The sequence below is a fragment of the Burkholderia sp. HI2500 genome, from assembly GCF_002223055.1.
Classification (GTDB): Bacteria; Pseudomonadota; Gammaproteobacteria; order Burkholderiales; family Burkholderiaceae; genus Burkholderia.
In genome coordinates this window covers 226,254-448,197 of the sequence record NZ_NKFL01000005.1, presented here as the reverse complement: position 1 = coordinate 448,197, position 221,944 = coordinate 226,254, and the positions used below count along the sequence as shown (strand labels likewise).

Sequence of the window (221,944 nt, the reverse complement as noted above, 5' to 3'; positions counted from 1 at the left end):
CAGCGCCTGCCGGAACGGGGAATTCCGGCATGTGCCGAGCCGCGACGGAGCGGCGGTGCGCGTCGGGCGTTAGCGCCCGGCGCGAACCCGGCGATTCCGGCCGCGCATCGATTACCTCGCGGATTGCATGGATTCCGGCTGAAGGCCCGGCGATTCGCGTCAACCATTGTCAAATCGCCGCCGCTCGCCGGGCCGCGCGTGCACAATGCGCGAAAGCGCTCGCGTGCCGACCCGTGTGAGGCGAGGGCAGCGCGAACACAGGCAACACCCCGGTCACCCGGGAAGTCCGCCACGCAGGATCGCGGCCGAGCATCGATCGGCCGTGCGGCCGTAACGGGGCGCCGGTCCGATGGCTGCGGCGCAGTGTGATGCATGCGATGCGGCCGGGCGACGTGTTCCGGTGCGCGGCGCGTGTGTCCGGAACAGTGCTGAAGAACGATATTCGACCATGGCTATTCGCTCGACCTACCTGATCCTGCCCGCCGTCGCGATGCTGTTTTCCGGCTGCGCGATGCTGTCGTCGTCGCAGGAAAGCAAGCTGACCTGTCACATTCCACGCGCCGTCTATCCGGATACCGCGAAGCCGCTCACGCGCCCGGCGACCGTGCTCGTGCGCGCGCTGATGACGACGTCCGGCGAAGCGCAGAACGTCACCGTGACGACGAGCAGCCGCAATGCGGCGGCTGATCGTGCGGCCGTCGACGCGATGACGCACGCGACCTGCGTGCAGACGGGCGCGACCGCGAACCCGTTCCTGCTGACCCAACCGTTCGTGTTCGAGCCGCAGCGCGGCCAGTGAGGCGTGGGCGGTGCGGCCCGCTTAGAGGTCCCCGCCGCCTCGTTGTGCATGACCGCCGACAGTCGATGCGCGCGGCCGTGACGGCACGCGCGTCCGACGTTCAGTGCTGCGGCATCAGGTTCGCGCCGCGGCAAGCCGGCTCGGCCGCGGTACTCAGCCCGAGCAGCGTGAACCCGTTGCGCTCCTGGCGAATCTGCGCGTAGTGTCGCGCGACCGTTTCCCCGGTGGTGCCCGTCAGATCGAGTTCGACCTGAAAGCGATCCTTGCTGTCCGAGCAGCCGCGCACCGGGCCATACGCGAACCCCCTGCCGGCCACCTTGCTGGCCTTGTCGAACGCCTGCCGGCCTTTCAGCGCGGCCGCTGCTGCGGCGGGTTCGCTCCATTCGCGCGCCAGCGCATCATCCGCCTTCAGCCATTCGTCGACGAAATCGCGGCCGTTGAGCGCGACGGGCTGTACGCGCTGCACGGTGTCGCCGTCGACGCGGTAGCGGAAGATGCCCGGCCGCGTCATCACGTCGCTGTCCATCGAGCCGACCGTCGCGCGCACCTCGAAGCCGTCGGGGCGCACCTTGAACCGGATCGGGTTGTCGTCGAGCGCGTAGCTGTTCTCGGAATGACCGCAAACATCATCAGCAGTTGAGGATGTAGCCGTCCGCGATAGTCCATGCTGTGGTCAGGAGCTTGACCGCATCTGCCTCAGGAACGACTTGGGGTTCTCCGTGGCGTGGGGCCTGCGCTGCATTTTCCAGTAGCCTCGTCGCTGATTCATCACACCCGGCAATCTCGCGCAGTGTCTTCCACTGAGTTGTCTTGTCCTTCGGGTCCAGTGATCGAGTAGCGACGCAATGGTGGCGAAGCGATTCGATGGCTCGATAGCAGTGGAAAGCAACATCGTCCGGTTCCTTCATCGCGGTGATAAGGTCGCGTAAGCACCGATGAAGGAAGACTCCCGGTTCGCCTCGCAGCTTAGGACGCATGGCTGCAATTCGGGCATGCAGATCGACTCCCCGATGCAGTTCGCCGATGCAAGGAACGTCGATGCCGAAAACGACATCGAGACCGACTTCCGGGCAGATGGCCCGCCGTATTTCCACATCATAGGTGTGGCCGAGAAGGAAGCCCACAATGTCCATTTCCAGCTGGACCATGTACCTGACTGCGTTGCGCAGGTCCAAGGCATTCCACTCGACTTCCGTCTCGACCCATACAGCCACCTGATTCATGAGAATCCGAACGTCAGCTTTCGCATTCACCCCGGATACAACGTGCTTGAACTTAGGGGAGATGTGGTGATCGGGTATCTGCGCTCGTTCGGGATGGACCACGCCGTCGAGGAAATATCTGTAGGTCATTTCGGTGTCGTCAGGCGATCAACCCCGCTCGTCCGCTGGCAACGGACATTCAACCTCGATCAACCGCTTCCTCGCGACCGCAAGCTGTTCTTCCGTGAACAGATCGCGCCACGGTTTCTGAAGGACAAGATATTCGACGCTTAGACGGAGGTTTTCCCGTCCACGGAGAAAGAGTTCAGTGAACCCTTCCGATGGCTTGTTTGTTGCCAGCAGTCGGTTCGCAGTCTCCTTGCCACCGTGTTCGTTCACCATCCGCAAGAAGTATGTTGCGTGGTATGGCGGCTTCAACCGTCGGGCGGCGTCATAAATGCCGCGCATCGCTTGGTCGAATTGTTCGATGGTCTTGTCGGTCATGTTTTAACTAGTCGCCGTGATAATCATGGAGCCTGCATCGTGGTCCGCCGCGCCGAATTTGAGACCCTGGGGCGCTAACATTCCGCCAGTTGGTTTTTGCAGTCGGACGGACTGCAAGGGCTTATCGGTTCAGGCGGACGAAGATAGCTTATACGCTAAACGTATGATCGCAATCGAGGCATTTGTAGTTGTCGAGCACATGCGAGTCCACCATCTCGCCAGCTTTTGAGCCTACAACTGCGCCGGTGGCGGCACCACCCAATGCGCCCAAAATACCACCGGCGATGCCGCCAAGCAGGGTTCCGACGACAGGAACTAGCGAACCGATTGCTGCACCCGCGGCCGCGCCTTCGCCTGCACCGAGCCAGCCTCCCACTGCCCCTGCGCCCGCCCCAACCGCAGTGCCTGCTTTTTTCCCGTAATTTCGCTTGTCCACCTGCGGGCTGTTGCATTTCGGGCAAGTGATAGCCATTTTGAGACCCTCCGTGCTTGTTCGTTACGACATGGTTAGAAAGGGGGCGCCTGCGATAGGGGGGCGTCCGCATAACTCAGTGTAGTTATCGACCGCTTAGGGCCTTTCTTTATGGATTGCCGGTAACCAATCTCACGTCTCGTGATGGCCCAGACAGGAGTGTGCTGACCACCTACGAGCAATGTGAATCGGGTGTGCCTCAGGTGAACCGGGGCGAGACTTTTCTCTAAACGGTTCACACCGAGCCCATAAAAAAACTGATTCAGTGCGAACCATGCTGCTCAGGTCACCGAAGAAGGCCAATGATTGTTCGTGCACACTCATAGACCGCTGGAAGTAGCTACCTATTCGATGATGCCCTCCCGCTCTGTGCCGTCGATTGGCTGATTAGCAGTGACTTTCCCGAAATAAAGATACACACCAGTTAGCAGGCTAACTTTTCCGCCGAATATCGTTCCATACAAAATCTGAACGCCAAGACTGGACGCGGTCGACTGGAATGTGTAGTTATTGGTCAAGCCGTGGCCTTGAATGTATTGCTGCGTCATATCATCGGGCGCGTTTGGGGTTGTGCCTGCACCAATGAACTCGTAATCGGCTGGCACTCCATTTCTAGAATATCTGATCAACTCTGAAACAGGGGCCACTGGAATTTTTGTTGTATCTTTGCTTCCAATGCTAAGACTTTTTAGCATGGCTGATGGGACGGCTCGGCTGGGGCTAAAATTTATTTGATGAGATTGATTTTCCCCTGGATTAACCGGAGCCAAAAATCGAATCTTCACCCTCTGTGCCGGCAGTGTGCTGGTATTGGAAAGGCTGAGTGTTAAATAGTCTTCGCTATCCGATGCCCATTTCTCAATTTTAGCGGAGGCTAAGTCCAATTTGGTTGGATTTGAGGCTTCGATATATATCTCTATTTTTGCGAGTGCATCTGCCGCATCCTTTGCGACAGAGAATTTCGGGCAGTACTGCGCAGGGAATGATTTTGGTGTAGCCGAATTAACTACAATATTGCAGTCGCCGGTGACGATTTGCGCATTCCCTGCACCTTCAGCGCTAGTGGACAACGAGGGGCATGAAGAGAGTGCGGCAACTAGAGCGATGAGCGAAATTTTCACTTTCACTTCTGTTTCCCCGCTTGGTTGGTAACATTATTGTTCGAGCCATTCACCACCTGGACATTATTGGACAAAAGGCCTCCCGTATTAATGCCGGTGACAACAGGAGCCGACGATCCCGAAGCGGGTGCAATCGGGGCCGCATTTAGTTGTACATTCCCTACGGATGAAGATGCGCCTTGCGCAACACTGTTGCCATTGCCATTGCCATTGCCATTGCCATTGCCATTGCTTGATTGTGCTCGCGCGTTCTCAACCGAGCCTCGATTCTGGCCTAAGACTGTACCGGCAGATACAAGGAGAACACCAAGGGAGATGAGGAAAAAGCACACAACCGCCAGTTGGATGATTTTTTTATCCGATTTCTTGGTTTTCAGCACGGCGAAGACGACGCCAGACGCGACTGAAACCACGAAAGCAGCGCAGACAATAGGATTATTAAGATATGGAGCCCAAGCTCCGGATTCAATTGCCACTCAACCACCTCCTAGTCGTCCATTGATCGCGAGCGCATTTATTGCACCCACATGGATAACGGCATGAATTCATCAGATCTTTACATTGGCATGACCCTAGCCCACAAAACTGTCCCATTTGAAAGTGGAAAATTCCGGCATGGCGTTGTCATCGAGACCAGGAGGTCATGCCGTGAAGAAGAGCAAGTTCACCGAGGAACAGATCACATACGCATTGAAGCAGGCCGAGCTGGGCACGCCTGTCGCGGAGGTGTGCTGCAAGATGGGGATCAGCGACGCGACGTTCTACAATTGGCGGACGAAATATGGCGGGCTGTCGCGCTCGGAACTGCGCCGGCTGAAGCAACTTGAGGAAGAGAACGCCAAGCTCAAGCGGCTCGTGGCCGATCTGTCGCTGGACAAGGCCATGCTGCAGGACGTGCTGTCAAAAAAGCTCTGAAGCCTTCTCGGCGCCGTGAGCTTTTCACGGACTTGATGCAGCGTTTCGGCGCAAGCCAGCGGCAGACCTGCGCGTTATTGCAGCTGTTCCGCACGGTCTACCGCTACGAGTCGGTCGCGCGGGATCAAAGCGCACTGGAAATGCGCATCAAGTAGATCACGGAAGTGCGAGTGCATTACGGTGCGCATCGGCGGAATTCGCCCGCCAGTGCACCGATCGGGCCGGTTCGGCCCGCCCCGAAGAGCCGGAATTTTCCAACTAAGACTGGGACGGAAATTGGGCCAGCCTCAGAATTGAAGCCATTCCAGTTTCTTGTGAGACCGGAGTGGGACAAGATCGATTTTTCGTATGCTAGCAGTCAGATTCGAGGCGATTTCGTCAAACGAAGGTGATACCGGGGTGGCCGGTATGGAATCGAAGAAAGGATTTACGAAACGGAGTCTTATTCCTCCGCCTTCCAGTCCCCCGACTTCCCGCCGCGTTTCTCGCGCACGCTCACGTCGGTGATCACCATCCCGCGATCGACGGCCTTGCACATGTCGTAGACGGTCAGCAGCCCGACCTGCACGGCGGTCAGCGCTTCCATCTCGACGCCGGTGCGCCCGAACGTCTCGACCTGCACGACGCAGTGGACGCCGGGCAACGCGTCGTCGAGTTCGAACTCGACGGCCACGCGCGTCAGCGCGAGCGGATGGCACAGCGGGATCAGGTCGGCCGTGCGCTTGGCGCCCTGGATGGCCGCGATGCGCGCGACGCCGAGCACATCGCCTTTCTTGGCCTTGCCGTCGCGGATCAGCGCGAACGTGGCCGGCAGCATCCGGATCGTGCCGCGCGCGATCGCGATGCGTTGGGTTTCCTGCTTGCCGCCGACGTCGACCATGTGCGCATGGCCGGCGGCGTCGAAATGGGTGAGTCCTGACATGTCTTCCTCTAGTGGAACGGCGTGCGCGAGCACGTCCCGCGATCGCGCATCGCGATTGGCCGGGGCATCGAATCCCGTCTCTGCGCCCCGATCCGATCCAACGGTTCAACGGGCGCCTATCATAGCAGTGGCATACGCGGCGCCGGGGACGCAGATGGCGTCCATGTCGAACGGGACAGTCACGCTGCCGCCGGTACAATGGCCCGAATATTCAGACCAAACGCCGCGATGCGCGCCCGGCGCGCGGGACGGCGTCGTTTTCATCCTGCCATGCGTGTCAAACAGTTGCTTGCCGTGTCGCTGTCGGTGGCGCTCGCATTGCCTCCGAGCGGCCGTGCGCAGAGCGCGTCCGCGCCGCCGCTCGAATCGGCGGCCGGCGGCGCGCGGTCGATTTCCACCGTGCCGTCCGGCATCGCGGCCGGCGTGTTCGGCACGTACGGCGGCGCGGAGAGCCGGTTTTCGGACGCAGGCGGCGCGTCGGCACCGGCCGCGAGCCTGCGCGCGCCGCTTCGCTCGCTGGAGCTGCCCGACCTGGGCGACGGCTCCGGCGGTTCGCTGACGCCGCAGGCCGAGCGCCGGCTCGGCGAGCGCGTGATGCGCGAAGTGCGGCGCGATCCCGACTATCTCGACGACTGGCTCGTGCGCGACTACCTGAACGCGATGGCGGCGCGGCTCGCGGCCGCGGCGGCCGCGCGCTTCATCGGCGGCTACACGCCGGACTTCGACCTGTTCCCGGTGCGCGATCCGCAGATCAACGCATTCTCGATGCCGGGCGGCTTCATCGGGATCAACAGCGGCCTCGTCGTCACGACACAGACGGAGTCGGAACTCGCATCGGTGGTCGGCCACGAGATGGGGCACGTGCTGCAGCGGCACATCGCGCGGATGATCGGCGCGAATGAGAAGACCGGCTACACGGCGCTCGCGACGATGCTGCTCGGTGTGCTGGCCGGCGTGCTCGCGAGAAGCGGCGACCTCGGTAGTGCGATCGCGATGGGCGGGCAGGCGTATGCGGTGGACAACCAGCTGCGCTTCTCGCGTTCGGCCGAGCGCGAGGCCGATCGCGTCGGCTTTCAGCTGCTCGCGGGCGCGGGCTATGACCCATACGGGATGCCGGGCTTCTTCGAGCGGCTCGACCGCGCGTCGATGGGCGATGCGGGCGTGCCGGCCTACGCGCGTACGCACCCGCTGACCGGCGAGCGGATCGCCGACATGGAGGATCGCGCGCGCCGCGCGCCGTACCGGCAGCCGCGCCAGTCGCCCGAATACGGGTTCGTGCGCGCGCGGCTGCGCGTCCTGCAGAACCGCGCGCCGACCGACATCGCGGCCGAGGCGCGGCGAATGCAGTTCGAGATCGACGATCGCACCGCGCCGAACGTCGCGGCGAACTGGTACGGCATCGCACTCGCGGATGCGCTGCTCGGCGAGTACGACGCGGCCGGCAAGGCGCTCGCGTCGGCACGCAGTGCGTTCGACGCCCGCGAGCGGCGTGAGGACGATCCGGCGACGGGCTCGCCGAGCCTCGACGTCCTGGCCGCCGACATCGCGCGCCGCGCGGGGCGGGCCGACGACGCGGTGCGGCTCGCGGCGCTCGCGCAGCGGCGCTGGCCGGCGTCGCACGCGGCGATCGTCGCGCATCTTCAGGCGCTGATCGCGGCGCGCCGTTTCGCGGAAGCGCAGGCGCAGGCACGCGCGCAGGCGAAGGCCGACCCCGAGCAGCCGGACTGGTGGGACTATCTCGCGAAGGCGAGCGACGGCAAGGGTGACCTGCTGGCGCGGCGCCGCGCGCTCGCGGAGAAGCTCGCGCTCGACGGCGCGTGGCCGTCGGCGATTCGCCAGCTGAAGGAAGCGCGCGACGCGAAGGACGTGTCGTTCTACGAGCAGTCGATGATCGGCGCGCGGCTGCTGGAATTCGAGGCGCGCTACAAGGAAGAGCGCGAAGACGAGAAGAATGGCCGCGGGTAGCGGCCGATACTCGGGAAGCGCGGGCGCGGCCGCTGCGGGTCAGTTGCCGCTGTCAGCCGTATTGCGGGCCTGTTGCGCCGGGCTGGCGACGTAGCCGAACCGCGCGGGCACGTCCGCACCGACGATGCTGCCGAGCGGCAGCGTGCGGCCGTCGCGCCAGCGCAGCACGGGCGGCGCGGCATCGAAATCCGCATGATCGGCGAACAGCCCGAGGTCGTGATCGTGCAGCGCCGCGATGCGCGGCGGCGTGCCGGCCGCGCGAAACAGCACGCCGCCCGCGTCGTCGAGCCAGGCTTCGTCCGGTTCGAACGGCGCGCCGGTCTGGTCGGTGAGCGTGAGCTGCCCGTCGCGCTCGGCGAGCCGGACGATCCACGGTGTATAGGCGAGCTCGACGTACACGCGCTGCGGCCCGTTCTGGAAGAACCACTGGCCCTGCGCATCGCATTCGTAGTTGCGGCCGATGAACGCGTTCAGCGCCGCATGCCGGATCGGCGAGCCGAGTTCGCCGGCCGCCTGCGCCGCGTCGTCGCGCAGCCGCCATTCGCCGCGCCGGTCGAGCAGCAGCCAGCCGGTACAGTGCGGCACGTTCGGCCACTTGGCGAGGGCCTGCGTGACGATGTCATCCATGGTCGACGAATTTGGAGCAATAGCCGAACACCCGCGCCGACAGCCAGTCGAGGCGGCCGGGGAACGGCCCGGTCATGAATCCCGCGTGCCCGCCGGCCGCAGGCTGGTCGAGCTCGACGGCCGGCGATACGTCGGCCGGGCCCGGTAGCGCCGATTCAGGCAGGAACGGGTCGTTGCGGGCGTTGAGGATCAGCGTCGGCACATCGATCGCGGGCAGCAGCGGCCGTGTCGTCGCCTTCGTCCAGTAGTCGTCGGCGTTCGCGAAACCGTGCAGCGGCGCGGTCACGACTTCGTCGAAGTCGCGCATCGTCACGGCCTGCAGCATGGCGTCGCGGTCGAACAGCCCCGGGTACTGGTCGAGCTTCGCGAGTGCCTTGCGCTTGAGCGTCTTCAGGAAGCTGCGCGTGTAGACCATCGCAAAGCCTTGCGACAGCGCGCGCCCGCCGGCGTGCACGTCGATCGGCGTCGAGATCGCGGCGGCCGCCCGCAGGATCGACGTGTCGCTGCGATGCTCGCCGAGCCAGCGCAGCAGCACGTTGCCGCCGAGCGACACACCGGCCGCGACGAGCGGCCCGCGATGCTGCGCGGCGAGCCGGCGCAGGATCCAGTCGACCTCGGCGCTGTCGGCGAGATGGTAGAAGCGCGGCTGGCGGTTGATCTCGCCGCTGCAACTGCGGAAGTGCGGCACGACGGCGTGCCAGCCCTTCGCGCGCGCGGCGGCCATCATCGCGAGCGCGTAGTGCGAGCCGGAGCTGCCTTCGAGGCCGTGGAACAGCACGAACAGCGGCGCATCGGGCGCCGGCGCCGCGCTGTCGAGATGCGCGACCCAGTCGAGATCGATGAAGTCGTGATCGGGGGTTTCCCATCGCTCTCGTCGGTAGGCGACGACGGGACGCCGCGCGAACAGCGCGGGCACGATGGTTTGCGCATGGCTGTTGGGCAGCCAGCGTGGTGCGCGATAGCGCAGTATGTCGTCGTCGGGGGCCGGGGCCCCGGTCAGCGGCGAGGTGGGCGGAGAAGCCGTACTCATGATCGCCCCGCGTATGCGTTGCTTCGTCTTTTCGTCAGTGCAGCGGACCCTGCCCATGACGGATCTTCGCGGCGAATTGTCCGGCCGCTTGTTCGGGAATCGGGCTCGCGTGAATGTGCGCGATGCGCCATTCGCCACGTTCGTGAATCATCACGTACGTCGCGAAAACCATGTCGGGTTCGGCCGTCAGGTCGGCCTGCTGATGCGCTTCGGCGATCGTATAGACGACCGTGCCGAGGCTGTCGTACACGCGGATGTCGAGCGGCTCGATCGTCACGGGGCGCGTGGCGAGCCGGTTGGCGAGCCCGCTGCGGATCTGGTCGAGGCCGTGCAGATGCTCGCCGTCCGCCCATACGCAGCTGGCGAAATCCTCGTCGATCCACAGTCCCAGCAGCGCGTCGAGATTGGCATCGGCGACGGCCTGGTAGTAGGCGTTCAGCGTATCGGCGGCGGCTTCGAAGAGGCGGGCAAAACGTGGCATCGGGGTTATCTCTCGCGCGCGTCGCGCGCCGTATTCAGCACGGCGGCCCGGATGGAGCCGCCGTACACCGGTGAATCGGATTGCCCGGCGCGCCGTGCGACGCTGCCGGCCAGGGTCAGCGCTGCCCGACGAGCATGCCGCGCAAATCGCCGAATACCTGCTCGGGACCGAGTTCGCGCAGGCACTTCAGGTGGCCGAGCGGGCACTCGCGTTCGAAGCAGGGACTGCATTCGAGATGAAGCCATTGTACCTTCGCCAGGTCCGACAGCGGAGGGGTGTGGCGCGGATCGGTCGATCCGTACAGCGCGACGAGCGGCCGGCGTAGCGCGGCGGCAACGTGCATCAGCCCCGAATCGTTGGTGACCACCGCGTTCGCGCGCGCGATCAGCGCGCACGCCTCCGACAGCGACGTCTGCCCGCACAGGTTGCGCACGTTCGGCGCGTGGTCGGCGATCGCCTGCGCGGCCGCGGCGTCCTTCTGCGAGCCGAGCGCGACGATCTGCGTGTACGGGAACGACTGGTGGACGATGGTGGCGAGCGACGCGAAGTGCTCGGGCGGCCAGCGCTTGGCCGGGCCGTATTCCGCGCCCGGGCAGAACACGACGAGCGGCTTGCGCGTATCGAGATTGAAACGTGCGGACACGCGCGCCGTCTCGTTGAGATCGGCGTCGAGGCGCGGCGCGGGCAGTGTCTTCATCGACTCGGGCAGCTTCGCGCCCGGCGCGTATGCAAGCGCCGCGTAGTGGGCCGTCATCGGCGGCCGCTCGCCCGATTTGTCCGGGTTCGCGTGCCGCACGTTCAGCAGCCCGTAGCGGTGCTCGCCCGTGTAGCCGACCCGCAGCGGGATGTTCGCGAGCCACGGGATCACCGCGGATTTCAGCGAGTTCGGCAGCACGTACGCCGCGTCGTAGCCGACGTCGCGCAGGTCGCTCGCGAGCTGCCAGCGGCGCAGCAGTTGCAGCTTGCCGTGCGCGAGATCGGTCGCGTAGACATCGTGGATCTCGGGCATCCGCTCGAGCACGGGCGCGACCCACGAGGGCGCGACGGCATCGATCGCGATGCGGGGATGGTTTTTCTTCAGCAGCGCAAAAAGCGGCTGCGCCATCAATGCGTCACCGATCCAGTTCGGTGCGATAACCAGCGCTCGACGCATCAGGTCGACTTCCGATGTCGTAATGAAGCACGGCGCTCAGGCGCCGCGTTCGGGTTGCCAGAATGGAGAACGGCGGCGCGCCGGCAATCCGGCTGCGCCGCCTGGGCGATCGGCGGGCCTGCATCAGCCTGCAGGCCCGGCCGCCGGGGCTCAGTGGCCCTTGACGACCTCGCCGTCACGCAGCTTGTAGCGCGTGCCGCAGTACGGGCAGCGTGCCTCGCCGTGCGAGACGTCGATGAAGACGCGCGGGTGGGCGCTCCAGCGCGCCATGGCCGGGTTCGGGCAGTACGCGGGAAGATCCTTGGCCGTCAGCTCGACCAGCGGCATTTCCTTGATTTCACTCATGAGACTTTCTCTTATCACTCTTTTGTGGGGCGGTCGGTGGCGCGGCGCGCTCAGACCTTCGTCAGCCAGTTCGCGTACTTCGCGTTCTTGCCCGACACGATATCGAAAAACGCCGACTGGAGCTTTTCCGTGACGGGGCCGCGCGCGCCGCTGCCGATCGTGCGGTTGTCGAGCTCGCGGATCGGCGTGACTTCAGCGGCCGTGCCGGTGAAGAACGCCTCGTCGGCCGTGTAGACCTCGTCGCGCGTGATGCGCTTCTCGATCACCTCGATGCCGGCGTCCTTCGCGAGCGTGATCACGGTATCGCGCGTGATGCCGTCGAGGCACGACGACAGGTCGGGCGTGTACAGCTTGCCGTTGTTCACCAGGAAGAAGTTCTCGCCGGAGCCTTCCGACACGTAGCCGTCGACGTCGAGCAGCAGCGCTTCGTCGTAGCCGTCGGCGGTGGCTTCCTGGTTCGCGAGGATCGAATTCACGTACCAGCCCGACGCCTTCGCGCGCACCATCGACACGTTCACGTGGTGGCGCGTGAACGACGACGTCTTCACGCGGATGCCCTTCGCGAGGCCTTCCTCGCCGAGGTACGCGCCCCACGGCCATGCGGCGATCGCGACGTGGATCGTGTTGCCCTTCGCGGCCACGCCGAGCTTTTCCGAACCGACCCAGATGATCGGGCGCAGGTAGCACGACTCGAGCTGGTTCTCGCGCACGACTGCGAGCTGCGCGGCTTCGAGCGTTTCCCGGTCGAACGGCACGTCCATCTGGAAGATCTTCGCCGAATTCAGCAGACGTTTCGTGTGCTCGTACAGGCGGAAGATCGCGGTGCTGCCGTCGGCCGACTTGTACGCGCGCACGCCCTCGAAGACGCCCATGCCGTAGTGCAGCGTGTGGGTCAGGACGTGGATCTTGGCGTCGCGCCAGTCGATCAGCTTGCCGTCCATCCAGATCTTGCCGTCGCGGTCGGCCATTGACATAGATTTCTCCTGGGATGCGGTTGTATGCAGCGTTGAGCCGGAAAGACGCATATTTTAGCGTCATTTGAAGGCGATCCGGTCGGTCGGCGCGGGGCCGGCGCTATAATCGCCCGGTACCGATTCCAATAACGAAGGGTCGACCCGGCAGGAGGCGCCGGCGCCCCGACGAACCGCCCGCTGCGGCCCGCTTCCCATGCTCGCTCGATTGTCCGCCACCGACCGCTTCGCGCTGATCCAGGGCGCGCGCGACTATTCCCCGACGCTGATGGCGATTTTCTCGTGGGGGCTCGTCACCGGCATCGCGATGAGCAAGTCGGTCATGACCCTCTGGCAGGCGAGCGCGATGTCGCTGCTGGTCTACGCGGGCTCGTCGCAGCTCGCGGTGCTGCCGCTCCTCGCGGCGAAGCTGCCGATCTGGACCATCCTGCTCACGGCTGCGATGGTCAACACGCGCTTCGTGATCTTCAGCGCCGGGCTTGCTCCCCATTTTTCCTACCTGCCGCTTTGGCGGCGCCTCGCGATCGGCTATTTCAACGGCGACGTGATCTACCTGCTGTTCCAGAAACAGGGCTTTGCGTACGGCCACGTGCCCGGCAAGGAAGCGTATTTCTGGGGGATGGCGCTCGCGAGCTGGCTGTCGTGGCAGGTGTCGTCGCTCGCCGGCATCCTGCTCGCGAGCTTCTTTCCCGCGAGCTGGGGGCTGGAACTGGCCGGCACGCTCGCGCTGATCCCCATCATGGTGTCGGCGGTCGCGAACCGCTCGACGCTCGCGGCCGTCGCGGTCGCCGGTGTCGTGTCGCTCGTCGCGTTCGACCTGCCGTACCGGCTCGCGCTGCCGCTCGCGGTGCTCGCCGCGCTCGCGGCCGGCTGCACGGCCGATTTCTTCGTCGAGCGGGCCGACTGGCGGCGCATTCGCACCGAAACCGTGCACGAAAAGGAAATCGATTGACGTCCTCCGCCGCCTAAAGGGGGCGGATTCCCACAGCTGGCGATGCACGTCCGCATCGGAGAATGTTCAAAGCAGCGTTGGTATCTCGATCATGCACGACACCACAGCCATCGCAGGCCCACTCTCTTACTCGCAGTTCCGCGATACCTTTCGGCCGCGTCGTGCTGTCTTTCGACCCGCACGCCGAACAGGACTGGGTGGAACCGCTTTCGTCGATTTCCTCGAACGTGGCCCCGTGCGCGATCGCCTTGTAACGGAGCTTGTTTCGGAAGGACGACCAGGATGCGTCGTAGACGCTCTTCGCCATCCGGGTTGTGGCGAGTTTCGCGGGCGACACGCTGCCGACCACGATGTAATCGAAGCGCCGCACCAAATCGAGCGCCAACTTGTGCTGGAAATCAGCACGCGCATTCGCCACCTTGGCGTGCAATTTCGCGATATGTCGCTTGTGCTTTCGCGCTCGCTGGGCCTTTGCCAGCTTATCGGCCGCTCGCTGGCCGAACCGGTCGTTCGGCAGCTTCTCGCCCGTCGAAAGTGTGGCGAAGTCTTTCAGGCCGAGATCGATGCCGACGCCGGAACGGATCGGGCGGGCCTGAACATCTGGCATCTCGATCACGATGTTCAAGAACCAATTGCCGCGCGCATCCTGCGCAAAGTTGGTTCCGTCCTTGATCTTGCCTTCGGGAAGCGCCCGGCTGTTGAACACGCGAAAGGTGCTGCCGGCAAAGCGAAATGCGTCGCCTTCGCGCTTCAGGTCACGCCCCTTCGACGGCACCCAGCCAAGAGATTTCTTGCCGCGATAGCGCAAGTAAGGCCGACGGCGCTGATTGCGCGACTTCGCGTATTGCTCGCACGTTGCGTTGACCGTGCCGGAGTGGATGCCGAGTATCTTGCTGCAGCCCGTCGTCAGTACGTTCAGATCGAAACCCGTCGGCCACCTCTTGTTCCACTTCAGGGCATGTTTCTGCGTGTCGTTGCAGAAGTTCCAGACATAGTTCACCGCACGGCTCTGCTTGTTGAGCAGTCCGTTGAGCGACTTCACCCGGTAGCGATAGACAAGAATCATGCCGGTGATCCTAGTCGATGGAAGAAGCTGCCTGTCAAGGGTATGTCTTTCTTGCCCGCCATCGATGGCAACATTTCAAGGAGTAGTTGATGAGCGCGACGGAAATCTGGATCGTCATCATCGGGATGACGATCGTCACGGCCGTGACGCGCGCGTTGTTCCTGATCGGCGGCGAACGCACCGTGCTGCCCGAGCGCGCGCAGCGCGCGATGCGCTACGCGCCGGCGGCGGCACTGGTCGCCGTCGTGCTGCCCGACGTGCTCGAAACGCCGGCCGGGTTGTCGTTCGCGTTGTCCAACCATCCGTTCTACGCGGCGCTCGCCGGCCTCGGCTGGTTTTTGTGGCGGCGCAGCATGCTCGGCACGATCGTCGTCGGGATGCTCGTATTCACCGTGCTGCGCCTGATCTTCTGATGGGCCGCCGTTCCGGCCCGCCGGGCGCCGGACGCTCGCGCGGGTGCATTGCTGCGTTGCGGCAATGGGTCCGTTCCCGCGCGCGATCCCAAATAGGCGGAATTCGCCGCCCGCGGGTCAGTCTGCCGGGTGGATCGGCTAGAATGCCCGTTCGAGATTTTTTACCCGTGCGCGTCATGCGAACCGCCAGCCACGGCCGCATCCGGCGCCCTTTCGCGGCAGCCCGCGCACGTCCAGCGTGAACCCCCTTTCCCCATCCACTACTTCAATTTGTTCAACATGAGCCAAGTCAAGCGTCTTACCGACCTGATCGCCGCCGGCCAGCTCGCCGGCAAGCGGGTATTCATCCGTGCCGACCTGAACGTCCCGCAGGACGACCAGGGCAACATCACCGAAGACACGCGCGTGCGCGCGTCCGTGCCGGCCATCCAGGCCGCGCTCGACGCCGGCGCGGCCGTGATGGTCACGTCGCACCTCGGCCGCCCGACCGAGGGCGAATTCAAGCCGGAAGATTCGCTCGCGCCGGTCGCGAAGCGCCTCGCCGAGCTGCTCGGCCGTGACGTGCCGCTCGTGTCGAACTGGGTCGAGAACGGCGTGAACGTCGCGCCGGGCCAGGTCGTGCTGCTCGAGAACTGCCGCGTGAACAAGGGCGAGAAGAAGAATTCTGACGAGCTCGCGCAGAAGATGGCGAAGCTCTGCGACGTGTACGTGAACGACGCGTTCGGCACCGCGCACCGCGCGGAAGCGACCACCCACGGGATCGCGAAGTACGCGCCGGTCGCGTGCGCGGGCCCGCTGCTGGCCGCCGAACTCGACGCGCTCGGCAAGGCGCTGGGCAACCCGGCCCGCCCGCTGGTGGCGATCGTCGCCGGCTCGAAGGTGTCGACCAAGCTCACGATCCTGAAGTCGCTGGCCGGCAAGGTCGACCAGCTGATCGTCGGCGGCGGCATCGCGAACACGTTCATGCTCGCGGCCGGCCTGTCGATCGGCAAGTCGCTCGCGGAAGCCGACCTCGTCAACGAGGCGAAGGCGATCATCGACGAAGCGCGCGAGCGCGGCGCGTCGGTGCCGATCCCGACCGACGTCGTGACGGCCAAGGAATTCTCGCCGACGGCCGCGGCCACGGTGAAGCAGGTCGCCGACATCGAAGCGGACGACATGATCCTCGACATCGGCCCGGATACCGCCAAGGCGCTCGCGAGCCAGCTCGAGAAGGCCGGCACGATCGTGTGGAACGGCCCGGTCGGCGTGTTCGAGTTCGACCAGTTCGGCAACGGCACCAAGACGCTCGCGGAAGCGATCGCCAAATCGTCCGCGTTCTCGATCGCGGGCGGCGGCGACACGCTCGCGGCCATCGCGAAGTACGGCATCCATGACCAGGTCAGCTACATCTCGACGGGCGGCGGCGCCTTCCTCGAGTTCCTCGAGGGGAAGAAGCTGCCGGCGGTGGAAGTGCTGGAAACGCGGGCGGCCTGAGCGTGGCGGCGCGCGCAGGGGTGACGAAGGCCGCGCGCTCCGCGAAAGCGGAGCAGCCGGCCGGCGCGGGCAAGCGCAAACGCGCGCCCGCGCGGGCGAACACCGCCCCGCGCGCACCGGCGGCCGCCGGCGACGCGGCCGAGCAGCACCACGAGATTCAGAACAAAGCGATGCCGGGCGCAAGCACCGGCACGCCCCCCGGAGCGGCGGCCGCTGGGCCTGCCGCTTCCGGCTCTCGCAGCGTTTCACCCAGCGCATCCACCTTGATCCAGATGAGGAGTTTCATGCAGCGCGCCACCAAGATAGTCGCCACGATCGGCCCGGCCTCCAGTTCGCCGGAGATTCTGCTGCAGATGATGCAGGCGGGCCTCGACGTCGTGCGGCTCAATTTTTCGCACGGCACGGCCGACGATCACCGCCAGCGCGCCGAGATGGTGCGCGAGGCCGCCCGCAAGGTCGGCCGCGAGATCGCGATCATGGCCGACCTCCAGGGCCCGAAGATCCGCGTCGGCAAGTTCGAGAACGGCAAGACGACGCTCGAGCCGGGCCAGGCCTTCATCCTCGACGCGGGCTGCGAGCTGGGCAACGACGAGCGCGTCGGGCTCGACTACAAGGAGCTGCCGCGTGACCTGCGCACGGGCGACCTGCTGCTGCTGAACGACGGCCTGATCGTGCTGACCGTCGAGCGCGTGCTCGGCGACGAGATCCACACGATCGTCAAGGTGGGCGGCGAGCTGTCGAACAACAAGGGCATCAACCGCCAGGGTGGCGGGCTGTCGGCGCCCGCGCTGACCGCGAAGGACATGGAAGACATCCGCACCGCGATGTCGCTCGGCGCGGACCTGGTGGCGGTGTCGTTCCCGAAGAACGCGACCGACATGGAAATGGCGCGCCAGCTCGCGAACATCGCGGGCGCGCCGTACGGCATCAAGCCGAAGATGATCGCGAAGATCGAGCGCGCGGAAGCGATTCCGGCGCTGCAAAGCATTCTCGACGCGTCCGACGGCATCATGGTCGCGCGCGGCGACCTCGCGGTGGAAGTGGGCAACGCGGCCGTGCCGGCGCTGCAGAAGCGCATGATCCGGATGGCGCGCGAGTCGAACAAGCTCGTGATCACCGCGACGCAGATGATGGAATCGATGATCCACGCGCCGGTGCCGACCCGCGCGGAAGTGTCGGACGTCGCGAACGCGGTGCTCGACGGCACCGACGCGGTGATGCTGTCCGCCGAGACGGCCGCCGGCAAGTATCCGGTCGTCACGATCGAGACGATGGCGGCCGTGTGCGTCGAGGCGGAAAAGTCGGAAGAAGTCGAGCTGGACAAGGATTTCCTCGACCGCACGTTCACGCGGATCGACCAGTCGATCGCGATGGGCGCGCTGTTCACCGCGTACCACCTGGGGGCGAAGGCGATCATCGCGCTGACCGAATCGGGCGCGACCGCGCTGTGGATGTCGCGTCACTACACGCACGTGCCGATCTTCGCGCTGACGCCGCGCGTCGGCAGCGAGCGCACGATGGCGCTGTACCGCAACGTGACGCCGCTGCACGTCGACTTCAACAGCGACCGCGACTCGGCGCTGCAGGCGGCGCTCGAGATCGTCGTCAAGCAGGGCTACGTGCAGCACGGCGACATGGTCGTGCTGACCGTCGGCGAGCCGATGGGGCAGGCGGGCGGCACCAACACGCTGAAGATCGTGCGGGTTGGCGAGCACTATTGAGCGCCCGCTGAATCTCGGGTCGGCCTGCAGGCCGGCCGCCCGGATCGGCTGAAAAATCGATCCGGCACCGTTTTTCGCGCGAAAGCCGCGTGGGGTCGAAGCCCCGCGCGGCTTTTTTTCTCATTTTTGCCCGCATTGTGCCGTGCGAACGTAACAAATTGCGAGTCGGCGCCACCGGGCGGTCGGAATCGGAGGCGCTTCGCGATAAAATGCGGCTATTCGACGCTCAGCCGCGCCGCGCCACCCCGGGTTCGACCGGGAGCGAGCGCCGCGCCGGCGTCAGGGCGCACCGGTTTTCATTCCATGGAGTTCCACAATGCCTCTCGTATCAATGCGTCAATTGCTGGACCACGCGGCAGAGCACGGTTACGGCCTGCCGGCCTTCAACGTGAACAACCTGGAACAGGTCCAGGCGATCATGGCGGCGGCGGACCAGGTCGGCGCGCCCGTGATCATGCAGGCATCGGCCGGCGCGCGTAAGTACGCGGGCGAGCCGTTCCTGCGCCACCTGATCGAAGCAGCGGTCGAGTCGTACCCGCACATCCCGGTCGTGATGCACCAGGATCACGGCCAGTCGCCGGCAGTCTGCATGGCCGCGATCCGCAGCGGCTTCACCAGCGTGATGATGGACGGTTCGCTGGAAGCCGACGGCAAGACGGTCGCATCGTACGAGTACAACGTCGACGTGTCGCGCAAGGTCGTCGAGATGGCGCACTCGATCGGCGTGACGGTCGAAGCCGAACTCGGCGTGCTCGGCTCGCTCGAGACGATGAAGGGCGACAAGGAAGACGGCCACGGCGCGGAAGGCACGATGACCCGCGAGCAGCTGCTGACCGATCCGGAGCAGGCCGCCGACTTCGTGAAGCTCACGCAGTGCGATGCGCTCGCAATCGCGATCGGCACGTCGCACGGCGCGTACAAGTTCTCGAAGAAGCCGACGGGCGACATCCTGTCGATCCAGCGCATCAAGGAAATCCACGCGCGCATCCCGAACACCCACCTGGTGATGCACGGTTCGTCGTCGGTGCCGCAGGAACTGCTGGCCGAGATCCGCGAATTCGGCGGCGACATGAAGGAAACCTACGGCGTGCCGGTCGAGGAAATCCAGGAAGGCATCAAGCACGGCGTGCGCAAGATCAACATCGACACCGACCTGCGTCTGGCGATCACCGGTGCGATCCGCCGCTACCTGTTCGAGAACCCGGGCAAGTTCGATCCGCGCGACTACCTGAAGCCCGCGCGCGAAGCGGCGAAGCAGGTCTGCGTCGATCGCTACCTCGCGTTCGGCTGCGAAGGCCAGGCCGGCAAGATCAAGCCGGTGGCGCTCGACAAGATCGCCGAGCAGTACAAGTCCGGCGCGCTCGCACAGGTCGTGCGCTGAGACTGTAGTACGATTGCCGCGCCCGATGTGGGCAACGGCAAGGCTGTCCGGCCGGATCTGATCCGGCCCCGCAGCCGCTCCGTCCGGCCGAACGAGGGCCGGCCGGCAACCGCCCGGGCGCCGTCGCCCGGCCGGTTCGCCGACGTATTGCAAGACCGCCGTTCCCGCCTGCCGCGGGGAACGGCGTTTCCCTTTTTGTTTGGCTCCTTATCTGCGAAAAGACGATGTCTACCCTCTACGAATCCACGCTCCGCTCGCTGCCGCTCCTCGGCCGCGGCAAGGTCCGCGATAACTACGCGGTCGGCAACGACAAGCTCCTGATCGTCACGACCGATCGCCTGTCGGCATTCGACGTGGTGATGGGCGAGCCGATTCCGAACAAGGGCCGCGTGCTGAACCAGATGGCGAACTTCTGGTTCGACAAGCTCGCGCACATCGTGCCGAACCACCTGACGGGCGACGCGCCGGAAACGGTTGTCGCCGCCGACGAGGTCGAGCAGGTGAAGGGCCGCGGCGTGGTCGTCAAGCGCCTCGAGCCGATCATGATCGAAGCGGTCGTGCGTGGCTACCTGGCCGGCAGCGGCTGGAAGGAATACCAGGCGTCGGGCGCCGTGTGCGGCGTGCAGCTGCCGGAAGGCCTGCAGAACGCGCAGAAGCTGCCCGAGCCGATCTTCACGCCGGCCGCGAAGGCCGAGATGGGCGAGCACGACGAGAACATCACGTTCGAGGAAACCGAGCGCCGCATCGGCACCGAGCTGGCCGCGACGATCCGCGACATCTCGATCAAGCTGTACAAGGAAGCGGCCGACTACGCGGCCACGCGCGGCATCATCATCGCCGACACGAAGTTCGAATTCGGCCTCGACAACCACGGCCAGCTGTACCTGATGGACGAAGTGCTGACCGCCGATTCGTCGCGCTTCTGGCCGGCCGACCAGTACGAAGTCGGCACGAACCCGCCGTCGTTCGACAAGCAGTTCGTGCGCGACTGGCTCGAGGCGCAGCCGTGGGGCAAGACGGCGCCGGCGCCGGCACTGCCGGCCGACGTCGTCGAGAAGACGGCCGCGAAGTACCAGGAAGCGCTCGAGCGCATCACGGGCCAGTCGCTGGCCTGATCGGGGAACGGAACACATGAGCGAAGTTCAGACTGCCCACACGCACAGCGCGCCGCTCGTCGGCGTGCTGATGGGTTCGAGTTCCGACTGGGACGTGATGAAGCATGCGGTCGCCATCCTGCAGGAATTCGGCGTGCCGTACGAAGCGAAGGTCGTGTCCGCGCACCGGATGCCCGACGAGATGTTCGACTATGCGGAGAAGGCGCGCGAGCGCGGGCTGCGCGCGATCATCGCGGGCGCCGGCGGCGCCGCGCACCTGCCCGGCATGCTGGCCGCGAAGACCACGGTGCCGGTGCTCGGCGTGCCGGTCGCGAGCAAGTACCTGAAGGGTGTCGATTCGCTGCACTCGATCGTGCAGATGCCGAAGGGCGTGCCCGTCGCGACGTTCGCGATCGGCGAGGCCGGCGCTGCAAATGCCGCGCTGTTCGCGGTGTCGATCCTGTCCGGCAATTCGGTCGACTATGCGAACCGCCTCGCCGCGTTCCGCGTGCGCCAGAACGAAGCCGCGCACGCGATGGTGCTGCCGCCGCTGGAATGACGGCGCACCGGCGGCCGCCCGGCCATTCGAGCGGCTGCCTGACCTCCCCACTTGCGGCGGGCAGCGCCCGCCGCGACCGACCACTGACATGACCGCAACTCCTGATTCCGTTTCCCCGATCCTGCCCGGCGCGTGGCTTGGCATGGTCGGCGGTGGCCAGCTCGGCCGCATGTTCTGCTTTGCCGCCCAGTCGATGGGCTATCGCGTCGCCGTGCTCGATCCCGATCCGACGAGCCCCGCCGGCGCGGTCGCCGACCGCCACCTGCGCGCGGCCTACGACGACGAAGCCGCGCTCGCCGAACTGGCCGACCTGTGCGACGCGGTATCGACGGAGTTCGAGAACGTGCCGGCTGCAAGCCTCGATTTCCTCGCGCGCACGACGTTCGTTGCACCGGCCGGCCGCTGTGTCGCGGTCGCGCAGGACCGGATCGCGGAGAAGCGCTTCATCGAAGCGTCGGGCGTGCCCGTCGCGCCGCACGTCGTGATCGAATCGTCGGCGGCGCTCGCCGCGCTCGACGATGCCGCGCTCGACGCGGTGCTGCCGGGCATCCTGAAGACGGCGCGCCTTGGGTACGACGGCAAGGGCCAGGTGCGCGTGAGCACCGCGCAGGAAGTGCGCGACGCGCATGCGGCGCTGAACGGCGTGCCGTGCGTGCTCGAAAAGCGCCTGCCGCTGAAATACGAAGTGTCGGCGCTGATCGCGCGCGGCGCGGACGGCCGCTCGGCCGCGTTCCCGCTCGCGCAGAATGCGCACCACAACGGCATCCTCGCGCTGACGGTCGTGCCCGCGCCGGCCGCCGATGCCGCGCGTGTCGAAGCGGCGCAGCAGGCCGCCGTGCGGATCGCCGATACGCTCGGCTACGTCGGCGTGCTGTGCGTCGAATTCTTCGTGCTGGAAGACGGTTCGTTCGTCGCGAACGAGATGGCGCCGCGCCCGCACAATTCCGGCCACTACACGGTCGATGCGTGCGCAACGAGCCAGTTCGAGCAGCAGGTGCGTGCCATGACGCGCATGCCGCTCGGCAACCCGCGCCAGCATTCGCCGGCCGCGATGCTGAACATCCTCGGCGACGTGTGGTTCCCGAACGGTGCGGCGGCCGATGCCGTCACGCCGCCGTGGGACACGGTCGCGGCGATGCCGACCGCGCACCTGCACCTGTACGGCAAGGAAGACGCGCGCGTCGGCCGCAAGATGGGCCACGTGAACTTCACGGCCGAAACGCGCGACGAAGCCGTTGCCGCGGCCACCGCGTGCGCGCAGCTGCTGCGCGTGCCGCTCGACTGAGACGCCAGCCGATGTCCATCGATCTCCCGAACGCCGTGACGGCTGCTCAGATCGACGCGGCCGCCGCGTTGCTCGACGCGGGCCAGCTCGTCGCGTTTCCGACCGAAACCGTCTACGGGCTCGGCGGCGATGCGGCGAATCCCGAGGCCGTCGCGCGCATCTACGCGGCGAAGGGGCGGCCCGCGAATCATCCGGTGATCGTGCACCTGCCGCCGGGCGGCGATCCCGGCTACTGGGCCGACGATCTGCCGGCCGACGCGCAGGCGTTGATCGATGCGTTCTGGCCGGGCCCGCTGACGCTGATCCTGAAGCGCCACGCGCGCATCCCGGACGCCGTGAGCGGCGGCCAGGATTCGGTCGGGCTGCGCTGCCCGTCGCATCCGGTCGCACAGGCGCTGCTGGCCGCGTTCAGCGCGCGGCGCGGCGGGCATGGCGGCGTGGCTGCGCCGTCCGCGAACCGGTTCGGCCATGTGAGCCCGACCACCGCGCAGCACGTACGCGACGAATTCGGCGACACCGTGCACGTGCTCGACGGCGGCGCATCGGAAGTCGGTATCGAATCCACGATTCTGGACCTGTCGCGCGGCTTCCCGGCGCTGCTGCGCCCGGGCCACGTGACGCCGCAGCAGATCGCCGCCGTGCTCGGCCGCGCACCGCAACTGCCGGACGGCAGCGACGCGACCGCGCCGCGCGCGTCGGGCACGCTGAAGGCGCACTACGCGCCGCGCACGCCGCTCGCGCTGCTGCCGTTCGACGCGCTCGAGCCGCTGCTCGCGGCCGCGCAGACCGACGGCGAGCGTGTCGCGCTCGTCGCACGCGCATCGCGCGCGGGACGCTGGGCGCAGGCTGACGGCGTGCATTTCGTCGCGGCGCCGGAAGATCCGCAGGCGTATGCGCGCGACCTGTACGGGATGCTGCGTGCGCTCGACCGCGCGCAGGTGGCGCGGATTCTCGTCGAGAAGCTGCCCGAGACCGTCGAATGGATCGCGGTCAACGATCGTCTCGGCCGCGCGGCCGCCGCGTTCGAGGCGCGCGACTGATACCCGTCGCGGTTCACGAATGAAAAAACGCCCGACCGGCGCGAACCGGTCGGGCGTTTTCGTTTGGGCGCGTGGCCGGCGGCTTACTTGCCGACGCCCGAGGCCGCGATCTTCGACTGCGCGAACTGCGCGAACAGCGCATGCAGGCGCGTCGTCGGGTGGACCGTGTCGGCGAACATGTAGGTTTGGTCCGCGTTCGCGACCGTGTAGGTCTGCGGCGAGCAGAACAGCGACGAGCCGAATGCGGTTGCGTTCGCGACGCCGTACTGCGTGGCGGCCTGGACCATCGCCTTCAGGTTACAGGCGGTGTCGGTGTTCGACACGGCGAAGCCGTTCGCCTTGTAGTTCGCGAGGATGCCGTCCTGCCACGTGAACGTGTCGAGCAGCACGTACTTGGTCGTGTCGACCTTGAGTGCCTGCAGCGTCGCGGCGAGCGTGCCGTTGAACAGCATCGACAGTTGCGTGAGGGTCGTCTGCGAGCCGCCCTGGAGCGCGAGCGGCGTGCCGCCGATATCCGGCACGTTCGACACGAACACGTGCGTCGCGCCGGCGGCGACGATCTGCTGCACGATGCCCGCGAGCTGTTGCGCGGCGGCGCCGATGTTCTGCTGCAGCTGCGTCGGCGTGATCGCGCCGGCCTGCAGCGCCGCGACCTGGTAGAAGATGTCGTTCGCGCCGCCGTTCAGCAGCACGATCTGGCCGGCGTTGAAGCTGCCGTGCTGCGACACGTATTGCTTGACCTGGTCGGCGATCGGCGTCGTGGTCGCTTGTGCGTAATCGGAATTCGGCACGCTGGCGTCCGCGTGGCCGATGCCCGGCTGCTGCGTCACGCGCGAGCCGCCCTGTGCGTAGCCGAGGCCGCCGGTGGCCTGCAGCGGAATGCCGAAACCGCCCTGGTTCGCGGGCTGCAGCGTGTCGCCGTAGTACTGCGCGACGTTCTGCGTCCACACCTGGCCCGGGTTGGTCGTGAAGCGGCCGCCGCCGAAGCCGAGCTTGATCTGCGAGTAGGTGCCCGCGTCGGACAGGCTGTCGCCGAACGACACGACCTGCATTTTCACGCCCGACGGCGGCGTGTTCGATGCGCTGTTGTTGTTGTCGTCACCGCCGCCGCCGCACGCGGCGAGCAGCGCGAGCGCGGCGCCGGCGATCGCGAGCTGCGCGGTGCGCAGCATGCGCTGACGGGTGCGGGCGGGTGCGTGTTGTTGTGTCTGCATCGTTCGATCTCCTCGTAGATATGGCCTGATGTGTTTCTCATCTGCCGCGTGCCAGCTCGGTTCCGGGCTGCGCGGCGGCCGTTGGCTGAAACGGTTTATTGGTCTCGCGCGGCCGCAAGCGGCATGGTGCGCGGATCGGGGTTCGCGGCCTCGGCAATCTGCGCATGATAAGCGCTCGCCCATTCGGGCGGGCCGAAAATCGCGCGCAGCTTGTTGCGCCAGCCGCCGACGCGCAACGCGTCGCCGGCCATCGACACCCACTCGTGGAACGTCGCGACGAGCGGGTTGTTCGAGCCTAGCCGCTCGACGATCCCGTACTGCGGCGGATCGTCGGGCGTTTCCTCGACATAGCTGCCGAACAGGCGATCCCAGATCACCAGGACGCCTGCGTAATTGCGGTCGATGTAGCGCGGGTTGCGCGCATGGTGCGCGCGGTGGATCGACGGCGTGTTCAGCACGTATTCGAGCCAGCCGAGCTTGCCGATCGCCTGCGTATGCACGAAGAACTGGAACGCGAGGTTGATCAGCACGATGCCGACGACCTGTTGCGGCGGAAAACCGGCGAATGCGAGCGGCAGCCAGAACACCCACATTCCCGCGACCGGGTACATCAGGCTCTGGCGGAACGCGGTCGAGAAATTCATCCGCTCGGACGAGTGGTGCACGACGTGCGCGGCCCACAGCCAGCGCACGCGATGGCTCGTGCGATGAAAGACGTAGTAGAGGAAATCCTGCGCGACGAACAGCACCGCGAACGACAGCCAGCCGTCATGCCACGTGAACAGGCGATAGTGCTCGTAGCAGTACGCATAGACGGGGATCACGAACAGCCACGCGATCTTGTCGGTGCCCTGGTGCATCAGCGCGAGCGCCGCGTTGCACAGCGTGTCGCGCCACGCATAGACAGCGTCGTGCGCACGGGTGCGGGCGAGGTGCCAGGCCTCCCACGCGATGCAGAGCAGGAAGACGGGCGCCAGCGCGAGCAGAAGCAATTCGACGTCGAATCGCATGGGCGTGTCTCCTTCTTTCCCCTGCAAGCCTTGAGGCCGGGCGTGTGGCCCGTTGTAGATATCGGTCAGGCCAACAGCCTACGCAATCGCCAGGCGCTAGGCGAGGGGGCAGCGTAGAGGGTTCCCTCTGAGGACAGGGTTTGTACGGAAGCCGCGCGGCACGGGGGCGGGCGGTATGGCCCTGTTTTGCGGGCGTGGGTGGCGCGCGATATGTCGTGCGCGGGTGGCGGCCGGTGTTTCAAACCGGAGAGGGCGGGATTGGGTGTGCGCAGGCGCCGGCAGGCGGCCCCGGCGGCGCGTCAGGGCGACCCGCTGCGCGGTGCCGCCCCGATGCCGAGGCGGGCCGACGCGCGCCGGCAGCAGGCTATGGGCGCGCCGTATGTCGCGGCGCGCGGCAACGTCAGTGCGCGCCGGCGTAGATCCACTCGAGCAGCGAGTCGTGCGCGGCGCGCGCGGCTTCCGCGTGATCGTTGTTGATGAAGCTCACGACGATGTAGCTCTGGCCGTCCGCACCGGCGACGTAGCCGGCGATCGCGCGCACGTCGCGCAGCGTGCCGGTCTTGATGTGCGCGTTGCCGAGCACGCCGGCGTTGGTGAGGCGGTTCTTCATCGTGCCGTCGATGCCGGCGATCGGCAGCGAATCGACGAACGCCTGCGCGACCGGGCTCGCGTTCGCGGCCTGCAGCAGCGCGGCGAGCGACAGCGCGCTCACATGTTCTTCGCGCGACAGGCCCGAGCCGTTCTCGAGCACGAGGTCGGGCATTGCGATGCCGTTCTTCTGCAGGAACGCCTGGATCACGCGGCTCGACTGCTCGGGCGTCGCGGGCGGCTTGCCGCTGACCGCGCCGATCGTCAGGAACAGGTTGCGCGCCATCACGTTGTTGCTGAACTTGTTGATGTCGTAGACGATGCTGCCGAGCACCGGGCTGTGATGCACGGCGAGGGGCCGCGCGGCGCTCGGCACCTTGCCCTCGCTCACGGGCCCGGCGATCGTGCCGCCGTCCTGCTGCCACAGCGCGAGGAAGCCGCGCGCGAAGAACGTCGTGTGATCGAGGATCGCGAGGTTGGTCGTGTGCGCACCGCAGCGCAGCGGGTAGTCGCCCGCGAACGAGGCGGTCATGATCCCGCCGCCGGCCGTCAGCGTCGGGCGCGCGGCCGCGGCGGCCGCGCTGCACGAGCCTGAGCCTTCGACCAGCTGGTTGTCGATCGACAGGTCCGCGAGCGGCGGCAGCACGTCGACGGCCACCTTGCCGTCGTCGCCCGGCGTGACCGTGAACGACACGGCCTTGAATGCGTACAGCAGTGGATCGGGGCCGACGTTGTACGGCGCGCTCGCATCGTCGTCGAACGAAGGGAGGTCGCGCGTCGAGGTCGCGAAGTAGCTCTTGTCGAGCACGAGGCCGCCGGCCACGCGCTTGACGCCGGCCTTGCGGAGCTTGTCGACGAGATCGATCAGCTCTTCGGGCACGAGCTTCGGATCGCCGGTGCCCTTGATGTACAGGTTGCCCTGCAGCGTGCCGTCCGGGTCGATCGTGCCGTCCGTGTAGGCGGTCGTGCGCCAGCGGTAGTCGGGACCGAGGATCGACAGCCCCGAGAAGGTCGTCACGAGCTTCATCGTCGAGGCGGGCATCATCGGCCGGCTCGCATTCCACGCGATCAGCGGCTCCGGATCGCCGACGCGCTCGACGACGACGCTCATCGCCGACGCCGGCACCTTCGCGCGCTGCAGCGCGACGAGCACGGACGCCGGCAGGCCGGCCGCGCGCGCGGCCGGCGACACGACGGTCGTCTTGCGTGCTTCCTTGTGGGATTTCTTGCGGGCCTGCGCGGGCGGCGCGAAGGCGAGGGCCGTGCAGGTGGCGACGATGGCGGCCGCCTTCAGGCAGACGCGGGCGCGGGGGGCGAACCGGGTGGAAAGATCGGAAATCGGCATGAGCGAATACGGGGGAAGCACGACGTTCGGGCAGGGCGCGCGCGGCGCCAAAGCGCACATTGTAGAGACAAGTCCGGACAGCCCCCTTGCAATCCGCCTTTCTGTTGCATTGCACGGTGCCGCGCGCCCGGTTCGCGGCGCTACAATGGTCGGCGTGTTTGACTCGCCCCATGGATGCCTGTCCCGATGCGGATTCTGCTTGTCGAAGATGATCGAATGATTGCCGAAGGCGTGCGCAAGGCGCTGCGCTCGGACGGCTTTGCGGTCGACTGGGTGCAGGACGGCGACGCCGCGCTGACGGCGCTCGGCGGCGAGACGTACGACCTGCTGCTGCTTGATCTCGGCCTGCCGAAGCGCGACGGCATCGACGTGCTGCGCACGCTGCGCGCACGCGGGCTGGCGCTGCCGGTGCTGATCGTCACCGCGCGCGATGCGGTGGCCGATCGCGTGAAGGGGCTCGACGCGGGCGCCGACGACTACCTCGTCAAGCCGTTCGACCTCGATGAGCTGGGCGCGCGGATGCGCGCGCTGATCCGCCGCCAGGCCGGGCGCAGCGAATCGCTGATCCGCCACGGCGCGCTGACGCTCGATCCCGCTTCGCACCAGGTGACGCTCGACGGCGCGCCCGTCGCGCTGTCCGCGCGCGAGTTCGCGCTGCTCGAGGCGCTGCTCGCGCGGCCGGGCGCGGTGCTGTCGAAGAGCCAGCTCGAGGAGAAGATGTACGGCTGGGGCGAGGAGATCGGCAGCAACACGGTCGAGGTCTACATCCACGCGCTGCGCAAGAAGCTCGGCTCGGACCTGATCCGCAACGTGCGCGGGCTCGGCTACATGGTCGTCAAGGAAAGCTGACGCGTGAGGTCGATTCGTCATCAATTGCTGATCTGGCTGCTCGCGATCGTCGTCGCGGGCGTGGGCCTCGCGGGCTGGCTCATCTACCGGCAGGCGCTCGCCGAAGCGAACGAACTGTTCGACTACCAGTTGCAGGAAATCGCCGCGGCGTTGCCGTCCGAGCCGTTCTCGCAGGTGTTCGGTTCGCGCACCAACGGCGACGAAGGCATCGTGATCCAGATCTGGAACCGCAACGGCGTGCTGATGTACTTCTCGCATCCGCGTGCGCCGATCGCGCCGCGCGCGGAGCTCGGCTTCTCGACCGAACGCACCGATCGCGGCGAATGGCGCGTGTACGGCGCGATCGTCGGCGACAACGTCGTGCAGCTCGCGCAGCCGCTGTCGGTGCGCAACCGGCTCGCGGCGAACGTCGCGCTGCGCACGCTGTGGCCGCTGATCGTGCTGTTGCCGTTCCTCGGCGCGGCCGTGTGGGTGATCGTCGGACGCGGGCTCGCGCCGCTCGGCCGCGTGACGCGCGCGGTCGAGGCGCGCCGGCCGGAAGCGCTCGACGCGCTGCCCGATGGGCGCCTGCCGCTCGAGGTGCAGCCGCTCGTCCGCGCGCTGAACGGCCTGCTCGCGCGGCTGGCGGCCGCGCTTGACACGCAGAAGGCCTTCGTGGCCGATGCCGCGCACGAACTGCGTACACCGCTCGCGGCTGTGCAGATCCAGGCGCAGCTCGTCGCCCGTGCGAAGGACGACGCGTCACGCCGCGAGGCGATCGCCGATCTCCAGGATGGCGTGTCGCGTGCGACGCGCCTCACCGAGCAACTGCTTGCGCTCGCCCGCGCCGAACCGGATGGCGCGACGATGCGCGAGCCGGTCGACCTGCAGGCGCTGCTCGCCGAATGCGTGGCCGCGCTTGCGCCGCTCGCGCAACGGCACGACATCGATCTGGGCTTCGAGGAGACGCGCGCGGCGAGCGTGGTCGCGGACGTCGGCGCGCTGCGCGTGATGTTCGGCAACCTGCTCGACAACGCGGTGAAGTACACGCCGGACGGCGGCCGCATCGACGTGTCGCTGACCCGCGACGCGGCCGGCCGCGCGTGCGTGCAGATCGGCGACAGCGGGCCCGGCATTCCGGCCGACGAGCGCGAACGCGTGTTCGACCGCTTCTACCGCGACAGCTCCGCGCGGGCGCGCACCGACGTGTCGGGCAGCGGGCTCGGGCTCGCGATCGTCAAGCGCGTGGCCGCGCAGCAGGGCGCGACGGTGTCGCTCGGCGACGCGGCCGCGGGCGGCCTGCTCGTCAGCGTCGTGTTCCGCGATGCCGAGATGCCGGCCGAGGCGCCGCAGCCGTCCGAATCCGTGTGAAGCACGCCCCGCGCGGGCGCCGGCAGCCGCTTAAGCCCCGCTTAAGGCTGATTAAGCCTCCTTTAAGTCAGGGTCGTTACGCTGCGTCCTAACAAAGAGGAGGTCCTACGATGAACACCCGATTCCTTGCGCGCGGCGCCGTCGCGGTCGCCGTGGCGGCCGCCCTGTCCGCCGGCTATGTCGCCGGCACCCGCCGCGCCGATCCGCAGATCATCACGCCCGCGCAGGCCGCCGCATTGATGCCGGCCGAAGCGGCCGCGAAGACCGGCATCCCCGATTTCTCCGGGCTCGTCGAGACCTACGGCCCGGCGGTCGTGAACATCAGCGCGAAGCACGTCGTGAAGCAGGTGTCGCGGCGCGTGCCGCAGCCGCAGCTGCCGATCGATCCGAGCGACCCGTTCTACCAGTTCTTCAAGCACTTCTATGGCCAGGTGCCGGGCATGGGCGGCGACGCGCAGCCGGACGACCAGCCGAGCGCGAGCCTTGGTTCCGGGTTCGTCATCAGCTCCGACGGGTACATCCTCACCAATGCGCACGTGATCGACGGCGCGAACGTCGTCACGGTCAAGCTGACCGACAAGCGCGAATACAAGGCGAAGGTCGTCGGCTCCGACAAGCAGTCCGACGTCGCGGTGCTGAAGATCGACGCGAGCGGCCTGCCGACCGTGAAGATCGGCGACCCGGCGCAGAGCAAGGTCGGCCAGTGGGTCGTCGCGATCGGTTCGCCGTACGGCTTCGACAACACGGTCACGTCGGGCATCATCAGCGCGAAGTCGCGCGCGCTGCCGGACGAGAATTACACGCCGTTCATCCAGACCGACGTGCCGGTGAACCCCGGCAACTCGGGCGGCCCGCTGTTCAACCTGCAGGGCGAGGTGATCGGCATCAACTCGATGATCTACTCGCAGACGGGCGGCTTCCAGGGCCTGTCGTTCGCGATCCCGATCAACGAGGCGATCAAGGTGAAGGACGAGCTCGTGAAGACGGGCCACGTGAGCCGCGGCCGCCTCGGCGTTGCCGTGCAGGGGCTGAACCAGACGCTCGCGAGCTCGTTCGGACTGCAGAAGCCGGACGGCGCGCTCGTCAGCTCGGTCGATGCCAACGGCCCGGCCGCGAAGGCCGGCCTGCAGCCGGGTGACGTGATCCTGGCGGTCAACGGCTCGCCGGTCGCCGATTCGACGTCGCTGCCCGCGCAGATCGCGAACCTGAAGCCGGGTTCGAAGGCCGACCTGCAGATCTGGCGCGACAAGTCGAAGAAGTCGATCAGCGTGACGCTCGGTGCGATGGCCGACGCGAAGCTCGCGTCGAACGACGGCGGGCCGGTCGAGCAGGGGCGCCTGGGCGTCGCGGTGCGTCCGCTGTCGCCGCAGGAGCGCAGTGCCGCCAACCTGTCGCATGGCCTGATCGTGCAGCAGGCCGGCGGGCCGGCCGCCAACGCGGGCATCCAGCCCGGCGACGTGATCCTCGCGGTCAATGGCCGCCCGGTCACGAGCCCCGAGCAGTTGCGCGACGCGGTCAAGGGGGCGGGCAACAGTCTTGCTCTGCTGATCCAGCGCGATAATGCACAGATCTTCGTGCCGGTCGACCTGAGCTGACCGGCCACGGCCGATGGCCGGCCAGGCCGGCCGCGGCGGGCGCCGCCGCCGTACTGAAGGTGTGACGCGGCGCCCTGTATGTGTTCCGACCCCAAGGAGAGAGCCATGCAATATCTACGCAACGTGTCCCGATTTGCCGTCGCCGCGGCGCTGGCCGCCGGCCTCGCAGCCGGAGCGACCGGCGCGTACGCGCAGTCGGACGGCTTGCCCGCCGCGCGCCAGCAGGGCGACGTCACCTTCGTGTCCGGCGGCGTCGGGCTGGACGAATCGACGGCGTTCCAGCGCAGCGAGCCGAGTTGGCCGCTGGCGCTGCGGTTCACCGGCAAGGGCGGTGAGTTCCTGGCCGACGTCCATGTGCGGATCGTCGACGGCAAGGGTACCGAAGTGCTGAAGACCGACGCGCGCGGGCCGTACATGCTCGTGAAGGTGCCGCCGGGCCGCTATACGGTGCAGGCTTCGTACCAGGGCAACGAGGAATCCCGCGCCGTCACGGTCGGCGCGAAGGGCGGCGCGAAAGCCGCCTTCCAGTGGAGCGCGCAGTAGCCCGCCGCGCGCGGCCCCGCCCGGGGTTGCGCATTCGGCTGCGGTTTCGCCCATAATGAAAGCCACGGCACCCGTGCCGTGGCTTTTTCGTTTCCTGAGTCCGGCCTGGCCGGGCCGCCCCAAGGAGAAACGATGTCCGACGCAGCCGACCCTCGTCTCGAAATCGTGCCGAACCGCCATCGCGTGCGCGTGATCCATCGCGGCATCACGTACGCCGATTCGCACGGCGCGCTGACCGTGCGCGAAGCGGGCCTGCCGGACACCCACTACCTGCCGCGCCGCGACGTCAACATGCGCCGGCTCGTGAAGTCGGGCGTCACGTCGGCCTGTCCGTTCAGGGGCGAGGCCGTGCACTTCGACTTGCAGACCGAAGACGGCGTGATCGAGAACGCCGCATGGAGTTATGAGGAACCGAAGGCGGCTGCGCTGGCGCTCGCGCACTACGTTGCCTTCGACGCTGCACGGATCGACAGTCTCGTCGAGACGTCCTGATGCGGCGCGTGTTCATCGGGGAGGCGTCATGGAACTGAACGACACGTTACGCATACCGCTCGCCCCGCCCGTCGTGCGGGAGGCATTCGAGGATCTCGCGTTGCTGCGCGCGAGCTTCGACCATTGCGAATCCTTCGTGAAGCTTGCGCACGGCGAGTTTGCGCTGACGATCACGGTGCCGCTCGGCCCGCTGCGCGCCCGCTACGACGTGCGTGCGCATGCGGCCGCCGAGCAGGGCGACGCGGAAGGGCAGCCGCGCCGCGTGCTCAACTTCAAGGCGCGGGCCGACGGGCTCGGCGCGCTGCGCGGCCAGGTCGAGCTCGTGCTGATGCCGGATGACGACGCGAACGCCACGCGCATCGAGTACGTCGTCTGGGCGACGGCGAGCGGCCCGCTCACCGAGCTGCCGGGGCGGCAGATCGAAAATACGCTGCGCGAATGGACCGACGATTTCTTCCGTGAATTTTGCGCGGTCGTGCAGGCGAAGCACGGTCTCGCGCCGAACCGCGCGCGCTCGGCCGCGCCACGGCGCCAGCACGTGTTCCTGCGGCCGGCGTCGCTGGTGGCCGCGACGAAACGTGCGCTGCCGCCGCACCTCGGCGGTGCGCTGACCGGGCGTGCCGCCGGCGCGCTCCCGCATCGCGGCGCCGGCACGGTGCCCGTGTGGGCGTGGGCCGCGATGATCGTCTTCGTCGCGCTGCTGCTTTACGCGGCGCGCTGGATCAACGGCGGCTGAGCGGCCGGCCGGCTCCGCTGCGAGGCTGCTCGCCGCGCGCGTTACCGCACGACATCGGCGCCGCGAAATTCCCTTCGATATGCCGACGGCGACGTGCCGAGCGCGCCCGCGAAATGCTGGCGCAGTGACACGCTCGACCCGTAGCCGGCCGCCTGCGCGATCGCATCGATCGATTGCCCGGTGGTTTCCAGCAGATGCTGCGCGCGCGCGAGCCGCTCGGCCTGCAGCCACGCAGTGACGGTCGTGCCGGTCGCCTGGCGGAAGTGGCGCGTGAACGTGCGCCGGCTCATCAGCACGCGTTCGGCGAGCGAATCGACGCTGTGTGCGGCGTCGAGGTGGGCGCGCACCCAGTCGAGCAGGCCCGCGAGCCGCGCATCGCGCGGGTGCGCGGCCACCGGCTGCGGCACGTATTGCGCCTGCCCGCCCTGCCGGTGCGGCGGGATTACGAGGCGGCGCGCGATCTGGTTCGCGGCGTGCGAGCCGAAGCGCAGCCGGACGACGTGCAGGCAGCAGTCGAGCCCGGCGGCCGTGCCGGCCGACGTCATCAGGTTGCCGTCTTCCACGTACAGCACGTCCGGATCGAGCTTCACGCGCGGAAAGCGTCGTGCGAAGTCGTCGGCCCACGCCCAGTGCGTGGTGGCCGGGCGGCCGTCGAGCAGGCCGGCCGCGGCGAGCACGTAGGCGCCGAGGCACAGCCCGACGAGTTGCGTGCCACGCGCGGCGGCCGCGCGGACGGCGTCGAGCAGCACGTCGGGCGGCGCTTCGTCCGGGTCACGCCAGGCCGGCACGATGACGATGTCCGCATCGTCGAGCCCGTCGAGCCCGTACGGCGCGGTGATCGTGAAGCCGCCCGTCGTCGACAGCGGGCCACGTTCGGCCGAGCAGACGCGGAACTCGAACGTGGGCGAGGCGGCCGCGTCGCGCTCCTTGCCGAACACGACCGACGGCACCGACAGATGGAACGGGCTGATGCCGTCATACGCGATCACGGCAACGACGGTCGGAGCAGGCTGGGCGGTCCGGGTGGACGAGGCGGCGGCGGTCATGGCGGGCTCCGGAATGGCGATGGCCCGATTTTATCGAAGAATGGCTATCGGGCCACTGTCCCCGTGAACGATGCGCGCCGACAATGCATCGCATCGCGCCGCTGGCCGTCCCGTTCCGGGGCGGGGCCGCGCCCCCGGACCAGGAGCCCGTCATGTCGAACGCCGTCCCGCATTCCGCTTCCCAAGCCGTTTCCCGTCCGGCTGCCCGTCGCGCACTGATCGTGATCGACGTCCAGAACGAATACGTGACGGGCAACCTGCCGATCGAATATCCACCGCTCGACGTGTCGCTCGCGAACATCGGCCGCGCGATCGACGCCGCGCACGCGGCCGGCGTGCCGGTGATTGTCGTCCAGCACGTCGCACCGGCCGGCGCGCCGATCTTCGCGCCCGGCTCCGACGGCGTCGCGCTGCACGCGGTCGTTGCCGGCCGGCCGTATGCGCACCTGATCGAGAAGAAGCAGGCAAGCTCGTTCGCCGGAACCGACCTCGCCGCGTGGCTCGACGCGCACGGGATCGACACGCTCGCGGTGGCCGGCTACATGACGCACAACTGCAATGCGTCGACGGTCTATCACGCGGCGCACGCGGGGCTGAATGTCGAGTACCTCAATGACGCGACGGGCGCACTGCCTTACGAGAACGAAGCGGGGGCGGCGAGCGCCGAGGAGATTCACCGCGCTTATACGGTGGTGTTCCAGTCGAATTTCGCGGCCGTGATGTCGACCGACGCGTGGATCGCGGGACTGGCCGGTGCGCCGATGCCGAAGCGCGATTCGGTCGCCGCGTCGAACCGGCGGGCCCGCGCGCAGCGCGCGAACATGAAGGCGGCCTGAAACAGCAGGGACAGGGGGAGGGCGCGGGCAGCGCGTTGGCGCGGCCCGGTGCGCCGCCCGATGAAACAGACAACGCCGCAAGCGAGCGCTCGTCGCGCGGTCAGTCGCCGTCCTTCAGCATCGCCGGGCTGAAGCGCAGCATGTCAAAACAGCCGTCGACGAGCTTTTCCGCATGCTGCTCGGCGTCGATCTCGTCGGGCAGCATCAGCATGTCGCGCACGAAACCGCTGACGAGCGTGTGCAGCATCAGCGTCGCGCGCCACGTATCGAGCCGCTCGGGCAGCAGCTTGAGCCGCACGGCCCCCGCGAGATCGGCATCGATCGCGTGCAGCGCCTCGCTCATGCCCGCACGGTTGCGCTGGAGCAGCGGCTCCAGATCCGCGACGTACTCGCACTTCATGAACAGGATGCTGAACACGCGGCGCAACTGCGCGTCGCGCTGCACGCCGAGCAGGCACCAGATCAGGATCTGCCGGATCTTCTCGAGCGGATTGCCGCCCGGCGCGTCGAGCGGCATCCGCTTCAGCTCGTCGATCGGCAGAAACACGCGGTCGAACATCGCGTCGAACAGTTCGCTCTTGTTCGCGAAATGCCAGTAGATCGCGCCGCGCGTCACGCCGGCATGCTGGGCGATGTCAGCGAGCGACGTGTGCGACACGCCCTTCTCGAAGAACACGTGTTCGGCGGCGTCGAGAATGCGGTTACGCGTCTCGAGCGCCTCCTCCTTGGTACGTCTGACCATGTGCAGGCCTGATTGGAATGATCGTAGGTGAATTTAGGGTCTGCAACCCTCGGCGCAGTCATATAGACTGGCTATGCTTGCGATTGGTAACAATCCGTAAGACTGGACGGCAGGCGGGGCACAAACGGGCTTTTTACATACATTCATGAATGTATATACAATACCACCCTACGATCGAATGACCCAAGTGGCAATCAGTTAATATCCCACTCTGCTGATTCCCGCCAAAGTTCCAGTCCGCAGTGCGGGGCAACCTGTCGGCACGGAGGTTTCGTGCCGCTTGCTGTATCTAGCAGTCCAGTATTTCAGGTGTTCGATCTGCGCCGTGAGGCGCATCCGTGTCGCGCTCCCTCCGGTCGGGTGCGGCACTTATTCCATTGGTTATACACAGAGGTCGCTCCATGCGCGTCGAACGGGTTCCATACCGCTTAATCACTGTCGCGACGGCCGCCGTTTTCCTGGCCGCGTGCGGGAAAAAAGAATCGGCACCGCCGCCGCAAACGCCGGAAGTCGGCGTCGTCACCGTCCAACCGCAAGCCGTACCGGTCTTCAGCGAACTGCCGGGCCGCACCAGCGCATTCCTCGTCGCGCAGGTCCGCGCGCGGGTCGACGGCATCGTGCTGCGTCGTGAATTCACCGAAGGCACCGACGTCAAGGCCGGCCAGCGTCTGTACAAGATCGACCCGGCGCCGTACGTCGCCGCACTGAACAGCGCGAAGGCAACGCTCGCGAAGGCGCAGGCGAACCTCGTCACGCAGAACGCCCTGGTCGCGCGCTACAAGGTGCTGGTGGCCGCGAACGCGGTCAGCAAGCAGGACTACGACAACGCGGTGGCCACGCAGGGCCAGGCCGCGGCGGACGTCGCGGCCGGCAAGGCGGCGGTCGATACCGCGCAGATCAACCTCGGCTACACCGACGTCGTGTCGCCGATCACCGGCCGCGTCGGCATCTCGCAAGTGACGCCGGGCGCGTACGTGCAGGCGAGCCAGGCGACGCTGATGTCGACGGTGCAGCAGCTCGATCCGGTGTACGTCGACCTCACGCAGTCGAGCCTCGAAGGCCTGAAGCTGCGCCAGGACGTGCAGAGCGGCCGCCTGAAGACGAGCGGCCCGGGCGCCGCGAAGGTGTCGCTGATCCTGGAAGACGGCAAGACCTACTCGGAAGCCGGCAAGCTGCAGTTCTCGGACGTGACGGTCGACCAGGCCACCGGTTCGGTGACGATCCGCGCGGTGTTCCCGAACCCGGGCCGCGTGCTGCTGCCGGGCATGTTCGTGCGCGCACGGATCGAGGAAGGCGTGAACGAGAACGCGTTCCTGGTGCCGCAGATTGGCGTCACGCATGACCAGAAGGGCCAGGCGATCGCGATGGTGGTGAACGCCAGCAACAAGGTCGAGCCGCGTCCGCTGAAGACCACCGGCATGCAGGGCGCGAACTGGATCGTCGAAGGCGGTCTGCAGGCGGGCGACCACGTGATCGTGCAGGGCGGCGAGAAGGTGCGCCCGGGTGCGACCGTGAAGTCGGTACCGGCACAGCTCGCACCGGCGGCCGCAGCCGCATCGGGCGCCGCCGCCACCGCCGCGCCGGCTGCCGCCGGTTCCGGCGCCGCTGCCGCTTCCGGTGCTGCCGCATCGGGCGCCGCGCCGGCGAGTGCTGCCGCTGCTTCGAGCGCGCAATAACAGGGAGCCTGTTTCATGGCAAAGTTTTTTATCGATCGCCCGATCTTCGCGTGGGTGATCGCCATCATCCTGATGCTGGCCGGGGTTGCGGCGATCTTCACGCTGCCGATCTCGCAGTATCCGACGATCGCGCCGCCATCGATCCAGATCACCGCGAACTACCCGGGCGCTTCCGCGAAGACGGTGGAAGACACGGTGACGCAGGTGATCGAGCAGCAGATGAGCGGTCTCGACAACTTCCTGTACATGTCGTCGACCAGTGACGACTCGGGCAACGCGACGATCACGCTGACCTTCGCGCCGGGTACCAACGCCGACATCGCACAGGTTCAGGTGCAGAACAAGCTGTCGCTCGCGACGCCGATTCTGCCGCAGGTCGTGCAGCAGCTCGGCCTCTCGGTGACGAAGTCGAGCAGCAGCTTCCTGCTGGTGCTCGCCTTCAACTCCGAAGACGGCAGCATGAACAAGTACGACCTCGCGAACTTCGTGGCGTCGCACGTGAAGGACCCGATCAGCCGGTTGAACGGCGTCGGTACCGTCACGCTGTTCGGCTCGCAGTACGCGATGCGGGTCTGGCTCGATGCGACCCGCCTGACGAACTACGGCCTCACGCCGGTCGACGTGTCGACCGCGATCTCCGCACAGAACGTGCAGATCGCCGGCGGCCAGATCGGCGGCACGCCGTCCACGCCGGGCACGATGCTGCAGGCGACGATCACCGAGTCGACGCTGCTGCAGACGCCCGAGCAGTTCGGCAACATCCTGCTGAAGGTCAACCAGGACGGCTCGCAGGTTCGCCTGAAGGATGTCGCGAAGCTCGAGCTCGGCGGTGAAAACTACAACTTCGACACGAAGTACAACGGTCAGCCGACCGCGGCACTCGGTATCCAGCTCGCGACCAACGCGAACGCGCTGGCGACCGCGAAGGCCGTGCGCGCGAAGATCGACGAACTGGCGCCGTTCTTCCCGCACGGCCTCGTCGTGAAGTACCCGTACGACACGACGCCGTTCGTGAAGCTGTCGATCGAGGAAGTGGTCAAGACGCTGCTCGAAGGTATCGTGCTGGTGTTCCTCGTGATGTATCTGTTCCTGCAGAACCTGCGGGCGACGATCATCCCGACGATCGCGGTGCCGGTCGTGCTGCTCGGCACGTTCGCGATCATGTCGATGGTGGGCTTCTCGATCAACACGCTGTCGATGTTCGGCCTCGTGCTCGCGATCGGCCTGCTGGTGGACGATGCGATCGTGGTGGTGGAGAACGTCGAGCGGGTGATGGCGGAAGAGGGCCTGTCACCGAAGGAGGCGACCCGCAAGGCGATGGGCCAGATCACCGGCGCACTCGTCGGCGTGGCGCTCGTGCTGTCGGCGGTGTTCGTGCCGGTGGCGTTCTCGGGCGGCTCGGTCGGCGCGATCTATCGTCAGTTCTCGCTGACGATCGTGTCGGCGATGGTGCTGTCGGTGCTCGTCGCGTTGATTCTGACGCCGGCCCTGTGCGCGACGATCCTCAAGCCGATCCCGCAAGGGCATCACGAAGAGAAGAAGGGCTTCTTCGGTTGGTTCAACCGCACGTTCAACAACAGCCGCGACAAGTACCACGTCGGCGTGCACCACGTGATCAAGCGCTCGGGCCGCTGGCTCATCATCTACCTGGTCGTGATCGTCGCGGTCGGCCTGCTGTTCGTGCGCCTGCCGAAGTCGTTCCTGCCGGATGAAGACCAGGGCCTGATGTTCGTGATCGTGCAGACGCCGTCGGGCTCGACGCAGGAAACGACCGCGAAGACGCTCGCGAACATTTCCGACTACCTGCTGAAGGACGAGAAGGAAATCGTCGAATCGGCGTTCACGGTCAACGGCTTCAGCTTCGCCGGCCGCGGCCAGAACTCCGGTCTCGTGTTCGTTCGCCTGAAGGACTACGCGCAGCGTCAGCATGCGAACCAGAAGGTGCAGGCGCTGATCGGCCGGATGTTCGGGCGCTACGCGGGCTACAAGGACGCGATCGTGATCCCGTTCAACCCGCCGTCGATTCCCGAGCTCGGCACCGCTGCCGGCTTCGACTTCGAGCTGACGGACAACGCCGGTCTCGGCCACGATGCGCTGATGGCCGCGCGTAACCAGCTGCTCGGGATGGCCTCGAAGGATCCGACGCTGCAAGGTGTGCGTCCGAACGGCCTGAACGATACGCCGCAGTACAAGGTCGACATCGATCGCGAGAAGGCGAACGCGCTCGGCGTGACGGCGGATGCGATCGACCAGACATTCTCGATCGCGTGGGCGTCGAAGTACGTGAACAACTTCCTCGATACCGACGGCCGGATCAAGAAGGTCTACGTGCAGGCAGACGCACCGTTCCGGATGACGCCGGAAGACCTGAACATCTGGTACGTGCGCAACGGGTCGGGCGGGATGGTGCCGTTCAGTTCGTTCGCGACCGGTCACTGGACATACGGTTCGCCGAAGCTCGAGCGCTACAACGGTGTGTCGGCGATGGAAATCCAGGGTCAGGCCGCACCGGGCAAGTCGACGGGTCAGGCGATGGCCGCGATGGAACAGATCGCGAAGAAGCTGCCGGTCGGTATCGGCTACTCGTGGACGGGCCTGTCGTTCCAGGAAATCCAGTCCGGTTCGCAGGCGCCGATCCTGTATGCGATCTCGATCCTCGTCGTGTTCCTGTGTCTGGCGGCGCTGTATGAAAGCTGGTCGATCCCGTTCTCGGTGATCATGGTGGTGCCGCTCGGCGTGATCGGCGCACTGCTCGCGGCAACGATGCGCGGCCTCGAGAACGACGTGTTCTTCCAGGTCGGCCTGCTGACGACCGTGGGCTTGTCCGCGAAGAACGCGATTCTGATCGTGGAGTTCGCGCGCGAACTGCAGATGACGGAGAAGATGGGGCCGATCGAGGCCGCGCTGGAAGCGGCGCGCCTGCGGCTGCGTCCGATCCTGATGACGTCGCTCGCGTTCATTCTCGGCGTGATGCCGCTCGCGATCAGCAACGGCGCGGGCTCGGCGAGCCAGCACGCAATCGGTACGGGCGTGATCGGCGGGATGATCACGGCGACGTTCCTCGCGATCTTCATGATCCCGATGTTCTTCGTGAAGATCCGCGCGATCTTCAGCGGCGAGAAGGAAGACGTCGACGAGGCGCTGCGCCTGGCTCAGGAGCACTCGCACCACGAAGAGAAGCCGGGCAACGGCGACGAAGGCAACAAGGGACAGTGATGATGCAAAAACACGCTTTGACTGCAATCGCGGTCGCGCTCTTTGCCACGGGCTGCACGATGGCGCCGCATTACAAGCGGCCCGATGCACCCGTCGCGCAGGCGTACCCGGCTGGCGGCGTCTACGCGACGCAGCCGGGTGCGGCCGGCGCGCGCAGCGCGAACGGGCAAGCTGCGACCGCCATCGGCTGGCGCGAGTTCTTCGTCGATCCGCGCCTGCAGCGGCTGATCGAGATCGCGCTGAAGAACAACCGCGACCTGCGCGTGTCGGTGCTGAACATCGAGGCGGCGCGCGCGCAGTACCAGATCACGCGCGCGGGGCTGTTCCCGACGCTCGACGGCACGGGCACCGGCAATATCCAGCGCGTGCCGCAGGGTCTTTCGCAGACCGGTGCGCCGTACATCTCGCGCGCCTACAACGTCGGCCTGTCGGCGTCGTGGGAGCTCGACCTGTTCGGCCGCGTGCAGAGCCTGAAGGATCAGGCGCTCGCGCAGTACCTGTCGACCGCGTATGCGCGGCAGGCGTCGGAGATCTCGCTGGTGTCGCAGGTGGCCGATCAATACCTGACGCTGCTGTCGACCGACGATCTGCTGAAGGTCACGGAGGATACGCTGAAGACGGCGCAGGCGTCGTACGACCTGACGAAGCTGCAGTTCGACAACGGCACGGGCTCCGAGCTCGAGCTGCGTCAGGCGCAGACGGTGGTCGAGACGGCGCTGGCGAACCAGCAGGCGCAGGCGCGTGCACGTGCACAGGCGTTGAACGCACTGGTGCTGCTGGTCGGCGAGCCGCTGCCGGACGATCTGCCGGCGGGCATGCCGCTCGACGCGCAGAACCTGCTGACGGACGTGCCGGCAGGCCTGCCGTCGGATCTGCTGACGCGTCGCCCCGACGTGATGCAGGCCGAGCAGGCGCTGCTGGCCGCGAACGCGAACATCGGCGCGGCGCGCGCGGCGTTCTTCCCGAAGATCTCGCTGACGGGCGCATTCGGCACGGGCAGCCCGACGCTGGGCGGCCTGTTCAAGGCCGGCACGGCGGCGTGGTCGTTCGCGCCGAGCATCGCGCTGCCGATCTTCGAGGGCGGCGCGAACATCGCGAACCTCGATCTTGCGCACGTGCAGAAGCGCATCGAGATCGCGAACTACGAGAAGGCGATCCAGTCGGCGTTCCGCGACGTGGCGGACGGGTTGGCCGCACGCGGCACGTACGACCAGCAGATCGCGGCGCTGGAGCGCAACGAGCACGCGCAGCAGCGTCGCTTCGACCTGTCGGACCTGCGCTACAAGAACGGCGTGGACAGCTATCTGTCGGTGCTGACCGCGCAGACGGACCTGTATTCCGCGCAGCAGTCGCTGATCAGCGCACGTCTGGCACGCTGGACGAACCTGGTCAACCTGTACCGCGCACTCGGCGGCGGCTGGATCCAGCATGCCGGCGAAGCGCCGCGCGCGCCGGATGCACCGGTCGACTACGACAAGGCGGCCGCTCCGGCGCCTGCGTCGGCAACGGCGACGAACGGGTAAGTGCAGTTATCCTGCCTGCGTGCGGTCGCTTCGCGCGCAGGCAGGACGTTGTTAGTCCTGTCGTAAGCTGGCCGTTACGAACGATGCGAAGCGTAACGAAGGAAACGTAAGGCTAGTCCATGATTGTTGGTCCTTAAGTGCGCGGTAACCACGCGTGGGAATGCTGCGGCGATCCACGCGGGACACGCGTGTACATCTGCAGTGGGCGCGAAATCCAGGGGCCTGGCGCCGTCGAGCACGACGCGTACGGACTAACCGTGCAGATTCTCGTTTCGCCCAATCGATGATCATCCCTCTCCGGTGGTCTGTAGCCCGGCCGCCAAATCCCCGCTCATTTCGCCCAATTCAGGCTCATTTGCTGTTGGACGGTCTTTATAACGATTAGTTATACGAAATTCGAACTCGTCTGATTGGTTCTTCTTTCTCGTCCGTGCAAATTTTGCTTGAAGCGTTTCTCACCCATTGTCGAGAAAGGAAATCCGGATGAAGAGCGAGCAGACTGCACCGACCCATCTTTTTGCCACCATCGGCGCGCTCACTGAGCGCGGTGGGCGGGTAACCGAGGCCACGAGCGGCCTCACAGTCGCCGGGCTTGTCGTTGCCCGTGTTGGCGATGTCGTCACTTACGAGGATGGCAGCGAGGCCGTCATTGTGGATGGTGCAGGCGAATATGCGATTTGCAGCGACAAGCCGTTTGCGCTGGTGGGTAGCAGGTTGAGCAACGGCGATCGTATCGTCGAAACGCTTCAGCGGTTGTCGGGAATTCACGTACCGGCTGGCGAAACGGCCGGAGGGTTGTTTAACGAGGATTATGCGCCGCCGCCTGCACTGCCGCGATACAGGTTGGCTGTACGAGGAGCCACGACCGCGCGAGGCGGTGCGTTGCGCGAAGCTACCGGCACGTGGGACACCGGTGTTGGGCTTGGCAAGGCTGGCGTCGTGGGTAATCAAATTCACTACGCAGACGGTTCGACCGCGCGAATCATAAGCGGTCTTGGGCTGGTGGATAACGGAGACTTCCAGCCGCTGGCTTTCGTCGGTAGCGAACTAGATAACGGCGACGTCATTACCGATAGCCCTGAGCGTAATGGTCTGGTATCTGCTAACGCCTTCACAGTGGTGAAACGTTCAACCGTTGTGCATCGAGGCGAGACCTCATGATTCGTTATTTCCTTGCCAAAGGGGATCAGGGCGGCAGCGCCACGATTACGGAAGGATTGGAGGACGTAACCTGTTCCAATCCGCCGCCGCGCGTGCATATCGCAACGCTGTACATGAAGACGTACTGCACGGCATGCAAGCAGGAAGGGTTTGTCGCCCCGGAGGGCCCACGCTGGCCGGGCACAGGGCCAAACGGCAAGCCGTGGGCGTTGAGTGGTGATATCAACGTCTGCGATTGCAAGCCGCCACCTGTTTTCTATGCCGAGCGCGGCATGAAGATGACATTTACCGCAGACGAGGTGGCGCGGTTGACGGGGAAGCATGGCTTAGGCGTCGCCCCTGTAAGAAGAGGCATGGCAGTCCACGATCAGCAGTTCGTTATTCGCAACAAGAAATCCAGGAAACCTGTTGTGGGCGCGCGGTATTGGATCACAAATTGCCGTGGCGACGTGCTGGCTTCAGGGATTACCGATGCGCAGGGGCATACCGTGCGAGTGATCACGCCGGAGGCTGAATCGGTAAAGCTCGAGGTCATCGGAGAAATAGAATGAGTGACGGTGATCGTGTGGCGATTGCAGAGGCGATGACGGACACGAAAGAAGGTTCGTTAATCGAAGCATTGATATCGAATGGGCCACCCATCTGCCCAAACATGACTGATGCGGAATTTCGCCGTATGGTCCTAACGTTACGCGATAGAGCCGTACAAATGATTGATGTACGGCTCGTAGACTTGCGCAAGTGGGGGGCGCTCGAACGTCAACGCGTCGCAACGTGGTTTGGCTCAAGCGATGAAACGATTCGGCAACGTCTGACAGTCGGCCTCGCACGAGTAAGTCGGGTGATGCGCGATCTCAAGCCTGGAAACTTTGTTCGTCAATCAGAGGAGCTTGATCGATATCTTGGTTGTACGCCGAACAACAAGGACCCTGATGGTGCCGTCGCTCATGTTTGCGCCCCTGACACCGCTACACATACTATTTGTATCCACGAAAAATTTTGTGGGATGCGCCCCATATCCAGTGCGAAGGACTCGATGCTATCGACTCTGATTCATGAGTGCACTCACTTCTCCGACACTTTTGGCGCTCAGGATCATCAATATTTCATGCGCAAGTGCTTGGTCTTGGCTCGGACGCGCCCCGATCTCGCAATCAACAATGCGGATAGCATTGCCGGGTATATTATCTATGAGGATTAGAGGCAGTGTGGCAGCGCGATCCTGGTTGAATCTGATTGGGTCCAACGGAAAATTGATATGGTAAAAGGACCTGCATGTATCGCACTCGCATTTTTCTCGGCAGGGACATTCGCCTGCTCCCCAGTCCATACACTTGATGTTTCGTTTGAAAGAGATTCTGCCAAGGTGTCCAGCGATGAGATCACAAGGCTGGCCAATTGGGCGATAGACCTTCAACTCAAATATCCCAATCTCGATCGTACGTCTGTCGGTGGCCTTGCCGAAGCTGACGAAAGACAGCCGCACGTGCTGGCTCAACAACGCGCGGAAAGTATCAAGGGGCTTCTAGTCACATTGGGGCTTGGTCGAGCACCTATCGACGTCGATGCCAGGCTTTATAAGTCGCATCATTTGAGCGGTGTGCCGGATAATGGCCGACGAGTAGAAATCGACTTCCTTCCCGGTTGCCCGCATGAATGTCCTTGCCAAGTGAAATGAGGCCTTGGCCGCGAGCCGCCGCGCAGTGCTGCACATTTTGATGGTGTGAAGCAGCCCCTTGCACACCATGCAGTAAGCGCCGGCCGTCACAAGCCGGCGCGTGCTTGGTGTGTCCGTCACAGCACTTCGCACGATCGCTCCGTGCGTCCCCGCCTTTCGCCGCACCCGCAAAGCAAAACGCCACGGCATGCCGTGGCGTTTTTCGTTACCGCTTACCGCTTCTCCGCGCCGTCGTCCGGCGCGACGCGATCAGTGGTGCACGTCGGCGGGACGCCCATCGAAGTCATGTCCGGCGCGACGGATGTCGCAGCGTGCGTCCTTCTCGCCTTTCACGCCGTTGAACACGATGTTCAGGATCACGGCCGTCGCCGATGCCAGCAAAATGCCGCTGTGCAGGATCGGCGCGAGCGCGGGCGGCAGCTTCGAGAAGAAGTGCGGGGACACGACCGGCACGAGGCCCATGCCGACGCTCACGGCGACGATGAACAGGTTGTGCGTGTTGTTCACGAAGTCGACCTTCGACAGCACCTTGATGCCGTTCGCCGCCACCATCCCGAACATCACGATGCCCGCACCGCCGAGCACGAACGGCGGCACCGATGCGACGACCTGCGCCATCTTCGGGAACAGGCCGAGCAGCACGAGGATCACGCCGCCGGTGGCGCACACGAAACGGCTCTTCACGCCCGTCACGCCGATCAGGCCGACGTTCTGCGAGAACGACGTATGCGGGAACGAGTTGAAGATGCCGCCGATCAGCGTGCCGAGGCCGTCGACGCGCAGGCCGCGCACGAGGCGCTCCTGGTTGACCGGGCGATCGACCATGTCGCCGACCGCGAGGAACATGCCGGTCGATTCGATGAACGTGACGAACATCACCGTGACCATCGTCACGATCGACAGCGGGTCGAAGTGCGGCAGGCCGAAGTGGAACGGCATCACGAAGCCGACCCAAGGTGCGTGCGCGACGCCGTCGGTATTCACGCGGCCGATCGCGAAGGCGATCGCGAAGCCGGCGACGATGCCGAGCAGCACCGAGATGTTCGCGACGAAGCCGCGGCCGTACTTGTTGATCAGCAGGATCAGCGTAAGCACGAGCAGCGACAGGCCGAGATAGACGGGGCTGCCGTATTCGGGGTTGCCGACGCCGCCGGCTGCCCAGTTGATGCCCACTTCCATCAGCGACAGCCCGATCACTGCGATCACGGTGCCGACGACGACGGGCGGGAAGAACCGCAACAGCTTGCCGATCATCGGCGCGAGCACGATGCCGATGATGCCGGCCGCGATGGTCGAGCCGAAGATGTCGAGGATGCCGAGGCCGGGGTTGGTGCCGATCGCGATCATCGGGCCGACTGCCGCGAACGTGCAGCCCATGATGACGGGCAGGCGGATCCCGAAGATCCACAGGCCGAGCGTCTGGATCAGCGTCGCGATGCCGCACGAAAACAGATCGGCGCTGATCAGGAACGCGATCTGGTCTTTCGGCAGCTTGAGCGCGGCGCCGACGATAAGCGGCACGGCGACAGCGCCGGCGTACATGACGAGGACGTGCTGCAGGCCAAGCGTTACCAGCTTGCCGGTCGGCAGCACCTCATCGCACGGATGGACCGTGTTCGATTGCATCTGTCTCACTCCATGATCTTGTTTTCGGGGTGATACGAAGTTATGCGGAATGAATCAACGCAACAAGAGCGCTGGGTACTATTCCGTTCTTTGCTGGTTCGATATGCCATTTCGGCATGGAACAGGGTGTCGATCATCGGGAAACGGCCGCAGGAGTGAGGTTCCCCGGTTTTATAGCCCTTCAAAATAGCGCCGGCCCCCGTGTCAAATATAGGCCGCCTTATGGTGTGTATCGGGTGGGCGGCATAGTGGCAAAAAGTGCCTGGGAAAAATCGTGCCGGGTTAACCCGCGAACGGCCGCTTTTGCCTGCAAGGTGCAGCCGGGTGGAACCCGGCCGGCGACCGCGTGTTCGGCCCGCCGCGGTAGCGGCAAAAAACGGGGCGCGCATCACGATCCCGTTATCATCGACATCCGTTCATTCGAATTCGCCCTCACGTCATGCGCCTGCTCGGAATCGACCTCGGCACCGGCTCCGTCAAACTCGTCACGCTCGATGCCGACGGCGTCGAGCGGGCAGTCGCGAGCGAACCTTATGCGCTGTCGTCGCCGCAGCCCGGCTGGGCGGAGATCGTGCCCGATACGTGGTGGCAGGCGCTCGTGCGCGCGGCCGCGCGGCTGCCGGCCGACGAGCGTGCGCAGGTGGCGGCGATCGGGTTCTCGGGGCAGATGCACGGTGTCGTGCTGATCGACGCGGCCGGGCAGCCGGTGCGTCCCGCGCTGCTGTGGCCCGACACGCGCGCGGTGCGCGAAGCGGACGTGGCCGATTGGCCGGCCGCCGGCTTGCCCTTCGCCCCGAACCCCGTCGCGCCGGGCATGGCCGGCCCGCTGTTGCGCTGGCTGGCCACGCATGAACCCGAAGCGCTGCGCGCCGCGCGCTGGGCCGTGCAGCCGAAGGACTGGCTGCGCATTGCGCTGGGCGGCGACGTCGCGGCCGATCCGAGCGACGCGTGCGCGACCGCGCTCGCGACACCCGACGGTGCATGGGATCTCGCGTTGATCGACGCGCTCGGCCTGCCGGCCGACCGGTTCGCACCGGTTCTTCCGTCGAGCGCGCGCTGCGGCACGCTTGGCGCGCAGGCGGCCGCAGCGCTTGGCCTGCCGGCCGGCGTGCCGCTGGCGGCGGGCGCGGCCGACACCGCATGCGCGGCGCTCGGCAGCGGGCTGGCCGCCGCCGGCGACGCGCTGCTGACGACCGGCAGCGGCGGCCAGATCGTCGTGCTCGCGGATGCGCTACCGCCCGCACGACGCGGGCTGCATCGCTATCGCGCGGCGGCCGGCGGCGGCTATTACACGATGGCCGCGATGCAGAACGTCGGGCTCGCGCTCGAAGCCGTGCGCGGCTGGCTCGGCTACGCGCAGTGGGCCGATGCGTATGACGACGCGTTCGCCCACGCGGCGTCGGAACGCCTGTGCTTCCTGCCGTACCTGACGGGCGAGCGTTCGCCGTGGATGAACCCCGATGCGCGCGGCGGCTGGCTCGGCCTCGGGCTCGGCGACACGCGCGGCGCGATGATGCGCGCCGCGTTCGAAGGCGTCGCGTTCGCGTTGCGCGCCGGGCTCGATGCGATCCGCGATGCCGAGCGCGGCGATCCGGTCGCGATGCTGCGTCTCGCGGGCGGCGGCTCGGTCGATCCGCGCTGGCGCCAGTTGCTGGCCGATGCGCTCGGCGCGTCGCTCCACGCGATCGACTGCCCGAACGCCGCGACGCGCGGCGCCGCGCTGCTCGCGGGCGTCGCGATCGGGCACTGGCGGGAAGACGCGCTGCACGCGCTGGCGCCGGCCGCGTCGCCGGTTGCCGCGCCGCGCGACGATCGCGCGCTGGCCGCGCGCCACGCACGCTTCGTCGATCTGTATGCGCGAACGGATGCATGGTTCACGACGGGCGATTAAACTCGAACACTTGTTCTTTTGCGCCAGCGATGACGCATCGTGGCAAGCCGGCGACCGTTTCCCGCACGCGATGCGCGGCCGGACCGGCCATCATGGCGAGCACGAGATTCTTTCGCCGTGCCGTGCGCGATGCCGCGCGGCACGGCTTCGACCGCTTTGCCTGGAACCCGGTGCGAAGCATGGAACCGGCGTCGGTGCTCGCGCACCCGCGCCGGCCGACATGAGCGCTGACGCGCCGACCCGGGCCGACCTCACACACAGACAGGAGTCACACGATGAAGACGAAAGCAGCGATTGCATGGAAGGCGGGCGCGCCGCTGACGATCGAGGAAGTCGATCTGGAAGGGCCGCGCGCCGGCGAAGTGCTGATCGAGGTGAAGGCGACGGGCATCTGTCACACCGACTACTACACGCTGTCGGGCGCCGATCCGGAAGGGATCTTCCCGGCGATCCTCGGCCATGAAGGCGCGGGCGTCGTGGTCGACGTCGGCCCCGGCGTCGGCACCCTGCGCAAGGGCGACCACGTGATTCCGCTCTACACGCCGGAATGCCGCGAGTGCAAGTTCTGCCTGTCGCGCAAGACCAACCTGTGCCAGAAGATTCGCGCGACGCAGGGCAAGGGCCTGATGCCCGACGCGACGTCGCGCTTCTCGCTCGACGGCAAGCCGCTGTTCCACTACATGGGCACGTCCACGTTCTCGAACTACATCGTCGTGCCGGAGATCGCGGTGGCGAAGGTGCGCGAGGACGCGCCGTTCGACAAGATCTGCTACATCGGCTGCGGCGTGACGACGGGCGTCGGCGCGGTCGTGTACTCGGCGAAGGTCGAGGCGGGCGCGAACGTCGTCGTGTTCGGCCTCGGCGGCATCGGCCTGAACGTGATCCAGGGCGCGAAGATGGTCGGCGCGGACAAGATCATCGGCGTCGACATCAACCCGAAGCGCGTCGAGCTCGCGAAGAAGTTCGGGATGACGCACTTCATCAACCCGAACGAAGTCGAGAACGTGGTCGACCACATCGTGCAGCTGACCGACGGCGGCGCCGACTACTCGTTCGAATGCGTGGGCAACGTGAAGCTGATGCGCCAGGCGCTCGAATGCACGCACAAGGGCTGGGGCCAGTCGTTCATCATCGGCGTGGCGGCAGCCGGCGAGGAAATCAGCACGCGCCCGTTCCAGCTCGTGACGGGCCGCGAGTGGAAGGGTTCGGCGTTCGGCGGCGCGCGCGGCCGCACCGACGTGCCGAAGATCGTCGACTGGTACATGGAAGGCAAGATCAACATCGACGACCTGATCACGCACACGCTGCCGCTCGAGCGGATCAACGAAGGCTTCGACCTGATGAAGGCCGGCGAGTCGATCCGCTCGGTCGTGCTGTACTGACCGGGAGCGCACCGCGATGCTCGAACTCGTTTCCTCGCATGCGTGCCACGGCGGCGAGCAGCGTTTCTACCGTCACGATTCGGCGGCCATCGGCCTGCCGATGAAGTTCTCGGTGTACCTGCCGCCGCAGGCCGCGCACGGCCGCGTGCCGGCGCTGTTCTATCTCGCGGGGCTCACGTGCACCGACGAGACGTTCGCGATCAAGGCCGGCGCGCAGCAATACGCGGCGCAGCACGGCCTCGCGCTCGTGATGCCCGACACGAGCCCGCGCGGCGCGGGCGTGCCGGGCGAGACCGATGCGTGGGACTTCGGCGTCGGCGCGGGTTTCTACGTCGATGCGACCGAGGCGCCGTGGTCCGCGCATTACCGGATGGAGTCGTACGTGACGGGCGAGCTGCGCGAGCTCGTCGCGGCCGAGCTGCCGATCGACGGCGCGCGGTTGGGGATCTTCGGCCACTCGATGGGCGGGCACGGTGCGCTGACGCTCGCGTTGCGCCATCCGGGCCTGTACCGGTCGGTGTCGGCGTTCGCGCCGATCGCCGCGCCGACGCGCTGCCCGTGGGGCGAGAAGGCGTTCTCGGGTTATCTGGGCGCCGATCGGGAAGCATGGAAGGCACACGACGCGAGCGAACTCGTCGCGCGTGCCGACGCGCCGAAGTTCGCGGACGGCATCCTCATCGATCAGGGTCTTGCCGATCAGTTCCTCGCGAACCAGCTGAACCCCGACGTGTTCGAAGCCGCGTGCGCGAAGGCCGGCCAGCCGCTGACGCTGCGCCGCCATCCGGGCTACGACCACGGGTACTACTTCATCTCGACGTTCATCGCCGATCACATTGCGCATCACGCGCGCGTGCTCGTACGATGAGCGGGAAGGGAAGCAGCTAACGCTTACGTCGGCACACGGCGCGCGGCACGATCGCGGGCGCATGAAAAAACGCCGGCGCTGCCCTCGGGCACGCCGGCGTTTTCTATTTCCTTCGGGCGGCAATCCGCCTGGCGGTGCTCAGTGGCGCCGCAACAGGCTCGCGCCGTACACGAGCGCCGACAGCGCGGTGATCCAGAAGCTCGTCGGCCAGTCGGTGTGATACGCGAGCACGATGCCGAGCCACGCTTCGAACAACGCGAACAGCGCGGCGAGCAGCACGCCGGTCGATAGCCGCGTCGTCACGTTCTGCGCGGCGGCAGCCGGCCCGACCAGCAGCGTGAACACCAGCAGCACGCCGACGATCTGCGTCGCCGCGGCCACCGCGAGCGCGCACACCGCGAGGAACAGCATCGACACCGTGCGCAGCGACACGCCCTTGGCTTCGGCCAGTTCGGGCTGCAACGACGCGAACAGCAGCGGCCGTGCGATCAGCGCGAGCGCGAGCAGGCTCACCGCGCCGATGCCGGCGAGCACCGCGAGCGTGTCGTGGCTCACCGCGAGCACGTTGCCGAACAGCAGTGCGGTGACCTGCGTCGCGAACGACGTGTAGAAATGCAGGAACAGCAGGCCGAAGCCGAGCGCGCCGGACAGGATCACGCCGATCGCGACGTCGCGGCCCGCGAGCTTCTCGCCGAGCGCGCCCATCCCGATGCCGGCCGCGAGCGTGAAGCCGACCATCCCCCAGATCGGCGAGATGCCGAGCAGCACCGCGCCCGTCGCGCCGGTGAAGCCGACGTGCGACAGTGCATGGCCGGCGAAGGTCTGCCCGCGCAGCACCAGGAAGTAGCCAACGATGCCCGCGAGCACCGCGACGATCCCCGACGCCGCGAAGGCGTTGATCATGAAGTCGTATTCAAACATCGTGCGAATGCCCGGGATGAGCGTGTCCGTGGTGGTGATGGCCGTGGCCGCCGCCACCGCCGTGCGAGTGACCGTCGTCGTCCTCGTGTTCGTGGTCGTGCTTCTCGATTTCGACGTCGCCCGACATCACGAAGATCTTGCCGTTCACGCGCATCACGTCGATCGGCGAACCGTAGAGCCGTGACAGCACCGGCTTCGTGATCACCTCGTCGACGGTGCCGAGCGCGGCCACGCCGTTGCCGAGATACAGCACGCGGTCGAGCGCGTTCAGCAGCGGATTCAGTTCGTGCGCGGAGAACAGCACGGTGATGCCGAGCTCGCGCTGCACGTTGCGCACGAGCTCGACGACGCCGCGCTGGTGGTTCGGGTCGAGGCTGATCAGCGGCTCGTCGAGCAGCAGCAGCTTCGGGTTGCCGAGCAGGCACTGCGCGAGCAGCAGGCGCTGCCGCTCGCCGCCGGACAGTTCCGACAACGGCCGGCGCGCGAGCGTCGGGCCGCCGACGAGGTCGAGCACGCGGTCGACGTCGCGGCGCGTCGCCGCGTTCGTGTGCGGCAGCCCCCAGCGGTGGCCGTCGGCGGCCATCGCGACGAAGTCGTAGCCGCGCATCCGGCGGTTCGCGAGGCCGCTTCGGATCTGCGGCATGTAGCCAATCGACGCGTTGCCGCGCACGACCGGCACACCGCCGACGGACAGCGTGCCGGCCGACACGGGCACGAGGCCGAGCACCGCGCGCATCAGCGTCGTCTTGCCCGCGCCGTTCGGCCCGAGCACGCCGACGAATTCGCCGGGTTCGATCGAGAAGCTGACGTCGCGCAGGATCGTGCGCCCGCCCAGTTCGAGCGTGACGCGATCGACGGCGAGTGCGTGAGGAGTGACGGTCATGTCGTTACGGAGTGTTTATTTCTTGCCGGCGGCCAGCGCGGCCGCGAGCGCGTCGAGCTGGCCGGCCATCCATTGCTGGAAGGTCTTGCCGGCCGGCTGCGTCTCGGTGACGCTGACGGTCGGTACGCCGCCGTCGCGCGCGATCTTCAGCATGCGCTTGGTCATCGGTTCTTCGGCCTGGCTGTTGTAGATCAGCACGCGCACCTGCTTCTTGCGCAGGTCGTTCTCGAATGCGGCGACGTCCTGGGCGCTGGCTTCGGTGTCGTTCATCGTCGCGAGCTGGAAGCGCTGGTTGCGCATGTCGAGGCCGATCGCGTCGGACATGTAGCCGAACACGGGCTCGGTGGCCGTCACCGGCACGCCCTTGTACTGCGCGCGCAGCGCGGCGACCTTGTCGTCGACGGGCTTGAGCGACGCGACGAACTTCTGCAGGTTCGCATCGTATTCGGCCTTGTTCGCCGGGTCGGCGCGGCCGAGCTCGGCCGCGATCGCGCGCGCGGCGGCCGGCATCGTCGCCGGGTCGTACCACAGGTGCGGGTTGTCGCCGGCCTTCTTGCCGACCAGATCGGCGACGACGATCGTCGCGCGCTTGGCCTGCTTCGACGCGCCGAGCAGCTTGCTCATCCACGGATCGTAGTTGGCGCCGTTGTAGATCACGACCTGCGCGTGCTGGAGCGCCCGGGCGGTCTTCGGGCTCGCTTCGAACAGGTGCGGATCCTGGTCCGGATTGCTGAGGATGCTCGTCACCGCGACATGGCTGCCGCCGATCTGCGACGCGACGTCGCCGTAGAAATTCTCGGCAGCCACGACGTTGACGGTCGCGGCCTGCGCCAACGCGGGCGCCGCGAGCGACAGGGCGGCAACGGTGGCGGCGAGCCAGCGGACAGGCGACAGGGCGCGCCGCGGCGCGCGCTTCAGGGCAATGGACATGGAACTCCTCGTTGGAAGGGGCGGCGCGGGCGCCGCGCGAAACGCGTCAGCGTTGCACGGGCTTGTGCTTGCAGTGCCCGCACAGGCCGCTCAGCTCGACGACCTGGTGGTGGACTTCGAAACCGTGCGCGGGCTCGCTCGCGGACAACTGCTTCGCGAGGTCGCCGCCGGGAATCTCGACGGTGTCGCCGCACGAGTCGCAGATCAGGAACTGGCCTTCGTGCGGCACGCCGATCTCGCAGCACGCGAAGAACGCGTTCTTCGATTCGATCCGGTGGATGAAGCCGTGCTCGACGAGGAAATCCAGGGCGCGGTAGACGGTCGTGGGCGGCACGCGGCCGCGCTGCGGCTCGAGCTCGGCGAGCAGGTCGTACGCGCCGATCGGGCGCTGCGCGGCCAGCACGCGTTCGTAGACCTGGCGGCGCAGCGGCGTCCACGCGAGCCCGTGCTCGGCGGCGAATGCGTCGGCCCGGGACAGCCGGGCGTCAATGGACGATGAGGTAGCCATGGCGTGAAGCAGGGCGATGAAACAAAGTATGGCGATGATATAACGTATCGCCGCGCCGTGCAGCGCGAAATCCCGTTTCCGTCCTCGCTCCGTCCCCTTCATCGCCGCTACGACCGCGCCGCACCGTGTGCGCTACGCCTTGCCGGGTGTGCGCGGCGGGCCGCCACGCTGCGCCGTTGTGCCGCAGCGCGTCATAGAAAGCCGTCACGTCGCCTTGACAGCGCGAATCGCGTGTCCGATCATTCGATCACTAACAGAGCAATTGATCGGTTGGCGAGCGTTCGCTCACCTCGCGGCCGTCGACAAGCAGAACGAACCGGAGACAGCCAGTGAGACTGGAAGACAAGGTCGCAATCCTGACGGGCGCCGCAAGCGGCATCGGCGAGGCGGTCGCGCAACGCTATCTGGACGAGGGCGCACGCTGCGTGCTCGTCGACCTGAAGCCGGCAGGCGGCTCGCTCGCGCGGCTCATCGAGGCGAACCCCGGCCGCGCGGTGGCCGTCACCGCGGACGTCACGCGCCGCGACGACATCGAGCGGATCGTCACCACGGCGGTCGAGCGCTTCGGCGGCGTCGACATCCTGTTCAACAACGCGGCGCTGTTCGACATGCGGCCGATCCTCGACGAATCGTGGGACGTGTTCGACCGGCTGTTCTCGGTCAACGTGAAAGGGCTGTTCTTCCTGATGCAGGCCGTCGCGCAGCGGATGGTCGAGCAGGGCCGTGGCGGCAAGATCGTCAACATGTCGTCGCAGGCCGGGCGTCGTGGCGAGGCGCTCGTTTCGCACTACTGCGCGACCAAGGCCGCGGTGATCAGCTACACGCAGTCGGCCGCGCTCGCGCTCGCGCCGCACCGGATCAACGTGAACGGCATCGCGCCGGGTGTCGTCGACACGCCGATGTGGGAGCAGGTCGATGCGCTGTTCGCGCGCTACGAGAACCGGCCGCTCGGCGAGAAGAAGCGGCTGGTGGGCGAAGCCGTGCCGCTCGGCCGCATGGGCGTGCCGGGCGACCTGACGGGTGCCGCGCTGTTCCTCGCGTCGTCCGACGCTGATTACATCACCGCCCAGACGCTGAACGTCGACGGCGGCAACTGGATGAGCTGATATGGCGCCGCTCGCACGCGCCACCCGCCGGCCGGCCCGAGACGAGGCCGTTGTCGTGCACGTCGCGGCCGCCGTCGAACGAGGAGGGCTCGCCTGATGGCCGAGATCGTCGTGGCAGGCGAACTGCTCGCCGAATTCGTCGCCGCCGAGCGCGGCCAGGGTTTCGATACGCCGGGCCTGTTCGAGGGGCCGTTCCCGAGCGGTGCGCCGGCGATCTTCGCCGACCAGGCCGCGCGGCTTGGCGCACGTGTTGCGTATGCGGGCTGCGTCGGTCGCGACGCATTCGGCGACGCGATCGTCGCGCGGCTCGAACGCGATGGTGTCGACGTCGCGCGCATCCGTCGCGTCGCACGCCCGACCGGCACCGCGTTCGTCGCGTATCGCGACGACGGCTCGCGCAGCTTCGTGTTCACGCTGTCCACCAGTGCGGCCGCGTGTGTCGACGATTCCGATGTCGATACCGCGATGTTCGACGGCTGCCGCTATTTCCATGTGATGGGCTCGTCGCTGACGAGCGAATCGGCGATCGCGGCCGTGCAGCGCGGCGTGATCGAGGCCGCGCGCGCCGGCGCCAAGGTGTCGTTCGATCCGAACGTGCGGCCCGAAATGCTGAGTTTTCGCCCGATGCGCGCGGCGCTCGACGCGATGCTCGCCGCGTGCCACCTGTTCCTGCCGAGCGAAGCCGACCTGCCGTTCTTCTGCGGGCCGCAGCCGGCCGAGCGGGCGATCGCGGGCCTGCTCGCGACGCATCCGCTGCTCGAGCGGGTCGTGCTGAAACGCGGTGCGCAAGGCAGCGTCGCATTCGATCGAGCGAACCGTGCGGAAGCGCCGGCGTTCCAGGTCGACGAAGTCGATCCGACCGGCGCCGGCGACTGCTTCGGCGGCACGCTGGTCGCGAGCCTCGTCGCCGGCGTGCCGATCGAGGTCGCGCTGCGCCGCGCGAACGCGGCCGGGGCGATCGCGGTCACGCGGCGCGGCCCGATGGAGGGCAACAGCAGCGCGGCCGAAATCGACCGTTTCCTGACCGAACGAGGTATCGCATGTCCGGCCTGACGACCTTCGCCGAACGTTCGCGCACCGCGCACGCGGACGCCGTGCTGCGGATGATCTTCGACGCAAACCGCGCTAACGCGCAGCGCGGCATCTATTCGATCTGCAGCGCGCACCGGCTCGTGCTGGAGGCCGCGTGCGAAGCGGCGCGCGCGGACGGCTCGCCGTTGCTGATCGAGGCGACCTGCAACCAGGTGAACCATCTCGGCGGCTATACGGGCATGACGCCTGCCGATTTCCGCCGCGACGTGGACGCGATCGCGCAGCGCTGCGGGCTGCCGCCGTCGGCGCTCGTGCTCGGCGGCGACCATCTCGGCCCGAACCCGTGGCGGCATCGCCGCGCGGCCGATGCGATGCGCGAAGCGAGTGCGATGGTCGCCGCATACGTCGAAGCCGGCTTCGAAAAGATCCACCTCGATGCGAGCATGGCGTGCGCGGACGATCCGGCGCGGCTCGACGATCGCACGATCGCCGCGCGCGCGGCCGAGCTGTGCCGCGCGGCGGAAGACGCGGCAGCGCGCGCCGGCCTCGCGCCCGTCTACGTGATCGGCACCGAGGTGCCGACGCCGGGCGGCGAAGTCAGCGGCCACGGCGACGACGGCGAAGCAGCGATCGCGCAGATCGCCGTCACGCGCAGCGACAGCATCGCGGCGACGCTCGATGCGCACCGCCACGCGTTCGCGGCGGCCGGGCTCGACGATGCGTGGACGCGTGTCGTCGCGATCGTCGCGCAGCCGGGGGTCGACTTCGACGATCGCCACGTGCTCGACTACGACAGCGCCAAGGCCGCGTCGCTCGGCGCGAGTATCCTGCAGACACCGGGCCTCGTGTTCGAAGCGCATTCGACCGACTACCAGACCGAGGGTGCGCTCGCCGCGCTCGTGCGCGACCACTTCGCGGTGCTGAAGGTCGGCCCCGCGCTGACGTTCGCGCTGCGCGAGGCGCTGTTCGCGCTGACCTTCATCGAGGATGCATTGATCGACGACGTCGCGCAGCGCTCGCGGTTGCGCGACGTCGTCGACGCCGCGATGCGCGCGCAGCCCGAGCACTGGGCACCGTATTACCGCGGCGACGAGACCGAGCAGCGGCTCGCGCGCCAGTTCAGCTACAGCGACCGGATCCGCTACTACTGGCTGCAGCCGTCCGTCGCGGCCGCGGTCGAGCAACTGTTCGACAACCTCGCGCGGCAGCCGGTGCCGGAAACGCTCGTCGCGCAGTGGTTGCCGGACGTGTACGCGGCCTGCCGCGCGGGCGGCCTCGCGAAAGCGCCGCGCGCGTGGGTGCGGCACCGGATACGCGACGTGATCGCGCACTATGCGCGCGCGTGCGGAATGCAGCGGCCGACGTGATGGGCCGCGAAGGAAACGCAGTACCGACGACACTTCGAACAAACACAGGAGACATGCCATGCAACGAAAGATGCTCGACGCCGCCGCACGCTGCTTCGCCGGAGCCGCGCTCGCGACGGCGGCCTGCGCCGCGTCCGCCGGCACGCTGACGATCGCGACGCTGAACAATCCCGACATGATCGAGCTGAAGAAGCTGTCGCCGGCCTTCGAGAAGGCGAACCCGGACATCAAGCTGAACTGGGTGATCCTCGAGGAGAACGTGCTGCGCCAGCGCGCGACGACCGATATCACGACCGGCAGCGGCCAGTTCGACGTGATGGCGATCGGCACCTACGAGACGCCGCAGTGGGGCAAGCGCGGCTGGCTCGCGCCGATGACGGGCCTGCCTGCCGACTACGACCTGAACGACATCGTGAAGACCGCGCGCGACAGCCTGTCGTACAACGGCCAGCTGTACGCGCTGCCGTTCTATGTCGAAAGCTCGATGACGTTCTACCGCAAGGACCTGTTCGCGGCGAAGGGGCTGAAGATGCCCGACCAGCCGACCTACGACCAGATCGCGGAATTCGCGGACAAGCTCACCGACAAGGCGAAGGGCACCTACGGGATCTGCCTGCGCGGCAAGGCCGGGTGGGGCGAGAACATGGCGTACGTGTCGACGGTCGTGAACACGTTCGGCGGGCGCTGGTTCGACGAGAACTGGAATGCGCAACTCACTTCGCCCGAGTGGAAGAAGGCGATCAATTTCTACGTGAACCTGCTGAAGAAGAACGGCCCGCCGGGAGCGAGCTCGAACGGCTTCAACGAGAACCTGACCCTCACTGCGTCGGGCAAGTGCGCGATGTGGATCGACGCGACGGTCGCGGCCGGGATGCTCTATAACAAACAGCAGTCGCAGGTGGCCGACAGGATCGGCTTCGCGGCCGCGCCGGTCGCCGCCACGCCGAAGGGGTCGCACTGGCTGTGGGCGTGGGCGCTGGCCGTGCCGAAGACGTCGAAGCAGCAGGACGCCGCACGCAAGTTCATCGCGTGGGCGACGTCGAAGCAGTACATCGAGATGGTCGGCAAGGACGAGGGCTGGGCGTCGGTGCCGCCGGGCACGCGCACGTCGACGTATCAGCGCCCCGAGTACAAGGCTGCCGCGCCGTTCTCGGACTTCGTGCTGAAGGCGATCGAGACCGCCGACCCGAACGATCCGTCGCTGAAGAAGGTGCCGTACACGGGCGTGCAGTACGTCGGGATTCCTGAATTCCAGTCGTTCGGCACGGTGGTCGGCCAGTCGATCGCGGGTGCAGTCGCCGGCCAGATGTCGGTCGACCAGGCGCTTGCCGCCGGGCAGGCCGCCGCCGACCGCGCGGTGCGGCAGGCCGGCTACAAGAAGTAACGCGGCCCGCACCGTGCGCGGTGGCGCACGGTGCGTGTCGTCGAGCTGACAGGCGGGCAGGCCTTCGCGCCCGCGCATCAACCGGAGGGACTCCGATCATGCGTCACCTGCGTCTTCCCCTGAGCCACGCTCACGCGCCGTCGGTCGGCGACGCGTCGTCACCGCCCGGCGCGCCGCGCCGCGCGCGCGGCGGCGCGAGCTGGCTCGTCTCGCCGTCCGTCGCGGTGCTGCTGCTGTGGATGTCGATTCCGCTCGCGATGACGATCTGGTATTCGTTCTCGCGCTACAACCTGCTGAACCCGGACGTGAAGGGCTTCGCCGGGTTCGACAACTACCGCTTCCTCGCGACCGATCCGTCGTTCCTGCCCGCGATCTGGCACACGCTCGTGCTGATCGGCGCGGTGCTCGCGATCACGGTGATCGGCGGCGTGCTGATGGCCGTGCTGTTCGACCGCAAGTTCTACGGGCAGGGCGTCGCACGCCTGCTCGCGATCGCGCCGTTCTTCGTGATGCCGACGGTGTCCGCGCTGATCTGGAAGAACATGATCCTGCACCCCGTGTACGGGCTCGTCGCGAACGCGATGCGCGCGCTCGGGATGACGCCGGTCGACTGGTTCGCCGATTACCCGCTCACCGCGGTGATCGTCATCGTCGCGTGGCAGTGGCTGCCGTTCGCGTTCCTGATCCTGTTCACCGCGATCCAGTCGCTGGACCAGGAGCAGAAGGAAGCCGCGCGCATCGACGGCGCGGGCCCGATCGCGATGTTCTTCTACATCACGCTGCCGCACCTGAAGCGTGCGATCGCCGTGGTCGTGATGATGGAGACGATCTTCCTGCTGTCGATCTTCGCGGAGATCTACACGACGACCGGCGGCGGCCCCGGCAACGCGACGACCAACCTGTCCTACCTGATCTACGCGCTCGGCCTGCAGCAGTTCGACGTCGGCCTCGCGTCCGCGGGCGGCATCATCGCCGTGGTGGTCGCGAACGTCGTGTCGTTCTTCCTCGTGCGGATGCTCGCGCGCAACCTGAAGGGAGAGTACGACAAATGAGCGACCTGACCTTCGAGGGCCGGCGCGTGCCGGCCGTGTTCGACCTCGTGCGGCGCGCGCTGCCCGGCACGCTCGCGTGGCTGATCGCGCTGCTGCTGTTCTTCCCGATCTTCTGGATGGCGATCACCGCGTTCAAGACCGAGCAGCAGGCGTATGCGTCGACGCTGTTCTTCATCCCGACGCTCGACAGCTTCCGCGAGGTGTTCGCGCGCAGCAACTACTTCGCGTTCGCGTGGAATTCGGTGCTGATCTCGGCGGGCGTCACGGTGATCTCGCTGCTGTTCGCGGTGCCGGCCGCGTATGCGATGGCGTTCTTCCCGAACCACCGCACGCAGAAGGTGCTGCTGTGGATGCTGTCGACCAAGATGATGCCGTCGGTCGGCGTGCTGGTGCCGATCTACCTGCTGTGGAAGAACGCGGGGCTGCTCGATACCGTGTCGGGCCTCGTGATCGTCTACACGCTGATCAACCTGCCGATCGCGGTGTGGATGACCTTCACGTACTTCAACGAGATCCCGAAGGACATCCTCGAAGCCGGGCGGATCGACGGCGCGTCGACGTGGCAGGAGATCGTGTACCTGCTGATGCCGATGGCGCTGCCGGGGCTCGCGTCCACCGCGCTGCTGCTCGTGATCCTGTCGTGGAACGAGGCGTTCTGGAGCATCAACCTGTCGAGCTCGAATGCGGCGCCGCTGACCGTGTTCATCGCGTCGTACTCGAGCCCCGAGGGGCTGTTCTGGGCGAAGCTGTCCGCGGCGTCGCTGCTCGCGGTCGCGCCGATCCTGATCGTCGGCTGGCTGTCGCAGAAGCAGCTCGTGCGCGGGCTCACGTTCGGAGCCGTCAAATGACCGCGACGAACGTCCTGATCTGCGATTGCGACGGCGTGCTGATCGACAGCGAGGCGGTGGCGGCCGACGTGCTCGTGCGCGAACTCGATGCCCGCTGGCCGGGCGCGGATGCGCGGCCGGCCGTGATGCCGCTGCTCGGGCTGCGCATCGAGCGCGTGCTGGCCGGCGCATGCGACGCGCTCGGCCGCACGCTGTCGAACGACGACGTCGTCGAGATCCGCGCCGCGGTCGAGGCGGCGGCCGTCAACGCGCCGATGGTCGACGGCATCGATGCGGCGCTGGCCGCGATCGAACTGACGACGGCCTGTGCGAGCAACAGCTACCGCGCGTACGTCGAGGCGGCGCTGACCCGCACGGGCCTCGCGCGCTTCTTCGGCGACCGGCTGTTCTGCGCGGACGCCGTCGCGCGGCCGAAGCCGGCGCCCGACGTGTATCTCGCGGCGGCGCGCACGCTTGGCGTCGCGCCGGCCCGGTGCCTCGTGGTCGAGGACAGCGTGACCGGCATCACCGCGGCCGCCGCGGCCGGCATGACCGTGCTCGGCTTCGTCGGCGGCGGGCATGCGTCGGCCGCGCAGATCGACGCGTTGCGCGGGATCGGCGCGCGTCACGTATTCGACGACATGCACGAGCTGCCCGGGTACGTCGCGCGCTGGCAGGCGACCGGTGCGGTGCTGCCGAACTAGCCACCACGAATGATTGCGCGCCGCGTTCGACGCGGCGCATCACGAACGAACGGAGACAGATCATGGCAAGCGTGCTCCTGCGCAACATCGCGAAGCGCTACGACGACACCGAAGTGCTGCGCAACGTGAACCTCGACATCGCCGACGGCGAATTCGTCGTGTTCGTCGGCCCGAGCGGCTGCGGCAAATCCACGCTGATGCGGATGATCGCCGGCCTCGAGGATATTTCGAGCGGCGACCTGCTGATCGACGGCGCGAAGGTCAACGACGTGCCGAGCGCGAAGCGCGGCATCGCGATGGTGTTCCAGTCGTATGCGCTGTACCCGCACATGACGCTGTACGACAACATGGCGTTCGGCCTGAAGCTCGCGGGCGCGAAGAAGCCGGAGATCGACCAGGCGGTGAAGCAGGCCGCGAAGATCCTGCACATCGACCATCTGCTCGACCGCAAGCCGAAGCAGCTGTCGGGCGGCCAGCGGCAGCGCGTCGCGATCGGCCGCGCGATCACGCGCAAGCCGAAGGTGTTCCTGTTCGACGAGCCGCTGTCGAACCTCGACGCGGCGCTGCGCGTGAAGATGCGGCTGGAGTTCGCGCGGCTGCACGACGAGCTGAAGACGACGATGATCTACGTGACGCACGACCAGGTCGAGGCGATGACGCTCGCCGACAAGATCGTCGTGCTGTCGGGCGGCGCGGTGCAGCAGGTCGGCACACCGAACGAGCTGTACCACGCGCCGGCGAACCAGTTCGTCGCGGGCTTCATCGGCTCGCCGAAGATGAATTTCCTGAAGGGCACCGTCGAAGCGGTCGACGCGGGCGGCGTGCTCGTGCGTTTCGACAGCGGCGAGACGCAGCGCGTCGCGGTCGAAGCAGCGGGCTTGCAGCGCGGCGCCGCGGTGACGGTCGGCGTGCGGCCCGAGCACCTGCTGGTCGATGCGGCGGCGGCGGCGGGCGTCGCCGCGCGGACGATGGCCGTCGAGTCGCTCGGTGACGCCGCGTATCTGTATGCGGAGTCAGCTGTCGCGCCGGACGGGCTGATCGCGCGGATTCCGCCGCTCGACACGTACCGCACCGGCGACGCGCTGCGCGTGCATGCGCAGGCCGAGCACTGCCATCTGTTCGACGAAAACGGGCAGGCGTTCCGGCGGCTGAGCGTGCACGCGAAGGCGGCGTGACGCGCCGGCACGTGCGCCTGCGGTGCTCAGAGGCGCAGGTGCTCGGCCACGTAGTCGACGAACGCGCGCAGCTTCGGCGTCGGATGGCGGCCTGACGGCCACAGTACGTAGAACGGCGTGCGGCTCTCGACGTGTTCGTCGAGCACCGGGCGCAGCGTGCCGTCGGCCAGCGCGTCGTGTACGAAAAACTCGGGCAGGCAGGCGATGCCGAGCCCGCGCAGCGCGAAGCACAGCCGTGTTTCCGCGTTGTTGCTGACCATCGATACCGGCACCTCCGGCGGCGTGCCGGCGCGCGGCGCGCGCAACGGCCAGGTCTCGAGCCGGCCGCTGCTGGGGAAGCGGTAGTGCAGGCAGCGGTGCCGCACGAGATCGGCCGGCGTGCGCGGCGTGCCATGCCGCTCGAGATAGCCGGGCGACGCGACGAGGTGCTGGCGGAAATGGCCGAGCAGCCGCGACGACAGCCGCGAATCCGACGGCTGGCCGGTGCGCAGCACCGCGTCGAACCCTTCGTCGATCACGTCGACGAGCCGGTCGCTGAAATCGATGTCGAGCTCGATCTCCGGATACGCGGCCATGAAATCGGCGAGCATCGGCAGCAGTAGCGTGCCGATCGTCGGCAGGCTTACGCGTATCCGCCCGCGCGGCGCTTCGGCGCTGTGCGTCAGTTCCTGCTCGGCCGCATCGATCTCCGCGATCACGCGCCGGCACCGTTCGAGAAAGCGCGCGCCTTCGGCCGTCAGCGTGATGCTGCGCGTGCTGCGGTGAAACAGCCGCACGTTCAGGCGTGCTTCCAGGCGCGCGATGCGCTTGCCGATCGCCGACGCCGACAGCCCGAGCGCGCGGCCGGCCGCGACGAAGCTGCGCGTTTCCGCGACCTGAACGAATACGACGAAACCGCCCAGATTTTCCATGCAGGTTCCCGATTGCGGACATCGATGTCCGGAGTGTCCGGAACTCTACCCCGGTTTTTCTTCACGCGTCGGCTCCCTACGATGGGCGTTCCTTCATCGTTCGAGGTCACGCCATGTCATCCCTGCCTGTCACCACCCACCGCGGAGAACCGGACGCCGCGCTGCGCGCGCGGCTCGACGCCGTGCTCGATCGCGCGCTGGCCGACGCGCGCGTGGTCGGCGCGGTCGTGCTGGTCGCCCGCGACGGCGAATTGCGTTATGCACGCGCGGCCGGGCTGGCCGATCGGGAAGCCGGCACGCCGATGCGCGAGGACACGGTGTTCCGGCTCGCGTCGGTGTCGAAGCCGATCGTGACGGCCGCCGCGATGCGGCTGGTTGCGGCAGGCCGCATCGGGCTCGACGAGCCGGTCGCGCGCTGGTTGCCGGCGTTCACGCCGACGCTCGCACGCGGCACGCCGGTGAACATCACGTTGCGGCATCTGCTGTCGCATACGGCCGGCCTCGGCTATCGCTTCCTCGAAGCGGACGGCGACGGCCCGTATGCGCGTGCAGGCGTATCCGACGGGATGGATCGCGCGAGCCTGTCGCTCGCCGAGAACGTGCGGCGCATCGCCGGCGTGCCGCTGCAGTTCGCACCCGGCACGTCGTGGGGCTACTCGCTCGCGACCGACGTGGCGGGGGCGCTGATCGAAGCGGTCGACGGCCGCCCGCTCGCGCAGGCGGTGGCCGCGCTCGTCACGACGCCGCTCGGGATGACCGATACCGGATTCGTCGCGCCCGACGCCGCGCACGTCGCGACGCCTTACGTGAGCACGCCGGGCGCGCCGCGCCGGATGGCCGACGACGATCTCGTGCCGGTGTTCGACGGCACGGTCGGCATCCGCTTCGAGCCGGCGCGCGCGTTCGATGCCGCCGCGTGGCCGTCGGGCGGCGCGGGCATGGTCGGCACCGCGCACGATTGCCTGACGCTGCTCGATACGCTGCGCACGGGCCTCGACGGCTGGCTCGCACCGCGCTGGATCGACGAGATGGCGCGGGTGCAGCCGGGCGCGCACGACTTGCCGGATGCGCCGGGATTCGGTTTCGGGCTCGGCTTTTCGGTGCTGCGCGATCCGGCGGCCGCGCAGTCGCCGGAGTCGGTCGGCACCTGGCGCTGGGGCGGCGCGTACGGGCATGCGTGGTTCGTCGACCGTGCGGCCGGGCTGACGGTCGTCGCGCTGACCAATACGTTGTACGAAGGGATGTACGGGCGCATCGTCACCGACGTGCGCGATGCGGTGTATGGCGTCGACGACCGGAGCGTGGCATGAGCGAATGCGTATCCGCTTCCCCGTCCGCTTCCGCGTCCTCCGCCGGCCGGGCTGCCGATTCCGCAGCCGGCTCGTCTGCACCGGGCCGCGCGCGCCTGCCCGTCGCGAACCTGCTCGCGCTTGCCACCGCCGGCTTCATCACGGTGCTCACCGAAGCCCTGCCCGCCGGCCTGCTGCCGCTGATGAGCGTCGACCTGCACGTGACCGAGGCGCTGATCGGCCAACTGGTGACCGTCTATGCGCTCGGCTCGATCGTCGCGGCGATTCCGCTCGTCGCCGCGACACGTGCGATGCGCCGGCGCGGCCTGCTGCTCGCGGCGCTCGCCGGGTTCGTCGTGTCGAATGCGGTGACGGCCGCGTCGCCGTACTACGCGCTCACGCTGGCCGCGCGCTTCGTCGCCGGGATGTCGGCCGGGCTGCTGTGGGCGCTGCTGGCGGGCTACGCGAGCCGGCTGGTCGAGCCGTCGCTGCGCGGCCGGGCGATCGCGGTCGCGATGCTCGGCATACCGGCAGCAATGTCGATCGGCATTCCGGCCGGCACCGCGCTCGGCGCGATGTTCGGCTGGCGTGTCGCGTTCGCCTGGATCACGGTCGCGGCGCTGGCGCTGATCGGCTGGATTCGCCTACGCGTGCCCGACTATCCGGGGCAGCAGGCCGGCGCGCGCGAGCCGGTGCTCGGCGTGATGACGCTGCCCGGCGTGCGGCCGGTGCTGACCGTGATGTTCGCGTACGTGCTGGCGCACAACATGCTGTACACGTACGTCGCGCCGTTTCTCGCCGGCGTGCGGATGGGCGCGCAGGTCGATGCGGTGCTGCTGGTGTTCGGTCTCGCGTCGCTGGTCGGCATCGCGCTGACGGGCGCGTGGATCGGCGCCGCGCAGCGACGCCTGACGCTTGCCAGCATCGCGCTGTTCGCGGTCGCGGCGGCGATGCTCGGTGCCGGTTCCGGGATGGCGATCGTCTATGCGGGCGTCGCGTTGTGGGGGCTCGCGTTCGGCGGTGCGCCGACGCTGTTCCAGACCGCCGCCGCGAATGCGGCGGGGGAGGCGGCCGACGTCGCGCAGTCGATGCTCGTGACGGTGTGGAACCTCGCGATCGCGGGCGGCGGCATCGCGGGCGGGATGCTGCTCGGTGCAACGGGCGCCGGCGCGATTCCGTGGGTGCTCGTCGCGCTCTTGGCGGCTGCGTGGGTCGGCGCGTGGCGTGCGCGCCGGCATGCGTTTCCGGCGCCGCACGCGGCTTGAGCGCTCGACAGCCGCGCGCGGTGGGCCGTGCGCGGCTTCGGCGTCAGGCCGCTTTCGCGGCGAGCGCGGCGCGCGCGCACGCTTCGTCGGTGACGAGCCCCGACAGCCAGCCGCCGCGCAGCGCGGCAATCACCGCGTCGTGTTTCTTCGGGCCGCCGGCGAACGCGATCGTCGGCAGCTTCGGCGGCGTCGCGAGCGCGACGCTCGTCACGCGTGCGCTCGTCGACACGGCGATCTGCGTGCCCTGCGCGTCGATCGGCACGCCGAGCAGCTCGGCCACCGCGCCGAGCGCGGTCATCTCGTCGCGCTCCTGTTCGGTGATGAAGCCATCTTCATAGAGCGGGCAGTGCGGGCCGATGTTGCCGATCCCGACGAATGCGACATCGGCCTTGCCCGACAGCGCCTCGACGATCCGGTACAGCCGGTGATTGCACCACTGCGCGCGCTCGGCGTCGCTGTCGGCGAACAGCGGCGCGGGCAGCAGGAAGTGCTTGCTGCCGGTTTTCTCGGAGATGTACTGCGCGACGTCGTAGCGGTTCGACGAGCCGTCGGCCGCGATCGCGCCGACCATCGACACGAGCCGGTGCTGCGGGCGGTCGATCTGCGCGATCTGCGCGACCGCGGCCTTCAGCGTCCGGCCGCTGCTGACCGCGATCACCATCGGACGCGTTTCGTTCAGGTAGCGTTCCATCACCTGCGCGCCGGCGACCGCGAGCTTGCGGTCGATCGCGTCGGGCGCATCGGCATCGACGGGCACGACTTCGCACATCGCGAGGCCGTAGCGCTTCGACAGCTGCGCGCCGAGATCGAGGCAGTCGGCGAGCTGGTGGTCGACGCGCACGCGGATCAGGTTCTTCTCGACCGCAAACGCGACGAGACGCTGCGCGACCGGGCGCGACACCTGCAGCTTTTCCGCGATTTCGTTCTGCGTGTCGCCCGCGACGTAGTAGAGCCACGCGGCACGCGTGGCGAGATCGAGTTTTTCTGAGGACTTGGACACGATAGCGATTCGGTTCGGATCGGGGGGCCGCCCCGCGGGCCGGTCGGTGGGCCGCATGGCGGCATCCACTGTACCGCATGTCGCGCACGCGGCCGATGGCCGCCACGCGTGACGTGCGGCGCTTATGCAAGCCGTGCGCGCGACGGTTCGTACAGCGGCTGCACGTGACGGTACAGCGCGCGGAACGCATCGAGGCGTTCGCGCAGCAGCGCATGGCGGGCTGCATCGGGCGCGTATTCGGCGCGCACCGGCGGCTTGGTCAGCACCGCATGCGGATCGGCGCCGACGGCCAGCCAGCCGAGCCGTGCCGCGCCGAGCGCCGCGCCGGTTTCGCCGCCGCCGTGCTGGCGCGTGCGCACGTTCAGCGCATCGGCGATCAACTGCGCCCAGAACGCGCTGCGCGCGCCGCCGCCGATCAGCGACAGCTGGTCGGTTTCGACGCCGGCCGCGTGCAGCGCGTCGAGACCGTCGGCGAGGCCGAGCGTCACGCCTTCGAGCACCGCGTAGCCGAGATGCGCGCGTTCGGTCGCATGTGTCATCCCAAAGAACACGCCTTGCGCGTACGGGTCGTTGTGCGGCGTGCGCTCGCCGGACAGGTAAGGCAGGAACAGCGGGGCCGTCGCGAGCGCGTCGGCGTCGAGCGTTTCGATTTCCGCGAGCAGCGCGGGCTCGTCGGTGCCGGTCAGCTTGCAGACCCAGCGCAGGCAGCTCGCGGCCGACAGCACGACGCTCATCAATTGCCAGCGATCGGGAATCGCATGGCAGAACGCATGCACGGCCGACGCGGGGTTCGGCATGAAGCGATCACCGACCACGCTCAGCACGCCGGACGTGCCGAGCGACACGAAGCCGTCGCCTGCATGGATCGCGCCGATGCCGAGCGCGCTCGTCGCGTTGTCGCCGCCGCCGCCGGCCACCACGACGGCCTCCGACAGCCCGAGTTCGCGTGCGATGTCCGCGCGCAGCGTGCCGGATGGCGCGTTGCCTTCGACGATGCGCGGCATCTGCTCACGCGTCATCCCGCACGCGGCGAGCAGCGCATCGGACCAGTCGCGGCGCGCGACGTCGAGCCACAGCGTGCCGGCGGCGTCCGACGGATCGGACACCTTCGCGCCGGTCAGCCGGAACCTCAGGTAGTCCTTCGGCATCAGCACGCAGGCGGTTGCCGCGAACACGTCGGGTTCGTGCTTCGCGACCCACAGCAGTTTCGGCGCGGTGAAGCCCGGCATCGCGAGGTTGCCTGCCAGTGCGTGGAGATCGGGCGCGCGTTCGGTGAGCAGCGCGCATTCGTCGGCGCTGCGCATGTCGTTCCACAGGATCGCGGGGCGCAGCACGCGATCGTCGCGGCCGAGCAGCACGGCGCCGTGCATCTGGCCCGACAGGCCGATGCCGCGCACGGCCGCGAACGCGTCGCGGTGCCGTTCGCGCAACGCCGCGAGCGCGGCGAGCGTGCCTTGCCACCAGTCGTCCGGATGCTGTTCGGCCCAGCGCGGATGCGGCCGCGACACGGTGAACGGCGAGCCGGCGGTGCCGACGACCGTGCCGTCCGGGGCGAGCAGCAGCACCTTCACTTCCGAGGTGCCGAGGTCGATGCCGAGATACATGAGCGATCCGTTCCGTCAGTGGGGAGTCGCTACTTTAGCCGCGCGGCCGCGCCCGTGCCAAGGCAGGTTCGCCCGGATGCACGTCAGCGTGCCGCGAGCCATGTGTCGACACGCGAGAGTCCGCCGCGCAAGGCCTCGAACAGTGCGGCGTTGCCGGCGAGCGAGCCCCACAGCTGCCGGTTCGCGCACAGCGCGACGACCGGGTCGTCGGCCTGGACGATCGCGCGCGCGGCGCTTTCGTCCATCACGCCGTCCTGGTACGCGTACGGCAGCGCGCCGCGCGCCCAGCGCTCGAGAAAGCGCAGGAACAGCGCGGGCAGCACGGCGGTGGCGACCGGCGCCGCGCCGCGTGCGAACGATTCGACGAGCGTCGGCGCGATGAAGCCGGGAATCTTCGAGAAGCCGTCGGCCGCGACGCGCTGGTTCGTGTCGAGCACGTACGGGTTGCCGAAGCGTTCGAGCACGACGTCGCGGTAGCGCGCGAGATCGAGCGGGCTCGGCGTGAGGCAGGGGATCACGTCCTGCGTCACGTAGTCGTGCGCGAAGCGGCGGATCGCCGCGTCATGCGTGCCTTCGTGGATATACGTATGGCCCGCGAGCGTGCCGGCCCACGCGATGCAGCTGTGCGTCGCGTTGAGGATGCGGATCTTCGCTTCCTCGTACGGGTGCACGTCGTCGACGAGTTCGGCGCCGGCCACTTCCCACTTCGGCCGGCCGGCCGCGAAGCGGTCCTCGATCACCCACTGGATGAACGATTCGCCCATCACCGGGCATGCGTCGTCGAAGCCGGTGGCCGCCAGCACACGCTCGCGCACGTCGGCGGTCGGGCGCGGCGTGATGCGGTCGACCATCGCGCTCGGTGTCGCGACGTTCGTATCGAACCAGGCGAGCAGGTCGGCCTGGCCGCGCCGCTCGAGGAATTCGCGCATCCCCGCGCGAAAGCGCGCGCCGTTGTTGCGCAGGTTGTCGCAGCTCTGCAGCGTGAGCGGGCCCGCGCCGCGCTTCACGCGTTCGGCGAGCAGCGCCGCGAGCGCGCCGTACAGCGTCGTGCGCGCGCCCTGCAGGTCGGCCGCGAGATCGGCGTTCGCGAGGTCGAGCCGGTTGTGTTCGTCGAGGTAGTAGCCGCCTTCGGTCACGGTAAACGACACGATCCGGCAGGCCGGGTCGGCGCCGGCGTCGATCAGCGCGGCGAGGTCGATCGACCACGGCAGCACGCGCGTGATCGCGCGGATCGTCTCGTACGCGCGCTCGCCTTGCGGCGTGACGGTTTCGAGCGTGTAGGCGCCGTGCTGCGCGGCGAGTGCGTCCATCGTCGCGTGCATGTCGTCGCGGATGTTGCCGACGGTCAGCGACCAGCGCTCCTCGGCCGGGACGGCCGCGTTCACGCGATGCAGATACCACGCCTGGTGCGCGCGGTGAAACGAGCCCGCGCCGATGTGCAGCAGCACGGGCGTGCGGGCGGAGGGCGATGCGCTCATCCGGTGTCTCCTTTTCGTGCCTGACAGTCCTGCCGAATACGATCATTTGCTCTTTGTGTGAGCGAATGATCGTATTCGGGCGAGCGAAAGTCAAGGCGGGGAAACGGCATTTCGATGGTGCGCTGCGGCGGCGTGCGGGCAGCAGGGTGGGGAGGCCGCGAACGGGCGGCCGGTGCGGAAAGCGCTGTCAGCGTCCTTCGCGCGTCAACGCGACGAGTTCCTCGAGCAGCTTGCCCGCTGGCCCCGGCAGGATGCCGTGGCGGCGCCGGAACGCGGTGAGCGTGCGCACCGCGACGACCTCGCGCACCGGCAGCGTGTCGATCGTGCCGGCGCGCTGCTCGGCGCCGTACATCGGCTCGGCCATCCAGCTCAGGAAGCCGGCATGCGCGACGAGGCTCTTCAATGTAGTAACCGAGCGCGTCTCGACCGCGATGTCGGGCAGCGCCAGCCCGTGCGCGTCGAAGGTCGCGCGCATGTGGTCGAACGGCGCGGTGCCGCGCGGCGGAATCGCCCAGCGCGCGTGCAGCGTGTCGGCGAGCGTCGGCGCGCGGCCGAGCGCGCGCAGCGGATGGTGCTGCGCCGCAACGATGTGGCTGCGATCCTCCCAGCGACACTCGGGAATCGCGACGATCTCGTCGGTATCGGGCCCGTGCGCGGACAGCGCGAGATCGATCTCGTGCTTGTTCAGCCCTTCCGCGAGCCGGTCCCACACGCCTTCGATGATCTCGACGCGCAGGTTCGGCCAGCGGTCGAGCACGCGGCCGACCGCGACCGGCAGCACGAGGCTCGCGATGCTGCCCACCGTGCCGACCTTGATCGTGCCCTTCGCAAACCCGCGCATCGCATCGAGCTCCTCGCGTGCGTGCTCGGCCTCGTGCTGCAGCAGCGTCGCATGCGGCAGCAGCGCGTCGCCGAACGCGGTGAGCTGCACACCCTTCGAGTGGCGCTCGAACAAGGGCGCGCCGACCTGGTCCTCGAGTCGCTTCAGGATCCGGCTCAGCGCCGGCTGCGTCACGTGCAGCGCGTCGGCCGCGCGGCCGAGGCTGCCGCACGCGACGATCGTCGTGAAGGCGCGCAATTGTCGGAGATCGAAAGTCATGTCGGAACGGTATGGCTTATCGCAAAAAATACAGTATCCGAGAATGGCTCGCGCTTCGATACTGTGGAAACCGCCAAGCCATCGAGGAGACGCCCGAGCATGTCCGGCCATACGCCCCCTTCCGCCGCACCGATCACCGTTCGCGATGCGGTGATCGACCTGTTTCGCCAGTTCGGCATCGACCGCGTGTTCGGCAACCCCGGCTCGACCGAGCTGCCGATGTTCCGCGACTTCCCGGACGATTTCCGCTACGTGCTCGGCTTGCATGAAGCTGTCGTGGTCGGGATGGCCGACGGCCACGCGCAGGCGACCGGCAATGCGGCGGTCGTCAACCTGCATTCGGCGGCGGGTGTGGGCAACGCGATGGGCAATCTCTTCACCGCCTTCAAGAACCGCACGCCGCTGATCGTCACCGCGGGCCAGCAGGCGCGCGCGATCCTGCCGTTCGACCCGTTCCTCGGCGCGACGCAGGCCGCCGAGCTGCCGAAGCCGTACGTGAAATGGAGCATCGAGCCCGCGCGTGCGCAGGACGTGCCGGCCGCGATCGCGCGTGCGTACCGCATCGCGATGCAGGAACCGCGCGGCCCCGTGTTCGTGTCGATCCCGGTCGACGACTGGGATCAGCCGGCCGAGCTGCTGCCGCGCCGCGACGTCAGCCATGTCGTGCGGCCCGATCCGGACGCGCTCGCGCGGCTCGGCGATGCGCTCGACGCCGCGCGGCGTCCCGCGTTCGTGGTCGGGGCAGCCGTCGATCGCGCCGGTGCGTGGGACGACGTCGTGCGGCTCGCCGAGCGGCACCGTGCGCGTGTGTACGTCGCGCCGATGTCGGGGCGCTGCAGTTTCCCCGAGGACCATCCGCTGTTCGCCGGCTTCCTGCCCGCGATCCGCGAGAAGATCGTCGCGCGGCTCGACGGGCACGATCTCGTGTTCGCGTTCGGCGCGCCCGCGTTCACCTATCACATCGAGGGCTTCGGCCCGCACGTGCCGCCGGGCGCGACGCTCGTGCAGCTCGTCGACGATCCGGGCCTCGCCGCGTGGACGCCGTCGGGCGATGCGGTCGTCGGCAACCTGCGGCTCGCCGCGCGCGACCTGCTCGCGCGCCCGGCGCCGCCCGAGCGGCCGATGCCCGCGCCGCGGCCGCCGCGTGCGCGCGTCGAACCGCCGGCCGCCGGCGAGCGCATGTCGGTCGCGTTCGCGCTGCAGACGCTCGCCGACGTGCGCGCCGCACACGACATCGTCGTCGAGGAAGCACCGAGCGCGCGGCCCGTGATGCAGGAACACCTGCCGTTCACGCACAGCGGCACGTTCTACACGATGGACAGCGGCGGGCTCGGCTACGGGATGCCGGCCGCCGTCGGCGTCGCGCTCGCGCAGCCGGGCCGGCGCGTGATCGGGCTGATCGGCGACGGGTCGAGCCTGTATTCGATCCAGGCGTTGTGGAGCGCCGCGCAGCTGAAGCTGCCGATCACGTTCGTGATCCTGAACAACCGGCGCTACGCGGCGCTGCAGGATTTCGCGCCGGTGTTCGGCTTCGGCCCGGACGATCCCGTGCAGGGCACCGATCTGCCGAACCTGGATTTCGTCGCGCTCGCGCAAGGGATGGGCTGCCGGGGCGTACGCGTGTCCGATGCCACGCGCCTGCGTGACACGATGACCGACGCGCTGCGTGTGGCGGCGCCGGTCGTCGTCGAAGTCGAGATTGTCTGAATGACGTGATGCGCAGTGCGCGTCCTGCCGGAGATTCCATGCAAACCGTATCGATGCTGATCGGCGGCGAACGCCGTCACTCATCCAGCGGCGCGACCTTCGCGCGCCGCAACCCGCTTGATGGCGAAGTCGCGTCCGAAGCACCCGCGTGTACCGTCGACGATGCGCGCGCGGCGGCCGACGCGGCCGCCCGCGCGTTTCCCGGCTGGGCCGCGCTCGGTCCCGGCGCCCGCCGCGCGCTGCTGCTGAAGGCGGCCACCGCGCTCGAAGCGAAGCACGAGCAGTTCGTCGCCGCGATGGCGGCGGAGACGGGCGCGTCCGCGCTGTGGGCCGGCTTCAACGTGCAGCTTGCCGCAAGCGGGCTCGTCGAGGCCGCGTCGCTGACCACGCAGATCAGTGGCGAGCTGATTCCGTCCGACGTGCCCGGGTCGCTCGCGATGGGCGTGCGGCAGCCGGCCGGCGTCGTGCTCGGCATCGCGCCGTGGAATGCGCCGGTGATCCTCGCGACGCGCGCGCTCGCGCTGCCGCTCGCGTGCGGCAACACCGTCGTGCTGAAGGGCTCGGAGCTGTGCCCCGTCACGCACGGGCTGATCGTCGAGGCGCTGCAGGAGGCCGGGCTGCCGCCGGGCGTCGTCAATTTCGTGACGAACGCGCCCGAGGATGCGGGCACGATCGTCGATGCATTGATCGCGCATCCGGCCGTGCGCCGCGTGAATTTCACGGGCTCGACGCGCGTCGGCCGGATCGTCGCCGAAGCCTGTGCGCGCCACCTGAAGCCGTCGGTGCTGGAGCTCGGCGGCAAGGCGCCGTTCGTCGTGCTCGACGATGCCGATCTCGATGCGGCGGTCGCGGCGGCCGCGTTCGGCGCGTTCGCGAATTCCGGGCAGATCTGCATGTCGACCGAACGCATCGTCGTCGACGCGTCGATTGCCGATGCGTTCGTCGCGAAGCTTGCCGACAAGGCCGCGTCGCTGCCGCTCGGCGATCCGCGCCAGGGGCCCGTCGTGCTCGGTTCGCTGATCGACATGAAGGCCGTCGAGCGCTGCAACGCGCTGATCGACGATGCGCTCGCGCACGGCGCGACGCTCGTGTGCGGCGGCAAGGCCGACAGCACGCTGTTCCCGGCCACGCTGCTCGACCATGTGACGCCGGCGATGCGCATCTATGCGGAGGAGTCGTTCGGGCCGGTGAAAGGCATCGTGCGCGTCGATGGCGAGGACGCCGCGATCCGCTGCGCGAACGACAACGCGTTCGGGCTGTCGTCGGCCGTGTTCAGCCGCGATGTCGCGCGTGCGATGCGCGTCGCGGCCCGCATCGAATCGGGCATCTGCCACGTGAACGGTCCGACCGTGCACGACGAGGCGCAGATGCCGTTCGGCGGCGTGAAGGACAGCGGCTTCGGCCACTTCGGCGGCAAGGCCGGCATCGCGGCGTTCACGGACCTGCGCTGGATCACGGTGCAGACCGCACCGCGCCACTATCCGTTCTGACGAGGCCGACGACGATGAGGATTGCGATTCTGGGCGCCGGCGCGATGGGCTCGCTGTTCGGCGGGCGGCTGGCCGAAAGCGGCGAGGCCGTCACGCTGATCGACGTGAACGATGCGCATCTCGATGCGATTCGCCGCGACGGGTTGCGCATCGATGACGATCGTGGTGAGCGGTGTATCCGGACGTTGCAGGCCGTGCGGCCGGAAGCGGCGAATGCGGCTGCGGCCGCGTCGCCCGATGCATCATTCGACCTGCTGATCGTTTTCACGAAGTCGCTGCATACGCGTGCCGCACTCGACGGCGTGCGCGCGCTGCTCGAGCGGGACACGCACGTGCTGACGCTGCAGAACGGGCTCGGCAATGTCGAGACGCTGAATGCGTTCGTGCCGCTCGAACGCATCCTGGTCGGCGTGACGACGTGGCCGGCCGACGCGGCGGGGCCGGCGCGCGTGCGCTCGCACGGCGCGGGCGCGATCCGCATGATGACGGCCGACGGCGCGGCACGCCCGTTCGCGGCGACGGTGGCCGATACGCTGTCGCGCGCGGGGCTCGCGTGCACGCTTGACGCCGACGAGTGGGCCGCGATCTGGGAGAAGGTCGCGTTCAACGCGGCGCTCAACACGCTGTGCGCGGCGACGGGCTGCACGGTCGACCAGCTCGGCAACCATCACGACGGGCCGCGGCTTGCGCTCGCGATTGCAGCCGAGGTGGCCGCCGTCGCCCGCGCGAAGGGCATCGCGGTCGACGGCGAACGCATCGCGCACAACGTCGAGCATGCGATCCGCGCGCATCGCGGCCATCGTCCGTCGATGCTGCAGGACGTGCTCGCGGGCCGCCGCACGGAAATCGACGCGATCAGCGGCAAGGTCGTCGCGGCCGCGCGCGAAGCGGGCGTCGCGGTGCCGCATGCGGAGACGCTGCTCGCGCTGGTCCGGCTGATCGACGCGCGGGTGAACTGAGCATCAGGCGGGCGGCGCGGCTTGCGCCGCACGACGAGACGAGCGCGTCGCGCGCAGGCGACGGCGCCGGATCGGGACAGGTTGGACGAGACACCGGAGGCGGCGCCGATGCGTCGACGCCGGCCGCCTGCGCAGCACGAGATCCGGGCACGCGCCACCGCGCCAGCCCGGGCAACCGGAGACGCCATGAACGCCATCGAATGCCGTTGTCTTGCCGCGCGCTGCTTGCGCATGTTGCCGCCTGAGCGCGGCGCACGGGAGGTCGCATGAGCACGCGCGACGGATTGTTGCCTGCGTCCGTCGACATCGGCGCGACGCTCGACGACGGGCCGTTCACGACGATGCAGCGCTGCGTGGTGCTGCTCGCCGCGCTCGCGATCGTGCTCGACGGCTTCGACGGCCAGCTGATCGGCTTCGCGATTCCGGTGTTGATCCGCGAATGGGGCATCACGCGCGGCGCGTTCGCGCCGGCGGTGGCGGCCGGGCTGATCGGGATGGGCATCGGCAGTGCGTGCGCGGGGATCGTCGCCGATCGCTTCGGCCGCCGTCAGGCCGTGATCGGCAGCGTGTTCCTGTTCGGCATCGCGACCTGCGCGATCGGCTTCGCACCGGACGTCACGGCGATCGCGGTGCTGCGCTTCGTCGCAGGCCTCGGGATCGGCGGCGCGTTGCCGACGGCCACGACGATGACGGCCGAATACACGCCCGCGCGGCGTCGCACGATGATGGTGACCGCGACGATCGTCTGCGTGCCGCTCGGCGGGATGCTGGCCGGCCTGTTCGCGCACGAGGTGCTGCCGCGCTACGGCTGGCGCGGGCTGTTCTTCGCGGGCGGCGCGTTGCCGCTCGTGCTCGGCTTCGTGCTCGTGCGTGCGTTGCCCGAATCGCCGCGCTATCTCGCGCGGCGCCCCGCGCGCTGGCCGGAACTCGGCGCGCTGCTCGCGCGGATGGAGCGGCCCGTCGTGCCGGGCACCGCCTTCACCGACCTGAGGGACGCCCGCGCGGCGGGCGGCCGCGGCGGCTTCGGCGCGCTGTTCGCGAGCGGCCAGGCGCGCGACACGATCGCGCTGTGGTGTGCGTTCTTCATGTGCCTGCTTGCCGTGTATGCGGCGTTCAGCTGGCTGCCGACGATGCTGGCGGCGAGCGGGCTGAGCGTGTCGGTGGCGGGGACGGGGCTCACCGCGTACAACCTCGGCGGCGTGATCGGCGCGCTGTTGTGCGCGTGGACGATCGCGCATGCCGGGTCGCGCTGGCCGCTCGTGCTGTGCAGTGTCGGCGGCGCGGCGAGCGCGGTGTGGCTGATGGGTGTCGATGCGAGCCGCCACACGGGCTGGCTGATCGTCGGGCTCGGCCTCCACGGGTTGTTCGTCAACGCGGTGCAGTCGACGATGTATGCGCTCTGCGCGTACATCTACCCGACGGCCGTGCGCGCGACGGGCACCGCGAGCGCGCTCGCGTTCGGCCGGCTCGGCGCGATCCTCAGCGCGTTCGCGGGCGCGGTCGTGATCACCACGGGCGGTGCCACGGCCTATCTGACGATGCTGGCGATTGCGATGGGGGTGGTCTGCGTCGCGCTGCTCGTCGTGCGACGGCACATTCCGCGGCTGTCGCGTGCGGCCGTGCAGCCGCGCGAAGGGGAGGAGCTGGCCCGCACGTCGTCGTGACGGCGGGCGGGCCGGGGGCGCGTCGCGCGTTAGCGTTACAGCGTGGTGCGCACGTGCCAGAGCTCGGGGAACAGCACGACGTCGAGCATCTTGCGCAGGTACGGCGCGCCGCTGGTGCCGCCGGTGCCCTGCTTGAAGCCGATGATGCGCTCGACGGTCGTCACGTGACGGAAGCGCCACTGGCGGAACGCATCCTCGAGATCGACGAGTTCCTCGGCCATCTCGTAAAGCTCCCAGTGCTGCTGCGGATGACGGTACACCTCGAGCCACGCGGCTTCGACCGTCTCGTCGTGCCGGGTCGGCTGCGTCCAGTCGCGTTCGAGCCGCTCGGCCGCGATCGGGAAGCCCCGCCGCGCGAGCAGGCGCACGACTTCGTCGTAGAACGACGGCGCTTCGAGCGTCGCACGCACCTGTTCGAGGATGTCGGGCCGGTGCGCATGCGGCTGCAGCATCTGCACGTTCTTGTTGCCGAGCAGGAATTCGAGTTGCCGGTACTGGTACGACTGGAAACCCGACGACTGCCCGAGATACGGCCGCATCGCCGAATACTCGGACGGCGTCATCGTCGACAGCACGTTCCAGGCCTGCACGAGTTGCTCGAGAATCCGCGACACGCGGGCGAGCATCTTGAACGCCGGCGGCAGCGCGTCGGTGCGCACCGCGTCGAGGGCGCCGCGCAGCTCGAACAGCGCGAGCTTCATCCACAGCTCGCTCGTCTGATGCTGGATGATGAACAGCATCTCGTTGTGATCGGGCGACAGCGGATGCTGCGCGTCGAGGATCGAATTCAGCGACAGGTAGTCGCCGTAACTCATCGACTTCGAGAAATCGAGCTGCGCGTTGTGCCAGCCGGCATCGCCGGGCACGTGCGACGCTTCGTGCGCGGCCGGGGCTGCTTGGGCCGAATGCGCGGCGCGTGCGCCCGAGAACGGGCAGCCCGCCGGCGCGTCGTCGCCGGGTGGCTGCATATGACCAGAATTCACGACTTTCTCCAGATTTGAATGACGGGGCGCGGCGCGCGGCTCGCGCGCGCCGGGCATGGCCGATCAGGTCACCGCGCCGCGTTCGGCGAACTCGGGCGCCTTCCACGCGTCGGTGGCGAGGATGTCGCGCAGCGTCTCGACGGCATCCCACACGTCGGCGAAGCGCGTATAGAGCGGCGTGAAGCCGAAGCGCAGCACGTACGGCTCGCGATAGTCGCCGATCACGCCGCGCGCGATCAGCGCCTGCATCACCTCGTAGCCGTGCGGATGCTCGAAGCTCGCCTGCGAGCCGCGCTGGTGATGCGCGCGCGGCGTGACGAGTTTCAGCGACAGGCCCGCGCAACGCGCTTCGACGAGCGCGATGAACGCATCGGTCAGCGCGAGCGACTTGCGGCGGATCGCGTGCATGTCGGTCTGCAGGAACACGTCGAGCCCGCATTCGACCATCGACATCGACACGATCGGCTGCGTGCCGCACAGGAAGCGCGCGATGCCCGGATCGGGCGCGAAGCCCGGCTGCATCGCGAACGGTGCGCGGTGGCCCCACCAGCCGGACAGCGGCTGCGAGAAGTGCGCGTGATGGCGCTGCGGCACCCATACGAAGGCGGGCGAACCGGGGCCGCCGTTCAGGTACTTGTACGTGCAGCCGACCGCGCCGTCCGCGCGCGCGCCGTTCAGGTCGACCGGCACCGCGCCGGCCGAGTGCGCGAGATCCCACAGCATCAGGCCACCCGCGTCGTGCACGAGCTGCGTGACGGCCGGCATGTCGTGCATGTAGCCGGTGCGGTAGTTCACGTGCGTGATCATCGCGACGGCCGTGTCCGCGCCGAGCGCGCCGGGCAGGTCGGCCGGGTCGTCGATCAGGCGCAGTTCGTAGTCGCCGCCGAGCTGCTCGATCAGCCCCTGCGCGATATACAGGTCGGTCGGGAAGTTCGAGCGCTCCGACACGATCACTCGGCGCTCCGGCGCGCGCTCGGCCTGGTGGCGCACCATCGCCGACAGCAGCTTGAACAGGTTGATCGAGATCGTGTCGGTCACGACCGTCTCGTCGGGCGCGCCGCCGATCAGCGTCGCGAGCTTGTCGCCGAGACGGCGCGGCAGCGCGAACCAGCCGGCCGTGTTCCAGCTGCGGATCAGGCCTTCGCCCCATTCGGCGCCGATCACCTGCTGCGCACGGGCGGCCGATGCGCGCGGCTGTGCGCCGAGCGAGTTGCCGTCGAGGTAGATCACGCCGTCGGGCAGGGAGAACTGGTCGCGCAGCGGGGCGAGCGGATCGTCGCGGTCGAGCGCGAGCGCATCTTCACGGGTCTTGATCATGATGTGGGGGTCGTCAGTCGGGGTAATCAGGAAGCACGCGCGGGCAGCGCGCGCAGCACCGCGCGCACGGGGCTCGCGTCGAGCGTCGCGAACTTCAGCGGCAGTGCGATCAGTTCATAGTCACCGGGCGGCACGTCGTCGAGCACGATGCCTTCCAGGATCGCCATCCGGTGCGCGCGCACGCGGTGATGCGCATCCATCGTCTTCGATTCCTGCGGGTCGAGCGACGGCGTGTCGATGCCGATCAGCTTCACACCATGCGCGGCGAGCAGGTCGACGGTCTCGGGCGCGACCGCGCAGAAGTGGCTGTCCCACTCATCGACGCTGGCGCGCGCACAGGTGCGCAGCAGCACGCGCGGCGGTACGCCGTCGAGCGCGGCCGCGACATCGGCCGGCTGCACGACCGGCGATGCGCCGATGCAATGGATCACGCGGCACGGGCCGAGGTAGGTGTCGAGCGGCACGGCGCCGATCGGCGCGCCGTCGGCGTCGTAGTGCAGCGGCGCGTCGCAGTGCGCGCCCGTGTGCGGCGACAGCGTCAGGCGCGCGACGTTGACCGGCGAGCCGGCCTCCATCCGCCACACGCGTTCGACGGAAACCGGCGTATCGCCCGGCCACACGGGGGTGGCGGGGCTGACGGGCGGCGAGATGTCCCAGAGGGTGTCCATGGCATGACGATTCGGTGAGTCGATCCTTCGAATGATAGGTGGACGCTCGCAGAAAGTGCTTGCGAAATAAACATGGACAATCCGCCGGATTGGCAGATAATTCGACTCAGAGGGAAAACGGGGACCAAAAATGCACGCGATCACGCTCGATGCCACCGACTGCCGGATTCTGGCGGTACTGCAGGAAGAGGGCAGAATCAGCAATCTCGACCTGGCGGAACGGATTTCGCTTTCGCCGTCCGCCTGTCTGCGCCGCATGCGCCTGCTCGAGGAGCAGGGCGTGATCGAGCACTATCGAGCGTGCCTGAGCCGCGAGAAGCTCGGCTTCGAGCTCGAGGCGTTCGTTCAGGTGTCGATGCGCAACGAAGAGAATCAATGGCACGAGCGCTTCGCGGAAGCGCTGCGCGAATGGCCGGAGGTGGTCGGCGCGTTCGTCGTGACGGGCGAGAGCCACTACCTGCTGCGCGTGCTCGCGCACAACCTCAAGCACTATTCGGATTTCGTGCTGAACCGGCTCTACAAGGCGCCGGGCGTGATGGACATCCGTTCCAACATCGTGCTGCAGACGCTGAAGGATGAAGCCGGCGCGCCGGTCGGGCTGGCGCGCACGGGGGCGATCAAAGCGGTGTAAGGCCGTGGAAGCCGCCGCCGTGGAACACGAGCGGCGGTGCCGTGTCCGATTCCATGCGCACGCCGCAGCGCTCCACTTCGCCGACGAAGATCACGTGGTCGCCTTCATCGTAGCGGCTGCGGTTGTGGCATTCGAACCACGCGAGTGCGCCGTCGAGCACGGGCATCCCCGAGTTGCCGGCCGCATGCGCGATCCCTTCGAAGCGGTCACCCTTGTAGGTCGAGAAGCGCTTGCACAGGTCGAGCTGCGAGGCCGCGAGCACGTTCACCACGTAATGGCTGTTGCCGCGAAACACGGGCGTCGACGCCGATTTGTGCGCGAGGCTCCACAGCACGAGCGGCGGATCGAGCGAGACCGAGTTGAACGAGCTGGCGGTGATGCCGATCAGCTGGCCGGACGGCGCGCGCGTCGTGATCACCGTCACGCCTGTGGCGAACTGGCCGAGGGCTTGCCGGAAGGCGGCCGAGTCGAAATCCGGGGGATTGGCGTGGCTCATCGCGCGGCCATCCGGAACGAGACGGGCGGGCGCGGCGCGACGCGGGTGGGGCGGGCACGGCGGACGAAAGGCGACAAGGCGGTCGAGGGGGAAGGGGTGCGCATGGCCCGATTTTAGCGGAATCGGGGCCGCCGGGCCCGGCCGGACGGCGCATTGCGGGGGCAGGGTGACGTAGCGAACACTGCGGCGCGCGGCCGGATGCGCGATGGCACGCTGCCGGCACGGCCGTTCCGTCGCGTTTTTTGTGCGGGGCCGCCGCTCCGCCCGGCACCTCTGCTCGACATCGGCCGCAGGTCCCCCCGCACTATCGCGTCGCCGCCAGCCCCAGCGACAACGCGCCCGTTACGATCAGGCTCGACGCCCACACCGCGTCGAGATTGAACCAGCTTCGCGATACGAACTTCAGCCCGAGATAGCGGTACACGAGCCACGCGAGCCCGCCGCCGGCGCCGATCATCGCGATGGCATGCACGGCCGCGACGACGAGCGCCATTCCGAGATGCGCATCGACGAGCGTGGCCGCCGCGCGATGGCCGGCGTCCTGGTCGAGCCCGCACAGCCCGAGGTAGATCGGTACCAGCATCAGCCCCGCGCCATGCGCGATCGCGACCGCGAACGACCACAGGCCGAGCCGGGCAGGCGGAATCCGCGCAAGCGCCCGCGGATGCCGGCGCCGGATCAGCAGCACGGCGCCGAAGCCGATCACGAGCGCGCTCGCGCCGATCCGGATCGCCGTCTGCCACGCAAGCAGCGCGGCGAGCAGCCCGAACGGCAGCATCACCGCGAACACGGCGAGCGCATGGCCGAGCGCGAGATAGCCGAGCGCCGCGACGAGCGCGCCGCCGCGGCGCGTCATCAGCGCGTTCGACACCGCGAGCGGCCAGCCCATCGCGGGGTTGAGCCCGTGATACACCCCGCTCGCGAGCACGGCCGCCCACAGCGCGAACGGGGCGTGAAAGCCGGCGTTCAACGCTTGACCGACGGATAGCAGAACGAGTCGGTCGAGCAGTCGCCGCCTTCGAGCCGGATCTGGTGCGCGCGATAGCCGTCGGGGAACTCGACCCAGTAATCGTCGGCGAGCGTCAGCCCGCCTTCCGGCCCCACGTGCGCGAGCACCTGCGCGCCCGGCACGCCGTCCGGATAAAACTGGTCGTCCCACGTCGAATAGAGCGAGTTGGTCCAGTACACGCGCTTCCCGTCGCGGCTGATCTCGACCATCTGCGGGCCGCCCGCGAACGTGCGGCCGTTCGAGTGCGGCGCGCGGCGTGCGATGCCACCGATGCGGACCGACCCCGCGAGCACCGGGTTGTGCGGGTCCGACACGTCGTACTGGCGCATCTCGCCGGTGCCCCAGCAGGACACGTAGAGGAACCGGTCGTCGAGCGACAGGTCGATGTCGGTCACGAGCGGCGGCACCGCGCCGAATCCCTTGAGCAGCGGCGGCAGTTCGTCGGCCGCGGCCGGCTCGGCCGGGATCGTCGCGGTTTTCTTCACATGGAACTTGCCGCCTTCGCGCCACCAGGTCCAGATCGAGCCTTCGAGATTCGTCGTGTCGACCACGACGCCGACGAACCCGTATTCGCGCGCCGGGTCGTGCGCGGGCCGCACCTCGAGCGCCATCTGGTGCTGCGCGCCGAGATCGATCGTCTGCACGTTGCGACGCGCGCGCAGGTCCCAGAAATGCAGCCGGTGCCCGTATTTGTTCGCGAGCAGGTCCTCCGGCACGATTCCGTTCTCGAATTGCGGCGGCAGCGCCCATTCGCTCGACACCATGTAGTCGCGCGGCAGGTTCCACCAGAAGTCGTAATGCTTGTCCTGCGGGCCGCGATCGATCTCCCAGCGGCCGAGGACGTCGAAGGTTTCGCAATCCATGATGAAGATGCCGGGCGCGCCGTCGGTGCCGTCCTTGCCTGCGCCGCCGAGCGTGCTCACGTAGATGCCCTCGGGCCCGCAGTGCACGGTGTGCGGCCGCGAATAGCCGGTCTTCGAGAAGATCTCGTCGGGCTCGATGATCTTGTGGATGCGCGCCTGCGTCGGATGCGGCTTCGTGTCGATCACGTAGATGCGCGACGAGCGCAGGCCGGGGATGATCAGGAAGCGGCGTTCGAGGAATGCATGGCCGGTCAGCGGCGACAGCGACGACGAACACGCATTCCAGCCGAAGTGGTGAAACTCGTCGCCGGTGTTCGGCATCGTCACCGTGTGCACGATTTTTCCGTAGGTCGACGAGCCAGGCTTGACGTCGATCACGGCGAGCGCGTCGGGTCTGGAAAAATCGGGGCTCAGCAACAACGTATAGGCAAACTCCTCCGCCGGTGCCTGCATCGCAAGCTCGGGTGAAGCGTGAAACGTCGGGTCAGGCCGCATGCTCATGGTGATGCCCTCTCGATGGTGTCGGATCGGGGTCGCACGGCCGTTCGTTGCGGGCGTGCGAGTCGGGGTTGCCGCACGGCGCGCATCACGCCGGCGGGAGCGATCGGCAGGCGGACGCACGCGTCGATGAGCGTGCGACGCCGTGCATCAGATCGTGAAAGCGGAAAGAAGCGGTGTGCCGGATCGCCGCGCGCGGAGCGAGACGGATGCATGGCAAGGAGGTGATGCAATCGAAGCCGCGGCCCGCGACGCGGCGACGGCCGGACGCGTGACGCGGGCGAGGTCTGTTAAGGCATGCATAGCGAAGTTCCGGCAGATGATGTTTGCATCAGGGTCGGGCATGCATCGGGCACATTGCGCGAGCCAGCGGGTTTGCCGCCGCGCTCGCGCGTGCCTAAGTGTAGTCGAGAAAACGGGCGGCCGGTCGCGCGCGACACCCGTGCAATCTGTCAGGTTCGCGCGCGAGTGAGATACTTGCCGACGTGCCGTTGCGACCCGCACGCGGGTGGGCAGCGGCGAGACGGAACGGTGGCGCCGGCGCATGCGTGCCGGCTGCCGACATCAACGAGGGACTGATTTCATGGTGAACGAGATGCTTGAAACCGCGACATTGGGAGGCGGGTGTTTCTGGTGCACGGAGGCGGTGTTTCTCGACGTCGACGGCGTGACGGCCGTCCAGTCGGGCTATGCGGGCGGCCATACGCGCAATCCCGGCTATCGCGACATCTGCGAAGGCGATACGGGCCACGCGGAAGTCGTCAACGTGACGTTCGATCCGGCGCGCATCGGCTATCGTGAGATCCTCGAGATCTTCTTTGCAACGCACGATCCGACCCAGCTGAACCGGCAGGGCAACGACGTCGGTACGCAGTACCGTTCGGTCGTGTTCACGCATTCGGACGCGCAGCGCGACACGGCGCTCGACGTGATCCGCGAGCTGGAGCGCGAGCAGGTGTTCGGGCAGCCGATCGTCACGCAGGTCGTGCCGCTCGACGACAACTACTGGCCGGCCGAGGATTATCACCAGAACTATTACGCGCGCAACCCGGGGCAGGGCTACTGCTCGGTCGTGATCGGGCCGAAGCTCGCGAAATTCCGGAAGAAGTTCTCGCACCGTCTGAAGTCGCTGCGCGGCGCGTAAGCGTCGTGACCGCGGCCGGCGCAAGCCGGTATCTAGCCGGTATCAAGCGGGTATCAAGCCGCCTCGTTGCGCCACTGCGCGCACGCGGCGGCGATCTCGCGCGCAAGCGCGATGCACGACAGCGGCGCGGAGCCTTCCGCCTTGTTGTTGATCGTGATGATCACCGGCTGCCCGGCCAGCGCATAGCGCGCGGCCAGTTCGGCAAGCGCCGAGCGCGTGGCCGGATCCTCGTCGACGAGCTTGTCGAACGGCTCGTACTTCGCTTTCGCCTGTTCATACTTGAAGCCGCCGTGCAGGCTCCAGCGCACGATCAGCGGGCCCGGCGCGTCGCCGTCGAGCAGCGCGAGCGCGGCCGCCTGGCGCAGCGGGTCGGGCATCCGCGCGTGCAGGCCGACGCAGTAGCGCACGCCGAGCGCGGCGAGCGCGCGGATGAAGCGCGGCGTGAGCAGGCTCGCGTCGCGAATCTCGATCGCATAGCGGGTGCCGTCGGCTTCCGCCGGCAGCGGCGGCAACGCCGCAAAGAACGCGGCCAGCCGGTCGATCAGTTCGGCCGGCCGGGCAAGCAGCGTGTCGGGCAACGGCGAGAACTGGAACACGAGCACCCCGGCTTTCCGGCCGAGCCCTTCGACGCAGGGCTGCACGAATTCGCGGGTGGCGAGATCCGCGTCGAGGAAGGTCGGGTTCGGTCCCGACGGTTCGCCGCGCCGGCCGCGGATCACCGCATCGGTCACGGAAGCCGGCGCCTTCACGACGAAGCGGAAATCGTCGGGCACCTGCTGCGCATAGCGCAGGTAGTCGGCCACCGATAGCGGGCCATAGAACGACCGGTCGAGGCTCACGCTCTTCAGCAGCGGATGCGCGCCATACGCTTCGAGCCCTTCGCGCGAGAGTTTCGTCTGAGCGAAATCGCCGTCGTAGACGATGCCGTCCCAGCCGGGGAAGTACCACGACGACGTGCCGAGCCGGACGTTCGGCGGCAGGCCGGCCGCCGCATCGGCCACATCCGGTGTGATCGGCGCGGGCAGCACGCCGCGCCGGCGCCGGCCCTTCTTCGGCGGCTCGACTGGCAGGGACGGCTCGTCCCACAGCAGGCCGGAAGCGGCGGGCGGTGTTTCGTCTGAAGAACGGGGGTGGGTGCGGGTGCGCGGTGCCGGCTGCGCGTCGTCAGGCGCGCCCGGGTTCACATGTTCGTCGGCGTCGGCAGGCGGGCCATCGTTCTCGGGCGACGCGCGTGCAGCATCTGCCGGCACGCCGAACAGGTCGAATTGCCCGTCGGCGTGCGGCGCGTTCGCGTCGTCGTGCTGCTGTCGTTCCGGCGGCGCCTTGCGCCGCGTCCTGCCGTCACCCATGCATGCCCAGCGTGAAGCGCCGCCTAGCGCGGCAGCGTGTGTTCGTACATATAGCGCCGCGACCACGGCAGCGTCTTCGCGCTCTGCCCGGCCTTGCGGCACACGATCTGGAAGATCGACACGTCGTCGTGCTCGAACGCATATGCGCAGCCGGCGAGATACACGCGCCAGATGCGGAATTTTTCGTCGTCGACGAGTTGTCGCGCGGCGTCGGCCTTCGCCTCGAAGTTTTCCGTCCAGATATCGAGCGTGCGCGCATAGTGCCGGCGCAGGCTTTCGACGTCAATCGCTTCGAGCCCGCCGCGCTGCGCGGCTTCCAGCGCGAGGCTGATGTGCGGCAGCTCGCCGTCCGGGAACACGTAGCGATCGATGAACTCGCCGCCGCCGAGCGCCGTCTCGCCGCTTTCCGCGTCGGTCGACGTGATCCCGTGGTTCATCGCGATGCCGTCGTCGGCGAGCAGGTCATGGATCCGCGAGAAATAGAGCGGCAGGTTCTTGCGCCCGACGTGCTCGAACATCCCGACGCTCGTGATGCGATCGAATTGCCCGTCGATCTCGCGGTAGTCCTGCAGCCGGATCTCGATTTTGTCTTCCAGCCCGGCGGCCTTCACGCGCGCGGTCGCGAGGTCGAACTGGTTCTGCGACAGCGTGACGCCGAGGCACTGCGCGCCGAACTTCTGCGCGGCGCGCAGCACGAGCGCACCCCAGCCGCAGCCGATGTCGAGCAGCCGCTGGCCGGGCTGAAGCCGGATCTTGGTGAGGATATGGTCGATCTTCTTGATCTGCGCGGTGGCGAGATCCTCGTCGCCGTTCTCGAAGTACGCGCACGAGTACACCATGTTCTCGTCGAGCCACAGCTGGTAGAACTCGTTCGAGACGTCGTAGTGATACTGGATCGCCTTCTTGTCGGTGCTCTTCGAGTGATTGAAGTAGCGCTTCACGCGCGCCAGCTTGCTCGCGCTCGTCACCGTGCTGCGCGCGAGCGAGTAGCCGATGTTGATGATGTCCGACAGCTTGCCTTCGATGTCGATCTTGCCCTTCACGTACGCCTCGCCGAGATTGTCGAGGCTCGGTTCGAGCAGGAGCGGCAACGCCGACGCGCTGTTGACCTTCAGCGTGACCTGCGGCGCGCTGAAGGTGCCGAAATCGAGTTGATCGCCGTTCCACAGCACGAGGCGCGCCGGTATGTTCGCTTTCGCCCGTACTTCGTCCGCCCACTGTGCCAGCTTCTTTTCCCAGAACATTTGGATTCTCCGTTTGTTCGTTGAATCGAATACAGCCAAGTATCTTGACCGGCCCCGCCGCTTGCGAGGCGGGCGCCCGAATGCAACACGAGACACGACCGGCGTGCGCCGGCGCAGCGCTTACGGCGACAGGCGCGAAATCGACCAGCCCGTCGACGTGCCGGCGTCGCGCGTGTAGAGCAGGCGGTCGTGCAGCCGCGACGGGCGGCCCTGCCAGAACTCGATCGAGTCGGGCACGAGACGGTAGCCGCCCCAGTGCGGCGGGCGCGGCGGGTTGTCGCCGTAGCGTTCGCTGACGGCCTTTTCCTGCGCTTCGAGCGTCGCGCGGCTGTCGATCGCCGCACTCTGTTGCGACGCCCATGCGCCGATGCGCGAGCCGAGCGGGCGCGACGCGAAATAGCGGTCACTTTCTTCTGCGCTGGTTTTCTCGATCCGGCCTTCGATGCGCACCTGGCGCTCGAGCTCGATCCAGTAGAACAGCAGCGCGGCCTCTGGGTGCGCGGCGAGATCGCGCCCCTTGCGGCTTTCGTAATTGGTGAAGAAGACGAACCCGCGTTCGTCGACGCCCTTGATGAGCACGATGCGTGCCGACGGCCGGCCGTCGGCGCCGACGGTCGCGAGCGTCATCGTGTTCGGCTCGGGCAGCTTGGCGGCGAGCGCCTCCTTGAACCAGCGGTCGAACTGGACGAAGGGGTCGTGGGCGACGTCGGCCTCGTCGAGCGAAGCACGTGAGTAATTGATGCGGAGATCGGCGAGAGTCGTCATGTTATGCAAACGCTTCAATCTGGAACCATTGTAGCCAACGCGCAAGAAACGTGCGTGCACAGTGGCGCGTGCGAGCGGGGAGTTCAGGCAAAATAGAGGGCTGCACGACTTACGTTTTCCTTGCTGCCATGTCCGTCGCCGACGCTGCCCCGCCCAGTTCCTCTGATCTTACCCCGACCCCGGAAATCCAGCTTGACGTGGATCGCGCGCGGCGTTTCGGCGGTGTTGCGCGCCTGTACGGCGCGCCGGCCGCCGCCGCGTTCGAGCGCGCGCACGTCGCGGTGATCGGGATCGGCGGCGTCGGCTCGTGGGTGGCCGAGGCGCTCGCGCGCAACGCGGTCGGCACGCTGACGCTGATCGATCTCGACAACGTCGCCGAAAGCAATACGAACCGGCAGATCCACGCGCTCGACGGCAATTACGGCAAGCCGAAGGTCGACGCGATGGCCGAGCGGATCGCGCTGATCGATCCCGCGTGCCGCGTGAACCGGATCGAGGATTTCGTCGAGCCCGACAACTTCGACGCGCTGCTCGGCGGCGGCTTCGACTACGTGATCGATGCGATCGACAGCGTGCGCACGAAGGTCGCGCTGATCGCATGGTGCGTCGCGAAGCGCCAGCCGCTCGTCGTGGTCGGCGGCGCGGGCGGCCAGCTCGACCCGACGCGCATCCGGATCGACGATCTCGCGCTGACGATCCAGGATCCGCTGCTGTCGAAGGTGCGCGCGCAGTTGCGCAAGCAGCACGGCTTTCCGCGCGGGCCGAAGGCACGTTTCAAGGTCAGCGCCGTGTATTCGGACGAGCCGCTGATCTATCCGGAAGCGGCCGCCTGCGACCTCGAGGACGGCGCCGAGCCGTCCGCGGCCGCGCACGTCGCGGGGCTCAACTGTGCAGGGTTCGGTTCGAGCGTGTGCGTGACCGCGAGCTTCGGCTTCGCGGCCGCCGCGCATGCGCTGCGCGCGATCGCGGCGCAGGCCGCCGGCTGAGCCGCTGCGAATCGCGGTCGTCGAGGCATGGCGGCGCGTGACGCGCGCCGTCGGCCGTCATGCGGGGCGATCCCGCAGCCGGGCCGTTGCGGCCCGGCCGGTCATCCCTCCGTTCAGTTGAGCGCCATGCTCAGCCTGCGCCGCCACCCGGCGACGAGGTCCGGGCGATCGCCGGCCAGCTCGAACACCGAGATCAGCGTGCGGCGGCCGAGATCGTCGCCGTACGCGCGGTCGCGCGTGACGATTTCCAGCAACTGCTCCACCGCGCCTTCGTACGCGCGCCGCGCGATCAGGCTCTGCGCGAGGTCGAAGCGCGCGTCGAGGTCGGCCGGGTTCGCCGCGATGCGCGCTTCGAGCGCGTCGGTCGGCGGCAGGTCGGCCGTCGCGTCGAGCGCGTCGAAACGGGTCTTGATCGCCTGGTAGCGCGGATCGCCGTTCTGCACGGTCTGCGGCGACAGGCGTTCGGTCTCGGCGCGTGCGGCGTCGACCTGGTTGTTCGCGAGCAGCAGTTCGATCAGATCGAGGCGGGCGTCGTCGAAGCCCGGGTTCAGCGCGAGCGCCGCCTCGAGGTGCGTGAGCGCGTCGTCGTAGCGCGCCTCGGCCATCGCATACTGCGCGGCACGCCGTTCGGCTTCCTCGGGCGCCGGCAGCAGCCGGTCGAGGAAGGCGCGCAGCTGGCCTTCGGGCAGCACGCCGACGAACTGGTCGACCGGGCGCCCGTCGGCGAACGCGATCACGTGCGGGATGCTGCGCGTCTGGAAGTGCGCGGCGAGTTCCTGGTTCTCGTCGACGTTGACCTTCACGAGCTTCCAGCGGCCTTCATAGTCGCCTTCGAGCTTTTCCAGCAGCGGGCCGAGCGTCTTGCAGGGGCCGCACCACGGCGCCCAGAAGTCGACCAGCACGGGTGCGTCCAGCGACGCCTCGATGACGTCTTTCTCGAATGTGGCAAGCGTGGTGTCCATGTCGTTCTCTTCCGTTCGAATGTCGTCAGGATGGGGGCGGCGCGCCCCTTTTTCAACGCGGCTTCGACTCGGGCAGCGGAATCCACTCCGTCTCGCCCGGCACCTTGCCCATTTCCTGGCGCGTCCAGGCTTCTTTCGCGCGCTCGATCGCTTCGCGGCTGCTGGCGACGAAATTCCATTCGATGAAGCGCTCGCCGTCGATCTTGTCGCCGCCGAGCAGCATCGCACGCGCGCCGCTGCCGCTCGTCAGCGTGACCGCGGCGCCGGGCGCGAGCACGGCCATCTGCTCGGCCGGCACCGGCGTGCCGTCGATCGCGAGCTCGCCGTCGACCACGTAGACCGCGCGCTCCTCGTGCGACGCGTCGAGTGCGAGACGGCCGCCGGCCGCGAATTCGGCCGCGACGTACAGCGTGCGCGAGAACGTCGTGACCGGCGAGCGCAACCCGAACGCATCGCCGGCGATCACCGTCAGCGCGACGCCGTCCTCATTGCGCTTCGGCAGCGTGTCGGCCGCATGGTGCTCGAACGACGGCTCGGTCGTCTCGTGCGCGCGCGGCAGCGCGACCCAGGTCTGGATCCCGTGCACGGTGTGGCCGTGTTCGCGCTGCGCGTCGGGCGTGCGTTCGGAGTGGACGATCCCGCGGCCGGCCGTCATCCAGTTCACGTCGCCCGGCACGATCTCCTGCAGCGAGCCGAGGCTGTCGCGGTGCAGGATCGCGCCGTCGAACAGGTAGGTGACGGTGGCGAGGCCGATATGCGGGTGCGGGCGTACGTCGAGGCCCGTGCCGGGCGGCAGCGCGGCGGGCCCCATGTGATCGAAGAAGATGAACGGGCCGACGAGGCGGGCGGCGAGTGCGGGCAGCGTGCGGCGCACCTGCAGGTTGCCGATGTCGCGCACGTGCGGCTTCAGCAGGGCTTTGATCGGAGCGGTCATGGCGGATCCTGTGGGGCGGCGGGGGATGCCGGTCATTGTACTGGCCGTCCGCCGCCGATTCCATGCGCGCCGCGCGGGTATCGGGCCGGGGGCTGAAACCCGGTAGACTGACCGGCTTCCCAGAGGAAAACACCGGGCCGCGCCGGGCTTTCCGCCTCGAAGGCAGTCTTCTCGGGGCGCCCGGCGCAAAGCAACAGGGCCTGAGCGCACCGTGCACGACCATTCGACAATCGAGGAGACGCCGATGATGGCCCCGAAGGACTTGCTGCTTGCGCTGGTCGTGATCCTGGCGTGGGGCGTGAACTTCGTCGTGATCAAGGTCGGCCTGCACGGCATGCCGCCGATGCTGCTCGGCGCGCTGCGCTTCACGCTCGCGGCCGTGCCCGCGGTGTTCTTCGTGCGCCGGCCGCAGATTCCATGGCGTCTGCTGGTGCTGTACGGCGCGACGATCCAGCTCGGCCAGTTCGTGTTCCTGTTCACCGGCATGTACGTCGGCATGCCGGCCGGCCTCGCGTCGCTCGTGCTGCAGTCGCAGGCATTCTTCACGCTCGTGTTCGCGATGCTGTTCCTCGGCGAGCGGCTGCGCGTGCAGAACCTGCTCGGGCTCGCGATCGCCGCGGGCGGGCTCGTCGTGATCGCGGCGCAGGGCGGCCGCGCGATGACGCTCGCGGGCTTCCTGCTGACGATCTGCTCGGCCGCGATGTGGGCGTTCGGCAACATCGTCACGAAGAAGGTCGGCCGTGCGAACCTCGTGTCGCTCGTCGTGTGGGCCAGCCTCGTGCCGCCCGTGCCGTTCTTCCTGCTGTCGCTGTGGTTCGAAGGGCCGCAGCGGATCGCGACCGCGCTCGCCGGGCTGAACGGTGCGTCGATCTTCGCGGTCGTCTATCTCGCGTTCGTCGCGACGCTGCTCGGCTACGGGCTGTGGAGCCGCCTGCTGTCGCGCTATCCGGCCGCGCAGGTCGCGCAGTTCTCGCTGCTGGTGCCGATCGTCGGTCTCGCGTCGTCGGCGCTGCTGCTCGACGAGCATCTGACGCGCACGCAGCTGATCGGCACCGCGCTCGTGATGGGCGGGCTCGCGGTGAACGTGTTCGGCGGGAAACTGATGCGCCGCTTCGCGGCGTCGTGACGCGCCGGCACGCGCTGCGTGCCGGCGGCGGGGCGGGGTGGCCGGGTACGGGCGTCAGGCCATCCGGCTCTTCGCGAGCGGCGGATTCGCGGCGAAATAACGCTTGATGCCGCGGAAGATCGCGTCGGCCATCTGGTCGCGATAGCCGTCGTCGTTCAGCCGGCTCTCTTCTTCCGGGTTGCTGATGAAGGCCGTTTCAACGAGGATCGACGGAATGTCGGGCGCCTTCAGCACCGCGAACCCGGCCTGCTCGACCGAGCCCTTGTGCAGCTTGTTGATGCCGCCGACTTCCTTCAGCACGTAGTTGCCGTAGCGCAGCGAATCGCGGATCTGCGCGGTCGTCGACATGTCGAACAGCGCGCGGTTCACGGCCGCGTCCGCCGTCTTGATGTTGATGCCGCCGATCAGGTCGGACGAGTTCTCCTTGTTCGCCATCCAGCGCGCCGCGGCGCTCGTCGCGCCGTGGTCGGACAGCGCGAACACCGACGAGCCGCGCGCGGACGGCGTCGTGAATGCATCCGCGTGGATCGACACGAACAGGTCGGCGCCCACACGGCGCGCTTTCTGCACGCGCACGTTCAGCGGCACGAAGAAGTCGGCGTCGCGCGTCATCATCGCGCGCATGTTCGGCGCGCCGTCGATCTTCGCGCGCAGCTTCTTCGCGATGTCGAGCGCGATGTGCTTCTCGTACGTGCCGCCGCCGCCGATCGCGCCCGGATCCTCGCCGCCATGGCCCGGATCGATCGCCACCGTCAGCAGGCGAACGGTGCTGCCCTTGCCGGATTTCGGCGCGGTGAACTTGTAGGTGTCGCCATCGTCGTCGCTGTCGTCGCGGCGTGCGATGACGGGTGGCGGCTTGACGGCCGGCTTCGCGGGCGTCGAAGGCGTGGCGGGTGGCGTGTGCGGCGTGGCCGGCGTGTTCTGCGCGAAGCGCTGGAAGAACGCGTCGCTGTTGTCACCCGCGGCGGGCGGCGGGGTACCCGGGCCGGCCAGCGTGGACGGCGGCTGCATCTGCTGCGCGCGCGCGTTGTCGTTGAGCGCCTGTTCCTTGCGTTCCGTCTGCGCGATCAGGTCGGACAGCGGATCGGGCGCGACGGCCGGATACAGGTCGAACACGAGCCGGTACTTGTAGGTGCCGACCGGCGGCAGCGTGAACACCTGCGGCTTCACCGAACCTTTCAGGTCGAACACCATCCGCACGACGTGCGGCTGATACTGGCCGACGCGCACCGACTGGATCTGCGGATCGTTCGGCGCGATCTTCGACACGAGGTCGCGCAGCGCCTGGTCGAGGTCGAGGCCGGTCAGGTCAACGACGAGACGGTCGGGACCCTGCAGCAGCTGTTGGCTATTCTGCAGCGGCTGGTCGGATTCGATCGTGACGCGCGTGTAATCGCGAGCGGGCCACACACGCACGCCGAGCACCGACGACGCGCGCGCGAGCCGCGGGGCGACGAGACCGAGCACCAGCGTCGACGCGCCCGCGCACAGGATCTGGCGGCGCCGCCAGTTGTGCGTCGCGGTGGCCGCCGATTCGATCGAGCGGAACGGTTTGATCAACATCTTTCGAGACATGCCTTTCCTGAAGCGCTGTACGCCCGGACGGTGAGGGCGCGGCCGTCGCCGTCCACGTCGAGCGAGAAAACCAGATCGGGTACGCCGAGCAGCGTGCCTGCCTGTTGTGGCCATTCGACGAGGCAGATCGCGCTGGAATTGAAATATTCGCGAAAGCCTGCGTCGGACCATTCGGCCGGATCGTTGAAACGATACAGATCGAAGTGATAGACCTCGAGTTCCCCATCGTCGCGTTCGAGCGCGTACGGCTCGACGAGCGTATAGGTCGGGCTGCGCACGCGCCCCGTGTGGCCGAGGCCACGCAGGATCGCGCGGACGAGGGACGTCTTGCCCGCGCCGAGATCGCCGACCAGCTGGATCTGCAGCCCGTCGAACGCATGCGCGCGGGCAAGCTCGGTGCGCGCCGCGTCGAGCGCGTGCGCGAAGCGGGTGCCGAAGGCCTCGGTCGCCGCTTCGTCGGCGAGCGCGATCACGCGCTCCGCGAGCGGGGCGGGCAGCATGGCGTCGTGAGGCGGATGGCTGGGCGTGGCTGGCATTCTCGTAAAATAGTGCGATGAACCGATTACCGGAACTCGCCGCATCCGACAGACCTTCGACTCGTGCCGAAGGTGCGGCACCGTGCGCGCTCGACGATGCGGCGTTGACTGCGCTCGCCGCGCGCATCAGGGCGTGGGGGCGCGAATTGGGTTTCGGGGCGATCGGCATCAGCGATACCGATCTCTCGGATGCCGAAGCAGGCCTCGCCGCCTGGCTGGAAGCCGGATACCACGGCGAAATGGATTATATGGCGAAACATGGGATGAAACGCGCGCGTCCGGCCGAACTTGTGGCCGGTACGCGACGCGTGATCTCCGCCCGGCTCGCCTATCTGCCGGCCGAAACGCTCGCCGCCGACGCGGCTGAAAGCGAGCCGGGCGCGCTCGCACTGCACGACTGGCGTGCGCGCGAACGGGCGCGGCTCGACGATCCGCAGGCGGCCGTCGTGTCGATCTACGCACGCGGGCGCGACTATCACAAGGTGCTGCGCAACCGCCTGCAGACGCTCGCCGAGCGCATCGAGCAGGAGATCGGCGCGTTCGGCTACCGCGTGTTCACCGATTCGGCGCCCGTGCTCGAGGTCGAGCTCGCGCAGAAGGCCGGCGTCGGCTGGCGCGGCAAGCACACGCTGCTGCTGCAGCGCGATGCGGGCTCGCTGTTTTTCCTCGGCGAGATCTACGTCGACGTTCCGCTGCCGACCGATGCGCACACGTCCCCCGACACCGCGCCCGAGACGCCCGGCGCACACTGCGGCAGTTGCACGCGCTGCATCGATGCCTGCCCGACCGGCGCGATCGTCGAGCCGTACCGCGTCGACGCGCGCCGCTGCATCTCGTATCTGACGATCGAACTGAAAGGCAGCATCCCCGAGCCGCTGCGGCCGATGATCGGCAATCGCGTGTACGGCTGCGACGACTGCCAGCTCGTGTGCCCGTGGAACAAGTTCGCGCAGGCCGCGCCCGTCGCCGATTTCGACGTGCGGCACGGCCTCGATCGCGCGACGCTCGTCGAGCTGTTTGCATGGGACGCGGACGCGTTCGATACGCAGATGCAGGGCAGTGCGATCCGGCGCATCGGCTACGAAAGCTGGCTGCGCAATCTCGCGGTCGGGCTCGGCAATGCGCTGCGCGCGGACGCGGGCCGGCTCACGCCGCAGGCGCGCGACGCGATCGTCGCCGCGTTGCGCGCGCGGGCCGACGACCCGTCGCCGGTCGTGCGCGAGCATGTCGAATGGGCGCTGCGTGCCGCGTGAAGGCGGCGTAAAGTGTCGTCGGCGCGCGGTGGTGTCGCGCGCATCCATCGGTCAGGAGAGGGCCATGTTCAATGCAGTCATCGACGCGCCGTTCGGCAAGGTCGGCATCCGCACGGATGCCGCGGTGGTGCGCGAGATCGTCTATCTGCCCGAATCGGTGAAGTCGGTCGATCCGGATTCGCCGCTCGCACAGCGTGCGGTCAAGCAGATCGAACGTTATTTCGAGCGCGCGTCGGCGCGCTTCGACCTGCCGCTCGCCGAAGTCGGCAGCGCGTTCCAGCACCGCGTGTGGGACGTGATCAGCGATATTCCGCCCGGCACGGTGCTGACCTACGGCCAGGTCGCGAAGCGGATCGGCAGCGCGCCGCGCGCGGTGGGCCAGGCATGCGGCGCGAACTACTTCCCGCTCGTGATTCCGTGTCATCGCGTCGTCGCGGCGGGCGGACTCGGCGGCTTCGCGAACCACGACGACAACGGTTATTACCAGAAAGTGAAGCGCTGGCTGCTGGCGCACGAAGGCGTGCCGTACTGATGAGTGAATCGCTGATGTCCCCCGAAGTCGACGGCGATGCCGTCGAGGCGTCCCCCGCGCTGCTCGCGAGCCGCGCGTCGATCGACGTGTTTTGCGATGCGCTGTGGCTCGAGCACGGGCTGGCGCGCAACACGCTCGATGCGTACCGGCGCGATCTGGTGCTGTTTTCACAATGGCTGGCCGAGACGCACGACGCGTCGCTCGATTCCGCCGACGAAGCGATGGTGACGGGTTACATCGCCGCGCGCAGCGACGGCAAGGCGACGTCGTCGAACCGGCGGCTGTCCGTGTTCCGGCGCTATTACGGCTGGGCCGTGCGCGAGCATCGCGCGAGCGCCGACCCGACGCTGCGGATCACGTCCGCGAAGCAGGCGGCCCGGTTTCCGTCGACGTTGTCGGAGGCGCAGGTCGAGGCGCTGCTCGGTGCGCCCGACATCGGCACGCCGCTCGGCCTGCGCGATCGTACGATGCTCGAGCTGATGTATGCGAGCGGGCTGCGCGTGAGCGAGCTCGTGACGCTGAAGACCGTCGAGGTCGGGCTCAACGAGGGCGTCGTGCGCGTGATGGGCAAGGGCTCGAAGGAGCGGCTCGTGCCGTTCGGCGAAGTCGCGCAAGGGTGGATCGAGCGCTACCTGCGCGAGGCGCGGCCGGCGCTGCTCGGTGCGCGCGCGGCCGACGCGCTGTTCGTGACCGCGCGCGGCGACGGGATGACGCGCCAGCAGTTCTGGAACATCATCAAGCGCCACGCACAGCACGCGGACGTACGCGCGCACCTGTCGCCGCATACGCTGCGGCACGCGTTCGCGACGCACCTGCTGAACCATGGCGCCGACCTGCGCGTCGTGCAACTGCTGCTCGGCCACAGCGATATCTCGACCACGCAGATCTATACGCACGTTGCACGCGAGCGCTTGAAGACGCTGCATGCGCAACACCACCCGCGCGGTTAGCGCATCCGGTGCGGAGCAGGCAGTGTCACGCGCCGCGGCCGGTTCAAGTCAGACCAGCTCGCGCAACTTGTGCTTCAGGACCTTGCCCGTCGATGCGGCCGGCAGCGCGTCGAGTACGCGGATGTGTGCGGGGCGTTTGTAAGGCGCGAGCCGCTCCGCACACCAGGCGTGCAACGCCGCTTCGTCGGCCGTCGCGCCGGGCACTAGTTCGACGAACGCGAGCACTTCCTCGTTGCCTTCGACCGCGCGGCCGATGACGGCCGCCTGCACGACGTCCGGATGCGCGTTCAGCACCTGCTCGACTTCGACCGGATAGACGTTGAAGCCCGACCGGATGATCAGTTCCTTGCTGCGGCCCGCGATCGTTACCGCACCGTCCGCCTCCTGCCGCGCGAGATCGCCGGTGCTCAGCCAGCCGTCCGGCGACACGGCCGCGTGCGTGGCGTCCGCGTTGCGGTAGTAGCCGAGCATCACGTTCGGCCCGCGCACGCGGATCTCGCCGACTTCGCCCGGCGGCACGTCGGTGCCGTCCGGCGCGACGATCCGCATCTCCACGCCGGGAATCGGCACGCCGACCGAGCTGTCGGTGCGCGGTGCGTCGAGCGGCGTCTGCGTGATCGTCGGGCTGCTTTCGGTCATCCCGTAGCCGTTGTGCAGCGGCACGCCGTACAGGCGCTCGACGCGCGCCTTCAGGTTCGCGTCGAGCGGCGAGCCGCCCGAATACGCGAAGCGCAGGCGCGGCGCGCACCACGCATGGCCGTGCGTGTGCAGGTGTTCGAGCAGCTTCGCGTGCATCGCGGGCACGCCCTGGAAGATCGTGACGCCTTCGTCGGCGAGCGCGACGCGCACGGCTTCCGGCGAGAAGCGCGGCGCGAGCCGCAGCGTCGCGCCCGCGTACAGGCTGCCGAGGCAGACCGACGCGAGCCCGTACACGTGCGATACGGGCAGCACCGTGTAGACGACGTCGTCGGGCGACACGCGGCGCAGCGTGCTCGACGTCGCCGCGATGAACAGCAGGTTGCGATGCGACAGCATCACGCCCTTCGGCGTGCCGGTCGTGCCGGTCGTGTAGATCAGCGCCGCGCATTGCGCGGCACCGTCGGCGGCGACCGGTTCGCCCGGCGCGCTCGCGTCGACGTGGTACGACCATGCACCGACGTCGACCGGTAGCGTGCCGGCGGGTGTCGCACCGTGCCGTTCGGCATGCGTGCGCGCGTCGGGCGAGGCGTCGGTGGTGAACGCGATCAGCTTCGGCCGCGCGTGCGCGGCGATCGCGTCGAGCTCGCTGGCGGACAAGCGCGCGTTCGACACGAGCGCCCACGCGTCGAGGCGGGCGGCCGCGAACAGCAGCACGATCTGCGCGACGCAGTTTTCGGCGACGATCATCACGCGGTCGCCGCCTTGCACGCCGAGGTCGGCGAGCAGCGCGGCGGCGGCATCGACGGCCCGCGACAGGTCGCCGTACGACAGGCGGCGCGCGTCCTCGATCAGCGCCGGATGCGCGGGCGCCAGCGCGGCCCAGCGTGCGGGCACGTCGGCGATGCGGCGCGGCAGCGCGGCGAGCAGTGCGTCGACGTCGAGCGGCTCGGATGAACGGAGGGACGAGGACATGGCGTCTCCAGAAAAGGGGCGGGCGGCGGCCGACGAGGTTGGCGAACGATCGTGCCATGACGGCGCGCGCGCCACAATCGGCCATTCGGGCAATAGCGCTTCGCGATGTCCGCAATGATGATGGACGGAATCGTTGCGGCGACGCAGCAGGCCGCCCGGCGAAAAACGGGCCGCGAGTATACCGTCGGTGCGGGCGCGCGGGCGTGATCGCGCGCGCGCCGGTCGTTCACCCTTAAAATGCCGCCATGAGCAAATCCAGGCATGTGTCCGAAACCCCCGCGACCCAGTTGCTGCGCCGCCACGGCGTTGCGTTCGGCGAGCATCCGTACGACTACGTCGAGCACGGCGGCACCGGCGAATCGGCGCGCCAGCTCGGCGTCGACGAGCACAGCGTCGTGAAGACGCTCGTGATGGAAGACGAGCACGCGAAGCCGCTGATCGTGCTGATGCACGGCGACCGCACGGTGTCGACGAAGAACCTCGCGCGGCAGATCGGCGCGAAGCGCGTCGAGCCGTGCAAGCCCGAGGTCGCGAACCGCCATTCGGGCTATCTCGTCGGCGGCACGTCGCCGTTCGGCACGCGCAAGGCGATGCCCGTCTACGTCGAGGCGACCATCCTCGAGCTGCCGACGATTTACCTGAACGGCGGGCGTCGCGGCTACCTCGTCAGCCTCGCGCCGGCCGTGCTTACGTCACTGCTCGGCGCGCAGCCCGTGCAGTGCGCCAGTGTCGACTGAGGGTTTCACCTTCGTGGCAGGCGGCGCGCGTTCGGTAGAATGGGCGCCGTTTCGGCGTGCCGCGCGCAGCCGTCCCTTTACCGATACGTTGAAAGAAGAGTCCTCCGCATGCAGATCCTGCTCGCCGCCCTCGTTGCCTACCTGATCGGTTCGGTGTCATTCGCCGTCGTCGTCAGTGGCGCGATGGGCCTGGCCGACCCGCGTTCGTACGGGTCGAAGAATCCCGGCGCGACCAACGTGCTGCGCAGCGGCAACAAGAAGGCCGCGATCCTGACGCTCGTCGGCGATGCATTCAAGGGCTGGATTGCCGTCTGGCTCGCCCGGCGCTTCGGCCTGCCGGACGTCGCGGTCGCATGGGTCGCGATCGCCGTGTTCCTCGGCCACCTCTATCCGGTGTTCTTCCGCTTCCAGGGCGGCAAGGGCGTCGCGACCGCGGCCGGCGTGCTGCTCGCGGTGCACCCGGTGCTCGGGCTCGCGACCGCGCTGACCTGGCTGATCGTCGCGTTCTTCTTCCGCTATTCGTCGCTCGCGGCGCTGGTGGCGGCCGTGTTCGCGCCGGTGTTCGACGTGTTCCTGTTCGGCACGAGCCACAACCCGGTCGCATGGGCCGTGCTCGCGATGAGCGTGCTGCTCGTGTGGCGTCACCGCGGCAACATTGCGAAGCTGCTCGCGGGGCAGGAGAGCCGGATCGGCGAGAAGAAGAAGGCGGCCGCGGATGGCGGCGCGCAGGACGGCGGGAAGGCCTGAGGAAGCGCGGCGCCTGGCCGCAGCCGGGCGCGCCGCGTGTGCGGGGCCCGGCGGGGTGACGTGACGGATCGCCCGGCGATCAGTCGCGGAAGTTGTTGAAGTCGAGCGGCGTGTCGGTCACGTCCTTGCGCAGCATCGCGATCACGCTCTGCAGGTCGTCGCGCTTGGTGCCGTTCACGCGCACGGCGTCGCCCTGGATGCTCGCCTGCACCTTGATCTTGCTGTCCTTCACGAGGCGCACGATCTTCTTCGCGAGATCGCCGGTCACGCCTTTCTTCACGGTGACGATCTGCTTGACCTTGTCGCCGCCGATCTTCTCGACCTTGCCGTAGTCGAGGAAGCGCACGTCGACGTTGCGCTTGGCCAGCTTGCCGATCAGCACGTCCTTGACCTGGCCGAGCTTGAAATCGTCATCGGCGAACAGCGTCAGCTCGCGTTCCTTCTGCTCGACGCGCGCGTCGGAGCCCTTGAAGTCGAAGCGCGTCGAAATCTCCTTGTTCGACTGCTCGATGGCGTTCTTCACTTCGATCATGTTCGCTTCGGAAACGACGTCGAACGATGGCATGGCATTCCTCCCTTGAGATGCGGGCACCCGGCTCGCGCGCGGGCACTCGCTATAATTGCGGACTGTTTGCCATTTTACCGATGCCCCTCCGTTTGCCCAAGGCCGGCCATGCGCCGCCCGGGCGGACGTGACCGCGAATGCCGATGCCTTCTGACGATTCCGCCCTGTCGCTGCTTCCCGACTATCCGCTCGCCGCGCACAACACGTTCGGCATCGCCGCGACCGCGCGCTTTGCCGCGCGCATCACGCATGCGTCGCAGTTCGAGGCGCTCCATCGCGACCCGCACGTCGCGAACCTGCCGCAACTCGTGCTCGGCGGCGGCAGCAACGTCGTGTTCACGCGCGACTTCGACGGCGTCGTGCTGCTCGACGAGATCGCGGGCCGCCGCGTCGTACGCGAGGACGACGACGCGTGGTACGTCGAGGCCGGCGGCGGCGAGAACTGGCACGCATTCGTCGCGTGGACGCTCGAGCACGGGATGGCGGGCCTCGAGAACCTTGCGCTGATTCCGGGCACGGTCGGCGCCGCGCCGATCCAGAACATCGGCGCATATGGCCTCGAGATGAAGGCGTATTTCGACTCGCTGGTCGCGGTCGAGCTGGCGACGGGGCGCAGCGAGCGTTTCGACGCCGCGCGCTGCGCGTTCGGCTATCGCGACAGCTTCTTCAAGCGGGAAGGGCGCGGCCGGTTCGCGATCGTGTCGGTGACGTTCCGGTTGCCGAAGCAGTGGGCGCCGCGGCTCGGCTACGCGGACGTCACGCGCGAACTCGACGCCCGAGGCATTGCACCCGATGCGGCCACGGCGCGCGACGTGTTCGACGCGGTCGTCGCGATCCGCCGCGCGAAGCTGCCCGATCCGCTCGTCCTCGGCAACGCGGGCAGTTTCTTCAAGAATCCGGTGATCGATGCCGCGCAGTTCGATGCGCTGCGCGCCCGCGCGCCGGAAGTCGTGTCGTATCCGCAGCCGGACGGGCAGGTCAAGCTCGCGGCCGGCTGGCTGATCGACCGCTGCGGCTGGAAGGGGCGCGCGCTGGGCGCGGCGGCCGTGCACGACCGACAGGCGCTCGTGCTCGTCAATCGCGGCGGCGCGACGGGGGCCGACGTGCTCGCGCTGGCGCAGGCGATCCAGGCCGACGTGCGCGCCCGTTTCGGCGTCGAACTCGAGCCCGAACCGGTCTGCCTGTAACGCGGGTTCAGCACCGCTTTTCCCGCGCCCAAACAAAAAGCGCCGATCGTCGATCGGCGCTTTTTTCATGAGCTGGCGGGTTGCCGGCGCGTCAGTGCTTGAGGCGGCCGAGCAGCAGGAATTCCATCAGCGCCTTCTGCACGTGCAGGCGGTTTTCCGCTTCGTCCCACACGACGCTCTGCGGGCCGTCGATCACGCCGGCCGTCACTTCCTCGCCGCGGTGCGCGGGCAGGCAGTGCATGAAGAGGGCGTCCGGGTTCGCGTGCCCCATCATTTCCTCGTCGACGCACCAGTCGGCGAACGCCTGCTTGCGGGCCTCGTTCTCGGCCTCGAAGCCCATGCTCGTCCACACGTCGGTAGTGACGAGGTCGGCGCCCTTGCATGCTTCGTTCGGATCGTCGAACACCTCGTAGAACGGCGCGCTGTCGGGCGACACGAGCTTCATGTCGAGCGCGTAGCCGGGCGGCGTGGACAGGCGCAGCTTGAAGCCGAGGATCTGCGCGGCTTCGATCCACGTGTAGAGCATGTTGTTCGCATCGCCGACCCACGCGACGGTCTTGCCGGCGATCGGGCCGCGGTGCTCGTAATACGTGAAGATGTCGGCGAGCACCTGGCACGGGTGGTACTCGTTCGTCAGGCCGTTGATCACCGGCACGCGGGAATTGTCCGCGAAGCGCTTGATGACGTCCTGCTCGAACGTGCGGATCATGATGATGTCGACCATTCGCGAGATGACCTGCGCGGAATCCTCGACGGGTTCGCCGCGGCCGAGCTGCGTGTCGCGCGTGCTCATGAAGACGGCGTGGCCTCCGAGCTGGAAGATCCCGGCTTCGAACGACAGGCGCGTGCGAGTCGAGCTCTTCTCGAAGATCATCGCGAGCGTGCGGTCGTGCAGCGGGTGATAGGTCTCGTAGTTCTTGAACTTGCGCTTCAGGATACCCGTGCGTTCGAGCACGTACTCGTAGTCTTCCAGCGAGAAATCCTTGAACTGCAGGTAGTGACGAATGGTTTTGGTGGTCATGAAGCGAAATACGGCGGGTTGCACCCGGCAGCAAGGCCGGACGGCGCCGCCGTCGGGTGTGGATAACTCAAAGCAGCATAAAGGATTTTCTGTGCTTTGACGAGCCGCGGAGAGAAGCGGGGCACGATCGCCGCGCGCGGCAAGCGACGTAGGAGAAGGGGTGGCGGGACGGCGCGCGATGGCGCGCTGCGGTATAATTCAAAAGTTTTCTCCAGCCCGGCAGGCAAGCCTCTTCGCGCTCTGCCGGACACAAGCCGTGCGCTGCACAAATCCGGTGCAGTCCGCCGGTGGCGCGCACCGACGTCCCGTTTTCGGGATATCGGAATGCTTGTGCCGCCGTCCGTTTCAGCTTTGTGTTCGCGTATCCAGGCGCCGTTGCCTGGACATCGCCGGGCCGTCACTTGGGTAACCACATGGCTGAAACCCCTCCGACCGAATTCTTCATCCAGGGCATCACGAAAGACGGGAAAAAGTTTCGCCCGAGCGACTGGTCGGAACGTCTGGCCGGTGTGATGGCCTGCTTCGGGCCGGGGGCGAGCGGGCGGAACGCGCGTCTCCAGTATTCGCTCTACGTGCGTCCGACGATGCTCGGCGACCTGAAATGCGTGATCCTCGATTCCCGGCTGCGCGACGTCGAGCCGATGGCGTTCGATTTCGTGCTGAATTTCGCGAAGGACAACAACCTCGTCGTGACCGAGGCGTGCGAACTGCCGGACTACGACGCGAAGAAGTGATGCCGGCGCGGGCTAGGGCGCTTGCCGCGCCCGCCCTCGTGGCAACTGTCACCGGCCAGCAGCATGCGCTGGCGACAGGCGACAAAAAGCCCGCCTAGGCGGGCTTTTTTGCGATCGCAGGAAACAGGAACGCCCGCGTGAGCGGGCGCACCGGATTTACGCTGCTGCCTGCAGACCCTTGACGGCTGCGGCCAGGCGGCTCTTGCTGCGAGCGGCCTTGTTCTTGTGAACGATCTTCTTGTCGGCGATCGTGTCGATCGTCTTGACGGCAGACTTGAACAGCTCTGCAGCCTTTGCTTGATCGCCGGCGTCGACAGCCTTGCGAACAGCCTTGATCGCGGTACGGAATTTCGAGCGCAGCGCCGAGTTGTGCGAATTTGCCTTCGCGGCCTGGCGGGCGCGCTTGCGTGCTTGTGCGGAGTTAGCCATGACGGTTCCTTATCCTGTCCTGTTTCCAGAGCTTGGAGCCTAGACGGCCAAGCGCTGCTTTTCGATCCGTCCCCTGAGAGCGATTGCCCAGGGGCGCATAAAAAACGGTGATTTTAACCGAGGCAGGGACATGAAAACGGCAGTTGCCGTGCATGTACGAGCCTAGAAACCGGCGATTATAGCAACGAAATCAAGCGCGTGGCAAGTTCAACGTGACACCCGCCGAGGACGGCGCCGAACGCGTGCGCGCTTTTCGGCATCGGCCGCTGGCCGGGCCACGCAACGTCCGTATAATAAGCGCCCCATGAATCTATTCCGAGCCCTGCTGACGGTCAGCGGCTTCACGCTGCTGTCGCGCGTGACCGGACTGGCCCGCGAGACGCTGATCGCCCGTGCGTTCGGCGCCAGTCAATACACCGACGCGTTCTACGTCGCCTTCCGTATCCCGAACCTGCTGCGCCGCCTGTCTGCCGAAGGCGCGTTCTCGCAGGCGTTCGTGCCGATCCTCGCCGAGTTCAAGAACCAGCAGGGGCATGACGCGACGAAAGCGCTCGTCGACGCGATGTCGACCGTGCTCGCGTGGGCGCTTGCCGTGCTGTCGGTGGTCGGGATCGCCGGCGCATCGTGGGTCGTGTTCGCCGTCGCGTCCGGCCTGCACACCGACGGGCAGGCGTTCCCGCTCGCGGTCACGATGACGCAGATCATGTTCCCGTACATCGTGTTCATCTCGTTGACGACGCTCGCCTCCGGCGTGCTGAACACGTACAAGAGCTTCTCGCTGCCCGCGTTCGCGCCGGTGCTGCTCAACGTCGCGTTCATCGCCGCGGCGGTGTTCGTCGCGCCGCACCTGAAGGTGCCGGTGTTCGCGCTCGCATGGGCCGTCATCGTCGGCGGCGTGCTGCAGTTCCTCGTGCAGTTGCCGGGCCTGAAGAAGATCGACATGGTGCCGCTGATCGGCCTCAACCCGCTGCGCGCGCTGCGCCACCCGGGCGTGAAGCGCGTGCTCGCGAAGATGGTGCCCGCGACGTTCGCGGTGTCGGTCGCGCAACTGTCGCTGATCATCAACACCAACATCGCGTCGCGGCTCGGGCAGGGCGCCGTGTCGTGGATCAACTACGCCGACCGCCTGATGGAATTCCCGACGGCGCTGCTCGGCGTCGCGCTCGGCACGATCCTGCTGCCGAGCCTGTCGAAGGCGCACGTCGATGCCGATTCGCACGAGTATTCGGCGCTGCTCGACTGGGGCCTGCGCGTCACGTTCCTGCTCGCGGCGCCGAGCGCGCTCGCGCTGTTCTTCTTCGCGACACCGCTCACCGCGACCCTGTTCAACTACGGCAAGTTCGACGCGCACACCGTCACGATGGTCGCGCGCGCGCTGGCGACTTACGGGATCGGCCTCGTCGGCATCATCCTGATCAAGATCCTCGCGCCGGGCTTCTATGCGAAGCAGGACATCAAGACGCCCGTGAAGATCGCGATCGGCGTGCTGATCGTCACGCAGATCTCGAACTACGTGTTCGTGCCGCTGATCGGCCACGCGGGCCTGACGCTGAGCATCGGCGTCGGTGCGTGCCTGAACTCGCTGCTGCTGTTCATCGGGCTGCGCAAGCGCGGCATCTACCAGCCGTCGCCGGGCTGGCTGCGCTTCTTCGTGCAGCTGATCGGCGCGGCGCTCGTGCTCGCCGGCCTGATGCACTGGCTGTCGATCAGCTTCGACTGGACCGGGATGCGTACGCAGCCGCTCGATCGCATCGCGCTGATGGCCGCGTGCCTCGTGCTGTTCGCTGCACTATATTTCGGTATGTTGTGGGTGATGGGCTTCAAATACGCTTATTTCAGAAGGCGCGCCAAGTGACGACCGCAATGACCCGCGTCCTCGACTACTTCAGCACGCTCGTGGCAGACGACGACAGTCTGCCCGTCACGGAAGCGGCGCTGTCGCTGGCGCAGGACGCGTATCCCGACCTCGACCTGCAGGGCACGCTGGCCGAACTCGACATGCTGGCGGCGCGGTTGCGCCGGCGGCTCACGGACGATGCGGACCTGAAGGGCCGCGTCGCCGCGCTGAACGATTTCTTCTTCCGCGAGCTCGGCTTCGCGTGCAATCACAACGACTACTACGACCCCGATAACAGCCACCTGAACGCCGTGCTGAAGCGGCGGCGCGGGATCCCGATCTCGCTGTCGGTGCTGTACCTGGAGCTCGCCGAGCAGATCGGCGTGCCGGCGCGCGGCGTGTCGTTCCCCGGCCACTTCCTGCTGCGCGTCACGCTGCCGGACGGCGACCTGATCATCGATCCGGCCAACGGCCATTCGCTGTCCGAAGCCGAGATGGTCGAGATGCTCGAGCCGTACGTCGCGCGGGCGGCCGGCGCGGTCGACAGCGCGTTGCGCGCGCTGCTGCAGCCGGCGACGAGCCGCGAGATCATCGCGCGGATGCTGCGCAACCTGAAGACGATCTATCTTCAGACGGAACGCTGGCAGCGGCTGCTCGCGGTGCAGCAGCGGCTCGTGATCCTGCTGCCCGAGCACCTCGACGAAGTCCGCGACCGCGGGTTCGCGTATGCGCGGCTCGATTACCTGCGGCCCGCGCTCGAGGATCTCGAACTGTATCTCGGCGAGCGGCCGGACGCGGACGACGCCACCGTCGTCGAGTCGCAGGTGACCGAATTGCGGCAGCGGATGCAGCGCGACGGCGAGGACTGAGCCGCTGCCACGCTGCTGGCACCCTGAATGAAAGGACGCCCGCATCGCGGGCGTTTTTTGTGCCTATTTCGGCTGCATCCGGATCGCACCGTCGAGGCGGATCACTTCGCCGTTGAGCATCGGATTCTCGACGATCTGGCGCACCAGCAGCGCGTATTCGGCCGGTTTGCCGAGCCGCGGCGGGAACGGCACCATCGCGCCGAGCGCGTCCTGCACGTCCTGCGGCATGCCGAGCAGCATCGGCGTCTCGAACAGGCCGGGCGCGATCGTCATCACGCGGATGCCGCTGCGCGACAGGTCGCGCGCGATCGGCAGCGTCATGCCCGCGACGCCGGCTTTCGACGCCGCGTACGCGGCCTGGCCGATCTGCCCGTCGAACGCGGCGACCGACGCGGTGCTGACGATCACGCCGCGCTCGCCGTCCGCGGTCGGCGCGGTGGCCGCCATCGCGGCGGCCGCGAGCCGGATCATGTTGAACGTGCCGATGAGGTTCACGTTGATCGTCTTCGCGAACACGTCGAGCGGATGCGCGCCGTCCTTGCCGACGGTCTTCGCGGCGGGCGCGATGCCCGCGCAGTTCACGAGGCCGCGCAGCGTGCCGGCTTGCGTCGCCGCGCTGACGGCGGCCTGGGCGTCGGCTTCGCTCGACACGTCGCAGTGCACGAAGCGGCCGCCCAGTTCGGTCGCGAGCGCGGTGCCCGCCGCGTCGTTTAGGTCGGCGAGCACGACCGTGCCGCCTGCCTGCGCGAGCATCCGCGCGGTGCCGGCGCCGAGGCCCGATGCGCCGCCCGTGATCAGAAACACGTTGCCGCGAATTTCCATGACTGTCTCCGTTGTTGAGCGCCCGTGGCGCTTCAGCGCTCAGGGCGCGGCCGTCCAATGTGGTCACCGCTATCGGCGCTTCGGCGCGGGTTGCGGTTCCGCGCCAAGCGGTTGCCTGGTTCAATGCCGCGCGATGGGTTGAAATGCCGGCGCCCGGGTCACGCGAGCGCCCGCACCCGACCGATTGTACGGGGCACGCTCGCGCGACTGCGGGACCAGAACGGTCGTGCCAATTCCGGCCGGGCAAAAAAAAGCCGCCCGGAAAGGGCGGCTTGCGGGTGCGCGATGCGCTGCTTACTTCAGTGCGCCAAACGCGCGCTCGCGGATTTCCTCGACGCTGCCGAGGCCCGAGATCTTGCGGTACTGCGGTGCCTTCAGGCCGTTTTCCTCGCCGCGCTGCGCCCAGTCGCCGTAGTACGTGATCAGCGGCTTGGTCTGCGCTTCGTACACTTCGAGACGCTTCTTGACGGTTTCTTCCTTGTCGTCGTCACGCTGGATCAGCGGCTCGCCCGTCACGTCGTCATGGCCTTCCACCTTCGGCGGGTTGAACTTGACGTGGTACGTGCGGCCCGATGCCGGGTGCGTGCGGCGGCCGCTCATGCGCTCGATGATTTCCGAGAACGGCACGTCGATCTCGAGCACGTAGTCGATCGCGACGCCGGCTTCCTTCATCGCGTCAGCCTGCGCGATCGTGCGCGGGAAACCGTCGAACAGATAGCCGTTCGCGCAGTCGGATTCCTTCAGGCGCTCCTTGACGAGGCCGATGATCAGCGCGTCCGGCACGAGCTTGCCCGCGTCCATGTAGCCCTTCGCCTCGACGCCGAGCGGCGTGCCGGCCTTCACGGCCGCGCGCAGCATGTCGCCCGTCGAGATTTGCGGGATGCCGAATTTTTCCTTGATGAAGTTTGCCTGGGTGCCCTTTCCCGCGCCGGGCGCGCCCAACAGGATCAAACGCATGGTGATATCTCCAGTATGTAGATTCGTGTGGCGAGACGAAAAAAGCGCCGGCGACGGTGTGCGCGGGGCTTGCCTGGCGCGTGGCGGACCGGTCTGATGCGGCGCGTCGGGTTGGGCGACGCGCGGCTGCCGGCAGGGCCGCGGGCGGGGTCAAGCGAGGACGCGCTGGTCGCGGACGGCTCGCACAATCGCCTGATTATGCCACGGGTTATTTTGATGACGGCTGAAAAAGGGCCTGCACGCGTGCGAGATCGGCCGGTGTGTCGATGCCGGCTTCCGGTGCGGACGCGGTGATCAGCACTGCGATGCGCTCGCCGTGCCAGAGCGCGCGCAGCTGCTCGAGCTGCTCGGCCTGTTCGATCGGCGCCTGCGCGAGCGTCGGATAGGTGCGCAGGAAACGCGCGCGATACGCATAGAGGCCGATGTGCCGGTAGACCGGGAAGGCCGGTGCTGGCATGGCCGCGACGTCGGGCCAGTGCGGCTGGTACGCGTCCCGGCTCCACGGAATCGGCGCGCGCGAGAAGTACAGCGCGACGCTCTGCGCGTCGAGCGCGACCTTCACCACGTTCGGGTTGAACACGTCGGCCGCGTCGTGGATCGGGTGGGCTGCCGTCGCAATCGCGCAGGCCGGATGCGCGGCGAGGTGCGACGCTACGTCGCGCACGAGCACCGGGTCGATCAGCGGCTCGTCACCCTGCACGTTGACGACGACGGTGTCGTCGCTCCACCCGAACGTCGCCGCGACTTCCGCGAGCCGGTCGGTGCCGGACGGATGGTCGGCGCGCGTCAGCACCGCTTCGAAACCGTGATCGCGGGCCGCATCGAGCACGCTCTGCGCGTCGGACGCGACCAGCACCTGCTGCGCGCCCGCTTCGCGCGCGCGTTCGGCGACGCGCACGACCATCGGCTTGCCGCCGAGATCGGCGAGCGGCTTGTTCGGGAGCCGCGTCGACGCGAGCCGGGCGGGAATGACGGCGATGAAGGGTTGAGTCATCGGGGAGGACGGTGAGAAGAACGGAGCGGGCAGCGCGTCGGGTGCGGGCCGCCCGGCGGGTTCGGCGCCCTCGCCGCGGACGGGCCGCTACGAGGGGCGGGTCGGGCGGCTTAGCGGCCGGCCGGGTCGACCGGCGTGCCTTCGACGGTCTGGCGCGCCTCGTCGACCAGCATCACGGGGATGCCGTCGCGGATCGGGTAGGCGAGCTTGTCCGCGTTGCAGATCAGCTCCTGCGCGGCACGGTCATAGTGGAGCGGGCCTTTGCAGATAGGGCACACAAGGATTTCAAGCAGGCGAGCGTCCACGGAGTTTCTCCACAACGAGGGCAATGAGGCGAGGGTCGAGCGCGGCTTCGACGGGGACAACCCACAGTCGGGCGTCGCGCCAGGAAGCGCCCAATTTTACTGCATCCTTCTCGGTGATCAGGATCGCATCGACGGCGTCGTCGACGAACGGATTGTCGGTGAACGCGTAGTGGTCGGGCAGCGCGCGCGTCGCGGGCGCGAGACCGGCCGCGCGCAGCGTCGCGAAGAAGCGTTCCGGCGCGCCGATGCCGGCCGCGGCGAGCACGCGCTCGTTCGCGAATTGCGACAGCGGGCGGCGCAGCGCGGGCTGGTCGAGGTGCCACGCGGCGCCCGGCGTGAGCGCGAGCGAATAGGTGTCGGGCCACGGCGGCAGCGCGCCGCTGTACGGATCGTTGACGAGCGTGGCGTCGCGGTGCCGCGACAGCGGCTCGCGCAACGGCCCGGCCGGCAGCAGGAAGCCGTTGCCGCCGAGCCGGTGGTCGAACACGACGAGCTCGACCGTGCGCGCGAGGCGGTAGTGCTGCAGGCCATCGTCGCTGACGATCACGTCGACGTCCGGATGCGCGGCGCGCAGCGCCTGCGCGGCCGCGACGCGATCCGGGCAGACCCAGACGGGCGCACCGGTGCGGCGTGCGATCAGGAGCGGTTCGTCGCCGCCCGCGCCGGCGCGCGACGCGGGTGTGACGGCGGTCGGCGCCTTCACGTTCGCACCGTAGCCGCGCGATACGATGCCGGGCGTGAAGCCGGCCGCGCGCAACGCGTCGACGAGTGCGATCACGGTCGGCGTCTTGCCGGTGCCGCCGACGGTCACGTTGCCGACCACGACGACGGGCACGCCGACGTCGACCGGCTTCTTCCAGCCTTGCGCGTAGGCGGTGCGCCGCAGCGCCGCGCACAGGCCGAACACGCACGCGAACGGCGTGAGCGCCCACGCGAGCGCGCCGCGGCGCTGCCATTCGCGCGTCAGGCGGGCTTCGAGCCGGGCGAGCGGGCCGTCGGGCGCGCTCATCGGGCCGGGCGCGGCAGGTCGTGCGCCGCGGCGTGGGACGGATTCGTCAAGGCGGATTCTCCGTTGGGCGGCGCATGCCGCGGGGTCTGCGGAAGGCGGCACTCTAGCGCGCCGCGGGCGGGCGCGGCAAGCGCGACCGGCGGCCGCAGCTCGCGGGGCCGGATCGCGGCGGCTTGTGGATAACTCTGTGAAGAACTCCCTCCTCGATGGCGTCAAACGCCCGCCGGGTGGGCTTCGAATCGGATGAGAATCATTCAGAAAGATTTAAAAATATATAAAAATCAATGTGTTAGAGAGAATTGTCTGGATTTTTCCGCGGTTTTCACGTGTTTTAGGCCGATGATTGCCAAAGTGTGGACACCTTCCGAACGTCACGGTACATGCGCCCGGCGCTGGACGTCGCGTGCGTGTCGGACTATCGTGTCGCCGCCAGCATTCATTCGACCGTCCATGCCTTCCGACTCCCCATTTGCCGCACCGGGCGCGACCCGCGGCGGCGACGAAGTGATTCCCGTTTCGGCGCTCAATCGCGCGATTTCGACGATGCTCGAGCGCTCGTTTCCGCTGCTGTGGATTTCGGGCGAAGTGTCGAATTTCACGCGCGCCGCGAGCGGCCACTGGTATTTCTCGATCAAGGACCAGCAGGCGCAGATGCGCTGCGTGATGTTCCGCGGCCGCGCGCAGTACGCGGAGTTCACGCCGCGCGAAGGTGACCGGATCGAGGTGCGCGCGGTCGTCACGATGTACGAGCCGCGCGGCGAAGTGCAGCTCAACGTCGAGGCCGTGCGGCGCACCGGGCAGGGGCGCCTGTACGAGGCGTTCCTGCGGCTGAAGGCGCAGCTCGAGAGCGAGGGACTGTTCGCGCCCGAACGCAAGCGGCCGCTGCCGGCCCATCCGCGCGCGATCGGCATCGTCACGTCGCTGCAGGCGGCGGCGCTGCGCGACGTGCTGACCACGCTCGCCCGCCGTGCGCCGCACATTCCGGTGATCGTCTATCCGGCGCCCGTGCAGGGTGCGGGTTCCGCCGAAAAGCTCGTCGCGGCCGTCGAGACCGCGAATGCGCGCCGCGAGGTCGACGTGCTGCTGGTCTGTCGCGGCGGCGGCTCGATCGAGGATCTGTGGTCGTTCAACGACGAGGCGCTGGCGCGTGCGATCGCGGCGAGCGAACTGCCGGTCGTCAGCGGCGTCGGGCACGAAACCGATTTCACGATCGCGGACTTCGCGGCCGACGTACGTGCGCCGACGCCGACCGGCGCGGCCGAGCTGGCGAGCCCGCAGCGCGCGCTGCTGCTGCGCGAGGTCGGCGAGCGCCAGCGGGCGCTCGCGCGCGGCATGGAACGCCGGCTCGAACAGCGCGCGCAGCAGCTCGACTGGCTCGCGCGCCGGCTGGTGAGCCCGGCCGAGCGGCTGCAGCGGCAGCGCACGCACGTCGAGCAGCTCGCGGTGCGGCTGGCGTCGGCGGCGTCGCGGCCGGTGCGCGACGCGCGTGCACGGTTCGCGCTCGCGCAGCTGCGCTGGCAGCGCGCACGGCCTGATCCGTCGCAGGCGCGCCAGGCGCTCGCGGGACTGTCGCAGCGTCTTGCGCTGGCCTTGCAGCGCCGTCACGAACGCGACACGGCTCGCGTGTCAGCCTGTGCGGCACGGCTCGAGGTGCTGAGCCCGCAGCGCACGCTCGAGCGCGGCTATGCGGCGCTGATCGATGCGCAGACGGGCCGCGCGGTGCGCACGCCGAACGCGCTGAAGCCGCAGCGCCGCCTGACCGTGCATCTCGCGGAAGGCTCGGCCGACGTGTCGATCGCCGACGTGCAGCCGCGGCTGACCGATACGATCTGACGTAACGGGTGCAAGCGAAGCGAAGGTTGTCGCAACGGACGCATCGTGCACGGGAACGGATGCTGCTCATCGTCGGGTTCGTCCTGCCGGACGTTGCGCAAACATCGCTTTTCCGCATACCGCGGATAAATGGCCCGTGAGTTTGCGGGGTTATTCGTCCTCGCCTACAATCGGACGCTCGGCAGCATCCAACACAGCCTCCCTACATACTCAACGAAGGAATCGCCATGGCTCATACGCTCCCGCCGCTCCCGTACGCTGAAGACGCACTCGCGCCGACCATCTCGCTCGAGACGATCCAGTACCACTACGGCAAGCACCATCAGGCTTATGTGACGAACCTGAACAATCTGATCCCGGGCACGGAATTCGAAAACCTGTCGCTGGAAGAGATCGTGAAGAAGTCGTCGGGCGGCATCTTCAACAACGCCGCGCAAATCTGGAACCACACGTTCTTCTGGAACAGCCTGTCGCCGAACGGCGGCGGCGCACCGACGGGCGCGCTGGGCGACGCGATCAACGCGAAGTGGGGTTCGTACGACGCATTCAAGGAAGCGTTCACGAAGGCTGCAGTCGGCACGTTCGGCTCGGGCTGGGCATGGCTCGTGAAGAAGGCTGACGGTTCGCTCGACATCGTGTCGACGAGCAACGCAGCAACGCCGCTGACGACCGCCGACAAGGCACTGCTGACGATCGACGTGTGGGAACACGCGTACTACATCGACTACCGCAACGCACGTCCGAAGTTCGTCGAAGCGTTCTGGAACATCGTGAATTGGGACTTCGCAGCGAAGAACTTCGCGTAAGGTCCGGCGCCTGCGCGCCGCTGCGGCGCGCGGCACCCAGCAAAAAAGCCCTCGAAACGAGGGCTTTTTTGTTTTTGACGCGGTGAAACGTGTCGCGCGCACCTGGTCAGGCCGGGAGGCCGAGCCCCCAGCCGAGCGCGGCGCTCGCGATCACGACGGCCCACGGCGGCACGCGCCAGAACACCAGCGCGACGAACGCGACGAGCGCGGCGGCCAGATCGCGCGGCGCCACGATCGTGTCGGTCCAGACCGGGTGATAGAGCGCGGCGAGCAGCAGCCCGACGACGGCCGCGTTCACGCCGGCGAGCGCGGCCTGCATCCACGTGCTGCGGCGCAGGCGTTCCCAGAACGGCGCGGTGCCGGCCACCAGCAGGAACGACGGCGCGAAGATCGACACCAGCGCGATCGTGCCGCCGAGCCAGCCGTTCGGCGCAGTGCGCAGCGACGCGCCGAGGAACGCCGAGAACGTGAACAGCGGCCCCGGCACGGCCTGCGCGACGCCATATCCGGCCAGGAACGCCGCATCGCCGACCCAGCCGGGCGCGACCACGGCCGCCTGCAGCAGCGGCAGCACCACGTGACCGCCGCCGAACACGAGCGCGCCCGTGCGGAAGAACGCATCGACGACGGCAAGCGTATCGGAGCGCAGCGCGTGGGCAGCGAACGGCAGGACGACGAGGAGCGCCGCGAACAGCGCGAGCCACAGCACGCCCGCGCGAGGCGACACGTGCAGCGGCAACGGATCGTGCGCGCCACGTGGCGGCTGCGGCAGCAACACGAGGCCGGCCAACCCGGCCGCGACGATCACCGCGACCTGGGTCCACGCGGCCGGTGCGAGCAGCGCAACGCAGGCGGCCGCGGCCATCAGCGTGACGCGGCGCGCATCCGGGCACAGCGTGCGCGCCATGCCCCATACGGCTTGCGCGATCACGGCGACCGACACGATGCGCAGCCCGTGCAGTGCGCCGGCTTCGATCGGCTCGCCCGTTGCATGCACGCCGAGCGCGAACAGCATCATCAGCAGCGCCGACGGCAGCGTGAAGCCGAGCCACGCGGCGAGCATGCCCGCGTAGCCGGCGCGCGCGAGGCCGATCGCCATCCCGACCTGGCTGCTTGCGGGCCCGGGCAGGAACTGGCATAGCCCGACGAGATCCGCGTATGTGCGCTCGGTGAGCCAGCCGCGCCGCGTGACGAATTCGGTGCGGAAGTAGCCGAGATGCGCGACCGGGCCGCCGAACGACGTGAGGCCGAGCCGCAGGAACGCGATGAACACAGGCCACGGATGGCGGGACGGAGCGGAGGCGGTCGACGTGCTCAAGGCGAGGCGGGCGGATGAACGGACGAGCCGCCACGATAGCGCAACGCGGTGACGGCGGGGAGGCCGCGTGGCGGTGGTGCGGAACCTCAGCGCATGCCGTCGGGCAACCCGCTCGCGCGCCGCAGCGCATCGACGTCGACGAGCTCGATCTCGCCGACGTGCAACCGCACGACGCCGTCGGCCTGCAGCGCCTTCAGCAACTGGTTGGTGGTCTGCCGCGTCAGCGACAGCATCGCCGCGAGCTTTTCCTGCGACAGCCGGATGCGGGTGCGGCCGGCGCTGATCCCGCCGTAGCCGTCGGCGATCATCAGCAGCCGGGCGGCGAGCCGCTGCGCGGCCGGCATCACGCTCATCGATTCGACGGTCAGGAAGCTCAGGCGCAGTTTCTGCGCCATCAGCAGCGCGAATTGCCGCCAGTATTGCGGCGTCGCATCGAGGATCGCGAGCAGCGCGGCCTGCGGGACGTGCAGCAGCAGCGCGTCGTCGAGCGCGATCGCGTCGTGCGTGCGCGGCTGGCCGTCGAACAGCGCGATTTCGCCGAACCAGGTGACGGGCTCGGCCACCGTCAGCAGCGCTTCCTTGCCCTGCGGGTCGACCGCACCTATCGTGAGTGAACCGGCCAGTACCGCGTACAGCCCGCACGGCGGGTCGCCGCGCCGGAACAGCGCCTGGCCGGCAGGCAGCCGGCGCAGCGCCGCGCGGGCGAGCAGATCCGCGCGCAACGCGGGCGGCAGCGCGGCGAACCACGGGTTCGCTTCGATCTGCGGCAGGTACGGGGCGAGCGAAGAGGGTATGGGCACGCGATGTCGGGTAGCTGACAGAGGTTCTCGGGCGTGACGCGCATCATAGCGCTCAACCATGGACCAGGAGACGCGATGAAGACACTCGAAGACCATCTTGCCCAGTATGCGGCGTACCACCGCGACGCGCGCAACATCGCGACGCATCTGGTCGGCATTCCGATGATCGTGTTCGCGGTCGAGGTGCTGCTGTCGCGGCCGGTGCTCGGGGTGCTGGCCGGCATTGCGCTGTCGCCGGCGCTGCTGCTGGCCGTCGCGTTCGCGCTGTTCTACCTGCGTCTCGACCTGCGGTTCGGGATCGTGATGACCGCGCTGTTCGCGCTCGGCCTGTGGGCCGCGCAGGCGCTCGCGTTGCTGCCGACCGCGCAATGGCTCGCGATCGGCATCGGCGCGTTCGTCGTCGGCTGGATCGTGCAGTTCGTCGGGCACTGGTTCGAGGGGCGCAAACCCGCGTTCGTCGACGATCTGGTCGGCCTGATGGTCGGGCCGCTGTTCGTCGTCGCCGAGGTCGCGTTCTTCGCGGGGCTGCGCGGCGACGTGCGCCGCGAAGTCGAGCGTCGGGCCGGCCCCGTGCACGGCGGCGCGCATTCGCATGTCTGACGCCGCGGTCTGCATGTTCGGCGCGGGCGCGGTCGGCTGCTATCTCGGTGGACGGCTTGCGGCGGCCGGCGCGAATGTGACGCTCGTCGGCCGCGCGCGGATCGGTGACGCGATCCATCGGCACGGGTTGACGCTGACCGACCAGCGTGGCTACCGTGCGACGCTCGCGCCGGCCGACGTCGTGTTCGAGTCCGATCCTGCGGCTGCGGCCACCGCGCGGCTCGTGCTCGTGGCGGTGAAATCGGCCGCGACGCGTGAGGCCGCGGCGCAGCTTGCCGGCGTGCTGCGGCCCGGCACGGTCGTGGTCAGTTTCCAGAATGGCCTGCACAACGCCGACGTGCTGCGCGAAGCGCTACCGCAAGCCACCGTACTGGCCGGCCTGGTGCCGTTCAACGTGATCGAGCGCGCGCCCGGTGCGTTTCATCAGGGATCGGCCGGCGCGCTGGCGGCCGAAACCTCCCCCGCGCTGACGCCGTTCGCCGGCGCATTCGCGCGTGCCGGGCTGCCGCTCGCGCTGCATCGCGACATGCGGGCCGTGCAATGGGCGAAGCTGCTGCTCAACCTGAACAACGCGGTCAACGCGCTCGCGAACCTGCCGCTGCGCGACGAACTCGCGCAACGTGCGTACCGGCGCTGCGTCGCGCTTGCGCAGCGCGAAGCGCTGCACTGGCTGGCGCGGGCCGCGATCCGGCCCGCGCGGCTGACGCCGTTGCCGGCCGGGTGGCTCCCGGCCGTGCTCGACTTGCCCGATCCGGCGTTTCGCGCGCTGGGCGGCCGGATGCTCGCGATCGACCCGCTCGCGCGTTCGTCGATGTCCGACGATCTTGCTGCGGGGCGGGCGACGGAAGTCGAGTGGATCAACGGCGAGGTCGTGCGGCTGGCCGCGCACTTCGGCGGGCAGGCGCCCGTCAATGCGCGACTGTGCGCGCTCGTGCACGACGCGGAACGCGCGGCGGCACGCCCGGCCTGGCGCGGCGATGCGCTGTGGGCCGAGCTGACCGCGCAGGCGCCGCGCGCGGGCGAGGTGCGGGCTGCGTAGGGGCTGCACGGCTCGCCGCATGGGCGTGCGCGATGCCGCACGGAGTGTGCAACGGCTAAGATGCGGAGTGCGTCATGCGACGCCTATGCGGAGCCGTCACCATGGTGGATCGCCCGACTCTCGATGCCTACGACGCCCACGCCGCGCAATACGCGCAGGACTGGCTCGACCAGGCTGCGCCCGACGACATGTACGCGTTGCTGGAGCAGCATTTTTCGCCGGGGCCGACCGCGGACGTCGGCTGCGGGGCCGGGCGCGATACGGCCTGGCTTGCGTCGCGCGGCTTCGACGTGCGCGGCTACGACGCGAGCGCCGCGCTGCTCGACGAGGCGCGGCGCCGCCATCCGGATCTCACCTTCGAGCTGGCCGCGCTGCCGGCGCTGGCCGGCGTGCCGTCCGGCGCGTTTCGCAACGTGCTGTGCGAAACGGTCGTCATGCATCTCGAACAGGCGGAGGCGGCCGCTGCCGCCGCGCGACTGGCCGAGCTGCTGATGCCGGGCGGCACGTTGTACATGAGCTGGCGGGTGGCTGGAAATGGCGCGTTGCGTGACGAGCGCGGCCGCCTCTACACGCCGCTCGATTCGGCGCGGATGCGCTCGGCGCTGGGCGCCGGCACGCAAGTGATCGACGAGCACGAGGTCGTCAGCGCCTCGTCCGGCAAGCGCGTGCACCGGCTGATCGTACGCAAGGCTGCCGCCGCCGCATAAGTGGGGCGGCGCGGCGGCGCGTTCATTCGCGGTTGAGTGCCGCTTCCCAGTTGATGTCGACGCAGAGCACCTGCATGCCGGTCGCGACCGGCGCGGCGATCGACGCCGTCACGCACAGGTGCGCCTCGTTGATCGACAGGTAGGGTGCCGTCAGGTGCACACGGCCCGGCGCGCGCATCGCATCGATGAAGTACGGACGGCGTTCCCAGCTCGCCCCTTCCGAATGCAGCAGCGGCCGGAAGCGCTTCGCGCGCTGCGAGACGCTGCCGCGCGCGAGCACGTTGTCGCCGATCTGGCGCCCCGATGCGTCGAGCAGGAAGCAGCGTGCGGTCTCGGGCAGCCCGAGTACGGCTGCGGCCGCGTCGGTCAGCGATTCTCCCGCGACGAGCTTCTGGCTCGCTTCCTCGAGCGCCGCGACGTACGGCGCGAGCCGTTCCGCCTGCGTGCGCTCGCGTTTCGCGACGCGCAGCCGCAACGCGGCCGACAGCGTATCCATGCAGCCCGCGGCGGCCTGCGGCTGCACCGGTTCGACGCTCGGCCCCGCGAAGTACTGGCCCTGCACGAAATCGACGTCGCACTCCAGTGCGATCAGCGCGTCGCGCTCGGTCGCGAGCCCGCCCATCAGCACAAGCTGCCCGGATTCGTGCAGCAGCGACACGAGCCCCGGCAGCACGCGTTCGAGATGTGAGTGCTCGCTCGCCTGCGCGAGGATGCCGCGGTCGAGCGTGACGATGTCGGGATGCAGGTGCCACACGCGGTCGATGTTCGAATGCTTCGCGCCGAACCCGACGAGCGCGATCAGGAAGCCGGCCTTGCGCAGCCCGTCGACGATCGCCGCATAGCGCGGCGTCTCACCGCCCGCCTGTTCGGGCACCTCGAGCACGACGCGATGCGGCGGCAGCCCGAGCGCCTTCAGGTTCGCGAGCAGCGCGTCGCTGTAGACGGTGTCCATCAGCGCGGCCGGATGCAGGCTCAGGAAGAGCCATTCGTCATGGCTGTCGAATGCGTGGAAGTTGCCGAGATGCAGCGATTCGGCGAGCCGGCCGAGCTCGAGCAGGTCGCCGCGCCGCGCCGCCTGCGTGAACACCTCGTGCGACGCCACCTGGCGGCTTTCCTCGTCGTGCGCACGCAGCGACGCGTGATAGCCGATCGCGCGGCGGTGCGACACCGAGAAAACGGGCTGGAACACGCTGAACACGGTGTAGCCGCCGTACAGCACGGTGCGCCGGTTCCCGTCGTCGCCGGCGATGGGGCGGGGCGGCTGAAAGCCGGGGGGATCGATTTCGATCATGCTCATGATGTCGGCCGAAGGAAGACTGCCAGTTTACCTAGAGAATAGGCGAGCAAGAAGCGTGCACGGCATCGTACCCCGTGCGGCGGCGCGTCGCGGCCGAGCCCCGCGGGGCATTGCCGGTGTTTCGGATGTGCATCGCGGGGCCGCGCTGCACCGTGATGGTGCGCGCCGACCCGGTTCGGCGCGCGCCACGCATCACGCGCGCTCGGACGGGTCGGTCTTGCGCGCGGTGCTGCGGATCTCGGGCGCGAGCTGCGCGAAGATCCACGCGGAAGCCGCCGTGATGATCCCGACGCAGACGAACGTCGCATGGAACGCCGGCAGCGTGTTGCTCGGCGTCACGGTGCGCAGCATGCCCGTGAACGTCGCGAGCAGCGCGCCCGCGACCGTGACGCCGAGGCTCATCGACAGCATCTGCACGAGCGAGAACAGGCTGTTGCCGCTGCTCGCGCCGCCCGTGCCGAGATCCTTCAGCGTCAGCGTGTTCATCGCGGTGAACTGCATCGAGTTGAAGCCGCCGAACAGCGCGAGATGCACGACCTTCACCCAGACGGGCACCGTGTCGCGCATCAGCGCGAAGCTCGCCATCATCACGCCGACCATGATCGTGTTCGCGAGCAGCACCTTGCGATAGCCGTGCCGCGTGATCAGGCCCGTGATGATCCGCTTCGAGAACATCCCGGCGGCGGCCACCGGCAGCATCATCAGCCCGGCCTCGAACGCCGAGTAGCCGAGGCTCACCTGCAGCAGCAGCGGGATCAGGTACGGCATCGCGCCGCTGCCGATCCGCGCGAACAGGTTGCCGAGCAGCCCGACGCTGAACGTATGGATCCGGAACAGCTCGAGCGAGAAGATCGGTTGCGGCGCGCGCACCGCATACAGCCCGTACGCGACGAAGCACGCGAGGCTCAGGATCAGCAGCACGAGCACGGCCGCGTGCTGCATCCCGAGATCGGCGAGCCCGTCGAGCGACAGCGAGATCGCGACCATGCCGATCGTCAGCAGCAGATAGCCCTTCAGGTCGAAGCGGCCGACGGCCGGGTTGCACGAATCGGGCATCGAATAGAAGGTCGCGATGCAGCCCGCGACGCCGACCGGCACGTTGATCAGGAAGATCCAGTGCCACGACGCGATCTTCACGAGCCAGCCGCCGAGCGTCGGCCCGATCAGCGGACCGATCAGGCCGGGAATCGCGACGAACGACAGCGCGGCCAGGTAGCGCTCGGCCGGAAAGGTACGCAGCACCGCGAGCCGTCCGACCGGCAGCAGCATCGCGCCGCCGACCCCCTGCACGACGCGGAACGCGACAAGTTGCGTGAGCGAATGCGCATTCGCGCACAGCAGCGAGCCGAGCGAGAACACCAGGATCGCGCTGAAGAACACACGCCGCGTGCCGAAGGTATCGGCGAGCCAGCCCGAGACCGGGATCATTACCGCCATCGTCAGCGAGTACGCGATCACGACCGACTGCATCCGCAGCGGCGATTCGCCGAGGCTCGCGGCCATCGACGGCAGCGCCGTGTTCACGATGGTCGCATCGAGCGTCTGCATGAAGAAGCCCGTTGCGACGAGCCAGAGCATCACGGTGAGGTTCTTTTCGCCGGGAGCGGCGGCAGGCGGGCGCTGGAACATGGGGGCGGAAGGGGGGCGCGGGACAGCCGACATTGTAGGGAAAGCCGTCGCGTCGTGCCGGTTCGGCGCAAGGACGGCGCGCAGTCCCGGCCGGCGGGTGCCCCGTCTCCGTCGATCGACCAGTACAGTTCAGCCAAAAGTGTCTGCATCCGTATCTGTCCGCGTGCTGCCACTGTCCGAAATACTGATGCCATCGGATCCGTGCGACCAGGAGGCTGCCATGCGCGAACTGCGACTTTATGTGATCGATGGCGACGAGCCGGCCGGTCGCTGGCGGATCGTCGATCGCACCTCGCTGGAGGTGGCCGACGGCGAGATCTGGGTGACGATCGAGGGCTTGCCCGACGATCACTGGCTTGGTGCCGGGGATTCGTTGATGCTGACGCGCGGCATGCGCGTATGGGTCAGCGCGGGGTCGCTGGGTGCGACGTTTGCGTTCGGTCCGCTCGAGGTGCCGGCGAGGCGCGCCGCGCAGGCGTGGTGGAGGCCGCTCGTCGCGTGGCGCGACGGCCGGCGTCACGCGCCCGCGTCGTTGCCGACGTAGCGCGCCCGGGGCGGGATCAGCGCTCCGTCTGTGCATTGTTCGAACGCATGCGTGATCCAGCCGGCCGTGTGGTCATGCGGCGATCTGCGTGATCTGCGTGATCTGCGAGTCCGGCTCCGGTACGTCCCGGTCGAGCGAACGTTCGACGCTCGCGCGGGAGCGTTTCGCGTCGGCACGGCAGCGTGCGGGCAGCCGCGCTCGATTCGCGTGAGGCTAGCGGTACCCTGTTGCGCGATCCGGTAGTGAGCGCAGCAGGTCGCGGTTCACACGTGCAGGGGTTCACACCGGTATCGAGGATACCGGCAGGTTTCTTGCGCACTGGAAGGGGTGAGGTCGGCCGTTTCTGCCGGAACGCAGGGGATACGACCGTGCGTGATGTGCGGATTCATGCAATCAGGATTGCTCGCGGTTGCCGCCGATCCTAGACTCGATGTTGTCTTTCTCACCGCCCATTCGGCCATGACCCCCGAACTTGCTTTGGCGCATCTGTGGCGGCTCGCACACGGCGACCCCGGCGCGCTGGCCCGTGCGACCGTAACAGGGCAGGACCCGACGCTGCCGTCGACCTTCCGGGTCGGCACGCTGGCCGCGGCGACGATCGCGGCAGCCGGGCTCGCGGCGGCCGAATGCCACCGGCTTCGCACGGGTGTTGCGCAATCCGTCGACGTGTCGGTGCGCGACGCGCTCGTCGCATTCCGCAGCGAACGCTACCTGCGCGTGGACGATGGTCCGCCGCCGGAGTTGCGTCATCCGGTGACGGGCTTCTTCGAGACGGGCGACAGACGCTGGATCCAGTTGCACGCGAACTTCCCGCATCACCTGAGCGGCATTCTCGACGTGCTTGGCTGCGGCGCGCAGCGGGACGATGTCGCCGCGGCGATCCGCACGTGGGACGGTGCGACACTCGATACCGCGCTGGCCGACGCCGGGCTGTGTGCCGCATTGATCAGAACACCTGACGAGTGGGCGTCACTCGAGCAGGCGCGCGCGATCGCGTCGCTGCCGCTGTTCGAGATCGAGCGGATCGGCGATGCACCGGTCGAGCCGATCGGTCGAGGCGAAGCCGCCCAGCCGCTCACGGGTGTGCGTGTGCTCGATCTCACGCGCATCATTGCGGGGCCGGTCGCGGGCCGCACGCTGGCGTCGCACGGCGCGCAGACGCTGCTCGTCAACGGTCCGCACCTGCCGAACATCGCGCCGCTCGTGATCGACAACGGGCGCGGCAAGCGTTCGACGTGGATCGACTTGCGCGATGCGGCGGGCATCGATACGCTGCACGCGCTCGCACACGACGCGGATGTGTTCCTGCAGTCGTACCGGCCGGGCGCGCTCGCGGCGCGCGGCTTCGCGCCGCACGCACTGGCGATGCGGCGCCCAGGCATCGTGTACGTGTCGATATCTGCGTACGGGCATGCGGGGCCGTGGGCGCAGCGGCGCGGCTTCGACAGCCTCGTGCAGTCGGCGAGCGGGATCGCGTGGCAGGAGCAGCAGGCCGCGCATGCGGACGCGCCGCGCCACCTGCCGTGCCAGGCGCTCGATCACGCAACGGGTTATCTCGCGGCGTTCGGCGCGATGATCGCGCTCGCGCGCCGGGCGCGCGAAGGGGGAAGCTGGCACGTGCGGCTGTCGCTCGCGCAGACGGGACGCTGGCTGCAGTCGTTCGGCATCGTGCCGGACGGCTTGCAGGCACCCGATCTCGCGCATACCGACGTGCGCGACCGGATCGAGCGCATCGCGTCGCCGTTCGGCACGCTCGACGCGGTGCGGCCGGCAGAGCGGTTGTCGGCGACCCCGCCGTCGCTTGCGCGCCCGCCCGTGCCGCTCGGCACCGATGAGGCGCGCTGGCTGTGAGCGCCGGCGGCACGGCGGGCGTTACTTGCGCAGCTCGACGACGAAGTCGTAGTAGTCGTTGCGGCAGTAGGTGTCGGTCAGTTCGATCGCGCGCTGGTCCGACGTATAGCCGATCCGCGTGATCAGCAGCAGCGCGTCGTGCGGCGCGATGCCCATCTGCTCGGCGATCTCGTCGGTCGCGTTGACCGCGCGGAAATGCTGCAGCGCGCGCACGATCGGCGTGCCGCGCGCTTCGAGATAGCTGTACAGCGAGCCGCCGATCGCCTGCGGATCGGGGATCAGCGTCGCGGGGAACGTCGAATTCTCGACGGCCATCACGATGCCGTCGGCGAGTCGCAGGCGCTTCAGGCGCGTGACCGATGCGGCCGGCGACAGCCCGAGCTGGATCACTTCGTCGCGGTTCGCCGGCTGGATCTCGCGCGCGAGCCATTGCGAGCTCGGCTTGAAGCCGCGCCGTTCGAGCATTTCGCTGAAGCTCGACAGCCGCGACAGCGGATCTTCGTAGCGCGGCTGGATGAAATTGCCGGCGCCCTGCGTGCGGCGAATCAGGCCTTGCTCGACGAGCAGCGCGATCGCCTTGCGCGCGGTGATGCGCGAGACGCCGAGCGCATCGGACAGCACGCGCTCGGAGGGCAATGCCTCGCCGGCCGTCCAGCGGTTGTCGTGGATCGCATCGCCGAGCTTGCGGGCGAGCTGCAGGTAGAGCGGCGTGTCGTTGTCGGGGTCGGGGCGCAGGTCCTGCCAGCGGTCGTCCGTGGATGCCTTCATGGAGTGGGTATCGATCTGATTGCGGCCATTCTAAGTCATCACGTGGCGCCGTTATAGCCGGTTTTTGCCGTGCAATAGGTGAATGGCGCGCCGATTGACTACACTGATGCGTCGTATTCCATGGCTGGGCCGCGGTGCGCGGCCACGAATCCGCAACGAGGAACGCATGACAGACACGATCGCCACGGTCGTCCTGCCGGACGGCGAGACGATTCCGAAGCTTGGCCTGGGCACGTGGGAAATGGGCGAACGGCCGGGCCGGCGCGCAGACGAGATCGCGGCGCTGCGCGAAGGCGTCGCGCTCGGGATGACGCTGGTCGATACGGCCGAGATGTACGGTGACGGCGCGACCGAGGAGCTGGTGGGCGAAGCACTCGCGGGCTTGCGCGACGACGTGTTCCTCGTCAGCAAGGTCTATCCGCACCATGCGAGCCGGCGCGGCGTCGTCGCCGCGTGCGATGCGAGCCTCGAGCGCCTGCGTACCGATCGCCTCGACCTGTACCTGCTCCACTGGCGCGGCTCGGTGCCGCTCGAGGAGACGGTCGAAGGCTTCGAGGCGCTGCGGCGCGCGGGCAAGATCCGTCACTGGGGCGTCAGCAATTTCGATACGGCCGACATGGCCGAGCTCGTCGATGAAGCCGGTGGCGGTGCGTGCGCGACCAACCAGATCCTTTACAACATCGCGCGGCGCGGCCCCGAGTTCGACCTGCTGCCGTGGCTTGCCGAGCACCGGATGCCGGCGATGGCCTACAGTCCGGTCGATCACGGGCGGCTGCCGAAGCACTCGCCGCTCGACGAGATCGCGCGGCAGCGCGGCGTGTCGGTGATGCGCGTCGCGCTCGCGTGGGTGCTCGCGCAGCCGGGGGTGTTCGCGATCCCGAAGGCATCGCGGCTCGAACACGTGCGCGACAACCGGGCCGCGCTCGATTTCGTGCTCAGCGATGACGAGCGCGCGCAGCTTGACGCTTACTTCCGTCCGCCACGCAGCAAGCGCGCGCTCGAGATGCTCTGACGATACCCGCGGATCAACGCAGCAGGTCAGTGGTGGCCTCCTGACGATCCGCCGTTGCCGTGACCGCCGCCGTTGCCGTTCCCGGTGCCATGGCCGTTGCCGACACCGTTGGCCCCGCCATTGCCGGCGCCGCCACTGCCGTTTCCATTGCCGTTGCCACCGCCGTTACCGTGGCCGCCGTTGCTGCCGGTACCGCCGCCGTTGCCCGAGCCGCTGTTGCCGCCGGCGCCATTGCCATTGCCGCGACCGTTGCCGACACCGTTGGCCCCGCCATTGCCGGCGCCGCCACTGCCGTTTCCATTGCCGTTGCCACCACCGTTACCGTGGCCACCGCCGTCGCCATGGCCACCGCCGTTGCCGTGGCCGCCGCCACCGCCGTCACCATGGCCACCACCGTTGCCGTGGCCGCCGCCACCGCCGTCACCATGGCCACTACCGTTGCCGTGGCCGCCGCCACCGCCGTCGCCATGGCCACCACCGTTGCCGTGACCACCGCCATCGCCGTCGCCATGGCCACCACCGTTGCCGTGACCACCGCCATCGCCGTCGCCATGGCCGCCACCGTTGCCGTGACCACCGCCACCGCCGTCGCCATGGCCACCACCGTTGCCGTGGCCGCCGCCACCGCCGTCACCATGGCCACCACCGTTGCCGTGACCACCGCCATCGCCGTCGCCATGGCCACCACCGTTGCCGTCACCACCGCCATCGCCGTCGCCATGGCCGCCACCGTTGCCGTGACCGCCGCCGTCACCGTTCCCATGGCCGCCGTTGCCGTGACCGCCGCCATCACCGTCACCACCACCACCGCCATGGCCACCATGTCCGCCGTGACCTCCGCCGCCTGAAGTTCCACCACCGGAAGTGCCGCCTCCCGAGGTACCGCCACCGGAGGTACCGCCGCCCGAAGTACCGCCACCGGAGGTGCCGCCACCCGAAGTGCCGCCACCGGAAGTACCGCCACCCGAGGTACCGCCACCCGAGGTACCGCCACCGGCGGTGCCGCCGCCGGAAGTGCCACCACCGGAAGTACCGCCGCCGGAAGTACCGCCACCCGAAGTACCGCCACCCGAAGTGCCGCCACCCGAAGTGCCGCCACCCGAAGTGCCGCCACCCGAAGTGCCACCACCCGAAGTGCCACCACCCGAAGTGCCGCCACCGGAAGAACCACCGCCCGAACCCCCGCTGCCGGACGCATTGCCTCCGCGGCCCGAGCCACCTGAACCACTCGTGCCGCCGGATGTTCCGCTTGTCGTTCCGCCGACACCAGCAGGCCCGACGGTACCGTTGCCGTTGTTCCCGCTGCCGTTCCCGTTTCCGCTACCGGGGCTGCCGCCGCTGCCATTGCCGCCCGAGCCTGCGCCATTTCCGCCCACGCGCCCGCCGGCGAAAACGTGCACCGCGCACGCCGACGGATTGGCTGCGCAAGGCGAAGCATCGTCGACCAGCGTCATGATGGCGTCCGCGCTGGCAACTGCATCGGCCGCGGCGTCCGGTGTCGCATCCTGTGCGACGGCATACGAGCAGCAGCACGCGAACGCGGCTGCGGCGAACAAGGTTGCGCGATAGCGCCGTCCCGGCGTACGGAACGGTTGTTTCTTCTTGAGCATCATGGCCTCCCCATGCGCGCGATGCCTCGTCGCCGCGCGGCTATCTAGGTGTGGTGCAGGGGGCCGGTAAAGATTCGTAGTCCTGTCGGCAGCCGATCGCGTCCGGGCGGGCGCTGGACGCCAGCCGCGAGCGCGGAACGGTATGCGGGCCCGCCGTGCGAATCCCTATCTGCGAGATCCGTGCCACCGGCCGCTTGCGCCCGTCGCGCAAGGCGCACGCGAGTGCGCGACGGCGCCTGCAACGCCTTGGGGGGAGTTTTGTTTCCGGAATGAAACGTCTGAGCTATGTTCAGCGCGCGGGCGCATCGGCCGCACGCTGCCAGCGGTGGAACAGGATCGACGCGATCCAGCAGACGAGGAACAGGGCGACGATGCCGTAGCCGATCGAGCCGAAGCGTTCGCCGAGCGCATCGAGCGCGTCGCGCACGGGGCCCGTCAGCGACAGCTTGTCGGCCAGCAGGCCGGCTGCCTCGATCCCGCCGATCGCCAGTGCGACGGCCGCCGACACGAACGTGATGCTCGCGTTGTAGAGCAGCTTGCGCTGCGGATCGTCCATCGCCCAGCCGTACGCGTGAATCATCAGCACGTTGTCGGTCGAGTCGATCAGCGTCATGCCGGCGGTGAACAGCGCGGGAAACAGCATGACCGTATAGACCGGCAGCCCCTGGCTCGCCTGTGCGGCGGCGATCGCGAGCAGGCCGATTTCGGTTGCAGTATCGAAACCGAGCCCGAACAGCACGCCGACCGGATACATGTGCCAGCTCTTCGACACGAACCGGAACAGCGGTCGCAGCAGCCGGGACACGAGCCCGGCGGGGCGGTGCACATGCGCGGCATCGTGCGCATGCCCGTGCGTGCCGCGATAGCGCCGCCACACGTCGCGCAGGATCACCAGGTTCACGCACGCGAGCACGAGCAGGAAGGTGGCCGACACCGCCGTGCCGATCGTGCCGCCGATCTCGCGGAATGCGTCGAACCGGTCGCGCAGCGCGAACGCGGTCAGCGCGATGCCGAGCGTCGCGGCGATCACGATCGTCGAATGACCGAGCGAGAAGAACAGCCCGACGCTCACCGGACGCTGGCCTTCCTGCATCAGCTTGCGCGTTGCAACGTCGATCGCGGCGATGTGATCGGCGTCGACCGCATGACGCAGCCCGAGCCCGTATGCGATCGCCGCGGTGCCGAGCAGCAGCGGATGATCGCGCAACACGGCGAGCGCCCACAGCCAGACGGCGGCGTTCGCGGCGATCAGGCCGGCATAGAGGATCAGCAGGCGGCGCAGGGCAGGGGTGGGCGGCATCGGGATGGTTCCATCTGATGAATCGCGATGCATTGTGGCACGCGAAAAAAAACCGGGACGTGCCGATCAAAAAAGGCCGTGTGCGCGGTGCGCGCGAATGAAAAAAGGCCCGTCCGGAACCGGACGGGCCTTGCCTGCAAGCAGCAGCGCGCGAGCGCGCCGCGCTTACTTCACTTTCGCGTTGATCACGCCTTCCGATACGTTGGCCGGCGTTTCCGCGTACTGCTTGAACTCCATCGTGTAGGTCGCGCGGCCCTGCGTGGCCGAACGCAGCGACGTCGAATAGCCAAACATTTCCGCGAGCGGCACTTCGGCGCGCACGAGCTTGCCGCCGCCACCCGCGATGTCTTCCATCCCCTGCACGATGCCGCGACGGCTCGACAGGTCGCCCATCACGTTGCCCATGAAGTCCTCGGGCGTTTCCACCTCGACGGCCATCATCGGCTCAAGCAGCACGGGCTTCGCGCGGCGCATCGCTTCCTTGAACGCCATCGAGCCGGCCATCCGGAACGCGTTTTCGTTCGAGTCGACGTCGTGGTACGAGCCGAACGTCAGGTGCACCTTCACGTCGACGACCGGATAGCCCGCGAGCACGCCGCTCTTCAGCGTCTCGGTGATGCCCTTGTCGACGGCCGGGATGAATTCGCGCGGAATCACGCCGCCCTTGATCTCGTCGAGGAACTCGTAGCCCTTGCCGGGGTTCGGCTCGAGCGTGATCACCGCGTGGCCGTACTGGCCGCGACCACCCGACTGCTTGACGAACTTGCCCTCGACGTCGGACGCCGTCGTGCGCACCGTCTCGCGATATGCGACCTGCGGCTTGCCGACCGTTGCCTCGACGCCGAATTCGCGCTTCATCCGGTCGACCAGGATTTCGAGGTGAAGCTCGCCCATCCCCGAAATGATCGTCTGGCCGGATTCTTCGTCGGTCTGCACGCGGAACGACGGATCTTCCTGCGCGAGGCGGTTCAGCGCCAGGCCCATCTTTTCCTGGTCGGCCTTCGTCTTCGGCTCGACGGCCTGCGAGATCACCGGCTCCGGGAATTCCATCTTCTCGAGGATGATCGGCTTCGCCGGATCGCACAGCGTGTCGCCGGTGGTCGCTTCCTTCAGCCCGACGGCCGCCGCGATGTCGCCCGCGCGCACCTCCTTGATTTCCTTGCGCTCGTTCGCGTGCATCTGCAGGATCCGGCCGAGCCGTTCCTTCTTGTCCTTGGTCGCGTTGAGCACCGTGTCGCCCGATTCGACGACGCCCGAATACACGCGGAAGAAGATCAACTGGCCGACGAACGGGTCGGTCATGATCTTGAACGCGAGCGACGAGAACGGCTCGTCATCGCTCGGATGACGTTCCGCCGGCTTTTCCGGATCGGCGAAGTCGTGGCCGAGGATGGCCGGCACGTCGACCGGCGACGGCAGGTAGTCGATCACCGCGTCGAGCATCGCCTGCACGCCCTTGTTCTTGAACGCGCTGCCGCACAGCATCGGCACGATCTCGTTCGCGATCGTGCGCTTGCGCAGCGCGGCCTTGATCTCGTCCTCGGTCAGCGATTCATGGTCGTGCAGGTACTTCTCGAGCAGTTCCTCGCTCGCTTCCGCCGCGGCCTCGACCATCTTCTCGCGCCATTCGTGTGCGAGCTCGACGAGGTTTGCCGGGATGTCCTCGTACGAGAACTTCACGCCCTGGCTTTCGTCGTCCCACACGATCGCCTTCATCTTCACGAGATCGACGACGCCCTGGAAATGATCTTCCGCGCCGATCGGAATCTGGATCGGCACGGCGACGCCTTTCAGGCGCTCGCCGATCTGCTTCTGCACGCGGAAGAAATCGGCGCCGATGCGGTCCATCTTGTTGACGAACGCGATGCGCGGCACCTTGTACTTGTTGGCCTGGCGCCAGACGGTCTCGGACTGCGGCTGCACGCCGCCGACCGAGTCGTAGACCATGCACGCGCCGTCGAGCACGCGCATCGAGCGCTCGACTTCAATGGTGAAGTCGACGTGCCCGGGCGTGTCGATGATGTTGATCCGGTGCTCGGGATAGTTGCCGGCCATGCCCTTCCAGAAGGCCGTGGTCGCGGCCGACGTGATCGTGATGCCGCGTTCCTGCTCCTGCTCCATCCAGTCCATCGTGGCCGCGCCGTCGTGCACTTCACCGATCTTGTGGCTCACGCCGGTGTAAAACAGGATGCGCTCGGTCGTCGTGGTTTTGCCGGCATCGATGTGAGCGCTGATCCCGATATTTCGATAGCGCTCGATGGGGGTTTTGCGGGGCACGTGAACCTCCTTAGGTTCGGATGTAAGCGGGCCGACAGCGGCGGCCCGGGCTGGACAAGCGAGACTTAAAGCATAGCGCTTGCGCGTGGCTTTTGCAGATGCGGCCGGCGGCGGCGGAATCAAGCCGGGCGCCACCGCCGGCGGGCGAAAAAAAAGCCGGCGCGCAACGGGCGGCCGGCTTCGGTCGGTGCGCGGCACGGTGCCGCGGCAATGGCCGTTACTGGGCCTTCGGCAGGCCTTCGAGCTTCATGCCGGGCTTGATGCCCTTCGTCGCGAACCAGCCCTTGCTCATTTCGAGCGCATAGACGCCGTTGTTGCGCGGGCAGTGGTTGTCGGTCGTCTCGGCCTTCATCTCGTCGATGTCGGTGATCGTGCCGTCCGCGCGGATGAACGCGATCGACAGCGGGATCAGCGTGTTCTTCATCCAGAAGCAATGCACCGCGTTCTCGTTGAACACGAACAGCATGCCTTCGTTCGGCGCGAGCTGCGAACGGTACATCAGCCCCTGTTCGCGGTCGGGGTCGTTCGCGGCGACGGCTGCGTCGATCACGTACATGCCGGCGCGCAGCTTCACGCGCGGGAATTCGCTCGGCTGCTTGGCGCCGGGCGGCACTTGCGCGCTGGCGGCCTGCATGCCGAACGCCATGACGGCGAGCGCGGCGGGAAACACGGCGGCGCGCGCAAGGCGGCCGAGCGACGAGCGCAGGGAGAATTGCACAGCAAGGCTCCTATCTGGAAAACGAGACCCGCATGGTACGCGATGCGCGTCGTCGGGCACAAAAAGAAAAAGGCAGATCGCCTTGCGGTGATCTGCCTTTCAACGCCGTAAGAACGGCAAGACTGCGTGTTCTTGACTGCGTTATTTATTACAGCAAGCTTACTTAGTTCGAAGCAGCTGCCGGTGCTGCTGCGTCGCTCGCTGCAGCCTTCTTCGATGCCTTGTGGTGCTTCTTAGCTGCGTGGTGCTTCTTAGCAGCGTGCTTAGCCGGTGCCGAAGCAGCTTCAGCAGCAGCCGGAGCAGCTTCCGGAGCCGATGCTTGTGCGAATGCAGCCGTTGCGAAGAGACCAGCGACCAGAGCAGCGATCAGTTTGTTCATGTTGTGTTCCTCAGCTTTAGTTAATTAACCAAATGACCCGGCAATAGGAGTCATGTCGTCTAACGGTGCCATCCACCTTTCGGTTGACAGACGCTTCGAGAAATTTCTCATTGCGCTGCGGGCGCCGAATCGTATTCGATAAAAACGTCGCTTTCGTGACGCAAACACGGGTTCGGCTGCCAATGCCGGATAGCTAAGGTTGGCATCTGCGTGGTTTAACGCGCGATCTTCGCAGCCGGTTGACGAAAAAGATGACGAAAAATTCGCCTATCCCGAATTCGTCATCCGGCGGGCGCGAAACCCTCCCACGGTGCGCGTGGCGGCAGTGCGATTGTTTCTCCCGGTGCAATGCCGAGCGCGAATATATCCAGTGCGCCGATGCCGACGCGCACCAGGCGCAACGTCGGGAAGCCAACTGCCGCCGTCATCCGGCGCACCTGCCGGTTCTTGCCCTCGGTGATTGCAAGCTCGATCCACGTCGTCGGGATCGCGGCGCGGTAGCGGATCGGCGGAGTGCGCGGCCACAGGGTGTCGGGCGGGTCGATGAACTCGGCGCGGCATGGACGCGTCACGTAGTCGCCGAGGTCGACGCCGCGCGCGAGCGCCTTCAGGTCGGCGGGGCCGGGCGCGCCCTCGACCTGCGCCCAGTAGCGCTTGACGAGCTTGTGGCGCGGCTCGGCGATGCGCGCCTGCAGCGCGCCGTCGTCGGTGAGCAGCAGCAGCCCCTCGCTGTCCGCGTCCAGCCGGCCGGCCGCGTAGACGCCGGGCGTTTTGACCCAGTCGCCGAGCGACGGCCGCGTCTCGTGCGCGGAAAACTGGCAAATCGTGCCGAACGGCTTGTTGAGGGCGATCAGGTTCATGGCGGGGCGTCCGCCCGGCGCGCCGCGGGAAGCGGGGGCGGGCGGTCTATGGCAAATGGCGGAATCTTAATGCATAATACGGAACGGCAAGTCCTCTGTCTTATATAAGACATAAGTGGGGTCTTGATACGCAGTGCCGCGCTTCATGCCGAAGTGCCCGGTTGGGGCGCTAGAATAGCGGCTCGCTGTTGCCGTCACGGGGTGGCCATGCCGCGCCCCCGCCGCGCGCGCAGCTTCGACCAGCATCACCTGCTCAGCCACGTCACTGGAGTCGATCATGCCGTATCAGCACATCAAGGTTCCGGAAGGCGGTGACAAGATCACCGTCAACAAGGACTTCTCGCTCAACGTTTCCGATCAGCCGATCATTCCCTATATCGAAGGCGACGGTACGGGCTTCGATATCACGCCGGTCATGATCAAGGTCGTCGACGCGGCGGTCGCGCATGCCTACAAGGGCAAGCGCAAGATCCACTGGATGGAGATTTTCGCGGGCGAGAAGGCGACGAAGGTGTACGGCCCGGACGTGTGGCTCCCGGACGAAACGCTGCAGGTGCTGAAGGAATACGTGGTGTCGATCAAGGGGCCGCTCACGACCCCGGTCGGCGGCGGGATCCGTTCGCTGAACGTCGCGCTGCGCCAGGAACTCGACCTGTACGTGTGCCTGCGCCCGGTGCAGTACTTCAAGGGCGTGCCGTCGCCGGTGCGCGAGCCGCAAAAGATCGACATGGTGATCTTCCGCGAGAACTCGGAAGACATCTACGCAGGCATCGAATGGGCCGCGGGCTCCGAGCAGGCGAAGAAGGTGATCAAGTTCCTGCAGGACGAGATGGGCGTGAAGAAGATCCGCTTCCCGGAAACCTCGGGGATCGGCGTCAAGCCCGTGTCGACCGAAGGCACCGAGCGTCTCGTGCGCAAGGCGATCCAGTATGCGATCGACAACGATCGCAAGTCGGTCACGCTGGTGCACAAGGGCAACATCATGAAGTTCACGGAAGGCCTGTTCCGTGACGCCGGCTACGCGCTCGCGCAGAAGGAATTCGGCGGCGAGTTGATCGACGGCGGCCCGTGGATGCGCGTGAAGAACCCGAAGACGGGCAACGAGATCGTGATCAAGGATTCGATCGCCGATGCGTTCCTGCAGCAGATCCTGCTGCGCCCGGCCGAATACGACGTGATCGCCACGTTGAACCTGAACGGCGACTACATCTCCGACGCGCTGGCCGCGCAGGTCGGCGGCATCGGGATCGCGCCGGGCGCGAACCTGTCGGATTCGGTCGCGATGTTCGAAGCGACGCACGGCACCGCGCCGAAGTACGCGGGCAAGGATTACGTGAACCCGGGTTCCGAGATCCTGTCGGCAGAAATGATGCTGCGCCACCTCGGCTGGACGGAAGCAGCCGACACGATCATCGCCGCGATGGAGAAGTCGATCCTGCAGAAGCGCGTCACCTACGACTTCGCGCGCCTGATGGAGGGTGCGACGCAGGTGTCGTGCTCGGGCTTCGGTGAAGTGCTGATCGAGAACATGTAAGACCCCTTCCGGGGTGGGCCGGCGCGTGTCCGGCCGCCCCGGCGCCTACTGCCGGCGCCGGAGCGTTTCGTGGATGGCAGGTTTGTTGGCAGGGCGGTCCGGCATGCGGGCCGCGGCGCCGCGATGCGGCCCGGAGCCCCTGCAAGGTAGAACATGACGGCCCTCGCAACACCACCGCCCGGCTAGCCGGCGCGCCCCTTTCGCGACCGACCCGGTCGCTCCCCGCCGGTTACCCGCCGGCGCTCCCAGTCCAACAATCACGTAGCAATGCTTTGACCACCATGTCCACTTCGCCCAAGATCATCTACACCCTCACTGACGAAGCGCCCGCGCTCGCGACCTATTCGCTGCTGCCGATCGTCAAGGCCTTCACGCGTTCGTCCGGCGTCGCCGTCGAAACGCGCGACATCTCGCTCGCCGGCCGCATCATCGCGGCCTTCGCAGACGTCCTGCCGCCCGAGCAGAAGGGTGCCGACGATCTGGCCGAACTGGGCCAGCTCACGCTGAAGCCGGAAGCGAACATCATCAAGCTGCCGAACATCAGCGCATCGGTGCCGCAGCTCAAGGCCGCGATCGCCGAACTGCAGGCGCAGGGCTACAAGCTGCCGGCCTACCCGGAAGATCCGTCGACGGACGAAGAGAAGGCGGTCAAGGCTCGCTATGACAAGATCAAGGGCAGCGCGGTGAACCCGGTGCTGCGCGAAGGCAACTCCGACCGCCGCGCGCCGCTGTCGGTCAAGAACTACGCACGCAAGCATCCGCACAAGATGGGCGCGTGGAAGGCGACGTCGAAGGCCCACGTCGCGCACATGAGCGAAGGCGACTTCTACGGCAGCGAGAAGTCGGCGCTGATCGCCGATGCCGGCAGCGTGAAGATCGAACTCACGACGACCGACGGCGCTAAGAAGGTGCTGAAGGAAAAGACGGCCGTGAAGGCCGGTGAAGTGATCGACGCGTCGGTGATGAGCCGCAACGCGCTGCGCAGCTTCATCGAAGCGCAGATCGCCGACGCGAAGGCGCAGGACGTGCTGTTCTCGGTGCACCTGAAGGCGACCATGATGAAGGTCTCGGACCCGATTCTGTTCGGTCACTTCGTGTCGGTGTTCTACCGCGACGCGCTCGCGAAGCACGCGGACGTGCTGGCGAAGGTCGGCTTCAACCCGAACAACGGCATCGGCGACCTGTACGCGCGCCTGAAGGACCTGCCGGCCGACACGCGCGAAGCGATCGAAGCCGACGTCAAGGCTGAGTACGCAGTGCGTCCGCGCCTGGCGATGGTCAACTCGGACAAGGGCATCACGAACCTGCACGTGCCGAGCGACGTGATCGTCGACGCATCGATGCCGGCAATGATCCGCGATTCGGGCGGCATGTGGGGCCCGGACGGCCAGCTGTACGACGCGAAGGCCGTGATTCCGGATCGCTGCTACGCCGGTGTCTACCAGGCCGTGATCGAGGACTGCAAGCAGCATGGCGCGTTCGATCCGGTCACGATGGGCAGCGTGCCGAACGTCGGCCTGATGGCGCAGGCGGCTGAAGAATACGGTTCGCACGACAAGACGTTCCAGATCCCGGCGGACGGCGTCGTGCGCGTCACCGACGAAGCGGGCAACGTGCTGCTCGAGCATGCCGTGGAAGCGGGCGACATCTGGCGCATGTGCCAGACGAAGGACGCACCGGTGCAGGACTGGGTCAAGCTCGCGGTCAACCGCGCACGCGCGACCGGCGCACCGGCCGTGTTCTGGCTCGATCCGGCTCGCGCACACGACGCGCAGATCATCGCGAAGGTCGAGCGTTACCTGAAGGATCACGATACGAACGGCCTCGACATCCGCATCATGACGCCGGTCGAAGCCACGCGTTTCTCGCTCGAGCGCATCCGTGCGGGCAAGGACACGATCTCGGTGACCGGCAACGTGCTGCGCGACTACCTGACCGACCTGTTCCCGATCATGGAACTCGGCACCAGCGCGAAGATGCTGTCGATCGTGCCGCTGATGGCCGGCGGCGGGATGTTCGAAACGGGTGCAGGCGGCTCCGCGCCGAAGCACGTGCAGCAGTTCGTCGAGGAAGGCTTCCTGCGCTGGGATTCGCTCGGCGAATTCCTCGCGCTGGCCGCGTCGCTCGAACATCTCGGCAACGCATACCAGAACCCGAAGGCGGTCGTGCTCGCGAAGACGCTCGACCAGGCGACCGGCAAGTTCCTGGACGAGAACAAGTCGCCGGCGCGCAAGGTCGGCGGCCTCGACAACCGCGGCAGCCACTTCTACCTGTGCCTGTACTGGGCGCAGGCGCTGGCCGAGCAGACCGAGGACGCGGCGCTGAAGGCGCAGTTCGAAGGCGTGGCGAAGGCGCTGTCCGACAGCGAAGCGCGCATCCTGGAAGAGCTGGCGGCCGCGCAGGGCAACGCGCAAGCTATCGGCGGCTACTACCGTCCGAACGTCGACCTGACGAGCCAGGCCATGCGCCCGAGCGCGACGCTGAACGGCATCGTCGACGCGGTCGCCTGACGCAGGCCGCGCGATCGCGCGGGCCCAGGCATGGGCCGGTGCGGCGGATTGAGCCGTTCGCTGCCCGGCATTAAGACAAACGCCCCGGTCGCCCGGGGCGTTTGTCGTTGCAGATGTGCCATTCAGACGTGAACGATTTCCCACTCGGCGATTTCGTCCGGCACTTCGAGCGTCGCCGTGTCCAGTTCGGACGGTTGCGCGCAGTCGCCGCGGGAGATGCGGTCGGCCGCGATTTCCGGGCACGAGAACGCGCCGAGCGAGGCGTTGCCGAACGTCGCTTCCCAGCCGCCGTTTGCCGGCAGGATGTAGAACGACCCGAGCGCTGAACCAAAGCGAAATCCCTTCATTTCCGTTCTCCCTTTCTGATCACAAGCGATTCTGGTGTGCCGCCTGCCGGCTTGGCCGGCCGTGGCCCGACTGGCTGCTTGCGCCGGGTTCCGTATCGAACGTCGTGGCGAAGCGTCAATGCATGGAACAAAGTCTACGTCCGCGGCCCGCTCGGATGGTGCATGTAGAACGGCTTCACTAAACAAAAATTCTCTTTTAAAAACAAATAATTATTTCCATCGTTTTGTATTGCGGAACGTTTTTTGGCATCGCGAAACGGGGATTTTGTGCCCTGCACCACGAATTTTTATAACGCAGAGACTTGTTCCGCATCATGAAATATTGGCGGGTTTGCGGATCGGCGAAGTGACCGGCGCCGTGGTGGAGCCGAACGGCAGGCGCGAGGCGACCGCCTGGAACTGCCCGGGGCAGGGTTGAGTGGCGCTTCGGCCGTGAGCGAAGAGCCGTGGATCGCCGATCGACGCTGCGTGCCGAATCGGGTGCGGCGTTGTCGAGCCCTGCGGCGTATCGCCGCCCGGCCGGCCGCGGCGCGTCTCGATTTTGGCCTGCGGTTATGATGACGCGGGCATCAGGATTTGCGTCGCGCATCGGCGCATCGGCGCTTCGGCCGGCCGGCGCGGGCGTCGCGGCGGCCGCGCGACCCAGCATGGATAACGAGGAACGATTGATGATACGGAGAACCTTCCTGTCGCGCGCCATCGGTGTCGCGGCCGCGTCACTGTTCGCGCGCGTCGCGTGGGCGCAGCATGCCGGCCACGCCGGCATGGCCGGCATGGACTCGATGGACGACATGCCCGGCATGTCAGGGACGGCGGATCACGGGCAGCACGGCAAGTCCGCACCGGCCGCGCTCGCGGCCGCCGACGCGCTGCCGGCCGGCGCGCCGCTCGCGGCGCTGCGCACGCTCGCGAACGAAGGCCGCGAGCCCGGCACGTTCCGGGCCACGCTGGTGGCGCAGCCCGTGGCGCGCCCGATGCTGCACGGTGCACGGCCGACCACGTTCTGGCAGTTCGGCGCGGGCACGCAGGGCCCCGTCGTCGGTCCGCTGATCGACGTGCGCGAGGGCGACACGGTCGAGATCAAGTTCGTGAACAAGCTGCCGCAGCCTTCGACCATCCACTGGCACGGCCTGCCGGTGCCGCCTGACCAGGACGGCAATCCTTCCGATCCCGTCGCGCCCGGCGCGTCGCGCGTGTACCGCTTCACGTTGCCGAAGGGGAGTGCCGGCACCTACTGGTACCACCCGCATCCGCACATGATGACGGCCGAACAGGTCTTCCGCGGGCTGGCCGGCCCGTTCGTCGTGCGCGCCGCGGACGATCCGCTGGCGGGCTGGCCCGAGCGCAACCTGTTCGTGTCGGACCTGAAGCTTGCGCGCGACGGCACGATTGCACCGAACGACATGATGGACTGGATGAACGGCCGCGAGGGCCAGTTCGTGCTGGTCAACGGCGCCCGCCGGCCGCGGATCGACGTCGCGGGCGACGAGCGCTGGCGTGTGTGGAACGCGTGCAGCGCGCGCTATTTGCGCGTCGCGTTCGACGACGGTCGTACGTTCGAGCATGCGGGCACCGACGGCGGGCTGTTCGACGCGCCGCGCCGCGTCACGTCGCTGTTGATCGCGCCGGGCGAACGGGCGGAGCTGCTGGTCCGCGCCGGCGACCGGGCGTCGCGCGCCGTGCTGCAGGCGGCTGAATACGACCGCCGCAAGATGTCGATGTCGCACGATGACGGACACGGCAGCCTGCCGCCCGATCCGGCGCTGGCGCTGGCCGACGTCGCATTCGCGCCGGCCGCCGCACGTGCGCTGCCGGCGACCCTGCGCACGGTGCCGCCGCTGGGCGAGCCGGTCGCGCACAAGACGGTCGAGTTCGGCGAAGAGATGGACATGGACGCGATGATGAAGGGCGCGGCGCACGGCCGTCCGGCCGGCATGCGCTTCACGATCAACGGCGACACTTACGCGCCGCATCGCGCGACGTTGACGAGCCGCCGTGGCGACGTCGAGCGCTGGACGATCCGCAACGGCACCGACATGGATCACCCGTTCCACCTGCATGGCACGCAGTTCCAGGTGATCGAACGCGAATCGGGCGGTTCGCGCACGAGCGAACCGTTCCGTGCATGGCGCGATACGGTGAACGTGCGCAGCGGCGAAACCGTGACGATTCTCGTCACGCAAGACATGCCCGGAGAGCGCATGTTTCATTGCCACATTCTCGAACACGAGGATCTCGGCATGATGGGCACGCTGAAGGTCGTGTAACGAGGCGGTGATTATGTTTCACGCGCGGGATGAGTATCCGATCTGCGCGCGTGACAAGACAATGTATGTTCAATTATCGGGATTGAACGAAAAGGCCGGCCAATCGATTATCGATTGGCCGGCCTCAAATAAAGAAACCCGGCGCAAACCATGCGCCGGGTTTCTTCGTCTGATATCCGATGCCTTATGCGGCCTGGATGTTCGACGCTTGCTTGCCCTTCGGTCCTTGAACGACGTCAAAGCTCACCTTCTGGCCTTCCTTCAGCGTCTTGAAGCCATTCATGGTGATAGCCGAGAAGTGCGCAAACAGATCCTCACCGCCCTCATCGGGAGTGATGAAACCGAAGCCCTTCGCGTCGTTGAACCACTTAACGATACCAGTTGCCATTTCCTACTTCCCCTGTCACACAGTCGCTGCTACTTACCACGAGCACGCTCGAAAAGCTAAACGACCTGAAAAACGCAGCCGTTCCCCCCTCACAAGCTCACCTCGGCCTCTTTCATTTTGCCAACCGGCAAATTGAAAAAAGTGCCAGCTTGATTGTTGGCGCTCTTTATTGGAGTGTCAAGTGGAATTTTTAGACGTTTAGAGGGACGTTGTAAAGAACCCATTTTCAGGGTTTTTCCGGCTTTGCTTGGCAGCACGCGGCCAAGCGCGAGGTCTTGAAAAGCCGCATAATCGGCTCATATACCAGGCTCGAGTGACACGCGTTCGAGTCGTCCCGGCTTGTGGGATACTGGATGCGGACACGACGTTCCGGTGCGGTTCCCCTGACGGTTCGTGTTCCGCGCCACGCGTGAAAGCCGGCACCGCAGCCGGCTTTCGTATGGCACGAAGAAGATCGCGTGTTCCGGGATTCCGGGGAGGGCGCCGGCCGGTCGGTCGGGTAATGGCAGGATTGCGGGCCTGTCCGAGTTGTTTAGAATGGGTGTATGGCGATTATCCCGGACAAGCAGGACAGCACCGTCCTGGAACGCAAGCAGCAGAAGCTCAAGCCGCCTTCGATGTACAAGGTGGTGCTGCTGAACGACGACTTCACGCCGATGGAATTCGTCGTGATGGTGGTCCAGGAGTATTTCAAGAAGGATCGCGAGACGGCCACGCAGATCATGCTGAAGGTCCATCGCGAAGGGCGAGGGGTTTGTGGGGTCTATACGCGGGACATCGCGTCGACCAAGGTTGAGCAAGTCGTTACCCATGCGCGGCAGGCCGGGCATCCGCTGCAGTGCGTGATGGAGGAAGCATGATTGCCCAGGAATTGGAAGTCAGCCTGCACATGGCGTTCATGGAAGCACGCCAGGCGCGCCATGAGTTCATTACGGTCGAGCATTTGCTGCTGGCTCTGCTGGATAATCCGACGGCAGCCGAGGTGTTGCGCGCGTGCGCGGCAAACATCGAGGACTTGCGTCAGAACCTGCGCAATTTCATCCACGACAACACACCTACCGTCCCGGGTACCGACGATGTCGATACCCAGCCGACGCTCGGTTTCCAGCGCGTGATCCAGCGCGCGATCATGCACGTCCAGTCGACGTCGAACGGCAAGAAGGAAGTGACCGGCGCGAACGTGCTGGTCGCGATCTTCGGCGAGAAGGATTCGCATGCCGTGTACTACCTGCAGCAGCAGGGCGTCACGCGCCTCGACGTCGTGAACTTCATTTCGCACGGCATCGCGAAGACGAACAACGGCGAAGCCGCGAAGTCGGCCGACGCGAACGCGGAAGGCGAAGACGCGAATGCGCAGAAGGAAACCCCGCTCGCGCAATTCACGCAGAACCTGAACCAGATGGCGAAGGACGGCCGCATCGATCCGCTGATCGGTCGCGAGCCCGAGGTCGAGCGCGTGGTCCAGGTGCTGTGCCGCCGCCGCAAGAACAATCCGCTGCTCGTCGGCGAGGCCGGCGTCGGCAAGACCGCGATCGCGGAAGGGCTCGCGTATCGCATCACGCGCGGCGAAGTGCCGGACATCCTCGCGAACGCGCAGGTCTACTCGCTCGACATGGGCGCGTTGCTCGCGGGCACCAAGTACCGCGGCGACTTCGAGCAACGTCTGAAGACGGTGCTGAAGGAGCTGAAGGAGCGTCCGCACGCGATCCTGTTCATCGACGAGATCCACACGCTGATCGGCGCGGGTGCCGCGTCGGGCGGCACGCTCGATGCGTCGAACCTGCTGAAGCCGGCGCTGTCGTCGGGCGTGCTCAAGTGCATCGGCGCGACCACGTTCACCGAGTATCGCGGCATCTTCGAGAAGGACGCGGCCCTGTCGCGGCGCTTCCAGAAGGTCGACGTGACGGAGCCGACCGTCGAGCAGACGGTCGCGATCCTGCGCGGGCTGAAGTCGCGCTTCGAGGAGCATCACGGCGTCAAGTATTCGTCGGGTGCGCTGTCGGCCGCGGCCGAACTGTCGGCGCGCTTCATCACCGACCGTCACCTGCCGGACAAGGCGATCGACGTGATCGACGAAGCGGGCGCGGCCCAGCGCATCCTGCCGAAGTCGAAGCAGAAGAAGACGATCGGCAAGAGCGAGATCGAGGAAATCATCTCGAAGATCGCGCGCGTGCCGCCGCAGAGCGTATCGCAGGACGATCGCAGCAAGCTGCAGACGCTCGACCGCGACCTGAAGAGCGTCGTGTTCGGCCAGGATCCGGCGATCGATGCGCTGGCAGCCTCGATCAAGATGGCGCGCGCGGGCCTCGGCAAGATGGACAAGCCGATCGGCGCGTTCCTGTTCTCCGGCCCGACGGGCGTCGGCAAGACCGAAGTGGCGCGCCAGCTCGCGTTCACGCTCGGCATCGAGCTGATCCGCTTCGACATGTCGGAATACATGGAGCGTCACGCGGTGAGCCGCCTGATCGGCGCGCCGCCGGGCTACGTCGGGTTCGACCAGGGCGGCCTGCTGACCGAAGCCGTCACGAAGAAGCCGCACTGCGTGCTGCTGCTCGACGAAATCGAGAAGGCGCATCCGGACATCTTCAACGTGCTGCTGCAGGTGATGGATCACGGCACGCTGACGGACAACAACGGCCGCAAGGCGGATTTCCGCAACGTCATCATCATCATGACGACGAACGCGGGCGCCGAGTCGATGCAGAAGGCGACCATCGGCTTCACGACGCGCCGTGAAACGGGCGACGAGATGACCGACATCAAGCGCCTGTTTACGCCGGAGTTCCGCAACCGCCTGGATTCGATCATCAGCTTCCGCTCGCTCGATGAGGAAATCATCATGCGCGTGGTCGACAAGTTCCTGATCCAGCTCGAGGAACAGCTGCACGAGAAGAAGGTCGACGCGCTCTTCACCGACGCGTTGCGCAAGCATCTCGCGAAGCACGGCTTCGACCCGCTGATGGGCGCGCGGCCGATGCAGCGACTGATCCAGGACACGATCCGCCGTGCGCTGGCCGACGAACTGCTGTTCGGCAAGCTGCTGAACGGCGGTCACGTGACGGTCGACGTCGACGAAGGCGACAAGGTGCAGTTGTCGTTCGACAAGCTCGGGAACCCGCCGCACAAGCCGAACGAAGAGGCGGTCGAAGTCGAGTAAGCGATAATCGGGTAGTTCATGCGAACGGCGCGGGAGGTTTTCCGCGCCGTTTCGTTTTATCTGGCGCCGGCGGCGCGATGGTGGTGCAGGGGAGTGGCAACGCAGTGACACAACAACAACGGACGTTCGACGACATCGTCGCGCGCGAACAGGGTTTGCGCCACGCGCTGACGTCTGGGCAGATGGCGATGATCGCGATCGGCGGCGCGATCGGCACGGGGCTGTTCCTCGGCAGCGGGTTCGCGATCGGGCTCGCCGGCCCGAGCGTGCTGGTCTCGTATGCGATCGGCGCGCTGATCGCGCTGCTGCTGATGGGCGCGCTCGCGGAAATGACGGTCGCCCATCCGACGGCCGGCTCGTTCGGCGCGTATGCCGAGCATTATGTCGGCCCGCTGGCGGGTTTCCTGGTGCGCTATGCGTACTGGTTCGCGGTCGTGTTCGCGATCGGCACCGAGATCAGCGCGATCGCCGTGTTCATGAAGTACTGGTTCCCGGCGGTGCCCGGCTGGTACTGGGTGATCGGCTTCTCCGCGGTGCTGATCGCCGTGAACCTCGCGAGCGTCACGCTGTACGGCACGGTCGAATACGCGTTCTCGCTGCTGAAGATCGCGGCGATCGTCGTGTTCATCGTGCTCGGCGCCTATCTCGTGTGGTCGGCGCCGGCCGCATCGGGCGTCGGTTTCGCGAACTACACCGCGCACGGCGGCTTCATGCCGAAGGGGCCGTGGGGCACCTGGGTCGCGGTGATCGTCGCGATCTTCAGCTACATGAGCATCGAAGCCGTCGCGATCGCGGCCGGCGAGGCGCGCGATCCGCAGCACGCGGTCACGCGCGCGTTCCGTTCGACCGTGTTCCGGCTCGTGCTGTTCTACCTGCTGACGCTGTCGCTGATGCTCGCGATCGTGCCGTGGACGCAGGCCGGCACCGACGAAAGCCCGTTCGTGAAGGTGATGGCCGCGACTCATGTGCCGTACGCGGCAGGCGTGATCAACTTCGTGCTGTTGATCGCGGCGCTGTCGGCGATGAACAGCCAGCTTTACGTGACGACGCGGATGATGTTCAGCCTGTCGCGTGCGCGGCTCGCGCCCGCGGTGTTCGGCCGGCTCGGCACGAACGGCGTGCCGCGCGCGGCGCTGTGGATCTCGACGAGCGGCGTCGCGGTTGCGGCCGTGCTGGTCGCGCTGGCGCCCGACACCGCGTTCACCGTGATGATGGCGATCGCGATGTTCGGCGCACTGTTCACGTGGCTGATGATCTTCGTCACGCACCTGCGCTTCCGTGCGCGCTATCGCGGCCCCGCGCTCGCATTCCGGATGTGGGGGCATCCGTTCGGCAGCCTGCTCGGCGCGGGCCTCGTCGCGGCGATTCTGTTCACGACCGCGTTCACGCGCGAATTCCGGATGACGATGGTGGTCGGCGTCGTGTTCGTCGTGCTGCTCACGCTCGCGTACGCGCTGCATTACCGGCACCAGCACGCGCGTTGAGGGTCACGGCGCGGCCGCCCGCACCGATTCCCCGTTCGCTAAGGTTGCGTTAAGCCTGCGGCGACTACATTCGATCCTGTCTGCAAGGCGGGCCGGCACGCGCCGGCCCGCCGCTTTCCTGCAAAAGGGGTTCGAATGAACAAACTTCCCGAAATCACGCTCGCGTTCTGGATCATGAAGATCTGCGCGACGACGCTCGGCGAAACCGGCGGCGACCTGCTGTCGATGACGCTGAACGTCGGCTACGCGGTGAGCTCCATCCTGCTGTTCGGCTTCTTTCTCGTGACGCTGGGCGCGCAGCTCAGGACGACACGCTATCGCCCGGCGATCTACTGGGCCGTGATCGTCGCGACGAGCACGGCCGGCACGACGATGTCCGACTTCATGGACCGCACGCTCGGCCTCGGCTATGCGGCCGGCTCGTCGATTCTCGTCGCGATCCTGCTGGCGATCTTCGCCGTGTGGCGCCTGAGCGGCGAATCGCTGTCGGTCGACCTGATTCGCACGCGCAAGGTCGAGCTGCTGTACTGGATCGCGATCCTGTTCTCCAACACGCTCGGCACGGCGCTCGGTGACTTCCTCGCGGACAGTTCAGGGCTCGGCTTCGGTGGCGGCGCGCTGCTGATCGGCGGGCTGCTGGCGGTGATCGTGCTGGCGCACTATTTCACGCGGATCTCCGGCGTGCTGCTGTTCTGGGCCGCGTTCGTGCTCACGCGCCCGTTCGGCGCGACGGTCGGTGACCTGTTGACGAAGCCGGTGGCGAAGGGCGGCCTCGCGCTCGGCACGATCGGCTCGTCGGCCGTGCTGCTCGGCGTGCTGGTCGCGATGGTGATTTATGCGATCGTGGCTCAATCGCGGCAGCGCGACCTGGCGCCCGCGCGGATCGCACAATCCGTCGAGGAATGACGGCGAAGGAATGGAAAAGGGGCCGCGAGGCCCCTTTTTTCGTTGCGTCGTTCAGTGACGGCCGGTGCTGCCGAAGCCGCCCTCGCCACGATCGCTTTGCGCGAAGTCGTCGACGATGTTGAACTGCGCCTGCACGACCGGCACGATCACGAGCTGGGCGAGCCGCTCGAACGGATTCAGCACGAACTCGGTCTGGCCGCGGTTCCACGTCGAGACCATCAGCTGGCCCTGGTAGTCGGAATCGATCAGGCCGACGAGGTTGCCGAGCACGATGCCGTGCTTGTGGCCGAGCCCCGAGCGCGGCAGGATCAGCGCCGCGTAGCCGGGATCGGCGAGATGGATCGCGAGGCCGGTCGGCACGAGCGTGGTCTCGCCCGGCTGCAGCGTGACCGGTGCATCGAGGCACGCGCGCAGGTCGAGGCCCGCGCTGCCGGTGGTTGCGTAGGCGGGCAGGTAGTCGCGCATGCGCGCGTCGAGGATCTTCAGGTCGAGTTTCATGCGGTCGTCGGATGAGTCGGGAAGGGCGCGGCGGCAACGGCCGCCGCGCGGGAGATCAGATCAGGCGGTTGTCGGGCAGGCGCTTCGCGATTTCCGCGACGAGCGTGTGCGCGAGTTCGTCCTTCGGTGCGCGCGGCAGGCGCGTGAGGCCGGCGGCCTCGAACAGCACGACTTCGTTGTCGTCGCGACCGAACGTCAGCGGGCCGAGGTTGCCGACCAGCAGCGGCACGTTCTTGCGCTTGCGCTTCTCGTCGCCGTGCACGTCGAGGTCGCCGCTTTCGGCCGCGAAGCCGACGCAGAACGGCGGATCGGGCAGCGCCGCGACCGACGCGAGGATGTCGGGGTTCTCGACGAACGCGAGCTCGGGCATCTTGCGGTCGGCCGTCTTCTTCATCTTGTGCTCGGCCGGCTGGGCGACGCGCCAGTCGGCGACGGCAGCCACCGCGATGAAGATATCGGCATCGGCGACCGCATGCATGACCGCGTCGTACATCTGCTGCGCCGTCTGCACGTCCTGACGGTAGACGCCCCACGGCGTGTCGAGCGCCACCGGCCCCGCGACGAGATGCACGTCGGCGCCGGCCTGCTGCGCGGCGCGCGCGAGCGCGAAGCCCATCTTGCCGCTCGAGCGGTTCGTGAGGCCGCGCACCGGGTCGAGCGGTTCGAACGTCGGGCCGGCCGTGATCAGCACGCGCCGGTGCGCGAGCACCTTCGGCGCGAAGTGCGCGACGATCGCTTCGTAGATCGCCTCGGGCTCGAGCATGCGGCCGTCGCCGACTTCGCCGCACGCCTGCGCACCCGAATCCGGGCCGAGCACCGACACGCCGTCCGCGCGCAGTTGCGCGGCGTTGCGCTGCGTGGCCGGGTTCTGCCACATCTGGCGGTTCATCGCGGGAACGACGAGCAGCGGGCAATCGCGCGCGACGCATAGCGTCGACAGCAGATCGTCCGCGAATCCGTGCGCGAGCTTCGCGAGGAAATCCGTCGACGCGGGCGCGATCACGATCGCATCGGCTTCGCGCGACAGGTCGATGTGCGCCATGTTGTTGTCGACGCGCGCGTCCCACTGGCTCGTGTAGACGGGGCGGCCCGACAGCGCCTGCATCGTGACGGGCGTGATGAACTGGGTGGCGGCTTCGGTCATCGCGACCTGCACGGTCGCGCCGGCCTTCACGAGCAGCCGCGTGAGCTCGGCGATCTTGTAGCAGGCGATGCCGCCCGTCAGGCCGAGAACGAGGTGTTTTCCTGCGAGTTCTGCGTGTGCCAACTCAGGCCTCCAAGGGTCAAACGGAACGGCCGGCGCGAAGCCGGCCGTCGACGCCGAGTATGCGCGTTTAGCGCGAGCCGCGCACGCGACGCAGTTCGTCGTAGATCAGCAGCACCGCGCCGACCGTGATCGCGGAATCGGCGAGGTTGAACGCCGGGAAGTGCCAGGCGCCGAGATGGAAATCGAGGAAGTCGATCACGTGGCCGTAGACGAGCCGGTCGATCACGTTGCCGAGGGCGCCGCCGAGGATCATCGCGAGCGACAGGCTGAACAGCCGCTGCTGGCCGTGACGCTTCAGCAGGAAGCAGATCACGAGCGTCGCGGCGATGCCGAGCGCGGTGAACGCCCAGCGCTGCCAGCCGCCTGCGGTCGACAGGAAGCCGAACGCGGCGCCGCGGTTGTACACCAGCACGAGGTTGAAGAACGACGTCAGCTCGTGCTGCGCGCCGTACGCGAACGTCTTCAGGATCGCGATCTTCGACAGCTGGTCGAACAGGATCACGATCAGCGAAATGCCGAGCCAGGGCGCAAGCGCGCCGCTGGCCGGTTTCGACAGGGTTTTCGCCATGGTTAAGCAGCGCTCCGGATTTCGCCGTTTTCGAACAGGTTGGAGAAGCAGCGGCCGCACAGCGTCGGATGATCGGCATGCGCGCCGACATCTTCACGGTAATGCCAGCAGCGCTCGCACTTCTGGTACTTCGACGCAGCCACGTCGACGCTTTCCTGTGCTTCGTCGTCGACCTTGACGACCGTCGCGGCCGACGTGATCAGCACGAACTTCAGATCGTCGCCGAGGCTCGTGAGCGCGTCGTAGCGTGCGCCGCTCGCGTGCACCGCGACTTCGGCCTGCAGCGACGAACCGATGCGGTTCGCGGTGCGTGCTTCCTCGAGCGCTTTCGTGACGTTGCCGCGTACCTCGCGCAGCAGCGCCCACTTCTCGATCAGCGCGGCCGAGCCGTCGACTTCCGGATACGCGTAGTAGGTTTCCGTGAAGATCGTATCGCTGGCCGGCTGGAACACCTTCCACGCTTCTTCCGCCGTGAACGACAGGAACGGCGCGAGCACGCGCAGCAGGCCGTGCGTCAGGTGGTACAGCGCGGTCTGCGCGGAGCGGCGTGCGCGCGAATCGGCCGCGCTCGTGTACAGGCGGTCCTTCAGCACGTCGAGGTAGAAGCCGCCGAGATCTTCCGAGCAGTACGTCTGCAGCTTCGCGACGACCGGGTGGAATTCGTACTTCTCGTAGTGGCCGAGCAGCTCCGTCTGCAACTGCTGCGAGAACGCGACCGCATAGCGGTCGATCTCGAGCCATTCGTCGACGGGCACCGCGTGCTGCGCGAAGTCGAAGTCCGACAGGTTCGCGAGCAGGAAACGCAGCGTGTTGCGGATGCGGCGATAGCCTTCGGTCACGCGCTTCAGGATTTCCTCGGAGATGGCGAGCTCGCCCGAGTAGTCGGTCGACGCGATCCACAGGCGGATGATTTCCGCGCCGAGACGGTTCGCGACTTCGTGCGGGTCGATGCCGTTGCCGAGCGACTTGCTCATCTTGCGGCCTTCGCCGTCGACCGTGAAGCCGTGCGTGAGCAGGCCCTTGTACGGCGCGCGGCCGTCGATCATCGACGCCGTGAGCAGCGACGAGTGGAACCAGCCGCGGTGCTGGTCGGAGCCTTCGAGGTAGAGGTCGGCCGGGAACTGCAGCTGATCCTTGTGCGAGCCGCGCAGCACGTGCCAGTGCGTCGTGCCCGAATCGAACCACACGTCGAGCGTGTCGCGGTTCTTTTCGTACAGGTTTGCGTCGTCGCCGATCAGCTCGCGCGGGTCGAGCGTCTGCCACGCCTCGATGCCCGACTGCTCGACGCGCTTCGCGACTTCCTCGAGCAGCTCGAGCGTGCGCGGATGCAGCTCGCCGGTTTCCTTGTGCACGAAGAACGCCATCGGCACGCCCCACTGGCGCTGGCGCGACAGCGTCCAGTCAGGACGGTTCGCGATCATGCTGAACAGGCGCTGCTTGCCCCACGACGGGTAGAACGCGGTCGCGTCGATGCCTTCCAGCGCGGTTTCGCGCAGCGTCTTGCCGCCGTCGCGCGGCGTCACGTCCATGCCGGCGAACCACTGCGACGTCGCGCGGTAGATGATCGCCGTCTTGTGGCGCCAGCAGTGCATGTAGCTGTGCTTGTAGTGCTCGCTGCGCAGCAGCGAGCCGGCCGCGTTCAGCGCGTCGACGACCTTCGGGTTCGCGTCCCAGATCGACAGGCCGCCGAACAGCGGTAGCGATTCGATGTAGCGGCCGTCGCCCATCACCGGGTTGATGATGTCCGAGTCGGTCATCCCGTGCGCCTTGCACGACACGAAGTCCTCGATACCGTACGCGGGCGACGAGTGCACGACGCCGGTACCCGTGTCGGTCGTCACGTAGTCGCCGAGGTACACGGGCGCGGTGCGCTTGTAGCCGGGGTGAGCCGACGCGAGCGGGTGGTGGAAGCGCAGGCCCGCGAGCTTCACGCCCGGCGCGGTCGCCACGACGCGGCCGGTCAGCTTGAAGTCGGTCATGCAAGCTTCGACGCGCTCTTCCGCGATGATCAGCAGACCGCGCTCGGTATCGACCAGCGCGTAGACGATTTCCGGATGGAGGTTCAGCGCCTGGTTCGCGGGGATCGTCCACGGCGTGGTGGTCCAGATCACGATGCCGCCTTCGGCGCGCGGCAGGGCCGGCAGGCCGAACGCCTGCGCGGTCTTTTCCGGTTCCGCGAACGCGAACATCACGTCGATCGTCGGATCGGTGCGGTCCTTGTACTCGACTTCCGCTTCCGCGAGCGCCGAGCTGCAGTCGAAGCACCAGTTCACCGGCTTCAGCCCGCGATACACGTAGCCCTTCTCGATGATCTTGCCGAGCGCGCGGAGCTCTTCCGCCTCGTTGACGAAGTTCATCGTCTTGTACGGGTTGGCCCAGTCGCCGAGCACGCCCAGACGCTTGAAGCCGACCTTCTGCTTCTCGATCTGCTCGGTCGCGTACGTGCGCGCCTTGCTCATCACTTCGGCCGCCGGCAGCGACTTGCCGAACTGCTTCTCGATCTGGATCTCGATCGGCATCCCGTGGCAATCCCAGCCCGGCACGTACGGCGCGTCGAAGCCGGCCATGTTGCGCGACTTGACGACGATGTCCTTCAGGATCTTGTTGACGGCGTGGCCGAGGTGGATGTCGCCGTTCGCATACGGCGGGCCGTCGTGCAGGATGAACTTCGGCCGGCCGGCGCTGGCCGCGCGGATCTTCTCGTAGATGCCGCGCTCTTCCCATTCCTTGACCCACTGCGGCTCGCGCTTGGGCAGGTCGCCGCGCATCGGGAACGGCGTGTCGAGCAGGTTGACCGGATACTTGGCCTGCGGTTTCGAATCGGCTTTCTTGTTGCTCATGATGGAATCGCTATCTCAATCTCGGGGGACGCGCGAGCGTCGTGAATCGGGGATGCGCGCAAGGGAGCGGCGCGAGGGTGCGGCGCGGGGCGCCGCCGTCCGGATCAGCTAATTCGGTCGGTGGCCGACGTCGCGAAGCCCGTGGCGCGGCTGCCCGGCGCACGGTCGCGCTCGATGAAGTACGCACGCGCATTCGCGACGTCCAGCGCGATCGCGCGCGACAGCGCCTCGAGATCGTCGAATTTCGCCTCGTCGCGCAGCTTCTTCAGGAATTCGACGCGGATGAGCTTGCCATAGGCATCGCCGTGCCAGTCGAGCAGGTGGACTTCGAGCAGCACGCGGCCCGAATCGTCGACGGTCGGGCGCAGGCCGAGGCTCGCGACGCCCGGCAGCGGGGCGGGGCCGAGGCCGTGCACCTGCACGACGAAGATGCCCGAGAGCGCCGGCCGCTTGTGTGCGATCGGCAGGTTCAGCGTCGGGAAGCCGAGGTCGCGGCCGAGCTTCAGCCCGTGCGCGACGTGGCCGCTGATCGCATAGCCATGGCCGAGCGCCTGCGCGGCCGCATCGAGATCGCCGGCCGTGAGCGCGGCGCGCACGCCCGAGCTCGAGATACGCGTGCCGTCGCTGCCGGCCACCGTCCCCATCTGCTCGACCTCGAAGCCGTACTGCGCGCCGGCTGCCTGCAGCGTGTCGAAGGTGCCTGCGCGTTTCGCGCCGTAGCAGAAATCGTCGCCGACCATCATCCAGCGCGTGTGCAGCCCGTTCACCAGCGTGCGTTCGACGAACGCCTGCGGCGACTGGCTCGCGAACGTGTAGTTGAAGTGCTCGACGACCACGCGGTCGACGCCGTGATCGCGCAGCGCCTCGAGCTTGTCACGCAGCATCGCGATGCGCGGCGGCGCGCCGGCCGGGTTGAAGAATTCGCGCGGGTGCGGTTCGAACGTCATCACGCACACGGGCAGGCCGCGTGCGTCCGCTGCCGCGCGCACGCGCGCGAGCAGGGCCTGGTGGCCGCGATGGACACCGTCGAAGTTGCCGATCGTCAGCGCGCACGGGGCGCGGCTCTCGGCGTTGGGCAGGCCGCGGAAGACTTTCACGATAGCGGATGCAGCGTCGGGGGAATGGGCGGTGGGATGCCGCAAAGCAGAAGATTATAAACGTTCGGGCGGGCCGGCGGCCGAGAAGGGGGGAAACGCGGGGGCGAATGGTAAAATTCGCGGATGAAAAAACTCGTGATCCTGATTTCCGGTCGCGGCAGCAACATGGAGGCCATCGTCCGCGCGTGCGCGCAGGAACGCTGGCCGGCCGAGGTTGCGGCCGTGATCGCCAACCGGCCCGACGCGGCCGGCCTGGCATTTGCCGCGTCGCACGGGGTGGCGACGGCGGTGGTCGACCACCGGTCGTTCGACGGCCGCGACAGCTTCGACGCGGCGCTTGCCGCCGAGATCGACCGATTCGCGCCCGATCTCGTGGTCCTCGCCGGCTTCATGCGCATTCTCACGCCCGCATTCGTCAGACGATACGAAGGCCGGCTGCTGAACATCCATCCGTCGCTGCTGCCGAGCTTCAAGGGCATCCACACGCACCAGCAGGCGCTCGACGCGGGGGTCGCGCTACATGGCGCGAGCGTGCATTTCGTCATTCCCGAACTCGACAGCGGCGCGATCGTCGCGCAGGGCGCGGTGCCCGTGCGCGCGGGCGACGACGCGACCGCGCTCGCGCAGCGTGTGCTGACGGTCGAGCATGTGCTGTATCCGCGCGCGGTGCGCTGGTTCATCGAGGGGCGTCTGCGCCTCGAGAACGGCCGTGCAGTGGTGGCGCCGGAAGAGGCGCGCTGGATTTTCGCGGATCAACCGCATACCGAAACGAGTGAGGGCGTATGAAACTGCACGGATTCCTGATCGGCCAGACCGAGACTTTGTTGGCCGAGGTGCTGAAGTTCGCCGGCCCCGCCGATGCGACGACGAGCCGGTTCTTCCGCGCGCATCCGAAGCTTGGGCATGCCGAGCGCGGCGTGATCGCCGAGGCCGTGTTCGCGGTGCTGCGCCGCAAGATGGAGTTTTCGCATCTCGCCGAGAGCGGCACGGGCACGCCCGCGCGACGCCTCACGCTGCTCGGCCTGATGCAGACGGCTGGCCGCAATGCGCTGAAGCCGTTCCTGTCCGACACCGAGTCCGCATGGCTCGAGCACGTGTCGAAGATCGATCCGGCGAGCCTGCCGGTGCGCATCCGCACGAACCTGCCCGACTGGATCCACCAGGCATTGTCGGCCCGTTTCGACGCCGACGAGCTCGCGCAGCTCGCAGCCGCGCTGAACTACCCGGCGCCGCTCGACCTGCGCGCCAACGTGCAGAAGGCCAGCCGTGACCAGGTCATCGACGGGCTGCGCGCGGAAGGCATCGATGCGGGCGCGACGCCGTTTTCACCGTTCGGCGTGCGCGTGGTCGGCAAGCCGGCGCTGACGCGCCTGAGGCTGTTCGAGGAAGGCGCGATCGAGGTGCAGGACGAAGGCAGCCAGCTGCTGTGCTCGCTGGTCGCGCCGCGCCGCGGCGAGATGGTCGTCGATTTCTGCGCGGGCGCGGGCGGCAAGACGCTCGCGCTGGGCGCGATGATGCGCTCGACCGGGCGCCTCTACGCGTTCGACGTGTCGGAGAAGCGCCTGGCGAAGCTGAAGCCGCGCCTCGCGCGCAGCGGGCTGTCGAACGTGAACCCGGTGCTGATCGACAGCGAACACGACGCGAAGATCAAGCGGCTCGCCGGCAAGATCGACCGCGTGCTGGTCGATGCGCCGTGCAGCGGCCTCGGCACGCTGCGCCGCAACCCGGACCTGAAGTGGCGCCAGACGCGCACCGCGATCGACGAGCTGACGCCGAAGCAGGCGTCGATCCTCGCGAGCGCCGCGCGCCTGGTGAAGAAGGGCGGCCGGCTCGTCTACGCGACCTGCAGCGTGCTCGACGCCGAGAACGAACGCATCGTCGAACAGTTCCTGGCCGACCATCCCGAGTTCGTGCTGGTGCCGGCGCAGAAGGTGCTGGACGACCAGCGCATCGAGCTCGAGACGGGCGACTACCTGTCGCTGTGGCCGCATCGCCACGCGACCGACGGCTTCTTCGCCGCGGTGCTCGAACGGCGCGCTGCGCAGTAACGGCGGGCTGGACGGACGATGGAGAATCTGCAGAGCCGCCTGCTGTCGCACCGGCTGGCATTGGTCATCCGCGATTTCCACCAGCCGGTGATGATCTGGCAGGCGGCGATCCTCATCGGCGCGCTGTGCTTCGCATGGGTGGCCGCGCGCTTCGTGCACGGCCGGATCGACGCGCGCCGCCGGGCGGCCGGACGTGCGCCCGGCGCGGGCGCGCAAAGCCTGAAGCGCGCGTTGTTCCCGCTGTTCGGCGGCCTGTTCGTGGGCGGCGCGCAACTCGCGTTCGACCCGTTCATGTCGACGTCGCTGCTGTCGCTCGCGCTCGTGCCGCTGTTCGGCATCGGGCTGATCTACGTGCTGTTCTTCTTTGCGCGGCGCGTGTTCGCGCGCGACGGCCACACGCATGCATGGCTGTCGATCGTCGAGAAGATCGTGTCGACCGTCGTGTGGGCCGCGATGGTGCTGACCGTGCTCGGCATCCAGCGTGACGTGCTCGGCTGGCTCGACAGCGTGCAGTTCCGCGTCGCCAATGCGCATCTCACGCTGCTGTCGGTGATCTCCGGCGCGCTGTGGGTGTGCGTGACGCTGATGGTCGCGATGTGGCTCGGCTCGGTGCTCGAGGATCGCCTCACACGTGCGAGCACGCTCGACGCGAACCTGAAGGTCGTGCTGTCGCGGGTCGGCCGCGCGCTGCTCGTGTTCGCGGCGATCCTGATCGGGCTGTCGCTGGTCGGCATCGACGTGACCGTGCTCGGCGTGTTCGGCGGCGCGGTGGGTGTCGGCCTCGGTTTCGGGCTGCAGAAGATCGCCAGCAACTACGTGTCGGGCTTCATCATCCTGCTCGACCGCTCGCTGCGGCTCGGCGACGCGATCAGCGTCGGCGGCCTGCAGGGCGTCGTCACGCAGATCCGCACGCGCTACACGGTCGTGCGCGGCCTCGACGGCAACGAGACGCTGATTCCGAACGAAAAGCTGATCACCGACGTCGTGCAGAACCAGTCGTCGTACCTGACGCGCGGCTACGCGAAGGTTGCCGTGCAGGTCGCGTACACGAGCGACGTCGAGCACGCGCTCACGCTGCTCGCCGATGCGGCCAAGGGCGTACCGCGCGTGCTGGCTGAGCCTGCTCCGACCCCGTATCTGGTGGGTTTCGGAGCGGACGGGATCGACCTGGAGCTCGGTTTCTGGATCGAGGATTCGGCGAAAGGCACGTCCGGCGTGCGTTCGAGCGTGAACCGGAACATCTGGCGCCTGTTCAGCGAGCACGGGATTTCGATTCCGTTCCCGCAGCGCGAAGTGCGCGTCGTCGGGTTGCCCGACGCCTTTCCCGCCACAGGTGTGACGGCCGGCAACGGCGCCGTGGACGGGCACGCACCGGCGGCATGACGCGCGCCGGGCGTCAATCGTATCGACCCCGCGGCCGGAACCGGATCGCGGGCCTTTCCAAGTCCGCCCATGGACTGGGTTTGTTGCGTCAGGGCAAGAAAATGTTCATTTTTTACAAAGACTTGGAACGGTTGAAGTAAAATTCTGGTCTACACGCGGTATGCTTTCATTTTTCTGACGCTCGGCGCGTGCCGGCGTCGCTCTCATCACAGGTAACTGCCTTGTTGAATTCCCTGCTCGATTTTCTTTCCCACGGGCTCCTGCATTTTTCGTGGTGGCAGGTCGCGTTGTTCGCGCTCGCCGTCACGCACGTCACGATCATCGGCGTGACGGTTTACCTGCACCGCTGCCAGGCGCACCGCGCGCTTGAGCTGCATCCGATCGCGAGCCACTTCTTCCGCCTCTGGCTGTGGATGACGACCGGCATGCTGACCGGCCAGTGGGCCGCGATTCACCGCAAGCACCACGCGAAGTGCGAGACCGAGGAAGATCCGCACAGCCCGCAGACGCGCGGCATCTGGAAGGTGTTCCTCGAAGGCGCCGAGCTGTATCGCGCGGAAGCGAAGAACGAAGAGACGATGCGCAAGTTCGGCCACGGCACGCCGAGCGACTGGGTCGAGCGCAATGTCTATTCGAAGTACCCGATTCTCGGCATCAGCCTGATGATGGTGATCGACGTCGCGCTGTTCGGCGTGATCGGCCTGACCGTGTGGGCCGTGCAGATGGTCTGGATTCCGTTCTGGGCGGCTGGCGTCGTCAACGGCTTCGGTCACTTCTGGGGTTATCGCAACTTCAACTCGGCCGACGCGAGCACGAACCTGTTCCCGTGGGGCATCGTGATCGGCGGCGAAGAACTGCACAACAACCACCACACGTTCGCGACGTCGGCGAAGCTGTCGAACAAGTGGTACGAGTTCGACATCGGCTGGATGTACATCCGCATCATGTCGGCGTTCGGTCTCGCGAAGGTGAAGAAGGTCGCGCCGACGCCGCGCCTGAACAAGCCGAAGACGGTGCTCGACCAGGAAACGCTGCAGGCCGTGCTGTCGAACCGCTACGAAGTGATGGCGCGCTACGGCAAGGCCGTGAAGCGTGCGTACCGCCAGGAGCTCGCGCACCTGAAGGAAATCGGCGGCGAGAAGTACCAGATGATGCGCGGCGCGCGCAAGTGGTTCCACAAGGACGCCGACGGCCTCGACGAGCCGCAGAAGAAGCTGCTGCCGGAAATCTTCGCGAACAGCCAGAAGCTGCAAACCTACTTCCAGCTGCGCCAGGATCTCGCCGCGATCTGGGATCGTTCGACCGCATCGCGCGAACAGCTTCTCGCGCAATTGCAGGATTGGTGCCATCGCGCAGAACAAAGCGGCATCAAGGCGCTGCAGGAATTTGCGACGCGCCTGCGCCGCTACGCCTGATTCGAAATCGATTAGAATCTAAGGACGTCAAAAACCCCGCGTTGGCGGGGTTTTTTATTTGGTCCGCCGGTTTTTGAATGGTGGTCGGCAGGGCCGGATTGGTATGAGGCTTGGGGCAACGTGGAAGTGTTGCTCCGGGGCGAACGCAGGGGATGGGATCGGAGTTGGCGCTAAAGCGCTAACTCGGGTCGACAGGAGATATGGAGATGCAATCGACGATCAAACCCGTCGAGTACGACCGGCCCGTTGCAGCAGGGACCGTGTGCGGTGTGGGGCAGGCATGGGCCAAGGTGCCCGATGCACCGTCCGCCGAAGAGCGGGCCGCGCTGAAAGCGCGCATCAAGGCATTGCTCGTGCGTGAAAAGGCCGTGCTGGTCGCGCACTACTACGTCGACGCCGAGTTGCAGGAACTCGCCGACGAAACCGGCGGCTGTGTCGCCGATTCGCTCGAAATGGCCCGCTTCGGCCGTGACCACGACGCGCAGACGCTGGTCGTCGCCGGCGTGCGCTTCATGGGCGAAACCGCGAAGATCCTGAGCCCGAACAAACGCATCCTGATGCCCGATCTCGACGCGACCTGCTCGCTCGACCTCGGCTGCCCCGTCGACGAATTCTCGGCGTTCTGCGATGCGCATCCCGACCGTACCGTCGTCGTCTACGCGAATACCAGCGCCGCCGTGAAGGCGCGCGCGGACTGGATGGTCACGTCGTCGATCGGCCTCGAGATCGTGGCCGACCTGCACGCGCGCGGCGAGAAGATCATCTGGGCGCCGGATCGCCATCTCGGCAGCTACATCCAGAAGAAAACCGGCGCGGACATGCTGCTGTGGCAAGGCTCGTGCCTCGTTCACGACGAATTCAAGGGCATCGAACTCGACCTGCTGCGCGCCGAGTATCCGGACGCGAAGGTGCTCGTCCACCCGGAATCGCCGGAAAACGTCGTCGCGCAGGCCGATGTGGTCGGCTCGACCACGCAGTTGATCGACGCAGCGGTCAAGCTCGACGCGACGCACTTCATCGTCGCGACCGATCTCGGCATCCTGCATAAGATGCAGCTTGCGGCGCCCGGCAAGACCTTCATCGCCGCGCCGACCGCCGGCAACAGCGCCACCTGCAAGAGCTGCGCGCACTGCCCGTGGATGGCGATGAACGGCCTCGCGAACCTGGCCGACGTGCTCGAACGCGGTCACAACGAGATCTTCGTCGATCCCGCGATCGGCGAGCGCGCACGCCTGCCGATCGACCGGATGCTCGATTTCGCAGCCGCGCACAAGAAGCGCGTGCAGGCGAGCGGCGATCTGCAGCGTGACCAGCAACTGTTCGCGAACGTGGGGGCTGCGTAATGAATAGCCCCCACGCTCACATTCGTTCACTGCCCCCCGAGGGGGCGGCCACCTTCCTTGGGGGCGGCCCAGCGGAAGGCGGCGCGAGTTCCGCAGTATCCCCGCTCTTCAACATCGTCCGCGAGCAGTACGGCGCGGCATTCGACGATGCGATCGCGCGCAATGTGGCCGATGCGATCGCGGAAGACGTCGGCACCGGCGACCAGACCGGGCGGCTCGTACCGGCCGGCGAACGTCGCCGTGCTCGCATCATCGTGCGCGAGGAAGCCGTGCTGTGCGGCGTGCCGTGGTTCGAGGCCGTGATTGCCCGGATCGACCCGGCGATCGTCGTGCAGTGGCGTTATCGCGAAGGCGATCGTATGTCGCCCGATTCGACCGTCTGCGAACTCGAAGGGCCGGCGCGCGCGCTGCTGACGGCCGAGCGCAACGGGCTGAACTTCCTGCAACTGCTGTCGGGCGTCGCGACCGCGACGCGTCGTTACGTCGATCGCGTCGAAGGCACGCGCGCGAAGATCCTCGATACGCGCAAGACGCTGCCGGGCCTGCGGCTCGCGCAAAAGTATGCGGTGCGCGTCGGCGGCGGCGAGAACCAGCGTCTCGCGCTGTATGACGGCATCCTGATCAAGGAAAACCACATCGCGGCGGCAGGCGGTGTCGGCGAGGCGCTCGACGCGGCATTTGCGCTGGAGTCGGGTGTGCCCGTGCAGGTCGAAGTCGAGACGCTTGCACAACTCGATACGGCGCTCGCACATCGCGCGCAGTCAGTGCTGCTCGACAACTTCACGCTCGACATGATGCGTGAAGCGGTGCGCGTGGCGAACGGCAAGGCCGTGCTCGAAGTGTCGGGCGGCGTCAATTTCGATACGGTGCGTGCGTTCGCGGAAACGGGGGTCGATCGCATCTCGATCGGCGCGCTGACGAAGGACGTGCGCGCGACGGACTATTCGATGCGGATCGTCGACTGACCGAACGCCTTCGATCAGACAAAAAAGCCGTTGGCGCGCAAACGCCAACGGCTTTTTTCCTGTGCGGCCGCAGCCGGGAAGGGCGCGCCGCTCAGCGACGCGCGCGCGGCGTGAGCACGCTCGGCAGCGCCTTCGGCAGCGAGTTCGGCCAGTCGCGGCTGTAGTGGAGCCCGCGGCTTTCGCGGCGCGAGTGCGCGCTCTTCACGATCAGCGTCGCCACGTCGACGAGGTTGCGCAGTTCGAGCAGGTCGCGCGTCACGCGGAAGTTCGCGTAGTACTCCTGGATCTCGTCGCGCAGCAGCGACAGCCGGTGCTTCGCGCGTTCGAGGCGCTTGTCGGTACGCACGATGCCGACGTAGTTCCACATCAGGCGGCGCAGCTCGTCCCAGTTGTGCGCGACGACGACTTCCTCGTCCGCATCCGACACGCGGCTTTCGTCCCACGCGGGCAGCGTGGCCGGCGTTTCGGCATCGAAGCCGGCCGCTTCGATCGCCTCGGCCGCCGCGCGGCCGATCACGAGGCATTCGAGCAGCGAGTTGCTCGCGAGCCGGTTCGCGCCGTGGAGCCCCGTGTACGACGTTTCGCCGACCGCATACAGGCCCGCGAGATCGGTGCGCCCGGCGAGGTCGGTGACGACGCCGCCGCACGTGTAGTGTGCGGCCGGCACGACGGGAATCGGCTCTTTCGCGATGTCGATGCCGAATTCGAGGCAGCGCGCGTGGATCGTCGGGAAGTGTTCGCGCAGGAACGCTTCCGGCTGGTGGCTGATGTCGAGATACACGCAGTCGATCCCGCGCTTCTTGATCTCGAAGTCGATCGCGCGCGCGACGATGTCGCGCGGCGCGAGTTCGGCGCGCGGATCGTGCGCGGGCATGAAGCGCGTGCCGTCGGGCAGCTTCAGCAGGCCGCCTTCGCCGCGCACGGCTTCCGAAATCAGGAACGACTTCGCATACGGATGGAACAGGCAGGTCGGGTGGAACTGGATGAATTCCATGTTCGACACGCGGCAACCTGCGCGCCACGCCATCGCGATGCCGTCGCCGGTCGCGGTGTCGGGGTTCGTCGTGTACAGGTAGACCTTGCCGGCGCCGCCCGTTGCGAGCACCGTATGCGGCGCCTCGATCGTGATCGTGCGGTCGTTGTCGACGTCGAGCGCGTACAGGCCGTGACAGCGGCGGCCGGGCAGGCCGAGCCGGTCCGACGTGATCAGGTCGATCGCGTGGTGGTTTTCGAAGAACGTGATGTTCGGATGCTGGCGTGCACGGGCCGACAGCGTGGCGAGCACCGCATGGCCGGTCGCGTCGGCCGCGTGGATGATCCGGCGGTGGCTGTGGCCGCCTTCGCGCGTGAGGTGGAAGCCGAGCTCGGCCGCGTCGTCCTTCGTGAACGGCACGCCCTGCGAGATCAGCCATTCGATCGCTTCGCGGCCGTGCTCGACGATATAGCGCGTCGCGCCTTCGTCGCACAAGCCGCCACCGGCGACCAGCGTGTCGTCGACGTGGTTCTCGATGCTGTCCGCCGAATCGAGGACTGCCGCGATGCCGCCTTGCGCGTTATCGCTCGCGCCCTCCATCATCGACCGTTTCGCGATCAGCGCGACACGTCGCGTGCTGGCCAGGTTGAGTGCGACCGACAGCCCTGCCAGGCCGCTGCCGACGATCGCCACGTCGAATTTCATGCTGCATCTCCATCGTTACGCTTTTGATCTTGTGCGTTCCGGCAGCCGTGGCCGCGGAAAGGGGAGAGCATACCGCGTCGCGCCGGAGCGTGCGCGCAAAACAAAAAGCCCCGCATGTGCGGGGCTTTTCGGTCGCCGTCAGGCTAGCAGAAACCGGAGATTACTTGATCTTGGTTTCTTTGTATTCCACATGCTTGCGGACGACGGGATCGAACTTCTTGATCGCCATCTTTTCCGGCATGTTGCGCTTGTTCTTCGTGGTCGTGTAGAAGTGACCCGTACCAGCGGTCGACTCGAGCTTGATCTTGTCGCGTGCGCCTTTTGCCATGATTGTGCTCCTTGGGCTTAGGCTTCGCCGCGTGCGCGCAGGTCAGCGAGCACGGAATCGATGCCGTTCTTGTCGATCAGGCGCAGGCCGGCGTTCGAGACGCGCAGGCGCACCCAGCGGTTTTCGCTCTCTACCCAGAACCGGCGGTTTTGCAGGTTCGGCAGGAAGCGGCGCTTCGTCTTGTTGTTGGCGTGGGAAACGTTGTTGCCGCTCATCGGCGCTTTCCCAGTTACTTGGCATACGCGTGCCATGAGAGCACTCCTAATACGCTAAATTCGGGGTTCGATCGCCGATGAAGGTTCCATCGTACCGCCACGTGATCCATGGCTGCACTCAGAACGCCGAAGCCCTTACAGACAAGGCCCTTCGATGGCTAGAACTGGTTGGAAAAAAGACAGACGGCGATTCTAGCAGAAAAAGTTCAGAAAAATCAAACCTAATTTCGCATCACCGTTGCGGCGCCGTTGGGCGGGCCGCAACCGCACAGTCTACATCCAACCGGCCCGTGCGAACGAAAAAGTATCACTGGTGCCGATCACGACGTGATCGAGCAGCCTGACATCGACGAGCGCGAGCGCGTCGTGCAGCACGCGGGTCAGGCGGCGATCTTCCGCGCTCGGCTGCACCGCGCCCGACGGATGGTTATGGGCAACGATCAGTGCCGCAGCGTTGTATGCGATCGCGCGGCGCACGATCTCGCGCGGGTAGACGGCCATGCGCGTCAGCGAGCCGCGCGTGATTTCCTCCATGTCGATCAGGCTGTGGCGCGCGTCGAGGTAGACCGCGGCGAACACTTCGTACGGACGCGCGCCGATCTTCAGCCGCAGATAGTCCTCGACCGCGCCGGGCGAATCGATCGGCTGCTTCTCGTGCGCTTTCTCCTTCAGCATGCGACGCGCGATCTCGATGACGGCGACCAGCCGCGCGGCGCGCGCGGGGCCGATGCCGGGGTGTGCCTCGAAATCGTCGGTGGTCGCCTCGAGCAACCCGTGCAACGACTTGAACTGCTTGACCAGGGCGCGGGCGGTGGTGAACACGTCGTGCCCGGGCTTGCCCGTGCCGAGCAGCAGGGCGACCAGTTCGTCGTCGGTCAGCGCCGCCGGCCCGCGCTCCAGCAGTCGCTCGCGTGGCCGCTCGGGCCGCCAGCCGCGCAGGCGGTGCTTGCGCCGGTGGATCGGGATGACGCGGCCGGGCGGATCGGCCGGCAGATCGGCCGGCAGATCGGTGCTGTCGCGGCATTCGACTGGCGGCAAGGCTGGGCAGGGTGACAGCATACTTGAAACTCCATTGGCGGCGGGCAGTGTGCGCGACGTCGTCGCACTTTCCGCCTTGCGCGCTCAGGTGACTTACAATATTGGTTTTGCGCCGGGCCTTTCGGCCGTATCGGGCGCCGACTGAACGAGTAATTCATGAGCCTCATCGATCTATCCGAAGTGAAGCCCGGTTCCCACGTCACGTTGCATTACCGGCTGGCACTCGCCGACGGCGCCGATATCGTCAACACCTTCACCGACAAGCCGGCCACGCTGCTGCTCGGCGCGGGGCAACTGGCGCCGTCGCTGGAACAGATTCTGATCGGCCTCAGGGTCGGCGACCATTCGACTTTTCAGCTAGCCCCCGAACAGGGGTTCGGTCCCCGGAATCCCGACATGCTCCAGCGCGTGACGCTGTCGACGCTGCGCGAGAACGGGATGGTCGGCGACGATTTCACGCCGGGCGAGCTGATCGAGTTCAACGCGCCGGACGGCGGCCGATACGCGGGGGTGCTGAAGGAAGTCAGCGAAACCTCGGCACTGTTCGACTTCAATCATCCGCTCGCGGGCCAAGCGCTCACGTTCGAAGTGAAAATCATCGGAATCCTGTAATCATGAGCACCACCGATACGCTGTCCGGGCAGACCGTCGCCGCCGATGCCGAAATCCTGCTGGCCCAGCCGCGCGGTTTCTGCGCGGGCGTCGATCGCGCGATCGAGATCGTCGAGCGCGCCATCGCGATGCACGGTGCGCCGATCTACGTCCGTCACGAGATCGTCCACAACAAGTACGTGGTCGAGGATCTGAAGAAGAAAGGCGCGATCTTCGTCGAGGAACTCGAGGAAGTGCCGGCCGGCAATACCGTGATCTTCAGCGCGCACGGCGTGTCGAAGGCCGTGCGCGACGAGGCCGACGTGCGCGGGTTGCGCATTTACGACGCAACCTGCCCGCTCGTCACGAAGGTGCACGTCGAAGTGGCGAAGATGCGCCAGGACGGCGTCGACATCGTCATGATCGGGCACAAGGGCCATCCGGAAGTCGAAGGCACGATGGGGCAGGTCGAGCGCGGCATGCATCTCGTCGAGAGCGTCGAGGACGTGCAGAAGCTCGAGCTCGCCGATCCCGAACGCATCGCGCTCGTCACGCAGACGACGCTGTCCGTCGACGATGCAGCCGAGATCATCGGCGCGTTGAAGGCCAAGTATCCGAAGATCCGCGAGCCGAAGAAGCAGGACATCTGCTACGCGACGCAGAACCGCCAGGACGCCGTGAAGTTCATGGCGCCGCAGTGCGATGTCGTGATCGTCGTCGGCAGCCCGAACAGCTCGAATTCGAGCCGCCTGCGTGAAGTGGCCGAGAAGCGCGGCGTGGACGCGTACATGGTCGATGCACCCGACCAGATCGATCCGGCATGGGTCGCAGGCAAGCGTCGCATCGGCGTGACGGCCGGCGCGTCGGCCCCCGAAGTGCTCGCCCAGGCCGTGATCGCACGGCTGCGCGAACTCGGTGTGCGCAATGTGCGCGCGCTCGACGGCATCGAGGAAAACGTGTCGTTTCCGCTGCCGCGCGGGTTGAACCTGCCGCCCGCCGCCTGATTGCCGCATCGCACCCGCGGAACACCGAAGCGCGCCTGACGGCGCGCTTTTTTTTGCCCGTCGAAATCGCAATCGCAACCATTATTCGGATCAATGGTGCAACCGGGTTGCTCTGCGCGCTTCCAAGCGTCTCTCAAAATTGGTTGCAATGCAGGAAAACCCCATCGAATCAGGATTATTGGCGTCCTATAAATGGAGTTACAATGCGCCCGTTTTCAGGCCTGAATGGCTTTGAAATCGGATTTTGGCAAGGCGCGGGAGACCACTCGATGCATGTGAAGTTGGCTTACGCCATGTCCGTCGCCGCACCGGTTGCAATGCTTGCCGGCTGCAGCAAAAAGAGCGACGACGAGGCGGGGAGGGAGGCTGCGGCGTTCGCGGCACCGCCGGCCAGCGGCGTGCGCGTCGCCGGAACCGGTCGTGCGGCACCGTTCGCGTGCCGCACCGCGCAATTGGGCAAGGACAAGGAAAACGGGGCACGTTTGGCGATCGAGGAAATCAACGCGCTTGGCCTGGCGAACGGCCAGGCAGCGGGCACGCAGGTTGCAGCACAGCAGGCCGCCGGTCGTGGCGTGACAGCGACCGTGCGCGCCGATCGACGCAGGCCGGCCCGGGTGCCCGGCGATGCGGGCAGCGTGCCGATGTCGCCGGTCCCCTTTCATTTCGATTCGACGAAACAGCGCGTTGCCGCGAGCAATGAGGTCGCGGCGCGCGGTCTGGTTCGTACGATGGATTCCGACGCAGTCCTGACGAATGTCGGGCGCGGCGTTCGCGGTGCCTCGCGAGGCACCGGGGCACGGAATCCAATCCGCCCGGGTGCGGGGCTTGCCTCGCACCGGACGGGACAAGGCACGGATGCCGGGCAACCGGACGATGGCCGTCTCGGCATGCTGCCCTACGACTTCAAGGAGGCCACGAACACCGTCCTCGATGTCGTGACGATTTAGCGACGGGACTCATGACGGCACCGGAACAGTGCGGTGCCGTTTTTGTATCCGCTCCGGCGGCAGGTCCGGCCGTACAGGCCGGGCGGCGCGCGCCGGGACGATCCACCCTTACCGGTATCGACTAGTACCCGCAGTGTCGCCGAGAAGGCGCGATTCCTCGCTTACCCGCGGGGCGCAACGTCCTCCGGCAGCACGGGCCAAGGAGCTTTAAATGGATATTTTCGTCCAGCAGGTTCTCAACGGGCTGGTGCTCGGCAGTGTCTACGCCATCATCGCGTTGGGTTACACGATGGTGTACGGCATTCTCGGCATCATCAACTTCGCGCATGGCGACGTGCTGATGATCGGCGCGATGGTCGCCCTGTCGGCCATCACCGTGCTGCAGAACCATTTCCCCGGACTCGGCAACGTCGCGACGCTGACGATCGGCCTGGGCATCGCCGCAGTCGTCTGTGCATTCGTCGGCTTCACGATCGAACGGGTCGCCTACCGGCCGCTGCGTCGCGCTCCGCGCCTCGCCCCGCTGATCACCGCGATCGGCGTGTCGATCCTGCTGCAGACCGCCGCGATGATCATCTGGTCGCGCAACCCGCTGCCGTTCCCGCAATTGCTGCCGACCGATCCGATCAACGTGATCAAGGCCACCGACACGACGCCCGGCGCCGTGATCTCGGTGACTGAAATCGTGATCATCGCGGTGGCGTTCATCGTGATGGGCGGCCTGCTGCTGCTCGTGCACAAGACCAAGCTCGGCCGCGCGATGCGCGCGATCGCCGAAAGCCCGAACACCGCGAGCCTGATGGGCGTGAACCCGAACTTCGTGATCTCGGCGACGTTCATGATCGGCTCCGCGCTCGCCGCGCTGGCCGGCGTAATGATCGCATCCGAATACGGCAACGTGCACTTCTACATGGGCTTCATCCCCGGCATGAAGGCATTCACGGCCGCGGTGCTGGGCGGGATCGGCAACCTCGGCGGCGCGATGGTCGGCGGCGTGCTGCTCGGACTGATCGAGCAGCTCGGGGCCGGCTACATCGGCAACCTCACGGGCGGCGTATTCGGCAGTAACTACCAGGACGTGTTCGCCTTCATCGTGCTGATCATCGTGCTGGTGTTCCGTCCGTCCGGCCTGCTGGGCGAACGTGTCGCGGATCGCGCGTAACGGAAGGGAGCAAACAACATGACATCCATTCAACCGATCGAATCCTCGACGTCGCTCGTCGAAGAGCGCAACACCACCAAGACGGTCATCATCGGCCTCCTGACCGCGGTCTTCGTGATCGCGGCGCCGATCATCATCGGCTCGGCCGGCGGCAACTACTGGGTCCGCGTGCTCGACTTCGCGATGCTGTACGTGATGCTCGCGCTGGGCCTGAACGTGGTGGTCGGCTTCGCCGGCCTGCTCGACCTGGGTTACATCGCGTTCTACGCGGTGGGTGCGTACACGGCGGCATTGTTGAGCTCGCCGCACCTGACCTCGCAATTCGAGTGGATCGCGGCGCTCGCGCCGAACGGGCTGCACATCCCGTTCCTGATCATCGTGCCGATCGCGATGGCGCTGGCGGCGACCTTCGGGATCCTGCTCGGCGCGCCGACGCTGCGCCTGCGCGGCGACTACCTGGCGATCGTGACGCTCGGCTTCGGTGAAATCGTCCGGATCTTCATGAACAACCTCGACCGTCCGGTGAACATCACCAACGGGCCGAAGGGGATCACGGGCATCGATCCGGTGCACATCGGCGACTTCAGCCTCGCGCAGACGCACTCGCTGTTCGGGATCCAGCTGCCGTCGGTCTACATGTACTACTACCTGTTCGTGCTGTGCTCGCTGCTGGTGATCTGGGTGTGTACGCGCCTGCAGCACTCGCGTATCGGTCGCGCATGGGCGGCGATCCGCGAAGACGAGATCGCGGCGAAGGCGATGGGCATCAACACCCGCAACGTGAAGCTGCTCGCATTCGCGATGGGTGCGTCGTTCGGCGGCCTGTCGGGTGCGATGTTCGGTTCGTTCCAGGGCTTCGTGTCGCCGGAATCGTTCACGTTCTGGGAATCGATCGTCGTGCTGGCCTGCGTGGTGCTCGGCGGCATGGGCCACATCCCGGGCGTGATCCTGGGCGCGGTACTGCTCGCGATCTTCCCGGAATTCCTGCGCTCGACGATGAGCCCGCTGCAGCACGCGCTGTTCGGTCATGACATCGTCGATACGGAAGTGATCCGTCAGGCGCTGTACGGCCTCGCGATGGTCGTCATCATGCTGTATCGCTCGGAAGGCCTGTGGCCCGCGCCGAAGCATGAGGACAAGATCGCGAAACTGGCGAAGCGCGCCAGCAAGAAGCCGGTGCGCGCTTAATCGACGGACAAGGGGATACACACATGAGCGACAAACAAATCCGACTGTCCGTGCAGGGCGTGAACAAGCGCTTCGGCGGCCTGCAGGCGCTGTCCGATGTCGGTCTGCAGATCAGGGAAGGCGAGATCTACGGCCTGATCGGCCCGAACGGCGCCGGCAAGACGACGTTCTTCAACGTGATCACGGGCCTCTACACGCCGGACTCCGGCGAGTTCAAGCTCGACGGCACGGAATACAAGCCGACCGCGGTGCATCAGGTCGCGAAGACGGGCATCGCGCGCACGTTCCAGAACATCCGCCTGTTCGGCGGGATGACGGCGCTCGAGAACGTGATGGTGGGCCGCCACGTGCGCACCAAGCACGGGCTGCTCGGCGCGGTGTTCCAGACGCCGGCCGAACGCCAGGAAGAGCGCGAGATCAAGGAGCGCGCGATCGAGCTGCTCGAATACGTCGGCGTGCTGCAGTACGCGGACTACACGTCTCGCAACCTGTCGTACGGCCACCAGCGCCGCCTCGAGATCGCGCGCGCGCTGGCCACCGACCCGAAGCTGCTCGCGCTCGACGAGCCGGCGGCCGGGATGAACGCGACCGAGAAGGTCGAACTCACGCGCCTGCTCGACAAGATCCGCTCGGACGGCCGCACGATTCTCCTGATCGAGCACGACGTGAAGCTCGTGATGGGGCTGTGCAACCGGATGACGGTGCTCGATTACGGCAAGGTGATCGCCGAGGGTCTGCCGCAGGACGTGCAGAAGAATCCGAAGGTGATTGAGGCATATCTCGGCGCAGGGGTGCACTGATGGCAGCGGCAATGTTGAAAATCAAGGGCTTGCAGGTCAACTACGGCGGCATCCAGGCCGTCAAGGGCGTTGACATGGAAGTCCGTCAGGGCGAGCTCGTGACGCTGATCGGCGCGAACGGCGCGGGCAAGACCACGACGATGAAGGCGATCACGGGTCTGAAGGCGTATTCGGCCGGCGACATCGAGTACGAGGGCAAGTCGATCAAGGGCATCCCGACGCACGAGCTGCTCAAGCGCGGCCTCGCGATGGTGCCGGAAGGCCGCGGGATCTTCGCGCGGATGTCGATCGTCGAGAACATGCAGATGGGCGCGTACCTGCGCAACGACGGCGAGCAGATCAAGAAGGACGTCGACCGCATGTTCGGCTTCTTCCCGCGCCTGAAGGAGCGTGCGACGCAGCTCGCGGGCACGCTTTCGGGCGGCGAGCAGCAGATGCTGGCGATGTCGCGCGCGATCCTCTCGAAGCCGAAGCTGCTGCTGCTCGACGAGCCGTCGATGGGCCTGTCGCCGATCATGGTCGAGAAGATCTTCGAAGTGGTGCGTGAAATCTCGAAGGAGGGCATCACGGTGCTGCTCGTCGAGCAGAACGCGCGCCTCGCGCTGCAGGCGGCCGACCGTGGCTACGTGATGGACTCGGGCACGGTCACGATGGAAGGCGATGCGAAGCAGATGCTCGACGATCCGAAGGTGCGTGCCGCGTACCTGGGTGAATGAGTGAGTGAATGAGCGGGCCCGGTGGCGCGCGGCGGCAGATGCCGGCCGCGTCGCATACGGGCTTTCGAAAGGCTGTCACGGGATGCCGTGACAGCCTTTTTTTTCGTGTGATGCGATTCCGGCCGAACTTGTGCATGCGTGCGCGACTCCATTCGACTGTCGCGCCGCGCACGCGGCGCGGGAACGATGGGGCAGCCGCTCGTTGCCGGGCGCCTGCCAACCGTCACACGGGCCGCGTAGCATCGGCGGCCCGTCGGGACACGGAGAGCACGCATGAGTCTGGACTACGGTTTCGTGAAGGCGAAGGTGACATCGGTGGCGAAGCTGAAGGGCTCGCCGCATGGCAGCGAGATCCAGTATCACATCCACCTGACGCTGGCGTTGCCCGGCGGCGACTGGGACGTCGCGATCAACGTCGGCACCAACGACGCGGACGACCTGCTGAACTACAAGCTCGTCTACGATTTCCACCACCCGATCACGCAGACGCTCGCGGCCGCGGCCGAGGGCTACACGGACCTGACGGGGCAGGCGGCATTGCCCGCGCTCGACTACCTGCGCAGCGACATCCTGAACGAAACGGGTGCATGGCGCCCGAGCGCCGTGATGGACGGCACGGAGAATCAGGAGCCGATCCCGTCGCTGCTGCGGCTCGTGAACGCCGCGCAGTCGCAGGGGCTCGACGTCGTCGTGTTCGGCCGCTCGTATGCGGAAGGCAACGGCATCCACGACACGCACATGAACCAGGGTTCGACCGGCTCGAACTACCTGCACCGCGCGGGCGACGACCACAACGATCACAACGACATCTGGCAGGACGGCGCGCTGATCGTGCGCGTGAGCGATACGCAGTGGGCCGCGTATTTCGCCGCGTTCGAGCAGCAGGCCGTGCCGACCGACGCGCTCGGCAATCCGCTGCCGGGCGCGGGGCCGATCACGCGCTGAAGTGGCGGGCTGCCGGCCTTTGCGTCACGCGGCCGGCAGCGTCTTGCCGAACGAGATGCGTTCCTCGACGCGATAGCCGAGCGCCGCGTAGAAGCGGCACGCATCGTCGTTGCCGGGCAGCACCTGCAGGTTGATCTTCAGGCAGCCGCGCGCGGCGAGCGCGCGTTCCGCATGCGCGATCAGCGCGCGGCCGATGCCGAGCCGGCGTGCGTCGTTCGATACGCCGAACGAGTAGAGCCAGCCGCGATGCCCGTCGAAACCCGCCATCAGCGTGCCGACCACGCGCGCGCGGCTGGTCGCGACGAAGAACAGTTCCGGCTGCGTCGCGAGCTTCAGCTCGATCGATCGCAGCGGATCGCGGTGCGGCGGCGCATCCGCGTCTTCGTACTGCGGGAACGCGTCGCGCCATACCGCGAGCACGGCATCGGTGTCGGCGCGTTCGAACGGGCGGATCACAACGGCATCGGCGGCGGCATCCATCGGCGGGCTCTCCTTAGAGCGTGTCGAGCACCGACCGCAGCATCGCCATCATCTGGTCGATTTCCTCGGTCGTCACGTTCAGTGCGGGCATGAAGCGCAGCAGGTTCGGCCGCGCGGCGTTCAGCAGCAGGCCGTCGGGCTGCATGTCGCGCGCCTTCTCGACGATCTGCGGGCCGATGTCCTTGCCGAGCAGCAGCGCGCGCAGCAGGCCTTCGCCGCGTTCGCCTTCGAAGCCGCGCTCTTCCGACAGCTCGAGCAGCTTGCGCTTCAGGTATTCGCTGCGCGCACGCACGCCTTCGAGGAAGCCCGGTGCGACGAGCTGCGAGATCACCGAATAGCCGACCGCCGTCATCAGCGGGTTGCCGTTGTACGTGCCGCCCTGGTCGCCGGCCTCGAACACCGCGAACTCGGCCTTCGACAGCAGCGCGCCGAGCGGGGCGCCGCCGCCGATGCCTTTCGCGAGCGTCATGACGTCCGGCTCGATGCCGGACAACTCGTACGCGAACAGCGTGCCCGCGCGGCCGCAGCCGCTTTGCACTTCGTCGACGATCAGCAGCAGGTCGTGCTGCTTCGTCAGCGCGCGCAGCGCCTGCATGAATTCACGCGTGGCCGGAATCACGCCGCCTTCACCCTGGATCGGCTCGAGCATCACCGCGACGGTCTTGTCGGTGATCAGCTTCTCGACCGAGTTGATGTCGTTCAGCTCGGCCTTCGGGAAGCCCGGCACCTGCGGGGCGTAGATCGTGTCCCAGCCCGGCTTGCCGCTGGCCGACATCGTCGCGAGCGTGCGGCCGTGGAAGCTGTGGTCGAACGTGATGATCTCGTACGCGCCGTTCTTGAACTTGCGGCCCCACTTGCGCGCGAGCTTGATCGCGCCTTCGTTCGCTTCCGCGCCGCTGTTCGTGAAGAACACCTTGTCGAACACGCTGTGCTGCGTGAGCAGGCCCGCGAGCTTTGCCATCGGTTCGTTGTAGAACGCGGGCGACGGGTTCAGCAGCTTTTCCGCCTGCGTCTTCAGCGCGTCGACGATGCCTTCGTTGCAATGGCCGAGGCTGTTGACGGCCCAGCCCTGGATGAAGTCCAGATAGCGCTTGCCCGTGTGATCGTAGAGCCACGAACCCTTGCCGTGCGTAAACACGATGTCGGGGCGGTTCGTGATGTACATCAGCGAGTCGATCGGATAATCGTTCAGGGGCATGGCAGCAGACTCCAGCGGACGTTGAAAGGGAAACAGGCAATAAAAAAGCCACGGAAGGCCGTGGCTGGTGGGGCGAACAGCTTGTGCGTAACCGGTGAAGCTGTGGGGGTTACGCGCGAGTCCGTGACGAGCCTGCGGCATCCGGGCGGAGCGGCGAGCGGCGACGTCGAAGGGCGGACAGGAAGCAGTTCATGTGCGCAAGCATAAGGCATCCCGCGCGTCACTGTAAACCGCCGCGATGCCACGGATGTGACATCGCAGCGCGTAGTGCCGTACGCGGGTGCGCGGGCCTCAGACCGGATGCGCGAGATCGGCGGCGCTCGTGAACGAGTCCGCGTAGAACTCGTCGGCCGGCAGCGCGTGGTGCTGCGTGAAGTCGCGCTGCGCGGATTCGACCATCACCGGCGCGCCGCACGCGTACACCTGGTGGCCCGACAGGTCGGGCAGATCCTCGATCACCGCGCGGTGGACGAAGCCGGTGCGGCCCGTCCACTGATCGCCGGCGTCCGGCTCGGAGAGCACCGGCACGTACTTGAAATTCGGGATCTCGCGTGCCCACTGCTCGGCCAGTTCGCCGAGGTAGATGTCCTTCTTGCGGCGCGCGCCCCAGTAGAGCGTCATCGGGCGCGTGATGCCCGTGTGCTTCACGTGCTCGATGATCGCCTTGATCGGCGCGAAGCCGGTGCCCGATGCGAGCAGCACGATCGGCTTGTCGGAGTCTTCACGCAGGAAGAACGTGCCGAGCGGGCCTTCGAAGCGCAGGATGTCGCGCTCCTTCATCGCGCCGAACACGTGGTCGGTGAACTTGCCGCCCGGCATGTGGCGGATGTGCAGCTCGACCGGGCCTTCCTCGTGCGGCGCGTTCGCCATCGAGTAGCTGCGGCGCGAGCCGTCCTTCAGGATGAACTCGACGTACTGGCCCGCGAGGTACTGCAGGCGTTCGTTGGCGGGCAGTTGCAGCTTCACGACCATCACGTCGTCGGCCTTGCGCTCGAGCGCGGCGATCCGGCACGGCAGCTTCTTGACCTGCACGCCGTCGACGCCGGCGATTTCACGCACGTCGATTTCGAGATCGCACTGCGCCTTCGAGCAGCACAGCAGCGCGAGGCCGCGCGTGCGCTCGTCGTTGGACAGCGCCGACGCGGCGTGCGGGCCCTGTTCGATCTGGCCCGACACGATCTGGCCCTTGCACGAGCCGCACGCGCCGTTCTTGCAGCCGTACGGCAGATGGACGTTCTGGCGCAGCGCGGCCGCCAGCACGGTTTCATCCGACTCGACCTGGAATTGCCGGCCGCTTTGCTTGAGAGTGACGTTGAATGCCATAGAACCAAACTAGAACAAAATGGGGGGACCGTGCATGTCGGGCACGGCAGCTACAATGCAAACCCGTTGCGCGTCGCGCAACGGTGGCTACTGATTTCGCAACCAACATGATCGCGACTCGAATCCTGCGCCGGCCGCGCGCACTGATCGTCGGCTGCGGCGACGTCGGCATGCGCTGCGTCGCGCAATGGCGCGACACGCGCCGCAACCTGCGGATCTTCGCGCTGACGAGCCATCCGGCCCGCCGCGACGAACTGCGCGCCGCGGGTGCAACGCCGATCGTCGGCGACCTCGATCGCCGGGCGACACTCGGCCGCCTCGCGGGTCTGGCCCGCACGATCCTGCATCTCGCACCGCCGCAGTCCGATGGCCGTGACGACCGGCGCACCCGTGCGCTGATCGCCGCAACGACCGTGCCTGCGCGACGGCCACCGGTGCCGCCGGCCTCGGCGGTCGGCCGGCTCCGAACCCTGCGCACCGCTACCCGGCAGGCCGGCGCGCCCGTTCGGGCAGCGCGTATTGTACCCGACGCCCTTCGTGCGCCGAGGCTCGTCTATGCCAGTACGACGGGCGTTTACGGCGATTGCGGCGGCGCGCGCATCGACGAAACGCAGCCGCTGCGTCCCGCGAATCCGCGCGCGTTCCGGCGCGTGTCGGCGGAGCGGCAACTGCGTGCGGCGACGGTGCGCGGCGTGCTGTCCGCGCGCATCGTGCGGATTCCCGGGATCTACGCGGCGAACCGCCTGCCGGTCGCACGGCTCGAGCGCGGCACGCCGGCGCTCGAGCCGGCCGACGACGTCTACACGAACCACATCCATGCGGACGATCTCGCGGCGATCCTGCGCCGTGTGGCCGAACGCGGCAAGCCGGCGCGCGCCGTGCACGCGTCGGACGACAGCGAACTGCGGATGGGGGAGTATTTCGACCGGGTCGCGCAGGTGCTCGGCCTGCCGAGGCCGCCGCGCGTCAGCCGCGCGGACGCCGAGCGTCAGCTCGAACCGACACTGCTGTCGTTCATGCGCGAGTCGCGGCGCCTGTCCAACGCACGGCTCAAGGCCGAATTGTGCGTGACGTTGCGCTATCCGACCGTAGATGATTTCCTTCAAACGCTCGCGCCGGGGAGCGCGTCAGGTGAGCGCCGGTAACGCCTCGATCAGCAGGAAGCACAGCAACGCGCCGATCAGCGCGCCAATCAGGTTCGGATGATATTTGTGCTTCATGTGCATCGCGGCCAGCAGCCCGCCGATCACGATGACACCGATGACCGCGAACGCGATCATCACGGACGACAGTTCGAAAGTATGGTTGTTCATGATGCCTCCCCCTACGTCGCTGTTCTCTTACAGCTTGTGATTTCAGTATAGCGGGGGAACATGCGGCCGAGATGCGGTCGAGCGTCGAACGGTCGTGCGGATTTTCCCTTACAGGGTTTTGACGGTATTGCGCAGCGCCGAAAGGTCGGCGTCGTCGAGCCATCGCCACGCGCCGGGCGCGAGGTCGCCCGGCAGCGTGAAGCCGCCGATGCTTTCGCGGTGCAGCAACTCGACGCGGTTGCTCACCGCCGCGACCATCCGCTTGACCTGGTGATACTTGCCTTCGAGCACGGTCAGCGCGAGCGCGTGCGGGTCGCGCGCGTCGGCGGCGACCGCCGCGATCGGCTTCGGCTCGCCGTGCAACTGCACGCCGGTGCGCAGCGTGTTCAGCTGCGTGTCGTCGAGCGGGTGGCGCACGGTTGCCACATAGGTTTTCGGCACCTTGCGTTTCGGCGACGTGTACGCGTGCACGAACTGGCCGTCGTCGGACAGCAGCAGCAGGCCCGTCGTGTCCTGGTCGAGACGCCCGACGCACTGCACGCCGCGCGCGACGAGCGGTGCAGGCAGCAGGCTGAACACGCTCGCGTGGTGTTGCGGATCGCGCGAACACTCGTAGCCGGCCGGCTTGTTGAGCGCGAGATAGGCGCGTGCGTGGAACGGCCACGCCGTATCGTCGACCGAGAACACGAGGCCGTCGGTATCGAACGCGGCGTCGGGGTCGGTCGCGCGGGCGCCCGCCACGGTGACGCGGCCCGCTTCGATCAGGCCCCGGCACTGGCGGCGCGAGCCGAAGCCCTGGGTGTAGAGAATGCTTTCGAGATCCATAGCGCGCGCATTCTATCAAGCGATGGCGCGCGACCGGCATGAGCGCGCATGCGCTGGTAAGCTGCCGGTACGCCGCGCGGGGCGCGGCGCCCGTTCATTCTTCACGGAAAGTCCATGCCTTTTGCTTCGTTCCCGTTCGGCCGCCACGCCGCTGCCGTCATCGTTGCGGCGACCGTCTCGTCGGCCGCGTTCGCGCACGCGCACCTCGCGAAGAGCGATCCGGCGGCGGGCGCGTCGGTGGCTGCCGCCCCGGCCGCCGTCACGATCGACTTCACCGAGCCGCTGGAACCCGCGTTCAGCTCGATCGTCGTCGTCGATGGCGACGGCAAGACGGTGTCGGACGGCCGCGCGCGCATCGACGCGTCGAACCGCAAGCGGATGTCGGTGCCGCTCACGGCGGTCGGCGCCGGCGCCTATACGGTGAAATGGGTGGCCGTCGCGACCGACGGGCACCGCACGCAGGGCGCGTACGGCTTCAGCGTGAAGTGACACAACGGCGACGGCAGGCCCGTGCCAGGGTTGCCGTCGCCCCTATCCGACAGGGAGTCCCGCATGAATCCGACGACGCTCGACGCACTCGCCGATTTCCCCCGTCAGCTCGAAGCCCATTTCGCGGCCGTCCCCGACGGCTACGCGCGCTGGACGCCCGACGACTGGGCCGGGATGCCGAGCGAGCATTTTTCGCCGCTCGGGCAGCTCTGCCATGTGCGCGACATCGAGATCGACGGCTATCACGTGCGGCTGCGGCGGATGCTCGACGAAGACCGGCCGCTGCTCGTGTCGATCGACGGCGACGCGCTCGCGATCGAGCGCCGCTACAACGATGCGTATGCGTCCGACGTGCTCGCGGCGATCCACGAAGCGCGGCGCGAGACGCTGAACCTCGTGTCGCGCCTCACGCCCGAACAGTTCGCGCGCACCGGGGAATTCGACGGCTACGGTTCGTTGACCGTGCGCGGGCTCGTCCACTACCTGTGCAGCCACGACCAGCAGCACCTGGCCGGCATGCAGTGGCTGCTCGGCAAGATCGACGCGACGCTGTACGCGCGCTGAGCGGGCGCCGCCCTCGGCATCGGCGCCCATCAATCGAGGGCGGATCCGGCGCGGTTGTCGGTGCGGCAGGCTGCACTGCCACGCTTCGATTGGATCGTTTTTCTGGATAATCCATCCAGCGTTGCCCGGCTGACCGGCGCGTCGCGCGTGCCTACACTCCAAGCTTCGTTCAACGAGAAAGGGAGTCAACCGTGGCAACTCATACGCTCGCAGACAAGGTCGTCCTGATCGCAGGCGGCGCAAAGAATCTCGGCGGCCTGATCGCGCGGGATCTGGCGAGCCACGGTGCGAAGGCCGTGGCGATTCACTACAACAGCGCCGCGTCGCAGGCGCAAGCCGAGGAGACGGCCGCCGCGGTGCGTGCGGCCGGCGCGGAAGCGGCTACGTTCCAGGGCGACCTGACGACGGCCGCCGCGGTCGAGAAGCTGTTCGACGACGCGAAGCAGCGCTTCTGCAAGATCGACATCGCGATCAACACGGTCGGCAAGGTGCTGAAGAAGCCGTTCACCGAGATCAGCGAGGCCGAGTACGACGAGATGTTCGCGGTCAACAGCAAGTCGGCATTCTTCTTCATCAAGGAAGCGGGGCGGCACCTCGAGGATCACGGCAAGCTCGTCACGCTCGTGACGTCGCTGCTCGGCGCGTTCACGCCGTTCTATGCGGCGTACGAAGGGTCGAAGGCGCCGGTCGAGCATTTCACGCGCGCGGCGTCGAAGGAATACGGCGCGCGCGGGATCTCGGTGACGGCCGTCGGGCCGGGCCCGATGGACACGCCGTTCTTCTATCCGGCCGAGGGCGCCGATGCGGTCGCGTATCACAAGACGGCGGCCGCGCTGTCGCCGTTCAGCAAGACGGGCCTGACCGACATCGAGGACGTCGTGCCGTTCATCCGCCATCTCGTTACCGACGGCTGGTGGATCACGGGCCAGACGATCCTGATCAACGGCGGCTACACGACCAAGTAACCGGCCCGGCAACGGGCCGCGCGGCGCACCGCAATGGCGCGTTTGCGTGGACAATGGACGGGCGCGCGGCCTCGCGGCTGCGTGCCCGTTTTCTCTGTGCCGCCGGACCTGGCCGCGACGCGCGACGGCTGGCGGCGGCGTTCGTCCGAACCTACGTTCCCTGCCGATGGACAAGCTGGATCAGGTCAGAATCTTCCTGCAGGTTGCCGAGATGGGCAGCTTCATCAAGGCCGCGCATGCGCTCGACGTGCCGCGCGCGACCGTGTCGGCGGCCGTCCAGCAACTGGAAACGGGGCTCGGCACGCGCCTCTTGCACCGCACGACACGCCAGGTGCAACTGACCGCCGACGGCGCGCTGCTGCTCGAACGCGGCCGGCGCCTGCTCGCGGAGGCCGACGAACTCGACCGCCTGTTCCGCCGCCGCGACCGCGACGTGATCGGCCGGCTGAACGTCGACGTGCCGAGCCGGATCGCGCGCCGCATGGTGGCGCCCGCGCTGCCGTCGCTGTTTCACCGTTATCCGAAGCTGCAACTGTCGCTCGGCTCGACCGATCGTTCGATCGACCTGGTGCAGGAGGGCGTCGACTGCGCGATCCGCGTGGGGCGGCTCGCGGACAGCAGCCTCGTCGTGCGGCCGCTCGGACAGTTCATGCTGATCAACTGCGCGAGCCCCGACTACCTGCGCGAATGCGGCGTGCCCGAGCATCCGGATGCGCTCGCGCACGGACACTGGGCGATCGGCTATGCGTCGCCGACGACCGGGCGCGAACTCGACTGGGAATACTGCACGGACGGCCAGCGGCACACGCTCATGCTGCCGAGCCGGGTGATCGTCAACAATGCCGAAACCTATATTGCCAGCTGCATCGCCGGGATGGGGCTGATCCAGATTCCGCGCTTCGACGTCCAGCATCTGCTCGACAGCGGCGCACTCGTCGACGTGATGCCCGGCCACCGCGCCGCACCGATGGACGTGTCGGCCGTGTACCCGCACCGGCGTCACCGTTCGCGCCGGCTCAATGCCTTCATCGAATGGTTCGGGGAACTGATGGCGAGCGCGCTGACGCATGGCGGGGAGGGGGCGGAGGGCGACTGACCGGCACGGCCGGATCGCGTCACGTGCCGTCGTGCCCGTTTCAGCCGGGCAGCGCCGCGAACTGCCGGCTGCGCCCGGTTTCCCGCACCGCGTCGATCAACGCGGCGGCGGCGCCGTCCGGTTTCGCCGCGAACGCGTAGAAACGCGCGGCCGGCAGCACCGGCAGGCCGTCCTGCGGGCCGCATTCGCGCAGGCCGTCGCGCAACTGGCTGCGCGCCAGCGCGGTGACCGCGAAGCCCGCGAGCGCGGCCGACACGCAGCCGGCCATGCTGCTGCTCTCGAACAGCACGCGAAACGGCCGCAGTGCAGCGGCGAGTGCCGCGACGGCGGCTTCGCGATAGACGCATGGCTGCGGAAACAGCGCGAGCGGCACGTCGCCGCCGGCGTCGAGCGTGCGATCCGACGCGAACGCCCACACGAGCGGTTCTTCCCACAGCAGTTCGCCCGGCGTGTCGACCTGCCGGCACTGCTTGCCGAGCACGACGTCGAGCCGGCCGAGCGTCTGCTCGCGCAGCAGCGACGCGGTGATCCCGACCTTCAGCTCGATCGACGTGCGCGGGTGGCGGTCGCGGAACGTGCGCAGCACGTGCGGCAGCCACGCACCCGCAAAATCCTCCGATGCGCCGACCCGCAGCGGGCCGTGCGCCGGCGCGCCGCGCAGCCTTGCGCGCACTTCGCGCTCCATGTCGACGATGTTGCGTGCGTATGCGTACAGCGTGTCGCCGGCCGGCGTGAGCGCGATGCGACGGGTGGTGCGCGCGAGCAGCACCGTGCCGGCCGCCTGTTCGAGCCGCTTGATGTGGCCGCTGACGGCGGACGGCGTCAGCGCGAGCCGTTCCGCGGCCGGCGCGAACCCGCGGCTGTCGACGACTTCGAGGAAGGTGCGCAGCAGCGTGATGTCGAGCGAGGTCGACGCGGGATCGGTCGGCGGTTCCATGGATCAATTCAACGCGATATTCGAAGAATGAACCATGATACTCCGTGAATCGTGATGAAAGGCCGGCCTACCATCGTGCACTCGGATCCACCCAACGGAGTGCACGATGACGACCTATGAGCATGCGACCACCGCGTCGCTCGACATTGCCTATCTCGAATGGAACCCGCGCGGCGAGCGCGTGGCCGTGCTGCTGCACGGCTGGCCGGACAGCCCGGTCGGCTGGGACGCGGTGGCGGCAAGGCTCGCCGCGCACGGCTACCGCGTGCTCGCGCCCGCGCTGCGCGGTTTTGCGCCGACCCGCTTTCGCGACGCATCCGTGCCGCGCAGCGGCCAGCTCGTGGCGCTCGGGCGCGACCTGCTCGACTTCGTCGATGCGCTCGGCATCGAGCGGCCCGTGCTGGTCGGGCACGACTGGGGCGCGCGGGCAGCCGCGAACGCGTGCGGGCTGCGCGAAGGCGCCGCATCGCATCTCGTGATGCTGTCGGTCGGGTACGGCACCAACGATCCTGGGCAGCCGCTGTCGCTGCAGCAGGCACGAAACTACTGGTATCACTGGTTCATGGCGACGCCACGCGGCGAGCAGGCGTTGCGCGACGATCGCCGCGCGTTTGCCCGCTTGATGTGGGACACGTGGTCGCCGCCGGGCTGGTATCGCGACAGCGATTTCGACGCGGCCGCCGCCGCGTTCGACGGGCCCGACTGGATCGACGTCGTGCTGCATTCGTACCGGCATCGATGGGGATTCGCACCGGGCACGCCGGTCTATGCCGACGACGATGCGCGGCTGAATCCCGCGCCGGTGCTGGCGGTGCCGACGCTCGTGCTGCACGGCGGCGCGGATACCTGCAATCATCCGGACAGCTCGGCCGGGCGCGAGCGGTTCTTTGCGGGGCGCTACGCGCGGCAGGTGCTGGACGGTGTCGGCCACTTTCCGCAGCGCGAGGCGCCGGCGGCAATCGCCGACGCGATCCTCGGGTTCTGCGAGCCAGGCTGAGGCGCACCGGCGTGGCCGGCGCACGGTGGATCAGCCGCCGACGCGGGCCGCGAGCAGGTCGGCGAGACCGATGTTCCTGAACATCTCGCGGCGAATCCGGTCGCCGACGCGGAACACCTCCTCCGCGCCGTCCTGCGACGGATCGACGAACACGCGGTACGGGCGCTTGCCAGCCGGGGCGGCGACGATGTCGGCAATGGCTGTCGCGACGGTGCCGGCATCGGCGTCTGCCGGTTCGAGCGCGGCGAGGCCTTGAAGCGCCTGTTCGGCGACGCCGGCATAGGGGCCGTCGACGTAGGCGGCCTGAACGCCTGCATCGGCCGGCTTGCCCGCGTGGGCGAAGTGATTCGTGCCCTGGGTGAACGCGCCCGGCACGACGATCGACGTCTCGATCCCCCAGCGTGCCAGTTCGGCCGCGTAGGACACCGCGAGCGAATCCATCGCGGCCTTCGCGGCGAAGTAGGGCGCGAGGAACGGCGGCGTACCGCCGCGCGCGGACGACGACGACACCCAGACGAGCAGCCCGCGCCCCTGGCGGCGCAGGTGCGGCAGCGCCGCGCGGTTGACGCGCTGGGTCGACACGACGTTGATGTCGTAGAGCTCGCCGATCTGCTCGGGCGTGAACGCTTCGGCCGGGCCGAACACCATGTGGCCGGCGTTGTGGACGATGACGTCGAGCCGGCCGTTGTCCGCGATCACGCGATCGATGGCGGCGCCAACGGACGCGTCGTCGCCGACGTCGAGCTCGACGGTGCGCAGGTCGACGCCGTGTTCCTGCGCGTAGGCGGCGATGGCGGCGACGCGCGGCGCGTTGCGGCCGGTGCTTTCGCGCATCGACGCGTAGACGGTATGCCCGGCGCGGGCGAGCGCCTGGGCCGTCAGCAGGCCGAAGCCGCTGGACGCGCCCGTGACGAGAATGACTTCCTTCATGACCGATCTCCGGTAAGCGGTGGGCGTGGCAGGCGGCCGGTCAGCACATGCCGCCGTTGGCACGCAGGACCTGGCCGTTGACCCACGCGCCGTCGGGGCCGGCGAGGAACGCGACGACGCTGGCGATGTCGGCGGGCTGGCCGAGCCGCTCCAGCGGGTTCACCTTCGCCATCCGGTCCACGAGTTCGGCGCTCTTGCCCTGCAGGAACAGCTCGGTCGCCACCGGCCCGGGCGCGACGGCGTTCACGCTGATGCCGCGGCCCCGCATCTCCTGCGCGAGCACCTGCGTCATGCCCTCGACGGCGGCCTTGGTCGCGATGTACACGCCGTAGGTCGGCAGGCGCATGCCGATCACGCTCGAGGTCAGGTTGACGATGCGCCCGCCGTCGCGCACGCGCTTCGCTGCTTCGCGGCTGACGTTGAACGCGCCCTTCAGGTTGATCGCGACGGTCTGGTCGAACGCGGCGTCGTCGAACTCGGCGAGGGGCGCGAGCTTCATCACGCCCGCGCTGTTGACGATGACGTCGATCCGGCCGAATGCCTGCTCGGCCGTGTCGAACAGCGCGGCCACCGCGGCCGGATCGGCGACGTCCGCCTGCACCGCGACGGCCGTGCCGCCGCCGGCGACGATCGCGTCGACCACTTCCTGCGCGGGGCCGGCGCCGCCGGCATAGTTCACGACGACCCTGAAACCGTCGCGGGCGAGGCGGCGGGCGATTTCCGCACCGATGCCGCGCGACGAGCCCGTGACGAGGGCGACCTGTTCCGATGTGCTCATGTCCTGCTCCTTGGTTCGTGAGTGCCGTGCGTTCCGGCGACAGGACTAATGTAGGCTCCCTCGATCAATAAAAATAATGAATAATGATCAGATCAAGAATGACTGAAAGTACGTCTCATGGCATTCGACAGCAGGCTTTTGAGCGGGATCGGCGTGCTCTCGGCGGTGATCGAGGCCGGCACCTTCGCGCGCGCCGGCGAGGCGATGGGGTTGACGCAGCCGGCGGTGAGCCGTGCCGTCGCCCGGCTGGAGGAGCGCGTCGGCATCCGGATCTTCAACCGCACGGCCCGTGCGATCACGCTGACCGACGAAGGGCGGCGTTTCTATGAAGCGGTCGCGCCGCTGCTGGCCGGCATCGAGGATGCGGCGATCGACGCCGGCCAGTCGAAGGCGCGTGTCAGGGGGCGGCTGCGCGTCAACGTCGACGCGACTTTCGGCCACTACGTGCTGGCGCCGAAGATGGCCGAGTTTCTCGACCGCTTTCCCGACCTGTCCGTCGAGATCAGCGTGCGCGACCGGATGGGCGACCTCGTCGCCGACGGGTTCGACGTGGCGGTGCGGTTCGGCATTCCGGAACCATCGTCATACCGTGCGCGGCTGCTGCTGGAAACGCGCGTGCTGACCTGCGCGTCGGCGGCCTATGTCGCGCGCCACGGCGAACCGCGGCACCCGCGGGATCTCGCGAGCGGGCATCGCTGCGTGCTGATCCGCGACCCGGTGACGGGGCGGCCGTTCGAATGGGAATTCCATCGCGGCAAGGAGGTGATGCCGTTCGATGCCGCCGGCCGGCTGATGGTCAACGATACGGGCATGCTGCTCGGCGCGTGCCTGGGCGGCGCGGGGATTGCCCAGCTGCTGGAACTCTATGCGCGCGACATCCTTGCCGACGGGCGGCTGGTGCTGCTGCTGCCGGAATGGGCGGACGAGACGTTTCCGCTCTACGCGTATCACCACGCGTCCAACCTCGTTTCCGCGAAGGTGCGCGTGTTTCTCGACTTCGTGCGGGCGTTGATGGCCTGAGCCTGCGCTCGACTTGACGTGCCGACGGTGGCCTTCCGGTCCACTCATTCGGTGCGATGCGGAATATTGTCCGGGAACGGGTAGGGCGCGTGCGGGCCCGGCCAGTCGGGCACCGGCGGCGCGGTCAGTACATCGCAGCCGGCCAGCATGAGCGACAGCACCGCGGCGAGCACGCGGCGGCGGAGCGGGGATGAAATCGTGCGCATGGACATGGCGTGCCTCCGTGCCGCGCATCCTCATGCCGCTTGGACTGTTGCGCGGGGCGCGCGTTGCGGCGCGGGCGGCAAAAACAAAAAACCCGCGAAGCGGCGAGCTTGCGCGGGTTTCGGGAGGCGCAGCGCGTCACGCTGCGAGAATGCTGGTGCCCAGGGCCGGAATCGAACCGGCACGCCTTGCGGCGGGGGATTTTGAGTCCCCTGCGTCTACCAATTTCACCACCTGGGCTTGATCCTGGCCGCGCATGCGATGGTGCGCGGCGAAACGCGGATTATGTCCGAAATCCCGCCGCCGGGCAAGCTGCCCGGTTGCGGGCCGCCCAAGTCACTGACTGAGGTAGACGAACCGGCCCTGCTTGACGATCCCCATCACGCTCGCGCGCTGGTCGAGTCCCACATGATCCTTGTCGCTCGTGTTGACGACACCGTTCGGCACGACGAGCTCGTGCGCACGTTCCAGCTCGCGCCGCAGCGCCGCACGGAACGCGGGCGTGCCGGGCTGCGCGGCCTTCAGCGCGCGGCCGACCGCGTCGGCGAGGCGCGGGTAGACGCCCGCCGCGTCGCCCGCGAACTGCGTGACCGTGCCGGCACCGTACTTCGCTTCGTACGCGTCGACGAACGCGAGCGCGGCCTTGCGGGACGGATGATCGGCCGGCAGCGTGCGCGCGACGACCACCGGCTGGGTCGGGAACAGCGTCCCGTCGACATCCTTGCCGCCCAGCTTGATGAATTCCGGTGTCGCGATCCCGTGGGTCTGGTAGACCGGGCCCTTGTAGCCGCGCTCGATCAGCGTGCGCTGCGGCAGCACGGCCGGCGTGCCCGAGCCCGCGATCAGGATCGCGTCGGGTTTCGCCGCGATCAGCTTCAATGCCTGGCCCGTGACGCTCGCGTCGGTGCGGTTGAAGCGCTCGGTCGCGATGACGCGGATCTTGCGCAGGTCCGCGAAGCGCGTGAACTCGTTCAGCCAGCTATCGCCGTAGCTGTCGGCGAAGCCGATGAAGCCGACCGTCTTCACGCCGTGGTTCGCCATATGGCGCGTCATCACGTCGGCCATCGCGCGGTCGCTCTGCGCCATCTTGAACGCCCAGGTCCGCGCGCCTTCCTGCGGCTCGACGATCGCGCCGGAGCCGACCAGCGTGATCATCGGCGTCTGCCCGGCGGCCACCGCATCGAGCGCCGCGAGCGCGGCCGGCGTGATGTTCGGCCCGACCACCACGTCGACGTGATCCTCGTCGACCAGCTTGCGGATGTTGCGCACCGCGGTGCCCGGGTCGGACGCATCGTCGAGCACCGTCACCTGCACGGGTTGCCCGGCGATCGTCTTCGGCCACATCAGGATCGCGTTCTTGCTCGTGATGCCGATCGCGGCCGCCGGGCCGGTCGACGACAGGTCGACGCCGACCTTCAGGTCGGCGTGCGCGGCGGCGCTGGCCAGTACGAGAGCGGCGCCGGCAGCGCGGCGCAACAGGGCGAGAAGCGTCATGCGGAATTCTCCGTCGGACAGCAAAAAGGGGCGCGATGTGCGCCCCCGTGGTTATACACGCCGCTCAGAGTTCGTACGATTCGGATTCGCCCTTGAGCGCCTGCTCGATCAGCTTGCGGTTCAGCGTCGGCGACAGCAGTTCGACCAGCGTATACACATAGCTGCGCAGGTAAGCGCCCTGCTTGAGCGCGACGCGCGTCACGTTGCTGCCGAACAGGTGGCCGACCGGGATCAGCCGCAGGCTGCGGTCACGTTCGGGATTGAACGCGATGTCGGCCATGATGCCGACGCCGAGGCCGAGTTCGACGTAGGTCTTGATCACGTCGGCGTCGATCGCCTCGAGCACGATGTCCGGCGACAGCCCGCGCAGCGCGAACGCATGGTTGATCTTCTTGCGGCCCGCGAACGCATCGTCGTACGTGATCAGCGGGTACTGGGCGAGATCGTCGAGGGTGACCGGCTTGCGTTCGAGCAGCGGGTGGTCGGCCGGCACGACGGCCGCGTGGTGCCACTGGAAGCAGGGCAGCGACACGAGTTCTTTATAGTCAGAGATCGCCTCGGTGGCGATCGCGAGATCGGCCTGGTCGTGGATCACCATCTCGGCCACCTGCGTCGGGCTGCCCTGCAGGATCGACAGGTGCACCTTCGGGAAGCGCTTCTTGAACTCGGCGATCGCGGCCGGCAGCGAGTAGCGGGCCTGCGTGTGGGTCGCGGCGATGGTCAGGTTGCCCTGATCCTGGGCTGCATAATCTTTTCCGACCCTTTTAAGGCTTTCAACCTCCTGGAGAATCCGCTCGACCGACGCGAGGATGATCCGGCCCGGCTCGGTGAGCGAGCGCACGCGCTTGCCGTGCCGCGTGAAGATCTCCACGCCCAGCTCGTCCTCGAGCTCGATGATCGCCTTCGATACCCCCGGTTGCGACGTGTAGAGCGCCTTGGCGGCCTCGGTGAGATTGAAATTCTGCCGGACGGCCTCGCGCACGAAGCGAAATTGGTGCAGGTTCATTTATAACCCTTCCGCATATCAACAGAATTTTTTAGTCGTTTGAAATATAAGGCGAGTTTATTACGATTCACCGGAGTTTTTCAAATATGGATATCTGTTTTCGTCATTAGCAATCCAGCCGGGCAGCGGAAGGCCGGCGATAGCGGCGGAACGGAGATTCGGGCGCGACGTGGCTAGGACGTCGCGCGGTCACCACGAAAACCCTGGGGTCCCCGAATGTATCAGTACGACCAATACGACCAGACGATCGTCGACGAGCGTGTCGCGCAGTACCGCGATCAGGTGCGCCGCCGGCTGTCGGGCGAGTTGAGCGAAGAAGAGTTCCGTCCGCTGCGCCTGCAGAACGGCCTGTACATGCAGCGCCACGCGTACATGCACCGCATCGCGATTCCGTACGGCAACCTGCGCAGCGATCAGCTCCGGATGCTGGCGCGCATCGCCCGCGAACACGACCGCGGCTACGGTCACTTCTCGACCCGCTCGAACATCCAGTTCAACTGGATCAAGCTGGAAGAAACGCCCGAGATCCTCGCGAAGCTCGCGTCGGTGCAGATGCACGGCATCCAGACGTCGGGCAACTGCATCCGCAACATCACGGCCGACCAGTTCGCCGGTGTCGCGCAGGACGAAGAGATCGATCCGCGTCCGTGGTCGGAAATCCTGCGCCAGTGGTCGACGTTCCATCCCGAATTCGCATGGTTGCCGCGCAAGTTCAAGATCGCGGTGTCGGGCTCGAAGGACGACCGTGCGGCCGTGCAGATCCACGACCTCGGCGTGTACCTGAAGAAGAACGCGCAGGGTGAAGTGGTCGCGAGCATCCTCGCGGGCGGCGGCCTCGGCCGTACGCCGATCATCGGCGCGGTGATCAAGGAAGACCTGCCGTGGCAGCACCTGCTCACCTATTGCGAAGCCGTGCTGCGCGTGTACAACCGTTACGGCCGCCGCGACAACCTCTACAAGGCGCGCATCAAGATCCTCGTGAAGGCGTTGTCGCCCGCGAAGTTCGCGCAGCAGGTCGAGGAAGAGTGGCAGCACCTGAAGGACGGCCCGTCGACGCTCACGCAGGCGGAAGTCGACCGCGTGTCGCAGTACTTCCAGCCGCCCGTCTACGAGAAGCTGGCCGACACCGACGCGTCGTTCGAACAGCACCTGCTCGAGAACAAGGCGTTCGCGCGCTGGGTCGAGCGTAACGTTGCCCCGCACAAGGTGGCCGGCTATGCCGCCGTCACGCTGTCGCTGAAGGATCACCGTATCGCGCCGGGTGACGCGACCGACCAGCAGATGGATCTGGTGGCCGACTGGGCCGACGCTTACTCGTTCGGCGAGCTGCGCGTGTCGCACGAGCAGAACCTGATTCTCGCGAACGTGAAGAAACGCGACCTGTTCGCCCTGTGGGAAAAGGCGAAGGCAGCCGGTTTCGCGACGCCGAACATCGGCCTGCTGACCGACATCATCGCGTGCCCGGGCGGCGACTTCTGCTCGCTCGCGAACGCAAAGTCGATCCCGATCGCGCTGGCGATCCAGCAGCGTTTCGACGATCTCGACTATGTGTACGACCTCGGCGACCTGTCGCTGAACATTTCCGGTTGCATGAACTCGTGCGGTCACCATCACGTCGGCAACATCGGCATCCTCGGCGTCGACAAGGACGGCGCCGAGTGGTACCAGGTGTCGCTCGGCGGCGAGCAGGGCACGGGCCGGAACGGCGCGCGCCTCGGCCGCGTGATCGGGCCGTCGTTCTCGGCGGAGGAAGTGCCCGGCGTGATCGCGAAGCTGATCGACACGTTCGTCGAATCGCGCATCGACGGCGAGCGCTTCGTCGACACGTACGATCGCATCGGCATCGCGCCGTTCAAGGAGCGCGTGTATGCGGCGCGCCAGGCAGTGAACGCGTAACCAACCGGGTAGAAGGAATTAGCAGATGGCTTCGATTATCAAGAACCGCGCAGTGATCGACGATGCATGGCAGGTCGTGCGCGCGGCGGAAGACGGTGCACTGCCCGCGGTCGACGCGTTGCCGGCCGGCAAGGTGCTGGTGCCGTTCGCATTGTGGCAGGCCGAGCGCGCGGCGCTCGTCGCCGCGAAGACGAAGGACGAGCTCGGCGTGTGGCTCGCGCCGGACAGCGAGCCGGCCGATCTCGTGGCCGATTTCGGCGCGATTTCGCTGATCGCGGTCGACTTCCCGCGCTTCGCGGACGGCCGCGGCTACAGCATCGCGCGCCTGCTGCGCGAGCGCCACGGCTGGACGGGCGAGCTGCGCGCGATCGGCGACGTGCTGCGCGACCAGCTGCTGTACATGTCGCGTTGCGGCTTCGACGCATACGCGGTGCGCGCCGACAAGGACATCCACGACGCGCTGAATGCGTTCACGGAATTCACGCAGCGTTACCAGGGCGCGTTCGACCAGCCCGAACCGCTGTTCCGCCGCCGCGGCGCGACGCCCGACGCGAAGGTGAGCGCATGAGCACCACGACCGCCACCGCGCTGACGCCGGAACTCGCCGCGAAGGTCGAGCGCCTCGATGCGCTGCTCGCGCAGATCGGTGCCCGTCACGAGAAGGTGAAGTTCGCGAGCAGCCTCGCGGCGGAAGACATGCTGCTGACGCATGCGATCCTGTCGAAGGGCGTGCGGATCGGCATCTTCTCGCTGAACACGGGCCGCCTGCACGCGGAAACGCTCGGCATGATCGACCGCGTGCGCGAGCGCTACGGCTACGAGATCGAGCAGTTCCATCCGCAGCAGGACGCGGTCGACCAGTACGTCGCCGAGCACGGCCTGAACGCGTTCTACGAGAGCGTCGAGCTGCGCAAGTCGTGCTGCCACATCCGCAAGGTCGAGCCGCTGAATCGTGCGCTCGCGGACGTCGGCGCATGGGTCACGGGCCAGCGCCGCGAGCAGTCGGTCACGCGTGCCGAACTGCATGAGGAAGAGCAGGACGAAGCGCGCGGGATCGCGAAGTACAACCCGCTCGCCGACTGGACGGAAAGCGACGTGTGGGCGTACCTTAAGGCGTTTGACGTGCCGGTCAACCCGCTGCATGCGCGCGGCTACCCGAGCATCGGCTGCGAGCCGTGTACGCGGGCGATCCGTCCCGGCGAGGACAGCCGCGCGGGCCGCTGGTGGTGGGAGTCGCGCGATACGAAGGAATGCGGCTTGCACATCACGACGATCACGCCGATTCCCGCGGACGCCGTTGCCGGCGCCACGCGCTGAAAGCCTGACAAGAAACTGAATATTGCGCCGCCTGCGACAGCGGGCGGCACGAACCCAGAAGAGAAGGACTGAAATCATGAGCACGACGCTCGAGCAATCCGCCTTTGCCCCGCCCGCCGGTGCCGACAACCGCATGGGCCACCTCGACTGGCTCGAAGCCGAGTCGATCCACATCCTGCGGGAACTGGTCGCCGAATGCAGCAAGCCGGCGCTGTTGTTCTCGGGCGGCAAGGATTCGGTCGTCGTGCTGCATCTGGCACTGAAGGCATTCGGCCTCGGCGCGAACCGCAAGACGACGCTGCCGTTCCCGCTCGTGCACATCGATACGGGCCACAACTACGAAGAAGTGATCGACTTCCGCGATCGCCGCGCGCAAGAACTCGGCGCCGAGCTGGTCGTCGGCCACGTCGAGGATTCGATCAAGCGCGGCACGGTCGTGCTGCGCCGCGAAACCGATTCGCGCAATGCCGCGCAGGCCGTCACGCTGCTCGAGACGATCGAGCAGCACGGCTACACGGCGCTGATCGGCGGCGCGCGCCGCGACGAAGAGAAGGCGCGTGCGAAGGAACGCATCTTCTCGTTCCGCGACGAATTCGGCCAGTGGGATCCGAAGGCGCAGCGCCCGGAACTGTGGAGCCTGTACAACGCCCGCCTGCACAAGGGCGAGCACCTGCGCGTGTTCCCGATCTCGAACTGGACCGAGCTCGACGTGTGGCAGTACATCGCGCGCGAGAACCTCGAACTGCCGTCGATCTATTACGCGCACCAGCGCGAGATCGTGCGCCGCAACGGGCTGCTCGTGCCCGTCACGCCGCTCACGCCGATGCGTGACGGCGAGACGAGCGAGCTCGCGCAGGTGCGCTTCCGCACGGTCGGCGACATTTCCTGCACGTGCCCGGTCGAGAGCGACGCGGACGACGTCGAGAAGATCATCGCCGAGACGGCGGTGACCGAGATCACCGAGCGCGGCGCGACCCGGATGGACGACCAGGCCTCCGAAGCCGCGATGGAACAGCGCAAGAAGCAAGGTTATTTCTGAAGCACACGAGGACATTCACATCATGAGCATCATCGAGAACACCGAAGACCTCGGCGTGCTGCGCTTCATTACCGCAGGCAGCGTCGACGACGGCAAGAGCACGCTGATCGGCCGCCTGCTGTACGACAGCAAGGCCGTGCTGTCCGACCAGCTGTCCGCGCTGTCGCGTGCGAAAAACAAGCGCACGGTCGGCGACGAGCTCGACCTCGCGCTGCTGACCGACGGCCTCGAAGCCGAGCGCGAGCAAGGCATCACGATCGACGTCGCGTACCGCTACTTCGCGACCGCGAAGCGCAAGTTCATCATCGCCGATACGCCGGGCCACGAGCAGTACACGCGCAACATGGTGACGGGCGCATCGACCGCGCACGCGGCGATCGTGTTGATCGACGCGACGCGCATCACGGTCGAGAACGGTGTCGTGCAACTCCTGCCGCAGACCAAGCGCCACAGCGCGATCGTCAAGCTGCTCGGGCTGCAGCACGTGATCGTCGCGATCAACAAGATGGACCTCGTCGACTACAGCGAAGCGCGCTTCAACGAGATCCGCGATGCATACGTCACGCTTGCGAAGCAGCTCGGCCTGAGCGACGTGCGCTTCGTGCCGGTGTCGGCGCTGAAGGGCGACAACATCGTCGGCGCGAGCGAGCGCATGCCGTGGTACGCGGGCGAACCGCTGCTCGACGTGCTCGAATCGCTGCCGGTCGAGACGCAGGCGCACGACGCGCTGCGCTTCCCCGTGCAGTGGGTCGCGCGCCAGGACGGCAGCTCGGCCGACGATTTCCGCGGCTACATGGGCCGGATCGAGTCGGGTGAAGTGAAGGTCGGCGACGAGATCGTCGTGCTGCCGTCGAACCGCACGGCCACGATCGCCGAGATCGTCGCGCCGGTGCCGGGCGGCACCGCGTCCGTGCCGCACGCGTTCGCGGGCCAGACCGTGACGATCCGCCTCGCGGAAGACGTCGACGTGTCGCGCGGCGACATGTTCGTCACGTCCGCCGAGCCGGTCGAGCCGGCGAAGAAGCTCGAAGCCGATCTGTGCTGGTTCGACGAGACGCCGCTGTCGCCGCAGCGCAAATACCTGCTGAAGCAGACCACCAGCACGGTGTTCGCGAAGATCGGCGGCGTCAAGCAGGTGCTCGACGTGCACACGCTGTCGCACGCGACCGACCGTCACGATCTGAAGATGAACGACATCGGCCGCGTCGCGCTGACGCTGCAGAAGCCGATCGTGTGCGACACGTACGACGCGCATCCGGGTACCGGTGCGTTCGTGCTGATCGACGAGGCGACGCATCACACGGTCGCCGCAGGGATGATCCGGGCGTTCTCGGCGTGACCGGGCAACCGCGCCGCTTCGCGGCGGCGCGGGCCGGAGCCGACGCCCGCTGGAAGGCGAAGCGACAAACATGGGCAAGGTGTATCTGATCGGAGCAGGGCCGGGCGCGGCCGACCTCATCACGGTGCGCGGCGCGCGGCTGCTCGAGCAGGCGGACGTCGTGCTGCACGACGCGCTCGTCGAGCCCGCGATGCTCGACTACGCGCCGCATGCGCGCCGGATTGCCGTCGGCAAGCGCTGCGGGCAGCGCTCGACCGCGCAGCACTTCATCAACAAGCAGATCGTCGATGCGGCACGCGAGCATGCGTGCGTCGTGCGGCTGAAGGGTGGCGACCCGATGCTGTTCGGTCGCGCCGAAGAGGAGATGCGCGCGCTGGAAGCGGCCGGCATCGACTACGAGGTCGTGCCGGGCATCACCGCGGCGCTGGCCGGGGCGGCGACGCTGAAGCGTTCGCTGACGTTGCGCGGCGTGTCGCGCAGCGTCGCGTTCGCGACGCACAGCCGCGCGCCGGGCAGCGACGAGATTCGCGAAGCCGCGCGCGCCGATTCGATGGTCTATTACATGGGCCGCGACAGCGCGCCCGGCATCGCGCAGGAGCTGATCGACGCGGGCCGTGCGCCGGCGACGGCCGTGGCGATCGTCGAGGCGTGCAGCACCGCGCGCGAACGTACGCTGACGCTGACGCTCGCGCAGATGGCGGCGGGCGACGCGCAGGCGTGGCTCGATCCCGCGGAACCGAGCCTGCTGATGATCGGCGATGCGTTCGCCGAGCGCGCCGGGCAGGCGAAAGTGGGCGATGTGCTGCGAAATGCGGCCTGAGCGGAATCCGGCTGGAGTTCCAAACGAAAAAAGCGCTGGCGGAAGCCGGCGCTTTTTCTTTGTGGGCCGTGACGGCGTGATTTACGCGTCGTCGCCGATCTGGTCGATGCAGTAGCGCGCGATCGCGTCGAGCACGCCGTCGTCTTCGCCGACGGCCGTCGCGCAGCGGATCTCGACACCCGGATGCACGGCGCGGCATGCGTCGACGAGCTGCGGCAGGTCGCGGCGGACATGGCCGCCCTGGCCGAAGAACACGGGCACCACGGTGATGTGCGTGCAGCCGGCCGCGACCTGCCCGGCGACCGCGTCGCCGAGCGACGGCGTCATCAGCTCGAGGAACGCGAGCGACACGTGTGCGGCGGGGGAGGGGGCGCCGCGCAGCCGCGCGGCGAGCCGTTCGAACGGCTCGGCCCAGCGCGGGTCACGCGCGCCGTGGCCGAACAGGACGATGCCATGCGAGCTCATGTCGAAACCTCCGTCGTGACGCGGCGCTCAGTGCCGGTCGACCCACTTGAGCGCGAACAGGCCGAGCGCGAGATAGATCAGGCCCGGCGTCGCCGCGGTGAGCGGCGCGGGCCACGTGTTCAGCGTGCCGATGTGCGAGAACAGCGTATTGAGAAGCTGGAAGCTCATGCCGAGCATGATGCCGCCGAACACCTTCACGCCGACCACGCCCGCACGCGTGTGCAGGTACGCGAACGGCAGCGACAGCACGAGCATCACGAACACCGCGAACGGATACAGCAGCTTGCGCCACAGCGCGATGTCGTAGCGCTGCGTGTCCTGCTGATTCTCGCGCAAATGCTGGATGTAGCGGAACAGGTTGATGATCGACATGCGATCCGGCGACACGAGCAGCACCGACAGGATCTGCGGCGTCAGGTCCGAGCGCAGCCGGTATTCGGGCAGCGATACCTGCTGCGACCGGTACACGGGGTTCAGCGCATCGGCCGGCTGGCCGCTGATCGGCTTGATCGGCGTCAGCTCGGTTTCGTTGACGCCCTTCAGCAGCCAGTGGCCGGGCGGCTCGTAGCGGCCCGTCTGCGCGATCCGCACGTTGCGCAGCTGGAATTTCGAATCGAATTCGTAGATGCGCACGTTGCTGATCGTCGAGTCGGGCGACAGGCTGCCGACGTTGACGAAGCGCGTGACCTGCTCGCCGTTTTCACGGGCCGCGAGCGTGTCCTTCACCCACACGCCCGACTGGAAGTTCGACGACACCGATGCGCCGAGCGCCTGCAGCCGCACGCGTTCGGACAGCTGGTCGGCGTACGGGCCGACGAATTCGCCGATCAGGTAGGTGATGATCACGAGTGGCACGCCGATCTTCAGCAGCGAGCGCAGCGCCTGGTTGGTCGCGAGGCCCGATACGCGGAAGATCGTGAATTCCGAGTTCGCGGCCATCTGCGCGAACACGTAGATCGCGCTGATCAGCGCGGCGACCGGGATGATTTCGTAGAAGCGCGACGGGGTCTGCAGCGCGACGCGCAGCACCGCGTAGCCGAACTTGTAGTTGCCGTGCCCGACCGAGTTCAGTTCGCTGATCAGGTCGAAGAAGAAGAACAGGCCCGAGAACGCGAACAGGATGAAGACGAACGTGACGTAGATCTGTCGCGCGAAGTACTTTTCATAGAGCCGCATCGATCATGCTCCCGAGCGGCCGAACAGCGCGCGTGTAAACAGCGGACGATTGCGCACGCGCAACCAGAAGATGAACGCGACGATCGCCGCGACGACCAGATGCAGGCCGACGAGACCGACGCCGAACGACATCTTGCCCTGCTCGATCTGCGACTGCACCACGTTCAGCAGGTTCGAGTACGTGAGGTAGATCAGCACGGCCATCACGAGGTTGATCGTGCGGCTGCGGCGCGGGTTCTGGTACGACAGCGGAATGCCGAGCACCATCAGGTTGATCGCGATCAGCGGCAGCCCCGCGCGCCACGCGAATTCCGCGAGGTTGTCGTTCGTCGGGTTGCGCAGCAGGTCCGGCGTCGGCGTGCTGTTGGTGGTCTGCACGTTGGTGACCGGGGTGCTCGTGATCTTCACGCCATAGCGCTCGAACTCCATGATCTTGAAGTTCGGCTGGCCGGGCGTGCCGTCGTAGCGGCGGCCGTCCTCCAGGACGACGAAGCGGCTGCCGTCGCGCGTTTCCGTGTGCCCCGTCTGCGACACGACCACGTTGACCTTGCCGTTCTCGGTCGAGGTCACGAACACGTTCTGCACCTTGCTCTGGTCGGGCGTCATCTTCTCGATGAAGAACACGCGGTGGTTCGAGGCCGATTCGCGGAACTGGCCCGGCGCGAGCAGCGAGATCTCGTCGCGCTGCTGGAAGCGCGCCTTGATCATCTTGCTTTGCTGGTTCGACCACGGCCAGCCGACGAACGCGAAGAAGGCGATCAGCAGGATGATCGGCGTGGCGAACACGCCGATCGGCTTGATGAGGCGCGTGAGGCTCACGCCGGACGCGAGCCACACGACCATTTCGGAGTCCCGGTACCACCGGGTCAGCACGAACAGGATCGACACGAACAGCGTGACGACGAGCATCACGGCGAGGTAGCCGATCACGGTGAGGCCGATCAGCACGAGGACGTCCCGCGGATCGATTTCACCGGACGCGGCGTAGCCGACGATGCGGATCATCATCGTCGTGAGCATGATCGTGAGCAGCACCATGAACACGGCGCCAGCCGTATACGCAAGCTCGCGCTGGAGGGAGCGTTCGAAGATCATTCTTGATGAGAAGAGGGCGGGAGGCTGCGCACGCGTGGTGGAGCGCTCGCGCCGCCACGGGAAAAATAGCGGATAATTGCGGCTTTCATCCTTAGCCCAGATTTTATCCGAGGACAAGCGCGATGGACTTTAGCATAAAAGGCTGTGATTGGAGCAAAGGCGAGGCGAAGGGGTTCCTGACCGGGAAGTCCGACTGCATCGTGCTCGGCATCTTCGAGGCGCAGACCCTGTCGGGCGCGGCGCTCGATATCGACACGGCCACCAAGGGGCTGGTTTCGCGCGTGATCAAGGCCGGCGACATGGACGGCAAGCGCGGCAAGACGCTGTTCCTGCACGAAGTGTCGGGCATCGGCGCGTCGCGCGTGCTGCTGGTCGGCCTCGGCAAGCAGGATGCTTTCAATCAGAAAGCCTATAACGATGCCGTGACGGCCGCATGGCGCGCGCTGCTGGCGACCAAGGTCGTCCAGGTCACGTTCACGCTCGCGCAACTGCCGGTCGACGAGCGCAGCTCCGACTGGGGCGTGCGCGCGGCAATCCTCGCGCTGCGCAACGAGACCTACCGCTTCACGCAGATGAAGAGCAAGCCGGAGCCGGCGTCGCACACGCTCAAGCGCGTCGTGTTCAGCGTCGATCCGTCCGACGAAAAGGCCGCGAAGGTCGCGGTCAAGCAGGCAGTCGCGCTCGCGAACGGGATGGATCTCACCCGCGACCTCGGCAACCTGCCGGGCAACGTCTGCACGCCGACCTACCTCGGCAACACCGCGAAGAAGATCGCGAAGGATTGGGGCCTGAAGGCGGAAGTGCTCGGGCTCAAGCAGATCCAGGCGCTGAAGATGGGCTCGTTCCTGTCGGTCGCGCGCGCGTCGGTCGAGCCGCCGCAGTTCATCGTGCTGCACTACCAGGGCGCCGCCGCGAAGGCCGCGCCGGTCGTGCTGGTCGGCAAGGGCATCACGTTCGACACGGGCGGCATCTCGCTGAAGCCGGGCGAGGGCATGGACGAGATGAAGTACGACATGTGCGGCGCGGGTTCCGTGCTGGGCACGATGCGTGCGGTCGCCGAGATGGGCCTGAAGATCAACGTCGTCGCGATCGTGCCGACCTGCGAGAACATGCCGGGCGGCAACGCGACGAAGCCGGGCGACATCGTCACCAGCATGAAGGGCCTGACGATCGAGGTGCTGAACACCGACGCCGAAGGCCGTCTGATCCTGTGCGACGCGCTCACGTATGCCGAGCGCTTCAAGCCGGCCGCCGTGATCGACGTTGCCACGCTGACGGGCGCGTGCGTGATCGCGCTGGGCGGCCACAACAGCGGCCTGTTCTCGACGGACGACGCGCTCGCGGGCGAACTGCTCGACGCGTCGCGCGAAGCGAACGACCCGGCATGGCGCATGCCGCTCGACGACGAGTACCAGGATCAGCTGAAGTCGAACTTCGCGGATCTCGCGAACATCGGCGGGCGCCCGGCCGGCGCCGTGACGGCCGCGTGCTTCCTGTCGCGCTTCACCGAGAGCTATCCGTGGGCCCACCTCGACATCGCGGGCACCGCATGGAAGGGTGGCGCGGCGAAGGGCGCGACGGGCCGTCCGGTGCCGCTGCTCGCACAGTTCCTGATCGACCGCGCCGGCCAGTGATGGCGGTGTTGACGACGCTGCGGGTACGCGGGCAATGACGCGGATCGATTTCCACTCGAACGTCGGCGATTCGCTCGCGTACGCGTGCCGGCTGCTGCGCAAGGCCTACCTGGCCGGGCAGCCGGTCGTTGTGCTCGCCGAGCCCGCGCGCCTGCGCGCGCTCGACGAGCGGCTCTGGACGTTCTCGCCGCTCGATTTCATCCCGCATTGCGGTGTCGACAGCGAGCACGCAGCCGGGACGCCGATCGTGCTGGCCGCGGATCTCGACCGCGCGCCGCATCATCACGTGCTGCTGAACCTCGGCGCAGCCGTGCCCGCGCAGTTTGCCCGCTTCGAGCGCCTGCTCGAAGTGGTCGGCAATGCGCCGGACGAGCTGGCCGCGGGCCGCGACCGCTACCGGTTCTACCGCGACCGCGGCTACGCGCTGAACAACTACAAGCAGGGCAGCTAGCCGCAACCGTCAACGGAGTGTTCCCGTGACCGAAGCCGATTCATCCTCGATCCCGACGCTGACCGACGTGCTGGTGCCGGGCAAGCCGGTGCCGGCGCGCTCGCCGGCGCCCGACGCGCCGCCGCCTGCCAGCGCGGCGATTCCGGTGCTCACCGACGTGGTCGCGCCGCACGCCGCAGATGCGGCGCCGGCCGAATCCGCGCAAAGTGAGCTTGACCCCGATTCCGTCGTGGTCGAATGCGTGCCGACGCCGCACGTGCCGGCGGTCGAACTGCCGGGCGACGTGGCGACGGCTGTCGCGGCAGCGATGGGCGAGACCGATGCGCCGGCCGAACCCGGCGCCGTGGAGCACGTGGTCGCCGAAGATTCGGCGGCCATGCGCGCGCCGCTGCAATCGTCGCTGGCCGACGCCGATGTGCCGCTACCCGCGTTCGCAGCGGTGGCGCATGAGGCGGTGGCGCATGCGCGTGAAGCGCACCTGCCGGAGGCCGTCGTACCAGTCGCTGCGCGGCAGCCTGAAGCGCAGGCTGCAGCCGGGCTGACGCCGGAAGATGCGCAGCACATCGCCGAGCGCCTGCGCAATCGCCTGACAAACTATCTGACTGGGGAAGGGCGCGACGCGATCGAGGCCCGCTGTCGCGACGCACTGCATGAGCATTCGGCCTGGCTGGTCGGCCAGATCACGCGCGAAGTGGCGCTGGCGCTGGAAACCGAGGTGATGGGCTGGGTCCGCGACGCGGTCGACGAAGAGATCGCACGACGCCGCGCCGGTCATTCCGGCTAAGCAACGGGCGTTTCGCTGAAAAACGGAGTGCGATCCAGTAAGGGCCGGTGAAGTTATCGGCGGGGCACTGCACGGGTTAGTCGGGTATGCCCGCCAGTCGCCGGAATCCGGCAGATTGGCCGTTCGGCCCGGGCGTCCGGTTCAGCGCACCGACAGCACCCATTGCGCGAGCGTGTGGGCTTCGCTGTTCGTCAGTTGCGTATTCGCGGGCATCGGCACGCCGCCCCATACGCCGACGCTGCCTTTCACGATCGACTGGGCAAGGTAATCGACGGCGTCGCCGCGCGGCGCATACTTGCCGGCGATGTCGTGGAACGACGGGCCCATCAGCGGCTTGCCGATCGCGTGGCAGGCCATGCAGTTCTTGCGCTGAGCCAGCGCGAGCCCGTCGGCCTGGTCGGCGCGCGCCGCTGCCCCGCTGCCGATCAGCAAGGTGGCGAGCAGGACGCGCAATATCGAGTGTTTCATGCGGTTCTCCGCCGGCGGGGACGGCCGGCTACATGGTCCGCGCATTATAGAAGCAAAGGGAAAGCGCGTTTTGCGCGTTCCCCCGGCAGCCATGTTTATCGGGGTCGCATGTCTTGACGCGCCCGGATCAACCCGTGACGGCGCCCTGGTTCGCCGGGCGGGCGAGCGCCGCGAATTTCGCGAGCACGCCGCGCGTGTAGCGTGGCGCCGGTTGTTGCCATGCGGCGCGGCGGCGCGCGAGTTCCGCATCATCGACGTTCAGCTGCAGCAGCAGCCGATGCGCGTCGATCGTGATCGAGTCACCCTCTTGCACGAGCGCGATCGTGCCGCCGACGAACGCCTCGGGCGCGACGTGGCCGACCACCATCCCCCAGGTGCCGCCCGAGAAGCGGCCGTCGGTGATGAAGCCGACCGATTCGCCGAGCCCCTTGCCGATGATCGCGGACGTCGGCGCGAGCATTTCCGGCATGCCGGGGCCGCCCTTCGGGCCGAGGTAGCGCAGCACGAGGATGTCGCCGGCGCGAATCCGGTCGCCGAGAATCGCATCCATCGCGCTCTGCTCGTCGTCGAACACGCGTGCCGGGCCCGTGATCACCGGGTTCTTCAGGCCGGTGATCTTCGCGACCGCGCCGTCTTCCGCGAGATTGCCCTTCAGGATGGCGAGGTGGCCTTCCTTGTACAGCGCGCGGTCGATCGGGAAGATCACGTCCTGGTCCGCGCGCGGCACGCCCGGCACGTCCTTCAGCTCGTCGGCGAGCGTGCGGCCGGTGATCGTCATGCAGTCGCCGTGCAGCAGCTCCGCGTCGAGCAGGATCTTCAACACCTGCGGAATCCCGCCGGCCCGGTGCAGGTCGGTCGCGACGTACTTGCCCGACGGCTTCAGGTCGCAGATCACGGGCACGCGCTTGCGGATGCGCTCGAAGTCCTCGATCGTCCAGTCGACCTCGGCCGCGTGCGCGATCGCGAGGTAGTGCAGCACTGCATTGGTCGAGCCGCCCGTCGCCATGATCACCGACACCGCGTTCTCGATCGACTCCTTCGTGATGATGTCGCGCGGCTTCAGGTCGCGCTTCACGGCCTCGACGAGCACACGCGCCGATTCGGCGGCCGAATCGACCTTCTCCTGGTCGGGGTTCGCCATCGTCGACGAGTACAGCAGCGACATCCCGAGCGCCTCGAACGACGAGCTCATCGTGTTCGCGGTGTACATTCCGCCGCATGACCCCGACGTCGGGCAGGCGTTCTGCTCGACGCCTTCGAAATCCTCCTGCGACATCCGGCCCGCGGTGAATTCGCCGACCGCCTCGAACGACGACACGATCGTCAGGTCCCGGCCTTTCCAGTTGCCGGGGCGGATCGTGCCGCCATACACGTAGATGCCCGGCACGTTCAGGCGCGCGAGCGCGATCATCCCGCCCGGCATGTTCTTGTCGCAGCCGCCGACCACCACCACGCCGTCCATCCATTGCCCCTGCACGCAGGTCTCGATGCAGTCGGCGATCACCTCGCGCGACACGAGCGAGTACTTCATGCCTTCGGTGCCCATCGACATGCCGTCCGAAATCGTCGGCGTGCCGAAGATCTGCGGGTTCGCATCGGCCGCCTTCACGGCCGCGACGGCCGCGTCCGACAGGCGCTGCAGGCCGGAATTGCACGGCGTGATCGTCGAGTGGCCGTTCGCGATGCCGATCATCGGCTTGTCGAAATCGTCCTTCTGGTAGCCGAGGGCGTAATACATCGAGCGGTTCGGCGAGCGGGCCACGCCTTGCGTGATGTGCTTCGAGCGACGGTTGTAAGCCATGGGGGACTCCATCGTTGTCTGGGCAACGCCGTCGAGCGACGCGCCGGTTCGGATCAATCAAGCATGGAGTGTCCGGATTGGGATGTCCAATATATTATTTGTCGCTTATTAAGTCGTTTTTCGAATGAGAGAGCCATGGCCGATCCGACTCCCGACCTGCGCCAGTGGCGCTATTTCGTGACCGTCGCCGACGAGCGCCATTTCGGCCGCGCGGCCGAACGCCTGTCGATGACGCAGCCGCCGCTGTCGCAGGCGATCCGTGCGCTCGAGGATGCGCTCGGCGTCGCGCTGTTCGCGCGCACCAAGCGCTCGGTGGCGCTGACGGCGGTCGGGGCGGCGCTGCTGCCGGACGTGCGCCGGCTGCTTGCAGCGGCCGATGCGCTGCCGCCGCTGGCGCGACGGCTCGCGCGCGGCGAGGCCGGTTCGCTGTCGCTCGCGTTCGTGTCGACCGCCGATTACGGGCTGCTGCCTGCGCTGCTGCGGGCGTTCGGTGCGCGCTATCCGCAGGTGCGGCTGCAACTCACGGAGGCGACGAGCGACGTGCAGATCGACGAGCTCGTCGCGGGGCGCATCGACGCGGGGCTCGTCATTCCGCCCGTGCCGCCGCGCCACGCGGCCGGGCTGTCGTACCTGCCCGTCATGCGCGAGCCGCTGGTGGTGGCGATGCCGGCCGCGGCGAGTAATGCGCCGGAAGACGAGCCCGTGCGTCTCGCCGAGGTTGCCGCGTTGCCGCTCGTGATCTTTCCGCGTCGTCTGGCGCCCGGCTTTTATGACATCATTACGGGCTGCTACGGCGCGGCGGGGGCAACGCCGCACATCGGCCAGGAGGCGATCCAGATGCAGACGATCGTCAGCCTCGTGTCGGCCGGCATGGGCGTCGCACTGGTGCCGCAATCGCTGCGTAACCTGCGGCGCACCGGCGTGGTCTACCGGCCGCTTGCCGATCGCGCGCCGGTCGTCGAGACCGGCCTCGTGTGGCGCACCGGTGACGTGAGCCCCGTGCTGGCCGGCTTCATCGACGTCGTGCGCGCGCAGGGCCTCGCCACGTGACGTGAACGATGACGCGCCGGTGCCGTCCAACGCGCGGTGCGGCGCGTTTGCGACGGCCGTACCGCATTCGAAAACTTCTTCGCTAACCCATGATCATTCACCCGAATTTCGACCCCGTTGCGATCCATCTCGGGCCGCTGGCCGTGCGCTGGTACGGGCTCATGTATCTCGTCGGCTTCATCGCGGCGATCGTCGTCGGCCGGATCCGGCTGAAGCTGCCGCACGTCGCGGCGCAGGGCTGGACCGCAAAGGACATCGACGACATGATGTTCTACGGCGTGCTCGGCACCGTGCTCGGCGGCCGGCTCGGCTATGTGCTGTTCTACAAGGCCGATTTCTACTTCTCGCATCCGCTCGACGTATTCAAGGTGTGGGAAGGCGGCATGTCGTTTCACGGCGGCTTCCTCGGCGTGACGCTCGCGATGATGCTGTTCGCGTGGCAGCGCAAGCGCCACTGGCTGCAGGTCACCGACTTCGTCGCGCCGATGGTGCCGACGGGGCTCGCGGCCGGCCGGCTCGGCAACTTCATCAACGGTGAGCTGTGGGGCCGCGTGACCGATCCTTCGGCACCGTGGGCGATGCTGTTCCCGGGCGCGATGCGCGACGATGCGGCATGGTTGCCGAAGCATCCGGAGCTCGTCGAGAAGTGGCATCTTGCCGACGTGTTCATGCAATACCAGCTGCTGCCGCGCCATCCTTCGCAGCTCTATGAAATCGCGCTCGAAGGCATCGCGCTGTTCTTCGCGCTGTTCTTCTTCGCGCGCAAGTCGCGGCCGATGGGCGCCGTGTCCGCGCTGTTCCTGATCGGCTACGGCCTCGCACGCTTCACGGTCGAGTTCGCGCGCGAGCCCGACGACTTCCTCGGCCTGCTCGCGCTCGGCCTGTCGATGGGGCAGTGGCTGTCGCTGCCGATGATTCTCGCGGGTGTCGCGCTGATGGTCTGGGCGTATCGCCGCCGCGCGGCGCATGCCGCTGCGTGATGCGATGTCGATGCACGTGCGATCGGCGCGTGCATCGGCGCCCTGCAGGTCAACGCAAAACGCCGGCCCTCGGGCCGGCGTTTTTCATTTCGGACTGCCGTGCGCTGCGCGTTACTTCATCTGCACGGAGCCGTTGACGGTGACCGACACGGTGGCCTTGCCGCCTTCGACCGCGATCGGCGCGCTCATCTTCGCGCTGTCCATCGGCGCCGCGGCCATCGCCATCATGCGCGGGTACGGCTGTACGTTGCGGCCGCCGCCGACGTTCACGTCGCGGATCGTGTAGCTGCCGTAACCGAATGCCTTCGCGGCTTCGTCGGCGCGGGCGCGGAACGACTTGATCGCTTCGGTCGTCAGCTTTTGCTCGGCCGCGCGCTGCGCTTCGGGCGACAGCGAGAACTCGACGTTCGCGACCTGCATCAGGTTCGACAGCTGGCCCGCAAGCTTCGACGCGGCAGCGAAATCGCGCGATTCGAGCGCCACTTCCGTACGACCGCGCCATGCGGAGATCTTGCCGTCACGATCGGTGCTCGGGTACACGGAGAAGGCGCCCGTGTGTGCGGTGACGCCCGATACGCCCTTGGCCTGCGACAGCGCTGCATCGGCGCGCTGGTTCAACTGCGCGGTGAGGCTGCCCGGATCCTTGGCCTGCTGCTCGTAGAACAGCGTGATGTGGATGATGTCCTGCGGCACGTCCGCGCTGGCCTGCGACGACAGCGACAGCACGCCTGCCGGCTCCGGAAAGTGCGGGTTCGCGGTTTGCGCGTGCGCGGCGGTCGACGCGAGCGTCAGCGCGGCGGGAACGGCGGCGGCAAGGGCGAGCGACAGCGCGAGTGCGGATTTCTTGGTCATTGTTGGACTCCTTGTGCGAGGGCGTGCACGCGGATTGCGCGTGCACGACGCGGGCGTACCGCGCGACGAAAAAACGACAGCCGGCCTGATCGGCCGACAGCGGTTGCTTAGGCCGCGCGACAGTGCCGCGAGTTCCGTTGCGGCAGTGCGGACTGACCGGATTTGACCTTTGGCGTGCGCCTACTTCATCAGCTTTTCGGTGATGAAGCGCCATTCGGCGCGCGTGACCGGCGTGATCGACAGCCGGTTGCCGCGCGCGAGCACGCGCATGTCGGCGAGTTCGTCGTGTTCGCGCAGCGCCGCAAGCGGCACGAGCGGTGATTTTTTCACGTAGCGCACGTCGACGAGCAGCCAGCGCGGCGCTTCCTGAGTCGACTTCGGGTCGTAATAGGGGCTTTTCGGATCGAACTGCGTGGGGTCGGGGTAGGGCGTCGACGACACTTCGGCGAGGCCCGCGATGCCCGGCTCGGGGCAGCTCGAGTGATAGAACAGCACGCCGTCGCCGATCTTCATCGTGTCGCGCATGAAATTGCGCGCCTGATAGTTGCGCACGCCGGTCCACGGCAGCGTGCGCTGCGGTGCGTTGGCGAGATCGTCGATGCTTGCTTCGTCCGGTTCGGACTTCATCAGCCAGTATTGCATGGATCGTGATCGACGCAGAAAGAGGCTGCTACAAAAGAAAACGGCACCGGGCTTCGCCCGATGCCGTTGGATAGGCCCCCGCCTTGGCCGCTAGGCCGGCATCCTGAACCTGAGGTTCAGAATTGGTCGCAGTTAGCAGCACTTCGGGTACATCAGACAGAGTGACGCGCGCGCCCGTGCTACAAATTTCCGCAACCGTGCACATGGCATTGGTTCAAGGAATATATGACCTTGGCGAACCAGGCAGGGAAGCTGACTGAACTGTGATTCGATGCGCCAATTTGACCACCGTTGATCGCCGAGATCAAGGGGAATCGACGCATCGATTAAAACGTTACTGCGTCTCGTGCTGTGCGAGCACCGCGCCGAGCTGTTCGTTCATCTGGTGCATTGTACGACGGATTTCCTCCGCCGGAAATGCTTCACCGTGCCGCACGCTCGTTTGCAGCCGCAGCAATTCGGACGCGAGCGACAGCGCCGCCATCACGGCGATGCGATCGGTGCCGCGTACCGAGCTGTTCGAGCGGATTTTCGACATTTCGGCGTCGACGCGTGCGACCGCTTCGAGCAGCGCCGCTTCGGTCTCGGCCGAGCAGGCGAGCCGATAGGCCTGGCCGAGAATCGAGACTTCGATCTGCTTGGTGCTCATGCATGTTCTCCATGGCTGGCCGCGTCATCGCCATCCGTACGCGCCTGCGCATCCAGCAGGTCGAGCTGGTTGTCGGCTTGCTCCGCATTTTTCGAGCGCGGCAGCTTTTCGAGAATCGCGTTCAGTTTCACCTGGGCGTCGTCGATCTTTGCCGACAGCGTGTCACGCTCGGCCGCAAGCGCATTGCGTTCATCGCGCAGTTGCGCGAGTTCCGTGCGGACAGCGTCCGCATCCGCGCGCAATTGCGCGACCTGCTCCTCGAGCGCGAGCCGTTCCGCGTGATAGCGCTTGTTCAGCGAAATCAGACGGCCAATATTTTGAGATAGGGTTTCGAGTTCGTTGAGCATTTGCTGCGTCCTCTAAAGACCCAGCATTTTAGCGCGGAATAACGCGCAATCCGACATCTGTAACGTTTCCAGTCGTAACACCCCTGCTTCTTGCCGCGAATCAGCGCGTCCCGTGCGTGTCCGGAGGCTTCCTTGACGCTCGCGCGACCCGCTCCTAAACTGGCGCCGCCTCGGTGCTCGCGCGTGGAACGCGCGGTTAAACGGGAAGCAGGGCGCGGGTGCCGGAAGCCCGCCAACCTGCGCTGCCCCCGCAACGGTAAGCGGCCGCGTCTCGTGACGCAGGCCGGCTCGGGCGCGTTTCGCGTGCAGATCCTGCATGCGGACGCGGGCCACTGCGCGTCATCGCGCGGGAAGGCGAGCCGGACCGCCGCCAGCCCGGATACCGGCCGAGACGGGGAGCCCGCACGGGCTTCGTGACGCGCGGCCTGCGGGGAGGCGGGGCGCGCAATGCTTCACGGAATCTTCTTCGATGCTGACCCCAATCGTCCGCGCGACGCTCAAATCACGACCGGTCCGCTGCCGCAAGCGGGTGTGCCGCACGTCGTGTGCGGCGCCGTGCGCGGCATGAGCGCCGCGCGCGCCACCGCGATCTGGGCCGCGCTGGCTGCGGCAGTCGCGCTGCTGTTCGTCGCGTCGCTGTCGATCGGCAGCGTGCCGATGTCGCCATGGCAGGCGCTCGCGTCGCTCGTGCCGCATGGCGGCGACGCGCTGTTCGCCGATATCGTCCGCACGCTGCGCCTGCCACGCGCGCTCGCGGGCTTCGCATGCGGCGCGCTGCTCGCGCTGGCCGGCGCACTGCTGCAGGTACTGTTGCGCAATCCGCTCGCGGAGCCGTACGTGCTCGGCGTGTCGGGCGGCGCGGCCGGCTTCGCGCTCGTCGCGATGATCGCGGGTGGCGCGTGGTGGCTCGTCGATGCGTCGGCGTTCGCCGGTTCGCTCGTGTCGGTCGCCCTCGTGCTCGGTCTCGCACGCCGCGAGCTGGGGCGCGGCGATTCGCGCGACGCGTCGCCGCGTTTGCTGCTCACCGGCGTCGTGATCGCGGCCGGGTGGGGCGCGCTCGTCACGCTGCTGCTGTCGCTTGCACCCGACGCACGGCTGCGCGGGATCATCTTCTGGCTGACCGGCGACCTGAACGGCGTGGCCGCGCCGTGGTTCGCGTGGGGGGCGCTGTTGCTGGCCGCCTGCGTCGCGCTGCCGGTCGCGCCGCAACTGAACGTGCTGCTGCGCGGCGACGCGACCGCACTCGCGCTCGGCGTGCCCGTTGCGCGCCTGCGCGTGCGGATCTATCTCATCGCGTCGCTGGCCGCCGCAGCCGCGGTGACGACGGCCGGCACGATCGGTTTCGTCGGCCTCGTCGTGCCGCATGCGCTGCGGCTCGCCTTCGGCAACGACCAGCGAATGCTGCTGCCCGCCGCGATGCTCGCGGGCGGCGGCGGCGTGATGGCGGCCGACCTGCTCGCACGCACCGTGATCGCGCCCGCGCAACTGCCGGTCGGCGTGATGACCGCGCTGATCGGCGTGCCGGTGTTCCTGTGGATGTTGTTGAGGAGACCGATGCGATGACGGGGGCCGCACTGCACGCCACGGCCGGCGACTTGAACTACGCGGCCGTCGGCCTGACGCTGAAGGCCGGCGCGCGTACGCTGCTCGACGGCTTCACCCAGGTGTTTCGGCCCGGCGAGATCTGGTGCGTCGCCGGGCCGAACGGCGCGGGCAAGACGACGCTGCTCGCGACACTCGCGGGGCTGCAGCCGCCGGCCGGCGGACACGTCGAGATCGACGACCGGCCGCTTGCCGCATGGCCACCCGAGCAGCTCGCGCAGCGTCGCGCGCTGATGCCGCAGCAATTGCACGACGCATTCAGCGCGACCGTGTTCGACACGGTGCTGCTCAACCGCTTTCCGTATCTCGGCGGCTGGGGTTGGGAACGCGACGGCGACCACGCGGCCGCGCGCGACGCGCTGGCGACGTTCGACCTGACCGCGCTCGCGTCGCGTGACGTGCTGTCGCTGTCGGGCGGCGAGCGGCAGCGCGTCGCGCTGGCCGCGACGCTGTGCCAGGACGCACCGTTGATGCTGCTCGACGAGCCGCTCGCGCATCTCGACCTGCATCACCAGATCGATTGCCTGACCGCGCTGGCCGCATGGCTCGACGCGGGCCCGCGCACGGTGCTGTTCTCGTGCCATGATCTGAATCTCGCGCGGCGTTTCGCGACGCATGCGCTGTTGCTCGACGGCCGCGGCCATGCGTGGGCCGGCCCCGTGCACGACGTGCTGACGCCCGAGCGCGCGAGCGATGCGTTCGGCTATCCGCTCGTGCTGATCCGCGAGAACGGCCGCGATGCGCTGCTGCCGGCGTGGCCCGAGCGACAATGACCTTTTCTTTTCCGATGCGCGGCGCACACCGCGCCAACGACACGGCTTTTCGATGACGACCCCGACCCCCTTCCCGCCCGCGATCGCGCCGCTCGACGAGGTGCTGCGCAAGCGCCTGCAGCACGTGATCGACCACAAGACCAAGCCGCCCGGCAGTCTCGGCCAGCTCGAGGCGGTCGCGTTGCAGATCGGCCTGATCCAGCACACCGAGCGGCCGGTCGTGCAGCGTCCCGTGATGATCGTGTTTGCCGGCGATCACGGGATTGCCGCCGAGGGCGTGAGTCCGTATCCGCAAGCGGTGACCGCGCAGATGGTCGCGAACTTCCTCGCCGGCGGCGCGGCGATCAACGCGTTCTCGGGCGTCGCGCAGAGCACGCTCGAGATCGTCGATGCGGGGGTTGCGTCACCGCTGCCGCTGTCCGACCGGCTGGTGTCGCTGCCGGTCGCACGCGGGACGCGCAACTTCGCGGCAGAGCCGGCGATGACGCGCGACGAGGCGATGACGGCGCTCGCGGCCGGCGCGGCGCGCGTGCGCCTGCATGCGTCGCTCGGCACGAACGTGATCGGCTTCGGCGAGATGGGGATCGCGAACACGTCGTCGGCCGCGTGCCTGATGAGCCGCCTGCTCGGCGTGCCGATCGACGCGTGCGTCGGGCGCGGCACGGGCCTCGACGACCAGGGCCTCGCGCACAAGCGCGCGGTGCTCGGCCGTGCGCTCGTCAAGCACTCGCACGCGATCGCGCCGCTCGATGTGCTCGCGACGTTCGGCGGCTTCGAGATCGCGATGATGACGGGCGCGTATCTCGCGGCCGCGAGCGAGCGGATGACGATCCTCGTCGACGGCTTCATCGCGACGGCCGCGCTGCTGGTTGCCGAGCGCATCGCGCCCGGCGTGCGCGACTACTGCGTGTTCTCGCATACGTCGCACGAGGCCGGGCACCGGCGCATGCTCGAGCATTTCGGCGCGAAGCCGCTGCTCGCGCTGGACCTGCGGCTCGGCGAAGGCACGGGCGCCGCGCTCGCGCTGCCGCTCGTGCGGGCGGCAGCCGCCTTCCTCACGGAGATGGCGAGCTTCGAATCCGCCGGCGTCGACAATCGTGACGCCTGATCGCGCGCGCGGCGTGCGGGCCGAACTGCGCTACTTCTTCGTCGCGCTCGGCTATTTCACGCGGGTGCCCGTGCCGCGCGCGATCGGCTACGCGGCTGGCGATCTCGACCAGGCCGCGCGCTATTTCCCGCTCGTCGGCGCATGTGTCGGCACGTGGGGTGCGCTCGTCTATCTTGCTGCGCTGCGCGCGCTGCCGCCGTCGATCGCGGTCGGGCTGTCGATGGCCGCCACGCTGCTCGCCACGGGCGCCTTCCACGAGGATGGCCTGGCCGACAGCTGCGATGCATTCGGCGGCGGCTATACGCGCGACGACGTGCTGCGCATCATGCACGACTCGCGGATCGGCACGTTCGGTGCGGTCGCGCTCGTGATCTCACTCGGCGTGAAATGGCAGGCGCTCGCGTCCATGCTGCCGTTGCGTGCCGCGTGGACGATGATCGCCGCGCACGCGGCGAGCCGAGCGGCGGCGGTGAGCCTGCTGATGACGCTCGACTACGTGCGGCCCGAAGGCAAGGCGAAGCCGGTTGCGCAACGGATGGGTGCACGCGCGGCGTGCGTCGCGGCACTGTTCGGATTGCCCTGGCTATTCTGGCCCGACTGGCGCATGGGTGTCGCCGCATGCGTTGCGCTCGTGCTCGTGCGCGCGTGGGCCGCCCGCTACTTCGTGAAGCGGATCGGCGGCTATACCGGCGACTGTCTCGGCTTCACGCAGCAACTGTGCGAACTGGCGATCTATCTCGTGGTGCTCGGATGGACGTCGTCCTGATCCGTCATCCGGCCGTCGGCATCGAGCCGGGCATCTGCTACGGACGCAGCGACGTGCCGCTCGCCACGCCGGCCGAGGCCGGGGCGAAGGTGGTGCGTACGCATCTGTCTGCTATCGGCGCGCCGCTTCCCGAACAGGTCTGGACGAGCCCGCTGATGCGCTGCGCATCGGTGGCCGAACGGCTCGCGCAGGCATGCGACGTGCCGCTGCGGCGCGACGCGGACTGGCAGGAGATGGATTTCGGCGCGTGGGAAATGCGGCGCTGGGACGATATCGATCGCGCGGCGCTCGATGCGTGGGCGGCCGACCTGATGCATGCGTGCGCGCATGGCGGCGAAAGCGTCGCGCGGTTTGCCGCGCGGGTTGCGCGGCGAGCCGACGCAGTGGCGCAGTTCGTCCGGCCGCAGTGGGTCGTCACGCATGCGGGCGTGATCCGTGCGTTTGCATCGCATGTATTGCGCGTGCCGCTCGACACATTGCTGTCTCGCCCCGTACCGACAGGGGGTGTCGTCTGGCTGCGCGCGGATGCTGCCGCGCGAACGTGGGACGTGATGCACTGGGACGCATAGGTGCGCTGGCCACCGCGTGTGAACGACGCAGCGCGCGGTCAGTTCGTCTCAGGCATCCGGCACGCGATGACCGCGGACGTCGCCGGAAATCAGCGCGCCGCCCGCCGCGCACGCGCGGCATCGAGATCCTCGCACAGCGCGGCCGCGCCCTGCGCGATCCGCGGCGACGGCCGTGTCAGCAGATCGCCGTCGATCGCGAACAGGTTGTTGCGTGCCACGGCCGTCAGTGCGGGCCACGTGCGCCAGCGCGCCAGGCTCGGCAGCGGTTCGTCGGAGCGCGTCGTACCCGCACGCGTCGTCACGATCGCCTCCGGATTCGCCGCGAGCACGGCCTCGTCGGTGACGGTCGGCACGAGCGGCTTGAGCGAGCCGAACACGTTGCGGCCGCCGCACAGCTCGATCACGTCGTTGATCAGGTGCGCACCGTTGAGCGTCATCAGCGGCCGATCCCAGACCTGGAAGAACATCGTGACGGGCGCTCGCGTCGAGTAACGCGTGCGCAGTGCCGCGATGTCGCGCGTATAGGCAGCCGCGGCCGCATCGGCAGCCGGTTGCGTGCCGAGCAGCGTGCCGAGCCGGCGCAGCGATGACGCGACGTCGTCGAGATGCTTCGGTTCGCTGAAGAACAGCGGGATGTGCAGCGCGCGCAGCGCATCAGTCTGCCGCTCGGCATTGCCGTGTCGCCAGACGACGATCAGGTCGGGCTTCAGCGCGGCGATCCGCTCGAGATCGAGCGCCTTGTTGTCGCCGACGCGCGGTATCGCTTGCGCCGCGGGCGGATAGTCGCTGTACGTGACGGTGCCGACGAGCTTCGCGCCGCCGCCGGCCGCGTAGACGAGTTCGGTCGCGTGCGGCGCGAGACTGATCACGCGCTGCGCGGGTGCCGGCAGCGTGATGGTGTTGCCGGCGTCGTCACGCGTCGTGACATCGGCGTGGACGCGTGGCGCGTAAGCAAACGCAGCCAATAGCGCGATTGGCGCGAGCCGGTGAAACATGCGTGAATTCATGCGGATTCCCGTTGCAGCATCGGCACGCAGTGTGCGAGCGCGTCGCCGAGGCGCTGCCATTCCGCTTCGTTCCCCGGCAAGCCGACGCGTACGCTCGACGGTGTCGGGAAGTGCCGCGTCCAGACCCCGCGTGCGGCGAGTGCCGCATGCAGTGCCGCAGCGCGCGGGTCGTCGGTCCAGCTGAAGAGCGGCGTCGCGCGAACCGAGAAGCCGTGCGCGCGCAGCAAGGCGGCCAGCCGTTCGCCGTCGGCCGCGAGCCGTTCGCGGGCGGCGGCCTGCCATGCGCGGTCGGCGAACGCCGCGGCGACCGCGTGGCGGGCAGGGCCGCCGACCGTCCACGCGCCGAGCATGTCGCGCAGCGCGACGATCCGGTCAGGACAGGCGAGCACGAAGCCTGCGCGGATGCCGGCGAGCCCGAAGAACTTGCCGACCGAACGCAGCACGATGAGCCCGGGGCGATCGACGTGCGGCGCGAGCGACCGCGTCGCGCCCGTATCGGCGAATGCCTCGTCGACGATCAGCGTGCCCCCGCGCGCGGCCAGTTGCACGTGCCAATCGAGCAGGCGCTCGGCCGACAAGAACTCGGCGGTCGGATTGTTCGGATTCCCGACGATGACGTGACGCAGCGTCGCAGGCAGCGTATCCGCGTTGATGTCGAGCGCGACGACGCGATGGCCGTGGCGCGCGAAGGCGGGCGCGTATTCGCCGTACGCGAGCGCCGCGACGCCGGCGTCGCCGGTCGGCAGCAACGCGGGCAACGCGCGGATCGCAGCCTGGCTGCCGGCAACCGGCAGCACGTGTGCGGGATCGGGCGCGTGGTAGTACTGTGCGGCGCAGGCCGCGAGGCCGTCGCCGTCGTCGGGCAGCCGGCGCCATGCGTCGGCCGGGACGGGCGGCACCGGATAGCCGACCGGATTGATGCCGGTCGACAGGTCGAGCCACGCGTCGTACGGAATGCCGTGGCGGCGCGCGGCTTCATGCAGGTTGCCGCCGTGTGCGATGCGGGTGTCAGACATGATGGGTGGCCATGGCGAGGGCGCCGCTCGCGACCAGCAGCGCGAGCCACAGGGCGAGCGTGCGCGTGACGAGCGACAGCGCGGCGACGATGTGGACGGCGGTCGCCGTGGCGCCGGTGCCGAGCGCGGGACGATCCTCGATCTCGCCGTGATAGACGGCCAGGCCGCCGAGCTGCACGTTCAGGCTGCCGGCGCCGGCGGCCATCACCGGGCCCGCGTTCGGGCTGTCCCAGTGGCGCGCCTGCGTGCGCCAGCAGCGCCATGCGGCGGCCGTGTCGCCGAGCAGTGCGTAGCTTGCGGCCGTGAGGCGCGCGGGAATCCAGTTCAGCGCGTCGTCGAGGCGCGCGGCGGCCCAGCCGAAGGTCAGGAAGCGCGGCGTGCGGTAGCCCCACATCGCGTCGAGCGTGTTCGCGAGCCGGAACAGCAGCGCGCCGGGGCCGCCCGCGACGACGAACCAGAACAGCGCGCCGAAGATCGCGTCGTTGCCGTTCTCGAGCGCGGATTCGACGGCTGCGCGCGACAGCGCGCCTTCGTCCGCGTCGCTCGTGTCGCGCGACACGATGCGCGCGGTCAGCGCGCGGGCGGCGCCGAGGTCATGCCGCAGCAACGCGGCAGCGATCGGCGCGACGTGGTCGGCGAGGCTTTTCGCGCCGAGCGCGAACCACAGCAGCGCGATATGCAGCGCGGCCGCGAGCGGCCACGGCAGCACGGTCGTGAGCCATGTCGCGATGGCGACCGGCGGCACGACCGCCGCGACCCAGGCGGCGACGCCGATCACGCGGCCGCGCCGGCCCGTGTTCAGCGCGCCTTCGATGCGCGCGGCGAGGCGGCCGAACGCGACGAGCGGGTGCCAGCCGGCTGGTTCGCCGATCGCGCGGTCGATGATCGCGGCCGCGACCGCGAACATCGCGACGACGGGCAGCGTCAGCATCAGCATGACGGTGCTCCGGTCTTGAGGTCGAGCGGCAGCCCGGCGACGAGCAGCGTCACGCGTGTCGCGAGCGCGGCGACGCGCTGGTTCAGGCGCCCGAGCTCGTCGACGTAGCGGCGCGTGACCGACCCGAGCGGCACGACGCCGAGCCCGATTTCGTTACTGACGACGATCACCTTCGCGCGTGCGCCGCGCAACGCGTGCTCGAGCCGCTCGACCTGCACCGCGTACTGCGCATCGTCGAGCGGTTCACCGTCGGCGGGACACAGCAGGTTCGTGAGCCACAGCGTCAGGCAGTCGACGAGCAGGCACGCGTGCGGATCGTCGAGCCGTGCGAGCGTGCCGGCGAGATCGACGGGCGCGTCGGCGAAACCCCAGTCGGCCGGCCGGCGCGCGCGATGGTGCGCGATGCGCTTCGCGAACTCGGCATCGGCGGCGGTCGCGGTCGCGATGTAGGTGACGGGGAGGCCGCTGTCGGCGGCGAGCCGCTCGGCATGTGCGCTCTTGCCCGAGCGCGCGCCGCCGAGGACGAAGGTGAGGTCGTGCGGAATCATCGCGTGATTGTAACGGCGCGGGCAGGGCGGCGCGGGGGATAATGCGGCCTTTGCTTCGCGACGATCTTTACACGATGAATGCACCCGAGCCGCGGCCGCGCGGCACGCTGATGATCCAGGGCACGACGTCCGACGCGGGCAAGAGCACGCTGGTTGCCGGCCTGTGCCGGCTTGCCCGCCGCGCCGGCGCGCGCGTTGCGCCGTTCAAGCCGCAGAACATGGCGCTCAACAGCGCGGTGACGGCCGACGGCGGCGAGATCGGCCGCGCGCAGGCGCTGCAGGCGCTGGCCGCGGGCGTCGCGCCGCATACGGATTTCAACCCCGTGCTGCTGAAGCCGACGAGCGATCGCGGCGCGCAGGTGATCATCCACGGCAAGGCGCGCATGAACCTCAATGCGCGTGCGTACCACGACTACAAGCCGGTCGCGTTCGACGCGGTGCTCGAGTCGTACGCGCGCCTGCGCGCCGGCTACGACACGGTGATCGTCGAAGGCGCGGGTAGCCCGGCCGAGATCAACCTGCGCGATGGCGACATCGCGAACATGGGATTTGCCGAACGCGTCGACTGCCCGGTCGTGCTGGTCGCCGACATCGACCGCGGCGGCGTGTTCGCGCATCTGGTCGGCACGCTCGCGTGCCTGTCGGACAGCGAGCGCGCGCGCGTGCGCGGCTTCGTGATCAACCGCTTCCGCGGCGATTTCAAGCTGCTCGAACCGGGGCTCGACTGGCTGCGCGCGCAAACGGGCAAGCCGGTGTTCGGCGTGCTGCCGTACCTGCACGGCCTGCTGCTCGACGCCGAGGACATGCTGCCCGCCCAGGCGCGCAGCGCCGCCGCACGGGGCGATGCCGGCGTGCTGCGCGTCGTCGTGCCGGCGCTGCCGCGCATCAGCAACCACACCGATTTCGATCCGCTGCGTGCGCATCCGCAGGTCGAATTCACGTACTGGAAGAGCGGCCCCGTGCCGGACGCCGACCTGTTGATCCTGCCCGGTTCGAAGAGCGTGCAGCGCGATCTCGCGTGGCTGCGCGACGCGGGCTGGGACACGCTGATCCGTCGCCACCTGCGCTATGGCGGCAAGGTGATCGGCATCTGCGGCGGGATGCAGATGCTCGGGCGCACGCTCGACGATCCGCTCGGCCTCGAAGGCGCGCCCGGCAGCGTGCCGGGGCTCGGGCTGCTCGATTTCGACACGACGCTGCAGCCCGACAAGACGCTGAAGAACGTGGCGGGGCAGCTCGCGCTGCCGGGCGGGGCCGCGGTGCGCGGCTACGAGATCCACATGGGCGATACGCACGGGCCTGCGCTCGCGTCGCCCGCGCTGGCGCTGGCCGCCGACGCCGCGCGGGACGGCACACGCCCCGATGGCGCGGTGTCCGACGACGGCCAGATCCTCGCGACCTACGTGCACGGGCTGTTCGACTCGCCCGACGCCTGCACGGCGCTGCTCGCATGGGCCGGGCTCGACGGCGCGGAGCGCATCGACTATCCGGCGCTGCGCGAGGCATCGCTCGAACGGCTGGCCGACACGTTTGCCGACCATCTCGACCTCGACGCGCTGTACGCCGAGTTTCGTTGACGCGAGGCCGGCCCGTACTCGCTTTTTCCGCCGGATCGCGTACAACACAGAAGGGCGGAGGTCCGCCTGGAGGAGTGCGACGATGAAGGCTCGATGGTGGTGGAGCGTGCTGCTCGCGGCGCTGCTGGGCGCGTCGGCGGTGGCGCACGCGTGCGATTCGTCCGCACCGGGCGGCAGCCAGTCCGGTTCCGGCGACGCCACACAAGGCAAGAACGGTTACTGAGGCAGGTGGCGGGGCATGATCGGTCGTGCCCCTTTTTACGCCCCGATTAACTCCATATAGGAATCAGTTAAAGCGAAGTGGCGAGTTTATCGGTCGAATTGATTCGAATAGAGTGCGATCCATTCACACCACTCACGAAGGAATTCGCCATGAACCCCAATCGCCTCAACGATTTCGCCGCGACCCTGCTGCGCGTCGCGCTCGGCGTGTTGTATCTCGCGCACGTCGCGCAGAAGGTGTTCGTCTTCACGCTGCCCGGCACCGCGCAGTTCTTTGCGTCGATCGGCCTGCCGGGCTGGCTCGCGTACCTGACGACGTTCATCGAACTGGCCGGCGGCCTGGCGCTGCTCGCGGGCTTCCGCGTGCGCGTCGCCGCACTCGTGCTGCTGCCGTTCATGCTCGGCGCAACCGCTACGCATTTGCCGAACGGCTGGAGCTTCGCGTCACCGCACGGCGGCTGGGAATATCCGGCGTTCTGGGCCGTCACGCTTGCCGTGCAGGCGCTGCTGGGCGGCGGCGCGTTCGCGCTCGGCGCACGGGAGGTCGCGGTTCAGCGTGTGTAAGGGGTAAGTCAGCGCACCCGGGGCGGCGCAACCCGTTCCGGTGACCCCCCGTTTGCCGATATCATCGCTCCCTGTATCCGCAATCGAGCGGCGCCTGCCAGGCGGCGGGCGCCGCGCGGCTTTTTCGGGGGAATTCATGACGGTGATCGTGGTGGCGAATCCGAAGGGCGGCGTGGGGAAGAGCACGCTGTCCACCAATCTTGCCGGCTTTTTCGCGGCGCAGGGCGCGTGGGTCGCGCTCGCCGACCTGGACCGGCAGCAGTCCGCGCATGCGTGGCTCGACCTGCGGCCGGCCGGATTGCCGCCGATCGAGGCATGGGAACTCGACCCGGACGCGCCGACGAAGCCGCCGCGCGGCCTCGAATATGCGGTGATCGATACGCCGGCCGGCCTGCACGGCAACCGGCTCAACGTCGCGCTGCAACTGGCCGACAAGGTGATCGTGCCGCTGCAGCCGTCGATGTTCGATATCCTGGCCACGCAGCAGTTTCTGGAGCGCCTCGCCGACGAGAAGGCCGTGCGCAAGGGCAACGTCGAGGTCGGGATCGTCGGGATGCGGGTCGATGCGCGCACGCGCTCGTCCGACCAGCTTCACCGCTTCGTCGAAGGGCTCGGCCTGCCGGTGCTCGGCTACGTGCGCGACACGCAGAACTACGTGCAGATCGCCGCGCACGGCCTGACGCTGTGGGACGTCGCGAAGAGCCGCGTCGAGAAGGATCTCGAGCAATGGCGGCCGATCGTCGAATGGGCCGAACGCCGGGCGCCGAAGGCAGGGAAGACGGAGAAGGCCGCCAAGGCGTCCTGATCGCGTGGCCGCCGGGGCGGCGCACGATGAAATGAGAAAGGGCCGGATGCCGTCGAGTACGGCATCCGGCCCTTCGACCACAAGCGGCACCGCCGCGCCCGCGCGCCGCGGCACGCGGGCAGGCGGTCAGGTCAGGTCCAGTTCTGCGTCGGCACGTGATCGCGGTGGCCCTTGATCTTGTTGCCGTCGTCCATGAACACGAGCTTCGGCTTCCAGCCGGCCTGCAGCTCGGCTTCGTCGACCATCGCGAAGGCCGCGATGATCACGAGGTCGCCGAGTTGCGCGCGACGCGCGGCCGAGCCGTTCAGCGAGATCATCCCGCTGCCGCGCTCACCCTTGATCGCGTAAGTCGAGAAGCGCTCGCCGTTGTTGATGTTCCAGATGTCGATCCGTTCGTTCTCGATGATGCCCGAGGCGTCGAGCAGGTCTTCGTCGATCGCGCACGAGCCTTCGTAGTGCAGCTCGCAGTGCGTGACGGCCGCACGGTGGATCTTCGATTTGAGCATGTGGCGCTGCATGGTGTCTCCGTGATGCGTGAGAGGCGCGGGCGGGGCGGCCCGTCAGATTTCCAGGTTGTCGATGAGGCGCGTCGCGCCGAGCTTCGCGGCGGCGACGACGACGAGCGGTTCGCCGGCTTCGAGCTGGGCCGCGTCCGGCGCGATCAGGTTCGCGCGGCGGCGGATCGAGATGTAGTCGGGCGCCCAGCCGCGGCCGGCCAGATGCGTGCGGGCCAGTTCCTCAAGCTTGCCGAGGTCGCGCTCGCCGCCGAGCACGCTTTCGCGGATGCGCTGCAGCGTCTTCGCGAGCTCGGGCGCTTCGCTGCGCTCGTCGGCCGACAGGTAGCGATTGCGCGACGACAGCGCGAGGCCGTCCTCGTCGCGCACGGTTTCGGCGGCGATGATGTCGACCGGCAGCGCGAGCTGCTGGCACATGCGGCGCACGATCATCAGCTGCTGGTAGTCCTTCTTGCCGAACACGGCGACGCGCGGCTGCACGCAGGCCATCAGCTTCGCCACGACCGTGCACACGCCGGTGAAGAAGCCGGGCCGGAATTCCCCTTCCAGGATCCCGCCGAGATCGTCCGGCGGCAGCACGCGATATTCCTGCGGTTCCGGGTACATGTCGCGCTCGGTCGGCGCGAACAGCACGTAGACGTTTTCCTTCTGCAGCTTCTCGATATCGTCCTGGAGCGTGCGCGGATACTTGTCGAAATCCTCGTTCGGGCCGAATTGCAGCCGGTTGACGAAGATGCTCGCCACGACCGGGTCGCCGTGCTGGCGCGCGAGGCGCATCAGCGACAGGTGCCCTTCGTGCAGGTTGCCCATCGTCGGCACGAACGCCGTGCGGTTCTGTCCGCGCAGCTGGTCGCGTAGTTCATGGATCGAGCTGATGACTTTCATGATCGGGTAGCGGGTTCCTCGCGCTGGCGCGCGTTGGCGCCGCAGCAGCGGCGTCGGGGTCGAAGCGGAGAACGCCGGCGCGCGGGCGGCGCATCGGGCGTCGGCGGATTGTAGAGGATTTGGCCGCCAAACGCATCGAAAAAAGAACGGTCGTTCACTTTTTAATCGGGCGTGCCGGCAACCATGCGCGCGGCCGCACCGGACTGCGGCGTAGCGGCGAGCGTGCCGGGATGAATCGGGAGAACGGGAAGGGCGGGCGCGGGTGTTACGCGGGCAGGTACGCGAGACGCACGTAGATCGGCGCGAACGGCTCGGCCTGCGTGATTTCGAGGAGCGACTCGCGCGCGAGTTCGAGCATCGCGATGAAATTCACGACGACGACCGGCACGCCGCGCGACGTGTCGAACAGCTCGGCGAACTCCATGAAGCGCGCGTTCTGCAGCCGGCGCAGGATCAGGCTCATGTGCTCGCGCACCGACAGCTCCTCGCGCGAGATCTTGTGGTGCTGGACGAGCTTCGCGCGCTTGAGCACGTCGGCCCATGCGGCGCGCAGGTCGTCCGAATTCACGTCGGGGAAGCGCGGCGTGACGCTTTGCTCGATGTAGACCTCGGCGCGCAGGAAGTCGCGGCCGAGCTGCGGCAGCTGGTCGAGCCGCTGCGCGGCGAGCTTCATCTGCTCGTATTCGAGCAGGCGGCGCACGAGTTCGGCGCGCGGATCCTCGGCTTCCTCGCCGGTGTCGGCCTTCTTGACCGGCAGCAGCATCCGCGACTTGATCTCGATCAGCATCGCGGCCATCAGCAGGTACTCGGCCGCCAGCTCGAGGTTCGACGTGCGGATCTGGTCGACGTAGCCCAGGTATTGCGCGGTGACCTGCGCCATCGGGATGTCGAGCACGTTGAAGTTCTGCTTGCGGATCAGGTAGAGCAGCAGGTCGAGCGGGCCTTCGAAGGTCTCGAGGAAGACCTCGAGCGCATCGGGCGGGATGTAGAGATCCTGCGGCAGCTTGAAGAGCGGCTCGCCGTACAGGCGAGCGAATGCCGCGACGCCGTCGACCGTGTCGGGCGTCGAATCGGCGCCCGCGGGCGCGGCGATCGCGTCGTCCTGCCGGGCGGCGCTGGCCTCGTCGGCGGCGCTCACGTCGTCAGAAGTTCTGGTAGTAGACGTACGGCGTTTGCTTCACGCGCGATTCCTGCTGCTCGGCGCGCTCTTCGAGGTCGATCGGCTGCTTGTCCCACAGCAGGGAACGGCCCTTGCGCTGCTCGTCCTCGAGCGTCGGCTTCTGCTGCTTGAGCTGGTTCAGGAACTGCGTGACATCGGACTGGTACGGCATGGCTGGGTTTTCCGTTTCGGGCGGCGCACGATGCGCCGGATTCACGATGGCGGGATTTTACCGCATCGCGGGAACGGCCGGCGTCAATCGCGCGTCGAATCCGCTGGCCGGTACCGGCGGACATCGTGCGGCGGCCCTTCCGGTGCCTTGGCACTCTTTCACAATCGTTTGGCGGTGACGTCGGCGCCCTGTGGTCAAATACAGGGTTTTCCACGAAACCGTAACACTCCGAGACGGCGAGGTCATATTTGGCGGGGCAGTCGAACCAGCAAGCACACACGGCGCATGACGCGAGCCCGCGCGCGGCACGCGAGCGCGCCGCCGCCGCGGCCCGCGTCGCGCGGGCGGCCGTCGCGGGTTGCCTGGCCGCGTGCTTCGCGCTGCCGGCCCATGCGAAGTACGACGTCGACATCGACGCGCCGCGTTCGATCCGCAAGCTCCTGAAGACGCATCTCGACATCGCGCGCTTCGCGAAGCGTGACGACATCAGCGACGACCAGTTCGACTTCCTCGTGACCGCCACGCCGCAGCAGGTGCGCGACCTCACCGCGACGGCCGGCTATTTCTCGCCGGTCGTGCGCACCGACGTGCGCACGCGCGACGGCAAGCGCGACGTGCGCATCGCGGTCGATCCGGGCAAGCAGACGATCGTGTCGAGCGTCGACCTGACGTTCAAGGGGCCCATCGACACCGAGGATCCGAAGCAGGAAGCCGCGACCCGCTTCGCGTTCTCGCTGAAGCCGGGCGATCCGTTCACGCAGTCCGACTGGGACGGCGCGAAGGGCGCGGCGCTCAGGCAACTGCAGTCGCACCGCTATCTCGGCGGGAAGATCGCGTCGTCCGAAGCGCGCATCGACCCGCGCACGCAGCGCGCGATGCTCGCGGTCACGTTCGACAGCGGCCCGACGTTCACGATCGGCAAGGTCGACGTCGACGGCGTGCGGCGCTATCCGGAAAAGATCGTCACGAACGTCAATCCGCTGTCGGAAGGCGAGATCTACGACGTGCAGCGGATCACCGAACTGCAGCGGCAGTTGCAGAACACGCCGTATTACGCGAGCGTCGCGATCGACGTCGGCGACGATACGGCGAAGCCCGAGCGCACGCCCGTGCACGTGAAGGTCAGCGAGTTTCCGTACAACAACATCCGCGGCGGCGTCGGCTTTGCCACCGATACCGGGCCGCACGTGCAGGGTTCCTACACGTATCTCGACACGTTCGGCGCCGCGTGGCCGCTGACCGTGTCGGGCCGGCTCGACCAGATCCAGCAATACGGGCAGGTCCAGCTGTCGATGCCGCCGGGCGAGAAGGGCTGGACCAACAGCGTGCTCGCGTCGTACACGAACACCAACGTGTCGGACACGCGCATCTACAGCGCGCGGGTCGGCGTGCAGCGCACGCGCACCGGCCAGTTCATCGACTATGCGTATTCGCTGATGTACTACCAGGACCGGCTCGACCAGAACGGCGCCGGGCCGACCACGAGCCGCGCGCTCGTGCCGCAATGGGCGTGGACGCGCCGCAACGTCGACGATCCGCTGTTTCCGCGTTCGGGCAACCTGATCCACGCGGAGGCCGGCTTCGCGGTCAAGGGCGTGCTGACCGACCAGTCCTTCATCCGCGGCTACGCGCGCGGCCAGCAGTACCTGCCGATCGGCAAGCGCGACCTGTTCGTGTTCCGTGCGGAGCTCGGCGGCGTGTTCACGAGCGGCAGCTCGACCGGCGTGCCGGCGTCGCTGCTGTTCCGCGCGGGCGGCTCGAACTCGGTGCGCGGCTACGGCTACCAGAGCATCGGTAACAGCGTCGACGGCTCCGTGCTGCCGACCAAGTACCTGATGACGGGCACCGCCGAATACCAGCACTGGTTCAACCGCGACTGGGGCGCGGCGACGTTCTTCGACATCGGCACTGCCACCGATGCGTGGGGCGAGCGCGTGTTCTACCCGGGTGTCGGCATCGGCGCGCGCTGGCGCAGCCCCGTCGGCCCGATCAACGTCGACGTCGCGTACGGGTTGCGCAACCATAGCGTGCGCCCGTACCTGACGCTCGGCATCGCTTTCTGACCGTACCGCTTCACCGACGACGAACCGCATGACGAAGGACCCGAACGACACGCCGCCGCCTCACGATCCGGACTCGCCCGACGGCGCGCCCGACGCGCCGCCGCGCACGCCGCGCCGCGGGCCCGTCGCGCGGATCGGGCGGTTCGTCGCGTGGACGCTTGTCACGGTCGTGCTGCTCGTCGTGCTGGCGGTCGGCCTCGTGCTGGCCGCGGCGACGACCGAGCACGGCACGCGGCTCGCGTGGCAGGTGGCCGGTCGCGTGCTCGGCGCGCGGCTCGCGGGCACGCTCGACGGCGGCGCGCTTGCGACCGGTGTGCGGTTGCGCGGATTCGCGTGGACGAGCCCCGACGGCACCGGCACCGAAATCCGCATCGACCGGCTCGACGGCCGCTGGGCCCTGACCCGCGCGCCGTGGCGGCTGTCCATCGCGTACCTTCGCGCCGGCACGATCGACGTGCGGATCGCGCCGGGGCCGTCGACGCCGAGTACGACGCCGCAGGACCTGAGCCTGCCGCTGCAGTTGCGGATCGACGACCTGCGCGTCGATCACCTCGCGATCCACGACGGCGGCTCGACGACGCAGCTCGACCATATCGCACTGAACGGCCGCAGCGACGGCCGTCACCATGAACTCGTGCTCGCCGGCGTCGATACGCCGTACGGCGCGCTGACCGCACGCGCGAAGCTCGATGGCGTGAAGCCATTCGCGCTGACGGGTGACGCCACCTATGCAGGCAAGCTGTCCGACGAGCCGGTCGACGCGCGTGCGCGCGTGTCGGGGTCGCTCGAGGCGCTCGTCGCCGAAGTCGATGCAAGCGGGATGAAGCTGAACGGACGCGCGCACGTCGAGGCCGCGCCGTTCGGCGCGGTGCCGCTCACCCGCGCATCGCTCGCGTTCGATCACGTGAATCCGCAGGCGCTCGCGCCCGGCGCGCCGGCTGCCGATCTCGCGGTGCGCGCGGAACTCGCGCCGGTGACCGCGCCGGCCGGGGCCGAGCCCGCGAAGGGTTTTGCGGTGACGGGCCCGGTGTCGATCGTCAACGCGAAGCCCGGCACGCTCGGCGACCATTTGCTGCCGGTGATCGATGCGCACGCGAACGTGCATCTCGACGCGCACGCGCAGCGGATCGACGATCTCGCGCTGAAGCTGATCCGCGACGGCAGCGTGACCGGCAACGGCACGCTGACGGGTGGCAAGGGCCGCTTCGACCTGAAGGTCGCGAACCTCGACCTGAACGCGTTCGTCGCCGAGCTGCGACCGATGCGCCTCGCCGGCCCGCTCGGCGTGACGCTCGCGGGCGATGTCACGACCGTCGATTTCAACCTGAACGATCCGAAGCTCGCGCTCGGCGCCCGCGCGAAGGTTGCGCTGACGCCGCAGCAGACCGTGCTGACCGACGCGCGCGTGACGGCGGGCAAGGGCCGCATCGACCTGACGGGTGTGTTCCGCCACGATGCGCATTCGAGCTATGACGCGAAGGCGACGCTGACCGCATTCGATCCGCTGCTGCTCGCCGCGATGAGCGCGCCGAAGGCGGGGGGCGGCAAGGCGCCCGCCAAGGCCACGAAAGCGCCGGCCCCGCGCGGCGAGACGCGCGTGTCGGGCACGCTGACGGCGTCGGGCGCATTCGCGCCGCAGGTATCGACGAAGGCGACCTTCAAGCTCGGCGACAGCCTGTACGACGGCGTGCCGCTGACCGGCGCCGGCGTCGTGCAGCTGGCCGGCTCGCGCATCTTGCCGAGCAACGCGAACCTGTCGATCGCGGGCAACCATGTCGACCTGCGCGGCAGCTTCGGTGCGCCCGGCGACCGGCTGCGCTTCGTCGTCGACGCGCCGCAGCTCGACCGGCTCGGCTTCGGCGTGCAAGGGCTCGTGAAGGCGCAGGGCGACCTGACCGGCAGCTTCGCGCACCCGAACGTGACGGCCACCTACAAGGCCGAGCACGTCGTCGTCGGCTCGAACCGGATCGGTGTCGCGCAGGGCCGCGCGGACATCCGCGACGGCGCGCACGGCGCGCTCGTGTTCACGGCCGATGCGTCCGACATCGCGCTCGGCTCGCTGAAGCTGAAATCGCTGCGCGCGAACCTCGACGGCACGCGCGCGAAGCACACGCTCGACGCGTCGGCACTCGGGGCGGCCGGCGGCCGCGTGATCGACGTGACGCTCGCGGCGAATGGCGGCGTGGTCGAGAATCGCGACGGGATGCGCTGGGACGGCACCGTCACGCGTCTTGCGAACCGCGGCACGCCGACCATCGCGCTGCAGTCGCCGCTGACCGTGTCGGCCGGCGCCGGCCGCGTGACGCTCGGCGCGACGCGCCTCACGCTCGAAGGCGCGGCGATCGACCTGAAGTCGTTCGTGTTCGATCACGGCCAGATGCGCTCGGCGGGCTCGGT

General features: G+C 67.7%; 215 protein-coding genes, 1 tRNA gene, 1 other RNA gene, 2 pseudogenes and 1 riboswitch (1 of these 220 running past the window's edge). Of the genes and pseudogenes, 114 read left to right on the top strand and 105 right to left on the bottom strand.

Annotated features, from left to right (window positions below; translation table 11 throughout):
* Positions 1-448 precede the first annotated feature (448 nt).
* A complete protein-coding gene (locus CFB45_RS14955) occupies positions 449-799 on the top strand; it encodes a TonB family protein (protein ID WP_089426248.1) in 351 nt (116 codons plus the stop codon).
* 100 nt (positions 800-899) lie between these two features.
* On the opposite strand, the pseudogene CFB45_RS14950 reads toward CFB45_RS14955, so the two are convergent.
* The 6 genes and pseudogenes from CFB45_RS14950 to CFB45_RS38415 form a co-directional block, all read right to left on the bottom strand.
* Positions 900-1,400, bottom strand: a pseudogene (locus tag CFB45_RS14950) (hypothetical protein); the annotation flags it as partial.
* A 28-nt stretch (positions 1,401-1,428) separates the two neighbouring features.
* A complete protein-coding gene (locus CFB45_RS14945; protein ID WP_089426247.1) occupies positions 1,429-2,151 on the bottom strand; it encodes a hypothetical protein in 723 nt (240 codons plus the stop codon).
* 18 nt (positions 2,152-2,169) lie between these two features.
* Complete coding sequence (locus CFB45_RS14940; RefSeq protein WP_089426246.1) at positions 2,170-2,505, bottom strand: hypothetical protein; 336 nt, start codon at positions 2,503-2,505, stop codon at positions 2,170-2,172.
* Between the two features lie 148 nt (positions 2,506-2,653).
* Positions 2,654-2,977: a hypothetical protein gene (locus CFB45_RS14935; RefSeq protein ID WP_089426245.1), complete on the bottom strand. Its 324-nt coding sequence runs from the start codon at positions 2,975-2,977 to the stop codon at positions 2,654-2,656.
* Positions 2,978-3,321: 344 nt separating this feature from the next.
* The gene (locus CFB45_RS38420; protein ID WP_144025203.1) at positions 3,322-4,104 is read right to left on the bottom strand and encodes a hypothetical protein; all 783 of its coding nucleotides are present in this window, start codon (positions 4,102-4,104) and stop codon (positions 3,322-3,324) included.
* Positions 4,101-4,574: a hypothetical protein gene (locus tag CFB45_RS38415; protein ID WP_144025202.1), complete on the bottom strand. Its 474-nt coding sequence runs from the start codon at positions 4,572-4,574 to the stop codon at positions 4,101-4,103. The genes CFB45_RS38420 and CFB45_RS38415 overlap by 4 nt, the downstream gene beginning before the upstream one ends.
* Positions 4,575-4,746: 172 nt before the next feature.
* On the opposite strand from CFB45_RS38415, the pseudogene CFB45_RS14925 reads away from it, so the two are divergent.
* A pseudogene (locus tag CFB45_RS14925) lies at positions 4,747-5,165 on the top strand (transposase); the annotation flags it as partial.
* Positions 5,166-5,455: 290 nt separating this feature from the next.
* On the opposite strand, the gene moaC reads toward CFB45_RS14925, so the two are convergent.
* Complete coding sequence (moaC, locus tag CFB45_RS14920; RefSeq protein WP_089426243.1) at positions 5,456-5,935, bottom strand: cyclic pyranopterin monophosphate synthase MoaC; 480 nt, start codon at positions 5,933-5,935, stop codon at positions 5,456-5,458.
* Between the two features lie 270 nt (positions 5,936-6,205).
* Here moaC and CFB45_RS14915 point away from each other — a divergent pair, with 270 nt between their 5' ends.
* Positions 6,206-7,900, top strand: a complete 1,695-nt coding sequence (locus CFB45_RS14915) for a M48 family metalloprotease (RefSeq protein ID WP_089426242.1) — start codon at positions 6,206-6,208, stop codon at positions 7,898-7,900.
* 39 nt (positions 7,901-7,939) lie between these two features.
* Here CFB45_RS14915 and CFB45_RS14910 read toward each other — a convergent pair whose 3' ends face one another.
* From CFB45_RS14910 to CFB45_RS14885, 6 genes are all read right to left on the bottom strand, one after another.
* On the bottom strand, positions 7,940-8,527 hold the full coding sequence (locus CFB45_RS14910) for a DUF2946 family protein (RefSeq protein ID WP_089426241.1): 588 nt from the start codon (positions 8,525-8,527) through the stop codon (positions 7,940-7,942).
* Positions 8,520-9,557 (bottom strand): hydrolase, encoded by a 1,038-nt coding sequence (locus CFB45_RS14905; RefSeq protein WP_089426646.1) that lies wholly within the window; start codon positions 9,555-9,557, stop codon positions 8,520-8,522. Before CFB45_RS14905 ends, CFB45_RS14910 begins: the two co-directional genes overlap by 8 nt.
* A 34-nt stretch (positions 9,558-9,591) precedes the next feature.
* The gene (locus CFB45_RS14900) at positions 9,592-10,038 is read right to left on the bottom strand and encodes a nuclear transport factor 2 family protein (RefSeq protein WP_006749968.1); all 447 of its coding nucleotides are present in this window, start codon (positions 10,036-10,038) and stop codon (positions 9,592-9,594) included.
* A 115-nt stretch (positions 10,039-10,153) separates the two neighbouring features.
* A complete protein-coding gene (gene waaF / locus CFB45_RS14895; protein ID WP_039360609.1) occupies positions 10,154-11,191 on the bottom strand; it encodes a lipopolysaccharide heptosyltransferase II in 1,038 nt (345 codons plus the stop codon).
* Positions 11,192-11,341: 150 nt separating this feature from the next.
* The gene (locus tag CFB45_RS14890; RefSeq protein WP_006749970.1) at positions 11,342-11,536 is read right to left on the bottom strand and encodes a zinc-finger domain-containing protein; all 195 of its coding nucleotides are present in this window, start codon (positions 11,534-11,536) and stop codon (positions 11,342-11,344) included.
* Positions 11,537-11,586: 50 nt separating this feature from the next.
* A complete protein-coding gene (locus CFB45_RS14885; RefSeq protein WP_089426240.1) occupies positions 11,587-12,510 on the bottom strand; it encodes a branched-chain amino acid transaminase in 924 nt (307 codons plus the stop codon).
* Positions 12,511-12,703: 193 nt separating this feature from the next.
* Between CFB45_RS14885 and CFB45_RS14880 the strand changes: the two genes are divergently transcribed.
* Positions 12,704-13,459, top strand: a complete 756-nt coding sequence (locus CFB45_RS14880) for an AzlC family ABC transporter permease (protein WP_089426239.1) — start codon at positions 12,704-12,706, stop codon at positions 13,457-13,459.
* A gap of 13 nt (positions 13,460-13,472) precedes the next feature.
* On the opposite strand, the gene CFB45_RS14875 is transcribed toward CFB45_RS14880, so the two are convergent.
* Positions 13,473-14,525, bottom strand: a complete 1,053-nt coding sequence (locus tag CFB45_RS14875; protein ID WP_089426238.1) for an RNA-guided endonuclease InsQ/TnpB family protein — start codon at positions 14,523-14,525, stop codon at positions 13,473-13,475.
* Between the two features lie 89 nt (positions 14,526-14,614).
* Here CFB45_RS14875 and CFB45_RS14870 point away from each other — a divergent pair, with 89 nt between their 5' ends.
* Both CFB45_RS14870 and CFB45_RS14865 read left to right on the top strand, forming a co-directional pair.
* The gene (locus CFB45_RS14870) at positions 14,615-14,938 is read left to right on the top strand and encodes an AzlD domain-containing protein (RefSeq protein WP_089426237.1); all 324 of its coding nucleotides are present in this window, start codon (positions 14,615-14,617) and stop codon (positions 14,936-14,938) included.
* A 279-nt stretch (positions 14,939-15,217) separates the two neighbouring features.
* On the top strand, positions 15,218-16,414 hold the full coding sequence (locus CFB45_RS14865) for a phosphoglycerate kinase (protein WP_069257480.1): 1,197 nt from the start codon (positions 15,218-15,220) through the stop codon (positions 16,412-16,414).
* A gap of 157 nt (positions 16,415-16,571) precedes the next feature.
* Here CFB45_RS14865 and CFB45_RS39460 read toward each other — a convergent pair whose 3' ends face one another.
* Positions 16,572-16,700, bottom strand: coding sequence for a hypothetical protein (locus CFB45_RS39460; protein ID WP_256093618.1), 129 nt, complete (start codon positions 16,698-16,700; stop codon positions 16,572-16,574).
* Here CFB45_RS39460 and pyk point away from each other — a divergent pair.
* The 6 genes from pyk (at position 16,699) to CFB45_RS14835 (ending at position 23,494) form a co-directional block, all read left to right on the top strand.
* Entirely contained in the window at positions 16,699-18,135 is a 1,437-nt protein-coding gene (gene pyk / locus CFB45_RS14860; protein ID WP_039360687.1) for a pyruvate kinase, read from the top strand. The genes CFB45_RS39460 and pyk overlap by 2 nt on opposite strands.
* Before the next feature lie 316 nt (positions 18,136-18,451).
* A complete protein-coding gene (fba, locus tag CFB45_RS14855) occupies positions 18,452-19,516 on the top strand; it encodes a class II fructose-bisphosphate aldolase (RefSeq protein ID WP_034189083.1) in 1,065 nt (354 codons plus the stop codon).
* Between the two features lie 224 nt (positions 19,517-19,740).
* Positions 19,741-20,631: a phosphoribosylaminoimidazolesuccinocarboxamide synthase gene (locus tag CFB45_RS14850; protein WP_089426236.1), complete on the top strand. Its 891-nt coding sequence runs from the start codon at positions 19,741-19,743 to the stop codon at positions 20,629-20,631.
* Between the two features lie 16 nt (positions 20,632-20,647).
* Positions 20,648-21,169 (top strand): 5-(carboxyamino)imidazole ribonucleotide mutase, encoded by a 522-nt coding sequence (gene purE / locus CFB45_RS14845; RefSeq protein WP_039360624.1) that lies wholly within the window; start codon positions 20,648-20,650, stop codon positions 21,167-21,169.
* A gap of 88 nt (positions 21,170-21,257) precedes the next feature.
* Complete coding sequence (locus tag CFB45_RS14840) at positions 21,258-22,454, top strand: 5-(carboxyamino)imidazole ribonucleotide synthase (RefSeq protein ID WP_089426235.1); 1,197 nt, start codon at positions 21,258-21,260, stop codon at positions 22,452-22,454.
* Between the two features lie 11 nt (positions 22,455-22,465).
* Positions 22,466-23,494 (top strand): L-threonylcarbamoyladenylate synthase, encoded by a 1,029-nt coding sequence (locus tag CFB45_RS14835; protein WP_089426234.1) that lies wholly within the window; start codon positions 22,466-22,468, stop codon positions 23,492-23,494.
* An 83-nt stretch (positions 23,495-23,577) separates the two neighbouring features.
* Here CFB45_RS14835 and CFB45_RS14830 read toward each other — a convergent pair whose 3' ends face one another.
* From CFB45_RS14830 to dacB, 3 genes are all read right to left on the bottom strand, one after another.
* Complete coding sequence (locus CFB45_RS14830) at positions 23,578-24,708, bottom strand: SGNH/GDSL hydrolase family protein (RefSeq protein WP_089426233.1); 1,131 nt, start codon at positions 24,706-24,708, stop codon at positions 23,578-23,580.
* 95 nt (positions 24,709-24,803) lie between these two features.
* Entirely contained in the window at positions 24,804-25,718 is a 915-nt protein-coding gene (locus CFB45_RS14825) for a sterol desaturase family protein (protein WP_089426232.1), read from the bottom strand.
* A 400-nt stretch (positions 25,719-26,118) separates the two neighbouring features.
* Positions 26,119-27,651, bottom strand: coding sequence for a D-alanyl-D-alanine carboxypeptidase/D-alanyl-D-alanine endopeptidase (gene dacB, locus CFB45_RS14820; RefSeq protein ID WP_089426231.1), 1,533 nt, complete (start codon positions 27,649-27,651; stop codon positions 26,119-26,121).
* Positions 27,652-27,837: 186 nt separating this feature from the next.
* Here dacB and CFB45_RS14815 point away from each other — a divergent pair, with 186 nt between their 5' ends.
* From CFB45_RS14815 to CFB45_RS14790, 6 genes are all read left to right on the top strand, one after another.
* The gene (locus CFB45_RS14815; protein WP_021164091.1) at positions 27,838-28,500 is read left to right on the top strand and encodes a response regulator; all 663 of its coding nucleotides are present in this window, start codon (positions 27,838-27,840) and stop codon (positions 28,498-28,500) included.
* Positions 28,501-28,503: 3 nt separating this feature from the next.
* Positions 28,504-29,850, top strand: a complete 1,347-nt coding sequence (locus tag CFB45_RS14810) for an ATP-binding protein (protein WP_089426230.1) — start codon at positions 28,504-28,506, stop codon at positions 29,848-29,850.
* Between the two features lie 110 nt (positions 29,851-29,960).
* Entirely contained in the window at positions 29,961-31,445 is a 1,485-nt protein-coding gene (locus tag CFB45_RS14805) for a DegQ family serine endoprotease (RefSeq protein WP_089426229.1), read from the top strand.
* Between the two features lie 105 nt (positions 31,446-31,550).
* The gene (locus CFB45_RS14800; RefSeq protein ID WP_089426228.1) at positions 31,551-31,988 is read left to right on the top strand and encodes a carboxypeptidase-like regulatory domain-containing protein; all 438 of its coding nucleotides are present in this window, start codon (positions 31,551-31,553) and stop codon (positions 31,986-31,988) included.
* A 132-nt stretch (positions 31,989-32,120) separates the two neighbouring features.
* On the top strand, positions 32,121-32,480 hold the full coding sequence (locus CFB45_RS14795) for a DUF427 domain-containing protein (protein WP_089426227.1): 360 nt from the start codon (positions 32,121-32,123) through the stop codon (positions 32,478-32,480).
* A gap of 28 nt (positions 32,481-32,508) precedes the next feature.
* On the top strand, positions 32,509-33,216 hold the full coding sequence (locus tag CFB45_RS14790) for a CoxG family protein (RefSeq protein ID WP_089426226.1): 708 nt from the start codon (positions 32,509-32,511) through the stop codon (positions 33,214-33,216).
* 41 nt (positions 33,217-33,257) lie between these two features.
* Here CFB45_RS14790 and CFB45_RS14785 read toward each other — a convergent pair whose 3' ends face one another.
* Positions 33,258-34,262, bottom strand: coding sequence for a helix-turn-helix domain-containing protein (locus CFB45_RS14785; protein ID WP_089426225.1), 1,005 nt, complete (start codon positions 34,260-34,262; stop codon positions 33,258-33,260).
* Between the two features lie 152 nt (positions 34,263-34,414).
* On the opposite strand from CFB45_RS14785, the gene CFB45_RS14780 reads away from it, so the two are divergent.
* Positions 34,415-35,098 carry a cysteine hydrolase family protein gene (locus CFB45_RS14780; RefSeq protein WP_089426645.1) on the top strand — a complete coding sequence of 228 codons (684 nt, stop codon included), beginning with the start codon at positions 34,415-34,417 and terminating at the stop codon, positions 35,096-35,098.
* Positions 35,099-35,198: 100 nt separating this feature from the next.
* On the opposite strand, the gene CFB45_RS14775 is transcribed toward CFB45_RS14780, so the two are convergent.
* The gene (locus CFB45_RS14775; RefSeq protein ID WP_089426224.1) at positions 35,199-35,840 is read right to left on the bottom strand and encodes a TetR family transcriptional regulator; all 642 of its coding nucleotides are present in this window, start codon (positions 35,838-35,840) and stop codon (positions 35,199-35,201) included.
* Positions 35,841-36,241: 401 nt separating this feature from the next.
* Between CFB45_RS14775 and CFB45_RS14770 the strand changes: the two genes are divergently transcribed.
* From CFB45_RS14770 to CFB45_RS38405, 7 genes are all read left to right on the top strand, one after another.
* Complete coding sequence (locus CFB45_RS14770; RefSeq protein WP_089426223.1) at positions 36,242-37,516, top strand: efflux RND transporter periplasmic adaptor subunit; 1,275 nt, start codon at positions 36,242-36,244, stop codon at positions 37,514-37,516.
* Positions 37,517-37,531: 15 nt separating this feature from the next.
* The gene (locus CFB45_RS14765; protein WP_069248738.1) at positions 37,532-40,732 is read left to right on the top strand and encodes an efflux RND transporter permease subunit; all 3,201 of its coding nucleotides are present in this window, start codon (positions 37,532-37,534) and stop codon (positions 40,730-40,732) included.
* Positions 40,732-42,255: an efflux transporter outer membrane subunit gene (locus CFB45_RS14760; RefSeq protein WP_089426222.1), complete on the top strand. Its 1,524-nt coding sequence runs from the start codon at positions 40,732-40,734 to the stop codon at positions 42,253-42,255. Before CFB45_RS14765 ends, CFB45_RS14760 begins: the two co-directional genes overlap by 1 nt.
* A 483-nt stretch (positions 42,256-42,738) precedes the next feature.
* Positions 42,739-43,416: a PAAR domain-containing protein gene (locus CFB45_RS14755; RefSeq protein ID WP_089426221.1), complete on the top strand. Its 678-nt coding sequence runs from the start codon at positions 42,739-42,741 to the stop codon at positions 43,414-43,416.
* Entirely contained in the window at positions 43,413-43,967 is a 555-nt protein-coding gene (locus tag CFB45_RS14750; protein WP_089426220.1) for a hypothetical protein, read from the top strand. The genes CFB45_RS14755 and CFB45_RS14750 overlap by 4 nt, the downstream gene beginning before the upstream one ends.
* Positions 43,964-44,617 (top strand): M35 family metallo-endopeptidase, encoded by a 654-nt coding sequence (locus tag CFB45_RS14745; protein ID WP_089426219.1) that lies wholly within the window; start codon positions 43,964-43,966, stop codon positions 44,615-44,617. Before CFB45_RS14750 ends, CFB45_RS14745 begins: the two co-directional genes overlap by 4 nt.
* Positions 44,618-44,674: 57 nt before the next feature.
* Complete coding sequence (locus CFB45_RS38405) at positions 44,675-45,094, top strand: hypothetical protein (RefSeq protein ID WP_143329844.1); 420 nt, start codon at positions 44,675-44,677, stop codon at positions 45,092-45,094.
* Between the two features lie 249 nt (positions 45,095-45,343).
* Here the strand turns inward: CFB45_RS38405 and CFB45_RS14735 are convergent, their stop codons facing one another.
* Positions 45,344-46,720, bottom strand: a complete 1,377-nt coding sequence (locus CFB45_RS14735) for a nucleobase:cation symporter-2 family protein (protein ID WP_174972934.1) — start codon at positions 46,718-46,720, stop codon at positions 45,344-45,346.
* A 439-nt stretch (positions 46,721-47,159) separates the two neighbouring features.
* Here CFB45_RS14735 and CFB45_RS14730 point away from each other — a divergent pair, with 439 nt between their 5' ends.
* From CFB45_RS14730 to fghA, 3 genes are all read left to right on the top strand, one after another.
* Positions 47,160-48,611, top strand: coding sequence for an FGGY family carbohydrate kinase (locus CFB45_RS14730; RefSeq protein WP_089426216.1), 1,452 nt, complete (start codon positions 47,160-47,162; stop codon positions 48,609-48,611).
* A 275-nt stretch (positions 48,612-48,886) separates the two neighbouring features.
* Positions 48,887-49,993 carry an S-(hydroxymethyl)glutathione dehydrogenase/class III alcohol dehydrogenase gene (locus CFB45_RS14720; RefSeq protein ID WP_011353045.1) on the top strand — a complete coding sequence of 369 codons (1,107 nt, stop codon included), beginning with the start codon at positions 48,887-48,889 and terminating at the stop codon, positions 49,991-49,993.
* A gap of 16 nt (positions 49,994-50,009) precedes the next feature.
* Positions 50,010-50,858, top strand: coding sequence for an S-formylglutathione hydrolase (gene fghA / locus CFB45_RS14715; RefSeq protein ID WP_089426214.1), 849 nt, complete (start codon positions 50,010-50,012; stop codon positions 50,856-50,858).
* Between the two features lie 138 nt (positions 50,859-50,996).
* Here the strand turns inward: fghA and CFB45_RS14710 are convergent, their stop codons facing one another.
* From CFB45_RS14710 to CFB45_RS14695, 4 genes are read right to left on the bottom strand one after another with little or no spacing between them, the layout of a single operon-like run.
* Positions 50,997-51,779, bottom strand: a complete 783-nt coding sequence (locus CFB45_RS14710) for a metal ABC transporter permease (protein ID WP_027789245.1) — start codon at positions 51,777-51,779, stop codon at positions 50,997-50,999.
* Positions 51,772-52,662 carry an ABC transporter ATP-binding protein gene (locus CFB45_RS14705; RefSeq protein WP_089426213.1) on the bottom strand — a complete coding sequence of 297 codons (891 nt, stop codon included), beginning with the start codon at positions 52,660-52,662 and terminating at the stop codon, positions 51,772-51,774. The genes CFB45_RS14710 and CFB45_RS14705 overlap by 8 nt, the downstream gene beginning before the upstream one ends.
* Positions 52,663-52,677: 15 nt before the next feature.
* The gene (locus CFB45_RS14700) at positions 52,678-53,592 is read right to left on the bottom strand and encodes a metal ABC transporter solute-binding protein, Zn/Mn family (RefSeq protein WP_089426212.1); all 915 of its coding nucleotides are present in this window, start codon (positions 53,590-53,592) and stop codon (positions 52,678-52,680) included.
* Between the two features lie 46 nt (positions 53,593-53,638).
* Complete coding sequence (locus CFB45_RS14695; RefSeq protein ID WP_011353040.1) at positions 53,639-54,100, bottom strand: Fur family transcriptional regulator; 462 nt, start codon at positions 54,098-54,100, stop codon at positions 53,639-53,641.
* 329 nt (positions 54,101-54,429) lie between these two features.
* On the opposite strand from CFB45_RS14695, the gene CFB45_RS14690 reads away from it, so the two are divergent.
* The 8 genes from CFB45_RS14690 to CFB45_RS14655 all read left to right on the top strand — a co-directional run bounded on the left by CFB45_RS14690 (position 54,430) and on the right by CFB45_RS14655 (position 62,747).
* Complete coding sequence (locus CFB45_RS14690) at positions 54,430-55,206, top strand: L-iditol 2-dehydrogenase (protein ID WP_089426211.1); 777 nt, start codon at positions 54,430-54,432, stop codon at positions 55,204-55,206.
* A gap of 96 nt (positions 55,207-55,302) precedes the next feature.
* Positions 55,303-56,259, top strand: coding sequence for a sugar kinase (locus tag CFB45_RS14685; protein ID WP_089426210.1), 957 nt, complete (start codon positions 55,303-55,305; stop codon positions 56,257-56,259).
* A complete protein-coding gene (locus CFB45_RS14680; protein WP_089426209.1) occupies positions 56,247-57,605 on the top strand; it encodes a D-tagatose-bisphosphate aldolase, class II, non-catalytic subunit in 1,359 nt (452 codons plus the stop codon). Before CFB45_RS14685 ends, CFB45_RS14680 begins: the two co-directional genes overlap by 13 nt.
* A 58-nt stretch (positions 57,606-57,663) precedes the next feature.
* Complete coding sequence (locus tag CFB45_RS14675) at positions 57,664-58,989, top strand: ABC transporter substrate-binding protein (protein ID WP_089426208.1); 1,326 nt, start codon at positions 57,664-57,666, stop codon at positions 58,987-58,989.
* Between the two features lie 98 nt (positions 58,990-59,087).
* The gene (locus CFB45_RS14670) at positions 59,088-60,041 is read left to right on the top strand and encodes a carbohydrate ABC transporter permease (RefSeq protein ID WP_089426207.1); all 954 of its coding nucleotides are present in this window, start codon (positions 59,088-59,090) and stop codon (positions 60,039-60,041) included.
* Positions 60,038-60,889, top strand: a complete 852-nt coding sequence (locus CFB45_RS14665) for a carbohydrate ABC transporter permease (protein WP_011353034.1) — start codon at positions 60,038-60,040, stop codon at positions 60,887-60,889. The genes CFB45_RS14670 and CFB45_RS14665 overlap by 4 nt, the downstream gene beginning before the upstream one ends.
* The gene (locus tag CFB45_RS14660; protein WP_089426206.1) at positions 60,886-61,572 is read left to right on the top strand and encodes an HAD family hydrolase; all 687 of its coding nucleotides are present in this window, start codon (positions 60,886-60,888) and stop codon (positions 61,570-61,572) included. The genes CFB45_RS14665 and CFB45_RS14660 overlap by 4 nt, the downstream gene beginning before the upstream one ends.
* 62 nt (positions 61,573-61,634) lie before the next feature.
* A complete protein-coding gene (locus tag CFB45_RS14655; RefSeq protein ID WP_089426205.1) occupies positions 61,635-62,747 on the top strand; it encodes an ABC transporter ATP-binding protein in 1,113 nt (370 codons plus the stop codon).
* A 26-nt stretch (positions 62,748-62,773) separates the two neighbouring features.
* On the opposite strand, the gene CFB45_RS14650 is transcribed toward CFB45_RS14655, so the two are convergent.
* Positions 62,774-63,658 (bottom strand): LysR family transcriptional regulator, encoded by an 885-nt coding sequence (locus CFB45_RS14650; RefSeq protein WP_089426204.1) that lies wholly within the window; start codon positions 63,656-63,658, stop codon positions 62,774-62,776.
* A gap of 113 nt (positions 63,659-63,771) precedes the next feature.
* On the opposite strand from CFB45_RS14650, the gene CFB45_RS14645 reads away from it, so the two are divergent.
* Positions 63,772-64,968, top strand: coding sequence for a serine hydrolase domain-containing protein (locus CFB45_RS14645; RefSeq protein ID WP_089426203.1), 1,197 nt, complete (start codon positions 63,772-63,774; stop codon positions 64,966-64,968).
* Complete coding sequence (locus CFB45_RS14640) at positions 64,965-66,212, top strand: MFS transporter (protein ID WP_089426202.1); 1,248 nt, start codon at positions 64,965-64,967, stop codon at positions 66,210-66,212. The genes CFB45_RS14645 and CFB45_RS14640 overlap by 4 nt, the downstream gene beginning before the upstream one ends.
* Before the next feature lie 43 nt (positions 66,213-66,255).
* Here the strand turns inward: CFB45_RS14640 and CFB45_RS14635 are convergent, their stop codons facing one another.
* The 4 genes from CFB45_RS14635 to CFB45_RS14620 form a co-directional block, all read right to left on the bottom strand.
* On the bottom strand, positions 66,256-67,269 hold the full coding sequence (locus CFB45_RS14635) for a sugar-binding transcriptional regulator (RefSeq protein WP_089426201.1): 1,014 nt from the start codon (positions 67,267-67,269) through the stop codon (positions 66,256-66,258).
* A gap of 65 nt (positions 67,270-67,334) precedes the next feature.
* Entirely contained in the window at positions 67,335-68,816 is a 1,482-nt protein-coding gene (gene xylB, locus CFB45_RS14630) for a xylulokinase (protein WP_089426200.1), read from the bottom strand.
* Positions 68,817-68,899: 83 nt separating this feature from the next.
* On the bottom strand, positions 68,900-70,294 hold the full coding sequence (gene dalD / locus CFB45_RS14625) for a D-arabinitol 4-dehydrogenase (RefSeq protein WP_089426199.1): 1,395 nt from the start codon (positions 70,292-70,294) through the stop codon (positions 68,900-68,902).
* A 187-nt stretch (positions 70,295-70,481) separates the two neighbouring features.
* Positions 70,482-71,393, bottom strand: a complete 912-nt coding sequence (locus CFB45_RS14620) for a LysR family transcriptional regulator (RefSeq protein ID WP_174972912.1) — start codon at positions 71,391-71,393, stop codon at positions 70,482-70,484.
* Positions 71,394-71,492: 99 nt separating this feature from the next.
* Between CFB45_RS14620 and mdlC the strand changes: the two genes are divergently transcribed.
* From mdlC to CFB45_RS14600, 4 genes are all read left to right on the top strand, one after another.
* On the top strand, positions 71,493-73,100 hold the full coding sequence (gene mdlC / locus CFB45_RS14615) for a benzoylformate decarboxylase (RefSeq protein WP_089426197.1): 1,608 nt from the start codon (positions 71,493-71,495) through the stop codon (positions 73,098-73,100).
* Positions 73,101-73,138: 38 nt separating this feature from the next.
* A complete protein-coding gene (locus CFB45_RS14610) occupies positions 73,139-74,590 on the top strand; it encodes an aldehyde dehydrogenase (protein WP_089426196.1) in 1,452 nt (483 codons plus the stop codon).
* 14 nt (positions 74,591-74,604) lie between these two features.
* Positions 74,605-75,549 (top strand): ketopantoate reductase family protein, encoded by a 945-nt coding sequence (locus CFB45_RS14605; RefSeq protein ID WP_089426195.1) that lies wholly within the window; start codon positions 74,605-74,607, stop codon positions 75,547-75,549.
* Positions 75,550-75,815: 266 nt separating this feature from the next.
* The gene (locus CFB45_RS14600) at positions 75,816-77,213 is read left to right on the top strand and encodes an MFS transporter (RefSeq protein ID WP_089426194.1); all 1,398 of its coding nucleotides are present in this window, start codon (positions 75,816-75,818) and stop codon (positions 77,211-77,213) included.
* A 35-nt stretch (positions 77,214-77,248) separates the two neighbouring features.
* On the opposite strand, the gene kynA is transcribed toward CFB45_RS14600, so the two are convergent.
* From kynA to kynB, 3 genes are all read right to left on the bottom strand, one after another.
* Positions 77,249-78,181, bottom strand: coding sequence for a tryptophan 2,3-dioxygenase (kynA, locus tag CFB45_RS14595; RefSeq protein ID WP_089426193.1), 933 nt, complete (start codon positions 78,179-78,181; stop codon positions 77,249-77,251).
* 78 nt (positions 78,182-78,259) lie between these two features.
* The gene (gene kynU, locus CFB45_RS14590; RefSeq protein WP_241026035.1) at positions 78,260-79,513 is read right to left on the bottom strand and encodes a kynureninase; all 1,254 of its coding nucleotides are present in this window, start codon (positions 79,511-79,513) and stop codon (positions 78,260-78,262) included.
* Between the two features lie 26 nt (positions 79,514-79,539).
* Entirely contained in the window at positions 79,540-80,181 is a 642-nt protein-coding gene (gene kynB / locus CFB45_RS14585; RefSeq protein ID WP_089426192.1) for an arylformamidase, read from the bottom strand.
* A 130-nt stretch (positions 80,182-80,311) separates the two neighbouring features.
* Here kynB and CFB45_RS14580 point away from each other — a divergent pair, with 130 nt between their 5' ends.
* Positions 80,312-80,812, top strand: a complete 501-nt coding sequence (locus CFB45_RS14580; RefSeq protein ID WP_006477992.1) for an Lrp/AsnC family transcriptional regulator — start codon at positions 80,312-80,314, stop codon at positions 80,810-80,812.
* On the opposite strand, the gene CFB45_RS14575 is transcribed toward CFB45_RS14580, so the two are convergent.
* The 3 genes from CFB45_RS14575 to CFB45_RS14565 all read right to left on the bottom strand — a co-directional run bounded on the left by CFB45_RS14575 (position 80,799) and on the right by CFB45_RS14565 (position 83,681).
* Positions 80,799-81,308 (bottom strand): flavin reductase family protein, encoded by a 510-nt coding sequence (locus CFB45_RS14575; RefSeq protein ID WP_089426191.1) that lies wholly within the window; start codon positions 81,306-81,308, stop codon positions 80,799-80,801. The genes CFB45_RS14580 and CFB45_RS14575 overlap by 14 nt on opposite strands.
* A gap of 304 nt (positions 81,309-81,612) precedes the next feature.
* Complete coding sequence (locus CFB45_RS14570; protein ID WP_089426190.1) at positions 81,613-82,278, bottom strand: hypothetical protein; 666 nt, start codon at positions 82,276-82,278, stop codon at positions 81,613-81,615.
* Positions 82,275-83,681, bottom strand: a complete 1,407-nt coding sequence (locus CFB45_RS14565) for a selenium-binding protein SBP56-related protein (protein ID WP_089426189.1) — start codon at positions 83,679-83,681, stop codon at positions 82,275-82,277. Before CFB45_RS14565 ends, CFB45_RS14570 begins: the two co-directional genes overlap by 4 nt.
* Before the next feature lie 580 nt (positions 83,682-84,261).
* Between CFB45_RS14565 and msrA the strand changes: the two genes are divergently transcribed.
* Entirely contained in the window at positions 84,262-84,822 is a 561-nt protein-coding gene (gene msrA / locus CFB45_RS14555) for a peptide-methionine (S)-S-oxide reductase MsrA (protein WP_089426188.1), read from the top strand.
* Between the two features lie 53 nt (positions 84,823-84,875).
* Here msrA and CFB45_RS14550 read toward each other — a convergent pair whose 3' ends face one another.
* From CFB45_RS14550 to pdxH, 3 genes are all read right to left on the bottom strand, one after another.
* A complete protein-coding gene (locus CFB45_RS14550; protein WP_089426187.1) occupies positions 84,876-86,171 on the bottom strand; it encodes a DUF72 domain-containing protein in 1,296 nt (431 codons plus the stop codon).
* 23 nt (positions 86,172-86,194) lie between these two features.
* Entirely contained in the window at positions 86,195-87,415 is a 1,221-nt protein-coding gene (locus CFB45_RS14545) for an SAM-dependent methyltransferase (protein ID WP_089426186.1), read from the bottom strand.
* A 120-nt stretch (positions 87,416-87,535) separates the two neighbouring features.
* The gene (gene pdxH / locus CFB45_RS14540) at positions 87,536-88,180 is read right to left on the bottom strand and encodes a pyridoxamine 5'-phosphate oxidase (protein WP_089426185.1); all 645 of its coding nucleotides are present in this window, start codon (positions 88,178-88,180) and stop codon (positions 87,536-87,538) included.
* 128 nt (positions 88,181-88,308) lie between these two features.
* On the opposite strand from pdxH, the gene CFB45_RS14535 reads away from it, so the two are divergent.
* Positions 88,309-89,166, top strand: a complete 858-nt coding sequence (locus tag CFB45_RS14535; protein ID WP_039368313.1) for a tRNA threonylcarbamoyladenosine dehydratase — start codon at positions 88,309-88,311, stop codon at positions 89,164-89,166.
* A 113-nt stretch (positions 89,167-89,279) separates the two neighbouring features.
* Here CFB45_RS14535 and trxA read toward each other — a convergent pair whose 3' ends face one another.
* Positions 89,280-90,128 carry a thioredoxin gene (gene trxA, locus CFB45_RS14530; RefSeq protein ID WP_069248701.1) on the bottom strand — a complete coding sequence of 283 codons (849 nt, stop codon included), beginning with the start codon at positions 90,126-90,128 and terminating at the stop codon, positions 89,280-89,282.
* A gap of 52 nt (positions 90,129-90,180) precedes the next feature.
* Positions 90,181-91,062, bottom strand: coding sequence for a pirin family protein (locus CFB45_RS14525; protein WP_089426184.1), 882 nt, complete (start codon positions 91,060-91,062; stop codon positions 90,181-90,183).
* Positions 91,063-91,309: 247 nt separating this feature from the next.
* Between CFB45_RS14525 and CFB45_RS14520 the strand changes: the two genes are divergently transcribed.
* A complete protein-coding gene (locus CFB45_RS14520) occupies positions 91,310-92,188 on the top strand; it encodes an EamA family transporter (protein ID WP_179254846.1) in 879 nt (292 codons plus the stop codon).
* A 54-nt stretch (positions 92,189-92,242) separates the two neighbouring features.
* Here the strand turns inward: CFB45_RS14520 and CFB45_RS14515 are convergent, their stop codons facing one another.
* On the bottom strand, positions 92,243-93,763 hold the full coding sequence (locus CFB45_RS14515; RefSeq protein WP_089426182.1) for an N-acetylmuramoyl-L-alanine amidase: 1,521 nt from the start codon (positions 93,761-93,763) through the stop codon (positions 92,243-92,245).
* Complete coding sequence (gene tsaE, locus CFB45_RS14510; RefSeq protein WP_089426181.1) at positions 93,745-94,299, bottom strand: tRNA (adenosine(37)-N6)-threonylcarbamoyltransferase complex ATPase subunit type 1 TsaE; 555 nt, start codon at positions 94,297-94,299, stop codon at positions 93,745-93,747. Before tsaE ends, CFB45_RS14515 begins: the two co-directional genes overlap by 19 nt.
* Positions 94,300-94,316: 17 nt before the next feature.
* On the opposite strand from tsaE, the gene queG reads away from it, so the two are divergent.
* From queG to xerD, 3 genes are all read left to right on the top strand, one after another.
* Positions 94,317-95,552: a tRNA epoxyqueuosine(34) reductase QueG gene (gene queG / locus CFB45_RS14505; protein ID WP_089426180.1), complete on the top strand. Its 1,236-nt coding sequence runs from the start codon at positions 94,317-94,319 to the stop codon at positions 95,550-95,552.
* A 64-nt stretch (positions 95,553-95,616) separates the two neighbouring features.
* A complete protein-coding gene (locus tag CFB45_RS14500) occupies positions 95,617-96,084 on the top strand; it encodes a methylated-DNA--[protein]-cysteine S-methyltransferase (protein ID WP_089426179.1) in 468 nt (155 codons plus the stop codon).
* The gene (gene xerD / locus CFB45_RS14495; RefSeq protein WP_089426178.1) at positions 96,084-97,034 is read left to right on the top strand and encodes a site-specific tyrosine recombinase XerD; all 951 of its coding nucleotides are present in this window, start codon (positions 96,084-96,086) and stop codon (positions 97,032-97,034) included. The genes CFB45_RS14500 and xerD overlap by 1 nt, the downstream gene beginning before the upstream one ends.
* 48 nt (positions 97,035-97,082) lie before the next feature.
* On the opposite strand, the gene CFB45_RS14490 is transcribed toward xerD, so the two are convergent.
* Positions 97,083-98,645: a class I adenylate-forming enzyme family protein gene (locus CFB45_RS14490; RefSeq protein WP_089426177.1), complete on the bottom strand. Its 1,563-nt coding sequence runs from the start codon at positions 98,643-98,645 to the stop codon at positions 97,083-97,085.
* Positions 98,646-98,890: 245 nt separating this feature from the next.
* Here CFB45_RS14490 and ybaK point away from each other — a divergent pair, with 245 nt between their 5' ends.
* On the top strand, positions 98,891-99,382 hold the full coding sequence (ybaK, locus tag CFB45_RS14485) for a Cys-tRNA(Pro) deacylase (protein WP_011353000.1): 492 nt from the start codon (positions 98,891-98,893) through the stop codon (positions 99,380-99,382).
* A 108-nt stretch (positions 99,383-99,490) separates the two neighbouring features.
* A complete protein-coding gene (gene plsY / locus CFB45_RS14480) occupies positions 99,491-100,129 on the top strand; it encodes a glycerol-3-phosphate 1-O-acyltransferase PlsY (protein ID WP_089426176.1) in 639 nt (212 codons plus the stop codon).
* A gap of 79 nt (positions 100,130-100,208) precedes the next feature.
* On the opposite strand, the gene CFB45_RS14475 is transcribed toward plsY, so the two are convergent.
* Positions 100,209-100,694 carry a YajQ family cyclic di-GMP-binding protein gene (locus CFB45_RS14475; RefSeq protein ID WP_039368282.1) on the bottom strand — a complete coding sequence of 162 codons (486 nt, stop codon included), beginning with the start codon at positions 100,692-100,694 and terminating at the stop codon, positions 100,209-100,211.
* A 137-nt stretch (positions 100,695-100,831) separates the two neighbouring features.
* Here CFB45_RS14475 and murB point away from each other — a divergent pair, with 137 nt between their 5' ends.
* Positions 100,832-101,881, top strand: coding sequence for a UDP-N-acetylmuramate dehydrogenase (gene murB, locus CFB45_RS14470; protein WP_089426175.1), 1,050 nt, complete (start codon positions 100,832-100,834; stop codon positions 101,879-101,881).
* Between the two features lie 91 nt (positions 101,882-101,972).
* On the opposite strand, the gene argF is transcribed toward murB, so the two are convergent.
* Entirely contained in the window at positions 101,973-102,902 is a 930-nt protein-coding gene (argF, locus tag CFB45_RS14465) for an ornithine carbamoyltransferase (protein WP_089426174.1), read from the bottom strand.
* A gap of 413 nt (positions 102,903-103,315) precedes the next feature.
* Between argF and CFB45_RS14455 the strand changes: the two genes are divergently transcribed.
* Positions 103,316-103,636 carry a DUF3579 domain-containing protein gene (locus CFB45_RS14455; RefSeq protein WP_089426173.1) on the top strand — a complete coding sequence of 107 codons (321 nt, stop codon included), beginning with the start codon at positions 103,316-103,318 and terminating at the stop codon, positions 103,634-103,636.
* A 156-nt stretch (positions 103,637-103,792) separates the two neighbouring features.
* Here the strand turns inward: CFB45_RS14455 and rpsT are convergent, their stop codons facing one another.
* Positions 103,793-104,065, bottom strand: a complete 273-nt coding sequence (rpsT, locus tag CFB45_RS14450) for a 30S ribosomal protein S20 (protein WP_039368270.1) — start codon at positions 104,063-104,065, stop codon at positions 103,793-103,795.
* 304 nt (positions 104,066-104,369) lie between these two features.
* Between rpsT and murJ the strand changes: the two genes are divergently transcribed.
* Complete coding sequence (gene murJ / locus CFB45_RS14445) at positions 104,370-105,920, top strand: murein biosynthesis integral membrane protein MurJ (RefSeq protein ID WP_046544567.1); 1,551 nt, start codon at positions 104,370-104,372, stop codon at positions 105,918-105,920.
* Positions 105,921-105,928: 8 nt separating this feature from the next.
* On the top strand, positions 105,929-106,771 hold the full coding sequence (locus CFB45_RS14440; RefSeq protein ID WP_089426643.1) for a SirB1 family protein: 843 nt from the start codon (positions 105,929-105,931) through the stop codon (positions 106,769-106,771).
* 63 nt (positions 106,772-106,834) lie between these two features.
* Here the strand turns inward: CFB45_RS14440 and CFB45_RS14435 are convergent, their stop codons facing one another.
* From CFB45_RS14435 to lpxK, 5 genes are all read right to left on the bottom strand, one after another.
* On the bottom strand, positions 106,835-107,593 hold the full coding sequence (locus CFB45_RS14435; protein WP_089426172.1) for an SDR family NAD(P)-dependent oxidoreductase: 759 nt from the start codon (positions 107,591-107,593) through the stop codon (positions 106,835-106,837).
* 294 nt (positions 107,594-107,887) lie between these two features.
* The gene (adk, locus tag CFB45_RS14430) at positions 107,888-108,550 is read right to left on the bottom strand and encodes an adenylate kinase (RefSeq protein ID WP_011352990.1); all 663 of its coding nucleotides are present in this window, start codon (positions 108,548-108,550) and stop codon (positions 107,888-107,890) included.
* Between the two features lie 208 nt (positions 108,551-108,758).
* Positions 108,759-109,544, bottom strand: coding sequence for a 3-deoxy-manno-octulosonate cytidylyltransferase (gene kdsB / locus CFB45_RS14425; protein ID WP_089426171.1), 786 nt, complete (start codon positions 109,542-109,544; stop codon positions 108,759-108,761).
* Between the two features lie 110 nt (positions 109,545-109,654).
* Positions 109,655-109,849: a Trm112 family protein gene (locus CFB45_RS14420; protein ID WP_010090898.1), complete on the bottom strand. Its 195-nt coding sequence runs from the start codon at positions 109,847-109,849 to the stop codon at positions 109,655-109,657.
* A complete protein-coding gene (lpxK, locus tag CFB45_RS14415) occupies positions 109,830-110,858 on the bottom strand; it encodes a tetraacyldisaccharide 4'-kinase (protein WP_089426170.1) in 1,029 nt (342 codons plus the stop codon). Before lpxK ends, CFB45_RS14420 begins: the two co-directional genes overlap by 20 nt.
* A 450-nt stretch (positions 110,859-111,308) precedes the next feature.
* Here lpxK and xseA point away from each other — a divergent pair, with 450 nt between their 5' ends.
* Together xseA and sodB are read left to right on the top strand one after the other, a co-directional pair.
* Positions 111,309-112,691, top strand: coding sequence for an exodeoxyribonuclease VII large subunit (gene xseA, locus CFB45_RS14410; protein ID WP_046544571.1), 1,383 nt, complete (start codon positions 111,309-111,311; stop codon positions 112,689-112,691).
* Positions 112,692-112,918: 227 nt separating this feature from the next.
* Positions 112,919-113,497 carry a superoxide dismutase [Fe] gene (sodB, locus tag CFB45_RS14405; RefSeq protein WP_011352986.1) on the top strand — a complete coding sequence of 193 codons (579 nt, stop codon included), beginning with the start codon at positions 112,919-112,921 and terminating at the stop codon, positions 113,495-113,497.
* 106 nt (positions 113,498-113,603) lie between these two features.
* On the opposite strand, the gene chrA is transcribed toward sodB, so the two are convergent.
* Positions 113,604-114,815 carry a chromate efflux transporter gene (chrA, locus tag CFB45_RS14400; protein WP_089426169.1) on the bottom strand — a complete coding sequence of 404 codons (1,212 nt, stop codon included), beginning with the start codon at positions 114,813-114,815 and terminating at the stop codon, positions 113,604-113,606.
* An 86-nt stretch (positions 114,816-114,901) separates the two neighbouring features.
* Entirely contained in the window at positions 114,902-115,609 is a 708-nt protein-coding gene (locus CFB45_RS14395) for a Crp/Fnr family transcriptional regulator (protein WP_089426642.1), read from the bottom strand.
* An 81-nt stretch (positions 115,610-115,690) separates the two neighbouring features.
* On the opposite strand from CFB45_RS14395, the gene CFB45_RS14390 reads away from it, so the two are divergent.
* From CFB45_RS14390 to CFB45_RS14380, 3 genes are all read left to right on the top strand, one after another.
* Positions 115,691-116,215: an Mpo1 family 2-hydroxy fatty acid dioxygenase gene (locus CFB45_RS14390; RefSeq protein WP_089426168.1), complete on the top strand. Its 525-nt coding sequence runs from the start codon at positions 115,691-115,693 to the stop codon at positions 116,213-116,215.
* Positions 116,208-117,254: a 2-dehydropantoate 2-reductase gene (locus CFB45_RS14385; RefSeq protein ID WP_089426167.1), complete on the top strand. Its 1,047-nt coding sequence runs from the start codon at positions 116,208-116,210 to the stop codon at positions 117,252-117,254. Before CFB45_RS14390 ends, CFB45_RS14385 begins: the two co-directional genes overlap by 8 nt.
* 101 nt (positions 117,255-117,355) lie before the next feature.
* Positions 117,356-117,961: a methyltransferase domain-containing protein gene (locus tag CFB45_RS14380; protein ID WP_089426166.1), complete on the top strand. Its 606-nt coding sequence runs from the start codon at positions 117,356-117,358 to the stop codon at positions 117,959-117,961.
* Positions 117,962-117,983: 22 nt separating this feature from the next.
* Here CFB45_RS14380 and CFB45_RS14375 read toward each other — a convergent pair whose 3' ends face one another.
* Together CFB45_RS14375 and mdtD are read right to left on the bottom strand one after the other, a co-directional pair.
* Entirely contained in the window at positions 117,984-119,258 is a 1,275-nt protein-coding gene (locus CFB45_RS14375; RefSeq protein ID WP_089426165.1) for an EAL domain-containing protein, read from the bottom strand.
* Between the two features lie 192 nt (positions 119,259-119,450).
* Positions 119,451-120,887, bottom strand: coding sequence for a multidrug transporter subunit MdtD (mdtD, locus tag CFB45_RS14370; RefSeq protein WP_089426164.1), 1,437 nt, complete (start codon positions 120,885-120,887; stop codon positions 119,451-119,453).
* Between the two features lie 220 nt (positions 120,888-121,107).
* Between mdtD and CFB45_RS14365 the strand changes: the two genes are divergently transcribed.
* Both CFB45_RS14365 and CFB45_RS14355 read left to right on the top strand, forming a co-directional pair.
* A complete protein-coding gene (locus tag CFB45_RS14365) occupies positions 121,108-121,431 on the top strand; it encodes a DUF2917 domain-containing protein (protein ID WP_089426163.1) in 324 nt (107 codons plus the stop codon).
* Between the two features lie 459 nt (positions 121,432-121,890).
* Positions 121,891-123,282, top strand: a complete 1,392-nt coding sequence (locus CFB45_RS14355; RefSeq protein WP_089426161.1) for a CoA transferase — start codon at positions 121,891-121,893, stop codon at positions 123,280-123,282.
* Between the two features lie 21 nt (positions 123,283-123,303).
* On the opposite strand, the gene CFB45_RS14350 is transcribed toward CFB45_RS14355, so the two are convergent.
* Complete coding sequence (locus CFB45_RS14350) at positions 123,304-124,050, bottom strand: GntR family transcriptional regulator (RefSeq protein ID WP_011352976.1); 747 nt, start codon at positions 124,048-124,050, stop codon at positions 123,304-123,306.
* A 166-nt stretch (positions 124,051-124,216) separates the two neighbouring features.
* Here CFB45_RS14350 and CFB45_RS14345 point away from each other — a divergent pair, with 166 nt between their 5' ends.
* Complete coding sequence (locus CFB45_RS14345; RefSeq protein WP_089426160.1) at positions 124,217-125,062, top strand: aldo/keto reductase; 846 nt, start codon at positions 124,217-124,219, stop codon at positions 125,060-125,062.
* A 26-nt stretch (positions 125,063-125,088) separates the two neighbouring features.
* Here the strand turns inward: CFB45_RS14345 and CFB45_RS39880 are convergent, their stop codons facing one another.
* The 6 genes from CFB45_RS39880 to CFB45_RS14315 form a co-directional block, all read right to left on the bottom strand.
* Positions 125,089-126,672: a hypothetical protein gene (locus CFB45_RS39880; RefSeq protein WP_089426641.1), complete on the bottom strand. Its 1,584-nt coding sequence runs from the start codon at positions 126,670-126,672 to the stop codon at positions 125,089-125,091.
* A 289-nt stretch (positions 126,673-126,961) separates the two neighbouring features.
* Entirely contained in the window at positions 126,962-127,972 is a 1,011-nt protein-coding gene (locus CFB45_RS14335) for a HoxN/HupN/NixA family nickel/cobalt transporter (protein WP_174941971.1), read from the bottom strand.
* 165 nt (positions 127,973-128,137) lie between these two features.
* The gene (fusA, locus tag CFB45_RS14330; RefSeq protein ID WP_089426158.1) at positions 128,138-130,249 is read right to left on the bottom strand and encodes an elongation factor G; all 2,112 of its coding nucleotides are present in this window, start codon (positions 130,247-130,249) and stop codon (positions 128,138-128,140) included.
* A gap of 217 nt (positions 130,250-130,466) precedes the next feature.
* Positions 130,467-130,967, bottom strand: a complete 501-nt coding sequence (locus CFB45_RS14325) for a DUF192 domain-containing protein (RefSeq protein WP_089426157.1) — start codon at positions 130,965-130,967, stop codon at positions 130,467-130,469.
* A 163-nt stretch (positions 130,968-131,130) separates the two neighbouring features.
* A complete protein-coding gene (locus CFB45_RS14320; RefSeq protein WP_011352970.1) occupies positions 131,131-131,346 on the bottom strand; it encodes a hypothetical protein in 216 nt (71 codons plus the stop codon).
* Between the two features lie 281 nt (positions 131,347-131,627).
* Entirely contained in the window at positions 131,628-132,206 is a 579-nt protein-coding gene (locus CFB45_RS14315) for a pseudouridine synthase (protein ID WP_089426156.1), read from the bottom strand.
* Positions 132,207-132,483: 277 nt separating this feature from the next.
* On the opposite strand from CFB45_RS14315, the gene icd reads away from it, so the two are divergent.
* Positions 132,484-133,740 carry an NADP-dependent isocitrate dehydrogenase gene (gene icd, locus CFB45_RS14305; protein ID WP_006478026.1) on the top strand — a complete coding sequence of 419 codons (1,257 nt, stop codon included), beginning with the start codon at positions 132,484-132,486 and terminating at the stop codon, positions 133,738-133,740.
* Positions 133,741-134,021: 281 nt separating this feature from the next.
* A complete protein-coding gene (locus CFB45_RS14300; protein WP_089426155.1) occupies positions 134,022-136,250 on the top strand; it encodes an NADP-dependent isocitrate dehydrogenase in 2,229 nt (742 codons plus the stop codon).
* Positions 136,251-136,372: 122 nt separating this feature from the next.
* Here CFB45_RS14300 and CFB45_RS14295 read toward each other — a convergent pair whose 3' ends face one another.
* Positions 136,373-136,597 (bottom strand): hypothetical protein, encoded by a 225-nt coding sequence (locus CFB45_RS14295; RefSeq protein ID WP_089426154.1) that lies wholly within the window; start codon positions 136,595-136,597, stop codon positions 136,373-136,375.
* A gap of 668 nt (positions 136,598-137,265) precedes the next feature.
* Between CFB45_RS14295 and CFB45_RS14290 the strand changes: the two genes are divergently transcribed.
* Positions 137,266-138,864 carry a multicopper oxidase family protein gene (locus CFB45_RS14290; protein WP_089426640.1) on the top strand — a complete coding sequence of 533 codons (1,599 nt, stop codon included), beginning with the start codon at positions 137,266-137,268 and terminating at the stop codon, positions 138,862-138,864.
* Positions 138,865-139,048: 184 nt separating this feature from the next.
* On the opposite strand, the gene CFB45_RS14285 is transcribed toward CFB45_RS14290, so the two are convergent.
* Positions 139,049-139,252 carry a cold-shock protein gene (locus CFB45_RS14285; protein ID WP_006478030.1) on the bottom strand — a complete coding sequence of 68 codons (204 nt, stop codon included), beginning with the start codon at positions 139,250-139,252 and terminating at the stop codon, positions 139,049-139,051.
* Between the two features lie 545 nt (positions 139,253-139,797).
* Between CFB45_RS14285 and clpS the strand changes: the two genes are divergently transcribed.
* The 4 genes from clpS to CFB45_RS14260 all read left to right on the top strand — a co-directional run bounded on the left by clpS (position 139,798) and on the right by CFB45_RS14260 (position 144,799).
* On the top strand, positions 139,798-140,112 hold the full coding sequence (gene clpS, locus CFB45_RS14275; RefSeq protein ID WP_006398529.1) for an ATP-dependent Clp protease adapter ClpS: 315 nt from the start codon (positions 139,798-139,800) through the stop codon (positions 140,110-140,112).
* Complete coding sequence (clpA, locus tag CFB45_RS14270) at positions 140,109-142,409, top strand: ATP-dependent Clp protease ATP-binding subunit ClpA (RefSeq protein WP_089426153.1); 2,301 nt, start codon at positions 140,109-140,111, stop codon at positions 142,407-142,409. The genes clpS and clpA overlap by 4 nt, the downstream gene beginning before the upstream one ends.
* A gap of 104 nt (positions 142,410-142,513) precedes the next feature.
* Positions 142,514-143,893 (top strand): amino acid permease, encoded by a 1,380-nt coding sequence (locus CFB45_RS14265; protein ID WP_089426639.1) that lies wholly within the window; start codon positions 142,514-142,516, stop codon positions 143,891-143,893.
* A gap of 135 nt (positions 143,894-144,028) precedes the next feature.
* The gene (locus CFB45_RS14260) at positions 144,029-144,799 is read left to right on the top strand and encodes a COG4705 family protein (RefSeq protein WP_089426152.1); all 771 of its coding nucleotides are present in this window, start codon (positions 144,029-144,031) and stop codon (positions 144,797-144,799) included.
* Positions 144,800-144,850: 51 nt separating this feature from the next.
* On the opposite strand, the gene dut is transcribed toward CFB45_RS14260, so the two are convergent.
* The 5 genes from dut to CFB45_RS14235 form a co-directional block, all read right to left on the bottom strand.
* A complete protein-coding gene (gene dut / locus CFB45_RS14255) occupies positions 144,851-145,297 on the bottom strand; it encodes a dUTP diphosphatase (RefSeq protein WP_057926079.1) in 447 nt (148 codons plus the stop codon).
* Between the two features lie 55 nt (positions 145,298-145,352).
* Positions 145,353-146,564: a bifunctional phosphopantothenoylcysteine decarboxylase/phosphopantothenate--cysteine ligase CoaBC gene (gene coaBC / locus CFB45_RS14250; RefSeq protein WP_089426151.1), complete on the bottom strand. Its 1,212-nt coding sequence runs from the start codon at positions 146,562-146,564 to the stop codon at positions 145,353-145,355.
* 67 nt (positions 146,565-146,631) lie between these two features.
* Entirely contained in the window at positions 146,632-147,132 is a 501-nt protein-coding gene (gene lspA, locus CFB45_RS14245; RefSeq protein WP_069248662.1) for a signal peptidase II, read from the bottom strand.
* A gap of 2 nt (positions 147,133-147,134) precedes the next feature.
* Positions 147,135-149,972 carry an isoleucine--tRNA ligase gene (gene ileS, locus CFB45_RS14240; protein WP_089426150.1) on the bottom strand — a complete coding sequence of 946 codons (2,838 nt, stop codon included), beginning with the start codon at positions 149,970-149,972 and terminating at the stop codon, positions 147,135-147,137.
* Positions 149,973-150,076: 104 nt separating this feature from the next.
* Positions 150,077-151,069, bottom strand: a complete 993-nt coding sequence (locus tag CFB45_RS14235; RefSeq protein WP_089426149.1) for a bifunctional riboflavin kinase/FAD synthetase — start codon at positions 151,067-151,069, stop codon at positions 150,077-150,079.
* Between the two features lie 123 nt (positions 151,070-151,192).
* On the opposite strand from CFB45_RS14235, the gene purN reads away from it, so the two are divergent.
* The 6 genes from purN (at position 151,193) to nadC (ending at position 158,223) form a co-directional block, all read left to right on the top strand.
* On the top strand, positions 151,193-151,855 hold the full coding sequence (gene purN / locus CFB45_RS14230; RefSeq protein WP_089426148.1) for a phosphoribosylglycinamide formyltransferase: 663 nt from the start codon (positions 151,193-151,195) through the stop codon (positions 151,853-151,855).
* The gene (locus CFB45_RS14225; RefSeq protein WP_011352957.1) at positions 151,852-153,117 is read left to right on the top strand and encodes an RsmB/NOP family class I SAM-dependent RNA methyltransferase; all 1,266 of its coding nucleotides are present in this window, start codon (positions 151,852-151,854) and stop codon (positions 153,115-153,117) included. Before purN ends, CFB45_RS14225 begins: the two co-directional genes overlap by 4 nt.
* 18 nt (positions 153,118-153,135) lie before the next feature.
* Complete coding sequence (locus CFB45_RS14220) at positions 153,136-154,500, top strand: mechanosensitive ion channel family protein (protein WP_089426147.1); 1,365 nt, start codon at positions 153,136-153,138, stop codon at positions 154,498-154,500.
* Between the two features lie 221 nt (positions 154,501-154,721).
* Positions 154,722-155,915: a DesA family fatty acid desaturase gene (locus tag CFB45_RS14215; protein WP_089426146.1), complete on the top strand. Its 1,194-nt coding sequence runs from the start codon at positions 154,722-154,724 to the stop codon at positions 155,913-155,915.
* Positions 155,916-156,121: 206 nt separating this feature from the next.
* Positions 156,122-157,258, top strand: a complete 1,137-nt coding sequence (nadA, locus tag CFB45_RS14210; protein WP_071334971.1) for a quinolinate synthase NadA — start codon at positions 156,122-156,124, stop codon at positions 157,256-157,258.
* Positions 157,258-158,223 carry a carboxylating nicotinate-nucleotide diphosphorylase gene (nadC, locus tag CFB45_RS14205; protein ID WP_254600335.1) on the top strand — a complete coding sequence of 322 codons (966 nt, stop codon included), beginning with the start codon at positions 157,258-157,260 and terminating at the stop codon, positions 158,221-158,223. Before nadA ends, nadC begins: the two co-directional genes overlap by 1 nt.
* Before the next feature lie 91 nt (positions 158,224-158,314).
* On the opposite strand, the gene nadB is transcribed toward nadC, so the two are convergent.
* From nadB to radC, 4 genes are all read right to left on the bottom strand, one after another.
* Positions 158,315-159,901: an L-aspartate oxidase gene (gene nadB / locus CFB45_RS14200; protein ID WP_046544591.1), complete on the bottom strand. Its 1,587-nt coding sequence runs from the start codon at positions 159,899-159,901 to the stop codon at positions 158,315-158,317.
* Between the two features lie 160 nt (positions 159,902-160,061).
* Positions 160,062-160,229 carry a 50S ribosomal protein L33 gene (gene rpmG, locus CFB45_RS14195; RefSeq protein ID WP_006478046.1) on the bottom strand — a complete coding sequence of 56 codons (168 nt, stop codon included), beginning with the start codon at positions 160,227-160,229 and terminating at the stop codon, positions 160,062-160,064.
* Positions 160,230-160,246: 17 nt separating this feature from the next.
* On the bottom strand, positions 160,247-160,480 hold the full coding sequence (gene rpmB / locus CFB45_RS14190) for a 50S ribosomal protein L28 (protein WP_004186391.1): 234 nt from the start codon (positions 160,478-160,480) through the stop codon (positions 160,247-160,249).
* Positions 160,481-160,717: 237 nt separating this feature from the next.
* Complete coding sequence (radC, locus tag CFB45_RS14185) at positions 160,718-161,503, bottom strand: RadC family protein (protein WP_089426145.1); 786 nt, start codon at positions 161,501-161,503, stop codon at positions 160,718-160,720.
* A gap of 135 nt (positions 161,504-161,638) precedes the next feature.
* Between radC and CFB45_RS14180 the strand changes: the two genes are divergently transcribed.
* From CFB45_RS14180 to CFB45_RS14145, 8 genes are all read left to right on the top strand, one after another.
* On the top strand, positions 161,639-162,094 hold the full coding sequence (locus tag CFB45_RS14180; RefSeq protein WP_046544593.1) for an FKBP-type peptidyl-prolyl cis-trans isomerase: 456 nt from the start codon (positions 161,639-161,641) through the stop codon (positions 162,092-162,094).
* Between the two features lie 2 nt (positions 162,095-162,096).
* Positions 162,097-163,077 (top strand): 4-hydroxy-3-methylbut-2-enyl diphosphate reductase, encoded by a 981-nt coding sequence (ispH, locus tag CFB45_RS14175; RefSeq protein WP_011352949.1) that lies wholly within the window; start codon positions 162,097-162,099, stop codon positions 163,075-163,077.
* 203 nt (positions 163,078-163,280) lie between these two features.
* Complete coding sequence (locus CFB45_RS14170; RefSeq protein WP_174975958.1) at positions 163,281-164,024, top strand: amino acid-binding protein; 744 nt, start codon at positions 163,281-163,283, stop codon at positions 164,022-164,024.
* Between the two features lie 211 nt (positions 164,025-164,235).
* Positions 164,236-165,186 (top strand): branched-chain amino acid ABC transporter permease, encoded by a 951-nt coding sequence (locus CFB45_RS14165; RefSeq protein WP_006488946.1) that lies wholly within the window; start codon positions 164,236-164,238, stop codon positions 165,184-165,186.
* 18 nt (positions 165,187-165,204) lie between these two features.
* Positions 165,205-166,374: an ABC transporter permease subunit gene (locus tag CFB45_RS14160; RefSeq protein WP_046544596.1), complete on the top strand. Its 1,170-nt coding sequence runs from the start codon at positions 165,205-165,207 to the stop codon at positions 166,372-166,374.
* A 23-nt stretch (positions 166,375-166,397) separates the two neighbouring features.
* Positions 166,398-167,174 carry an ABC transporter ATP-binding protein gene (locus tag CFB45_RS14155; RefSeq protein ID WP_069248652.1) on the top strand — a complete coding sequence of 259 codons (777 nt, stop codon included), beginning with the start codon at positions 166,398-166,400 and terminating at the stop codon, positions 167,172-167,174.
* A complete protein-coding gene (locus CFB45_RS14150) occupies positions 167,174-167,890 on the top strand; it encodes an ABC transporter ATP-binding protein (protein ID WP_089426143.1) in 717 nt (238 codons plus the stop codon). The genes CFB45_RS14155 and CFB45_RS14150 overlap by 1 nt, the downstream gene beginning before the upstream one ends.
* A gap of 273 nt (positions 167,891-168,163) precedes the next feature.
* Positions 168,164-168,835, top strand: coding sequence for a DUF2278 family protein (locus CFB45_RS14145; protein ID WP_069248650.1), 672 nt, complete (start codon positions 168,164-168,166; stop codon positions 168,833-168,835).
* A 24-nt stretch (positions 168,836-168,859) separates the two neighbouring features.
* On the opposite strand, the gene CFB45_RS14140 is transcribed toward CFB45_RS14145, so the two are convergent.
* The 3 genes from CFB45_RS14140 to CFB45_RS14125 form a co-directional block, all read right to left on the bottom strand.
* Entirely contained in the window at positions 168,860-169,315 is a 456-nt protein-coding gene (locus CFB45_RS14140; protein WP_089426142.1) for a GNAT family acetyltransferase, read from the bottom strand.
* A gap of 13 nt (positions 169,316-169,328) precedes the next feature.
* Positions 169,329-170,513 (bottom strand): acetylornithine transaminase, encoded by a 1,185-nt coding sequence (locus tag CFB45_RS14135; RefSeq protein WP_069248649.1) that lies wholly within the window; start codon positions 170,511-170,513, stop codon positions 169,329-169,331.
* A 291-nt stretch (positions 170,514-170,804) separates the two neighbouring features.
* A complete protein-coding gene (locus CFB45_RS14125; RefSeq protein WP_011352940.1) occupies positions 170,805-171,836 on the bottom strand; it encodes a CDP-6-deoxy-delta-3,4-glucoseen reductase in 1,032 nt (343 codons plus the stop codon).
* A gap of 107 nt (positions 171,837-171,943) precedes the next feature.
* Here CFB45_RS14125 and CFB45_RS14120 point away from each other — a divergent pair, with 107 nt between their 5' ends.
* Complete coding sequence (locus CFB45_RS14120) at positions 171,944-172,981, top strand: NAD-dependent epimerase/dehydratase family protein (RefSeq protein ID WP_089426140.1); 1,038 nt, start codon at positions 171,944-171,946, stop codon at positions 172,979-172,981.
* On the opposite strand, the gene CFB45_RS14115 is transcribed toward CFB45_RS14120, so the two are convergent.
* Both CFB45_RS14115 and CFB45_RS14110 read right to left on the bottom strand, forming a co-directional pair.
* On the bottom strand, positions 172,964-173,149 hold the full coding sequence (locus tag CFB45_RS14115; protein ID WP_089426139.1) for a hypothetical protein: 186 nt from the start codon (positions 173,147-173,149) through the stop codon (positions 172,964-172,966). The two genes, CFB45_RS14120 and CFB45_RS14115, sit on opposite strands and share 18 nt — an antisense overlap.
* Positions 173,150-173,257: 108 nt before the next feature.
* Positions 173,258-173,974 (bottom strand): pseudouridine synthase, encoded by a 717-nt coding sequence (locus CFB45_RS14110; RefSeq protein WP_089426138.1) that lies wholly within the window; start codon positions 173,972-173,974, stop codon positions 173,258-173,260.
* A gap of 114 nt (positions 173,975-174,088) precedes the next feature.
* Here CFB45_RS14110 and copC point away from each other — a divergent pair, with 114 nt between their 5' ends.
* The 4 genes from copC to CFB45_RS14090 all read left to right on the top strand — a co-directional run bounded on the left by copC (position 174,089) and on the right by CFB45_RS14090 (position 177,088).
* A complete protein-coding gene (gene copC, locus CFB45_RS14105; RefSeq protein WP_089426137.1) occupies positions 174,089-174,463 on the top strand; it encodes a copper homeostasis periplasmic binding protein CopC in 375 nt (124 codons plus the stop codon).
* Between the two features lie 63 nt (positions 174,464-174,526).
* Entirely contained in the window at positions 174,527-175,027 is a 501-nt protein-coding gene (locus CFB45_RS14100) for a DinB family protein (protein WP_089426136.1), read from the top strand.
* Positions 175,028-175,218: 191 nt separating this feature from the next.
* Positions 175,219-175,992: an SDR family oxidoreductase gene (locus CFB45_RS14095; protein WP_089426135.1), complete on the top strand. Its 774-nt coding sequence runs from the start codon at positions 175,219-175,221 to the stop codon at positions 175,990-175,992.
* Between the two features lie 166 nt (positions 175,993-176,158).
* The gene (locus CFB45_RS14090; RefSeq protein WP_089426134.1) at positions 176,159-177,088 is read left to right on the top strand and encodes a LysR family transcriptional regulator; all 930 of its coding nucleotides are present in this window, start codon (positions 176,159-176,161) and stop codon (positions 177,086-177,088) included.
* Between the two features lie 40 nt (positions 177,089-177,128).
* On the opposite strand, the gene CFB45_RS14085 is transcribed toward CFB45_RS14090, so the two are convergent.
* A complete protein-coding gene (locus CFB45_RS14085; RefSeq protein WP_089426133.1) occupies positions 177,129-178,025 on the bottom strand; it encodes a LysR family transcriptional regulator in 897 nt (298 codons plus the stop codon).
* Between the two features lie 106 nt (positions 178,026-178,131).
* Here CFB45_RS14085 and CFB45_RS14080 point away from each other — a divergent pair, with 106 nt between their 5' ends.
* Positions 178,132-179,022: an alpha/beta fold hydrolase gene (locus CFB45_RS14080; RefSeq protein ID WP_089426132.1), complete on the top strand. Its 891-nt coding sequence runs from the start codon at positions 178,132-178,134 to the stop codon at positions 179,020-179,022.
* Between the two features lie 30 nt (positions 179,023-179,052).
* Here CFB45_RS14080 and CFB45_RS14075 read toward each other — a convergent pair whose 3' ends face one another.
* Both CFB45_RS14075 and CFB45_RS14070 read right to left on the bottom strand, forming a co-directional pair.
* Entirely contained in the window at positions 179,053-179,952 is a 900-nt protein-coding gene (locus CFB45_RS14075) for an SDR family oxidoreductase (RefSeq protein ID WP_089426131.1), read from the bottom strand.
* Between the two features lie 40 nt (positions 179,953-179,992).
* A complete protein-coding gene (locus CFB45_RS14070) occupies positions 179,993-180,730 on the bottom strand; it encodes an SDR family oxidoreductase (protein ID WP_089426130.1) in 738 nt (245 codons plus the stop codon).
* A 117-nt stretch (positions 180,731-180,847) separates the two neighbouring features.
* Here CFB45_RS14070 and CFB45_RS14065 point away from each other — a divergent pair, with 117 nt between their 5' ends.
* The gene (locus tag CFB45_RS14065; protein WP_089426129.1) at positions 180,848-181,750 is read left to right on the top strand and encodes a LysR family transcriptional regulator; all 903 of its coding nucleotides are present in this window, start codon (positions 180,848-180,850) and stop codon (positions 181,748-181,750) included.
* A 44-nt stretch (positions 181,751-181,794) separates the two neighbouring features.
* Here the strand turns inward: CFB45_RS14065 and CFB45_RS39010 are convergent, their stop codons facing one another.
* From CFB45_RS39010 to CFB45_RS14050, 4 genes are all read right to left on the bottom strand, one after another.
* On the bottom strand, positions 181,795-181,962 hold the full coding sequence (locus CFB45_RS39010) for a hypothetical protein (protein ID WP_179255068.1): 168 nt from the start codon (positions 181,960-181,962) through the stop codon (positions 181,795-181,797).
* Between the two features lie 147 nt (positions 181,963-182,109).
* Positions 182,110-182,194 (bottom strand) — tRNA-Leu (locus tag CFB45_RS14060).
* Positions 182,195-182,290: 96 nt separating this feature from the next.
* Positions 182,291-183,448 carry an ABC transporter substrate-binding protein gene (locus CFB45_RS14055; RefSeq protein ID WP_089426128.1) on the bottom strand — a complete coding sequence of 386 codons (1,158 nt, stop codon included), beginning with the start codon at positions 183,446-183,448 and terminating at the stop codon, positions 182,291-182,293.
* A 64-nt stretch (positions 183,449-183,512) separates the two neighbouring features.
* Positions 183,513-184,454 carry a CysB family HTH-type transcriptional regulator gene (locus tag CFB45_RS14050; protein WP_046544612.1) on the bottom strand — a complete coding sequence of 314 codons (942 nt, stop codon included), beginning with the start codon at positions 184,452-184,454 and terminating at the stop codon, positions 183,513-183,515.
* A gap of 216 nt (positions 184,455-184,670) precedes the next feature.
* On the opposite strand from CFB45_RS14050, the gene CFB45_RS14045 reads away from it, so the two are divergent.
* The 6 genes from CFB45_RS14045 (at position 184,671) to cobA (ending at position 190,865) form a co-directional block, all read left to right on the top strand.
* A complete protein-coding gene (locus tag CFB45_RS14045; RefSeq protein WP_089426127.1) occupies positions 184,671-186,350 on the top strand; it encodes a nitrite/sulfite reductase in 1,680 nt (559 codons plus the stop codon).
* 25 nt (positions 186,351-186,375) lie between these two features.
* Positions 186,376-186,918, top strand: a complete 543-nt coding sequence (locus tag CFB45_RS14040) for a DUF934 domain-containing protein (RefSeq protein ID WP_089426126.1) — start codon at positions 186,376-186,378, stop codon at positions 186,916-186,918.
* Positions 186,915-187,667 carry a phosphoadenylyl-sulfate reductase gene (locus tag CFB45_RS14035; RefSeq protein WP_089426125.1) on the top strand — a complete coding sequence of 251 codons (753 nt, stop codon included), beginning with the start codon at positions 186,915-186,917 and terminating at the stop codon, positions 187,665-187,667. The genes CFB45_RS14040 and CFB45_RS14035 overlap by 4 nt, the downstream gene beginning before the upstream one ends.
* Before the next feature lie 76 nt (positions 187,668-187,743).
* Positions 187,744-188,706, top strand: coding sequence for a sulfate adenylyltransferase subunit CysD (cysD, locus tag CFB45_RS14030; protein WP_034192618.1), 963 nt, complete (start codon positions 187,744-187,746; stop codon positions 188,704-188,706).
* 22 nt (positions 188,707-188,728) lie between these two features.
* Positions 188,729-190,045 (top strand): sulfate adenylyltransferase subunit 1, encoded by a 1,317-nt coding sequence (locus tag CFB45_RS14025; protein ID WP_069248632.1) that lies wholly within the window; start codon positions 188,729-188,731, stop codon positions 190,043-190,045.
* A gap of 70 nt (positions 190,046-190,115) precedes the next feature.
* Positions 190,116-190,865 carry a uroporphyrinogen-III C-methyltransferase gene (cobA, locus tag CFB45_RS14020; protein ID WP_089426124.1) on the top strand — a complete coding sequence of 250 codons (750 nt, stop codon included), beginning with the start codon at positions 190,116-190,118 and terminating at the stop codon, positions 190,863-190,865.
* A gap of 81 nt (positions 190,866-190,946) precedes the next feature.
* Here cobA and CFB45_RS14015 read toward each other — a convergent pair whose 3' ends face one another.
* Genes CFB45_RS14015 through lptF form a run of 3 tightly spaced genes read right to left on the bottom strand, consistent with a single transcriptional unit; the run spans position 190,947 to position 193,601 of the window.
* Positions 190,947-191,330, bottom strand: a complete 384-nt coding sequence (locus tag CFB45_RS14015) for a sirohydrochlorin chelatase (protein ID WP_089426123.1) — start codon at positions 191,328-191,330, stop codon at positions 190,947-190,949.
* Between the two features lie 27 nt (positions 191,331-191,357).
* Entirely contained in the window at positions 191,358-192,506 is a 1,149-nt protein-coding gene (gene lptG / locus CFB45_RS14010) for an LPS export ABC transporter permease LptG (protein WP_089426122.1), read from the bottom strand.
* Between the two features lie 3 nt (positions 192,507-192,509).
* Positions 192,510-193,601 (bottom strand): LPS export ABC transporter permease LptF, encoded by a 1,092-nt coding sequence (gene lptF / locus CFB45_RS14005; protein WP_089426121.1) that lies wholly within the window; start codon positions 193,599-193,601, stop codon positions 192,510-192,512.
* Between the two features lie 122 nt (positions 193,602-193,723).
* Here lptF and CFB45_RS14000 point away from each other — a divergent pair, with 122 nt between their 5' ends.
* Positions 193,724-195,235 carry a leucyl aminopeptidase gene (locus CFB45_RS14000; RefSeq protein ID WP_089426120.1) on the top strand — a complete coding sequence of 504 codons (1,512 nt, stop codon included), beginning with the start codon at positions 193,724-193,726 and terminating at the stop codon, positions 195,233-195,235.
* A 34-nt stretch (positions 195,236-195,269) separates the two neighbouring features.
* The gene (locus tag CFB45_RS13995; protein WP_039368072.1) at positions 195,270-195,686 is read left to right on the top strand and encodes a DNA polymerase III subunit chi; all 417 of its coding nucleotides are present in this window, start codon (positions 195,270-195,272) and stop codon (positions 195,684-195,686) included.
* Between the two features lie 9 nt (positions 195,687-195,695).
* On the opposite strand, the gene CFB45_RS39450 is transcribed toward CFB45_RS13995, so the two are convergent.
* Positions 195,696-195,839 (bottom strand): hypothetical protein, encoded by a 144-nt coding sequence (locus tag CFB45_RS39450; protein ID WP_256978255.1) that lies wholly within the window; start codon positions 195,837-195,839, stop codon positions 195,696-195,698.
* On the opposite strand from CFB45_RS39450, the gene CFB45_RS13990 reads away from it, so the two are divergent.
* Positions 195,775-196,470, top strand: coding sequence for a DUF2486 family protein (locus CFB45_RS13990; protein WP_256978252.1), 696 nt, complete (start codon positions 195,775-195,777; stop codon positions 196,468-196,470). The two genes, CFB45_RS39450 and CFB45_RS13990, sit on opposite strands and share 65 nt — an antisense overlap.
* A 141-nt stretch (positions 196,471-196,611) precedes the next feature.
* On the opposite strand, the gene CFB45_RS13985 is transcribed toward CFB45_RS13990, so the two are convergent.
* Together CFB45_RS13985 and ilvD are read right to left on the bottom strand one after the other, a co-directional pair.
* Positions 196,612-196,938, bottom strand: coding sequence for a c-type cytochrome (locus tag CFB45_RS13985; protein WP_089426118.1), 327 nt, complete (start codon positions 196,936-196,938; stop codon positions 196,612-196,614).
* Positions 196,939-197,065: 127 nt separating this feature from the next.
* Entirely contained in the window at positions 197,066-198,739 is a 1,674-nt protein-coding gene (gene ilvD / locus CFB45_RS13980) for a dihydroxy-acid dehydratase (protein WP_089426117.1), read from the bottom strand.
* A gap of 135 nt (positions 198,740-198,874) precedes the next feature.
* Here ilvD and CFB45_RS13975 point away from each other — a divergent pair, with 135 nt between their 5' ends.
* Both CFB45_RS13975 and lgt read left to right on the top strand, forming a co-directional pair.
* Positions 198,875-199,789 (top strand): LysR substrate-binding domain-containing protein, encoded by a 915-nt coding sequence (locus CFB45_RS13975; protein WP_089426116.1) that lies wholly within the window; start codon positions 198,875-198,877, stop codon positions 199,787-199,789.
* Positions 199,790-199,878: 89 nt separating this feature from the next.
* Positions 199,879-200,769: a prolipoprotein diacylglyceryl transferase gene (lgt, locus tag CFB45_RS13970; protein ID WP_089426115.1), complete on the top strand. Its 891-nt coding sequence runs from the start codon at positions 199,879-199,881 to the stop codon at positions 200,767-200,769.
* 111 nt (positions 200,770-200,880) lie between these two features.
* Here lgt and CFB45_RS13965 read toward each other — a convergent pair whose 3' ends face one another.
* The 5 genes from CFB45_RS13965 to CFB45_RS13945 form a co-directional block, all read right to left on the bottom strand.
* Positions 200,881-201,621, bottom strand: a complete 741-nt coding sequence (locus tag CFB45_RS13965; protein WP_089426114.1) for an SIMPL domain-containing protein — start codon at positions 201,619-201,621, stop codon at positions 200,881-200,883.
* A gap of 180 nt (positions 201,622-201,801) precedes the next feature.
* Positions 201,802-202,263 (bottom strand): EVE domain-containing protein, encoded by a 462-nt coding sequence (locus CFB45_RS13960; protein WP_089426113.1) that lies wholly within the window; start codon positions 202,261-202,263, stop codon positions 201,802-201,804.
* 71 nt (positions 202,264-202,334) lie between these two features.
* A non-coding RNA gene (gene ssrS, locus CFB45_RS13955) (6S RNA) lies at positions 202,335-202,516 on the bottom strand.
* Between the two features lie 81 nt (positions 202,517-202,597).
* Positions 202,598-202,912: a cell division protein ZapA gene (locus CFB45_RS13950; RefSeq protein ID WP_011352906.1), complete on the bottom strand. Its 315-nt coding sequence runs from the start codon at positions 202,910-202,912 to the stop codon at positions 202,598-202,600.
* Complete coding sequence (locus CFB45_RS13945; protein WP_089426112.1) at positions 202,909-203,259, bottom strand: ATPase; 351 nt, start codon at positions 203,257-203,259, stop codon at positions 202,909-202,911. The genes CFB45_RS13950 and CFB45_RS13945 overlap by 4 nt, the downstream gene beginning before the upstream one ends.
* Before the next feature lie 154 nt (positions 203,260-203,413).
* Positions 203,414-203,664: riboswitch (cobalamin riboswitch) on the top strand.
* Positions 203,665-203,706: 42 nt separating this feature from the next.
* Between CFB45_RS13945 and CFB45_RS13940 the strand changes: the two genes are divergently transcribed.
* From CFB45_RS13940 to cobC, 5 genes are read left to right on the top strand one after another with little or no spacing between them, the layout of a single operon-like run.
* Complete coding sequence (locus tag CFB45_RS13940) at positions 203,707-204,822, top strand: FecCD family ABC transporter permease (protein ID WP_089426111.1); 1,116 nt, start codon at positions 203,707-203,709, stop codon at positions 204,820-204,822.
* Entirely contained in the window at positions 204,819-205,634 is an 816-nt protein-coding gene (locus CFB45_RS13935; protein ID WP_089426110.1) for an ABC transporter ATP-binding protein, read from the top strand. The genes CFB45_RS13940 and CFB45_RS13935 overlap by 4 nt, the downstream gene beginning before the upstream one ends.
* Before the next feature lie 52 nt (positions 205,635-205,686).
* Positions 205,687-206,742: a nicotinate-nucleotide--dimethylbenzimidazole phosphoribosyltransferase gene (gene cobT / locus CFB45_RS13930; protein WP_089426637.1), complete on the top strand. Its 1,056-nt coding sequence runs from the start codon at positions 205,687-205,689 to the stop codon at positions 206,740-206,742.
* On the top strand, positions 206,732-207,508 hold the full coding sequence (locus CFB45_RS13925) for an adenosylcobinamide-GDP ribazoletransferase (protein ID WP_089426109.1): 777 nt from the start codon (positions 206,732-206,734) through the stop codon (positions 207,506-207,508). Before cobT ends, CFB45_RS13925 begins: the two co-directional genes overlap by 11 nt.
* On the top strand, positions 207,493-208,077 hold the full coding sequence (gene cobC / locus CFB45_RS13920; protein ID WP_089426108.1) for an alpha-ribazole phosphatase: 585 nt from the start codon (positions 207,493-207,495) through the stop codon (positions 208,075-208,077). The genes CFB45_RS13925 and cobC overlap by 16 nt, the downstream gene beginning before the upstream one ends.
* Positions 208,078-208,166: 89 nt before the next feature.
* On the opposite strand, the gene CFB45_RS13915 is transcribed toward cobC, so the two are convergent.
* The 4 genes from CFB45_RS13915 to cobU are packed head-to-tail and all read right to left on the bottom strand — an operon-like array spanning position 208,167 to position 211,585.
* Complete coding sequence (locus tag CFB45_RS13915; protein WP_089426107.1) at positions 208,167-209,084, bottom strand: cobalamin-binding protein; 918 nt, start codon at positions 209,082-209,084, stop codon at positions 208,167-208,169.
* Complete coding sequence (gene cobD / locus CFB45_RS13910) at positions 209,081-210,100, bottom strand: threonine-phosphate decarboxylase CobD (protein ID WP_089426106.1); 1,020 nt, start codon at positions 210,098-210,100, stop codon at positions 209,081-209,083. Before cobD ends, CFB45_RS13915 begins: the two co-directional genes overlap by 4 nt.
* Positions 210,093-211,037, bottom strand: coding sequence for an adenosylcobinamide-phosphate synthase CbiB (cbiB, locus tag CFB45_RS13905; protein ID WP_089426105.1), 945 nt, complete (start codon positions 211,035-211,037; stop codon positions 210,093-210,095). Before cbiB ends, cobD begins: the two co-directional genes overlap by 8 nt.
* Complete coding sequence (gene cobU / locus CFB45_RS13900; RefSeq protein ID WP_089426104.1) at positions 211,031-211,585, bottom strand: bifunctional adenosylcobinamide kinase/adenosylcobinamide-phosphate guanylyltransferase; 555 nt, start codon at positions 211,583-211,585, stop codon at positions 211,031-211,033. The genes cbiB and cobU overlap by 7 nt, the downstream gene beginning before the upstream one ends.
* A gap of 74 nt (positions 211,586-211,659) precedes the next feature.
* Between cobU and CFB45_RS13895 the strand changes: the two genes are divergently transcribed.
* The 4 genes from CFB45_RS13895 to CFB45_RS13885 all read left to right on the top strand — a co-directional run bounded on the left by CFB45_RS13895 (position 211,660) and on the right by CFB45_RS13885 (position 214,753).
* Positions 211,660-213,162: a cobyric acid synthase gene (locus CFB45_RS13895; protein WP_089426103.1), complete on the top strand. Its 1,503-nt coding sequence runs from the start codon at positions 211,660-211,662 to the stop codon at positions 213,160-213,162.
* An 82-nt stretch (positions 213,163-213,244) separates the two neighbouring features.
* Positions 213,245-213,385 (top strand): hypothetical protein, encoded by a 141-nt coding sequence (locus tag CFB45_RS39005; protein WP_179255067.1) that lies wholly within the window; start codon positions 213,245-213,247, stop codon positions 213,383-213,385.
* Between the two features lie 149 nt (positions 213,386-213,534).
* Positions 213,535-213,948 (top strand): DoxX family protein, encoded by a 414-nt coding sequence (locus CFB45_RS13890; RefSeq protein ID WP_089426102.1) that lies wholly within the window; start codon positions 213,535-213,537, stop codon positions 213,946-213,948.
* A gap of 136 nt (positions 213,949-214,084) precedes the next feature.
* On the top strand, positions 214,085-214,753 hold the full coding sequence (locus CFB45_RS13885; RefSeq protein ID WP_089426101.1) for a ParA family protein: 669 nt from the start codon (positions 214,085-214,087) through the stop codon (positions 214,751-214,753).
* Positions 214,754-214,884: 131 nt separating this feature from the next.
* Here the strand turns inward: CFB45_RS13885 and panD are convergent, their stop codons facing one another.
* The 4 genes from panD to CFB45_RS13865 form a co-directional block, all read right to left on the bottom strand.
* Positions 214,885-215,271, bottom strand: coding sequence for an aspartate 1-decarboxylase (panD, locus tag CFB45_RS13880; protein WP_089426100.1), 387 nt, complete (start codon positions 215,269-215,271; stop codon positions 214,885-214,887).
* 42 nt (positions 215,272-215,313) lie between these two features.
* Positions 215,314-216,153 (bottom strand): pantoate--beta-alanine ligase, encoded by an 840-nt coding sequence (gene panC / locus CFB45_RS13875; protein WP_069248605.1) that lies wholly within the window; start codon positions 216,151-216,153, stop codon positions 215,314-215,316.
* A 265-nt stretch (positions 216,154-216,418) separates the two neighbouring features.
* Complete coding sequence (locus tag CFB45_RS13870) at positions 216,419-217,291, bottom strand: segregation and condensation protein A (RefSeq protein WP_021164248.1); 873 nt, start codon at positions 217,289-217,291, stop codon at positions 216,419-216,421.
* Between the two features lie 4 nt (positions 217,292-217,295).
* A complete protein-coding gene (locus CFB45_RS13865) occupies positions 217,296-217,484 on the bottom strand; it encodes a DUF3460 family protein (protein ID WP_089426099.1) in 189 nt (62 codons plus the stop codon).
* A 248-nt stretch (positions 217,485-217,732) separates the two neighbouring features.
* Between CFB45_RS13865 and CFB45_RS13860 the strand changes: the two genes are divergently transcribed.
* Both CFB45_RS13860 and CFB45_RS13855 read left to right on the top strand, forming a co-directional pair.
* Positions 217,733-219,547 carry an autotransporter assembly complex protein TamA gene (locus tag CFB45_RS13860; RefSeq protein WP_089426098.1) on the top strand — a complete coding sequence of 605 codons (1,815 nt, stop codon included), beginning with the start codon at positions 217,733-217,735 and terminating at the stop codon, positions 219,545-219,547.
* Between the two features lie 28 nt (positions 219,548-219,575).
* On the top strand, positions 219,576-221,944 hold the 5' portion of the coding sequence (locus tag CFB45_RS13855; RefSeq protein ID WP_089426097.1) for a translocation/assembly module TamB domain-containing protein. Its footprint extends 1,714 nt past the window's final position; the window shows 2,369 of its 4,083 coding nt (coding positions 1-2,369); it begins with the start codon at positions 219,576-219,578; its stop codon lies beyond the right edge, outside the window.

Excerpts from the sequence above, each read along its gene's own strand:
- CFB45_RS14955 (WP_089426248.1), top strand. The coding sequence starts at position 449 with ATGGCTATTCGCTCGACCTACCTGATCCTGCCCGCCGTCGCGATGCTG.
- CFB45_RS14945 (WP_089426247.1), bottom strand. The coding sequence starts at position 2,151 with ATGACCTACAGATATTTCCTCGACGGCGTGGTCCATCCCGAACGAGCG.
- CFB45_RS14940 (WP_089426246.1), bottom strand. The coding sequence starts at position 2,505 with ATGACCGACAAGACCATCGAACAATTCGACCAAGCGATGCGCGGCATT.
- CFB45_RS14935 (WP_089426245.1), bottom strand. The coding sequence starts at position 2,977 with ATGGCTATCACTTGCCCGAAATGCAACAGCCCGCAGGTGGACAAGCGA.
- moaC (WP_089426243.1), bottom strand. The coding sequence starts at position 5,935 with ATGTCAGGACTCACCCATTTCGACGCCGCCGGCCATGCGCACATGGTC.
- CFB45_RS14915 (WP_089426242.1), top strand. The coding sequence starts at position 6,206 with ATGCGTGTCAAACAGTTGCTTGCCGTGTCGCTGTCGGTGGCGCTCGCA.
- CFB45_RS14910 (WP_089426241.1), bottom strand. The coding sequence starts at position 8,527 with ATGGATGACATCGTCACGCAGGCCCTCGCCAAGTGGCCGAACGTGCCG.
- CFB45_RS14905 (WP_089426646.1), bottom strand. The coding sequence starts at position 9,557 with ATGAGTACGGCTTCTCCGCCCACCTCGCCGCTGACCGGGGCCCCGGCC.
- CFB45_RS14900 (WP_006749968.1), bottom strand. The coding sequence starts at position 10,038 with ATGCCACGTTTTGCCCGCCTCTTCGAAGCCGCCGCCGATACGCTGAAC.
- waaF (WP_039360609.1), bottom strand. The coding sequence starts at position 11,191 with ATGCGTCGAGCGCTGGTTATCGCACCGAACTGGATCGGTGACGCATTG.
- CFB45_RS14890 (WP_006749970.1), bottom strand. The coding sequence starts at position 11,536 with ATGAGTGAAATCAAGGAAATGCCGCTGGTCGAGCTGACGGCCAAGGAT.
- CFB45_RS14885 (WP_089426240.1), bottom strand. The coding sequence starts at position 12,510 with ATGTCAATGGCCGACCGCGACGGCAAGATCTGGATGGACGGCAAGCTG.
- CFB45_RS14880 (WP_089426239.1), top strand. The coding sequence starts at position 12,704 with ATGCTCGCTCGATTGTCCGCCACCGACCGCTTCGCGCTGATCCAGGGC.
- CFB45_RS14875 (WP_089426238.1), bottom strand. The coding sequence starts at position 14,525 with ATGATTCTTGTCTATCGCTACCGGGTGAAGTCGCTCAACGGACTGCTC.
- CFB45_RS14870 (WP_089426237.1), top strand. The coding sequence starts at position 14,615 with ATGAGCGCGACGGAAATCTGGATCGTCATCATCGGGATGACGATCGTC.
- CFB45_RS14865 (WP_069257480.1), top strand. The coding sequence starts at position 15,218 with ATGAGCCAAGTCAAGCGTCTTACCGACCTGATCGCCGCCGGCCAGCTC.
- pyk (WP_039360687.1), top strand. The coding sequence starts at position 16,699 with ATGCAGCGCGCCACCAAGATAGTCGCCACGATCGGCCCGGCCTCCAGT.
- CFB45_RS39460 (WP_256093618.1), bottom strand. The coding sequence starts at position 16,700 with ATGAAACTCCTCATCTGGATCAAGGTGGATGCGCTGGGTGAAACGCTG.
- fba (WP_034189083.1), top strand. The coding sequence starts at position 18,452 with ATGCCTCTCGTATCAATGCGTCAATTGCTGGACCACGCGGCAGAGCAC.
- CFB45_RS14850 (WP_089426236.1), top strand. The coding sequence starts at position 19,741 with ATGTCTACCCTCTACGAATCCACGCTCCGCTCGCTGCCGCTCCTCGGC.
- purE (WP_039360624.1), top strand. The coding sequence starts at position 20,648 with ATGAGCGAAGTTCAGACTGCCCACACGCACAGCGCGCCGCTCGTCGGC.
- CFB45_RS14840 (WP_089426235.1), top strand. The coding sequence starts at position 21,258 with ATGACCGCAACTCCTGATTCCGTTTCCCCGATCCTGCCCGGCGCGTGG.
- CFB45_RS14835 (WP_089426234.1), top strand. The coding sequence starts at position 22,466 with ATGTCCATCGATCTCCCGAACGCCGTGACGGCTGCTCAGATCGACGCG.
- CFB45_RS14830 (WP_089426233.1), bottom strand. The coding sequence starts at position 24,708 with ATGCAGACACAACAACACGCACCCGCCCGCACCCGTCAGCGCATGCTG.
- CFB45_RS14825 (WP_089426232.1), bottom strand. The coding sequence starts at position 25,718 with ATGCGATTCGACGTCGAATTGCTTCTGCTCGCGCTGGCGCCCGTCTTC.
- dacB (WP_089426231.1), bottom strand. The coding sequence starts at position 27,651 with ATGCCGATTTCCGATCTTTCCACCCGGTTCGCCCCCCGCGCCCGCGTC.
- CFB45_RS14815 (WP_021164091.1), top strand. The coding sequence starts at position 27,838 with ATGCGGATTCTGCTTGTCGAAGATGATCGAATGATTGCCGAAGGCGTG.
- CFB45_RS14805 (WP_089426229.1), top strand. The coding sequence starts at position 29,961 with ATGAACACCCGATTCCTTGCGCGCGGCGCCGTCGCGGTCGCCGTGGCG.
- CFB45_RS14800 (WP_089426228.1), top strand. The coding sequence starts at position 31,551 with ATGCAATATCTACGCAACGTGTCCCGATTTGCCGTCGCCGCGGCGCTG.
- CFB45_RS14795 (WP_089426227.1), top strand. The coding sequence starts at position 32,121 with ATGTCCGACGCAGCCGACCCTCGTCTCGAAATCGTGCCGAACCGCCAT.
- CFB45_RS14790 (WP_089426226.1), top strand. The coding sequence starts at position 32,509 with ATGGAACTGAACGACACGTTACGCATACCGCTCGCCCCGCCCGTCGTG.
- CFB45_RS14785 (WP_089426225.1), bottom strand. The coding sequence starts at position 34,262 with ATGACCGCCGCCGCCTCGTCCACCCGGACCGCCCAGCCTGCTCCGACC.
- CFB45_RS14780 (WP_089426645.1), top strand. The coding sequence starts at position 34,415 with ATGTCGAACGCCGTCCCGCATTCCGCTTCCCAAGCCGTTTCCCGTCCG.
- CFB45_RS14775 (WP_089426224.1), bottom strand. The coding sequence starts at position 35,840 with ATGGTCAGACGTACCAAGGAGGAGGCGCTCGAGACGCGTAACCGCATT.
- CFB45_RS14770 (WP_089426223.1), top strand. The coding sequence starts at position 36,242 with ATGCGCGTCGAACGGGTTCCATACCGCTTAATCACTGTCGCGACGGCC.
- CFB45_RS14765 (WP_069248738.1), top strand. The coding sequence starts at position 37,532 with ATGGCAAAGTTTTTTATCGATCGCCCGATCTTCGCGTGGGTGATCGCC.
- CFB45_RS14760 (WP_089426222.1), top strand. The coding sequence starts at position 40,732 with ATGATGCAAAAACACGCTTTGACTGCAATCGCGGTCGCGCTCTTTGCC.
- CFB45_RS14755 (WP_089426221.1), top strand. The coding sequence starts at position 42,739 with ATGAAGAGCGAGCAGACTGCACCGACCCATCTTTTTGCCACCATCGGC.
- CFB45_RS14750 (WP_089426220.1), top strand. The coding sequence starts at position 43,413 with ATGATTCGTTATTTCCTTGCCAAAGGGGATCAGGGCGGCAGCGCCACG.
- CFB45_RS14745 (WP_089426219.1), top strand. The coding sequence starts at position 43,964 with ATGAGTGACGGTGATCGTGTGGCGATTGCAGAGGCGATGACGGACACG.
- CFB45_RS38405 (WP_143329844.1), top strand. The coding sequence starts at position 44,675 with ATGGTAAAAGGACCTGCATGTATCGCACTCGCATTTTTCTCGGCAGGG.
- CFB45_RS14735 (WP_174972934.1), bottom strand. The coding sequence starts at position 46,720 with ATGCAATCGAACACGGTCCATCCGTGCGATGAGGTGCTGCCGACCGGC.
- CFB45_RS14730 (WP_089426216.1), top strand. The coding sequence starts at position 47,160 with ATGCGCCTGCTCGGAATCGACCTCGGCACCGGCTCCGTCAAACTCGTC.
- CFB45_RS14720 (WP_011353045.1), top strand. The coding sequence starts at position 48,887 with ATGAAGACGAAAGCAGCGATTGCATGGAAGGCGGGCGCGCCGCTGACG.
- fghA (WP_089426214.1), top strand. The coding sequence starts at position 50,010 with ATGCTCGAACTCGTTTCCTCGCATGCGTGCCACGGCGGCGAGCAGCGT.
- CFB45_RS14710 (WP_027789245.1), bottom strand. The coding sequence starts at position 51,779 with ATGTTTGAATACGACTTCATGATCAACGCCTTCGCGGCGTCGGGGATC.
- CFB45_RS14705 (WP_089426213.1), bottom strand. The coding sequence starts at position 52,662 with ATGACCGTCACTCCTCACGCACTCGCCGTCGATCGCGTCACGCTCGAA.
- CFB45_RS14700 (WP_089426212.1), bottom strand. The coding sequence starts at position 53,592 with ATGTCCATTGCCCTGAAGCGCGCGCCGCGGCGCGCCCTGTCGCCTGTC.
- CFB45_RS14695 (WP_011353040.1), bottom strand. The coding sequence starts at position 54,100 with ATGGCTACCTCATCGTCCATTGACGCCCGGCTGTCCCGGGCCGACGCA.
- CFB45_RS14685 (WP_089426210.1), top strand. The coding sequence starts at position 55,303 with ATGGCCGAGATCGTCGTGGCAGGCGAACTGCTCGCCGAATTCGTCGCC.
- CFB45_RS14680 (WP_089426209.1), top strand. The coding sequence starts at position 56,247 with ATGTCCGGCCTGACGACCTTCGCCGAACGTTCGCGCACCGCGCACGCG.
- CFB45_RS14675 (WP_089426208.1), top strand. The coding sequence starts at position 57,664 with ATGCAACGAAAGATGCTCGACGCCGCCGCACGCTGCTTCGCCGGAGCC.
- CFB45_RS14670 (WP_089426207.1), top strand. The coding sequence starts at position 59,088 with ATGCGTCACCTGCGTCTTCCCCTGAGCCACGCTCACGCGCCGTCGGTC.
- CFB45_RS14665 (WP_011353034.1), top strand. The coding sequence starts at position 60,038 with ATGAGCGACCTGACCTTCGAGGGCCGGCGCGTGCCGGCCGTGTTCGAC.
- CFB45_RS14660 (WP_089426206.1), top strand. The coding sequence starts at position 60,886 with ATGACCGCGACGAACGTCCTGATCTGCGATTGCGACGGCGTGCTGATC.
- CFB45_RS14655 (WP_089426205.1), top strand. The coding sequence starts at position 61,635 with ATGGCAAGCGTGCTCCTGCGCAACATCGCGAAGCGCTACGACGACACC.
- CFB45_RS14650 (WP_089426204.1), bottom strand. The coding sequence starts at position 63,658 with ATGGAAAATCTGGGCGGTTTCGTCGTATTCGTTCAGGTCGCGGAAACG.
- CFB45_RS14645 (WP_089426203.1), top strand. The coding sequence starts at position 63,772 with ATGTCATCCCTGCCTGTCACCACCCACCGCGGAGAACCGGACGCCGCG.
- CFB45_RS14640 (WP_089426202.1), top strand. The coding sequence starts at position 64,965 with ATGAGCGAATGCGTATCCGCTTCCCCGTCCGCTTCCGCGTCCTCCGCC.
- CFB45_RS14635 (WP_089426201.1), bottom strand. The coding sequence starts at position 67,269 with ATGCGGCCCACCGACCGGCCCGCGGGGCGGCCCCCCGATCCGAACCGA.
- xylB (WP_089426200.1), bottom strand. The coding sequence starts at position 68,816 with ATGTATCTCGGCATCGACCTCGGCACCTCGGAAGTGAAGGTGCTGCTG.
- dalD (WP_089426199.1), bottom strand. The coding sequence starts at position 70,294 with ATGAGCGCATCGCCCTCCGCCCGCACGCCCGTGCTGCTGCACATCGGC.
- CFB45_RS14620 (WP_174972912.1), bottom strand. The coding sequence starts at position 71,393 with ATGACTTTCGATCTCCGACAATTGCGCGCCTTCACGACGATCGTCGCG.
- mdlC (WP_089426197.1), top strand. The coding sequence starts at position 71,493 with ATGTCCGGCCATACGCCCCCTTCCGCCGCACCGATCACCGTTCGCGAT.
- CFB45_RS14610 (WP_089426196.1), top strand. The coding sequence starts at position 73,139 with ATGCAAACCGTATCGATGCTGATCGGCGGCGAACGCCGTCACTCATCC.
- CFB45_RS14605 (WP_089426195.1), top strand. The coding sequence starts at position 74,605 with ATGAGGATTGCGATTCTGGGCGCCGGCGCGATGGGCTCGCTGTTCGGC.
- CFB45_RS14600 (WP_089426194.1), top strand. The coding sequence starts at position 75,816 with ATGAGCACGCGCGACGGATTGTTGCCTGCGTCCGTCGACATCGGCGCG.
- kynA (WP_089426193.1), bottom strand. The coding sequence starts at position 78,181 with ATGCAGCCACCCGGCGACGACGCGCCGGCGGGCTGCCCGTTCTCGGGC.
- kynU (WP_241026035.1), bottom strand. The coding sequence starts at position 79,513 with ATGATCAAGACCCGTGAAGATGCGCTCGCGCTCGACCGCGACGATCCG.
- kynB (WP_089426192.1), bottom strand. The coding sequence starts at position 80,181 with ATGGACACCCTCTGGGACATCTCGCCGCCCGTCAGCCCCGCCACCCCC.
- CFB45_RS14580 (WP_006477992.1), top strand. The coding sequence starts at position 80,312 with ATGCACGCGATCACGCTCGATGCCACCGACTGCCGGATTCTGGCGGTA.
- CFB45_RS14575 (WP_089426191.1), bottom strand. The coding sequence starts at position 81,308 with ATGAGCCACGCCAATCCCCCGGATTTCGACTCGGCCGCCTTCCGGCAA.
- CFB45_RS14565 (WP_089426189.1), bottom strand. The coding sequence starts at position 83,681 with ATGAGCATGCGGCCTGACCCGACGTTTCACGCTTCACCCGAGCTTGCG.
- msrA (WP_089426188.1), top strand. The coding sequence starts at position 84,262 with ATGGTGAACGAGATGCTTGAAACCGCGACATTGGGAGGCGGGTGTTTC.
- CFB45_RS14550 (WP_089426187.1), bottom strand. The coding sequence starts at position 86,171 with ATGGGTGACGGCAGGACGCGGCGCAAGGCGCCGCCGGAACGACAGCAG.
- CFB45_RS14545 (WP_089426186.1), bottom strand. The coding sequence starts at position 87,415 with ATGTTCTGGGAAAAGAAGCTGGCACAGTGGGCGGACGAAGTACGGGCG.
- pdxH (WP_089426185.1), bottom strand. The coding sequence starts at position 88,180 with ATGACGACTCTCGCCGATCTCCGCATCAATTACTCACGTGCTTCGCTC.
- CFB45_RS14535 (WP_039368313.1), top strand. The coding sequence starts at position 88,309 with ATGTCCGTCGCCGACGCTGCCCCGCCCAGTTCCTCTGATCTTACCCCG.
- trxA (WP_069248701.1), bottom strand. The coding sequence starts at position 90,128 with ATGGACACCACGCTTGCCACATTCGAGAAAGACGTCATCGAGGCGTCG.
- CFB45_RS14525 (WP_089426184.1), bottom strand. The coding sequence starts at position 91,062 with ATGACCGCTCCGATCAAAGCCCTGCTGAAGCCGCACGTGCGCGACATC.
- CFB45_RS14520 (WP_179254846.1), top strand. The coding sequence starts at position 91,310 with ATGGCCCCGAAGGACTTGCTGCTTGCGCTGGTCGTGATCCTGGCGTGG.
- CFB45_RS14515 (WP_089426182.1), bottom strand. The coding sequence starts at position 93,763 with ATGTCTCGAAAGATGTTGATCAAACCGTTCCGCTCGATCGAATCGGCG.
- tsaE (WP_089426181.1), bottom strand. The coding sequence starts at position 94,299 with ATGCCAGCCACGCCCAGCCATCCGCCTCACGACGCCATGCTGCCCGCC.
- queG (WP_089426180.1), top strand. The coding sequence starts at position 94,317 with ATGAACCGATTACCGGAACTCGCCGCATCCGACAGACCTTCGACTCGT.
- CFB45_RS14500 (WP_089426179.1), top strand. The coding sequence starts at position 95,617 with ATGTTCAATGCAGTCATCGACGCGCCGTTCGGCAAGGTCGGCATCCGC.
- xerD (WP_089426178.1), top strand. The coding sequence starts at position 96,084 with ATGAGTGAATCGCTGATGTCCCCCGAAGTCGACGGCGATGCCGTCGAG.
- CFB45_RS14490 (WP_089426177.1), bottom strand. The coding sequence starts at position 98,645 with ATGTCCTCGTCCCTCCGTTCATCCGAGCCGCTCGACGTCGACGCACTG.
- ybaK (WP_011353000.1), top strand. The coding sequence starts at position 98,891 with ATGAGCAAATCCAGGCATGTGTCCGAAACCCCCGCGACCCAGTTGCTG.
- plsY (WP_089426176.1), top strand. The coding sequence starts at position 99,491 with ATGCAGATCCTGCTCGCCGCCCTCGTTGCCTACCTGATCGGTTCGGTG.
- CFB45_RS14475 (WP_039368282.1), bottom strand. The coding sequence starts at position 100,694 with ATGCCATCGTTCGACGTCGTTTCCGAAGCGAACATGATCGAAGTGAAG.
- murB (WP_089426175.1), top strand. The coding sequence starts at position 100,832 with ATGCCGATGCCTTCTGACGATTCCGCCCTGTCGCTGCTTCCCGACTAT.
- argF (WP_089426174.1), bottom strand. The coding sequence starts at position 102,902 with ATGACCACCAAAACCATTCGTCACTACCTGCAGTTCAAGGATTTCTCG.
- CFB45_RS14455 (WP_089426173.1), top strand. The coding sequence starts at position 103,316 with ATGGCTGAAACCCCTCCGACCGAATTCTTCATCCAGGGCATCACGAAA.
- rpsT (WP_039368270.1), bottom strand. The coding sequence starts at position 104,065 with ATGGCTAACTCCGCACAAGCACGCAAGCGCGCCCGCCAGGCCGCGAAG.
- murJ (WP_046544567.1), top strand. The coding sequence starts at position 104,370 with ATGAATCTATTCCGAGCCCTGCTGACGGTCAGCGGCTTCACGCTGCTG.
- CFB45_RS14440 (WP_089426643.1), top strand. The coding sequence starts at position 105,929 with ATGACCCGCGTCCTCGACTACTTCAGCACGCTCGTGGCAGACGACGAC.
- CFB45_RS14435 (WP_089426172.1), bottom strand. The coding sequence starts at position 107,593 with ATGGAAATTCGCGGCAACGTGTTTCTGATCACGGGCGGCGCATCGGGC.
- adk (WP_011352990.1), bottom strand. The coding sequence starts at position 108,550 with ATGCGTTTGATCCTGTTGGGCGCGCCCGGCGCGGGAAAGGGCACCCAG.
- kdsB (WP_089426171.1), bottom strand. The coding sequence starts at position 109,544 with ATGACTCAACCCTTCATCGCCGTCATTCCCGCCCGGCTCGCGTCGACG.
- lpxK (WP_089426170.1), bottom strand. The coding sequence starts at position 110,858 with ATGAGCGCGCCCGACGGCCCGCTCGCCCGGCTCGAAGCCCGCCTGACG.
- xseA (WP_046544571.1), top strand. The coding sequence starts at position 111,309 with ATGCCTTCCGACTCCCCATTTGCCGCACCGGGCGCGACCCGCGGCGGC.
- sodB (WP_011352986.1), top strand. The coding sequence starts at position 112,919 with ATGGCTCATACGCTCCCGCCGCTCCCGTACGCTGAAGACGCACTCGCG.
- CFB45_RS14390 (WP_089426168.1), top strand. The coding sequence starts at position 115,691 with ATGAAGACACTCGAAGACCATCTTGCCCAGTATGCGGCGTACCACCGC.
- CFB45_RS14385 (WP_089426167.1), top strand. The coding sequence starts at position 116,208 with ATGTCTGACGCCGCGGTCTGCATGTTCGGCGCGGGCGCGGTCGGCTGC.
- CFB45_RS14380 (WP_089426166.1), top strand. The coding sequence starts at position 117,356 with ATGGTGGATCGCCCGACTCTCGATGCCTACGACGCCCACGCCGCGCAA.
- CFB45_RS14375 (WP_089426165.1), bottom strand. The coding sequence starts at position 119,258 with ATGAGCATGATCGAAATCGATCCCCCCGGCTTTCAGCCGCCCCGCCCC.
- mdtD (WP_089426164.1), bottom strand. The coding sequence starts at position 120,887 with ATGTTCCAGCGCCCGCCTGCCGCCGCTCCCGGCGAAAAGAACCTCACC.
- CFB45_RS14365 (WP_089426163.1), top strand. The coding sequence starts at position 121,108 with ATGCGCGAACTGCGACTTTATGTGATCGATGGCGACGAGCCGGCCGGT.
- CFB45_RS14355 (WP_089426161.1), top strand. The coding sequence starts at position 121,891 with ATGACCCCCGAACTTGCTTTGGCGCATCTGTGGCGGCTCGCACACGGC.
- CFB45_RS14350 (WP_011352976.1), bottom strand. The coding sequence starts at position 124,050 with ATGAAGGCATCCACGGACGACCGCTGGCAGGACCTGCGCCCCGACCCC.
- CFB45_RS14345 (WP_089426160.1), top strand. The coding sequence starts at position 124,217 with ATGACAGACACGATCGCCACGGTCGTCCTGCCGGACGGCGAGACGATT.
- CFB45_RS39880 (WP_089426641.1), bottom strand. The coding sequence starts at position 126,672 with ATGCTCAAGAAGAAACAACCGTTCCGTACGCCGGGACGGCGCTATCGC.
- CFB45_RS14335 (WP_174941971.1), bottom strand. The coding sequence starts at position 127,972 with ATGCCGCCCACCCCTGCCCTGCGCCGCCTGCTGATCCTCTATGCCGGC.
- CFB45_RS14320 (WP_011352970.1), bottom strand. The coding sequence starts at position 131,346 with ATGAACAAACTGATCGCTGCTCTGGTCGCTGGTCTCTTCGCAACGGCT.
- CFB45_RS14315 (WP_089426156.1), bottom strand. The coding sequence starts at position 132,206 with ATGAACCTGATCGCCCTCAACAAGCCGTTCGGCACGATTTGCCAGTTT.
- icd (WP_006478026.1), top strand. The coding sequence starts at position 132,484 with ATGCCGTATCAGCACATCAAGGTTCCGGAAGGCGGTGACAAGATCACC.
- CFB45_RS14300 (WP_089426155.1), top strand. The coding sequence starts at position 134,022 with ATGTCCACTTCGCCCAAGATCATCTACACCCTCACTGACGAAGCGCCC.
- CFB45_RS14295 (WP_089426154.1), bottom strand. The coding sequence starts at position 136,597 with ATGAAGGGATTTCGCTTTGGTTCAGCGCTCGGGTCGTTCTACATCCTG.
- CFB45_RS14290 (WP_089426640.1), top strand. The coding sequence starts at position 137,266 with ATGATACGGAGAACCTTCCTGTCGCGCGCCATCGGTGTCGCGGCCGCG.
- CFB45_RS14285 (WP_006478030.1), bottom strand. The coding sequence starts at position 139,252 with ATGGCAACTGGTATCGTTAAGTGGTTCAACGACGCGAAGGGCTTCGGT.
- clpS (WP_006398529.1), top strand. The coding sequence starts at position 139,798 with ATGGCGATTATCCCGGACAAGCAGGACAGCACCGTCCTGGAACGCAAG.
- clpA (WP_089426153.1), top strand. The coding sequence starts at position 140,109 with ATGATTGCCCAGGAATTGGAAGTCAGCCTGCACATGGCGTTCATGGAA.
- CFB45_RS14260 (WP_089426152.1), top strand. The coding sequence starts at position 144,029 with ATGAACAAACTTCCCGAAATCACGCTCGCGTTCTGGATCATGAAGATC.
- dut (WP_057926079.1), bottom strand. The coding sequence starts at position 145,297 with ATGAAACTCGACCTGAAGATCCTCGACGCGCGCATGCGCGACTACCTG.
- lspA (WP_069248662.1), bottom strand. The coding sequence starts at position 147,132 with ATGGCGAAAACCCTGTCGAAACCGGCCAGCGGCGCGCTTGCGCCCTGG.
- ileS (WP_089426150.1), bottom strand. The coding sequence starts at position 149,972 with ATGAGCAACAAGAAAGCCGATTCGAAACCGCAGGCCAAGTATCCGGTC.
- purN (WP_089426148.1), top strand. The coding sequence starts at position 151,193 with ATGAAAAAACTCGTGATCCTGATTTCCGGTCGCGGCAGCAACATGGAG.
- CFB45_RS14225 (WP_011352957.1), top strand. The coding sequence starts at position 151,852 with ATGAAACTGCACGGATTCCTGATCGGCCAGACCGAGACTTTGTTGGCC.
- CFB45_RS14220 (WP_089426147.1), top strand. The coding sequence starts at position 153,136 with ATGGAGAATCTGCAGAGCCGCCTGCTGTCGCACCGGCTGGCATTGGTC.
- nadA (WP_071334971.1), top strand. The coding sequence starts at position 156,122 with ATGCAATCGACGATCAAACCCGTCGAGTACGACCGGCCCGTTGCAGCA.
- nadC (WP_254600335.1), top strand. The coding sequence starts at position 157,258 with ATGAATAGCCCCCACGCTCACATTCGTTCACTGCCCCCCGAGGGGGCG.
- nadB (WP_046544591.1), bottom strand. The coding sequence starts at position 159,901 with ATGAAATTCGACGTGGCGATCGTCGGCAGCGGCCTGGCAGGGCTGTCG.
- rpmG (WP_006478046.1), bottom strand. The coding sequence starts at position 160,229 with ATGGCAAAAGGCGCACGCGACAAGATCAAGCTCGAGTCGACCGCTGGT.
- rpmB (WP_004186391.1), bottom strand. The coding sequence starts at position 160,480 with ATGGCACGCGTATGCCAAGTAACTGGGAAAGCGCCGATGAGCGGCAAC.
- radC (WP_089426145.1), bottom strand. The coding sequence starts at position 161,503 with ATGCTGTCACCCTGCCCAGCCTTGCCGCCAGTCGAATGCCGCGACAGC.
- CFB45_RS14180 (WP_046544593.1), top strand. The coding sequence starts at position 161,639 with ATGAGCCTCATCGATCTATCCGAAGTGAAGCCCGGTTCCCACGTCACG.
- ispH (WP_011352949.1), top strand. The coding sequence starts at position 162,097 with ATGAGCACCACCGATACGCTGTCCGGGCAGACCGTCGCCGCCGATGCC.
- CFB45_RS14170 (WP_174975958.1), top strand. The coding sequence starts at position 163,281 with ATGCGCCCGTTTTCAGGCCTGAATGGCTTTGAAATCGGATTTTGGCAA.
- CFB45_RS14165 (WP_006488946.1), top strand. The coding sequence starts at position 164,236 with ATGGATATTTTCGTCCAGCAGGTTCTCAACGGGCTGGTGCTCGGCAGT.
- CFB45_RS14160 (WP_046544596.1), top strand. The coding sequence starts at position 165,205 with ATGACATCCATTCAACCGATCGAATCCTCGACGTCGCTCGTCGAAGAG.
- CFB45_RS14155 (WP_069248652.1), top strand. The coding sequence starts at position 166,398 with ATGAGCGACAAACAAATCCGACTGTCCGTGCAGGGCGTGAACAAGCGC.
- CFB45_RS14150 (WP_089426143.1), top strand. The coding sequence starts at position 167,174 with ATGGCAGCGGCAATGTTGAAAATCAAGGGCTTGCAGGTCAACTACGGC.
- CFB45_RS14145 (WP_069248650.1), top strand. The coding sequence starts at position 168,164 with ATGAGTCTGGACTACGGTTTCGTGAAGGCGAAGGTGACATCGGTGGCG.
- CFB45_RS14140 (WP_089426142.1), bottom strand. The coding sequence starts at position 169,315 with ATGGATGCCGCCGCCGATGCCGTTGTGATCCGCCCGTTCGAACGCGCC.
- CFB45_RS14135 (WP_069248649.1), bottom strand. The coding sequence starts at position 170,513 with ATGCCCCTGAACGATTATCCGATCGACTCGCTGATGTACATCACGAAC.
- CFB45_RS14125 (WP_011352940.1), bottom strand. The coding sequence starts at position 171,836 with ATGGCATTCAACGTCACTCTCAAGCAAAGCGGCCGGCAATTCCAGGTC.
- CFB45_RS14120 (WP_089426140.1), top strand. The coding sequence starts at position 171,944 with ATGATCGCGACTCGAATCCTGCGCCGGCCGCGCGCACTGATCGTCGGC.
- CFB45_RS14115 (WP_089426139.1), bottom strand. The coding sequence starts at position 173,149 with ATGAACAACCATACTTTCGAACTGTCGTCCGTGATGATCGCGTTCGCG.
- CFB45_RS14110 (WP_089426138.1), bottom strand. The coding sequence starts at position 173,974 with ATGGATCTCGAAAGCATTCTCTACACCCAGGGCTTCGGCTCGCGCCGC.
- copC (WP_089426137.1), top strand. The coding sequence starts at position 174,089 with ATGCCTTTTGCTTCGTTCCCGTTCGGCCGCCACGCCGCTGCCGTCATC.
- CFB45_RS14100 (WP_089426136.1), top strand. The coding sequence starts at position 174,527 with ATGAATCCGACGACGCTCGACGCACTCGCCGATTTCCCCCGTCAGCTC.
- CFB45_RS14090 (WP_089426134.1), top strand. The coding sequence starts at position 176,159 with ATGGACAAGCTGGATCAGGTCAGAATCTTCCTGCAGGTTGCCGAGATG.
- CFB45_RS14085 (WP_089426133.1), bottom strand. The coding sequence starts at position 178,025 with ATGGAACCGCCGACCGATCCCGCGTCGACCTCGCTCGACATCACGCTG.
- CFB45_RS14080 (WP_089426132.1), top strand. The coding sequence starts at position 178,132 with ATGACGACCTATGAGCATGCGACCACCGCGTCGCTCGACATTGCCTAT.
- CFB45_RS14075 (WP_089426131.1), bottom strand. The coding sequence starts at position 179,952 with ATGAAGGAAGTCATTCTCGTCACGGGCGCGTCCAGCGGCTTCGGCCTG.
- CFB45_RS14070 (WP_089426130.1), bottom strand. The coding sequence starts at position 180,730 with ATGAGCACATCGGAACAGGTCGCCCTCGTCACGGGCTCGTCGCGCGGC.
- CFB45_RS14065 (WP_089426129.1), top strand. The coding sequence starts at position 180,848 with ATGGCATTCGACAGCAGGCTTTTGAGCGGGATCGGCGTGCTCTCGGCG.
- CFB45_RS39010 (WP_179255068.1), bottom strand. The coding sequence starts at position 181,962 with ATGTCCATGCGCACGATTTCATCCCCGCTCCGCCGCCGCGTGCTCGCC.
- CFB45_RS14055 (WP_089426128.1), bottom strand. The coding sequence starts at position 183,448 with ATGACGCTTCTCGCCCTGTTGCGCCGCGCTGCCGGCGCCGCTCTCGTA.
- CFB45_RS14050 (WP_046544612.1), bottom strand. The coding sequence starts at position 184,454 with ATGAACCTGCACCAATTTCGCTTCGTGCGCGAGGCCGTCCGGCAGAAT.
- CFB45_RS14045 (WP_089426127.1), top strand. The coding sequence starts at position 184,671 with ATGTATCAGTACGACCAATACGACCAGACGATCGTCGACGAGCGTGTC.
- CFB45_RS14040 (WP_089426126.1), top strand. The coding sequence starts at position 186,376 with ATGGCTTCGATTATCAAGAACCGCGCAGTGATCGACGATGCATGGCAG.
- CFB45_RS14035 (WP_089426125.1), top strand. The coding sequence starts at position 186,915 with ATGAGCACCACGACCGCCACCGCGCTGACGCCGGAACTCGCCGCGAAG.
- cysD (WP_034192618.1), top strand. The coding sequence starts at position 187,744 with ATGAGCACGACGCTCGAGCAATCCGCCTTTGCCCCGCCCGCCGGTGCC.
- CFB45_RS14025 (WP_069248632.1), top strand. The coding sequence starts at position 188,729 with ATGAGCATCATCGAGAACACCGAAGACCTCGGCGTGCTGCGCTTCATT.
- cobA (WP_089426124.1), top strand. The coding sequence starts at position 190,116 with ATGGGCAAGGTGTATCTGATCGGAGCAGGGCCGGGCGCGGCCGACCTC.
- CFB45_RS14015 (WP_089426123.1), bottom strand. The coding sequence starts at position 191,330 with ATGAGCTCGCATGGCATCGTCCTGTTCGGCCACGGCGCGCGTGACCCG.
- lptG (WP_089426122.1), bottom strand. The coding sequence starts at position 192,506 with ATGCGGCTCTATGAAAAGTACTTCGCGCGACAGATCTACGTCACGTTC.
- lptF (WP_089426121.1), bottom strand. The coding sequence starts at position 193,601 with ATGATCTTCGAACGCTCCCTCCAGCGCGAGCTTGCGTATACGGCTGGC.
- CFB45_RS14000 (WP_089426120.1), top strand. The coding sequence starts at position 193,724 with ATGGACTTTAGCATAAAAGGCTGTGATTGGAGCAAAGGCGAGGCGAAG.
- CFB45_RS13995 (WP_039368072.1), top strand. The coding sequence starts at position 195,270 with ATGACGCGGATCGATTTCCACTCGAACGTCGGCGATTCGCTCGCGTAC.
- CFB45_RS13985 (WP_089426118.1), bottom strand. The coding sequence starts at position 196,938 with ATGAAACACTCGATATTGCGCGTCCTGCTCGCCACCTTGCTGATCGGC.
- ilvD (WP_089426117.1), bottom strand. The coding sequence starts at position 198,739 with ATGGCTTACAACCGTCGCTCGAAGCACATCACGCAAGGCGTGGCCCGC.
- CFB45_RS13975 (WP_089426116.1), top strand. The coding sequence starts at position 198,875 with ATGGCCGATCCGACTCCCGACCTGCGCCAGTGGCGCTATTTCGTGACC.
- lgt (WP_089426115.1), top strand. The coding sequence starts at position 199,879 with ATGATCATTCACCCGAATTTCGACCCCGTTGCGATCCATCTCGGGCCG.
- CFB45_RS13965 (WP_089426114.1), bottom strand. The coding sequence starts at position 201,621 with ATGACCAAGAAATCCGCACTCGCGCTGTCGCTCGCCCTTGCCGCCGCC.
- CFB45_RS13960 (WP_089426113.1), bottom strand. The coding sequence starts at position 202,263 with ATGCAATACTGGCTGATGAAGTCCGAACCGGACGAAGCAAGCATCGAC.
- CFB45_RS13950 (WP_011352906.1), bottom strand. The coding sequence starts at position 202,912 with ATGAGCACCAAGCAGATCGAAGTCTCGATTCTCGGCCAGGCCTATCGG.
- CFB45_RS13945 (WP_089426112.1), bottom strand. The coding sequence starts at position 203,259 with ATGCTCAACGAACTCGAAACCCTATCTCAAAATATTGGCCGTCTGATT.
- CFB45_RS13940 (WP_089426111.1), top strand. The coding sequence starts at position 203,707 with ATGCTTCACGGAATCTTCTTCGATGCTGACCCCAATCGTCCGCGCGAC.
- CFB45_RS13935 (WP_089426110.1), top strand. The coding sequence starts at position 204,819 with ATGACGGGGGCCGCACTGCACGCCACGGCCGGCGACTTGAACTACGCG.
- cobT (WP_089426637.1), top strand. The coding sequence starts at position 205,687 with ATGACGACCCCGACCCCCTTCCCGCCCGCGATCGCGCCGCTCGACGAG.
- cobC (WP_089426108.1), top strand. The coding sequence starts at position 207,493 with ATGGACGTCGTCCTGATCCGTCATCCGGCCGTCGGCATCGAGCCGGGC.
- CFB45_RS13915 (WP_089426107.1), bottom strand. The coding sequence starts at position 209,084 with ATGAATTCACGCATGTTTCACCGGCTCGCGCCAATCGCGCTATTGGCT.
- cobD (WP_089426106.1), bottom strand. The coding sequence starts at position 210,100 with ATGTCTGACACCCGCATCGCACACGGCGGCAACCTGCATGAAGCCGCG.
- cbiB (WP_089426105.1), bottom strand. The coding sequence starts at position 211,037 with ATGCTGATGCTGACGCTGCCCGTCGTCGCGATGTTCGCGGTCGCGGCC.
- cobU (WP_089426104.1), bottom strand. The coding sequence starts at position 211,585 with ATGATTCCGCACGACCTCACCTTCGTCCTCGGCGGCGCGCGCTCGGGC.
- CFB45_RS13895 (WP_089426103.1), top strand. The coding sequence starts at position 211,660 with ATGAATGCACCCGAGCCGCGGCCGCGCGGCACGCTGATGATCCAGGGC.
- CFB45_RS39005 (WP_179255067.1), top strand. The coding sequence starts at position 213,245 with ATGAAGGCTCGATGGTGGTGGAGCGTGCTGCTCGCGGCGCTGCTGGGC.
- CFB45_RS13890 (WP_089426102.1), top strand. The coding sequence starts at position 213,535 with ATGAACCCCAATCGCCTCAACGATTTCGCCGCGACCCTGCTGCGCGTC.
- CFB45_RS13885 (WP_089426101.1), top strand. The coding sequence starts at position 214,085 with ATGACGGTGATCGTGGTGGCGAATCCGAAGGGCGGCGTGGGGAAGAGC.
- panD (WP_089426100.1), bottom strand. The coding sequence starts at position 215,271 with ATGCAGCGCCACATGCTCAAATCGAAGATCCACCGTGCGGCCGTCACG.
- panC (WP_069248605.1), bottom strand. The coding sequence starts at position 216,153 with ATGAAAGTCATCAGCTCGATCCATGAACTACGCGACCAGCTGCGCGGA.
- CFB45_RS13865 (WP_089426099.1), bottom strand. The coding sequence starts at position 217,484 with ATGCCGTACCAGTCCGATGTCACGCAGTTCCTGAACCAGCTCAAGCAG.